Origin of the sequence: Porphyromonas catoniae ATCC 51270 (assembly GCF_000565015.1) — a bacterium.
Classification (GTDB): Bacteria; Bacteroidota; Bacteroidia; order Bacteroidales; family Porphyromonadaceae; genus Porphyromonas; species Porphyromonas catoniae.
In genome coordinates this window covers 115344-277699 of the sequence record NZ_JDFF01000024.1, presented here as the reverse complement: position 1 = coordinate 277699, position 162356 = coordinate 115344, and the positions used below count along the sequence as shown (strand labels likewise).

132 protein-coding genes, 3 tRNA genes, 1 other RNA gene and 1 pseudogene (1 of these 137 only partly in view) are annotated in these 162356 nt (G+C 49.4%); 82 read left to right on the top strand and 55 right to left on the bottom strand.

All coding sequences use genetic code 11. From position 1 onward, the window contains the following. Nucleotides 1–413 precede the first annotated feature (413 nt). Entirely contained in the window at nt 414–1811 is a 1398-nt protein-coding gene (asnS, locus tag HMPREF0636_RS07495) for an asparagine--tRNA ligase (protein WP_044169523.1), read from the bottom strand. 28 nt (nt 1812–1839) lie between these two features. Beyond that, the gene (locus tag HMPREF0636_RS08370; RefSeq protein WP_081748431.1) at nt 1840–3054 is read right to left on the bottom strand and encodes a pseudouridine synthase; all 1215 of its coding nucleotides are present in this window, start codon (nt 3052–3054) and stop codon (nt 1840–1842) included. A 584-nt stretch (nt 3055–3638) separates the two neighbouring features. On the opposite strand from HMPREF0636_RS08370, the gene rpsF reads away from it, so the two are divergent. From rpsF to recO, 20 genes and pseudogenes are all read left to right on the top strand, one after another. After that, nucleotides 3639–3968: a 30S ribosomal protein S6 gene (gene rpsF / locus HMPREF0636_RS07485; protein WP_005468538.1), complete on the top strand. Its 330-nt coding sequence runs from the start codon at nt 3639–3641 to the stop codon at nt 3966–3968. Nucleotides 3969–3991: 23 nt separating this feature from the next. Continuing rightward, nucleotides 3992–4261, top strand: a complete 270-nt coding sequence (rpsR, locus tag HMPREF0636_RS07480) for a 30S ribosomal protein S18 (RefSeq protein ID WP_005468539.1) — start codon at nt 3992–3994, stop codon at nt 4259–4261. Between the two features lie 57 nt (nt 4262–4318). Beyond that, on the top strand, nt 4319–4846 hold the full coding sequence (rplI, locus tag HMPREF0636_RS07475) for a 50S ribosomal protein L9 (protein WP_044169520.1): 528 nt from the start codon (nt 4319–4321) through the stop codon (nt 4844–4846). 128 nt (nt 4847–4974) lie between these two features. Then, the gene (gene argS, locus HMPREF0636_RS07470; RefSeq protein ID WP_044169518.1) at nt 4975–6771 is read left to right on the top strand and encodes an arginine--tRNA ligase; all 1797 of its coding nucleotides are present in this window, start codon (nt 4975–4977) and stop codon (nt 6769–6771) included. 215 nt (nt 6772–6986) lie between these two features. Beyond that, complete coding sequence (gene carA, locus HMPREF0636_RS07465; RefSeq protein WP_044169516.1) at nt 6987–8060, top strand: glutamine-hydrolyzing carbamoyl-phosphate synthase small subunit; 1074 nt, start codon at nt 6987–6989, stop codon at nt 8058–8060. Between the two features lie 22 nt (nt 8061–8082). Next, nucleotides 8083–11322 carry a carbamoyl-phosphate synthase (glutamine-hydrolyzing) large subunit gene (gene carB / locus HMPREF0636_RS07460; RefSeq protein WP_044169514.1) on the top strand — a complete coding sequence of 1080 codons (3240 nt, stop codon included), beginning with the start codon at nt 8083–8085 and terminating at the stop codon, nt 11320–11322. Between the two features lie 363 nt (nt 11323–11685). Continuing rightward, on the top strand, nt 11686–12648 hold the full coding sequence (locus HMPREF0636_RS07455; protein ID WP_044169512.1) for an NAD(P)-dependent oxidoreductase: 963 nt from the start codon (nt 11686–11688) through the stop codon (nt 12646–12648). A gap of 12 nt (nt 12649–12660) precedes the next feature. Beyond that, nucleotides 12661–14540, top strand: a pseudogene (locus HMPREF0636_RS07450) (GH32 C-terminal domain-containing protein). Between the two features lie 616 nt (nt 14541–15156). Beyond that, on the top strand, nt 15157–15486 hold the full coding sequence (locus HMPREF0636_RS07445; RefSeq protein WP_044169511.1) for a hypothetical protein: 330 nt from the start codon (nt 15157–15159) through the stop codon (nt 15484–15486). 10 nt (nt 15487–15496) lie between these two features. Next, nucleotides 15497–16243 (top strand): tRNA (guanosine(46)-N7)-methyltransferase TrmB, encoded by a 747-nt coding sequence (trmB, locus tag HMPREF0636_RS07440; RefSeq protein WP_044169509.1) that lies wholly within the window; start codon nt 15497–15499, stop codon nt 16241–16243. An 8-nt stretch (nt 16244–16251) separates the two neighbouring features. Beyond that, nucleotides 16252–17358, top strand: coding sequence for an Mrp/NBP35 family ATP-binding protein (locus HMPREF0636_RS07435; RefSeq protein ID WP_044169572.1), 1107 nt, complete (start codon nt 16252–16254; stop codon nt 17356–17358). Nucleotides 17359–17367: 9 nt separating this feature from the next. After that, nucleotides 17368–17735, top strand: an RNA gene (rnpB, locus tag HMPREF0636_RS08300) — RNase P RNA component class A. A gap of 65 nt (nt 17736–17800) precedes the next feature. Next, on the top strand, nt 17801–19159 hold the full coding sequence (locus HMPREF0636_RS07430) for a YihY/virulence factor BrkB family protein (protein WP_044169507.1): 1359 nt from the start codon (nt 17801–17803) through the stop codon (nt 19157–19159). A gap of 21 nt (nt 19160–19180) precedes the next feature. Then, nucleotides 19181–19531 (top strand): CidA/LrgA family protein, encoded by a 351-nt coding sequence (locus HMPREF0636_RS07425; RefSeq protein ID WP_044169506.1) that lies wholly within the window; start codon nt 19181–19183, stop codon nt 19529–19531. Between the two features lies 1 nt (nt 19532). Next, nucleotides 19533–20228, top strand: a complete 696-nt coding sequence (locus tag HMPREF0636_RS07420; protein WP_044169505.1) for an LrgB family protein — start codon at nt 19533–19535, stop codon at nt 20226–20228. A gap of 111 nt (nt 20229–20339) precedes the next feature. Next, nucleotides 20340–20603, top strand: a complete 264-nt coding sequence (locus tag HMPREF0636_RS07415; RefSeq protein WP_044169503.1) for a SemiSWEET family transporter — start codon at nt 20340–20342, stop codon at nt 20601–20603. A gap of 100 nt (nt 20604–20703) precedes the next feature. Then, nucleotides 20704–21846 carry a glycosyltransferase family 4 protein gene (locus HMPREF0636_RS07410; RefSeq protein WP_044169501.1) on the top strand — a complete coding sequence of 381 codons (1143 nt, stop codon included), beginning with the start codon at nt 20704–20706 and terminating at the stop codon, nt 21844–21846. A 3-nt stretch (nt 21847–21849) separates the two neighbouring features. Further along, nucleotides 21850–22617: a 16S rRNA (cytidine(1402)-2'-O)-methyltransferase gene (gene rsmI, locus HMPREF0636_RS07405; RefSeq protein WP_005468558.1), complete on the top strand. Its 768-nt coding sequence runs from the start codon at nt 21850–21852 to the stop codon at nt 22615–22617. 11 nt (nt 22618–22628) lie between these two features. Then, nucleotides 22629–23483, top strand: a complete 855-nt coding sequence (locus tag HMPREF0636_RS07400) for a Cbp1 family collagen-binding glycoprotein adhesin (protein ID WP_052309383.1) — start codon at nt 22629–22631, stop codon at nt 23481–23483. Between the two features lie 94 nt (nt 23484–23577). Further along, nucleotides 23578–24342, top strand: coding sequence for a DNA repair protein RecO (recO, locus tag HMPREF0636_RS07395; protein WP_248616899.1), 765 nt, complete (start codon nt 23578–23580; stop codon nt 24340–24342). Between the two features lie 249 nt (nt 24343–24591). On the opposite strand, the gene HMPREF0636_RS07390 is transcribed toward recO, so the two are convergent. Continuing rightward, nucleotides 24592–25311, bottom strand: coding sequence for a ComF family protein (locus HMPREF0636_RS07390; RefSeq protein WP_044169499.1), 720 nt, complete (start codon nt 25309–25311; stop codon nt 24592–24594). A gap of 141 nt (nt 25312–25452) precedes the next feature. Between HMPREF0636_RS07390 and HMPREF0636_RS07385 the strand changes: the two genes are divergently transcribed. Both HMPREF0636_RS07385 and HMPREF0636_RS07380 read left to right on the top strand, forming a co-directional pair. Beyond that, nucleotides 25453–27729: a GH92 family glycosyl hydrolase gene (locus tag HMPREF0636_RS07385; protein ID WP_044169498.1), complete on the top strand. Its 2277-nt coding sequence runs from the start codon at nt 25453–25455 to the stop codon at nt 27727–27729. A 199-nt stretch (nt 27730–27928) separates the two neighbouring features. After that, nucleotides 27929–28240 carry an HU family DNA-binding protein gene (locus HMPREF0636_RS07380; protein ID WP_005468566.1) on the top strand — a complete coding sequence of 104 codons (312 nt, stop codon included), beginning with the start codon at nt 27929–27931 and terminating at the stop codon, nt 28238–28240. A 471-nt stretch (nt 28241–28711) separates the two neighbouring features. Here HMPREF0636_RS07380 and HMPREF0636_RS07375 read toward each other — a convergent pair whose 3' ends face one another. The 9 genes from HMPREF0636_RS07375 to topA form a co-directional block, all read right to left on the bottom strand. Beyond that, nucleotides 28712–29923: a C1 family peptidase gene (locus HMPREF0636_RS07375; RefSeq protein WP_005468568.1), complete on the bottom strand. Its 1212-nt coding sequence runs from the start codon at nt 29921–29923 to the stop codon at nt 28712–28714. 378 nt (nt 29924–30301) lie between these two features. Further along, a complete protein-coding gene (locus tag HMPREF0636_RS07370; protein ID WP_081748430.1) occupies nt 30302–31753 on the bottom strand; it encodes a TrkH family potassium uptake protein in 1452 nt (483 codons plus the stop codon). Between the two features lie 21 nt (nt 31754–31774). After that, nucleotides 31775–33127: a Trk system potassium transporter TrkA gene (trkA, locus tag HMPREF0636_RS07365; protein WP_044169496.1), complete on the bottom strand. Its 1353-nt coding sequence runs from the start codon at nt 33125–33127 to the stop codon at nt 31775–31777. 3 nt (nt 33128–33130) lie between these two features. Continuing rightward, nucleotides 33131–35077 carry a 1-deoxy-D-xylulose-5-phosphate synthase gene (gene dxs, locus HMPREF0636_RS07360; protein ID WP_081748429.1) on the bottom strand — a complete coding sequence of 649 codons (1947 nt, stop codon included), beginning with the start codon at nt 35075–35077 and terminating at the stop codon, nt 33131–33133. Between the two features lie 12 nt (nt 35078–35089). Further along, complete coding sequence (gene hisS / locus HMPREF0636_RS07355) at nt 35090–36451, bottom strand: histidine--tRNA ligase (protein ID WP_044169494.1); 1362 nt, start codon at nt 36449–36451, stop codon at nt 35090–35092. Nucleotides 36452–36488: 37 nt separating this feature from the next. Continuing rightward, complete coding sequence (locus HMPREF0636_RS07350; protein WP_044169492.1) at nt 36489–36983, bottom strand: dihydrofolate reductase; 495 nt, start codon at nt 36981–36983, stop codon at nt 36489–36491. Between the two features lie 27 nt (nt 36984–37010). Next, on the bottom strand, nt 37011–37805 hold the full coding sequence (locus HMPREF0636_RS07345; RefSeq protein WP_044169491.1) for a thymidylate synthase: 795 nt from the start codon (nt 37803–37805) through the stop codon (nt 37011–37013). A 619-nt stretch (nt 37806–38424) separates the two neighbouring features. After that, nucleotides 38425–39186, bottom strand: coding sequence for a tRNA pseudouridine(38-40) synthase TruA (gene truA, locus HMPREF0636_RS07340; protein WP_044169490.1), 762 nt, complete (start codon nt 39184–39186; stop codon nt 38425–38427). Between the two features lie 99 nt (nt 39187–39285). Beyond that, on the bottom strand, nt 39286–41640 hold the full coding sequence (topA, locus tag HMPREF0636_RS07335; protein ID WP_044169489.1) for a type I DNA topoisomerase: 2355 nt from the start codon (nt 41638–41640) through the stop codon (nt 39286–39288). A gap of 572 nt (nt 41641–42212) precedes the next feature. Here topA and HMPREF0636_RS07330 point away from each other — a divergent pair. Both HMPREF0636_RS07330 and fabG read left to right on the top strand, forming a co-directional pair. After that, entirely contained in the window at nt 42213–42818 is a 606-nt protein-coding gene (locus HMPREF0636_RS07330) for a TetR/AcrR family transcriptional regulator (protein ID WP_044169487.1), read from the top strand. Between the two features lie 31 nt (nt 42819–42849). Next, nucleotides 42850–43596 carry a 3-oxoacyl-[acyl-carrier-protein] reductase gene (fabG, locus tag HMPREF0636_RS07325; RefSeq protein ID WP_044169486.1) on the top strand — a complete coding sequence of 249 codons (747 nt, stop codon included), beginning with the start codon at nt 42850–42852 and terminating at the stop codon, nt 43594–43596. A gap of 220 nt (nt 43597–43816) precedes the next feature. Here fabG and lpdA (HMPREF0636_RS07320) read toward each other — a convergent pair whose 3' ends face one another. The 7 genes from lpdA (HMPREF0636_RS07320) to HMPREF0636_RS07285 form a co-directional block, all read right to left on the bottom strand. Next, nucleotides 43817–45163: a dihydrolipoyl dehydrogenase gene (gene lpdA, locus HMPREF0636_RS07320; RefSeq protein ID WP_044169485.1), complete on the bottom strand. Its 1347-nt coding sequence runs from the start codon at nt 45161–45163 to the stop codon at nt 43817–43819. Nucleotides 45164–45199: 36 nt separating this feature from the next. Continuing rightward, nucleotides 45200–46867: a formate--tetrahydrofolate ligase gene (locus tag HMPREF0636_RS07315; RefSeq protein WP_044169484.1), complete on the bottom strand. Its 1668-nt coding sequence runs from the start codon at nt 46865–46867 to the stop codon at nt 45200–45202. A 902-nt stretch (nt 46868–47769) separates the two neighbouring features. Then, nucleotides 47770–49473, bottom strand: coding sequence for a DUF438 domain-containing protein (locus tag HMPREF0636_RS07305; protein WP_044169480.1), 1704 nt, complete (start codon nt 49471–49473; stop codon nt 47770–47772). A 14-nt stretch (nt 49474–49487) separates the two neighbouring features. Continuing rightward, nucleotides 49488–49775: a cupin domain-containing protein gene (locus tag HMPREF0636_RS07300; protein ID WP_005468593.1), complete on the bottom strand. Its 288-nt coding sequence runs from the start codon at nt 49773–49775 to the stop codon at nt 49488–49490. Between the two features lie 158 nt (nt 49776–49933). Next, nucleotides 49934–51241, bottom strand: a complete 1308-nt coding sequence (locus HMPREF0636_RS07295; protein WP_044169477.1) for a glycoside hydrolase family 57 protein — start codon at nt 51239–51241, stop codon at nt 49934–49936. A gap of 29 nt (nt 51242–51270) precedes the next feature. Further along, a complete protein-coding gene (locus HMPREF0636_RS07290; protein WP_044169475.1) occupies nt 51271–52530 on the bottom strand; it encodes a glycosyltransferase family 4 protein in 1260 nt (419 codons plus the stop codon). Then, nucleotides 52527–54500, bottom strand: coding sequence for an amylo-alpha-1,6-glucosidase (locus tag HMPREF0636_RS07285; RefSeq protein WP_044169473.1), 1974 nt, complete (start codon nt 54498–54500; stop codon nt 52527–52529). The genes HMPREF0636_RS07290 and HMPREF0636_RS07285 overlap by 4 nt, the downstream gene beginning before the upstream one ends. Before the next feature lie 680 nt (nt 54501–55180). Between HMPREF0636_RS07285 and HMPREF0636_RS07280 the strand changes: the two genes are divergently transcribed. Genes HMPREF0636_RS07280 through HMPREF0636_RS08295 form a run of 4 tightly spaced genes read left to right on the top strand, consistent with a single transcriptional unit; the run spans nt 55181 to nt 59797 of the window. Further along, nucleotides 55181–56485: a porin gene (locus HMPREF0636_RS07280; protein WP_044169471.1), complete on the top strand. Its 1305-nt coding sequence runs from the start codon at nt 55181–55183 to the stop codon at nt 56483–56485. Nucleotides 56486–56506: 21 nt separating this feature from the next. Then, nucleotides 56507–57733: a hypothetical protein gene (locus HMPREF0636_RS07275; RefSeq protein WP_044169470.1), complete on the top strand. Its 1227-nt coding sequence runs from the start codon at nt 56507–56509 to the stop codon at nt 57731–57733. Between the two features lie 11 nt (nt 57734–57744). Then, nucleotides 57745–59058, top strand: a complete 1314-nt coding sequence (locus HMPREF0636_RS07270; protein WP_044169468.1) for a hemolysin family protein — start codon at nt 57745–57747, stop codon at nt 59056–59058. Then, nucleotides 59042–59797: a 4'-phosphopantetheinyl transferase family protein gene (locus tag HMPREF0636_RS08295; RefSeq protein WP_052328790.1), complete on the top strand. Its 756-nt coding sequence runs from the start codon at nt 59042–59044 to the stop codon at nt 59795–59797. Before HMPREF0636_RS07270 ends, HMPREF0636_RS08295 begins: the two co-directional genes overlap by 17 nt. A gap of 456 nt (nt 59798–60253) precedes the next feature. Here the strand turns inward: HMPREF0636_RS08295 and rsgA are convergent, their stop codons facing one another. The 6 genes from rsgA to HMPREF0636_RS07235 all read right to left on the bottom strand — a co-directional run bounded on the left by rsgA (nt 60254) and on the right by HMPREF0636_RS07235 (nt 67834). Next, nucleotides 60254–61204, bottom strand: coding sequence for a ribosome small subunit-dependent GTPase A (gene rsgA, locus HMPREF0636_RS07260; protein WP_044169467.1), 951 nt, complete (start codon nt 61202–61204; stop codon nt 60254–60256). A 50-nt stretch (nt 61205–61254) separates the two neighbouring features. Next, nucleotides 61255–61818, bottom strand: coding sequence for a ribosome recycling factor (frr, locus tag HMPREF0636_RS07255; protein WP_044169465.1), 564 nt, complete (start codon nt 61816–61818; stop codon nt 61255–61257). A gap of 51 nt (nt 61819–61869) precedes the next feature. Then, nucleotides 61870–62580, bottom strand: coding sequence for a UMP kinase (pyrH, locus tag HMPREF0636_RS07250; protein WP_044169464.1), 711 nt, complete (start codon nt 62578–62580; stop codon nt 61870–61872). Nucleotides 62581–63127: 547 nt separating this feature from the next. Further along, entirely contained in the window at nt 63128–64093 is a 966-nt protein-coding gene (locus HMPREF0636_RS07245) for a hypothetical protein (protein WP_155807307.1), read from the bottom strand. Nucleotides 64094–64393: 300 nt separating this feature from the next. Next, the gene (locus tag HMPREF0636_RS07240) at nt 64394–66613 is read right to left on the bottom strand and encodes a glycoside hydrolase family 84 protein (RefSeq protein ID WP_052328789.1); all 2220 of its coding nucleotides are present in this window, start codon (nt 66611–66613) and stop codon (nt 64394–64396) included. A gap of 33 nt (nt 66614–66646) precedes the next feature. Further along, nucleotides 66647–67834, bottom strand: coding sequence for an AAA family ATPase (locus HMPREF0636_RS07235; protein ID WP_044169460.1), 1188 nt, complete (start codon nt 67832–67834; stop codon nt 66647–66649). A gap of 960 nt (nt 67835–68794) precedes the next feature. On the opposite strand from HMPREF0636_RS07235, the gene hemG reads away from it, so the two are divergent. The 5 genes from hemG to HMPREF0636_RS07210 all read left to right on the top strand — a co-directional run bounded on the left by hemG (nt 68795) and on the right by HMPREF0636_RS07210 (nt 74380). Beyond that, nucleotides 68795–70156, top strand: coding sequence for a protoporphyrinogen oxidase (gene hemG, locus HMPREF0636_RS07230; protein WP_044169458.1), 1362 nt, complete (start codon nt 68795–68797; stop codon nt 70154–70156). 4 nt (nt 70157–70160) lie between these two features. Next, entirely contained in the window at nt 70161–71108 is a 948-nt protein-coding gene (locus HMPREF0636_RS07225) for a cation diffusion facilitator family transporter (protein ID WP_044169457.1), read from the top strand. Between the two features lie 60 nt (nt 71109–71168). Then, nucleotides 71169–71555 (top strand): dihydroneopterin aldolase, encoded by a 387-nt coding sequence (gene folB / locus HMPREF0636_RS07220; protein WP_081748427.1) that lies wholly within the window; start codon nt 71169–71171, stop codon nt 71553–71555. Nucleotides 71556–71648: 93 nt separating this feature from the next. Further along, nucleotides 71649–72728, top strand: a complete 1080-nt coding sequence (locus tag HMPREF0636_RS07215; RefSeq protein WP_044169454.1) for an acyltransferase family protein — start codon at nt 71649–71651, stop codon at nt 72726–72728. Between the two features lie 533 nt (nt 72729–73261). Further along, nucleotides 73262–74380, top strand: a complete 1119-nt coding sequence (locus tag HMPREF0636_RS07210) for a glycosyltransferase family 4 protein (RefSeq protein WP_044169452.1) — start codon at nt 73262–73264, stop codon at nt 74378–74380. Nucleotides 74381–74443: 63 nt separating this feature from the next. Here the strand turns inward: HMPREF0636_RS07210 and HMPREF0636_RS07205 are convergent, their stop codons facing one another. From HMPREF0636_RS07205 to HMPREF0636_RS07155, 11 genes are all read right to left on the bottom strand, one after another. Continuing rightward, nucleotides 74444–74950, bottom strand: coding sequence for a ClbS/DfsB family four-helix bundle protein (locus HMPREF0636_RS07205; RefSeq protein WP_044169450.1), 507 nt, complete (start codon nt 74948–74950; stop codon nt 74444–74446). Nucleotides 74951–75007: 57 nt separating this feature from the next. Continuing rightward, nucleotides 75008–75247, bottom strand: a complete 240-nt coding sequence (locus HMPREF0636_RS07200; RefSeq protein WP_248616898.1) for a YciI family protein — start codon at nt 75245–75247, stop codon at nt 75008–75010. A gap of 61 nt (nt 75248–75308) precedes the next feature. Beyond that, nucleotides 75309–76226 (bottom strand): dihydroorotate dehydrogenase, encoded by a 918-nt coding sequence (locus HMPREF0636_RS07195; protein WP_044169449.1) that lies wholly within the window; start codon nt 76224–76226, stop codon nt 75309–75311. Between the two features lie 9 nt (nt 76227–76235). Continuing rightward, nucleotides 76236–77012 carry a dihydroorotate dehydrogenase electron transfer subunit gene (locus tag HMPREF0636_RS07190; RefSeq protein WP_044169448.1) on the bottom strand — a complete coding sequence of 259 codons (777 nt, stop codon included), beginning with the start codon at nt 77010–77012 and terminating at the stop codon, nt 76236–76238. Between the two features lie 92 nt (nt 77013–77104). Then, nucleotides 77105–77551 carry a helix-turn-helix domain-containing protein gene (locus HMPREF0636_RS07185; protein WP_044169446.1) on the bottom strand — a complete coding sequence of 149 codons (447 nt, stop codon included), beginning with the start codon at nt 77549–77551 and terminating at the stop codon, nt 77105–77107. Between the two features lie 985 nt (nt 77552–78536). After that, nucleotides 78537–78610, bottom strand: a tRNA-Ile gene (locus HMPREF0636_RS07180). A 91-nt stretch (nt 78611–78701) separates the two neighbouring features. Further along, nucleotides 78702–79601, bottom strand: coding sequence for a Ppx/GppA phosphatase family protein (locus HMPREF0636_RS07175; protein ID WP_044169445.1), 900 nt, complete (start codon nt 79599–79601; stop codon nt 78702–78704). Beyond that, nucleotides 79598–81682, bottom strand: a complete 2085-nt coding sequence (locus HMPREF0636_RS07170; RefSeq protein WP_044169444.1) for an RNA degradosome polyphosphate kinase — start codon at nt 81680–81682, stop codon at nt 79598–79600. Before HMPREF0636_RS07170 ends, HMPREF0636_RS07175 begins: the two co-directional genes overlap by 4 nt. Before the next feature lie 14 nt (nt 81683–81696). Then, nucleotides 81697–82167, bottom strand: coding sequence for a cytidine deaminase (gene cdd / locus HMPREF0636_RS07165; RefSeq protein ID WP_044169443.1), 471 nt, complete (start codon nt 82165–82167; stop codon nt 81697–81699). 158 nt (nt 82168–82325) lie between these two features. Then, nucleotides 82326–82398, bottom strand: a tRNA-Pro gene (locus tag HMPREF0636_RS07160). Between the two features lie 151 nt (nt 82399–82549). After that, nucleotides 82550–83179 (bottom strand): DUF417 family protein, encoded by a 630-nt coding sequence (locus HMPREF0636_RS07155; RefSeq protein ID WP_044169442.1) that lies wholly within the window; start codon nt 83177–83179, stop codon nt 82550–82552. Between the two features lie 408 nt (nt 83180–83587). Here HMPREF0636_RS07155 and gyrB point away from each other — a divergent pair, with 408 nt between their 5' ends. The 40 genes from gyrB to HMPREF0636_RS06960 all read left to right on the top strand — a co-directional run bounded on the left by gyrB (nt 83588) and on the right by HMPREF0636_RS06960 (nt 132621). Next, nucleotides 83588–85549, top strand: a complete 1962-nt coding sequence (gyrB, locus tag HMPREF0636_RS07150) for a DNA topoisomerase (ATP-hydrolyzing) subunit B (protein WP_005468708.1) — start codon at nt 83588–83590, stop codon at nt 85547–85549. Nucleotides 85550–85681: 132 nt separating this feature from the next. Continuing rightward, nucleotides 85682–86440 (top strand): lipoate--protein ligase family protein, encoded by a 759-nt coding sequence (locus HMPREF0636_RS07145; protein ID WP_044169441.1) that lies wholly within the window; start codon nt 85682–85684, stop codon nt 86438–86440. After that, complete coding sequence (locus HMPREF0636_RS07140; RefSeq protein ID WP_044169440.1) at nt 86441–87358, top strand: tRNA modification radical SAM protein MnmL/YtqA; 918 nt, start codon at nt 86441–86443, stop codon at nt 87356–87358. Nucleotides 87359–87387: 29 nt separating this feature from the next. Beyond that, nucleotides 87388–88296: a DUF3078 domain-containing protein gene (locus HMPREF0636_RS07135; protein ID WP_005468711.1), complete on the top strand. Its 909-nt coding sequence runs from the start codon at nt 87388–87390 to the stop codon at nt 88294–88296. 251 nt (nt 88297–88547) lie between these two features. Next, nucleotides 88548–89075, top strand: coding sequence for a gamma carbonic anhydrase family protein (locus HMPREF0636_RS07130; RefSeq protein WP_005468712.1), 528 nt, complete (start codon nt 88548–88550; stop codon nt 89073–89075). A gap of 71 nt (nt 89076–89146) precedes the next feature. Beyond that, nucleotides 89147–90541 (top strand): C1 family peptidase, encoded by a 1395-nt coding sequence (locus HMPREF0636_RS07125; RefSeq protein ID WP_155807311.1) that lies wholly within the window; start codon nt 89147–89149, stop codon nt 90539–90541. Between the two features lie 261 nt (nt 90542–90802). Next, nucleotides 90803–91405: a DUF5063 domain-containing protein gene (locus tag HMPREF0636_RS07120; RefSeq protein ID WP_044169438.1), complete on the top strand. Its 603-nt coding sequence runs from the start codon at nt 90803–90805 to the stop codon at nt 91403–91405. Beyond that, the gene (locus HMPREF0636_RS07115) at nt 91341–92105 is read left to right on the top strand and encodes a 3'-5' exonuclease (RefSeq protein ID WP_081748426.1); all 765 of its coding nucleotides are present in this window, start codon (nt 91341–91343) and stop codon (nt 92103–92105) included. The genes HMPREF0636_RS07120 and HMPREF0636_RS07115 overlap by 65 nt, the downstream gene beginning before the upstream one ends. Before the next feature lie 5 nt (nt 92106–92110). Further along, nucleotides 92111–93343 carry a class I SAM-dependent rRNA methyltransferase gene (locus HMPREF0636_RS07110; RefSeq protein WP_044169436.1) on the top strand — a complete coding sequence of 411 codons (1233 nt, stop codon included), beginning with the start codon at nt 92111–92113 and terminating at the stop codon, nt 93341–93343. A 33-nt stretch (nt 93344–93376) separates the two neighbouring features. Continuing rightward, complete coding sequence (gene upp / locus HMPREF0636_RS07105; protein ID WP_044169435.1) at nt 93377–94030, top strand: uracil phosphoribosyltransferase; 654 nt, start codon at nt 93377–93379, stop codon at nt 94028–94030. A gap of 245 nt (nt 94031–94275) precedes the next feature. Next, on the top strand, nt 94276–95700 hold the full coding sequence (locus HMPREF0636_RS07100) for an SGNH/GDSL hydrolase family protein (protein WP_044169434.1): 1425 nt from the start codon (nt 94276–94278) through the stop codon (nt 95698–95700). Further along, entirely contained in the window at nt 95684–96898 is a 1215-nt protein-coding gene (locus tag HMPREF0636_RS07095) for a GDSL-type esterase/lipase family protein (protein WP_044169432.1), read from the top strand. The genes HMPREF0636_RS07100 and HMPREF0636_RS07095 overlap by 17 nt, the downstream gene beginning before the upstream one ends. 20 nt (nt 96899–96918) lie before the next feature. Next, nucleotides 96919–98442, top strand: a complete 1524-nt coding sequence (locus HMPREF0636_RS07090; protein ID WP_044169431.1) for an MBOAT family O-acyltransferase — start codon at nt 96919–96921, stop codon at nt 98440–98442. Between the two features lie 9 nt (nt 98443–98451). After that, nucleotides 98452–99876: a tRNA uridine-5-carboxymethylaminomethyl(34) synthesis GTPase MnmE gene (mnmE, locus tag HMPREF0636_RS07085; protein ID WP_044169430.1), complete on the top strand. Its 1425-nt coding sequence runs from the start codon at nt 98452–98454 to the stop codon at nt 99874–99876. 88 nt (nt 99877–99964) lie between these two features. Next, on the top strand, nt 99965–100807 hold the full coding sequence (locus HMPREF0636_RS07080; protein ID WP_052328788.1) for a TIR domain-containing protein: 843 nt from the start codon (nt 99965–99967) through the stop codon (nt 100805–100807). Nucleotides 100808–101114: 307 nt separating this feature from the next. Then, nucleotides 101115–101600, top strand: coding sequence for an HU family DNA-binding protein (locus tag HMPREF0636_RS07075; protein WP_044169428.1), 486 nt, complete (start codon nt 101115–101117; stop codon nt 101598–101600). A gap of 10 nt (nt 101601–101610) precedes the next feature. After that, complete coding sequence (locus HMPREF0636_RS08465) at nt 101611–101817, top strand: hypothetical protein (protein WP_155807306.1); 207 nt, start codon at nt 101611–101613, stop codon at nt 101815–101817. 12 nt (nt 101818–101829) lie between these two features. Continuing rightward, nucleotides 101830–102972, top strand: a complete 1143-nt coding sequence (locus tag HMPREF0636_RS07070) for a phospholipase D family protein (RefSeq protein ID WP_044169427.1) — start codon at nt 101830–101832, stop codon at nt 102970–102972. Between the two features lie 118 nt (nt 102973–103090). Then, nucleotides 103091–104431 carry a dGTP triphosphohydrolase gene (dgt, locus tag HMPREF0636_RS07065; RefSeq protein WP_044169426.1) on the top strand — a complete coding sequence of 447 codons (1341 nt, stop codon included), beginning with the start codon at nt 103091–103093 and terminating at the stop codon, nt 104429–104431. Between the two features lie 122 nt (nt 104432–104553). Then, nucleotides 104554–106611, top strand: coding sequence for a molecular chaperone HtpG (gene htpG, locus HMPREF0636_RS07060; RefSeq protein ID WP_044169425.1), 2058 nt, complete (start codon nt 104554–104556; stop codon nt 106609–106611). A gap of 369 nt (nt 106612–106980) precedes the next feature. Further along, nucleotides 106981–109290: a glycyl radical enzyme family protein gene (locus tag HMPREF0636_RS07055; RefSeq protein WP_044169555.1), complete on the top strand. Its 2310-nt coding sequence runs from the start codon at nt 106981–106983 to the stop codon at nt 109288–109290. 814 nt (nt 109291–110104) lie between these two features. Next, nucleotides 110105–110178: transfer RNA gene (locus HMPREF0636_RS07050), tRNA-Arg, on the top strand. Nucleotides 110179–110200: 22 nt separating this feature from the next. Further along, nucleotides 110201–110779 (top strand): FKBP-type peptidyl-prolyl cis-trans isomerase, encoded by a 579-nt coding sequence (locus tag HMPREF0636_RS07045; protein ID WP_044169553.1) that lies wholly within the window; start codon nt 110201–110203, stop codon nt 110777–110779. Between the two features lie 73 nt (nt 110780–110852). Then, nucleotides 110853–111974 carry a chorismate synthase gene (aroC, locus tag HMPREF0636_RS07040; RefSeq protein ID WP_044169424.1) on the top strand — a complete coding sequence of 374 codons (1122 nt, stop codon included), beginning with the start codon at nt 110853–110855 and terminating at the stop codon, nt 111972–111974. A gap of 3 nt (nt 111975–111977) precedes the next feature. Next, the gene (locus HMPREF0636_RS07035; RefSeq protein ID WP_044169422.1) at nt 111978–113498 is read left to right on the top strand and encodes a lipopolysaccharide biosynthesis protein; all 1521 of its coding nucleotides are present in this window, start codon (nt 111978–111980) and stop codon (nt 113496–113498) included. A 188-nt stretch (nt 113499–113686) separates the two neighbouring features. After that, nucleotides 113687–114868 carry a glycosyltransferase gene (locus tag HMPREF0636_RS07030; protein ID WP_248616897.1) on the top strand — a complete coding sequence of 394 codons (1182 nt, stop codon included), beginning with the start codon at nt 113687–113689 and terminating at the stop codon, nt 114866–114868. Continuing rightward, nucleotides 114865–115602, top strand: a complete 738-nt coding sequence (locus tag HMPREF0636_RS07025) for a glycosyltransferase family 2 protein (RefSeq protein ID WP_044169420.1) — start codon at nt 114865–114867, stop codon at nt 115600–115602. The genes HMPREF0636_RS07030 and HMPREF0636_RS07025 overlap by 4 nt, the downstream gene beginning before the upstream one ends. Before the next feature lie 351 nt (nt 115603–115953). Continuing rightward, nucleotides 115954–117984, top strand: a complete 2031-nt coding sequence (locus tag HMPREF0636_RS07020) for an LptF/LptG family permease (protein WP_044169418.1) — start codon at nt 115954–115956, stop codon at nt 117982–117984. Nucleotides 117985–118023: 39 nt separating this feature from the next. Beyond that, nucleotides 118024–119244 (top strand): bifunctional 3,4-dihydroxy-2-butanone-4-phosphate synthase/GTP cyclohydrolase II, encoded by a 1221-nt coding sequence (locus tag HMPREF0636_RS07015; RefSeq protein WP_005468741.1) that lies wholly within the window; start codon nt 118024–118026, stop codon nt 119242–119244. 28 nt (nt 119245–119272) lie between these two features. Beyond that, nucleotides 119273–120769 (top strand): IMP dehydrogenase, encoded by a 1497-nt coding sequence (locus HMPREF0636_RS07010; RefSeq protein ID WP_044169414.1) that lies wholly within the window; start codon nt 119273–119275, stop codon nt 120767–120769. Next, on the top strand, nt 120766–121701 hold the full coding sequence (gene miaA, locus HMPREF0636_RS07005; protein ID WP_044169413.1) for a tRNA (adenosine(37)-N6)-dimethylallyltransferase MiaA: 936 nt from the start codon (nt 120766–120768) through the stop codon (nt 121699–121701). The genes HMPREF0636_RS07010 and miaA overlap by 4 nt, the downstream gene beginning before the upstream one ends. A 13-nt stretch (nt 121702–121714) precedes the next feature. Then, a complete protein-coding gene (gene kdsA, locus HMPREF0636_RS07000; RefSeq protein ID WP_044169411.1) occupies nt 121715–122515 on the top strand; it encodes a 3-deoxy-8-phosphooctulonate synthase in 801 nt (266 codons plus the stop codon). A gap of 15 nt (nt 122516–122530) precedes the next feature. After that, nucleotides 122531–123196 carry a DUF3256 family protein gene (locus HMPREF0636_RS06995; RefSeq protein WP_044169410.1) on the top strand — a complete coding sequence of 222 codons (666 nt, stop codon included), beginning with the start codon at nt 122531–122533 and terminating at the stop codon, nt 123194–123196. A 6-nt stretch (nt 123197–123202) separates the two neighbouring features. Next, nucleotides 123203–124108 carry a DUF8429 coiled-coil domain-containing protein gene (locus HMPREF0636_RS06990; RefSeq protein WP_044169408.1) on the top strand — a complete coding sequence of 302 codons (906 nt, stop codon included), beginning with the start codon at nt 123203–123205 and terminating at the stop codon, nt 124106–124108. Nucleotides 124109–124523: 415 nt separating this feature from the next. After that, on the top strand, nt 124524–125609 hold the full coding sequence (locus HMPREF0636_RS06985) for a mannose-1-phosphate guanylyltransferase (RefSeq protein ID WP_044169406.1): 1086 nt from the start codon (nt 124524–124526) through the stop codon (nt 125607–125609). Nucleotides 125610–125879: 270 nt separating this feature from the next. Next, nucleotides 125880–127238, top strand: a complete 1359-nt coding sequence (gene lpdA, locus HMPREF0636_RS06980; protein WP_044169404.1) for a dihydrolipoyl dehydrogenase — start codon at nt 125880–125882, stop codon at nt 127236–127238. 43 nt (nt 127239–127281) lie between these two features. Further along, nucleotides 127282–128592: a dihydrolipoamide acetyltransferase family protein gene (locus tag HMPREF0636_RS06975; protein ID WP_044169403.1), complete on the top strand. Its 1311-nt coding sequence runs from the start codon at nt 127282–127284 to the stop codon at nt 128590–128592. Then, nucleotides 128589–130646 carry an alpha-ketoacid dehydrogenase subunit alpha/beta gene (locus tag HMPREF0636_RS06970; RefSeq protein WP_044169401.1) on the top strand — a complete coding sequence of 686 codons (2058 nt, stop codon included), beginning with the start codon at nt 128589–128591 and terminating at the stop codon, nt 130644–130646. The genes HMPREF0636_RS06975 and HMPREF0636_RS06970 overlap by 4 nt, the downstream gene beginning before the upstream one ends. Nucleotides 130647–130666: 20 nt before the next feature. Then, nucleotides 130667–131176, top strand: coding sequence for a flavodoxin (locus HMPREF0636_RS06965; protein ID WP_044169399.1), 510 nt, complete (start codon nt 130667–130669; stop codon nt 131174–131176). A gap of 806 nt (nt 131177–131982) precedes the next feature. Beyond that, entirely contained in the window at nt 131983–132621 is a 639-nt protein-coding gene (locus HMPREF0636_RS06960; protein WP_005468759.1) for a DUF1266 domain-containing protein, read from the top strand. 223 nt (nt 132622–132844) lie between these two features. Here the strand turns inward: HMPREF0636_RS06960 and HMPREF0636_RS06955 are convergent, their stop codons facing one another. Next, nucleotides 132845–133234, bottom strand: a complete 390-nt coding sequence (locus HMPREF0636_RS06955; protein ID WP_052328787.1) for a hypothetical protein — start codon at nt 133232–133234, stop codon at nt 132845–132847. A 165-nt stretch (nt 133235–133399) separates the two neighbouring features. On the opposite strand from HMPREF0636_RS06955, the gene HMPREF0636_RS06950 reads away from it, so the two are divergent. Both HMPREF0636_RS06950 and HMPREF0636_RS06945 read left to right on the top strand, forming a co-directional pair. Next, on the top strand, nt 133400–134089 hold the full coding sequence (locus HMPREF0636_RS06950; RefSeq protein ID WP_044169397.1) for a hypothetical protein: 690 nt from the start codon (nt 133400–133402) through the stop codon (nt 134087–134089). Next, nucleotides 134073–134759 (top strand): hypothetical protein, encoded by a 687-nt coding sequence (locus tag HMPREF0636_RS06945; RefSeq protein ID WP_155807305.1) that lies wholly within the window; start codon nt 134073–134075, stop codon nt 134757–134759. The genes HMPREF0636_RS06950 and HMPREF0636_RS06945 overlap by 17 nt, the downstream gene beginning before the upstream one ends. Before the next feature lie 102 nt (nt 134760–134861). On the opposite strand, the gene HMPREF0636_RS06940 is transcribed toward HMPREF0636_RS06945, so the two are convergent. From HMPREF0636_RS06940 to ruvX, 4 genes are all read right to left on the bottom strand, one after another. Then, a complete protein-coding gene (locus HMPREF0636_RS06940) occupies nt 134862–135065 on the bottom strand; it encodes a winged helix-turn-helix domain-containing protein (RefSeq protein WP_044169392.1) in 204 nt (67 codons plus the stop codon). 120 nt (nt 135066–135185) lie between these two features. Further along, entirely contained in the window at nt 135186–137246 is a 2061-nt protein-coding gene (locus tag HMPREF0636_RS06935) for a tetratricopeptide repeat protein (RefSeq protein ID WP_248616896.1), read from the bottom strand. A 103-nt stretch (nt 137247–137349) separates the two neighbouring features. Continuing rightward, entirely contained in the window at nt 137350–137916 is a 567-nt protein-coding gene (gene def / locus HMPREF0636_RS06930) for a peptide deformylase (protein ID WP_044169389.1), read from the bottom strand. 10 nt (nt 137917–137926) lie between these two features. After that, the gene (ruvX, locus tag HMPREF0636_RS06925; protein WP_005468766.1) at nt 137927–138379 is read right to left on the bottom strand and encodes a Holliday junction resolvase RuvX; all 453 of its coding nucleotides are present in this window, start codon (nt 138377–138379) and stop codon (nt 137927–137929) included. Between the two features lie 473 nt (nt 138380–138852). Here ruvX and HMPREF0636_RS06920 point away from each other — a divergent pair, with 473 nt between their 5' ends. Further along, nucleotides 138853–139329, top strand: a complete 477-nt coding sequence (locus tag HMPREF0636_RS06920; RefSeq protein ID WP_005468768.1) for an HU family DNA-binding protein — start codon at nt 138853–138855, stop codon at nt 139327–139329. A 111-nt stretch (nt 139330–139440) separates the two neighbouring features. Here HMPREF0636_RS06920 and HMPREF0636_RS06915 read toward each other — a convergent pair whose 3' ends face one another. From HMPREF0636_RS06915 to HMPREF0636_RS06885, 7 genes are all read right to left on the bottom strand, one after another. After that, nucleotides 139441–140634: a transporter gene (locus tag HMPREF0636_RS06915; RefSeq protein ID WP_044169387.1), complete on the bottom strand. Its 1194-nt coding sequence runs from the start codon at nt 140632–140634 to the stop codon at nt 139441–139443. Nucleotides 140635–140646: 12 nt separating this feature from the next. After that, the gene (locus HMPREF0636_RS06910; RefSeq protein WP_044169386.1) at nt 140647–141291 is read right to left on the bottom strand and encodes an ATP-binding cassette domain-containing protein; all 645 of its coding nucleotides are present in this window, start codon (nt 141289–141291) and stop codon (nt 140647–140649) included. A gap of 9 nt (nt 141292–141300) precedes the next feature. Then, nucleotides 141301–142500, bottom strand: a complete 1200-nt coding sequence (locus tag HMPREF0636_RS06905; protein WP_044169384.1) for an ABC transporter permease — start codon at nt 142498–142500, stop codon at nt 141301–141303. A 7-nt stretch (nt 142501–142507) separates the two neighbouring features. Beyond that, nucleotides 142508–143668 (bottom strand): ABC transporter permease, encoded by a 1161-nt coding sequence (locus HMPREF0636_RS06900; protein ID WP_044169382.1) that lies wholly within the window; start codon nt 143666–143668, stop codon nt 142508–142510. A 15-nt stretch (nt 143669–143683) separates the two neighbouring features. After that, complete coding sequence (locus HMPREF0636_RS06895; protein ID WP_044169376.1) at nt 143684–144706, bottom strand: HlyD family secretion protein; 1023 nt, start codon at nt 144704–144706, stop codon at nt 143684–143686. A 14-nt stretch (nt 144707–144720) separates the two neighbouring features. Further along, a complete protein-coding gene (locus tag HMPREF0636_RS06890) occupies nt 144721–146097 on the bottom strand; it encodes a TolC family protein (RefSeq protein ID WP_248616895.1) in 1377 nt (458 codons plus the stop codon). An 89-nt stretch (nt 146098–146186) separates the two neighbouring features. After that, nucleotides 146187–146570 (bottom strand): HU family DNA-binding protein, encoded by a 384-nt coding sequence (locus HMPREF0636_RS06885; RefSeq protein ID WP_005468775.1) that lies wholly within the window; start codon nt 146568–146570, stop codon nt 146187–146189. 295 nt (nt 146571–146865) lie between these two features. Between HMPREF0636_RS06885 and HMPREF0636_RS06880 the strand changes: the two genes are divergently transcribed. Next, nucleotides 146866–147330 (top strand): hypothetical protein, encoded by a 465-nt coding sequence (locus tag HMPREF0636_RS06880; protein WP_044169370.1) that lies wholly within the window; start codon nt 146866–146868, stop codon nt 147328–147330. A 234-nt stretch (nt 147331–147564) separates the two neighbouring features. On the opposite strand, the gene mutL is transcribed toward HMPREF0636_RS06880, so the two are convergent. From mutL to clpP, 7 genes are all read right to left on the bottom strand, one after another. Beyond that, the gene (gene mutL / locus HMPREF0636_RS06875) at nt 147565–149484 is read right to left on the bottom strand and encodes a DNA mismatch repair endonuclease MutL (protein ID WP_044169369.1); all 1920 of its coding nucleotides are present in this window, start codon (nt 149482–149484) and stop codon (nt 147565–147567) included. After that, nucleotides 149481–149735: a hypothetical protein gene (locus tag HMPREF0636_RS06870; RefSeq protein ID WP_005468780.1), complete on the bottom strand. Its 255-nt coding sequence runs from the start codon at nt 149733–149735 to the stop codon at nt 149481–149483. Before HMPREF0636_RS06870 ends, mutL begins: the two co-directional genes overlap by 4 nt. 29 nt (nt 149736–149764) lie before the next feature. After that, a complete protein-coding gene (locus tag HMPREF0636_RS06865; RefSeq protein ID WP_248616894.1) occupies nt 149765–151810 on the bottom strand; it encodes an OstA-like protein in 2046 nt (681 codons plus the stop codon). A 411-nt stretch (nt 151811–152221) separates the two neighbouring features. Further along, nucleotides 152222–153619, bottom strand: coding sequence for a peptidylprolyl isomerase (locus tag HMPREF0636_RS06860; protein WP_044169367.1), 1398 nt, complete (start codon nt 153617–153619; stop codon nt 152222–152224). Nucleotides 153620–153652: 33 nt separating this feature from the next. Next, nucleotides 153653–155827 (bottom strand): DNA helicase RecQ, encoded by a 2175-nt coding sequence (recQ, locus tag HMPREF0636_RS06855; protein ID WP_407636356.1) that lies wholly within the window; start codon nt 155825–155827, stop codon nt 153653–153655. 105 nt (nt 155828–155932) lie between these two features. After that, a complete protein-coding gene (clpX, locus tag HMPREF0636_RS06850) occupies nt 155933–157168 on the bottom strand; it encodes an ATP-dependent Clp protease ATP-binding subunit ClpX (RefSeq protein ID WP_044169366.1) in 1236 nt (411 codons plus the stop codon). Beyond that, nucleotides 157161–157841, bottom strand: coding sequence for an ATP-dependent Clp endopeptidase proteolytic subunit ClpP (clpP, locus tag HMPREF0636_RS06845; RefSeq protein WP_044169543.1), 681 nt, complete (start codon nt 157839–157841; stop codon nt 157161–157163). The genes clpX and clpP overlap by 8 nt, the downstream gene beginning before the upstream one ends. Nucleotides 157842–158455: 614 nt before the next feature. Between clpP and HMPREF0636_RS06840 the strand changes: the two genes are divergently transcribed. From HMPREF0636_RS06840 to ligA, 5 genes are all read left to right on the top strand, one after another. Further along, nucleotides 158456–158728: an HU family DNA-binding protein gene (locus tag HMPREF0636_RS06840; RefSeq protein ID WP_005468793.1), complete on the top strand. Its 273-nt coding sequence runs from the start codon at nt 158456–158458 to the stop codon at nt 158726–158728. Between the two features lie 249 nt (nt 158729–158977). After that, nucleotides 158978–160540 carry an Rne/Rng family ribonuclease gene (locus tag HMPREF0636_RS06835; protein WP_044169364.1) on the top strand — a complete coding sequence of 521 codons (1563 nt, stop codon included), beginning with the start codon at nt 158978–158980 and terminating at the stop codon, nt 160538–160540. A 122-nt stretch (nt 160541–160662) separates the two neighbouring features. Beyond that, nucleotides 160663–161283 (top strand): recombination mediator RecR, encoded by a 621-nt coding sequence (gene recR, locus HMPREF0636_RS06830; protein WP_044169361.1) that lies wholly within the window; start codon nt 160663–160665, stop codon nt 161281–161283. Between the two features lie 3 nt (nt 161284–161286). Next, complete coding sequence (locus HMPREF0636_RS06825) at nt 161287–161817, top strand: GNAT family N-acetyltransferase (protein WP_044169360.1); 531 nt, start codon at nt 161287–161289, stop codon at nt 161815–161817. After that, a protein-coding gene (gene ligA, locus HMPREF0636_RS06820) for an NAD-dependent DNA ligase LigA (protein WP_044169358.1) crosses the window boundary here: on the top strand, nt 161805–162356 show its 5' end (the start). 1539 nt of this gene lie beyond the right edge of the window; the window shows 552 of its 2091 coding nt (coding positions 1–552); it begins with the start codon at nt 161805–161807; the stop codon falls past the right edge of the window. The genes HMPREF0636_RS06825 and ligA overlap by 13 nt, the downstream gene beginning before the upstream one ends.

The window sequence follows — 162356 nt, the reverse complement described above, 5'->3', positions numbered from 1 at the left end:
ATCTTACTTTCTCTTCAGTCAAGCCCCAAGTAGTCAAGTGACTACTTGGGGCTTGACCTTTCCCTCCTAGACATACTCGGTCTCTTAGAGTCACCCAAGGGGTCTAGCTCAAGGTCTAGTCAGAGCTATAAGGAGAGCTAGATTAGTTCGGTTCACTAGGCTCTAGGGTATTCACCCATGAGGGGGAAAATCACCACCTAGTAGGTAAGTGCTATACCCACCTCGGTGGTAAAAAAATCACCACCTCGGTAGTAAATTATTTACCACCGAGGTGCTAAGAAAATTACCACCGAGGTGGTAATTATTTTACCTCCTCGGTGGTATCTAACGTTATATCTTGATAGGGTAGGGATAGCAGTATATTTGGCTTACCGAGGAGTCTCTTAAGGAGAGGTTTGAGCCGCCCTTGCTCACTAAAACTCTGCGTTGCGAGGGGTACGTGGGAAGGGGATCACATCACGAATATTGGTCATACCCGTGACAAAGAGCAAGAGACGCTCAAAGCCCAGTCCGAAGCCCGAGTGTGGTGCTGTACCGTAGCGACGTGAGTCGAGGTACCACCAGATGTCCTTCTCGGGTACCCCCATCTCACTAGCACGTTTCATGAGCTTCTCTAAGTCTGCTTCACGCTCTGACCCACCGATGATCTCCCCAATCTTTGGGAAGAGGACATCCATGCCTCGTACGGTCTTGCCATCGTCGTTGAGCTTCATGTAGAAGCTCTTGATTTCCTTAGGGTAGTCGGTAACGATGACTGGACGCTGGAAGTGCTCCTCTACGAGGTAACGCTCGTGCTCGCTTGCTAGGTCTGCCCCCCAGTATATGGGGAACTCAAACTTTCGTCCACCCTTGATAGCTGCCTCGAGGATCTCTATACCCTCGGTGTAGGTCATGCGCTTGAAGGGCTTCTCTAGTACAAAGCGTAGGCGACTGATGAGCTCACTGTCGAAATGCTCAGCCAGGAAGGTTAGGTCATCCATACAGTGGTCGAGTGCCCACTGGACGCAGTACTTGATGAAGTCCTCTGCTAGGTCCATGTTCTCATCGATCTCTAGGAAGGCTACCTCAGGCTCTATCATCCAGAACTCTGCTAGGTGACGAGGGGTATTTGAGTTCTCAGCACGGAAGGTCGGCCCGAAGGTATATATCCCTCCTAGGGCTAGAGCTGCCATCTCTCCCTCGAGCTGACCCGAGACGGTCAGTGAGGTATGCCTAGCGAAGAAGTCTTCCCGATAGTCTACAGCCCCATCCTCGGTACGTGGTAGATTATCGAGGTCGAGGGTAGTTACTTGGAACATCTGCCCTGCACCCTCGGCATCGCTAGCTGTGATTAATGGGGTGTGGACGTAGAAGTACCCACGCTCATGGAAGAACGTATGGATGGCCATGGCCATATGGTGACGCATCCTATAGATCGCACCGAAGGTATTTGTCCGAGGGCGAAGGTGGGCAATCTCCCGAAGGAACTCTAGGGAGTGTCCCTTCTTCTGTAGTGGATAGGTAGCAGGATCAGCTGTACCAAGCACTTCGATCTCGTGGGCTTGTAGCTCTACGCTTTGTCCCTGCCCTTGGGACGCAACGAGCATCCCTGTCACACTCAGGCTAGCACCTGTTGTGACCTTGGCGAGAAGCTCACTATCGAACTTCTCCAAATCAACTACGATCTGTAGGTTGTGAATGATCGAGCCGTCATTTAGGGCAATGAAGCTAACGGCTTTGTTTCCACGTTTGGTGCGTACCCAGCCCTTGACAAGCACAGTCTGCCCGACTAGCTCACCACGGAGGAGCTCGATGATTCTTGTTCGTTTCATAATATAATGTATGGTGTGTATGGGTGGGTTATTCAAATGCGCCCATGCGGAGGTTGTTCACCTCCTGCTCGGTGAGGTAACGCCAGCGTCCACGCCCGAGGTTCTTCTTCGTTAAGCCAGCGAAGTATACACGGTCGAGTTTATGCACACGATAGCCTAGATGCTCAAAGATACGGCGGACGATACGGTTACGCCCAGAGTGGATTTCGATACCAACCTGACTTAGGTCCTCTTCATTTACGTAGCTGATAGCATCGGCATGTATCTCTCCATCCTCGAGCTCGATCCCCTCAGCGATGCGCTGCATGTCCTCTATGGCTACAGGTTTATCGAGCCATACATGATAGATTTTCTTCTTCATGTAGGAGGGGTGAGTGAGCTTGCTAGAGAGGTCTCCATCGTTGGTGATGAGGATGACCCCTGTGGTATTACGGTCCAGTCGCCCCACGGGATAGATGCGTTCGTCACAAGCCCCCTTGACAAGGTCCATGACCGTCTTACGGCACTCTGGGTCGTCGGAGGTAGTGACGCAGTTCTTCGGCTTGTTGAGCAGGATGTATATCTTGCTTTGGGTTGATACACGTTGCCCCTTGTAGACCACTTCGTCGAGGCGAGTGACCCGAGAGCCCAGCTCTGTGACGACCTGACCATTGACTGTGACTTCTCCTGCGGCGATGAGCTGATCAGCCTCTCTTCGGGAGCAAACCCCAGCGTTGGCCAGGAACTTATTAAGACGAAGGTCTTGTGATGGATCTACCACTTCCTCGTACTTCACAGGAGGGGGTGGGGTGAATGCATGTTGCTTTTTGCCCTTAGCCTTCTTTATGCCCTTGCCAGCCTTCTTGGCCTTCTTTGCTCCAGGCTGAGCATAGCCTTGCCCAGGCTGTGTGCGCTCGGTTCGGTTGTACTGATAGCTATAGTTCCCACTTGATCGCTCTGCTTGATAGCGTTCATCGTAGAGAGAGCGTTCGCTGGAGGGATTGTGTCCTCGGTAATTAGACGTGTGGCTGTCGTAGGTTTGATCAGGTCGTAGTCCACGTGAAGAGCCGTAGTTGGGTGCGGGTGCATCTTCGTCAGAGACGATGTACACACGCTTACGTCGAGAGTGGGGAGCTACGCTATGCGAAGTAGCTTGCACCCCATCGGTAGAAGCGGTAGGGATGCGACGTGTGCGTACGCGACGAACGGCTCCGTCCTCTGACGTTTGCTCTTGCTGGGGAAGAAACTCTTTGTCTTCTGCCATGTTCTGGGTCTGTATTAAATACGTACTAAAGATTGAGTGTTGAGGACAACCTCACGGTTCCCCTCTGGCCTATGGCGTCAGCCTGCAGTGGCACTCTTGGCTTACCCTCTGGGATTTCACATCTAGGAGTGTCATGGCGTGTACAGACATACCGCTTTTTAGCTTAGGCAAAGATATGAATAATCTTTATATCGTTTATATAGAGGGAAATCCAAAGGGTGAAGTATAGGGGAGCTTTGCAGGTGAAAGGGGGTGTTTGAGGGGAGGCGTTATCCTCGCTCCTAGATGGGCATGGTGGGTCTGCTCAGAACCCCATGCATGGGTTCGCCTTGGAATGCATGCATGGGTTTCCAAGCAGACCCATGCATGGGTTTGGAGCAAAACCCACGGGTGGGTTTCTCTGCTTGGTCTTTATCCGTTGAAATAGAGTTGCTTTGTCCTCTAGATAAGAAGGGTCAGGTAGAAGTTCGGTAGAGAGCGAGTAGAGGGTGAGGTAAGGTGCATAGGAATAGGCGTTTGGAGGGTGAAGGATATTTGCGTACCTTTGCACCCGATATTTTTAACTCTCACAAATAGAAAGAGAAATGAATAACTACGAAACCGTTTTCATTCTTACTCCCGATTTATCTGAAGCTCAGGTAAAGGAAGCGGTCGCAAAGTTCGTTGATGTACTCCAGAGCGAAGGCGCTGAGATCGTGAACGAAGAGAACTGGGGGCTCAAGAAGCTCGCCTATTCGATAGCTAAGAAGTCGACAGGCTACTATCAGTTCCTCGAGTTCAAGGCACAGCCCGAGACAATCGCTACGCTGGAAACACAGTTCCGTCGTGACGAGTCTGTGCTGCGCTTCTTGACGTTCCGTCAGGACAAGTTCGCACACGCTTACGCAGAGAAGAGAAGAAGCCGCAAGGCGTAACCCACAAAAGACTAGCACAAACAATGGCTGCATCAACAGAAGTACGCTACCTCACACCGCTGACGGTAGATAGTAAAAAGAAGAAGTACTGCCGCTTCAAGAAGACTGGCATCAAGTATATCGACTACAAGGATCCTGAGTTCCTCAAGCGTTTCCTCAACGAGCAGGGTAAGATCCTTCCACGTCGCATCACGGGTACAAGCCTAAAGTTTCAGCGTCGTGTGGCACAGGCTGTAAAGCGTGCTCGCCACCTAGCTCTGCTACCCTACGTGACCGACAACATGGCTAAGTAGTTCGTAAGACTACCTTAGACAATAGTTAAAGAATAAACCCAGAGGAGACAGAATACAATGGAAGTTATTTTGAAAGAAGACGTAGTCGGACTCGGCTACAAGGACGATATCGTCACAGTAAAGAACGGCTACGGTCGCAACTTTCTAATCCCCACAGGTAAGGCTATCATCGCTACAGAAGCTGCGAAGAAGATCCTTGCCGAGAACCTCCGTCAGCGCGCTCATAAGATCGCTGCTATTAAGAAGGAAGCAGAGGAACGCTCGAAGAAGTACGAGGGTGTCCGCCTCTCCATCACAGCCCATACCAACGTGGCTACAGGCAGTCTCTATGGATCCGTTACAGGAGCTGAGATCGCTGCTGAGCTAGCTAAGCTAGGGCTAGAGACCGAGCGTAAGCACATCTTCATCAAGACGATCAAGGAGGTAGGTAACTATATCGCTACGATTCGTCTGCACAAGGAGGTGGCTATCGAGATCCCCGTAGAGGTGCTCTCCGATGCTCCTAAGGCTGATAAGAAGGCTGAAGAACCTAAGGTTGCAGAAGAACCAAAGGCAGAAGAAGCTACCGAAGCAGAAGCAAACTAAGACGAGCATTTGCTCGTGCAATTTAGGTGAATAGTGCGGGGACACTGGAGGCCATGTTACCTCACAGTGTCCCCGCTTCACTATATCTCCCTTACGAGGACGACCTATTTAAATAGATACAGACTAAAATGTCGATCATATCATCCCTACAGCAGTCGCTGAGCACAGCCGTAGAGACGCTCTACGGACAACATGTAGAGCTTAGCAAGCTACAGCTACAGAAGACCCGAGCAGAGTTTGAGGGGCAATGGACGCTCGTTACCTTTCCTTTGCTCAAGATCTCACGTAAGAGTCCCGAGGCTACTGCTGAGGAGCTAGGGGCATACCTCTTGGAGCACTCCCCTTTGGTCACAGGGATACAAGTTGTCAAGGGTTTTCTTAACCTTACGATTGCTCCCTCAGCATGGCTTGAGGAGTTCAATAGCATTCGATTAGACGAAGACTTTGGTCATCAGCGAGCAAAGGATGATGCACCCTTCGTTATGGTTGAGTATTCCTCTCCCAACACCAACAAGCCACTACACCTAGGGCATGTGCGTAACAATCTGCTGGGATATAGTATCTCGAAGATCCTTGAGGCAACAGGTAACAAGGTCTTCAAGACCAACATAGTTAACGACCGAGGTATTCATATCTGCAAGTCAATGCTTGCTTGGATGCGTTGGGGGAATGGTGCTACGCCCGAGAGCACGGGTAAGAAGGGTGACCACCTGATTGGAGACTTTTACGTCCTCTTCGATAAGCATTATAAGGCAGAGGTCGCAGCCCTGATGTCTCAAGAGGGTAAGACGAAGGAGGAAGCTGAAGCAGCCTCGCCTCTCATGGCAGAGGCTCGTGCATTATTACGCCGATGGGAAGAGGGGGATGCAGAGGTTGTGGCTCTATGGCGTATGATGAACTCTTGGGTCTACGCTGGCTTCGATGAGACCTACAAGCGTATGGGGGTAAGCTTTGATGAGATTTACTATGAGTCTGAGACCTATTTGCTGGGTAAGCAAGAGGTACTTCGCGGACTGAAAGAAGGAAAGTTTGTCCAAGATCCAGATGGCTCTGTGTGGGCAGACTTTACAGCAGAAGGACTAGACCGTAAGATACTCCTTCGCTCAGATGGTACTTCTGTCTATATCACGCAGGATATTGGTACAGCAAAGATGCGCTTTGACAAGTATCCTATTGATAAGATGGTCTACGTCGTCGGTAATGAGCAGGAGTATCACTTCAAGGTGCTCTCACTTCTGCTCGATCGTCTAGGCTATGCCTTCGGTAAGGGGCTTGTCCACTTTAGCTATGGGATGGTAGAGCTACCCAATGGGAAGATGAAGAGCCGTGAGGGTACAGTAGTAGATGCTGATGACCTGATGGATGAGATGACTGAGACCGCTTTACAGATTGCCCATGAGCAAGGTAAGGCTAAAGATATGTCACCCGAGGAGGCACATGAGGTTGCACGCCGTGTTGGGCTTGGATCTCTGAAGTACTTCATCCTGAAGGTAGACCCCAAGAAGAATATGATCTTCAATCCAGAGGAAAGTATTGACTTTAATGGGAACACTGGCTCCTTCATCCAGTACACCTATGCTCGTATCCGTAGTGTGCTACGTAGGGCAGAGGAGCAAGGTCTTGTGATCCCTGATCATCTCCCCTCCAATCTAAAGATCTCAGAGAAGGAGGTGTCGCTCATTGCCCTCATTGCTGAGTATGCAGAGGTGGTACAAGAGGCAGCTCGTAGCTTTAGCCCTGCTGTTATTGCAAGCTATGTATATGACTTGGTGAAGGAGTATAACCAGTTCTATCATGACTTCTCCATCCTACGTGAGGAGGATGGTAGAGTGCAGTCCTTCCGTCTTGCTTTATCCTCCGTGGTAGCACGTACCATTGCCTCAGGTTTTACTCTGTTAGGTATCGAGATGCCTGAGCGTATGTAGGGTATATACAGAGTTTTTGTTACCTTTGTGCGCAGGTGCGGAGTATAGTAGCTCCGCCACTCATGCATAAACGTTTCAATGACACTGAGGTTACCGCTCTTTGAGAGCGTCCAGAGATATAGAAAGCCGTATGTCAAGCTCTGCTTGGTAGACGGCTTTTCTCTTTATAAGACCTTGGCTATAAAAGTCCTTCATTATTTCTAAATACAAGCCCAATGCTAGACTACAAGAGTGCAACACTGATCCTCGATGATGGTAGCCGTTTCGAGGGGTATGCCTTTGGCTATGATGCCCCAGTAGCAGGAGAGGTGGTCTTCAATACAGCCATGACAGGCTATACGGAGAGCTTCACTGATCCGAGCTATAGAGGACAGATACTGGTGATGACCTATCCCTTGGTTGGGAACTATGGTGTCCCTTCCCCCAAGCATGATGTAAACGGCATTGCTTACTTCCGAGAGAGTGATGAGATACATCCCTTGGGTATTGTTGTCTCGGACTACTCAGAGGAGCATAGCCACTGGAATGCAGAGTGCTCTCTCGGCGAATGGCTACGTAGAGAGAAAGTCTTTGGGCTGACAGGGATTGATACTCGAGAGCTAGCAAAGACTCTTCGTGAAAAGGGCTCGATGAAGGGGAAGATTATACTAAACGATGGAGAGGATATCCCCTTCGACGACCCGAATGCTCGTAATCTCGTAGCAGAGGCTTCACCTAAGGAGATTACTATCTATGGGAATGGTCCAAAGAAGGTCGTACTCGTGGACTGTGGAGCTAAGAATAATATCGTTCGTAACCTGATTCGTCCTGATGTGACGCTCTATCGTGTACCTTGGGACTATGACTTTAACCAAATAGATTTCGATGGCCTGTTCCTGTCCAATGGGCCAGGTGATCCCAATATGTGTCAGGTTACAGTGGAGCACATTCGTAAGGCGTTCGAGCGTAAGAAGCCTATCTGTGGTATATGCATGGGGAATCAGCTCCTCGCTGCTGCTGCTGGGGCAAAGGTTACGAAGATGAAGTATGGACATAGAAGCCATAACCAACCTGTACGGGAGGTGGGTACCAACAGATGCTATATCACGAGTCAGAACCATGGGTATGCCGTAGATACCTCTACTCTAGGTGAGGGCTGGAGAGAGAAGTATGTTAACCTCAATGATGGCACGAATGAAGGTATCTGCCATGAAAGTCTGCCTTTCTTCTCTGCTCAGTTTCACCCAGAAGCATGTAGTGGACCTACCGATACGGTGTTTATCTTCGAGGAGTTTTTAAGTCTCATCTAATCCCCCTTAAATACGACAGATAATGATTGATAAGAATAAGCTACAGAAGGTACTACTCTTAGGCTCAGGAGCGCTAAAGATAGGTGAGGCTGGGGAGTTTGACTACTCTGGCTCTCAGGCTCTGAAAGCGATGCGAGAGGAGGGGATACGCACGGTGCTTGTAAACCCCAATATTGCTACGGTACAGACTTCAGAGGGGATAGCCGATGAGATCTACTTTCTCCCTGTTACACCTTTCTTTATTGAGAAGGTAATAGAGAAGGAGCGACCTCAGGGTATCCTCCTTGCCTTCGGAGGGCAGACTGCGCTAAATTGTGGTGTTGCACTTCATCAGAGTGGTGTGTTAGCTCGGTTTGGTGTAGAGGTACTAGGTACACCAGTGGAGGCAATCATGAACACAGAGGATCGAGACCTCTTCGCTCGTAAGCTTGATGAGATAGAGGTCAAGACGATCAAGAGCCATGCCGTAGAGTGTGTAGAGGATGCACGCAGGGCTGCAGCTGAGCTAGGCTACCCCGTGATTATCCGTGCAGCCTACGCTCTGGGGGGACTAGGTAGTGGTTTTTGTGACAATGAGCAAGAGTTAGATGAACTCTGCAGTAAAGCCTTCTCGTTTTCTCCCCAAGTACTGGTAGAGAAGAGCCTCAAGGGATGGAAGGAAGTGGAGTATGAAGTTGTACGAGACTGCTATGATAATTGTATCACAGTCTGTAACATGGAGAACTTCGATCCCCTTGGTATCCATACGGGGGAGAGTATCGTCATCGCTCCTTCACAGACACTCACTAACAATGAATATCATAAGCTAAGAGAAATAGCTATCCGTATCGTACGCCATATAGGGATTGTAGGGGAGTGCAATGTGCAGTATGCCCTAGACCCTGATAGCGAGGACTACCGAGTTATCGAGGTGAATGCTCGCCTGTCTCGCTCTTCCGCCCTTGCCTCCAAGGCAACGGGCTACCCCTTAGCTTTTGTTGCGGCAAAGCTAGGGCTTGGTTATGGTCTCTTTGAACTGAAGAATTCTGTTACCCGCACTACCCCTGCTTTCTTTGAGCCTGCCCTAGACTATGTGGTGTGTAAGATACCTCGCTGGGACTTGGGAAAATTCCATGGTGTATCTCGTGAGCTTGGTAGTAGTATGAAATCCGTAGGGGAGGTCATGGCCATTGGGCGTACCTTTGAGGAAGCCATACAGAAGGGGCTACGCATGATTGGGCAGGGGATGCATGGCTTCGTAGGTAATGGAAGTAAAGAAATCCCCGTAAGTGAGCTAGAGGGTGCGCTTCGTGCCCCTACTGATACCCGTATCTTCGCTATTAGCCAAGCCCTACGAGCAGGCTATACCATAGATCAGATACACGAGCTGACGAAGATTGACCGCTGGTTCCTCGATAAGCTGCAGAGCATCGTGCATACTTCCCACTTACTCTCTCGTGCTAACCAGGTGACAGAGCTGACGAAGGAGACACTTCTTCGTGCCAAGCGTCAAGGCTTCTCAGACTTTCAGATTGCACGCTTTGTCCTTGGCAAGGAGGGGGTAAAGGTGCAGGACAGGGACTTGCTAGCAGTACGTAGCTATCGTAAGAGCCTTGGTGTCACCCCCGTCGTTAAGCAGATTGACACCCTTGCAGCAGAGTATCCAGCTGAGACCAACTACCTCTATCTGACCTATAGTGGTACAGTGAGCGACATCACCTACGAAGCAGATGGACGCTCTGTCGTTGTCCTTGGCTCAGGTGCCTATCGAATAGGAAGCTCTGTTGAGTTTGACTGGTGTGGGGTGAATGCCTTACAGACTATCCGGAAGCAAGGTCTACACTCAGTGATGATTAACTATAACCCAGAGACTGTTAGTACCGACTATGACATCACCGACCGCCTCTATTTCGATGAGCTGACCTTTGAGCGGGTGTTGGATATCCTTGAGCTAGAGACTCCACGAGGTGTTATCCTTTCCACGGGCGGTCAGATACCGAATAACCTTGCTCTAAAGCTCCATGCGCAGAATATCCCCATTCTTGGTACTCAGGCTGAGGACATAGACCATGCCGAGGATAGGCATAAGTTCTCTGCTATGCTAGATAGTCTGGGCATTGATCAGCCTCGTTGGCAGGAACTCACCTCTCTGTCTGATATTGATAGTTTCATCGAGGAGGTCGGATTCCCTGTGCTGGTGCGTCCTAGCTATGTCCTTTCGGGGGCAGCAATGAATGTTTGCTCCAACCAAGAGGAGCTCTATCGCTTCCTCGAGCTAGCTGCCGATGTGTCAAAGGAGCATCCTGTTGTGGTGAGTCAGTTCATAGAGCATGCTAAGGAGGTAGAGATTGATGCCGTGGCACAGCGTGGAGAGATTATTGCTTATGCTATTAGCGAGCATATTGAGTTCGCCGGTGTGCATTCAGGGGATGCGACGATTCAGTTCCCCGGGCAGAAGCTTTATGTGGAGACGGTACGCAGGATTAAGCGTATTAGTCGTCGGATAGCAGAGGCTCTACACATCTCGGGGCCGTTTAATATCCAGTTCCTTGCCAAGGGCAACGAAATTAAGGTCATTGAGTGTAACCTACGTGCCTCGCGTAGCTTCCCCTTCGTGAGCAAGGTACTGAAGATAAACTTCATTGAGCTAGCTACACGCATCATGCTGGGTGAAGAAGTAGAGAAGCCGAGCAAAAGTGCCTTTGATCTCGATTACGTAGGTATCAAGGCCTCTCAGTTCTCCTTTGCACGCCTTCAGAAGGCTGACCCTGTACTGGGTGTGGATATGATGAGTACTGGAGAAGTTGGATGCCTTGGAGATGATACTAATGAGGCTGTTCTCAAGTCTATGCTCTCTGTGGGCTATCGGATTCCAGAGCGTTCCGTCCTACTCTCCACTGGGGGATATAAGCAGAAGGTAGATATGCTCGATGCCGCTCTGCTGCTTCACCAGAAGGGCTATACCCTCTATGCTACACAGGGGACACACGATATGCTCGCAGAGAATAGTATCCCCTCCACTTTGGTCTTTTGGCCGACAGACGAAGGGAAGCACCCTCAGGCTCTAGAACTCCTTCACGAAAGGAAAATTGATATGGTGGTGAACATCAATAAAAATCTTACAGCCGGCGAACTGACCAACGGCTACCGTCTGCGTCGTGCAGCTATTGACCTGAATATCCCCCTGCTGACGAATGCTCGCCTAGCCTCAGCTTTCATTACAGCCTTCTGTACACTCCCCCTCGAAGCTCTTCAAATCAAGAGCTGGGCAGAGTACCACTAAGCCTCTCTTATTCCCCTTTGCTCTGGGGGAAGGTTAGTCCTTTTTTATCCCCATATCCCCGAGTACTTAATGGAAGTCTCTCAAGCATGGGTGAAAAGTTACCTATGTGTAAGCAGGGAGACTACTACCCTATAATTGGCGAGTTTACCGATGAGATGGGAGCCTAGGGGTGTATCAGAGGGGATGAGTTGAGATTTGCCTGCGTGATTGAGGCTCTAGGGCCGTATCTCTAGGTTATGTAGGAGAGAGGGCTGATTACGGTATATAGGGAATCGAGTAAGCATTGAGGGTAGGACATTTGAACCGTTATTAAGAGTGTGATTATAATGTCTTGGACATGCAATATACATCATAATAATTCCCATGGCTACGATATTGGTTGCCTTCGATACCTTAGATGAAGGCTTTGAACGAATCCCTAGTGACCATACTTTGATTCGCCCACCACATGGGCGGGATTTTACTCAAGAGGAGCTAGCAGCGCTCTTGCCTGAGGCTGATGTCCTTTGTTCGGTCTTTGATATCCCCGTTCGAGCAGACCTCATTGCTCGTGGAGGGAAGCTCCGCCTCATAGCAAACTATGCAGTAGGGTACAACAATATTGATATAGACTATGCACGTAGCCGGGGTATCACGGTGACCAATACCCCACATTCGGTTATTGCACCCACAGCAGAGCTAGCTATGGCTCTACTGCTCAGCTGCTCTAGGCGGATTGTGGAGCTGGATACGATGATACGTCGCTCTCCAGGGGTGAAGGTTGCCATGGGTAGAACAGATCGTATGGGACTACCTCTCGCTGAGAAGACCCTTGGGATTGTAGGCTATGGCAATATAGGTGAAGCGGTGGCTATGCGCTGTCGAGCCTTCGGGATGAAGGTTATCTATTACAAACGTCATCGTCTTTCGCCACAGGAAGAAGAGGCGAAAGGTATCACTTATGCCTCCTTGGATGAACTCTTACGCGCCTCTGATGTCGTCTCCCTACATACGCCTTACAGTCCCGAGACGCACCACCTCATTGGGGAGCGTGAGCTTGCCCTCATGCCTGCACATGCCATCCTCATCAACACGGCACGTGGTGCCGTGGTGGATGAGGAGGCTCTTCTTCGGGCCTTACAGCAAGGCTCTATTACTGCTGCGGGGCTTGATGTGTTTGAGCATAATGACTGCCCTCTGGCAGAGCTCTCTTCCCTTCCCAATGTTGTGATGACTCCCCATGTAGGGACACAGACCGAGGATGCACGCCTAAAGATGAACCATGAGATGCTGGAGAATGTCGCCCGCTTCCTAGCGGGGAGGACGGACATTAGCCGTGTCGTATAGGTAATAGATGCTATGCGTTACTTATTCCACCTTGTCCTAGGGACTCTTGGCCTGCTTGCTTTACTCTTCTCTAGTTGTAACCGTTCCTCTCGGCCTATGGAATTCTTGCATCCCAACGATAGTACGACCCTTGTCCACATATACAAGGCACAGCGGTACCTGCTTCTGCCTATCCAAGAGGAGCAACCCGAGGTCTTGGTACGCCTCGTTGGAGATCGTGCCGAAGATACCTTCCTAGATATACGTTTGGCGGTAGATAGTATTGACTACTACGTACCCTTCCTCTTACCGGAAGGGGAGGAATGTAAGATTGAGATCGTTGGGTTAGGCAAAGAGGCAATCACTTGGCAATCCCTACAGCTCTCTGACAGCTTCGATACCAGCAAGAAGGACTACTATCACCCGAGCTACCACCATACGCCTCCCTACGGATGGATGAATGATCCCAATGGGATGTTTTACAAGGATGGTACGTATCACCTCTACTATCAGTACAATCCCTTTGGATCTAAGTGGGGAATATGTATTGGGGGCATGCGACGAGTCGTGACCTCATTCACTGGCAGACGCATGAGCCAGCCCTTGCTCGAGATACACTAGGACATATCTTCTCTGGTAGTGCAGTGATTGACCGAATGGGGACAGCTGGCTTCGGGAAAGATGCCATCTTGGCATACTATACCGCTCATCGAAGCCTTGGAGGAAAGCAATGGCAAGCACAATGCCTTGCCTACAGCACAGATAATGGTATGACTTATACGAAGTACCAAGGGAATCCCATCCTCACACCCTTTGATGGCGTTTCGGACTTTCGGGATCCCAAGGTCTTTTGGTATGCTCCGAGGGAGGCTTGGTATATGATTGTATCTGCTGATAAGGAGATGCGCTTCTATCGATCTGAGGATCTGAAGAAGTGGGACTACGTCAGTGCCTTCGGTGAAGGCTATGGTGCAAGGCCTAATCAGTTTGAATGTCCCGATTTCTTCGAGCTACCTATGCCCGAGACGGGGGAGTGCAAATGGGTGATGCTGGTGAATATCAACCCCGGTTGTCCTTTCGGAGGTAGTGCTACAGAGTACTTTATTGGGACGTTTGATGGCGAGACTTTCACACCCGACACCAAGCCTGAGGTCGCCCGCTGGCTAGACTTCGGGAAAGACCACTATGCTTTTGTAACCTTCCATGGAGTCAAGGAGAGAATATTGGGGATGCCATGGACGAGTAACTGGCAGTATGCTAATGTTACGCCCTTCAAGCAGAGCCGAGGGATGAATGGTCTACCTCGGGAGCTCTTCCTCTTCTCCTCTGCTGGACGTAGTTACGTGGGTAGCCGACCAGCAAGAGAAGTGACGACTCTACGTAGAGAGCAGATCCTCCAGCCTGACCTTATGCTACGAGATAGTGTCCTTTTCTCTAATCTTATGAAAGACTATGCTGGGGACTTTGAGCTAGAGCTTGAGTTTACGCCTGATCCTGCTGTGGAGCGTGTGGGCTTTACGCTCCTCAATGAAGAGGGTGACAGCCTCCCTGTGTACCTTGACATGAAGCAAGGGCGTGTCGTCATGGATCGTACCCGCAGTGGCATCACAGACTTTGGGGAGAAAGCTACTCCGCATGAGCGGGAGAGTGGAGACTGGCGGCAGAGAGAAGGGCTGAACTATCATAATGACTTCGCCCTCTCGACTTGGGCACCTCTTGAGCTCTGTGTGCGTAGAAGCTATCGCCTACGTCTCTTCATTGACCGAAGTCTGGCTGAGTTATTCGTTGAGGATGGCCACATTGCCATGACCAACCTGATCTTCCCACACAGTCCCTACACATCACTACGCCTCTTCAGCGAAGGGGGCAAGACGAAGGTGACACACTTTCGCCTCTATCACCTTTCCTTGTAACTTAGGTACCTGCTGAATCATACCTGTTACTCCCTCAGACCCATTAGTCCAGCTACTCACGAAGGGATAAGTATAGCCCTCTGGTGACCTTGCTCGGCTAATGGGTTTGCGCTTTCTCAGTGACCAACCCTTACTCCCCTCTAGACTCAGCATAGAGTTTCCCTCGTAACCTACTTAATCACCTATAATAGGTGACGGTGTTCACCTATGATAGGTGGCACTCATCGCCTATGATAGGTGATTTGATGGGTTTAAGGGATGACTGCATGAGGATGCAGGGTAGAAGGGCATAAGATTGTCAGGGAAGAGGGGTGGTAGCTAGTAGTGTGAAGGGTGAGTCATTTTCAAGGCTGAGGGTATTCAGTTGCCCAAGGTTACTGGGGTAGAGTGCTTTGTGTATCATTCTGCTCTTTCCCCAGAAGTCCCTAGAGAGTTCGTGCTTTTGGTCGCTCTAGTTCTTGCCTGCCCTCTGTCTTCGCTCAATTATACTGCCGAGGCGGAGGACGAAGGAGCAAGGGCTTTTTATTAACTTTGTACCTAGGATGGAGGTTTGTCCCCTTGGGGGTGAGCATTTGTCCTGTATAAGGAAAAAGTAGAACACCCATACAAGATCTATATGGCAGAGGAAGATTTGATTGGATATGATGACGCTGCCTCTGTGGCGTTTATCCGTAACTATATCCCCCAGGAGCTCAAGGAGCTACTGAGTGATGATGATATCGTCTACTTTGTGGACCTGATCTACGACTACTATGAGAGCCGTGGATATATGGACGAGGATGACCAAGATAGTGAAGAGGCGATTGAGGTAGACGAGGATGAACTCGTCGAGTATGTCGTCAAGAACGCAAAGAAGGATGGTGTCGGGAAGTTTGAGCCTGACCAAATCCGATTCATCGTGCAGGGTGAACTAGAGTACTGCGATAGCATCAACCTCTTTGACTAGCTGATCTCGAGTGGGAAAGAACAAGCTGGCCAAGTTCGCCGAGATGGAGACCTTCCCCCAGGTCTTCCAGTATCCGTTTGCTCGGCTACAGGTGGAGGCGTTCCCCTTAAAAGGGAGATGGCGAGAGGCGTTTTTCGGGAATGATCATCCCATTGTCCTAGAGCTGGGCTGCGGGAAAGGTGAGTACACCGTGGGGCTGGGAGAGCTATATCCTGAGAAGAACTTCATCGGTATCGACGTCAAGGGGGCACGCATCTGGACGGGAGCGAAAGCCTCACATGAGGCAGGGATGAAGAATGTCGCCTTCCTAAGGGGAGAGATAGAGGCTCTAACGAGTTTCTTTGCAGAGGGTGAGATCGATGAAATATGGATTACCTTCCCAGATCCACAGATGAAGAAGGTGACGAAGCGTCTGACCTCCTCTCGCTTTATTCAGCGTTACCTCGGGGTGCTTCGTGAGGGTGGGCGTATCCACCTCAAGACAGATAGCCCGTTCCTCTACACCTATACCCGAGCGTTTGTTACACTAAATCATCAGACGGTGATTACCGATACGGCCAATCTATATGATGGGGCATTCGAGGACAAGATACTTGGCATACGTACCTACTACGAACGCCAGTGGCTTAGCCGAGGCCTCACAATCAAGTATCTTGCCTTCGTCCCTCATCTGCCTGAGGGGGGATTTGTAGAGCCTGATATAGAGATTGAGCCCGATAGCTACCGTAGCTTCAGTAGATCCCGCAGAGTACAATAGTTATGTCCATCACACTATATCCTAAGCTCATCCTAGAGGCTTTGGCGAAGGTTCGCTACCCGGGGACGGGACAGAACCTCGTAGAGGCCGGTATGGTAGAGGATGATATACGTATCGAGGGGATGAAGGTCAGCTTCTCCCTAATCTTTGATAAGCCGAACTCCCCCTTCATTAAGTCTGTTGTACGTGCTGCCGAGACAGCCATACAGACATATATATCGAAGGAGGTAGACATCGTAGGTAATATCCGTGTCAAGGTGCCAGAGGTTGTGCCTACTGAGGATCTCCCACTACTACCTAAGGTAAAGAATACCCTGGCAATCTTCTCTGGAAAGGGTGGGGTAGGCAAGAGTACGGTCTCTGCTAACCTCGCGGTAGCTCTAGCAAAGGAGGGATATAAGGTCGGGCTACTTGATGCGGATATTTTTGGTCCGTCACAGCCGAAGATGTTTGGCTGTGAGGACGCTCGCCCCGTCCTAGAGGAAGTAGAGGGGAGAGAACTCATTGCCCCAGTAGAGAAGTATGGTATCCGCTTGCTCTCCATTGGGTTCTTTGTCAATAAGGAAAGTCCCGTACTATGGCGAGGGAGTATGGCCTCCAACGCGCTTAAGCAACTCCTTACTGAGACCAACTGGGGGGAGCTGGACTTCCTGCTTATTGACCTACCTCCTGGTACAAGTGATATCCACCTCACCCTGGTACAGACGCTTGGCCTCACGGGCTCCATCATTGTGACTACCCCGCAACAAGTAGCCCTTGCAGACGCTATCAAGGGTGTAGGTATGTTCTTAGACGAACATGTACAAGTGCCTATCCTTGGTCTGGTAGAGAATATGGCCTGGTTCACACCTGCCGAGCTACCCCAAAACAAGTACTATATCTTCGGTCGTGATGGAGGAAAGGCTCTGGCTGAGGAGTTAGATATTCCCCTTCTGGGACAGATACCGCTCATTCAGAGTATATGTACCTCTGGTGACGAGGGCTGTCCAATAGCGACGGAGCAGGATAGCCTGATGGGTATCTACTTTCGTACGCTTGCTCGGAACGTCGCCGAGCAAGTAGAGCGACGTAACGCAGAGCTCGCCCCAACAACGAAGGTTGAGCTACAGAAATAAGCAAGCAGAGCAGTGGGGCGATCTGTCGCGCCCTCTCTCCTAGAGGGTGAGGAACGTCCGGGCAACAAAGAGCACCATACTTCCTAACGGGAAGTCATCCGTGAGGGTGAAGTAGCGTAACAGAGAATGACCGCCCTACGTCGTGTGGGGTAAGGGTGAAAAGGTGGGGTAAGAGCCCACCGAGCCTGCAGTGATGTAGACTGCCGTACGCCTTATGGGTTGCAAGATCATGTAAACCGACGCTATGAGGGTTGCTCGCCCCAGTCGGAGGGTAGATCGCACCGAGGTAGGTGGTGACACCTATCCCAGATAAATGACAGATACTCCACGAGGTCTCTCGAGGAGGACAGAACCCGGCTTATAGCCTCACTGCCCTTGCTTGCTCTTTCCTTTTGAATACAAGAACCTCTTCGTTTTTGATATAAGAACCCGCTTGCAGATTATGGCTTCGCTTCTGAGAAAAGCCGAGACGCTCTACCTGCGTCTCTACCGCTTCATCACGCTCGATATGTGGTTACTGAGCCGAGATCGGCTGAGCCTACCTCTACGCTTCCTAGTAGCCACGCTACGTGTGCTCTACATGACGGTGTCGGCATATCTGAAGGAGGGGATCGGGATGCTAGCCAGTTCGCTCTCCTATAGCACAGTGCTCTCAATCGTCCCAATGCTAGCAGTCATCGTAGGCATAGCGAAGGGATTCGGTCTGCAGAATGATGTACGGATAGCACTCAATAATGCCTTGCCTGGGCATCAAGTAGAGTTGGATAAGACCTTTGCCTACGTTGAGAACTATCTACAGCAGGTACAGGGAGGGCTCTTCATCGGTGTCGGTTTAGCCTTGCTCTTCTATACAGTGCTGATGCTGATTTCTACAATTGAGGATGCCTTTAACCGCCTATGGCAAGCTCCTCATGCTCGCCCTTGGACAAGGCGAATCATCAACTATCTAGGGGCATTTGTCCTCTTCCCCCTCCTGCTCACTATCTCAAGTGGTACGACCCTCTTCCTCTCAACGCTGAACCATACCTACCTCAGTGAGCTAAAGATCATCTCTACTCTCACGAGTGAGATCCTAGGGCTCCTGCCCTATGTACTTATTATCTTCACCTTCACGGTGATCTACCTCTTGATCCCTAATGTGCGTGTGCGCTTCGTCCCAGCCCTTATTGCAGGTATTGTAGCAGGGCTCTCCTTCCAGGCCTTCCAAGCCCTCTATATCAACGGTGTGCTATGGATCTCGAGGTATAATGCCATTTATGGTAGCTTCGCTGCTGTACCCTTAGCCTTACTCTGGATACAGCTCTCATGGATCATTGTCCTACTTGGTGCCCAGATTTCCTATGCCATACAGCATGTGTGGCATCTGAACTCTCCCCCGACGTCTGTGCGACTCTCCCGTAGATACATGGATGTCATCCTTGTGGTGGTTACAGCTAGGATTGTCCAGCAGTTTGTTTCTGATAGTGGGGTCCCCTATCGTGCAGAGACCTTGGCCAAGGACTGTGACCTCCCTCTGAGACAGACTCAGGAGGCCCTTGCTCAGTTACTCGCAATGGGTATTATAGTAGAGGTCAGCTATGGAAGGGAAGAGGTCGAGGGTGGATACTATCATCCTAATGTTGCTCCCGAGAAACTCACCCTATCTTACCTACTGAATGCTATTGATCGCCTAGGGAGCGAGGCGATCCCATTGCACCTAGAGGGTGTACATCAACAGGCTTGGGTCGTCCGATCACATGCCTATGAGACGCTCTTTCACTCTGCACAAGATACTCTGCTACGTGACCTAAAGCAAGGTTAGGTAGTAGAGCTAAGATTGCTTATGAAGATTCTAATCAAGATATTCTTTATCTTCTTTTTCTACTCGCTAGGAGAATGTATTGCCCACCTCACGGGAGACTACGTGCCAGGCAGTGTCATTGGTATGGTGCTTCTTTTCGTAGCACTACAGACCAAGCTGATTAAAGAAGAGCAGGTAGACGCTCCAGCGAAAGCCTTGACTGATAATATGGGGCTTTTCTTCATCCCAGCTGGGGTTGGACTCATGGCTCAGATGGATGTGGTGCTGGCCAACTGGTGGGTGATCCTCGTCGCAGTCGCCGTAAGCTCTGTGCTAGTCATAGCCTCGGTGGCCTATATACAAGATCAAATGGAAAGGAGGAGAAGTAAGTAAGATGGTACAGCAACTATTCCAGAGTGAAGTCTTCACAATCATGTTCGTCATCGGGCTGTACCTAGCGTGTATCAAGCTCTATCGTACGGTACGCTTTGCTCTCTTTCATCCAGTACTCTTGACGATTATCATCCTTATTGTCCTCTTGATGAGCTTCGGGGTTCCGTATCAGACTTTTCGAGAAGGGAGTCGCATGATTCACTTCATGCTAGGCCCATCAGTCGTAGCCCTAGGCTATATCCTCTATCAGCAGGTTGGACATCTGAAAGGGAATGTTATCTCCATTATGGTCGCCATCACAGTAGGAGCTATGGTGGGGATTGCCTCCATTGTGGGCATCGGTCACTTGTTGGGGGTAAAGCAAACACTGATTGCCTCACTCGCCCCGAAGTCTGTGACGACACCTATAGCCATGGAGCTGGCGGGAAATAATGGTGGTGTCCCAGGCCTTACGGCTGTGATTGTGGTCTGCGCTGGGATACTTGGTAGTATCATTGGCCCCCCGATTATGAAGCTCATGGGTATCAAGAGCCCAGTAGCCAAGGGACTCGCTATGGGAGCTTCCTCCCATGGGATTGGTACGGCAGCTGCTATTCAGATGGGGGCGATTGAGGGCGCTCTTAGTGGCCTTGCTATTGGGATTATGGGACTAATCACGTCCCTTCTCCTTCCCCTCTTTGCTCGTTGGTTTGGCTAAAAGAGGTTGAGTGAGTCAGGCTTACTCCTCATCCCACAGAGCCCTATGGTCTCCTCTAGAGCTACACACTCTCTCGCACGAAAGATATAACTCCTAATAGTCTGTAAGTATATGGATCGATCAAAGTTTCTTACCCTCTTGGGTACAGTTGCCTCCATTACCGCAATTCTCATGTATGTCTCTTACATCAGTACAATACAGAACAATCTATCTGGATCTAAAGGAGACCCTATCCAGCCCCTTGTTGCTGCTATCAACTGCACCCTTTGGGTCTTGTATGCACTTCTAAGGAAGCCTAAGAAGGATTGGCCGGTTGCTATAGCGAATGCTCCAGGTATTCTCTTTGGCCTCATTACCTTCTTTACCGCACTCTAGTCGGAAGCAGGACCTTGGGGTACTGAGGTACATTCTTGGGAGGATGCTCTCTAGACAAAGTAGTATTTTTGCCCCCGTTACGAAATAATAATATCAAGACATGAAGATCATCTACTGCATCTCTGGGATGTACAAGTCTGGTGGGATAGAGCGTGTATTGGCGGGTAAGGCAAACTACCTCGTTAGCCATGGCTGTGAGGTGGCTATCGTTACGACTGACCAAGCTGGTCGCAAGGACTTCTTCCCTATAGATGAGCGAGTAAAGCGTATTGACCTAGGCCTAAACTACGATGAGCTAGATAGCCTTCCCACGTGGAAGCGCTATTGGCGGACCCTTCAAATGAAGAAGACCCATAGGGCTCTTCTCATAGAGGTGCTTCAGAGAGAGCGAGCAGACATTGTTGTCTCTGTCCTTCGCCAAGAGTTCAGCTTCCTCCCAACAATCAAAGATGGGAGCAAGAAGATATTTGAGTCCCATACCTCCTATTATACGAAGGTGCTTATGTACCCTAAGGAGGCAAAGCTCAAGCGGTTCCTTGGGCTAGCACGGATTGCCTATGATAAGACGATAGCACAGGAATATGACCAAGTTGTTATCCTCACACATGAAGAAGTAGCTCATTGGCAACCAATACCACAAGTCAGTGTGATCCCTAACTCTCTCCCCTTTCATCCCTCGGAGCATGCGCCTCTGGAGAATAAGGATATCATAGCCGTGGGGCGTATGGAGTACCAGAAGAACTTCCCCGAGCTATTATCCATCTGGGCCTCTGTTGCTCCTGGCTATCCAGAGTGGAGATTACATATCTGGGGAGAGGGGTACCTCCTTGATAGCCTCAAGGCGCAGGCAGAGAAGCTAGGTATTGCCAATCAAACAATCTTTGAGGGGGTCACCTCGGACATGCATAAGGCCTATGCAGATTCCTCTATATATGTGATGACCTCTCACTTTGAAGGGTTGCCGATGGTCCTGCTCGAAGCTCAGGCCACAGGACTTCCTATCGTCTCCTATGCTTGCCCTAGTGGGCCTCGGGATATAGTGACTGATGGGAAAGATGGGTACCTCATTACTCCCTATGATCAAGATGCCTTCAAGGAACGTCTCACTCAGCTTATGGAGAGTGCTTCTCTGAGGCAAGCTATGGGGCAGGAGGCCGTCCAAAGTGCAGAGCGATTTACCACCGAGGCTGTGATGCGTCAGTGGGAGACGTTATTCCAATCTCTAGTGAACGGGAAGCATTAACCGATGCCACGACTTATACTTGTCCCTACACCCATTGGTAATCTGGAGGATATTACTCTGAGGGCTCTCAACGTCCTTCGGAGGGTGTCTCTGATACTTGCAGAGGATACCCGTACGTCAGGTCTATTACTGCAGCACTACGAGATTAAGTGCCCCATGCAGAGCTATCATAAGTTCAATGAACATACAGCCCTAGAGCGTCTCTGTGAGCGGATTATGGTAGAGGGAGAGGTCGCTCTCATTACAGATGCAGGGACACCTGCTATATCGGATCCGGGCTATTTGCTTGTGAGGGCTTGCCTCGACCGAGGTATAGAGGTAGAGTGCTTACCTGGAGCGACAGCCTTTGTACCAGCTTTAGTCATTTCAGGGCTTCCCTCGGATAAGTTTTCTTTTGAGGGCTTCTTACCGGTGAAGAAAGGACGACAGACAAAGATGCAGGAGATCGCCAGAGCCGATCGAACGACGGTCTTGTATGAATCTCCCCATCGTCTACTGAAGACTCTGCAGCAGCTGTCGGAGTATCTTTCTCTAGAGACCCCCGTTGTTGCTGTGAGAGAGCTGACTAAGCTCTATGAAGAGGCGATTCGTGGGTCGCTTCGAGAGGTCATACAGCACTTCATCGAGCATGAGCCAAGAGGGGAGTTTGTGCTTGTTATTGGAAGAAATAGTACATTTGACACATCGTTAGATGACAAAGCTCCCTCATCTGCGCCTCTTACCCAAGAGGAGAAGAAGAGGATGAAGCGGTCAAAGAAATGGAACAATTAATAGAGAGTATTATGACAAAGAGACTTATCCTAGGCGGAGCGTTGCTCCTAGCCCTTGCCTCCTGTGGCAAGAACTCTAGCGACTATAAGGAGCTAAAGGCTCAGTATGACTCCCTAGCGGTCGTTAATCAGAATTATGAAGCTGAGCTTCACGAGACGGACTCCCTAGTGGCTAGCGTCCTGACCAACTTCCAAGAGATCACCTCTGTAGAGGGGATGATCAACGTCAACCCTATGAATGGTGACATCAAGCGCACCGAGCAGGAGCGTATCAAGGATAACATGCTCCTGATCAACGACAAGCTACGCGCAAGTAGCGAAGCCATTGATCAGCTCACTAAGAAGCTTGAGGCTGGTGGTAAGGAGAACAAACGTCTTGGTCACACCATCGCTATACTACGTAAGGAGCTGGAGGCTCAGAAGGAACGTGTACTAGCCCTCACCGAGGAGCTGGAGCGTAAGAATATCGCCATCGGAGCCCTCGACTCTATGCTGAACCAGCGCAATAGCGATGTGGATCGTCTGGCAGGTGCTACTGCCCAGCAGGCTCAAGCCCTTGCAGCGCAAGACAAGGAACTCAATACCGTCCGCTACTGCATCGGTACTTCCTCTGACCTGAAGGAGATGAACCTCATCAAGGGGGGACGTGTGGTGACTGAGAACGCAAACCTCAGCTACTTCACCAAGATCGACCTTCGTGATCTATCTCAGCTACCCTTGCTCAGTCGTAAGGCTAAGCTCCTCACGGTACACCCAGCTAGCTCCTATGAGCTCGTACCTGGTGCCGATAAGCAGCTTGTCCTCTATATCAAGAATGCTCAGGCCTTCTGGAGTAATTCCAAGATCCTGATCGTCGAAGTAGACTAACATCTTTTGACCTAACATAAGCTGGATGCCCATACCCTATCCCCTAGCTTCTAGGGGTGGGTATGGGCATCTCTTTTTCCCTTTTTGCTCTCTTGTGCGTACCTTCATAACGCCTGCAATCGTCCTGCATCGTACTCGATACAGTGACCGCTACTCGATCTACCACCTCTATACTCTGGGGCGTGGTCGGGTAGGTGTACTGGTACCAGAGAGGACAAATAAGCGCAATCCGCTAAGAGAGTTATTTCGTCCCCTCTCGGAGCTGGAGGTGACACTGGAGGATAATCCTAAAAAAGAGCTCCTAAGAGTACAAGAAGCTCGAATCATTGATCCCCACCATGCAGTCTATCTCGATGCAGTGAAGGCTGCCCAGGCGATGTTTCTTAGCGAATTTCTCTATCGTGTATGTCTCTCTCCTGAGGTTGATAGTGACTTGTATCGGTTCCTTAGCTATGCCCTAACGCTCTGGGATCAGTCACAGCGGAGTGTTGCAAACTTCCACCTCTGCTTTCTCTTACGCCTCTTAGACGTACTTGGTATCGCACCTTATCTTCCCCCGCCTCCTCTCGAGCCTCTCCATTTCTGCCTCTTGGATCATGTCTACACGGAGGCACCACGAGGTGTATCCCTTACTGCAGAACAGGCACAGCACCTATCCCTCTTTTCGCGCATGACGTTTGCGAACATGCATTGCTTCCGCTACCATCGTGGGCAGCGTCAGCTCATCTTGGATCGTTTGCTCGATTACTATCGTTTGCATCTGCATGATTTCCCTCCACTCAAATGCCTCCCTATCCTAAGGCAACTCGGAGAGGAGGAGCTTAGGGGGCAAATCCTTGTTCCGGACGGAATGGAGTAAGAGTGGCAAGTACCTTCAGCCCCTATACCATTAAGGTGTATTTATCCCCGATATAAGAGCTTCGCAAGGACTCTTATGTAGGGGATTTGTGTTACCCCATTGTGGGTATTGACCGAAACCCATGCATGGGTCTCTCTGGAACCCTAGCATGGGCTTTGAGGGAGACCCATGCATGGGTTTCTTTTGTGCGGCTTGTAGGGCTTTTCTAGAAGGAAATGATGGTTACCTCGCTAAGGTGTGTTACCATCTCTAATATCGTCTCAGCGTGACAGCAGCGACGAAGACATGGATATCCTTCACACCACAGCTCTCTAGGAGGTCACAGAGCGTGAGTAGGGTAGAGCCCGAGGTGAGTATATCATCTACGAGGAGGATACGCTTGCCAGCGAGAGCTGAGGCTTGCTTGGGGTCGGAGCTAAGGGCGAAGGCTCTTTGGGCATTCTGCATACGCTCCTGACGCCCATAGGCGGTTTGGGAATGGCTCCCTTTCCTTCGTATGAGGTGCTTGTCACTCCATGGGAGGTTTAGCTGCTTAGCTAAGGCTCGTGCCAGGAGCGCTGCTTGGTTGTATCCTCGCTTTTGTAACCTCCCATCCTCAATGGGGACGGGTAAGATGAGGTCTATATCCTTAGGGTGGAAACGGAGAGCCTGCTTGCTCATAGCTATCCGCACGATGTAATCGGCTACGCTACGATAGCCTTGATACTTCAATGCAACGATCATCTGATGTGTATCGTTGTGGTGTGCATAGGTAAATGGAGCAGAGAGGCTACGGAAGAGGGGAGAGGCGAGTAATCGTTCGCTGGCGACAAAAGCTGTCTCTCGGTAGTAGGTAAGCCGTAGACTACACTCCAGACAAACGGTGTCTTCATGCCTGCCAAGCCTAAGCCCACAGACGGCGCATAGACGAGGGTAGACCAGCTCCCCTAGTTGCTTGATTAGATTGATTAGCTGTTGCTTGACCTTCATCCCTTCTTTAGATTTATCTCTAGGCTACCCTTAGAGTCCTTGTGGTGTGCTTGATGATGAACAAATATAAGGATAAGCAGAGATACCCGTGGAGTGGCATATTTTCCTTATGTTTGTGATATACCTATGTTACGTAACAGTATGTACAAAACGAATAAGATTATCTTTTCACTATCCCTTGTGCTTGCTACAGCAACTACAGGGATAGCCCAACAACCTAAACGACTGATTGATGAGGTTAATCCCTTCATTGGGACGAGTAACTTCGGGACAACCAATCCTGGGGCAATCGTGCCGAATGGTCTGATGAGTATCACACCATTCAACGTAATGGGATCGGCCGAACTGAATAAATACGATAAGGATGCACGCTGGTGGAGTACGCCATACAGCGCAGATAATAAGTTCTTCACGGGCTTTAGTCATGTTAATCTGAGTGGTGTAGGCTGTCCAGAGCTGGGGAGTATTCTCCTCTCGGCCTCGACAGGAAAACTCGATGTAGACTATACCCACTATGGTACGACTCTGAGCCAAGAGAAGGCTCACCCTGGATACTATACAGCTGTACTGGATAAGTACAATGTACAGGCAGAGGTCAGTGCTACTACTCGTACATCCATCACGGCCTTTACCTTCCGCGAAGGGGGAATGAGTAATATTCTTGTGAATCTAGGGCAGGGGCTGACGAATGAGAGTGGTGCAACCGTACGCTTCCTCAACGACTCAACGCTCGTAGGGAGTAAGCTCATGGGGACGTTCTGCTACAATCCTCAGGCTGTCTTCAACCAGTACTTCGCTATCCGAATTAGCCGACGTGCTCCTCAGAGTGGCTACTGGAAGAAGCAACCACCGATGCAGGGCGTAGAGGCTGAGTGGGATCATGACCATGGACGCTACAAGCTCTATCCAACCTACCGAAAGGAGATGAGTGGGAATGACATCGGTGTATGGTTCACCTTCGAGACAAAGCCTAATGAAGTAATCTACGTACAAACAGGGGTCTCCTTCGTGAGTGCAGAGAATGCATTGCTCAATCTTGATACGGAGCAGAGGGGCTTTGACTTCCATAAGGTAAAGTCCGAGGCAGAGACGGCTTGGGAGCAAGCCCTTCGTACGGTAGAGGTCGAGGGTGGCACAGCAGAGCAGCGTACGGTCTTCTATACGGCTCTCTACCACCTCTTGATTCATCCGAATATCCTACAAGATGTCAATGGCGAATACCCCATGATGGGGAGCCTCCGTACAGGTAAGACCCGTCATGACCGCTACACGGTCTATTCTCTCTGGGATACATACCGCAATGTGCATCCTCTGCTGTCTCTGCTTTACCCCAAGAAGCAACTAGCGATGGTGGAGACCATGCTAGATATGTACCGAGAGAGTGGGTGGCTACCTAAGTGGGAGCTATATGGGCAAGAGACGCTGACGATGGAGGGAGATCCGTCACTGATTGTGTTGAATGACACTTGGCACCGTGGTATCCGAGGCTTTGATACCCAGCTCGCCTATGAAGCCATGGTTAAGGGGGCTACGACACGAGGGAAAGATAACCTCATGCGCCCCGATAACGATGACTACCTCAGTCGTGGCTACGTACCACTGAGAGAGAAGTTTGATAACTCTGTGTCGCATGCCTTGGAGTACTATATCGCAGACTGGAACCTGAGTCAGTTTGCTCGTAGTCTAGGTAAGAAGAAAGAGGCAGATCTCTTCTATCGACGTTCCCTTGGCTACAAGCACTACTTTGATAAGGAGACAGGCTTGCTTCGCCCTATTCTACCCAATGGGAAGTTCCTGACACCCTTCAACCCTACGCTAGGGAGGGACTTTGAGCCTAACCCTGGCTTCCATGAGGGGAACTCCTGGAACTACAGCTTCTTCGTTCCCCATGACATCAAGGGGCTAAGCAAGCTCATGGGAGGGGAGCAAGCGTTTGTGCGTAAGCTACAGAGTGTCTTTGACGAAGGGAACTATGATCCAGCTAATGAGCCAGACATTGCTTATCCCTATCTCTTTACCTACTACCCCAAGGAGGCTTGGCGTACACAGCAGCTCACAAAGAAGCTCCTTAGTGAGCACTTCCATAACAGCCCCTCCGGTATCCCCGGTAATGATGACACAGGTACGATGAGTGCGTGGGCAATCTATACCATGATGGGCTTCTATCCAGATTGTCCGGGTAGCACCACGTATGCTCTCACAACCCCAACATTTGAGCGTATTACGATCCATCTTGATCCAGATTATTATACACAGAAGAAACTTATCGTAGAGAAGCGTGCAGCCTCAGGTGATGGAGGTGATTACTTCCATACCCTAGAGGTAGGTAACAAGCTCTATAAGAGCACGTATAGGCTGGATCATAACTCACTTGTGAATGCAGGGAAGATCGCATTCCTGACCCAAGGAAAGCCCTGATGGGAAGCCATATTGAGGCTCCTCGAATCGTAAAATTGCACAAGGGAATTGTCTATAATAGTTGTATAATCAAAAAAAGCTGTACATTTGAAGCAGAATCAAGGTGCTCTAAGCCTTCCATCCCTGTTATCCACGGGGCTAAAAGGTCGTTCACCGAAGATACTATACAGCTCATTGTCCAACTCTAATAATAATCGTTATGAACAAGACAGATTTTATCGCACGTGTAGCCGAAAAGGCAGGACTAACGAAGGTAGACGCTCGCAAGGCTGTTGAAACTTTCGCTGAAGTAGTAGCAGAACAGCTCAAGAAGGGTGAAAAGGTCGCTCTGCTTGGCTTCGGTACATTCTCTGTAGCTGCTAAGCCAGCTCGTGAAGGTATCAACCCTGCAACAAAGCAGAAGATTCACATCCCTGCACGTAAGGCTGTTAAGTTTAAGGCTGGTTCATCCCTAGACCTAAACGCACCTCGTGCTAAGAAGGCTGCTCCTGCTAAGAAGGGTAAGAAGTAAACCTTTTCTGTAAGGCAACGAGATAAAGAGGCTGCTCCCCCTTTAACGAGGGTGGGTAGCCTCTCTTATTTATTCACCTTTGGACATCCCAGCCTACCTTTTAGTACGATAGGCTGGGATGTCTAATAAAAGACTAGGGGTACCTCTTCATGAGCCACCCCTATAAACCAAGAATTGGTTGTCTCCCGACAACCAATCCTTTTCGTTAACCTTAAATCTAATACCATGAAAAACACACTACAAATATACGGCAAAGTTTGAATATAATCCAAATGTTTGTGTAAATATTTATACTTTCTGTTAGATCTATATTGGTAATAAGGTAGTTATACATGTGATTTTCTAGTCGTCAAATTACAAAGATTACCAAAGATTAACCCCCAGTGTCGCACAGATACCTGTGTCGACACTGGGGGTTAATCTTTGGTAATCTTACTTCTATTCTCTTACGTGATAGAATAGATGATGGGATTACTTGTTGCTGATGCCGAGCTTCTTTGCTACATCATCGGGGAGAGCCTTGCGGTTGATAATGATGTTCATTGTCTTACCCTTGACGAAGTTGTAGGATGCATACCAGTGTCCTTTGTACTTCCCTGCTTCACCCCAAGAGTTCTTTACCATGAAGAACTTTCGCCCGATTTGGTTCTTTGCGATACCATAGATCACCATACCGTGGTCATCGGTGAGCTCATAGTTATCGTAGCCCTTCTGTCGATACTCTTGTGTCGGCTCTACTTCGGGGACGTCTGCACGGTGCACCATTTGGTTGATGTAGTTTTGTCTCTCTGTGTAGCTAAGACCAATCCAACGTGCTTGGTCGGATCCCTTGGTTTCAATCTCTTCGATATCAGGGAGGACAGCAATACCATCTCGTGTGAAGCCTTTTTCGCTGACATCTGACCCCCAAGCAATGGTATAGCCCTTATCGATAGCCGTCTCCATCACACGCATAAACTCATCGATGGGGATGTTGTAAGACTCTGCCCAACGCCAGTTATCTTCAATCTCAAGAGCAAACTTTGAGTAGAAAGGATGGTGTGTGAAGGAGGTAAGCGAAATGTAGTCATCGGGATTCAACCCGAGAGCATTGGCGTAGCTCTTAGGAGTATACTTCTTGCCGTTGAAGGTGAACTCCTCTGGGAGCTTACCTAGGTAGGTGTCGATGATGGAGGTGAAGGCTGGATACCAAGCTGTAGAGAGCTTCCCATTAGGGTTCTTGATTACAGCATCAAGGAAGGCCTTTAGACCTGTCTCCATCTCGCTATGCTGGTTCTTTGTCGTACCATAGTTTAGCCCCATCATGACAGAGCGAGGTACAGCACCATAGGTCTTGAGTACATAGAGGACATCGTAGAATGATCCTCCTTGGGCGAAGTTCAGCTTGCCATGTAGACGAACGTACTTGCGACCCTTATCACGGTAGGAGTGGCTAACAACGAACATCTCCGAGAGGTCGAAGTTGCCTTTACCAATGCGAAGGAGTTCGCCTTCTAGGAAGCTCTGCCCAGAGTATGCCCAGCACGTACCTGAGTTAGCTTGGTTTTGGATGCCTGTGATGCGAGCATCCTTGACAGTAGTGAATACGTTTGCTTCACCAGTGTCCTTGGGCTTGTCTGGAGTCTGAGCGGACAGAGCAGAAGCCATACCCATGACTGCCATGATCGAGATGAGTTTCTTCATTTCGTGATGTGTTGTACTTAATGTTTGATAAAGTCCAATGCTATGCCTGCCCTAGGGAGGCGAAGGCGTAGCGATTCAAAGATAGTGAAATTGCCCCATTTTTCCCTTATTCTTTCTCTCTTTAGCCTTTGCTCAGCTCATTGACTTAGGTTTTATATCAACTGAGCTGTCTAGTATCTTATTCATGGAGAAGTGGAAAATATAGGTGTAGGGCAGAAATCTGTGGGTTTGTAATCGATGGGGAAAGGTAAGATGTAGAATCATTCTTCTCTCGAAAGCTCTAGAGTTTTTCTCCAAGAACTCTAGATATATTGAATAAAATCTCTAGAGTTTTCTATGATATATGGATGAGAAAGGGAGTCCCTCTCTATACCAAGCCTAGCGAGACCAGAAGTAGGGTGTGAGGATACCAATCACAGTGAATACCTCAAGACGCCCTGCAAGCATTAGGAAACAGAGTATTGTTTTGGAGAATATACCTGCACTAGCCATGGATGTCGCATATTCTCCAATAGCGGGCCCTGAGTTGCTAACTGCCGAGCAGGCAATGCTAATGCTGGAAATAAAACCATTGTTATCAAGCATGAGCAGTGTTGCACCAACGAAAATGAGCATGACATACATCATGCAGAAGGCAAGAACCTGATGTACGGCACTGACACTTAGCTGTCGGTTATTGATCAGAACAGGGGTGAGCAGATGTGGGTGAATCTGTTTCTTGAACTCGTTATAGAGATTCTTTAGTAGGACAAGGAAGCGAGAGCATTTGAGACCGCCACACGTAGAGCCTGCACATCCGTTGACGAACATCAGGAGTAACCCGATCATCCAAATAAATGGCCCGAGCTGCGTGAGGTCGGGAGAGAGGTACCCCGTACTAGATCCAAGCGAAATAGTCTGGAAGAGTCCTCGGCGTAAGTTCTCTTCTAAAGTTGGGTATTCTCCATGGAGCACCATCCATAATATCGTAATGAAGGCCAGACTAGAGATGAAGAAGGTGAAGAAGCGGAATTCCTCATCTCGAAGGAGGCGTCCTGGCTTGCCTGTAATCGCAAAGAATACAAGGGTAAGGTTCAGGCTCCCAATGAACATGAAGAAGGATAGCACATACTCGATGTACGGCGAGTTGAAAGCCTCTACACTTTCGTTCTTTGTCGAATATCCACCTGTGGAGATACAAGTGAAGGCATGGCAAATGGCATCAAAGAGATTCATTGGCCCTACCCATAGTAGAGCAACGAGTAGCACCGTCTCTGCTAGGTATACGAGCCAGAGTGTCTTGGCAACATCTGATATGCGAGGGAAGAAACGATCGTGGGTGATACCTGTTGTCTCGGCATTATATAGCTGGGTAGCACCGCCACCAAAGATGGGCATCAGTGCTACGGTGAAGACAACGATCCCGACACCACCCTGCCACTGGGTGAGGCTTCGCCAGAAGAGTAGTGACTTAGGGAAGGACTCAACGTCAGAGAAGACGCTTGCCCCTGTTGTTGTGAAGCCGGAGATAGTCTCAAAGAAGGCATCTAGGACATTCGATGTCATACCCGATAAGAGGAAGGGGAGCATCCCTACTAGAGAGAGAAGTAGCCAGACGAATGTGACAGTAAGCATCCCTTCCCTCCGAGTAGCCTGCTTTTTCTTCAGTTCTTTACCCAAAAAGGCTAGAGGAAGGCCCAAACCAAGGAAGGCAAGTATGGTTACAATCCAAGGTAGAAGGCTTTCGTGGAAAGCAAAGGCAAGAAGCAGCACTACGACCATAATTCCTGCCTCTAAGAGACACATCATGCCTAGGATACGGCTAATAAAACGGAAGTTGATAGAGTGCATGATCCTGCTTTTCTACTAAGGTTAGAAGAGCTTCTTCAGTTCGTTGATTGATATATCGTGGTAGAAGATTACCACGTGGTCATAGGGCTCAAGGATGGTGTCCCCATCAATCATGGATGGAGAGCCATTGCGTATCATGCCTCCGAAAGTGATACCCTTGGGGAGATCAAGCTCACTAATCTTCTTCCCGATGATTTTGGAATCACGGCGAGCTACGAGCTCAACCACCTCTGCGTTGCTTACCAATGAGAGGCAGGTTACTTGCCCTGTCTGCTGTCCGAGTAGGATACGGTAGATATAGCCTGCGGCGAGGAGCTTCTTATTAATAAGGGTCCCGATGTCGAGGCGGTAGGCCAGAGGGATGTAGTCGATATTCTCCTCCTTAGCTATTGTCTTGTAGACATTGTATCGCTTCGCAGCCAGACATGCTAGGACGTTGGTCTCAGAGTTCTCTGTAAGGGCAACGAAGACCTGTGCATCCTCTAGTCCTACTTCGCTTGTTATCTCGGGGTCACGTCCATCTCCGTGGTAGATCTCCACGTTGGTAGGTACGTGTTCGGATAGACGTAGACACTTATCCTTGTTGCTCTCTATGATGGCGATTTGGATGTCTGAGGGTATCTTAGTGATAGCTCTGAGGGCGACGGGGCTAGCTCCCATGATGACAATGCGACGTATCTTAGGCGCCTCCTTGCCTGCAAGCTGTCGGATGGTGTCGGTGTGATCTACGCTGCAGGTGAAAAAGACAAGGTCATTATGCTCAATCCGCGTGTTCCCACTGGGAATAATAGTGTCGAAGTCTCGCTTGATGGCGACGATGTGGTAGGACTTTGACTCTTCCTCCGGGAGCATTCCTTTTAGTTCATAGAGGTGCTTACCTACAATTGGAGCTCCTGTACGTACTTTCACCCCAATGAGTGCAAGAGCTCCATTGAAGAGCATGATGTATTGGCGAGCCCAAGGGTATCGTGTAATAGCCGCAATCTCATTTGCTGCTAGCTCCTCAGGATAGATCATCCAGTCTACACCCAGCTCTTCGAGGAGTGTGCCGTACTCTGACTCAAGGTATTCGGCATTGTTGATACGGGCGATGGTATGTTTGGCTCCTACCCGTTTGGCTAGGATACAAGACATGATATTCGTAGACTCGTCTGGGGTAACACCAACAAAGAGGTCGGCACCCTCGACATTGGCATTCTCTAGGTCTGAGAGTAGTGTGGGGCTACCCTCTATGGGGAGTACCTCTAGGTGATGGCTAGCACGCTCGAGTTTCTTGGCGTCAGGATCCATTAGGACGATGTTTTGATCCTCGTTGGAGAGCATCTTTGCTAGATGTGTCCCCACTTCACCTGCTCCTGCGATAATTATTCTCATAGACTAGTTGTGATGAGCTAAGAGTTGCTTTGCCTCTTGATACATGGACTCTTCGTCTAGGCCACAATACTGTCTTTGCTGCTGAGGTGTGCCATGAGCAATAAACTCATCTGGTAGCCCTAAGCACTTGATACGTGGGGAGAGTCCATGCTCCATAGCAAGCTGTAAGATGCCCGAGCCAACACCTCCATTGAGACACCCCTCCTCTATGGTAATTACGTTTTGTGCCTCACGAAGTACATGTGTGATACACGCTTCGTCTAGAGGCTTGGCAAAGACCAAATCTATGTGCCCCACGGAGTAGCCTTCTCCTTGTAATCTGTCTACAACCTTTGTTACTGAGTGACCAATAGGTCCAAAGGAGAGGAATGTGAGGTCTTGTCCTTCCTTCAGTACACGAGCCTTGCCATGGGGATGGGTGTGCATGGGTTGTTGCCAGTCGATGGTGGAGCCCTCTCCTCTCGGATAACGAATGGCTACAGGGCCTTGCCAATCGAAGCAGGCTGAGCGAAGGAGATGCCTGAGTTGCACCTCATCATACGGGGAGCAGATTGTCATGCCTGGTATTGTACGTAGGTAGGCAATGTCGAATGCCCCCTGGTGTGTTGCCCCATCCTCCCCGACAAGCCCTGCTCGGTCAAGGCAAAAGACCACATGGCTATTCGTCAGAGCAACGTCATGGATGAGCTGGTCATAGGCACGCTGCATGAAGGTCGAGTATATGTTGCACACAGGGATAAAGCCTTCTGTTGCCATCCCCGAGGAGAAGGTCACAGCATGTTCTTCTGCTATGCCCACATCAAAGGAGCGATTGGGGTAGGCCTCCATCATGTAGTTCATGGAGCAACCTGTTGGCATCGCCGGCGTAACGGCTACGATACGCTCATCTTCACCAGCTAGTTCGACCAAGGTATGTCCAAAGACATCCTGGTACTTTGGTGGCTTGGGTGCGGCACTTTTAGCTATTACACGCTTGCCTGTTAGGGGGTCAAACTTCCCTGGGGCATGCCATACCGTTGGGTCTTGCTCTGCTGGTTGGTAGCCTTTGCCTTTCGTTGTGCTGATATGCAGGAGCCGTGGCCCCTTCATGTCCCTTATATCCTGTAGGATTTGCACTAAGTGAACGACATCATGACCATCCGTAGGGCCCAGATAGCGAATGCTGAAACTGTCGAAGAAGTTGCTTTGCCCTGAGAGGAGTGCTTTTACTCGATTGTTGAACCGTTGAAGGTCTTTTCTTTGCCCCTCTTTTACGATATGCAGTTTACGAAGCATGCGATACATGTCGTAGCGCATACTATTGTAGGTGGGGTTGGTCAATAGATTGACCATGTGTTTATTTAGCCCACCGACGTTGTGGTCGATGGACATATTATTATCGTTGAGGATAACCAATAGGTTATTGGGGAATGACGAGGCGTTATTTAATCCTTCGAATGCCATACCTCCAGACATGGCTCCATCGCCAATGAAGGCGACTACACGTCGATCCTCATGCTTGAGTGCCGTGGCAACAGCCATCCCGAGTGCTGCTGAAATTGAGTTAGAGGCATGCCCAGCGGAGAATGTGTCGTACTCACTCTCTGTGGGTGTAGGGAAGCCAGCAAGTCCACCCCACTTACGCAGGGTATGGAACGCATGCTTACGCCCTGTGAGTATCTTGTGGACATAGGCCTGGTGTCCCACGTCCCATACAATGCGATCCTGTGGAGTATCAAAGACATAGTGCATCGCTACCGTGATCTCTACGGCTCCAAGGTTTGCCCCAAGGTGACCCGGATTTACCGAAAGAGCCTCCAGCATGAAACTTCGTATCTCAGCACATAGTTGTGGTAGCTCTTCGGGTGAGAGTTGGCGAAGATCCTGAGGATACTCAATGCGGTCGAGTAGGGGGTACTTTGCCTCAGCCTCAGATGAGATGGTAATCGGTAATACTTCTTGCTGTAGCACGTTTCCTTATCCTTAGTAGCCGAACCTCTCTAGTAGCTCTTTCTCACTAAGCTGTACCTGCTCTCCCCGCTGCATATCCTTGAGGGTGAAGCGTCCTGCTAGTCGTTCTTCCTCACCGACGAGGAGTACGTATGGGATCTTTAGGCTATCAGCATAGCCCATTTGCTTCTTAATCTTAGTGGCTTCAGGGTAAAGCTCGCAACGGATGCCCCTAGCCCTAAGTTTCGCAAGAAGGGGTAGGAGGTAAAGCGCATCTTCCTTGCTAAAGTTAGCCAAGAGAATCTGTGTACCCACCTCTGACTCCTCAGGGAATAATCCAAGCTCAAGTAGGACATCGTAGATACGGTCAGCCCCGAAAGAAATCCCTACGCCACTAAGTCCATCTAGTCCAAATATCCCGGTGAGGTTATCGTAACGTCCCCCTCCCGAGATACTGCCCATGGGGGTGTCAAGTGCCTTGACCTCTAGGATCGCTCCTGTGTAGTAAGATAGCCCACGAGCGAGGCTTAGGTCAATCATCAGTTCGGCAGAGAAGTCCAGCGTCTCTATATGGTCAAGGATGAAGCGAAGCTCCTCAATCCCTGCTAGCCCTTCCTCTGATGCAGCAAGTAGGGTGGCGAGCTTATCTAGTTTCTCCCTGTTGGAGCCAGAGAGCATGAGGAGAGGTTGAAGACGTAGAAGGGTTTCTTCCTTAAAGCCCTTGCCACGTAGCTCATCAAATACTTTCTCCTGGCCCATCTTATCCAGCTTATCGATTGCCGTAGTGATGTCGATGAGCCGCTCTTCTTCTCCTAGGACACTTGCTATACCACCTAGGATCTTGCGGTTGTTTAGGTGAATGCGCACCCTTAGGCCAAAGCGACGAAAGACTTCGTTGATGATCTGGAGGAGCTCTACCTCATTAAGGAGAGAAGTTGAGCCAATCACATCGGCATCACATTGGTAGAACTCTCGGTAGCGTCCCTTCTGTGGTCGGTCTGCACGCCACACGGGTTGTATCTGGTAGCGACGGAAGGGGAGGGTGAGCTCTGCACGGTGCATCACCACATAGCGAGCAAAGGGTACCGTGAGGTCATAGCGTAGCCCCTTTTCACATGCCTTATTTGCAAAGCGTCCGGCGTTACGCTCTAGAAGTTCCTCATCGCTTAGTTCTTTCAGTGCATCCCCAGAATTGAGGACCTTGAAGAGTAATCGATCTCCCTCTTCTCCATACTTCCCCATGAGCGTTGTCAACTGCTCCATGGTAGGGGTTTCGATTTGACGAAAGCCATAGAGAGCGTATACCTCACGGATGGTATCGAAGATGTAGTTGCGTCGAGCCATCTCTACTGGCCCGAAGTCTCGCATACCTTTAGGGATCGTTGGTTTCTGCATTATATTATTGTCTGTATCTCTATCTGTGTTGTGTCCCTTATTTCTTCCGAGAGAGGATGACAAGGGCTGATGGATATTCGTTCCTCTCATCTTGAGGAAATTCCTCTCGTGAGAGCTCTACCCACTCTGTCTGATTTATCTGGGGAAAGAATGTGTCTGCATCGGGGAAACGTGCCTCCACCTGCGTTAGGTAGATGCGATCAGCTCGATCAAGGATGGAAGAGTAGATCTTCCCGCCCCCGATGACAAAGACCTCTTCCTCTTGCTCACAGAGAGCCTTGATTGCCTCGTCCATGGAGGGGAATACCTCTGCGTCAGGTAGGCTCGTGAGGGTGCGGCTGATGACGATGTTACGTCTATTGGGGAGTGCGCCATTGGGCAGGGACTCATAGGTGCGTCGTCCCATGAGGATTGCATGTCCTGTCGTCAGCTCCTTGAAGCGTTTCAGGTCATCGGAGAGCCTCCAGAGGAGTTTGTTGTCCTTCCCGATTGCTCGGTCAAGAGCCATAGCTACAACGATAGAGAGTGTCATATAGAGCTTGGATGAATACTTAGCTAGCTATACCGATACGACGGCTGCTATGTGTGGATGGGGATCGTAGCTACGTAGCTCGAAGTCCTCGTAGGTGAAATCCTCCAATCGCTTTACTTCTGGGTTGATCCACATCGTAGGGAGTGCTCGAGGTGAACGGCTGAGCTGTAGCTCTACCTGCTCTAGGTGGTTGTGGTAGATATGCACGTCGCCAAAGGTATGGACGAACTCTCCGACCTCTAACCCTACCACTTGCGCTACCATCATCAGAAGGAGTGCGTAGGATGCAATGTTGAATGGTACCCCGAGGAAGACATCTGCACTACGCTGGTAGAGCTGTAGGCTGAGCTTCCCATCTGCTACATAGAACTGCATGAAGCAGTGGCACGGGGCAAGCGCCATCTCATCGAGCTGTGCTACGTTCCAAGCTGAGACGATGATCCTACGGCTCGTTGGGTCGTGCTTGAGCTGTTCGATGACTTGCTGTATTTGATCGATGTGTCCCCCCTTGTAGTCTGGCCAAGACCTCCATTGGTAGCCATAAATCGGCCCGAGATCTCCGTCTTCGTTTGCCCACTCGTTCCAGATACGTACCCCGTGCTCCTGCAGGTAGTGCACGTTGGTATCGCCCTGGAGGAACCACAGAAGTTCGTAGATGATGCTTTTGAGGTGGAGCTTCTTCGTTGTAAGCAGGGGGAAGCCTTTATTGAGGTCAAAGCGCATCTGATAGCCGAAGGTACTGACTGTACCTGTCCCTGTGCGGTCATCTTTCGTGTTACCAACCTCTAGGATGTGGCGAAGTAGGTCAAGATATTGCTTCATTATATAATCCCTGCTTGATATATCATTTGCTCCTTGGAGATTTGAGCAGTACAAAGGTACATAAATTAGCCCCCTCAGCCTAACACCTCCTTTCTCTCTGCCTCTTTCATCTTTTCCAAGTAGATCTTCTTCCTCTGATGTTATGAAGTCCTGCTATGCTGTATCGCAGGATGTGGATAGATGAAACTGTGAGGCTAAGTCTATTAGGGGAGCCTGTCTCTCTAAGGTATCTGAGGGGTAGCCAATATGATGAGCGGGAAACCACTATTTATCCTCATCCGCTACTATCGTGTACTTCTGCCTGTAACCTGCTCAATCACCTATGATAGGTGACAACGTTCATCTATCATAGGTGTAGAGCGTCACCTATCATAGGTGATTTGCCAGGTGTCAAGGATAACTAAATAGCCCCATTGAGTAGAGGCTATCGGCACAGCTAGGAGGACATATAGATAGCTGACTGTAGGTAGATTGTGCAGGTTGTGGGGGGAAGGGAGGCTGGTTTAGCTAAGCAGGGAGGTTTGCGTGCTTTGGGGATAGCCCTTTCCTTGCCCTAGATACATCTAGGAGAGCTAGTAACCTAAATTCCCTGGGCTGTACAGGTCTGAGTGAGGACAGGCTACCCTAGATAGAGGTCGGATGGATAGGTGACAGCCTCTAGATAGAGGGCATGGGCAGGTGCCGAGGCTGCTGCCTTTGATCGATCTTGGGCAGCAATGATAGCAGCGAAGTCATCCACTGTGAGCCTTCCCTTACCTACCTGAAGTAGGGTGCCGACGATCGCCCGTACCATGTTGCGTAGGAAGCGGTCTGCGGTAATGGTGAAGGCCCAAGTTCCCTCCTCTATCCCTCTCTGCCAATAGGCCTCGGTGATACGGCAATCGTTCGTCTTAACATCAGTGTGTAGTTTGCTAAAGCTCGTGAAGTCCGTATAGTCAAGTAGCCTCTTTGCAGCTTCGTTCATAGCCTCGAAATCTAAAGGGAAATGTAGGCGTAGCATCAGATCCTCTACGAAGGGATTTTTCCTAAGCGTTAGATAGTACCTGTAGGTACGTGCTGTGGCACTGAAGCGTGCATGTGCCTCTTCCCTGACAGGACGAATACAGTGCAGGGCAATATCCTTGGGTAGAAAACGGTCTGCACGGAAGACTAAGTCCTTTGCCTCCTCTAGCTCTAAAGGTAAATCAACATGTGCTACCATAGCTCGAGCATGCACCCCAGCATCAGTTCGCCCAGCTCCTACAATAGGTATGGGAGTAGGGGAGCGGAGGATTACCCCTAAGGCACGCTCAATAGTCTCTTGTACTGTGACGGCGGAGGGCTGTGTCTGCCAACCGCTATAGTTCGTACCGTTGTAGCTGAGGGTAATGAAGTAGCGCATAGGGTGCCAGTGTAAGAGGCAAAGAGGGAATAGAGGAAGGAGCTAAGGGAAACTTAGCCCCATCCCGAGAGTGGTATCGGTGAGGATAAAGCCGAGGGGTTACTTGGTCTTAGCTTTGCGAGTTGAGGTGGTGCGTCCCTTGCGCCCTCCCTTACGTGCTGACTTCGTTGGTGTCTCGGCGATGAGCTTGAGGCAGTCATCGTAGGAGAGACTCTCGGGGACAGTTCCCTTGGGGAGCTTGTAGTTCTCTCCTTTGTATTTGAGGTAAGGGCCAAAGCGTCCATCACGTATCTGGAGCTCGGTATCCTCAGAGAAGGTTTTTAGTAGGCTCTTCTCTTCGTTTGCCTGCTTATCTTTAATGAGCTGGATTGCTTCCTCCTCGGTGTATGCTAGGGGATCAGCCTCCTTGGGTAGGCTATAGTATTTGCCTGCATGCCGTACATAGGGACCAAAGCGCCCACTTGCAACGGTGAGGGGTTCCCCTTCATACATTCCTATGGTTTTGGGGAGATCAAAGAGTGAGAGAGCTTCGTCTAGTGTGATGGTCTCTAGGGACTGCCCAGACTGAAGAGACGCAAATCGAGGCTCCTCTTTGTCCTCGGAGGTGCCCAGCTGTGCCATTGGGCCATAGCGACCGATGCTGACAGAGACTTGTAGACCTGTACCGGGCTGGGTACCTAGGATTCGTTGGCCTACCCGTTGCTCACTGCGCTCAGTAGTGACACGCTCTACCACGGGATGAAAGTCCCCATAGAATGAGCCAATCGTGCCTGTCCAAGCGTTATTCCCCTCTGCTATTTCATCAAATTCTGATTCGACACTTGCCGTAAAGTTGTAGTCCACGATGCTGGGGAACTGTGCGACGAGGAAGTCGTTCACTACAATCCCGACATCGGTGGGAAGGAGCTTGCCTTTGTCAGCTCCGTAGATTTCAGTCCGCACCTCACGCTTGATGGCGCTCCCCTCGCTAGTGAGGACAATGTAGTTGCGCTCCTGCCCCTCACGATCGCCTCGCTCTACGTAGCCTCTATTCTGTATTGTCTGGATGGTTGGTGCATAGGTAGAGGGGCGGCCTATGCCTAGCTCCTCCATCTTGCTGACCATGGAGGCCTCAGTATAGCGTGCAGGGCGCTGGGTGAAGCGTTCTTCGGCAAGTAGTCCCTTCAGGGTGAGGATATCTCCCTCCTGCATGGGGGGGAGCAGTTTGGTCGCTTCGGGTGTACCCTCCTCGTTGTTGCCTTCCATATATACATCTAGGAAGCCTCGGAAGGTGATGACCTCTCCCTGAGCAACGAAGGCGTACTCTGTACCCCTGACTGGTAGAGAGATCGTGGTGCGTTCCAGCTCTGCATCCTTCATCTGCGAGGCTAGGGTACGCTTACGGATTAGATCGTAGAGACGCTGCTCCTGCGCCGTGCCTGCGACTTGCTCTCTATCGATGTAGGTGGGGCGAATAGCCTCGTGTGCCTCCTGTGCACCTTTACTCTTTGTTTGGAAACGTCGAGCCTGATGGTACTCCTTCCCTGGGTGAAGTGCTATCTGATGTGCAATGGAGGCTAAGGCTTGGTTAGAGAGATTTACCGAGTCTGTTCGCATGTAGGTGATGTGTCCAGATTCGTAGAGGGACTGGGCAAGGCGCATTGTCAGTGATACGGGGTAGCCCAGCTTATGTGCAGCCTCCTGCTGGAGGGTGGAGGTGGTGAAGGGTGCTGCGGGTGAGCGACGTGCTGCTCGGCGGGTAATCGTCTCTACCGAGAAAGATTCTCTGAGGCAACGCTCCATCAGCTCCTGTGCCTCCTGCTCCTGAGTGAAGCGGTGATTGAGCTCTGTGCGTAGGGTGTCCCCCGAGGCAAGTGTGAAGTCGGCTTGTAGGCGGAAAGCACTTTGAGGTACAAAGGCGTTAATCTCTCGCTCCCGATCAACCACAAGGCGTACCGCCACGGACTGTACTCGCCCAGCTGAGAGAGAGGGACGGATACGCTTCCAGAGGACGGGCGAGAGCTCGAAGCCCACGATACGGTCCAGCACGCGGCGAGCCTGCTGGGCATCCACTAGGTTCATATCAATGTCTCTGGGGTGCTCAAGCGCCTGAAGAAATGCCTCGGCTGTAATCTCATGGAAGACGATACGTCTGATCTTAGCAGGGTCAAGTCCTAGAGCCTCCTTCAGATGCCAAGCAATAGCCTCTCCCTCGCGGTCTTCATCGGAGGCAAGGTAGACGAGATCGGCTTTCTTGGCTTGGGCTTTTAGTTCTTTGACTAGTGCCTTCTTGTCGTCGGTGATGACGTACTCAGGGCGGAAGTTATCCTGTATATCAACGCTGAAAGAGTGCTGCTTGAGATCGCGCACGTGTCCAGCACTAGCCATCACCTTATAGTCGGTGAGCTTATGTTTCTTCAGGAAGCCTTGAATGAGTTCCGCCTTCTTGGGAGACTCTACTATTACTAAGTTCATCTAATGATTCGCCTACTTGTCGTCTGTGGGGAGATGAGGAGATAATGCCTTGTTATTTTGCTTGCAAAGGTAGCAAAAAGCGTATATCCCTAGCGAAAGAGATTTTTCGCGGGGCACCAACCTTCTTTTGATCACTTTCTCTCTGTCTCAGAGGAAACTTTCTAGGTTTGCCTTCCTTATCTTTTCCTCTTAGAGTGGGTTTCATCTCTGCTTTTCTGCTTCCGGTGGCTTGCCTTATACCCCGTTGTCGTCTGCTTAGGTTCCTAAATAGAGGTTGTGGAGGAATGTGTAAAATCACCTATGATAGGTGATCGCTGCCACTTATCATAGGTGGATGTTGTCACCTATCATAGGTGATTTGTGAGGTTACGAGGGAAACTAAACGAGGGTAAAGAGGAACGAGATAGAGGGGCTTCGGGAGAAAGAGAAGGGTAGGGAAAGAAGAACGTATTGCACGCTTTGGGTGATTGTGAGCAGAATTTTGTAGTTTTGCACAAGGTGGGTACGACTCATACCCCTTGGTACAACCACATCACATAGATTATCCGTCTAGGGAAGTTAAGTACAGAGACATGGCAACCATTGTCAAAACAAAGGATCTGATGATCGAGGTAGCACGACAGCTCTTCGCTCGTTTTGGGTTTACCAATACGACGATGAACGATATTGCTGATGCCTCAAAGAGGGGGCGCCGTACACTCTACACTTACTTTAGGAACAAGGATGAGATCTATCATGCCGTCATCGAGCGAGAGCTGGAGCGTCTATGGCATGAGCTGGAGCTGGTGGGACGTCTCTCGGTTAGCCCCGAAGAGAAAATCATGACAATGATGCTCACGCATCTGGACAAGATCAAAGACCTCGTACTACGTAATGGGTCACTCCGTGCGGAGTTCTTCAAGGATATTTGGCTGGTAGAGCAGGCTAGAGTTACCTTCGATCGCAGGGAAATCCATCAGATTGAGGCTGTGCTTCAAGAGGGACGGCAGGCAGGTCTCTTTTTCGTTGAGGATGTGCGTCTCACCGCCTACCTATTGCAGAACATCGTAAAAGGTATGGAGGTACCTTTCATCAGTGGTGCCTACCGCTCCGAGGGAACAGTGGATGAGATACGACGCTGCGTCCGTCACTTCCTCCTCAATGGACTGATGCACCCCAACCGTGGGGAGCATATATAAGTAATGTAAACCCTTTAACAAGAGAATAGATATGAACTTACTATCTGGCAAGGTAGCCGTTATCACGGGCTCAGGTCGTGGAATCGGCCGTGCGATTGCACTAAAGTATGCACAGGAAGGTGCAGATGTGGTCATCACTGACCTCAAGATCGATGAGAGCGTAGAGTCCTTCGTGAAAGAACTACAGGCTCTAGGCGTTCGAGCTAAGGCCTATTCCTCTAATGCTGCGGACTTCGAGGCTGCACATCAGCTCGTAGATCAGGTAGTCTCCGACTTTGGTCGCATCGACGTATTGGTTAATAATGCAGGGATCACCAGAGATGGACTGATGATGCGTATGACCGAAGATCAGTGGGATCTCGTAATCAATGTGAACCTGAAGTCTGCCTTCAACCTCATCCATGCTGTGACGCCCGTTATGCTCAAGCAACGCAGTGGAAGCATCATCAACATGGCCTCTGTCGTTGGGGTATCTGGCAACGCTGGTCAGACAAACTATTCGGCATCAAAGGCAGGGATGATAGGGCTAGCCAAGAGCATAGCCAAGGAGCTTGGCTCACGTGGTGTACGAGCAAATGCTATCGCACCAGGCTTCATCATCACTGACATGACACATGCTCTGAGTGAGGAGGTGCGCAAGCAGTGGGAGGCTCAGATTCCCCTGCGTCGTGGTGGCACGCCAGAGGATGTAGCTAATGTGGCTACCTTCCTTGCCAGCGACCTATCTTCCTACGTTACGGGACAGACGATCCACGTCTGCGGAGGTATGAACATGTAGGGATCCTCTCCCTCAGGTTATTTCTCTTCCTCAACCCCTCCTTTGAGCCACCCTTATATGAGTCTCATGTAGCTTTCCCCAAAAGGCTTAGGGATTTGCTCGGAGTTTATCTCAAAGGAAAGATAGGAAGAGGAGGATCTCTCCGTCCTAGGACAAGTAAAAGTAAAGGCGACACACCTCACTAAGGTGTGTCGCCTTTAGCATTGGGAGTAAGTGTCCCCTAGTGCAAGGCTGCTAGGCGAAGGACTTCACAGACTGTCGGGTGTGGGAAGACGACCTTAGCTAGGTCGGAGAGCTTCAGCGCACATTGCACTGCCATCACTGCAGGTACGAGGATCTCAGAGGAGCCATTGCCGAGGAGGTGTACTCCGAGGATGACGCCTGACTCGTCGGTAAGGATCTTGCAGATACCGTTTGCTTGTTCATTCTCAATAACGAACCGCCCCGAGAGGGTCATCGGCACACGGTGGACTTGGTAGGTAGCTCCTCCTTGCTGGAGCTCCTGCTCCGTGCGCCCTACAGAAGCTATCTCAGGGTTGGAGTAGACGATCCCAGGGATGGCATGATAGCTCATCTCTTCCTTGCCTCCGAGGATATGATCCACCGCTACCACCCCTTCGTGGGCAGCTGTATGGGCGAGCATAGAGACACCATTGACATCTCCTATGGCATAGATACCTGGGACTGATGTCTGCATATAGCGATCAACAGTAATAGCACCTCGCTCGAGCTTCACCCCAAGGGTCTCCAGACCTAGCCCATCTGTCACAGCCCTACGACCCACACTGACAAGGAGTTTCTCATAGGGTATCTCCAGCACAGCTCCATTGTACTCTGCCACGATCACATCTGGGCGTACAGCAGTGACTTTTGTCTCAAGATGAAACTTTACTCCCTTCTTCTCAAATGCTCGTTGTAGCTCTGTTGATACCTCCTCGTCCATAGGACCAAGTATCTTGGGGAGCATCTCAATAACAGTTACCTCGACACCCAGAGAAGAGAAGAATGAGACAAACTCCATCCCGATGACGCCTCCCCCAAGGACGACAAGAGACTTGGGTAGCTCATCTATCTCTAGAGCCTCCTTTGCCGTCCAGTAGGCAGTCTCATTTAGACCAGGGATAGGTGGTATAAAAGCCTTAGATCCTGTTGCTAGGATAACGTTCTTAGCTTCGTAGGTGGTTTCGCCTGCTTGGATGAGGAAGTTTTCCCCCGCCTTCCCAGAGAGCTTAGCCTCCTCTGTGACGATGTCTACACCACTATTCTGTAGACTCATGCGGATACCTGCTGAGAGCTTCTTGAGTATTTTGTTCTTACGAGCCATCACCTTCGATAGCTCCAGCTCCGCCTCAGGGATTGAGAGACCATACTTGCGTCCCTCTTGGGCTTCGCTCAGCAAGTGTACCGAGTGAAGGAGTGTCTTTGTGGGGATACAGCCTTCGTTAAGGCATACGCCACCGAGCTTATTCTTTTCGAAGATAACGACCTTGAGGCCGTGAGTGGCAGCATGCTCCGCTGCATCCGTACCACCAGGGCCAGCCCCGATGATAGCTAGGTCATAGTTCATTGTAGTATGTACTTAGGTATGTAGTGACGAAAGGACTTAGCTTAGCCCTTCGATAAAGCCGTTGATGAAGTCGATGCGCTGTGCCTGCGGACTCTTAGGTAGTCCAGGCATACGCATCAGGGTGCCGAGGACAAGAACAATCACCTCTGCCCCAGTATTGATTACCACGTCTCGTACCTCTAGGTCGAAATCCCGCACACTTCCATAGGCAGTAGGGTCTTCGCTGAACGAGTATTGGGTCTTGGCCACACAGATAGGGAAGCGGTCCCAGCCATGGGTGCTGATACGTGCCAGCTGCTTCTTTGCCTTAGCTGAGAAGGTGATGCTCCGTGCTCCGTAGATCTTCCGGGCTAGTAGCTGAGCCTTCTCTTCAATCGAAGCTTCGAGAGGATATGTGAAGGTCAGAGGTTTAGAGGGCTCCCTACCGATTGTATCCACCACAAGCTGGGCAAGCTCGAGAGCGCCAGCTCCACCCTCGGAAAAAGCAGTGTTGACAGCAAAGCCTATGCCTAGTGATGCACAATGTGCTCGTACAACTTCGATTTCTTCGTCCGAGTCAGTTGCGAAACGATTGAAGGCTACGATAACAGTTTGACCGAAGCTACCTAGATTCTCGATGTGTCGATCTAGATTGGCGAGCCCCTTGCGTACACCCTCCACATTTGGAGCTTTGAGCTCTTTCTCATCTACACCACCATGCATCTTTAGTCCTCCTAGTGTCGCTACTAGAATGGTTAGGGCTGGTGATAAGCCTGCTGTGCGACACTTGATGTTGTAGAACTTCTCAGCTCCAAGGTCAGCTCCAAAGCCTGCCTCTGTGATGGTGTACTCGGAGTGCGCTAGAGCCATGCGTGTAGCAAGGATCGAGTTACAGCCATGAGCAATGTTAGCAAACGGCCCGCCATGTATGAAGGCGGGTGTATGCTCCGTTGTCTGGGCAAGGTTGGGCTTTAGGGCATCAAGTAGCAGTACTGTGATAGCTCCAGCTACACCGAGATCCTTCACGGTGAAGGGGGTGCCACTCTTAGTGTAGCCTAGTAGGATGTTTTCTATCCTTCGTCTTAAATCCTCAAGTGAGGTGGCAAGGCAAAGAATAGCCATGATCTCCGAGGCTGGGGTGATGTCGAAGCCTGATTCAGCAGGGATACCATTGACGGAACCACCAAGTCCAGTGACTACCTCCCTGAGGGCACGATCGTTGATATCTAAGACACGTCTCCAGAGTACCTCACTGAGACCATCAATGGGGTTGTTTCGGTTCTGATAAATGTAGTTGTCTAGGAGTGCTGTGATCATGTTATGAGCGGAGGTGATGGCATGAAAATCTCCTGTGAAATGGAGGTTGATCTTCTCCATCGGGAGTACCTGTGCATAGCCTCCTCCTGCAGCTCCTCCCTTTTGTCCGAAGCAAGGCCCCAGAGAGGGCTCACGAAGGGCAACAACAGCACGCTTACCCAAGCGCGCCATGCCTAGGGCAAGACCTATGGAGACTGTTGTCTTGCCGATGCCTGCTTTTGTTGGGGTGATTGCTGTGACGAGGATAAGTTTTCCAGAGGGTGGTGTGCTGGGTATCTCAGATAGGTCTACTTTGGCAATATGCTTGCCATGATGCTCAAGGCTCCCCACGGGGATGCCTGCCTGATTGGCAATCTCATCGATAGGTTTGAGGGCGATTGAGCGAGCGATTTCGATGTCCGTCTTCATTGCCGTAATTGATTAGAGTTGAGTGAATCCTGCATCAAATATACAAATAAAGCTGCTCTGTAGTCTCAGCTCCTGAGATGGGAGAGTAACAAGCCAAAGAGGGTCTTACCGCAACGGTCTCTGATTTCCCGAAAACTCTCTGCTTGAGGCTATGGAAAGAGGTGCTTAGGCTATCGTTGGTAGACTCTAACTCTTCCAAGAAAGGAGTTGAAACACTCAATGAATTACTAAAGACTATTAAAAGAGAAATAAATATGCCTAAATCTGTCTGCTACAAGGGTGGTTTAGGAGGTATATATAGTTTGCTAAGATTAAAATAGATTAAAGTTTTAGGGATGTGTTGATATTGCTTGCATATAAGGATATTTCTCTGCACCTTTGTAGTACCAATTCGAAGCAATCTTTTTCGTAACCGAGAATTGTGTTTGGTTGCAGAGCCAAGATACCGTAATACACACACCTGTCTGCATAGCCCCGGTACTCTGGATGAGTGCTGGGGCTAGCTTTTCTTCATGCCTCCCTGACATAGTTCTTCCCTTTTGTACCCCACAGTGGGTATTAGTTATACCCTACAGTGGGTATTGATTGTACCCCACGGTGGGTATTAATCGGACCCTACGGTGGGTATCGATTGAACCCTATACTTGTTGAGAATGCNTAGTTATACCCTACAGTGGGTATTGATTGTACCCCACGGTGGGTATTAATCGGACCCTACGGTGGGTATCGATTGAACCCTATACTTGTTGAGAATGCCCGTGTAAAACGAGATCAATTGGGGTGATGAGAGCTATGATAATTATCTATTGATGGTGATGGTATATAATGGACAGGGACACCACATGGATTGTACCTCCACGTGGTGTCCCTGTTATTATCTCCTCCTTGTGGGGAAGGATAGCTTACTCCTTGTGGGCTGCGATGCGAGCCTGGATAGCTGCGATTAGCTCTGAGATAGGCATCCCGCTGCGCTCACTCATCATTGAGATTGTGGCACGGGGAATCATGATCCGAGCTAGTGGGCTGGAGAGCATCTTGAATGCTGGGTTAATCTGTGGTAACTCAGCCTTGAGCCAAGGATAGACGTCTAGTAGGTGCTTGAGACGTGTATCGCCGTTGTACTCAGAGATCTCTGTGACTGGTTCTTCCTCTGGCTCCTCTGTTGGAGCGTTAGCAGGTTTCTTCATGCAGGAGCAGGATACATAGTTATCATCGTCATCCTCTTCTTCTGCATGGTGATGATGTGACTCCTGAGGGTGGGGTGCTTCTTGATGAGGAGCACTATGCGAAGGGGATGCATAGGCACTTCCCTCTTGATCTGCACGATTGTGCTTGTCTGCAGCCTTGTTACTCTTATCCCAAGAGAGCAGGGTACGTGAGCCTTCGAGGCTACGGATACGAGTACAATCTTGCATCATCTCCAATACACCACGGAAGCGTCCCTGTTCATCACGGACTGCCACGTATGTAATATAGATAAAGAGGCCAGGCTTATTGATCCAGAAATCGACTTCGTCTTCCTCTCCGTTGCGGAACTTCTCGATAATCTCCTCTACGAGGTGGACACTGGTACGAGGGTGGCAGTTCTTCACATCACGCCCGATTACGTTCTTGCTTCGTGGGAAGACCCGGTGGTCGGTGTCCGAGTAGAAACGAACAATCTCACTCTCGTCCACATAAGAGAGGTCTACGGGGAGGTGTTTATAGACGAGGTTGATTTGCTCGAGGGTCATCTGCCCCTGAGCAACGTCCAGTAGTCCATTGGGGTCTGTACCACCTGCACTGAAGTACTTACCGAGGAGTGCTGCTAGTTCACCAGCGAAGCCTGCTGTCATAGCTGTACCAGATGCAGGGGTAGGCTCTTCTTGCTCCTTCTTAGCCTTGCCCACACGTATCCAGGCATAGCCAATCTCACGGTCTCCAGCCTTCATCTCCTCAAACTCGTTGGGACGTATCATAGCCAGCGATGTGGGGTAGAGAACAGTTTCTTCCTTCTGCATCAAGTCGAGGACATCCTCAACGATCATCTTCTGCATCTTGATGAACTCCTCATCCTTATCCTGCTCTATGAGACGGCGTGCATCGCTTATCTCGTCACGGATGAAGTCATCGAGGAGCCACATCGTCGTTGTTGGGCGGTCGAAACCTTTCTTCTCTAGTATGGAGTAGAGCTGGTTCTGCTTGCGCGAGAGGTGAAGGCGATACTTGTGAAGCTCATCGTAGAGTGCGAGCCATTGGTTTTTGATTACAGGGTACTGAGCTAACTCCTCTACTTGCTTGAGGAGTTCACGCATGGCATCATTCTCACGAATATAGCACATGATTGGATGGTCGGGGGGAAGGTCAGGACGGCTAGTATCCATCACGTCCTGGAAGAGTTGCATCATCTGCTGAATATCTTCCTTGCGACACTCGTCCTCCTCGAAGGTCTTGAGCTCTTGCTCTGCTAGAGCAATCTCATAGGGGCGAAGTGTCTTTACCTTCTCTCTGAGGATGGCACGAGCATCATCGAGGGAGAGATCTCCACTCATGTAGCGTTCTTTTGTATCGAGGACGATACGTAGCTTATCCATGTTTACCTCTGGGAGGTGCTTCTGCATTTCCATATGGGAATCTTCTGTTAGTTCCTACGATTTATTAAGTAGACATAGAATTCACTGTCTACTAAGGCTTCGATACCAATCATCGCCTCACCTGGGAATCGTAGCAGGGTACCGGGGGTGAGCTTGTGGGTTTCGTTACTGTCGAGGGTCGTTATCACCTCACCCTTCACTACGGAGAAGAATACATCTTGCCCGACATGGTCGTGAGGACGTACCTTTTTCCCTTGGGGCAGGTCTACGTGTACGACCATGAGTTCCTCTTGCTCTGCGACGAGACCAAATTCATTAATCTCTGTTCCTATCATTGTTTGTGTCTGCTTGATGTTTGTTTGTTGAGCAATTCTATCTCTATGGAGGCAGTGCCAGATGAGAAGCCGACCACGTGCCTCGGTACACCCTCTTGCTCGTAAGGATACACAGCGATAGAACAATGCTTCTGGATCAATCGTTCACGTGGAAGTCGTTATTGCTTGATCTCAGAGAGGCTAGAGAGTTGCTTACGTAGCTGATGTACCTCATTCTCAAGATGAGTAATCTGCTCATCTTGGGCTCGGATGGTCTGCTGGTAGGAGTTCAGCTCCTCAGTCTCAATGCTACTAGGTGCTTGCTCTTCCACTCGAAGGAGAAGGTCACTGAGGACGTTCATGTAGTTATTGAACGCATCATAAGGTGAGCTGTAGGGGCTAAATGGATGTCCTCCCCAATTGACCGTATTCATATAATAGAAGTGATCTGCACTTTGCAGGTATAGCCAATCCTGTAGGAGGCGTCGATCCTCGAGGGCATGCACGCGCTCCCCCCAGGCACGTAGCTTTTCGATTGCACCCTGCTGTAGGATGTTTCCGTTCCATTCGTTTGTGCTCTTCTCCTCTCCAGCCCAGCTGATAGGGTAGGCCACAGAGAGCGCACCAACGCTCTTCTCTTCATCTAGAAGTCTAGATGGAGTAGTAAAACTCACCTCATAGTTGGCTGCTAGAGCAGGTAAAGCACGGAAGAACTCAAATATTCCTGTCTCTGGGCGGTTCATCACACCTAGGACTTCGTAGTTCATATAGAGACAAACGAAGTCTTCCCCTTCGGGTAACCATTTTACTCGTCCAAGGAGCTTATCAGCTGTGACTGGGTACTCTGCTGAGGCATAGTTGGAGAAGTGTGAGGTGATCAACTCTGTGAGATTTGCGTTGTGCAGTAGGAGGGTGGTTTTAGGGCTAACCGCAGAGGTGTAGAGGTAATTGGGGCTCTTCCATCCCAACACATGCTTAGCTCCCTCGGTGATGATGCCTTCGTAGCCGAGGGCGGAGAGCTCCAGAGCAATATCATCCGAATAGATGAGCTCGGTATTGCAAAAGACGCGAGAGGGACTAACCCCAAATAGCTCTCGGAGCTTAGTCTGCTGCATCCGTACCTGATTGCGAAACTCTACGCTATCGTAGAGCGAGGAGATGGAGTGGGCATAGCTCTCGGCAAGTAGCTCCACTCGTCCCGTAGCTACCAGCTCCTTGAAGCTATCGATTAGCTCGGGCTTATAGTACTCCATCTGCTCAATTGCTAAGCCAGAGAGTGAGAAGCTTACTGAGAAATCAGGGTAGGCCTTGAGTAACTCTAGGAGCATACGATTAGCCGGAAGGTAGCAGGTATCGGCAATGCGCTCGAAGACCTCTTCATTCAGGTAATCATCTGAATAATAATGGGAATTCCCTATGTCGAAGAAGCGGTAACGCCTCAGACGATAGGGCTGATGTATCTGGAAGCAAAGACAAATCTTTTTCATGAGGGGAATGAGTATAGTGGAGTTGTGACTTAGCGTGTATATCGTTCGTAGATGGCACGTACCTTACGTCCAGCTGCCTCCCAAGTAATGCTATTGACTTCCTTTAGGCCTTCTTCCTTCAGGAAGGTATGCATCTCGGGGTATGTAATTAAAGCATAGATGGCATCGGCCATAGCATCGATGTCCCAGTAGTCTACCTTCACAGCATAGCTTAGTATCTCTGCACAACCAGACTGATAAGAGATGATTGAGGGAACACCGCACTGCATCGCCTCCAGAGGAGATATGCCGAAGGGTTCCGAGACGGAGGGCATAACGTAGACATCGCTTGACTTAAACACTTCATAGACTTGCTGACCCTTCATAAAGCCTGTGAAGTGGAAGCGATCGGAGATATTCCTTTCGGCTGCCAGACGAATCATGGCATCCATCATATCGCCGCTACCTGCCATGATGAAGCGCACATCCTTCGTTCGCTCTAGTACTTTAGCAGCAGCTTCAACGAAGTATTCACACCCCTTTTGCATCGTGATGCGTCCGAGGAAGGTCACGACCTTGTCCTTGACTCCTCGCCGATCGGGTAGGGCGAGTATGGATGGAGCAAGCGGAGTAACTGCATTATGTATAGTGGTGACTTTAGCAGGGTCTTGGTGGTACTTGTCGATTACTGTTCGGCGGGTAAGGTCGCTCACGGTAATGATGTGATCAGCCTGATTCATCCCGTCCATCTCGATACCAAAGACCGTTGGGTTTACATTACCCCTACTACGGTCGAAGTCGGTGGCGTGTACATGTACGATGAGAGGCTTCCCCGTCACTTGCTTGGCGTGGATACCCGCAGGATAGGTCAGCCAGTCGTGGGAGTGGATGATATCTACTTGTTCGGCACGTGCAATTACACCTGCTACGATGGAGTAATTGTTGATCTCCTCCAGAAGGTTATCGGGATACTTGCCCGAGAACTCAAAGCAGCCAAGGTCATTCGTCCCACGGTAGGAGAAGTCAGCATAGATATGATCCCTCAGATGGTAGTACATCTCTGGGCTCATTTTGCCAGAGAGACGCTCTCGTACGTACTCATAGGGTACATCTCGATAGACTATGGGGGTATCACCTGCACCAATGATACGCAGGAAGCTCGTGTCCTCATCACCTGATGGGCGAGGTATGACAAAGGTAATGTCCATATCCCCTTGAGCTGCCATGCCCTGTGTCAGACCGTAGCTGGCAGTACCTAGACCACCTAGTATGTGGGGAGGGAACTCCCATCCAAACATTAACGCTTTCATTCGTACCTGATAATCGGCAGTGTCTGTGTATCGTATTCTCTCTTGGCTTCCTCGAGGAGCTTGAGCGAACGTAGTATCTCTCCTACGCTCATGGCGAAGGAGATAGCTCCGCGCCCCTTGAAGGGTGGGTTCCCATCAAATAGCTCACTGATTGTCCCCACGCCATGCTCCTGTAGCTCCTCCTCCATCCCGATGAGTGTCCTCTCAACGAAGGAGATAGCCCCTTGCCCGTAGAGCTTGAGGTAGGCCTCGAAGTATGAGCCCAGGAGCCATGGCCATACAGAGCCATTGTAGTAGGCTTGCTCTCTTTGTAGCTGGGTGCCATGGCACTGTGGCTGGTAGCCATCACTCTTGGGGCTTAGGGAGCGAAGACCCTTAGGCGTACGTAGCTCTCGTGTGATAATCTCCACCACAGAGCGACGTAGCGGCTTGGAGAGGGGCGAGTAGGGGAGTGAAGCGGCAAAGATCATATTGGGTCGTACGCTCCAGTCCTGCCGTGTATGAGGGGAAATGTAGTCAAAAAGATAGCCATGCTCATTGACGAAGACTTGGTTAAAGCTCTCCCTGACTTGCTCTAAGAGTGTCTCTAGCTGCTCATCCCACCTAGAGGGTATCACTTCTTTGTAGAAGCAGAGAGCATTGTACCAGAGGGCATTCACCTCCACGAGATAACCCTCTCGGCGAACGACTGCCCGCCCACCTATCTTGGCATCCATCCAGGAGAGGGGCTTCCCATCTCCTATGATGAGGCAGAGACCCGTCTCATCGATACGAAGATTGGGGTGTACGTTGCGCAGGTAGTAATGGATTAGTTCATCTAGGAATGAGCCGTAGCGGCTGACCATGTCTTCGTTACCCGCGTAGTGGGCATACTGCTGTAGTGTCCAGATGGCCCAGAGGCCGACGTCAGGTTCGTTGATGCCTTGTATCTCCTTTGACACTCCTACTTGGTTCATGAAGGCTCGGGTATCGGGGATGACGGTATCCATGATGCGGTAGAACCGCTCAGGGGCATCGGCGTAGATAGTACAGCCTGGCAGAGCGATGAAGAGGTCCCTTGCCCTCACTCCGAACCAAGGGTAACCAGCGAGGAGGTAACCACGGGTTGCATCGGGACGGTAATAGAATTGTAAGGCTGAGTTTAAGAGGCAACTACGGAAGTCCTCCCTCGGGGTACGCATGGCGAGCTCCTCCTCGAAGAGAGGGGCAAGGCTCTCTGGTGCTACTTCATCTAGCCCTGCGGAGAAGTACACGGTCTCTCCAACGGCTATATCTACGTCGAAGTAGCCAGGCACGTAGAGATCCTCAGTGTACTCGTAGCCCCGCTCCCGCTCCTTGGTGTACTCTATCCGTTCGTTCCAGGTAGGGGCGCTGACGTATTGATGCTCCTTCGAGAGCTGAAGGTGTAGGGTAGGGTAGCCCTCGTAGAGACAGAAGCTCACCCCTGACTTGACCTCCTGATAGGCTTCATTGATCGAGGTATTCTGATGAGTGAGTATCTTGACGTCTCGGAAGGCTAAGAAGGGGGAGAGTCGTAGGGTCGTCTGGCTATGTGCCTCCAGGAGGGTATAGCGAAGTAGCGCACGATTGACGTAGTGGCAGAAGATAAACTCCTTCCGCAAGACTACGCCCCCCACACGGTAGGTCGTCGAGGAGGCTACGTCTACATTATACTCACGGATATACTTATGCCCCTTAGGTGAAAAGATGTCTCCTTCGTACTCATGTATCCCTACATTGAAGGGCACTCCATGCTGTATGATCGTTAGGTCTAGGCTGGAGAGCAGGACATGGTTATTGGGGCTCAGAGAGGGGATTGGTATGACAAGCACACCATGGTATTTGCGTGTGTTACAGCCGACGATGCTGGAGCAGCAGTAAGCTCCTTTACGGTTCGTGCGGATGTACTCACGCTGGGTAGACTCATCGAGGTTCGCCATGAGTCGGCGGTCGAACTTGAGGTAACTCATGCTTTGTCTATGTAGTGTACCTACACTGCCTCTTCTGGGAGAGAGGTCAGATGGGTAGAGTTTGAGCTGCTTATTGTCTACATATCTCAGGCTATTGGTTTCCCTGGGGGGAGAGACCTAGGCCTAATTACCCTGCTAAGTTAGAAATTAAACCGAGGAATATCAAGATTTTCGTCTATTTCCTATAAGAGACTTCATCTAGCCCCTGTGTGGAGCGGGTTTGGGAGTCGCCCTAGGGGTTCCCCCGTAACCTCTAGGGAGGTACTGAGGATACCTACCTAGAGGTTCCCTCGGTACCTCCTACTAGGTTCCCTCAGTACCTATTTGGGGAATGATGGGTAGGCAGAAGGGAGAAGAAAAGCAATCTAGGGCAAGGGGAGTGGATATTAGGTAAAACGGATGAAGTGGAATCGGTTAGGGTAGAGCCAGAAGTCCTCCACCAAGGCCCCTTGGGGATGCCAAACTTATTACCCCTCTCGTCTGGCTGAGGCTACCATAGGGTGAGCCAGAGGTGCCTCTAGAAGTATGGGATAGCTTTACCCAATCATGCCATGACCTCATTCTAGGTAGAGCTACCATGGTATAGTAGGGGATAGCTCCAGCGGGGAACTGGCGTAGAAAAGGCTATCTTTGTAGGATAAATAGCTTCGTCACTACAGCGAATAACGGTAGTGCTTATTATGGTAAAACGTCTACGCCTCACCAGCATTGTGGCTCTCACGAGCCTCACTCTCCTGAGCATAGCCTCTCCTCTAAGGGCTCAGACACGGCTAGGGTTGCATCTAGGGCAATCCGAAGAGCTGTCTCTAGCCCTTGATGGGCGATTGACTTTTGAGTCTGCCCTTTTCCTACCCGAGAATAAGTCCAACTACCTCTGGGGGAAGAATGTGGCAGATGCTGAGCCCTTTCGTATGTCTCCAGGAGTGACAATCTCGCAGGCTCGTCTAGCACTTGTCACCAAATACCAGTCATGGACGGGGAGGATAGATGTGAACTTCGCTGGGCAGAAGGTACGCCTCAGTGACACCTATATCCGCTATGCCTATTCGGAGCGGGGGGATATCACGCTTGGGCATCTCTACGACCCGATTAGCATCGGACTGAATACCTCATCTCGCCATGTGTCGCTTATTATGCCTATGGTGGTTACCTTCCTTACACCCGTGGTACGTCACATTGGGATTACCTTGACTCAGTGGGGGGGAAGGTACTGGTTCTCGGGAGGACTGTATGCAGGGGGTATTGTCGGGACTACATCGGGGGCAAACCGCTACTGTGAGGGCTATGGTGTGGCTGCTCGTGCTGCATGGCTCCCCATTTGCTCTGAGGGAGATGTCTTGCACCTAGGAGTGTCAGCCAGCACACGTACACCAGAGCGTAGGCTTGACCCTACGGGAGGAATGCTCCTAGCTGCGCATGGTAGCTCTGTAGTAGATGAGAGGAGCTTTGTCCAAACGAAACTGCCAAACGTGCAGCGGTATGAGATCTTTGGAGCAGAGGCGGCTTACCGCAATACCAAGTTCTATGCTCAGGGGGAATTTCTCCTGACCAACATTGGATATACCCCCGAGTCGCATGCTCGACGTCCAGAGGATATTGAGCGAGGGCTCTTTGTCTCACCAGAGGAGTATGAGAGCTTCTTTGGGGGCTACCTTACTGCCAGCTATATGCTCCGTGGGGAGCAACGTGCCTATAATCGTAGATCGGCTACCTTTCGCAACACCGCCGATGAGCTCCTCCCAGGGGGGAACCTCGAGCTGATAGCACGTCTAGGCTATCTAGATGCAGACCAAGGGGGGAGACTAGCAGAGGGTATAGCTGGGATTAATTGGTACCCCAACCTATATGTAGTGCTGGGTGCAAGCTACACCTACGGCAATATGGATGCACGTGCCAATGCTGGTGGCTACCTGCATAGCAAGGCCCTTGGCGAGGAAGGGCTACGCCTACATACCCTGCGATTGCGCGCTCAGTTTGTCTTTTAATACACTAGTGATTTCCCTACGATGTACTTGAAGTCGTCCATTCTCCTTTCTCTTAGCCTCTTCTTCCTTTCCTCCTTATCCCTAGGGGCGAAGGAGGTAAAGCCTAAGACTCCTGTAGCCTCAGAGACCCTGCTCAGGGATGCCCGAGAGGCTTATCTAGCCTACCGGTTCTCCGATGCACACACGCTCCTCGAGAAGTACGTCACTGCTCTCGGGCGACGTAAGCAGGCTATCCCTGACTCTGTGCGCCTATTACAGGCAAGAGTGCAGCGCGCTGAGCGTATGTATCAACGTGCCGAAGACCTAACCTTCGAGTCTCGGTATATGGTAGCCAAGAAGGAGTGGCTTCAGAAGATCAATGAGCTAAGGAATCGTTTAATTCCCGAGGAGGGGGTGCTCAAGTGCGATAGCCTTATGGGGCAAACCTCCTACCGAGACAAGCTGGGTCGTAATTGGATCCGCCCCTCTTCCTCGAGCCTAGAGTGGCTCTCTATGGTGGGCAAGAACTGGGAGGTACAGCCTATCGAAATGAAGGCACTTAATAGTGGGGCTGAGCTTATATACCCTTACCTGCTAGAGGATGGGACGACTCTGCTCTTTGGGCGTATGTCGGATGATGGACTTGGGGGATACGACCTCTATATGTCTCGCCTCACAGGGCAGGGGGATAGCTTCTACGAGCCAACCCTTCTGGGGATGCCCTACAACTCTCCCTACAATGACTACCTCCTGACTTATGACGAAGAGAAGGACGCTGGTTGGTTGGTGACAGATCGTTTCTGCCCCTCAGACTCGCTCTTCGTATACTACGCTAAGGGGAGACCTCCTTTCCTATCAGGTAAGAGCCGTGACGAGGTAGACTCGCTGAGTGCAGAGCAGGCTTTCCTGCGTGCAAGCCTCCGTGACCTACCCTCAAGAGATACGGATGTTGCTGTTGCCACACCCGAGGATGAAAAGTCTGGTGACTTCTACTTCCTGCTCCAAGGAAATCGTGTTTATCGCTACTGGTCAGACTTTTCTTCTAAAGAAGCTGTAGAGGCCTTCCGTAAGGCAGAGGAGCAGAGGCTCGCACTAGAGAAGAAGCAAGAGTCTCTTGCGCATCTACGCCTCCAATGGCAGCAATCGACCGAGGAGAGACGGAAAGATCTACGCGAAACGATCCTCATGACTGAGACCCAGCTCGCATCAGAAGCTGAGAAGCTGAAAGCCCTATACGATGCCGTGCGTAAGCTCGAAGGTGTACACTAATAAGATCCCTCTTGGAAACATTTAACCATATCATCAACCCCGATATTGCCCTCTCGGCGTGGATAGCACTGGCTGTCAGTGGCTTGCTCCTCATTCTCTCGGGCTTTATGTCCTCATCCGAGGTCGCATTCTTTTCGCTTTCTCCCTCGGATATCGATGCGATTAAGGAGGAGGAAGACCCCGCAGACCCAGCCCTCCTTGACCTGTTAAAGGATACGGAGAGGCTCCTAGCAACCATCCTCATTGGCAATAATCTCGTCAATGTGGCAATCGTCATCCTCACGGGCTATGCCTTCAGCTTGATCTTCGACTTTTCCTCGGCTCCTGCTCTGGGCTTCATCGTGCAGACCGTCATCTTGACACTCCTGCTCTTGCTCTTCGGCGAAATCATCCCCAAGGTTTATGCTCAGGCGAGACCTCTTGCCTTTAGTCGCTTTTCCTCGGGGAAGATGCGCATTGTCTCTCGTCTCCTGTATCCCTTCTCGAGCTTCCTCATGCGCTCCACAAGCCTTGTGACACGTCGCATGCAACCTCGGAAGTACGATCTCTCGGTAGATGAACTCTCGCAGGCTGTAGACCTACTGGAGGGACACGAGCCCGAGGAGAAGGAACTCTTCGAGGAAATCATCAACTTCCATCATAAGACAGCCTCTGAGATTATGGTGCCTCGTGTCGATATGACCGACATAGATATATCGTGGGATTTCCACCGTATGCTCTCTTTCGCTGTCGAGTGTGGCTACTCGCGCATCCCCGTTTATGAGGGCTCTGAGGACAACATCAAGGGTATCCTCTATCTGAAGGACCTCATTCCGCACAAGAGCAAGGACGCAGATTTTGATTGGCGAGGCTTGATCCGAGAGGCATACTTCATCCCTGAGAATAAGCCCCTCGATGACCTCTTGGAGGAATTCCGTAGCACGAAGAAGCACATCGCCGTGGTCGTGGACGAATATGGTGGTACAAGTGGCATCGTAACAATGGAAGATCTGCTGGAGGAGATTGTCGGTGAGATCACGGACGAATATGATGAGGACGAACTGCCCTACAAACGTTTGCCTGACGGGAGCTATCTCTTCGAGGGAGGTACGCCTCTGACCGATGTCCTGCGCGCCCTCGACCTAGAGCCTGGTACGTTTGGCAAGAGCGAAGACCAAGTAGATACTCTCGGTGGCCTTGTGCTGGAGCTGAAGCAAGACCTCCCACGTAAGGGTGATGTCGTTAGGACGGAGGGTTGGCAGTTTCGTGTCACTTCGCTGGAGAAGTTTCGTATCACCGAAGTGCAAATCATTCCTCCACCAGCATCTGATGTTGCCTCAAGCTAGCAGTGTACAGATAGAGCAAGTAGAAGGGCTACCCGATGGGATAGCCCTTTATCTCTGTCGCTTCGTCTCCGAGGGAGGGGAAGAACGGCTAAGCAAGGGAAGGAGGGAACAGCTGGATAGAGAAAGGCAACTTATCCTTCACCTCATCCAAGAGGCTCTGTCCCTGCCTTCCCCGCCCGAACTGGCTCATCATCCTTCGGGGGCTCCTTTCCTTCCACAGCACCCAGAGAAGAGTATCAGCATCAGCCATGCAGCGGGCGTGGTGGCAGTCCTCCTTGCCCCAAGCACATATCGTCTTGGTGTTGATGTTGAGCGAAGGCGTCCCCAGCTCCTCCGAGTGCAGACAAAGTACCTCCATGATGACGAGCTTCCCATGCTCCTCCCCTGTATTTCCGACGAACTGACGGCTTTGACGCTCCTTTGGTCTGCTAAGGAAGCCCTTTTCAAGCTCCTCCAGCCCCCCTCACAGTCGCTTCTTGACTTCCGCCTGAGGGATTTTTCTCTTCTTCCCTCTGCGTCAAGACGTATTGGCCTGTTTCCCTCTGCTCCCCATCCTGCTCTTCGCGGTAGCTACTGTCCCTCTCTTGCTACGCCTGCTCAGTCTTCTCCCTCGGACTTTCGCCCCATCTCTTCGGGCTTACTTACTTTTGAAGCCTCTTCCTCCTCTTCTCGCCTCGTTCCCCTTTCCTTCAACCTCTACGATGATTTTCTCCTCACCTATTGCTGGACGCGAGAGTAGGGGATAGGTGTGTGAAACACATAGTATTGTCATGAGCTGGTAGCCGAGAGGTAGGTTATGCTTGGGTTGCTTTCAGTTGCTCTTTCGTATCTCTCTTACCTCTTTCTTGTTTTACCTCTTCATGTAGGCTCATAAACGACGCCCCCAACCTGCGACAGCAGGTTGGGGGCGTCGTTTATGGCAAGAGGGGATTAGATCCCTATGCCGCCATCTGAAGGCGGAAACTTTAGTGTTGCCATCGTACTATTACAGAGCAAAAAATTTAGGTATATACTAAAATTTCTATATACCTAAATTTATTTATGTATATACATAAAATATATTTTGGGTAAGTTCTACTTTATGCTGTAACTATGCCTAAGGCCACATGTTGGGATGCCAGAGGAATGGTCACTCCTAGAGACCAAGGCTTTGCCTACGATGCACAGGGAGGTAGGCCCGAAGGGTAAAGTGTGATTATTTGTATTCAGGGCGGTACTTGTTCCCCTCTTCATCCTCGAGGATACCGAGGTAGCTGGTATATCGTGAGGGAGCAATAGAGCCTTGCTCTAGGGCTTCACGTACGGCACAGCCAGGCTCATGCGTATGTGTACAGTTGTTGAAGCGACAGCCTTCACTGAAGCGGAAGATCTCAGGGAAATAATGAGATACCTCTTGTCCCCTCATCTCAAGCGTACCGAAGCCTTTGATCCCTGGGGTGTCAATAAGGTAACCATTAGAGTGGGGGAGAGGAAGCATCTGAGAGAAGGTTGTGGTGTGCATCCCCTTGAAGTGAGCTAACGAGATATTTCCTGTCTTAAGCTCTGCTCTTGGTATGAGACGATTGATCAAGGTGCTTTTCCCTACGCCCGAGTGCCCACTGAAGAGAGTTATCTGCCCTGATAGACGCTGTGTTAGCTCTGAGATTCCTTCACCTGTGGTAGCTGATACCTTATGACAGGGATAGCCTATCTGCGTATAGAGCTCAATCAGCTCATGCATATAGGCTGTGTCCTCAGGAGTATAAAGGTCTATCTTGTTAAATACAAGTTCTGTCGGGACACGATAGGCCTCGGCAGTAGCAAGGAAGCGGTCAATAAACGTCGTGCTGGTCTCGGGAGCTACTACTGTACAGACGAGGAAGGAGGCATCAAGGTTAGCAGCTAAGATGTGTGACTCCTTGGAGAGGTTTGCCGCACGGCGAATGATGTAGTTCCGACGGGGGAGAATATCGCAGATGTAGTGGGCCTCCTCGTCTGCTTGCCCTTTGCTCTGCTCAATGATGACGTGGTCGCCTACAACGATTGGATTTGTAGAGCGAATGCCACGTAGGCGTAGATTACCCTTGGCAAGGCACGGACGCTCTACACCATCCTCTGTGAGGACGATGTAGTGGCTCCCTGTGTTCTTGATAACTAGCCCTGTCACTAGAGGGTACTCGGAGAGTCTGTGCTATAGCTAAAGGAAATCATCAGACCCTAGACGGTCATGATTTCCTTCTCCTTAGCTGCGAAGAGTTCGTCTACTCTCTTAATGTAGCGGTCGTGTAGCTTCTGTACATCAGCCTCGGCATCCTTAGCTACATCCTCAGGGGTATTATCAGCCTTGATACTCTTCTTAATAAGCTCATTGGTGTCACGGCGGGCGTTGCGGATACTTACCTTAGCCGTCTCTGTGTCAGCCTTTACCTGTTTAACGAGTTCTCTGCGGCGATCCTCTGTGAGAGGAGGAATACCTAGGCGGACAACTTCACCATTATTCTCAGGGGTGATGCCAAGAGGAGAGTTGATGATGGCACGCTCTATATCTCGGATAATCCCCTTCTCCCAAGGTGTGATGACAATACTCTTAGCATCGGGGACAGTGACTGTACCTACCTGAGTGAGAGGAACGAGGCTACCGTAGTACTCGACCATAATCCCATCGAGGATCTTGATATTTGCCTTCCCTGCTCGTACACGGGCAAGGGCTTCTTCTAAATGCTCAACGGTCTTCTCCATCTGTGCGCCTGCTTGCGCAATAAGGTCTTTTAGTTCGCTCATATCGTTTAGTTGTTTTGTTATTGCATATACTTCTTGGTTCAGCACCTTTGGTTAGAAACCTACATAGGTACCGATAGACTCCCCGCGAAGTACCCTCAATAGATTACCTGGGGTATCCATATCGAAGACAATGATCGGGAGGTTATTCTCTCGGCACATCGTCGTAGCAGTCAGATCCATTACCTTCAGCCCTCTGTTGTAGATCTCATCATAGGTGATGCGGTCAAACTTAGTTGCGGTTGGATCCTTCTCTGGGTCTGCTGTGTAGATGCCATCCACACGCGTCCCTTTAAGCATCACATCTGCCTCCAGCTCAATGCCACGTAGGGACGAGCCTGTATCCGTAGTGAAGAAGGGATTGCCTGTCCCCCCAGAGAGGATAACGACCTCGCCAGCCTCTAGGGCATCGATGGCACGACGCTTGGCATAGAATTCTCCAATGGGCTCCATCCGTATGGCCGTCAAAACTCTATTCTTCACCCCACGAGCGGAGAGGGCAGAGCTAAGTGCTAGGCTATTGATTACGGTAGCAAGCATCCCCATCTGGTCGCCTTGCACCCGGTCAAAGCCCTGAGCTGCACCACTCAGACCGCGGAAGATATTGCCTCCACCGATGACAATCGCTACTTGGATCCCCATCTCTACGGCGGATTGTATATCCTGCGCATAGTCTCTGAGGCGGTCGGTATCTATACCATACTGCTTGGTACCCATTAGGGATTCGCCACTGAGCTTGAGTAGCACACGTCTGAAGCTATTCATTTCTTTTATACTTGTAGATTGTAGTGCAAAGAAACGATTTTTAGCCCAAATCTCTATGGAATTAGCTCTTCTCAAACCATCTTCTTGCCCCTTGTATATTGTACATGAAGTCATATTTGAGGAAGGCTATATGATAAAGAGTGGAGAGCAATGGGGTGAGGGGGAAGCTAGGGTTTCTATATCTATTTGATGTGTGTGGCTACTTTACAATATGTATTCCCGCATGTCAAGCACTAGTTTTAGAGGTGTTTGTAATGGAGGGTAACGAGTTGATATAATGGTTATACCTTCTTTTTTTGAAGTATCTATCCTACTTCTTTCCTAATTTGTTTCTAGAGCTACAGGGTGGTGTTCTATGTAAAAACCACGGCCTAATCTCGGTCGCTAGGGAAGAGGGAAGGAAAAAGCTCTAGAGTCTCCTCGAGGAGACTCTAGAGCTTTTAGATGAATTCACTAGAGCTTTTACACTATTACTCTAGAGGTTTTGAAAGAGAACTATAGATTATCCGTATAGGTAATGTTACAGTGCTCTCCTTTGGCATGAATGCTAGCGTCTAGCGTAAGTATTCTCAAACTTAGATTGACTTACAGTCTTAGCTGCATTATCGCCTTCCTTGAGCTTGACCTCTAGCTTTGTTGGGTAGCCATGATTATCGTGGCCAGAGTAGATGTAGGTTGTCTCCTGCTTGGTGACAGACTCAACCTGTCCACTGACATTGTACTGGGTCTCTATGCTCTTCTCAAATGTGACAAGTCCCAGGCTGTTATATTCCTTATTTGCTACGTAGTTCTTTACCTCTCTTAGGCCTGTACGCTGATTATTCCCGTCAAGGATAGGACTAAAGTTCTTGGTACGCTCCTCGACCACTCTACCATTGGCATCATAGCGATACGCATGAGAGAAGGAGGGGTAGTCTTCACGTCCGTTATGATGGTCTTGGATCTCAAATCCATTCTCGTAGCGATAGATCACGTTTGCATACTCCCTACGTCGCCCGTTCTCATAGACATACTCAACGGACTTTTTCTTTTTTCCATTCTCCCACGTATAGATTTTCTCACTTTGCAGGACAAGCTGGTTTGTTTGGATGTCGAAGTTATATCTCTCTTCCTTTGTGAGCTGCTCCCCAGTGTATGTATACTTGAACTTGCGATCAATCCTATATACGGGAGGTATTGGACTGCCCCCAGAGGCGTTGACATAGGATAGTGTCTCCGTAACTAGACCAGATCCATTGTAACTATGGGTCAGGTAGCTACTATGCTCGAACCGCTGGAAGCCTGTATTGTAGGTTAGGAACTGCTCCTTTACGGTCTTTCCTGATGCATCATAGGTGTAAATGGCCTGCTTCTCGGGTATAGTACCCGTTTCATCGAAGTTGGTTTCCTGCTTGACCTGAAGGTATTCTGATGTAGGTGGTGTGGGAGCTTCATTCGATTTCGAGCGACAGCTTGAGAGCATCCCGAGGGATAGAACAGATAGGCCAAGGACTAAGGCGTTTGTTTTCTTCATTATACGTTCGTTGTTGGAGGATGAATAATAGCCCTTCCTTATCACTAGAAGAGTGACCAGTCTAGAGCTTATCTATCAAATTTACACCCGAAAGATACAAATATTTGTAATATAACAAGAGTTTATTGTAAAATAACTCCTCCCCCATACGCAAGCAGAACAATGTCCATTTGCGTGTGGAGGAGGGCTGGCTATGGTTTATAGATAATTGTTTCCCTCTCTAGGGGGGATGACCCTGCTTATGTCCTACCGAAAAGGTAAATGAAGTAGAGGCACAAGCAAAGGAGACAAGGTGTAGAATTACTCCGTAGGAAGCAACTCGAAGAGGTAATCCTCGGGCTGGGGTGTCTTGCGGTAGTTGATGTGCAACTTACCATCTTTGAGTCCCCAGATGTAGGCAAGAGCTTCCTCTGCATTTTGTAGGGCAAAGAATCCTGACTCATTGCGATGCAGCGTAAAGCTATCCCGAGATTTATCTACAGACTTGGTGAGCTTGAGGGATGAGGTCAAGACTTGCTGGTCCTGAGCGTTCGTTAGGACGTAGCGCCCCGTCTCTTGATCGAAATCTATGAGCCAAACTTGACGCTGAGGATTGATGGTATCGGCCTTAGTAATCAGCTGGACTCCTGCTGAGCTATTCGTGAGGTAAGTACCCTTGACCTTAACGTAATACTTGCCGCTTTCAACTAGTGGAGCAGGGAGCTTATCTACTTGGTACGTGTATGCCTTACGATAGCGTGCATAGAGCTGTCGCTTGAGCCAAGAGAGGAAGGGAGCGACTACTTGGCTTGCAGGCTTGGGGTAAGGGGCATTCAGTGAACCCTTGAAGTCTCGTGAGCGAATAGCAGATTGCTCTACTTCTACCTCGTGAAGGGCATCATATAGCTTCATGAAGGAGGAATAGTTCCCTTGCTCTAGTTCTTCTTGCATCTTCAGGAGGGCTTGTCCCTGCATGGACATAAAGTAGTAGACCTGTAGCCAAGGAAGTAATTCCTCGGTGAGAGCAGGACTATCGTGATAACTAGCCATAACCACTAGAGCATCGTTTCCCATGAGGGCGAAGCGGTTACTTAGCTTCAGTCGCAGAGTACTTGGGACAGATCCTGTTTTCAGATAGGCTTCTTTGAACTGGCTAATGTAGGGAACGAAATCTCGAGACTCTCCAGGGAGGCGAAAGCGATGACCATTGGCTCCTGGATCAATATTATCCTGAGCAAAGCGACGAAATTCTTCTACGGCTTGCGGATAAAGCTCCTTGGTTACACCTTCCCAGGCACGATCAGCATCATAGGCTTTCATATTCCAAAGGTAGTCTGCTACGCTAAAGATGGCGATTTTGGACGCCTCTGCATACTCCATTGGGTTGGCTACAAAGCCACCGAGTAGAGGTGTAAGATCCGTGGCGTTACCCTTCATTGGCCCTAGAAGTAAATGATCTACAGCAAAGTCTGTCACGGGATAGTTGAGCCAGACATAACCTTTACGACGGATACGCCCGTTTACGTACTCCATCGTCTCTCGGTCAATCATCGTGACGACTGTTTTGCCGGTCCACATGATCTCAATCTTGGGGTGCATCTTTGTGCCGAGGATGTCTAGGTAGTTACCCTTTGCCCAAGCTTGGTTGTATTGCGTGGGACAGAGGATAAGAGAGCTGACCTGCATACCTGTCTTTTGGAAGTGTTCGTAGAGGTAGTTCATGAGGTCTGCTTGATGCCCAGCAGACTCGTCATCAGCACTAATATCATCGAAGAAGACAGCGAAGGAGCGTACACCTAGGTGGTACATATCTTCGCACTTTCGTACGACAGCATCACGATCAGCTTGCGTCCATTTGATGTCTAGACCAGGGTGAATAGCCCAGACGAAGAGTACACCGCGACTATGTGCCTCTGAAACAAGCTGACCGATGCGTTGACGCTCTTCGCTGGGGTAGAGCTCACGCCACCTCTCTCTATGATAGGGGTCATCCTTAGGACCATATATATAGGTATTGAGCTTCGTGCGTCCATAGAACTTGAACTGCTCAATACGATCACGATGGCTGTACGGGTTACCATAGAAGCCTTCGACTACACCGCGCAGAGCTACATCAGGGCTGTCGGTGATGGTGCAGCTTGGGAGGATGCGCTCTTCGGAGAGCAGCTGTCGGAGCGTTTGGAGTCCGTAGTACAAGCCGATGGAGTCTGCCCCTACGAGGATGGTCTTCTTGCTATCAAATTGAAGGTAGTAGCTCTCCTCTTGGTTGGGGACCTTTGACGAATAGGCTCGAAGGGAGGCTTCTCCACGTAGTCCTAGCTGTACACGTGCCTTCGTGAATAATTCTCGCTGGGCGTGTATCTGGGGTAGGGTGAGGGTATCAAGTACCTTGCCTAAATGAAGCTGTGAGGGACTAAGGGCTTGGATCTTCTTACCAAGCTCTACCTTGTGTGGCTGTGGATAGAGCTCAGGCAGTCTCTGTGCTGATAGGGTAAGGGTCCCAAGGGTAAATAGGGTAGAGAATGTTAGGGTGCGTGTCATCAATAGGAGAATGTATGCAGAGAAAATAGATGATTAGTAGAGGAAGCCGAAGAGCCATATCGGAATGGTCTTGTCACGGCTTAGGTCACCATACTCCAGCACGTAGTATCGGTCACTTCGATAGCGACCACTCAGCTCAGCTTCGATCTGGAGAGGGTACTTCCCATCTATCTCGAAGAGGGCTAATGAGGAGCGAGATGCGATTCGGAACTCATGTCCCTTGCTGAGCTGGTTAAAGACAAACGTCCGTAGGAGTTCAGAGCGATCTAGTGTCCCCTCTGCTAGCACGTTGTGTAGGTTGGGGTTGCCTAAATAGATCATGGCGGGCTTCTTTGAGTCGGTATCATCCACCTTGAAGACGGGGCGTAGTACCCGTGCGTCTGATAGGTAGCGGATGTAGTTCATGACCGTTGTACGAGAGGTCTCTATCTCGCCAGCTAGCTGAGAGACATTGAGCATCGAGAGGGGGGGCTGCTGGGCTATTAGGTAGATGAGCTTACGGAGTTTATGAAGTAGACGTTGCTCAAGTTGCTTGATGAAGAGTAGGTCAACCTCGAGTGTCATGTTTAGCGTCTTGAGAAGATTCTCTGAGTACAGTCGTGGCTCTAGATGAAAGGGATAATAGCCGTACTCAAGGTACCGATCCATCCAGAGAGCAGGGTTGACAGAGCGGGTAATCTCTGTGACAACCTCTGATGTGCGAGTCATGATATCGTCAAGTGTCAGTGTAGGCAAGACAATCCCATTATCAAGGTGAATGAATTCCCTCAGCGAAAAGCCTGCGAGGTGATACACCGAAGCAATGGCTGCCAGCTCAGGATCCTCCTCATTGAGGTTCATTACCGCTGATGCCGTGAAGACAATTTGTAGTGTAGGGTAGAGGTGATAGCACTGCTTGAACTCTTCGTTCCAGTTCGGATACTTAAAGACTTGATCCAAGAGCAGTGTTCGCCCTCCACTACGCACAAACTCTCCAGCAAAGTCTACAAGCGAATGGACGGTAAAGCTAAACTGGTTAAGGTTAATGTATAGGCACTCGGGAGAGGTGGGTGCAAAGTGCCTGCGAGCATAGTCTAGCAAGAACGTCGTCTTCCCTACACCACGTGAGCCCTTAATACCGATGATCCGCTCTTCCCAATTAATCTCATCCATCAGCCTGCGCTGAAGTCCTGTACGACCATGCCGAAGCAGGTATGTATGTGTGCGGTGTAGGTAGTCCACTTACTTGTCCTATACTAATCTATGTTATATCCCTTGGTAGAGCCTCTGCCACTTACAGCAGGATGGCTTCATCCCGAATAGGACAAAGGTAAGCCTTTCTCTATTAATTCTTAACTATGACTTTATAGATAAGGTAGGGGGATGCCTAATGATTTTTAGGGATAGGATTAAGAGACTGACTATCAGTGATGGATGCTCTTCATTGCTGTATCTCCCATGCGTTATCCTCCAAATACTAAGGCTGACTATCCGTAGTTGTATTTATCGTATGTCACCCTCAAAGACAAGATCTAAACCATGATGCATTGTAATATGCTCTTTCTGTGTTGTTTGCAGTGGGGGATGACGAGTTACCATAAGTCGTCTCAGAGACTTACCATAACTCTCTCCAACGACTTACCATAACTCATTTGAGCGACTTACCATAAGTCATTTTAGTGAGTTACCATAACTCGTAGTAGGCTTTTTTGTTACACATGTCAAGTGCTTGTTCGTGAACGTATTATATTGGAGTTGATAGATAGGGGAAGGGAGGTAACTCAACAATAGGTCGTATGACAAGGATAAGGCACATATGAGACAAACAACAGGCAGATAATCAAACTTAATATTTGGAGGATAACGCATAGCAGAAGCAACAATGCAAGAATAGCTCATTCTCCAGCGTCCTTATATTGCCTCCAATAGTTATTAGAGAGTAGACCAAGCAGAGAGCCATAGAGAGAATGGACAAATACATTCCCTCTAACACTAGATTTATCAGAAAGTTAGGATGAACAAATAGTAATGGGGGAATATGCGATAGCCTTCATTCTAATAATAATGTCACTCTTTCCCGTAATGAATTAAACATAACGCTTCTAACTTATTAAGTGGTTGCTCGTGAAGGTTTTATCGGATGGTTTATCGTGCAGAGGGCTATAGCTAGGGGCTTGGTGAAAAAGCCGTACTTTTGCCCTCATGACAGATGTAGTAATCATTGGTGCTGGGCTGACAGGGTTGTCTACAGCGTATCAACTGGTACAGAGTGGCCAGACTCGGGTACATATTCTCGAGCGACAGCCTCGCATCGGTGGTGTTATTCATAGCCATTGTGAGGATGGGTTTATCTATGAGAGCGGCCCGACAACAGGAGTAATTGGGAGTATCGAGTTGGCTGAGCTACTTGGGGCGTTCCCTGATATCGTACAGATGGCCGAGCCCTCTGCAAAGAGACGACTAATACTGAAGGATGGATGTTTCTACCCGCTCCCTTCGGGGGGGAAGTCTGGTATGAAGACTCCACTCATCACTTGGTGGGATAAGTTTCGCTTGCTTGGAGAGCCCTTCCGAAAGAGAGGTATAAACCCTGATGAGACCATTGCTGAGCTTGTTGTACGACGCCTAGGGAGGAGCTACCTGGACTATGCGGTAGATCCCTTCATTGGTGGTATATATGCAGGTGATCCCAAGAAGTTAGTTACTCGCTATGCCATCCCTAAACTATATGCCTTAGAGCAAAACTATGGCAGTTTCATACGAGGCGCTATGGCCAAGCGAAAAGAGCCAAAGCAACCTAAGGCAGAGCTTATCACTCGTGAGGTCTTCTCTACAAGAGGTGGGCTAAGTGAGCTTATCAGTCATTTAGCAACAGCTATCGGCCACGAACGTATTCATCTCTCTGCCTCAGACTGTACTCTAAAACCACGACCAGGTGGAGGATGGCAGGTTTATTATCATCAGGGAGAAGAGTTGCATGAGCTTGTAGCAAATCACGTCATCACCACTTGTCCTGCCCAGGAACTCACACAGCTCCTCCCCTTCCTCTCGGTGCAGGATCTAGCCCCTATTGCCGCCCTACGATATGCTCCTGTAGTGCAGATTGCTTGGGGAATGAAACATGTTACACTCCCCCACTTCTATGCCTTTGGTGGGTTAGTACCTTCGCGAGAGGATAAGGAGCTTCTGGGGATTCTCAATCCTGGAGCTTGCTTCCCTGATCGTGCACCTCTCGAGGGATCGCTTCTATCGATATTCCTCGGGGGGATGCGTGCCCCGCAGCTGATTGATGCATCAGACGAAGAGCTTATAGAGCTGGCTACAGATCGTGTTCACTCTTATTTGGGTATCACGCAACGTCCAGATCTATTACGGCTCTTCCGTCATCGCTACGCCATCCCTCAGTATGAGGCTTCATCAGAAGCAAGGCTAGAGCGAATAGGTCATCTGGAAGCGAACTACCCTGGGCTACATCTAGCTGGTGCAGTGCGTGATGGTATAGGTATATCAGATCGTGTAAGGCAAGCAAAGATCCTCGCTGACGAACTCTCTACGGACCTCTAGCACTATGTCTCATCCCCACTACTCCCAGCGCACAGCAAAGATCCTTCAGATTACCTTGCTGGGAAGTGTTTCTAATGCTCTTCTGGTTGGGTTAAAGCTCTTCATTGGAGTTTTCGGGCACAGTAGTGCGATGATTGCTGAGGCTATTAATTCTCTCTCGGACTTCGTTGCTGACCTCATTGCCCTTATCTTCATTCGTATCTCAGGTAAACCTCAGGATAAGGATCACCATTATGGACATGGTAAGTATGAGACGCTCGCCTCTGTCGTGATGGCTGTGGTGATGATGGGGGTGGGAGGACTACTATTCTATCACAGCATAGATAAGGTTTATGCTATCGTTGTAAGGGGAAGTCACCTTCCCTCGCCTAGCTATCTAGCATTGGTAATAGCTGTAATCTCCCTCATTACGAAGGGGCTACTCTACCGATATACATCCCGTTGGGCTACGATACTCAAAAGTTCAGCATTAAGAGCGAAAGCGATGGATCATCGAGGGGATATGCTCACACTAGTAGCCGTACTCTTAGGTATTGCTGGGGCAATCTTCTTGGGGGACGGTTGGCTTTTCTTAGAGCCACTGGCCGCAGCCATCGTAAGCCTCTTCATACTGCATATGGGATGGGGTATCCTGCGCCCAGCCTTTAACGAGTTAACAGAAGAATCCCTCCCTCCTGAAGTGGAGCAAGAGATACGCCAGATCGTCTGTACTACAGCTCGTGTCGAGGGGATTGGTAAGCTCCACACCCGAAGTATAGGTGAACGCTATGCTATTGAGTTGGATATCCTTGTAGACGGACAAATCACCGTGACAGAGGCGCATGATGTGACACATATTATCGAGATTACACTACGAGAGCGGTTCGGAGCTACGACTCATATTGCCATACATGTAGAGCCCGTTGATTACTCGCACCACCAATGTGTCAGGGAGTGTGATAATAAAGAATAGAGAGTACCCCCTTCGCAACAAAGGATGGCGTTTTAGATACAAAAGCAGACACCTATTAATATGGATGGAAAGATGATTATCGAGGAAATGAAGATCGAGCTTAGCGATATGCACTTCTATGCCTATCATGGTGTGCTGGATCAGGAGCGTAAGGTTGGGAATCACTTTACTTTGCAGCTCACTGCTTGGACACAAGTAGAGAAAAGTTTAGAGACAGATCTACTTGAGGACACGATTAGCTACGCAGATATTTATGAGACCATAGCAGAGGAGATGGCACATCCATCCCAGCTACTAGAGCATGTGGTTGGGAAGATTAGTAGGCGTCTCTACGCAGAGTACCCCCGCCTCTTGCGCCTCTCTCTAACCCTCACCAAAGACAATCCTCCCTTCCCAGGTGATGTAAGTTCAGCATCCTTCACCCTCTGCTCTCGTCGGGATGGCTAAGTAATCCTATTCACCCTGAATAATGAGATATTTGACTAATCTCACCGAAACGTTTCGTATTAATTGCTTTTAATCTCAACTGATATATCTAGTATGATTTCATCTTTACAAGCATTACGCTTCATTTTTGCTCTCTTCATATTCTTTCAACACTTCCCTATACGAAATGAGGAACCAAGAGCTTTACTAGATGGAGCTGGCTATATGGGTGTTTCGTTTTTTCTTGTCCTAAGTGGCTTCGTAATGAGTCTTGGATATGCAGAGAAAGTTAAAGGTCCCGATTTTAAATGGGGAACCTTTATGAAGAAACGCCTCGTTCGCCTTTGGCCACTACACCTCCTATGCCTAGCCATTTGGATGATATTTGCTTACGGACAATGGGGAAAAGAAGCTCTTCAGCCTCTCCCTTTGGTTGGGAATGCGCTCCTTTTACAAGCTTGGTTCCCAATCAAAGAAATGGAGGGTAATGGTGTCGCTTGGTGTCTCTCTGATTTAATTCTATTCTATGGGCTATTCCCATTCTTAATGAGAATGAAGCCAAAGAACCTCGGAGTAACTTTATTGTCTCTTATTGTGATGTGCTGGGGACTTTACTACGCCTTGCCTATTTCCGATGACTTACTATTTTGGTACTGGTATAAACTCCCAATAAGTAGGCTTTGCGACTTCATATTGGGTATCCTATCCTACCATATTTACCAATATGTATCACAAGAATATTTTCATCGCATATGGGGCGGAGTTTCTCCAGTCAAAAGGAGATTAATGGAGCTTGCTCCCCTACTCTTGTATGCCCTTGCTTTTGCTTATATAGATAGTGGTAGAGGTGGTATTCACCCCTCGGTATACTACTATCTTCCAAGTTGTTTAGTGATATTTATCTTTGCTCTTGTAGACAAGAGCAAAGATAAAGCAGGGGTCCCTGCTTTGATTTCTCAGCGGTGGCTCATATATCTTGGAGAGGTTAGCTTTAGCTTCTACATGATACATAACTTAGTGATACTTTTCTGTAAGAAGGTTTTCGATATAGCGTCCCTTAGTACCCCATGGCAGATAAGATTTGCTGTTACACTACCTGTCGCTATTGCTATAAGCATCCTCGTCAACAAATATTATGAAGAGCCTATTACAGCATGGCTCTCTAAGAGGCTTTTTCGTAAGGACGCTAAATGAGAAGGGTATTTCTCTTACCCTTAGTTCTGGGAAGACGCATAAATAAATTTAGGCGTACGATTGAAGGATTGACTATGTAATAGTGGATATCTATTTATATGTTGTATCTCCTATATTTTACCCTTCAAGCACAGAGCTTGACTATTAGCAAGTTAAATTTATCATATATCATCCCCTGAACTCCTTCCGAGGGTGGTTGTCGAAGCAGCATCCCTAACCTCCTTACTAATACGAATATAATACACCTACAATCAGAATGTTACATCCTTTACTAAATGTGCCTATTACGAGTTATGGTAACTCATCGGGACGACTCATGGCAACTCGTCATCAATCCTCATAAATACCCTAAACAGAAGCTGTTACAACAGGACTCAATCTCTCTTATATCTTTGTTCTGTAGGAGTAGTATCTGATAAACCCAACTTACTAATAACCAATTGTTTAAAACTGTAATGCGTCATCCCTTAGCTTTTGGTTGCTCCTTATGGGGGAAACCATTACCTTTGTGACGGACTAATTAGCGTACAGAGATGAGAATAGCTTACGTAATCAACAATACTTGGTTTCCTGGAGGCCAGACACGAGTACTTGCAAATAAGGTAAACTATTGGCTTAGGAATGGGCATGAGGTTTACATACTGACCTCTGATCAAATAGGGAAAGAGTCATACTACGCAATGGACAGTCGGGTAAAAATCATAGACTATGCCATTGGTTATATGGGTGCAGACCAATTATCCAAACTGGAGAAGGCAAAGCGTCTCTCTCGCTTCCTTATTCGCCATAAGCGATTACTTAAAAAGTCTCTGTTAGAGCTCCGCCCGGATGTTTGTATCTCCATGTTTGGTAAGGAAATTTATTTTCTTCCATTTCTAAAGGACGGGAGCGTTAAGGTACTTGAAGCTCATGGGGCAAGATACACTTGGTTGTTCTCTCGCAAAGGAATATTAGGTAAAGTGCATAACTGGATAGACTTATTTTTTATCAGGAAGTTTGACCAGTTTGTTGTCCTAACTAACGAAGACCTACCTACTTGGGGTGTAAATAATACCGTTTGCATACCAAACGCAAATACGTTCATGCCACAGACTACATCCTCTTTGGATGTCCCCAAAGTTATAGCTTCAGGGAGATATGGAGAACAGAAGAATTTTGAGAGCCTTGTGGAAGCATGGAATATTGTCCACAAGAGCTATCCGGGATGGAGTCTGAAGATTTGTGGTCAAGGTCTTAGCTTGCTAGACCCACTTATCCAATCGCTAAACTTGAGCGATAGTATAGACTGCCACGAGTCAAATAATATGGAGGCCGAATATATGGACTCATCAATATCCGTGGTGAGCTCTAGGCATGAAGGATTCTCTATGGCTCTTCTGGAGGCTCAATCCTGTGGTGTCCCCAATGTTTCTTATGCCTGCCAGTGTGGACCTCGAGATATTATTGTTAATGGTGAAACAGGTTTTCTGATAGAAGAGGTGGGTAATCATGAAAAGCTCGCCGAGGCGATAATGCACCTGATAGAAGATGAGCAACTGCGTAAACAGATGGGACGAAGCTCAAGGGAACGTTCTAAGCTATTCTCAGAGGATGTCGTTATGAAACGCTGGTATGATCTCTTTGCCGAATTAGTAAAAAGGAAGAAGGGCTAGGAAGCATTCCTTAATAAAAGGAATAAGCCTAGGGTAGAAAGGGGGAAAAACCTTAAAAACTTTCTATCTTAGGCTTCTCTTATGTCGTTTTACTTTCTTTTGTGCCCAGTCATAGTGGCTGGAAAGGGAAGAGATAAAGTAACTGGCAAGTGTTGCTGTCCTATTCCAAGGGAAATACCCCTTGACGAAGAGTTCGTCCTCGTTAAAGTGTTTCGCTAGCTCAAGGGTTTGCTGATGACTTGTCCTAAGTAATGTCTTTGACTGCTTTAGAGGAATAGATTGAGCTGCTTCCTGAATACGTAGGTTCATCTCTGGATATGTACGCCAATTGTAAGGCTCAGGAAGAAAACTCGCAGGCTCTCCCTGTAGGTTCTTTTGAACCCACTCTAATAGAAGGTTGTGCCAAGCATGCAGGTGGATCAGCACATCACGGATGGTGCGATCTCGATCCTCGAACGTAAAAGTCCGCTCTTGCTCCTCTTCGCTCATTGAGTCAATCAGGGTAAAGAGGGTGTTTAGGCGAACTTCTGCAAGGGTGAGTAGCTCATCTTTGCTCGTAGGGCGCGCCATAATCGTATTTACTCAATCAGTGGTGCAAAGGCTTCGCAGTGCTTCGTTGGGATAAACTCAATGATTTGCATAGCTGGCAATCCCATGCTGAAAGAATGGATCTCGCTGAACAACTTCTTCCACCTCTTCTTTGCGTGAAGCACGAGCAAGAATTACCACACCGATTCGTGGTTCTTGTCTCCCAGAGGCAATAAAACATCCAGAGGCATAATGCTCATCCAGATATGCTCTGTGCTGGGCTAAATGCGCCTCCACTACTGTGAGATCTTTCTGGTAAGCCAATATGATGATAAACATAGGTTACTTATTGTCCTGTTTCTTCCTATTCACAAGAAATACTATGACCATTTCACCTTGATCACTTAGTGTTAAGTGTGCCAATCAGTTCAGTTATATTGGAAAAACCATGGCGAAGCATGTAGTTCTCTATGCCCTCAACAATCTGAATGGTGGCAGTAGGGTCTACAAAATTATAAGTGCCAACCTCGATGGCCGTCGCTCCTGCTAGTAAGAACTCGATAGCATCCGTTGCTGTAGCGATACCACCCATCCCAATAATGGGTACGTTCACCACTCGTGCTGTTTGCCAAACCATACGTAGAGCAACGGGCTTTACTGCAGGGCCAGAGAGCCCTCCCGTGATTGTTGAAAGAACGGGACGACGCTTCTCCGCATCAATTGCCATGCCCAGTAGAGTATTAATCATAGAGATGGCGTCAGCTCCCTCAGCCTCTACTGCACGAGCAATCTCGGTGATGTCGGTGACATTAGGAGAGAGCTTCACAATCAGGGTCTTGTCATATACGGCTCGCACTGCTCGCACAACCGAGGAGGCTCCAGCACAAGTAACCCCAAAGGCCATCCCTCCTTCCTTGACATTTGGACAGGAGATATTTAGCTCAATAGCGGGAATATGGGGTAGTGCATTTAGTAGCTCAGCTGTCGTGATGTAGTCCTCAATCTGAGATCCACTGACATTGACTATGACAGCTGTATCATAGTTGGATATGGTTGGGTAAATATGTTCGATGAAGTAGTCTACTCCCTTATTCTGAAGTCCCACAGCATTGAGCATACCCGAGGGGGTTTCGGCCATCCTAGGGTAGGGATTCCCTTCACGGTGATGTAGGGTCGTTCCTTTAACGACGATGCCTCCGAGGCGATCAAGGTCTATGAAATCTGTGTACTCTGTCCCGTAGCCGAATGTACCCGATGCTGTCATTACGGGGTTCTTGATCGTGAGGCCTCGGCCGATGTTTACTTGTGTCTGTAGCATGGCGTTTTATTAGTTCTTCTTAATGAGCCTTGAGTCAAAGACAGGCCCTTCGGTACAAACGCATGTGTTCCCCTTGCCCTCGAGGTCCTCCACACAACACAAGCAAGCCCCTATACCGCAAGCCATCGTATTCTCTAGCGACACCTCGCACGAGATCCCCCGCGCCTCAGCCATCTTCGCTACAGCGAGCATCATCACTTTGGGCCCACACGTATATATCTGATCGAAGGTGCCTTCGTGTAGGATTGGATGATCTGTTACTCGACCATGTACGCCTAGCTCACCACTATCTGTCGTGTAATGTGTATTACCCAGTGTCTCAAAATAATCACGAAGCACGACATGCTCCTTTGTGCGTCCACCAAGGAGGATTGTTGGGCGTATCCCTCGCTCTGCAAAGCTCCGAGCAAGAAATAGCATGGGAGCTATCCCCACACCACCTCCGATAAGAAGAGGGTTTTTAATACCCTCTGTTGAGAAGGTATTCCCCAGAGGTAGAAGAAGGCTAAGCTCGCTGCCATCCCTTAGGTTTGTTAGTACTGACGTCCCTTGTCCTACACGCCCCACTAATAGCCATAGCTCACGCTGCTCAGCGAAGACACTACATATAGATATGGGACGACGGAGGAGGACATAGCCACCAGGTACCGCGACTTGAACAAACTGCCCTGGTGCCATCTCTGGGAAGATGCCCTCATGTAAAGGGAGGGTCAAGCGTAATAGATAGTTCCCTGCTCCTAGGTCTAGTGTGGAGAGGAGTGTAAAGCGAAGAGAGTACTTTTTCATCAATTCGGGGTATGAAAACTCAGGTGCAAAGATACTCAGATTATCACTTAGCCTCTTGACCTATTTTCTCCTGACTTCATACCCAGTCACAGCTAGTCCTCGCAGTGGAATGTCATAAAGCTATTGTCCGTGAAGAAGACCGTAATATGGTCTATTGTCTTAGCTTGTCTCTGCGCTAGCTCTGACTTGAGTCGGGTAATCTCTTCGCTCTGCGCTAGAAGGGTTGCTTGTAAAGCGTCTACGGTTTTGTCACTTGTCTCAGCTAGACCTATTGATGGAAAGAGACCACTCTCTGCAGACTCTTGATGTGCGGAGCCCTCACCGAAGAGCAGCTCATGTGGATTAACGAGGTCTGGGTAATGCTCGATTACCTTATTAATTGTGGAGACATTGATCTGCTGTTTCTCATTGAGTATTTGTGAAAGAGTTGCCTGGGGGATGCCCGCACCAAGGGCGAAGTCCTTTGCGCTTAATCCGCTTTGCTCTACAATCCTCTTGAGCCGCTTCGTAATCTCGTCCAAATTGAGAAATTCTGCCATAGTGTCATTGATTATCTGTATTCAAAATTACGAATTTAAAATCACATATCCGTATTGACGTTTTGAATTCCGAGTATTTGGTTTCCGTATTCTGAATAATGAAATAGGTGACCTGATCCCTGTCTTGCCTCCCATACGACTCCTTTTGCATATGTAGTATTACTTGATATTTCATGGTGTAATAAATTGATACATATTAAGATATATGCTATTGCTTATAGGGGCTGTGACGATATGGGTACTCTCCTACCCCTCTGTTTTGTAGCGTTGGTTTAATGTTGGCTATATAAGTATAAGATTTTCATCTATATATTTGATTTTGTGTGTTGAATAATCCTTACAGATATTAGCATTACAAATGGTTTGGATGTATGTAAGTATATTCTACCATCTAGCTATTCTAAAATTAAGATTTAGAATGTTTGCTCCCTGGGTATTTAGTATTTCGATATAATACCTATGTGGATAAATTATTTTCTTGAATGGGTGACAATGTGTCACGGAATTAGATTGTTGGATTTTGTATCACTACTATGCGTTCCAAGTCTATCATATTCTACTTCACCGAGTAGTTTCCTTAGAGCTATATGGTTTAGGTTTGGGGGTGCTAAATTATACTTTGGACATTTGAATGTAGGACAACTAGCCTCCTGGTGCAGATAGAGAGTGTCTCCATAAGTGCCCCTATATAAAGGGATTTGGAATACAGATTAGGGACTTACCATAACTCACCTCAACGACTTACTATAAGTCTCTGAGATGAGTTACCATAACTCTTTTTAGCGAGTTACCATAAGTCGTTGAGGTGAGTTATGGTAACTCGTTATTCCCTCTTCTTATAGGCTGTTTATCAGTGATTTATAGAGAGAAAGAGCATTGTCCTGTAGCTACATATTTGTTAGGTGGTGCATCAGATGATAAGGTTAGAAAAGAAGAAATCGCCTCAAGGTAATGCTACCTTGAGGCGATTTATCTAGAAAGGTTGTGGTCCCACTTGGGCTTGAACCAAGGACTCCCTGATTATGAGTCAGGTGCTCTAACCAACTGAGCTATAGGACCTAAAATAAGGAAATTGCAAGTGCATATCTCCTCTTTTCGTGTGCAAAGATAGCTATAAAGCCCTTATACACCAAATGGTTTCCCTCGCAAACTACACTATTATGGGGCAGATAGAATCTACAATACCATCGGCTAGCCCTTTTGTCGGAACTATGATTTCTGTTCCGCCGGTTATCTCTGCCACTTTTAGGAAGATGTCAGCAGCTGGTACAATTACCTCTGCCCGGTCAGGCTTTAGGCGGAAGAGTTGCATTCGCTGATCAGGGGTGTAGCGACGTAGCTCATCCGCCACAGAGCGAAGACTAGAGACGGGAAGAAGGTTTACGTTGGCTCGCTCTGAAGGGGCCCCCAGACGTAGGAGCTTATTTATGTTACCTCCTGTTCCAACGAGACGGATATGCCCCGAGTAGTCAGCTGCTAGTTGGGTAAGGAATGAGCAAAAGGATTGACGCTCCTCCTCTCGTACCTTACCACTGAGCTGGCGAATAGTCCCGATATCGAAGGAATGAGAATCAATCAGCTCATGTCCACGCACTACGTTTAGCTCTGTACTCCCACCTCCTACGTCTACATAGAGGAAGGTATCCTCGGATTTCCCTTCGAGTGAGCGCATGAGGTCAGCGGAGATGAGTCGGGCCTCTTCTCTACCATTGATGATCTCTATGTGTATTCCTGTTTTCTCTTTAATTTTTTCAACGAGTTCAGGCCCATTCTTGGCGTCTCTCATGGCAGATGTAGCACATGCACGGAAGGAAGTCACTTCATAGATCTCCATGAGTTCCCGATAGGCTTTCATCAGACTGATGAGCTGCTTACTCTTCTTCTTTGAGATGGAGCCATCAGTGAATGAGTCTTCTCCTAGGCGAAGGGGAACACGGACTAGCTGAACTTTTGATAGAGGCTCGGTGCTTCCTGGTTCATTAAGACACTTAATGAGTAGACGTACAGCATTTGAGCCAATGTCTATACCAGCGTAATGAGACTTACTCATCTCTTATTCTTTTGATTCAGGTAATATTGATAGATAGCGTCCTGGGAATTGAAAAGCTCTGTCCCTGGAGGGAAGTCACCCCGTCGCGCGTAGACCTCACCATCAAGAGTATAATAGCCTTGCTCTGTATCGGATAGCCCAGCGCTAACGATGAAATCCAGCTCTCGCTGAATATCTTCATCATACACGGGGGTCATTACCTCGATACGCTTATCGAGGTTCCTTGCCATCCAGTCTGTAGAGCCAATGAAGTAGCGAGGCTTACCATCATTCCCGAATATATAGATGCGAGAGTGCTCTAGATAGCGAGAGATGATTGAGTTAATGTACATCCCTTCGCTAAAGCCTGTTGCCTGAGGGATAAGGGAACAGTTGCCTCGGAGGCATAGCTCAACATGTACACCAGCATTGCAGGCCTCGTAGAGCTTCTGTACCATCTTTTCATCGACGATATGATTAAGCTTTAGTCGGATGAATGCCTCTTTCCCAGAGCGCGCTAGCCGTATTTCACGGTTAATCATATTGTAGAGAGGCTGGCGCATGTCATTTGGGGCAACGAGGAGCTCTTTGAAATGAATGTTGAGGAATGGACGCTCAATGAAATCAAATACTTTAAGGACATCACTCGTGATCCCCTTATGTGCCGTCATGAGCATCAGGTCTGTGTAGACCTTTGCTGTCCCTTCGTGGAGGTTGCCTGAGCCAATGCAAGCGATGTTTCCTTGGGTTGTAGCTATATAGACGAGCTTGGAGTGGATCTTTAGTTTCTCATGTCCAAAGACCACATTGATACCAGAGTCTTGCATCTTCTTGCTCCAACTGATATTGGATTGCTCATCGAAGCGTGCCAATAGCTCAATCACAGCTGTTACACGCTTGCCGTTCTGAGCCGCAGCCATCAGAGCCTTGATTACCTTAGAGCTTTGCGCCACTCGATACAGGGAGATACGTATCTCTGTTACGGCAGGGCTTATCGCTGCCTCCTGCAGAAGGCGCAAGAAATGATCAAAGCTCTGGTAAGGGAAGTGTACACAGCGGTCTCGCTCTAGGATCTCAGCAATCACACTCTCAGTGTAGCGAAGCTCATCCATACGAAGAGGTTCACGAGGGAGGAAACGTAAGCCTTTGCGTCCGCAGTCTGGTAGGGTCATCAGATCACGCATGTTGTGGTAGCGTCCGCCTCCCACACGTGTGTCTCTGTAGTTCAGCTCAGCCATATCGCTCAGCTTCTTGAGCACCATGGGGGGGATTGCTTCATCGTAGACTACACGGACAGTTTCCCCTCGCTTACGTCGCTTCACGCCACGAGAGACCTTCTCGATGACACTCGTACGAAGGTCTTGATCGATCTCAAACTCTGCGTCCTTTGTAAACTTGAAGGTGTAAGCTTCGTAGCGTGCATACTTCTTCCCGATGAAGAAATAAGGCAAGCATGAGCGTAGGACATCATCGAGGAACATTAAGTAGCTCTCCCCTGCCTTGTCCTTGAGGCGAAAGAAACGGCCAAGATCTTTTGTGGGGACTTCTATTAAAGCTATGTCATGGTTCTCTTCTCCCTCTGATATGTTGTGCCATAGGACAATGGCTAGGTAAAGGGATTCCTTGAGGTGATGCTCCGCACTGAAGGTTGGGCTATTGATGAAGATAGGGTTGGTAGTCCCATTAATCTTCTCCATGAAAAAGCTACGCACCTCCTTCTCCTGCTCTCTGCTTAGCTCCCGCTCGTTGACAATATGGATGTGTGCCTCAGAGAGAGAATGCAGGAGCTCCTCAAATGTCTCCTCAAAAAGCTGCGAATACTCTTGGTTTAGGCGTAGGATTTTGCGTAAGACCTCACGTGCCTTCTTACGTTCATCCTCTGTTGCCTCGAGCGAGGTATCTACCATGCGACGAAGAGATGCAACACGTACACGGAAGAACTCATCCAGATTATTTGAGTAGATACCTAAGTAGTTAAACCGCTCTAAGATGGGCAAATCCTCACGGCGAGCCTCTAGGAGGATGCGCTTATTGAAGTACATCCAGCTTTCATCTCGCTCTATATAGGGGAAGTGCCTTCGTGTCACTGTACTGGATGCCATAGGCTGAGTAAGGGCTAAAGAAGAGCTTTACTGTCAAAGCCAAATGGGAGAAGCATGCGGCAATCCTCGAGGACTACAATCTCCTCTTCACCGCATAGTAGTATGGGGAAGGGATGGAAACGTGTAGCAGTCTCCATGATTACTTGCCTACAGCTACCACAAGGAGAAATAAAAGGCACACGCCCTGCATCGTTGATAGCTACAACAACGAGTTTCTCCACAGCAACTTCTGGCCACTGGGCAGACGCCCAAAAGAGAGCAGTACGCTCAGCACATGTCCCTGATGGATAAGCTGCGTTTTCCTGATTTGATCCAGTCACAATCTCTCCATTAGCCAGGAGTACAGCAGCCCCTACCAAAAAGTGACTATAGGGGGCATAGGCTCTCTTGGCTGCAGCTACAGCTCTCTGCTCTAGCTCTTGTTCAATGTCAGAGAGCTCGCTTCGTACAAGAGTCTTATAGGGAATTTGAAAGGTCTTCTCCATTACTTATTGCTGTATTTACCGTTTGTTTCTTCTTTCTACCACTGCCCATAGGGGGATTTCTATGAGGCTAATGTACGAATTTCCTTACTTATAGCGCTGTAACCTAAAAGTCCGAGGTACTCTGGAGTGTACCTCGGACTTTCGTTTTTGTTGTTATGTCGGGATGAGAAGACTCGAACTTCCGACCTCCACGTCCCGAACGTGGCGCGCTACCAACTGTGCTACATCCCGATCCTTTATGTTCTCTAGCGAGAAGTAGTGTACCATATCTCTCAGAGGAACGGCACAAAGATAGCTAAAATACCTACATGCCTATTTCCCTTGTGGTGGTACTTATGGGAGGGATATTAGCCCTTTGCGGGGATAGTGTTGGTGGCTTAGTTTATTTCCTCAGGCGAGTAAGGATTTTTGATGCCGAATCAGATAGGAGGACGACGGCTCCCGCTAGAATAGCAGTGTCCTTTATGACCAAACGACCTGCACCTGTGAGGAAGGGGAAGCCATTAGCCCATTCGCCTGCAGCGAGAGCCTCGGGTGACGCATGTACCCATACCTCGGGTGTGGTAACGAGGAAGCTCAGTGTCCCAATTGTCATAATGATACAGAGTACCTCTCCAACGAGTCCAAGGTAGGGAGAGAATAAACCGAGAAATACCAGAATACCAATCGTCATGATGAGAATGCCGAGACCATGCGAGAAGAGATAGGTACGATTCTCTACATGCCAGGTGTGCTTGGCATCATTATATTGCCCCTCTGGTACTTTATTCAGGGTGTATTCTTTCACCACCTTACCTTCGTCCGTAGTTACCTTATTGTTGGCATCCTTGAGGAAGAAACTCATTAGTGGGCTATTAGCTACGAAGGGAACGATTCCATTGGCTTCATAGTTGGCGAATTTAAGTCCACCAATCCACACGAAGATGATTAGGATAGCTATACGAATGAGCTTGTAACCAAGGCTCTTTAGGTTACTTGCACACTCGAGGAACTTCATGAATACTGCTTGCATTGCTGAGTTGTTATTGTTAATTACTAAAACTTCTATACTAATAGATAACCGAAAGCCTAGATCTTGGTTCAGTATCTCTAGTAGCCACCTCATAAAGTAGTCTCTGTGGTCTCTCGATATTGAGTGTGAAATCAAGGATACACTATGCTATTCCTCTTTGGAAACTCTAGAGTTTCTGCTGCGTATCTTTAGAGTTTGAACTCCAAATCTCTAGAGTTTTTTGATGAATATTGTAGTGTGTTGATTAGATAAGTCCATGTGCACCCTACTAAGTCGAAGTGAAATGGAGCTATTGCTCTAGATTGGCGATATGCATTAATACCAGAGCAACGTACTTGTCACAAAGGCGGATGAACCTTTTTTAGTATCTTTGTGCCTATACATTATAATAGTATTCAACGAATATCAATGAGCGAAGAGCTGTTTGACCAAGCAAGTGAAAAGGAATACTCCGCGAGTAGCATCCAAGTCCTCGAAGGACTAGAAGCTGTACGCAAGCGCCCTGCCATGTACATCGGCGATATTGGCGAAAAGGGACTCCATCACTTGGTGTATGAGGTAGTAGATAACTCCATCGACGAAGCCTTGGCTGGCTATTGTAACGACATCAAGGTAATCATACACGAAGATAATTCGATCGAAGTACAAGATAATGGCCGTGGTATCCCTGTCGATATTCATGAGAAGGAAGGGAAGAGTGCTCTAGAGGTTGTGCTTACTGTCCTGCATGCAGGGGGGAAGTTCGATAAGGGCTCTTACAAGGTCTCTGGTGGTCTGCATGGCGTAGGGGTATCCTGCGTAAATGCTCTCTCTACCTACCTCAAGGCTATTGTCCATCGAGATGGCAAGATCTATACCGAAGAGTTTAGCCAGGGTGTCCCTACGACAGACCTACAGACTATTGGTACGACAGATCGTACGGGGACAACAATCATCTTCAAGCCAGATGATACGATCTTCTCTGTTACTGAGTATCAGTTTAAGATCCTTTCAAACCGCCTTCGTGAGTTGGCTTTCCTCAATGCAGGTATCACACTGACGCTTGTTGATGAACGAGTGGTAGATGAGGAAGGCAAGCCCCTAACAGAGGTTTATTACTCGCAGGATGGACTCAAGGAGTTTGCCAAGTACATTGACCGCTCCAAGGAGCATCTTGTGGATGATGTGATTCACATTGTCACAGAGAAGCAAGGCATCCCTGTAGAGGTAGCGATGACTTACAATACCTCCTACAACGAGAATATCTATAGCTACGTCAATAATATCAACACCATCGAGGGGGGAACGCATCTAGCTGGCTTCCGTCGTGGGCTGACACGTACGCTGAAGAAATATGCTACCGACTCAAAGCTCCTAGATAAGGTCAAGGTAGAGATCACGGGGGATGACTTCCGTGAAGGGCTTACTGCTGTAATCAGCATCAAGGTGGCTGAGCCTCAGTTCGAGGGTCAGACGAAGACCAAGCTGGGAAACAACGAGGTCATGGGAGCCGTAGATATCGCAGTAAGCGAAGCTCTGGAGACCTATCTAGAGGAGCATCCTAAGGAGGCTAAGGTCATCGTCGATAAAGTTATCCTCGCTGCTACTGCACGTCAAGCGGCACGTAAAGCACGTGAGATGGTACAGCGTAAGTCTCCTCTCTCTGGTGGAGGCTTGCCAGGTAAGCTAGCTGACTGCTCCTCTAAGGATCCTGTCCTCTCGGAGCTCTTCCTCGTGGAGGGTGACTCTGCAGGTGGTACAGCAAAGCAGGGGCGTGACCGAGAGTTCCAAGCTATCCTTCCCCTGCGTGGTAAGATCCTCAACGTAGAGAAGGCCATGCAACACAAGGTACTCGAGAGCGAAGAGATACGTAATATCTATACCGCATTGGGTGTAACGATTGGTACAGAGGAGGATGCTAAGGAACTAAACCTAGCCAAACTCCGTTACCACAAGGTCATCATCATGACTGATGCTGACGTCGATGGCAGTCACATCGCCACACTTATCCTTACGTTCTTCTTCCGCAACATGCGCTCCCTCATTGAGAACGGCTACGTATATATAGCTACTCCCCCACTCTATCTTTGCACGAGAGGGAAGGAGAAGGAGTACTGTTGGACGGAACAACAGCGTCAAGCATTCATTGACCGTGTAGGCGGTGGTGATGAGAAGCGTGTGCATGTACAGCGCTATAAGGGTCTCGGAGAAATGAATGATGAGCAACTCTGGGAAACAACGATGAACCCAGAGAACCGTACACTACGTAAGATTACAATCGAGAATGCTGCCGAGGCCGATGCTATATTCTCCATGCTCATGGGAGACGAAGTTGCACCACGCCGCGAGTTCATCGAGGCCAATGCGACTTATGCTCGCATTGATGCTTAGTCAATCCTATTAGCAAAGAGGCTCACCCTCCCTAGGTCTGTGGAGGATGAGCCTCTTTAGTTTACGTCTTTTGTAGGGTTTGCCCTTTAGAAGTATTGTAACCATTTCCTTCTATCCCTAGTTAGGTAATAGATGACGAAAGCTTACTATTACATCAGCACATCCCAAGATCCTTATTATAATATAGCCCTAGAGGACTATCTCTACAGGCAATTGCGCTCACTGGAGACAATCTATTTCCTCTGGATCAATAGACCCTCAGTCTTCATGGGGCGCTACCAGCATGCAGAGGCAGAGCTAGACGTAGAATATCTCCAAAAACGAGGGATAGCACTCCTGCGCCGCACCTCTGGTGGAGGCACAGTGTATCATGATGAGGGAAATCTGAACTTCTCCGTGATCAAAAATGGAGAGGAGTCTAAGGGGTTTGACCTCGCTGCTTGCCCTCAGCCCGTTCAATCTGCCCTAGCAAAGAAGGGGGTAGAGGTTGTACGTTCACCACGCGGAGATCTTCGGTTAGACGGACTCAAAGTTGGAGGTTCAGCTGAAGCGATGACTCGAGGACGACTACTATATCACATCTGTCTGCTCTTTGACACAGACCTTGAGGAGCTGGATCGCATACTCACCGTAGCACCTGGTACGAAGGTTCGTTCAAGAGTAGCCTCAGTTCGCTCTAAGGTCACGAATCTGCGCCCTACTCTTCCCCTAGGATATACCATTACCGATTTTCAGACACTTATCCTCGATGAACTGAGAGGTATGGAGGAGGAGCTCGTGCCATTGGTATTAGATGATGAGGCGGAAGAGTACATACAGCGTAAACGTGCAGAGCAGTTTGAGCATCCTGATTGGATTCATTCCTTAATCGGAAAGGCAAAAGAGAGCTAGATGACCAATCAATCGGCTGCTCCCTATGTAGACTTTGCTACCTTCCTCAGCCGTTTCTTCCCTGGGCAGAAGGTGCAGAAGATTACTATTACTGCAGGATTCACGTGTCCTACACGGGATGGCTCAATGGGTAAAGGTGGATGCACCTACTGCAATAATAAAAGCTTTAGTCCCAATTATGCTGCGAAGCTCAGGCCCATCACAGAGCAGATAGACAAGGGTATATCCTTCTTCAGGAAAAAATATCCTGAGATGAAGTACCTAGCCTACTTCCAGTCGTACACGAATACCTATGGAGAGGTCGCCGACTGTATAGCCAAGTACGAGGAAGCACTTGCTCATCCTGATGTCGTAGGGCTGATTATTGGTACACGACCAGATTGTATGCCCGAGCCATTACTAGAGTACCTCTCTGAATTGGCTAAGCGTACCTTCCTCTTAATCGAATATGGGGTGGAGAGTACCTGGGATAAGACGCTAGAGCGTATCCAGCGTGGACATACTTGGCAGGAGAGTGTCGATACAATACAGCGTACCCATGAGGCAGGTATCCTTGTGGGAGCGCACATTATACTTGGTCTACCAGGTGAGAGTAGAGAGGAGATGATAGCTCATGCAGAGCGTCTCTCTAGGCTACCTATCACTACGCTGAAGATACATCAGCTACAGATCATCCGAGGTACGATTATGGCGGGTGAATACTTACGTTCTCCGTCTGACTTTCACCTCTTCACTGAGGAGGAATACATCGAGCTATGTGTGGACTTTGTACATCATCTGCGTTCGGGCATCGTCCTAGAGCGTTTTGTTTCACAGTCTCCACAGGAGCTTCTCCTTGCCCCGCGCTGGGGGTGGAAGAATTATGAATTCACGGCTAAGATTCGTAGGGCACTTATGCCTTCACCTAACGAACGATAATTTATTAACTCTGAATAAAGAATGTAAGTATGAAGAAAACTCTTTTCTCTCTAGCACTCGTAGCTTCTATGGCTACGTCTGCTTTCGCACAAGAAGCTGATTCAGTAGCTGCACCACAGAGCAACTGGAAGGTGAGTGGTATCACAGGAGCAAACACAGCACAGACGGCTTTGGTCAATTGGTCTGCTGGGGGTGAGAACTCCGTTGCTTGGAATGTCTACCTCAATGCTACTGCTAACTACAAGAAGGATAAATGGTCATGGGATAATGCCCTAGTCACGGACTTCGGTATGACCTATACCACAAGCAATGAATGGCTCAAGAATGTAGATAAGCTCAACCTAAGCTCGAAGGTCGGTCACCTCATCAGCCGTCACTGGAGTATCTCTGCTCTTGGAGACCTGCTCACACAATTCTCCCGTGGCTATGATGCTTCTACTAATCCAAATGTCTCAGGCAACCGAGATAAGTATATCTCCAATCTCTTTGCTCCTGGTTATCTAACCGCTGCACTTGGTGCGGACTATAAGCCAAATGATAACCTCTCTCTACTACTCTCTCCTGTCACGGGGAAGATGACTTTCGTCCTCGACAAGAAGCTCTCTGATGCCGGAGCCTTTGGTGTGAAGCCCGGTAAGAAACTCCTTGCAGAGCTTGGTGCCTCAGTTGTAGCAAACTACAAGCAGAAGCTCGCCTCTAACATCGACTTCTCTACGAAGCTAACGCTCTTCACTGCCTATAACTCTGATTTCGGCAATATCGACGTGAACTGGGATATGATGATTGCCTTTAAGATTAACAAATTCCTCACTACGACACTGACGACAAACCTCATCTATGATGACAATGTGAAGAGTGTGGATAAGGCTGGGAACCCACGAGGTCCAAAGGTGCAGTTCCGTGAAGTACTTGGTCTAGGTCTAGCCTACAGCTTCTAGCCTTACACGAGCGTGAGTTCTTAGGTCGCTACATAGTGTGGGTTTGACACTCACTATGTAACGCCAAGATTACAGCCTCTGTACCCATCCGTGGTGCAGAGGCTTTCTTTTGTCTCAGAGTGCATGGATGTGACACAGAGTCTTGGATATCTAGCTTTCACTATGATGTCTCTTGACTCTCTACTTCTCCCTATCTAGAAGGTATAGGCACAAATGCCTTACCTTTGTGTCAGACAAACTAATATAAATCTATGGCTTTCATACAAACAGTCCGAGGCTATACACCTCAAATCGGGGAAGGTTGCTTCCTCGCTGTCAATGCCACAGTCGTGGGGGATGTAGTCCTCGGCGATGGATGCAGTGTTTGGTTTAACGCTGTACTGCGTGGTGACGTAAACTCAGTCCGTATCGGTAGTAACGTTAATATTCAAGATGGGTCTGTACTACACACCCTGTATCAGAAGTCGACTATTGAGATTGGTGACAATGTCTCTATTGGGCATAATGTGACCCTACACGGCTGTCACGTACACTCCTATGCTCTCATCGGCATGGGCTCCATAGTGATGGATGATGCAATCGTTGGTGAGGGTGCTATCGTGGCAGCAGGGTCAGTAGTACTAGCGAAGACTATCATCGAGCCGTATAGCCTCTATGCGGGTGTCCCAGCGAAGTTTATAAAGAAGGTATCTCCAGAGCAAAGCAAAGAGCTGAACGAACGCATCGCCAATAACTATCAAATGTATGCTTCGTGGTTCGATAAAGAGCAAAATCCTTAGCGATGGCCACTTACCATAGTATTCGATAACCATTCAATACACATTCCTCTATGAGACCTATACGACTATCTATGCTTGCCCTCGGCCTCTCGCTGTGGGCGACCAACGTACTCGTTGCTCAAAGCCCAGATGGGGCTATTTCGCCACGCCTCCTTCAGGAGCTTCGTAAGGCAGAGCCTAGCTCTGCTACAGAGCAAGCTCTACGTAATGCGATTGCCCTCCAAGGGATGAAGGACTTCTTTGTTAATCCTCAGCGTCCACGCACTATTGAGGATCGCTTTTCCATCGAAGTAAAGAGCTCCGGTATCACCAACCAAGAGCAAAGCGGACGCTGTTGGCTCTTCACGGGGCTCAACGTCCTAAGAGCTCAGCTTATGAGCCGAGAGCAGTCGGGGACATTCTTTTTCTCTCAGAACTACTCATTCTTTTGGGATCAGCTCGAGAAGGCTAATCTCTTCCTTGAGGGAATCATTGATACACGCCAAGCGGAGATTACAGACAAGAAGGTCGAATGGCTATTTAAGAATCCCATCAGTGATGGTGGGCAGTTCACAGGTATCTCTGATAATCTCATCAAGTACGGTGTCGTGCCAGCCGATGTGATGCCCGAGACGGCTTCTAGCAACGACACTCGGCTTATGGGCAAGATGATCGCCCGCACACTCCGTCAGGCAGGTATGCAGATCCGCAAAGCCTCTGCTTCGGGGGAAAGTCTTGCACAGCTCCGTGCACGTAAGGAGGTTTGTCTCAAGCAGATTTACCGTATCCTCAGTCTGAACCTAGGTGTCCCTCCAACAAGCTTTATCTACACACTACGCGATGCAAAGGGCAAGGTCATCTCTACAGACACCTATACGCCACAGTCATTCTATAAGCGGTTTGTCGGTGTAGATATGCGAGACCAATTCGTCATGCTTATGAACGATCCTTCACGTCCCTATCACAAGGTTTATGAAATAGACTTCGACCGCCACGCTTACGATGGGAAGAACTGGACCTATGTAAACCTCCCGATGGATGAGATTAAGCAGATGGCCATCGCTTCACTAAAGGATAATACGATGATGTATTATTCCTGTGATGTGGGACGTGAGCTCGATCGGACAAAAGGCATAGCAGCACTGGACAACTATGACTATGCTTCGCTCCTAGGCTATCCTTTTGACATGACTAAGGCTGAGCGTATTCAGACTTTTGATAGTGGCTCTACACACGCTATGACGCTCAAGGCTGTAGACATTGACCCAAAGACCCAAAAGCCAACCAAGTGGAAAGTAGAGAATAGCTGGGGTGAGACGACCGGGGTGAAGGGACACATCATCATGACCGATGCTTGGTTTGATGCCTATACCTTCCGTCTGGTAGTGAATAAGAAATACGCTACGGACAAGGTCCTTGAGCTACTGAAGGCGAAGCCTATACAGCTCCCTGCCTGGGACCCTATGTTCACGCCTGATGCCCCTTAGGCATATCACTGTTGCTATCCGAGGGTAGCGATACCACGCCTTAGAGGCCGTAGCTCTCTACTCTAAAGAGCAATGCGATGTGACCCATGCTAGGTCTTCCCTTCAGACCCTAGCATGGGTCACTTGTTTAACCCTTGCAAGGATCTCACGATCGTCCTTGCAAGGGTTTCCTTTTCCTTCCTTGCTAGGGAAACATGTTCGATGCTCTAAGGCTCCCCTACCCTAGCCTATTACGAGAATAAACGGTACCTTTGTACCCGTATGGAATCGAAGGAACAACCGATCAAGAGCTTGTATACCCAGGAGGTACTAGAGTTCGCTGCTGTGGGTGTAAAGTTCGCAGGTCTTATGGAGCAGGCCTCAGCCTTTGAGAAACGTCAGTTCGTCCATGAGACTGTCTTGATTCTTCCTCAGCTTTATCTCTCCACCCTACGTCTGCCAGACTATCTCTACAGTCCAGAGCAGGATTATATTGAGGAGTTTGTGACCGAGGAGACGTACGAGACCGTGCGTCTGCGTCTGGCAGGGCTACTCGGCGAGGAGGATAGTTTCCTCTCCTGTCAGGCAGAGGATATGCAGTATAGTGATACCCCTCTAGCATCATTTGTCTCCGAGTGTATGGCAGATGTCTATCAGCAGACAGTAAACCTGCTCGGGATACTGCGTGATGAGAACGAAGAGGCACTCCCGGCTGCTATCGGTCGGTGCCTATTCTACTTTCGTACCTATACGGGAGCACGCCTGCTGGAGGCACTCACGGCACTTCATCGAGTACATACACAATTGCTCAGCTTAACGGATGACGAAGAAGACTACATCGACACAGAGGAAGGTAGCGAAAAGCTCTACGAAGACCTCTTCTAATAGAGCAAAAGCACGCTCCCCTCAAGTCCAAGAAGAGACCCCCCTACGCCCCGAAAGACGGCGTAAGGCTACACAACCATTCACCCTCACGCAGCTCTACCCTGCTACCATCAGCGATGACGAACTAAGTCATCTCCCCATAGCTAAATGCCCTGTTCCGCTTCACGTCATCGATACGAAGCTCGATGCACGTAAGGCTGTGGCCAAGATACGTAGAGCCTCTTGTGTCGGAATAGATACCGAGACCCGCCCGAGCTTCAAGGCAGGTGTGCGCTATGATGTATCTCTACTACAGATTGCAACGGATGAGGAGTGTTTCCTCTTTCGTCTTAATACGATTGGGCTCACCAAGTCATTGATTGGCCTACTTGAGGATCCATCCATCCTGAAAGTAGGGCTAAGTCTAAAGGATGACCTATCTGCCCTCAATCGTCGAGAGACCTTCACTCCAGCTTCCTTCGTAGAGCTCCAGAGACTCTGTGGTGGATATGGTATACGTGAGCTGAGTCTACTGAAGATATATGCCATCATATTTGCCGAGAGGATGAGCAAGGCACAGCGTATGAGCAACTGGGAGGACAAGGTACTTAGTCCTGCTCAGATTCATTATGCAGCACTTGATGCATGGGCTTCTTTGCGTATCTACCAGACCCTACTTGCGTCACCTACCCCTTCCCCTACAAACTTTGCTCTACTCTAAAGACAATGTCCTACCCCAAGCTACATCTGCTCCCTCGTAAAGAGGAGTCTCTCCTGCGCTTTCATCCCTGGGTCTTCTCTGGAGCGATTGCTTCTATCGATGGTTCGCCACGGGATGGTGATCTGGTGGAGGTACTTGACTCTCGAGGAAGAGCTCTCGGTACAGGACACTATGCCTTAGGAAGCATAGCGGTACGCATGCTGAGCTTTGATCCGCAGGAGACCATTGACCAAGCATTCTACCAAGGGCGACTACGTGCAGCTCTGAAGCTACGAGCCTCAATGGGGCTTATTCGTCCCGAAGAGGAAGGAAACACCTCCCCCAATACTACCTACCGCCTCGTGCATGGAGAGGGTGATGGGCTACCTGGTCTCATTATCGACATATATGCTAGTACGGCAGTCGTGCAGGCACATAGTATGGGTATGCACGAGGCTCGTCAGATAATCGCTGAGGCTCTGATGACAGTCTACGGCACAGAGGATAAACTCACTCCGCCACTAGAGGCTGTGTACTATAAGTCAGAGACGACCCTTCCCACTCGTGATATGCGACAGATGGCGGAGGATGGGTTTCTCATTGGGCATACAGAGGCAAGCTATGTATGGGAGAATGGACTCAAGTTCATACCTGACTGGGTAAAGGGACAGAAGACAGGTTTCTTTATTGACCAGAGAGACAACCGCTCTCTTCTCAGAGCATACGCTCCCAATCGTCGGGTACTTAATGCCTTTTGCTATACAGGGGGCTTCTCGGTCTATGCACTAGCCTCTGGAGCTGAGCGCGTGGATTCGTTGGATAGCTCTGGTAAGGCCATGTACCTCACAGAGCAACATGTGGCACTGAACTTTGGCAAAGATTGCTCTCGCCATCGTTCAATTACACAAGATGCCTTCGACTACCTAGAGCAAATGCCAGAGCATGAGTATGACCTCATCATACTTGACCCACCTGCGTTTGCCAAGCATCGTAAGGTCTTGCGCAACGCTCTCATAGGCTATCGCAAGATCAATAGCTTAGCCTTCCGCAAGATTGCTCCAGGGGGTATCGTGTTCACCTTCAGTTGCTCGCAGGCAGTATCGAAGGAGGAGTTTCGCCTAGCTGTATTTACAGCGGCTGCTAGCTCCAACAGGCGTGTGCGTATCCTCCATCAACTCACTCAGCCTGTAGACCACCCTATCAACATCTATCATCCCGAGGGTGAGTACCTCAAGGGACTTGTACTCTATGTAGAGTAATCCATCATGTCACCCTATATATCATAGTCTAAGATGCAAGTAAAACATCTCATCGAGGAGAACTCTCTTCTCTGTCACTTTGTCTCTGAGATGCGTGACATAAATATCCAGAGGGATGCTATGCGTTTCCGTCGCAATGTAGAGCGGGCCGGTGAGATCATGGCCTACGAGGTCAGTAAGAAGCTCCACTATGACTTCCATGACGTACAGACACCTCTGGGTATCGCTTCGTGTGCAGAGGTCTCTGATCAGGTTGTCATTGCTACCATCCTTCGGGCTGGGCTAACGTTGCACCAAGGTTTCCTCAACTATTTCGACCGTGCAGAGAATGCGTTTGTCTCTGCCTATCGCAAGTATAAAGACCGACTGAACTTCGATATTTTCATTGAGTACATAGCTTCTCCATCCCTACAAGGCAAGACGCTCCTGCTCGTAGATCCAATGCTCGCCACGGGTAGCTCTATGGAGCTAGCTTATCGAGCACTCCTAACCAAAGGAACGCCACAGGCTGTACATCTTGTCTCTATTATCTCCAGCCAGCAGGCCGTGGATACTCTGTGCAAAGCTTTCCCAGAGGATAATGTTACTCTTTGGGTAGCCGCGATTGACCCAGAGCTGAATGATCATGCCTACATTGTCCCTGGGCTAGGGGATGCTGGGGACTTAGCCTATGGGGAGAAGCTCTAATCTCCTATTTGTCAAGGTGTGACCATCTGAGAGCTCTAGAGATGCCGCTCCATACCTCTTTGAGTTGTATGGTGGGAGCTCTAGAGTTTCATTCGATAGAGTACCTAAGTATCGAAGAGGCATTTTCCCCTTCTCATAGATGTCTTTAGGTCTTCGCCGAATATCCTTCGTCACATTGGCATCACCACTCCCCTCTCCCGTCGACCTCAATAATGAAGGGTACGAAATGAACGTTTATTCACTGCATGGATAAGAAAAATAAAGATTATCTCCTCCGCTTCTGGCTACTACTCATCCTCGTAGTACTTGGTCTCGTGGTCCTATACTTCCTTCCTCCACAAATAGGGTCATGGGAGATGAATAAAGTAGATCTACTCTCCGATCTCCGCTACGAAGAGCCTGATACGATCGGTGCTGATGCTACTGAAGCCGTGAGGCTCAGTGAAGGAGCTCGAAAGGACAATGCCAAGGTACGTCGCCGTGAGGCCATCTATGAGCGTCTGAAGAACGAGGCAGAAGGAGGGACATCAGGTGCTTCATCTGTAGACTCAGCTACCATAGAGTCTAATACCATCATTGATATGACCGCGGAGCACGATGGCCTTCGGGGCTTTTTTGCTCAGCTACGTAGACGTGGGTCGCTGGGTAGACCTGTACGCATAGCGATACTTGGAGACTCTTTCATTGAGGGGGATATATTCAGTGGTAGCCTACGTGCCAAGCTCCAGGCTCGCTATGGAGGCTCTGGCGTAGGGTGGATGCCTTTAACCTCGGAGACTGCAGGATTTCGTCGTACGATAAAGCATGAGTTTAAGGGCTGGAAGGAGTACAAGCAACTTCGTACCAAGGGAAGCTATCCATTAACGGGGCATTACTACACTGGGCAAGTCGGTGACTGGGTACGCTATACTGTACCTAAAGGAGATAAGCCCTTTGAGCTAGCAACTCTATACTATAAGGCTAGCCAGCCCATCACACTCTCCGTACGGATAAATGGAGGAGACCCCACAAACCTAGAGCTACCAGCCACGGACGGCTCCGCACTCTCTGCCTACCGAATTGCAGAGGGGCAGCTCACTTCACTTCAGTTCTCTCTCATCTCAGGGGCCTCTGGCTTTGTGTGCTATGGCGTTTCACTAGATGGCTCATCAGGCATTGCGGTAGATAACTTCTCGACGCGTGGGAACTCTGGTTTACCACTTGGCTCTGTAAATACCGAGCTTAACCAGGCCTTTACCTCTGTACACCCCTACGACCTCATCATCCTACAATATGGTCTGAACGTCATTTCTCCTAAGCAAATGGACTACTCAGGCTATACGAAGCAGATGGGGAAGGCAATTAGTCACCTAAGGTCCTCTATGGGACGAGCAGAGTTCCTCATCCTAGGTGTATCAGATCGAGGCAAGAAGTCTGGAGGGGAGGTCGTGACAATGCCTGCAGCTAAGAGCCTAGAGCAGGCACAGATTCGTCTAGCAGCAGAGCAAGGAGTCACCTTCTGGAGTACACGAGCTGCTGTAGGTCGACTCGGAGGGATTGGTAAGCTCGCCGAGCGAGGATGGGCTGCTAAGGACTATACACACCTCTCCCACCGTGGAGGAGATGAACTAGCAGGGCAATTCCTCGATGCCTTCTTACTCGAAGAGAAGTACTATGATGCGATTAAGTAAGCTAAGTCTCTGGGGTTTGCTACTCCTCTCTTCTGTGGGAGGCTATGCATCTGTCCCTCGTACCCAGCCCAATTGGTATGCACCTAAAGGCTACTTCACAAGCCTAGCTGCCAAGCTCTCTGCTAGCAAGCGTTCAGGGCGTGCAGTATCGATCGTTCAGATTGGAGATAGCCACATCCAAGCAGGGCATACAACTGCCCCTCTAAGGCAAAAGCTACAGAGTACTTATGGCAATGCAGGGCGTGGCTGGGTTGGTTGGTATCGACTCCTTGGGTCGAATGCCCCAGATAATTATAAGGTAACAAGCGCAGGACTTTTATGGCAGAGACAAACTCTGCTCAAGGATGAAGGATCTCTGCCTATGGGAGTTGGTGGCTATGTGGTAGGCTCCAGCAAGGTGGGAGCTTTCTCTATATCGGTATCTTCAGCTCTTAGCCCTTTCAACAAGATGCACGTCTTACGTACAGCATCATCCTACCCATTGACGAGTTTCCCCGTAAGTCAGTTGCATAAGGGGAAGTTCTCCGTAGGTGCTTATGTCGTAGACACCCTTTCTTGGTCATCTTCGCATACAGAAGTTTCACTTAGACCAGACCGTAGAGATGGGGACGAAGCAGTCTATGCAGGCTGTGTACTCTTCTCTGGACAGGGAGGAGCCCTCGTACATGATATTGGGATCAATGGCACAGCATATAAACACTATGCTCGTGAGGACTATATTGAGCAGCTGGCGTTACTCGAGCCTGAGCTCCTCATCATATCCCTTGGAACAAACGATTCCTACAGCCATGCTTTCTCTATGAGTGAGTTTCAGCAGAATCTGAATCAAATGATAGAGTATGTCCAAGCTGCACTCCCTAGGACAAAGATTTTACTTACTACTCCCCCACCCAGTTATTTTCGCCGTGCTGTCGTGAGCTATACCCGTAAGGGGAAAAAGAAACGGAGTCACCGCTCTGTGAAGATGAGCTATAGCTTTAACGATAATGCTCGACGCCTCTCTGCCGAGATTATGCGCTATGCTGAAGCTCATGCCATAGCTGCCTTTGATCTCTTCAGTGCTATGGGTGGAGAATCAGGGATGAGCAGATGGATCAGTGAGGGGCTGATTGCCTCCGATCGTGTACACTACAGCGTGTCAGGCTACGAACGTCAGGGGAGGCTACTGGCCGATGCCCTTCTTATGGCTCTGAAGTAGCCAAACGACTATAGATATAAATGAACTACCTAGATACAATAGACTGGGGAAGACTTCCCGACGTACTGACCTTCAGCCGAGAGAGCCCGATGATCTTCTCCTCGGGGCTATTTCTTTTCTGCGCACTCTTCTTCCTTCCAATGTACATGATACTGAGGCGGACGACAACGTTGCGCATTATCTTCGTTGCTCTATTCTCCCTCTTCTTTTATTATGAGAGCAGTGGTGAGTACGTCCTGATCTTGCTATTCTCTGCAACGATGGACTACCTGATTGGTCGAGCTATGGAAGCAACTGATGATCCATCAAGAAGGAAGTACTTAGTTTGCACAAGTATATTGGTTAATCTTAGCCTACTATCCTACTTCAAGTATTTCTATTTCCTCTTAGATCTTCTACAGATGGCCCTTGCTTCACTGGGGCTATCCTCCCCTCTCGATGTACCACTAGAGGCACGTGACTATTTCATCCCGGCAGGGATTTCCTTCTATACGTTCCAGACACTGAGCTATACAGTGGATATTTATAGAGGAGAGATACGTCCCTTACGTCGTTGGATTGACTATCTCTTCTACCTGTCCTTTTTCCCTCAGCTCGTAGCTGGCCCTATTGTGCGAGCCAAAGACTTCATACCTCAGATACATCGTCGTCCACAGCTGTTAAAAGCTGAGTATGGAGAAGCTCTTGCTCTGATTATCAGCGGGCTTATTAAAAAGGCAATCATCGGAGACTTCATTGGTGCAAACCTTGTGGATCAGGTCTTTGCGGAGCCATCACGCTTTACTGGACTAGAGAACCTCTTTGCCGTGTATGGCTATGCCATGCAGATCTACTGTGACTTCTCTGGGTACTCGGATATGGCTATTGGGATAGCACTACTGTTAGGTTTCCGCTTCAATATTAACTTTGATTCCCCCTATCAGTCTGGTAACATCACGGAGTTTTGGCGTCGCTGGCATATCTCCCTCTCCACATGGCTACGAGATTATCTCTACATCCCTCTCGGAGGAAATAGAAAGGGTAAGGTACGTACCTACGTCAACCTCATCATTACCATGCTGCTAGGCGGACTATGGCATGGTGCTGCATTACGTTTTGTACTCTGGGGAGCTATACATGGTGTGGCTCTTGCTCTGCACAAGCTTTACTTATCTATTTTTGATCACTTCGGATGGAGAAGAAAGAATCCATTGAGAATACAGCGGTTCATTGGGCAAGTCATTACCTTCCACCTCGTCTGCTTCGCATGGATCTTCTTCCGTGCAGACACGATGGATACGGCCACAATGGTTATCACTCAGATCACAGATCACTTCACCCCTGAGGTTTTCCTTCAGTTTATAGACGGCTATCGTAATGTGCTTATTCTGCTTGTGATTGGGTATCTCCTCCATTTCACATCTCATCGTCAGGAGCAGCGATTCCGCTCTTGGATTACTGAGCGTAGTTTCCTCGTTCAGGCCGGTATATTCCTCGTGGTAATCTTCGCTCTCCTACAGATAAGGAGTGCGGATGCTCAGCCCTTTATCTACTTCAATTTCTAGCCTCACCCCATGCATCATATTCCTCTTGGCAGTGATACCATATGTGCGATAGCTACGGCACCAGGATCTGCAGGTATTGCTCTTATCCGCATCTCTGGTTCTGAGGCTATTGGCATTGTGGATCAAATCTTCTCGTCATCCGAACTTCGGACATTAGAGCGAGCAAAGGATCGCGTGGCTTATTTTGGGAAGGTCATACACGAGGGTAAGATGCTGGACGAAGTACTCGTTACCTGCTTCCGTGCTCCACACTCCTACACGGGCGAGGATGTAGTGGAAATCTCTTGCCATGGCTCAGTGTATATCCAGCAAGCCCTACTAGAAGCCCTCACTGATAATGGTTGCCGTATGGCAGCTCCAGGGGAGTATACGCAGCGGGCTTACCTTAATGGGAAGATGGACCTCAGCCGAGCCGAGGCTGTAGCCGACTTGATCTCATCAGAGAGTGTAGCTCAGCACCGCATGGCACTCACGCAGATGAAGGGGGGGTATAGTGCTGAATTCCGTTCGCTTCGGGAGCGCCTCATTCACCTCTCCTCGCTCATGGAGCTAGAGCTAGACTTCAGTGAAGAAGATGTGAACTTCGCTGACCGCACACAGCTACTCAGCTTACTTGACGAACTGACCAGCAAGATCGGACGACTCACCGACAGCTTCCGTCTCGGTAATGCGATTAAGAAGGGCATACCTGTAGCGATCGCAGGAGCGACCAACGTCGGTAAGAGCACTCTCCTTAACGCCCTGCTTGGTGAAGAGCGCGCGATCGTAAGTGACATCCATGGGACGACCCGTGATACGATCGAAGATGTCCTTAATATCGAGGGAATACTCTTCCGCTTCATCGACACCGCTGGACTGCGTACAACTTCGGATACCATCGAAGCGCTGGGCATCGAACGAAGCTACAGCAAGATCGCTTCTGCCCACATCGTACTCCTGGTGGTCGATGTGACTCGTCTCACAGAAGAGACTTACCTCGCTTCTCTCAGTGAAGTACTCCCTCACCTTGCAGAGAAGCCCCTGCTCGTTCTACTGAATAAGACCGACCTTCTCGGAGAAGAAGCGCTTGACACACTCGTCACGAGCTCACCATTCTTCAAGTCGCTACCTCCCGACACACCGCTCCTTCCCATCTCAGCACGGGCACAAACAGGACTCGAAGGCTTGCGTAAGGCGCTGATTGATTCGCTTGCGCTTCCTCACCTGGCTCCCTCTGACCTCGTCGTCAGCAATGCTCGTCACCACGCTCTCTTGAAGGAAGCGCTCACGGGGCTACGACTGGTTCGCCAGGGTCTAATGGACGGTCTCTCCACGGATCTCTTGACGCCCGATCTTCGTCGAGCGATCACGTCGATCGGCGAAGTCACCGGCAGCGAGATCACCAGTGACTCCATCCTCCACAACATCTTCGCCCACTTCTGCATCGGCAAGTAAGTAGTCCCTTCGAGTACTTCACTTCGTTATCTCCTTACTTCTGTTTCTTATCTTTGTCCGACAATACACTCAAATAACACAAGTGCTTATGCCATACTACCACGTACTTATTGAGTCCTATGAATCCAGCGAACCATATTATGAACTGGACAAGACGGATCTGTCAGAAATTAAAGATGAGTTCATTATTCCCTATTTAAAAGGGGAGCAATTCGTATTTAGTGGATATTTCCTTGATGAAGCGAAGGTGAAACGTATTGTAATTGGAGAATCAGCTTACACATCAAAAGAATATGTTATCGAAGTGAAAAGACGGCGGGGGCCTAATGTTTTTTTACCTATTCCACGAGAAGGTATCATTAAACGTAGTGACTACACCAAGGATATTACAAGGAATATCCTCAAGGAGTGCAGAAGTCTTCTTCAGGAAGCTACGCCCCAACCTGAAGCACCAACAGTGACCAAACCCAAAGCTCCTATGGACAAATCCAAAGTCTTCATCGTGCATGGGCATGACGAAGCTGCACGGCTAGCGGTTGCTGGGTTCATAGAGAAATTGGATCTTGAGGCTATTATCCTGGATGAACAAGCGAGTTCAGGGAGGACGATCATCGAAAAGATCGAAGCGAATACTAATGTTGGGTTTGGCATCGTGCTGTATACCCCTTGTGACTTGGGCACATCCCAAAAGAAGGGAGAGCAACTGAAACCTCGGGCAAGACAGAATGTAGTCTTTGAACACGGCTACCTCATCGGGAAAATTGGACGAAAGAATGTCTGTGCCCTTGTCAAAGGAGATATCGAGAAGCCTACTGATATATCTGGTGTCGTCTACATCCCAATGGATGAAGGGGGAGGTTGGAAGTTAGCCGTAGGCAAGGAACTGCAGGCCTGTGGCTATGAGTTTGACCCAAACAAATTACTGAAGTAACTCCCTGGTCTACTCAGATAACGAGGAGCCTTGAGCAAAGGATCCCAGCGAAAGCTATATAGCTTTGGGCTGATTCCTATATAGGATTCGCCCGATTGCTATATAGCTTTCTTTGTGTTCCTATATAGCTTTCGGGAGATTACTATATAGGATCGCCCCGATTACTACATAGTAATCATCGCATTCCTATATAGCTTTTGGGGTGAAGCTATATAGGAATATTCATAGAGGAATTATTAACTTTGTAGAGTCCTACCAAGTAGGATGCATAACTGCATTATTAACAGCTTAATACTATTTGAACCCCATGGGAAAGAATAAGCCTTTAGCCTACGTGCTACGCGAAAGAAAAATGAGCATTGGCAAGCTCAAAGGGAAGATTGTACAAGTAGCTTCGCCCACAGACCGACGTAGCGTCTCCTTCGACCACTTCTGCGAAATGGTCGCCGACCAAACTACTTTCAACTACATGGAGGTTGCCTCCGTGCTCAATCTAGCCGCCGATATGGCGAGAAAACTCGTCGCTAACGGCGATATGGTCGAGTTCGGACGCCTCGGTAAACTGAAGCCTAGCTTCAAGAGCAAGGTCGTACCCAAGGGAGAGGAATTCAATGCCAACATCCACATCACCGAAGCTCGCGTGACGCTACGCCCCAATGCCGAGTACTTCCGCTTGGATGATGTCAGCTTCGAGCGGGTCGCTCCCCGCACGAAGAAGGCTAAGAAAGCGAAACCTAACGCTGGAGGTGGCTCTTCGAATGACACCCCTGGAGGCGGGTATGTAGGAATATAATTCTTAGAAAGTGAAGCGATTCTTCCTAACCCTTTTCTCTCTATCCTACTTCATAGTCATTTATCTAGTGAATGAGACTATGAGTTCTCCTTCACTAGATATTTCTTGGCAACCGTTCGTAGGAGTCTTCCTCTTGATGGGAACAGCTCTTCTGCTGGGATATGTAGGGCATGACCCAGACCTAGAGAATGAAGCCACCCGATGTGATCATAACTAAACTTAAAGAGAAATGAATACTATACTGTCAGGTCAAAACCTCGTCAATGCTCTGAGAGAGCATTGTGACCAAGCGAAAAAACGTATCTGGATAGCCTCTCCCTATATTGGGAATTTCAAAGATGTGCAGAAGATCATTGGTGGGAACTGGATGCGTAGCCACATAGATTTTCGAGTACTAACTGATGTCGAGTCAGGCTTTATTCGTCGTGACACTTATGCCCAATTTAAGGAAAGCCCCAACACCGAAATTCGTAGTCTGTTAAGTTTGCACGCAAAAATCTACCTCATAGATGATTGGTGTCTCTTGACCTCTGCGAATCTTACAGGAATGGCGTTCAGTGCTAGGCACGAAGTCGGACAGGTGGTGTCTGGGATAGAGCAGGTGGTCACGCTATTTGACCAGTGGTGGAAGAAGGCTCAGGCAGTCTCATCTCTGCCCCCATCTCCTTCCAAAACTATTACAAATAAAGAGGACTCGACTAAATATAAGGTACTCTATAAGCTACCTAAGTACACTTCTGGGGCAAGTGACCAGTTTCTTAAAAAATGCGATCAGTTCAAAGAATTGGCCTCTCTATACGAGTCCGTCACAGGACGTAATCAGCAGATGGTCCGAGAGGGGTTCTCTCTGTATGAAGAACTAGACTACTTCTTTAACTTCCTCTACCATGATCATCCGGACAAGCCCTCTAAGGGGTGTAATAAGAATCGATCATTAACTTCAAGGGAGGTGAAGCAAGAGATACTCCGCTACTTTGAGTTAATGTCCATGTCCTATGCTCCTGGAAGTGGACTGTGGCGCTTAGATCGTAGGAATCGCATCCGTGAACTCCTCCCTTTTAAAGCTGGTGACTCTCCTCGAAAGGAGAAGATAGAGGAAGTTTTGGAGTGTCTACACTGCCTACACAGCCGGCCATTGAATAAGACCAAAATACTTTCTGAGAATGATCCACGAAGCATCGCCAGGGCATGGAATCGACTTATACAGGCCCCCTCTATCAATTCCCAACTTATTGAAGAGGTTATTGGGGAGATCAAGTACTTTGGGATATCCTCTGCTAGCGAACTCATTGCTTGGTATTACCCTGAGAAGTATCCTATGATCAATCTCAACTCTGAGAGTGGCATGAGATTCTTCGGATTTAATATCTAACCGATTACATATCCTTCTCACATTACGCTGTGACCGTTCTTGCTGCAATTCTATCTTCTCTTTGTGGAGGTTGTTTTTCTGTACCTTTGCGATGTCACTGGATATTTATTAAAACATTATGCATTGGGAACAATTGCTCTCCGACCGACGTCTCGGCGCTGAACCCTCCGAGAGGAAACAAACATCTCACCTCGCCCGTAGCGACTTTGAGCGTGATTATGATCGCTTAATCTTCTCCCCACCCTTCCGGCGTATGCAGAATAAGACGCAAGTCTTCCCTCTCCCTGGGAATATATTCGTCCACAATCGTCTGACGCATAGCCTTGAGGTTAGTTGTCTTGGGCGTTCACTTGGAAATATGGTGGGAGATTGCCTAGAGGGTCGCCACTCTAAGTTCAGAGAGGTACCTTTCCGCTCTGGACTTAGTGCTATTGTCAGTGCAGCTTGTCTAGCACACGATATGGGTAACCCACCCTTCGGTCACAGTGGTGAGCGTGCTATCAGTGCCTACTTCAAGGAGGGCAATGGGGTGCGTTGGAGAGCTGAGGTTGAGGATGAAGGAGGGCGCTGGGAGGACTTCCTCTTTTTTGAAGGAAATGCAAATGCCTTTCGATTGCTTACGCATCAATTTGAGGGTAGAAGGGCTGGAGGCTTTGCTCTCACTTATAGCACTGTAGCTAGTATTGTGAAGTATCCATACAGCAGTCTCTTAGCAGGGAAAAAGAATAAATTTGGGTTCTTTGCCACGGAAGAGGATACGATGCGAGAAGTGGGTGATGAGCTGGGGCTAATTCGATTAAGTGATGCACCTCTGAGCTATGTACGTCACCCTTTGGTATACCTTGTGGAGGCTGCTGATGACATCTGTTACCAAATTATGGACATAGAGGATGCGTGCAAGCTACACATCCTGAGCTTTGATGAGGCAGAGACGCATCTGATGGCCTTCTTTAGTGACGCAGATAAAGCTGAGATACAACAAGTCTCTCGAACGATAGGTGATGCTAACGAACGGCTTGGCTATCTACGTGCCAAGGTAATTAACCTACTCGTAGAAGAGGTAGCTTCGATCTTCTTAGATGAGGAAAATGCTATTCTTGAAGGGCATTTCCATGGTACCCTCATTCAGCACCTCTCCCCACGCAGTCGTTCAGCCTACGAAGCATGTAGTCACACGGCCTATACTCGTATCTACTCAGCACATGATGTGGTGGACGTGGAGCTAGCTGGACACCGTATTTTCTCGTCTCTACTAGACCACCTTATTGAGGCACAAGTGCATCCTGAGCATTCATATAGTCGTACCCTACTTAGTCGTGTGAGTAGCCAATATGATACTAGTCGCCCAACACTCTACGGTAAAATACAGTGCGCCCTCGATTATATCTCAGGTATGACGGATATTTACGCTCTGAACTTTTATCGTACTATCACGGGGATGAATTTACCCGCTGTCTAGGTTCTCCTAGAGTAGGGCAATCAGGTGACATAATGACAGCACCGAGGGCAATGGCATTACCTTTGCGCTCGGTGCTGTACTTTTCATGTATACATCAATTATAGACAAGATAAGACTAACGTATGAGCAAGCAAGGTAAGATCGGGGTAACGAGTGAGAATATCTTCCCCGTCATCAAGAAGTTCCTGTACAGTGAGCACGATATATTCCTGCGCGAACTCGTCTCCAACGCAGTCGATGCCTCGCAGAAGCTGCGCACACTAGCCTCGGCAGGCGAATACAAGGGGGAGCTCGGGGAACTAGATGTACGCATCAGCTTCGACCCCGAGGCCAAGACCATCACTGTCAGTGACCGTGGTATCGGGATGACAGCTGAGGAGGTAGAGAAGTACATCAATCAGATTGCCTTCTCGGGAGCAGAGGAGTTCCTCGACAAGTACAAGGATGACAAGGTCGCCATCATAGGTCACTTCGGGCTGGGCTTCTATTCTTCCTTCATGGTCTCCAGCCGTGTGGAGATCCAGACCAAGTCCTACAAGGAGGGCGCAGAGGCAGTCCACTGGAGCTGTGAGGGTAGCCCCGAGTATGTCCTTGAGGCAGGTAGTCGCACCGAGCGTGGTACAGACATCATCCTACACATAGACAGCGAGAGCGAGGAATTTCTCTCCCGTGACCGCCTCTCTGCGCTGCTGAACAAGTACTGCAAGTTCCTCCCCATCCCCATCATCTTCGGCAAGAAACAAGAGTGGAAGGACGGTGCCTACGTAGATACCGAGGAGGATAACCAGATCAACGATACTCACCCTGCCTGGACGAAGAAGCCTAGCGAACTCAAGGATGAGGACTACATACAGTTCTACCATCAGCTCTATCCTCAGACCTTCGAAGAGCCACTCTTCTGGATCCACCTCAACGTAGACTACCCCTTCAACCTCACCGGGATCCTCTACTTCCCCAAGGTGAAGAACCAGATGGAGCTACAGCGCAACAAGATCCAGCTCTATGCCAACCAAGTCTTCGTCACCGAAGAGGTAGAGGGTATCGTCCCCGAGTACCTCACCCTACTACATGGGGTACTTGACTCACCAGACATTCCTCTGAACGTATCTCGCTCCTACCTACAGAGCGATGCACAGGTAAAGAAAATCTCGAATCATATCGCTAAGAAGGTAGCTGATCGCCTAGATGAACTCTTCCGCAACGAGCGTCCTCTCTTCGAGGAGAAGTGGGAGAGCCTCAAGGTCTTCGTCCAGTATGGGATGCTATCTGATGAGAAGTTCTATGAGCGTGCTGTGAAGTTTGACCTGCTCACCGACCTCGATGGTAAGTACTTCACCCTTGAGGAGTACCGCACCCTCACCGAGAGCGAACAGACAGACAAGGATGGACAGCTCGTATGGCTCTACACCAACGACAAGGAGGGGCAGTACAGCGCCATCGAGCGTGCCAAGGAGAAGGGCTATTCAGTCCTTGTCCTCGATGGACCACTTGACGTCCACGCTATCTCTCAGCTGGAGCAGAAGCTAGAGAAGACCCGCTTCGTACGTGTAGACTCAGACTCCATCGCTAAGCTCATCGTCAAGGATGAAGCTAAGGAAAGCCACCTGTCGGCAGAGGAGCAGAAGACGCTCTCCGAGATCTTCAAGGCCCGCCTGCCCAAGGACGAGAAGCGTAACTATAGTGTAGTCTTCGAGGCACTAGGAGCAGAGGCGGATGCCGTACTGATCACTCAGGGCGAGTTCATGCGCCGTATGCAGGAGATGGCACGTCTACAGCCAGGCATGAACTTCTATGGCGACCTCCCCGAGGGCTACAACGTCGTACTCAATACCGACCATGCCCTCCTCTCACGCCTCCTCTCCTCGGAGAAGAGTGAGATTGAGCCTAAGCTCCAAAGCCTACGTACGGAGCTTGCCGAGCAGACAAAGCTCGTAGAGGATGCACGCTCTGCACAGTCTGCCAAGAAGCCCGAGGAGGTCACTGCCACTGAGCGCGAAGAGCTCTCCGCACTAGCTGCCAAGCAGGCTGAGATAGAGGGTAAGATCAATGCTGAGCTCCGAGCCTTCGGAGACCGAGAGCCCCTTGTTGGTCAGCTGGTAGACCTTGCACTCCTAGGTAGTGGACTACTGACGGGTGAGGCACTAGCCGCCTTCATTCGCCGTAGTCAGCAGCTCCTGTAGGATTTCCTCTTTTGGTCGAGATATAACTCACTTTATAAGCCCAGTAAACCTGATGGTTTACTGGGCTTATTCTTTTGCGTTATTTGTACTATGTATGGTATTTGTGCTCCCTGTTAAAGAGTAAGTCTTGTGCACTCTGTCAAGATAATCTCTCGGAGAGGGTATACAGACTCTCTTTATGCGTTTTATGGTCTATGTATCCAAGCAGTAGCATAGGTTTGTGCTAACAGGGAAGGTATGTTGTTATGATACCATTTTTTAGCCTCAAAACAATCTCTATCAACAATGGGTTTCCATTGTAGTTCCTATGGAGAAAAAGGTTAGACTACCTCTATGGGATGGCAATTAGAAATATCAAGCTACAGTACAATGACAGAAAGCAAACTCGCTCTATCCGAGTACGTTTATCAGAGTAAGTATTCCCTATATCGGGAGGATTTAGGACGCAAAGAGACGTGGGAAGAAAGCATCGATCGCATTAAGGATATGCACCTTAAGCACCTTGCCTCTTTTGCGCCACAAGCTCTGCAGGATGAATGGTTCATGACTCAATTCGATGAGGCCATTGATTACTACAAGAAGAAGAAATTTGTCGGCTCGCAGCGCAACCTTCAGTTTGGTGGTGAACCCGTACTGAAGTCCTCTGCAAAATCATATAACTGTAGCTACTCACACTGTGACCGTTTAGAAGTATTCCGTGAGACGGAGTGGCTGCTCCTCAGTGGCTGTGGCTGTGGACTGTCGGTGGAGCAGGAGCATGTTGATAAGCTCCCTGCCCTCCTCAGCCAAGATGAACTCAGCCAGGAGAGTGAAGCCTATATAATTGGGGATAGTATTGAGGGGTGGGCAGATGCCATCCATCGCCTACTTGAATACTTCTTTGTCTCGGGTAGCAAGAAGCCTGTCTTTGATTATTCGGAAATCCGACCTAAGGGAGCTAAAATCGCAGGGCGTTTCATTGCCCCTGGTCCTGATGGCCTTCGTCTTTCTTTAGATAAAATTCGTGGACTGCTTAAGGAGGCAGTCACAGCTGGTCAGAGAAGGCTCTCCGCCCTACAATGTACAGATATCATAGCTTACCTAGCAGACTCTGTGCTCTCGGGTGGTGTACGACGATCCGCTTTGATGATTCTTTTCTCCCCTGAAGACAAGGAGATGGTGAATTGTAAGCATGGTGACTGGTTCTCCACCAATCCACAGCGTGCACGCTTCAACATGTCTGCCGCCCTCAACCGTGGGCAAGTAGAGCGTACTGTGTACGAATATCTCTTCGAGGCGATGCGCACGAGCGGAGACCCAGGGCTCTACTGGCGTGATAAATTCGGTGTAGGTTGTAATCCCTGCTGTGAAATAGGCTTCTTCCCAACTGATAAAGATGGCGCTACGGGCTGGCAGGTATGTAATTTAGCATCCATCAATGGACTCGCATGCACAAGCGAGGAAGAGTTCTACAAGATTTGTCGCTGTGCCTCTACTCTAGCTACGGTACAAGCGACTTACATGGATTTCCCCTATCTAAGTCCTGCTACGAAGAACATCATCGAGGCCGATCCACTCATCGGTGTATCCATTGGGGGAATCATGAATAATCCCCAGATTCTGACAAATGGAGATATCCTTGCGGTCGGTGCTATGCAAGTACGCCAGCAGAATGCTCAGTGTGCTCGTATCCTAGGCATTAACCCAGCGAGTCGTACAACATGTGTGAAGCCTGATGGTACAGTAAGCCTCCTACTTGGGATGACATCTGGTATTCATGGTGCCTATGCCAAGCGTTACCTACGTAGTGTGGAGGCAAATGTTGAAGAACCCAACCTCAAGGCTTATGAGGAAGTAAACCCCAAGGCCGTACAACCTAATATCTTCAAGCCCAATACCGATAAGAAGATCTTCTTCCCTATAGAAGAGTCAGAGGATACACTCCTTCGTAGTGAGCTGAGCGGAGTGAAATTACTTGAGTATGTCAAGCTCGTACAGCAGAGTTGGGTAGTTCCTGGCATGAGTGATATGGAATCGCCTGTGAAGAACAACGTATCCAATACCGTAGATGTCCCCAGTGACCAGTGGGATGCTGTACGAGACTGGGTCTGGGAGAACCAGAACTATATTGCAGGTGTGACCTTCCTCTCTACTTATGGTGACATGGATCTTCCCCAAGCTCCCATGTGTAAGGTCTTATCTCCAGAAGAGATTCTTCGGGAGTATGGTGTAGGTAGCATGTTTGCCTCTGGTCTGGTTGTCGATACGATTGAGGTCTTCGGTGATCTGTGGAAAGCCTGTGAGGCAGCCCAAGGGCGTGGAGAACAGCTCTTCGTCTCGGAGCAAGCCATCGATGATTATATCCGTAAGAATAGTGTCGAAGGTGAGGTCTCCATTACTGATAGAGAACATGTACGTTCCATCCTATCGAGCAAGCTTCAGGACAAGGTGGACAATCTAGCTGCTAAGCGAGACATCGTACGTCGCATAGAGAAGTTCGCCCATAACTACTATCGTGGGGACCTCTACAAGGCTGTAAACCTACTGAAGAGTGTAAATAACCTGCATCTCTTTGAGCTCCTAAAGAAGACCTATAAGCCTGTAGATTGGAAGTCTGTAGACTTTACTGGAAATAAGTACACGAACGCAGATGAGCTAGGTGCTCAATCATGTGCTGGTGGTGCATGTGAGATTAAGTAACTTAGTGCAAGAAGAGGATTAGAGAGCTCGAGTACTAGAGTCATATTCACTATGATACACCACCTCTATTAGTCCTCCGACAACTAAGGGCTATAAAACTACTATATGCGAACAGGGTATGTTCGCATACCCTACAAACGATGCATGCCCACTAGAGCCCTCAATATATTGGGGGCTCTAGTGGGCATGCATCGTTTTGATTCCAGGTCATGTATTGCTATAAATAGGAATACCCTATCGGAGACCTGTCGCTTTTTATTCCCAAACTTTTCTATCCCCTACTGCCCATTTCGAAAGCATCCTAATATCCCGCACAATAACGTGAGTTTCGCATGAGCTTTACAGTCGATCCAGAGGGGACCTGTATTTATCTTATATTGAATGAGATATGAAGAATGGAGGTGTCAGGTGTAACGAGTTACCATAAGTCGTCACAAAGAGTTATAGTAAATCGCTTAAACAAGTTATGGTAAGTCATCGAAGAGAGTTATGGTAACTCGTTACGGTGACTTATGGTAAGTCGTTGTCTCCCCTCTACAAGCCTTGTATCTAGGAGATTTGCTACGGGTGATAATCTTATTTGAATAAGGGGGACAAATCGAAAAGAAACAAGCAAAGAAGTAGAGGGAAGCATCCCGACCTAGAGGCTGCAAAGGAGAGTTTAACCTGATAGCTGTTTCTTCGTTCTATAGAGCGACACTTCCTACCGCCAAACTCACGTTAGTAATAGTGATTATACACCCTTCTCTTGGGGCTTTACATATAACGTTGTATCTTTGCACACGTAAATAATCGCCCTGAGAGGGGCATTCACGGCTCAGTAGCTTAGTTGAATAGAGCGTCAGATTCCGGTTCTGAAGGTCGAGGGTTTGAGTCCCTCCTGGGTCACATCATCAATAAAGAAACGATTATGACTATTTCACCTAATAAGTTCGTAGCATGTGGCTATGAGCTCTACGTCGGGAGTGGGGATGAGCGCATCCTCATGGAAGCTACGACCCCAGAGCAACCACTAGAGTATATACAGGGTATGGGGATGATGCTTCCTGAGTTTGAGAAGCACCTCTTGGGTCTAAAGGCTGGAGATAAGTTCGACTTCACACTATCAGTAGACGAAGCCTATGGCCCACGTGTTGACGAGGCTGTTCAAGAGCTTCCCCGTGAAATCTTCCTTGACCAAAATGGAGATCTAGACGCAATGGTACAAGAGGGGGCTACCCTACCGCTCTATACACCCGATGGGCAGACTGTGAGAGGGAGCGTCCTTGAGATTAAGGATAGCGTAGTCGTAATGGACTTTAATCATCCACTCGCAGGTGAGGAGCTCCACTTCGTAGGAGAGGTCCTAGACGTGCATGAGGCAACACCCGAGGAAGTAGAGAAATTCTTTGGCGGTCATGAAGGTTGTGGTTGTGGTTGCGGTCATGACCACGAGCATGAGCATAACCACGAAGATGAGGGCTGTGGCGGTTGCTGTGGCTGCCACTAATTAAGATGACTCACAAAGCACGGATACCAAGTGGCATCAATCCACGGGTGTCCGTGCTTTTATTTATCACCAGATGAATACATTTGGGCGCACGCTACGGCTCACTACCTTTGGTGAGTCTCATGGGGAAGCAATCGGGGGGGTACTTGATGGCTTCCCCTCGGGCTTTGCTATTGATCCTAGTGTGATTGAGGATGCCCTAGAGCGTCGTCGCCCAGGTAAATCGAGGCTCACATCTATTCGAGAGGAGATGGATTATGTACACATCCTCTCGGGTATACATGAAGGCGTAACTCTAGGTACTCCAATCACCTTCCTTATCAAGAATGAAGGGTTCCGTAGCCAAGATTATGATGCCCTGAGGAACGTCTATCGCCCAGGACATGCTGACTATACATACGCCATGAAGTATGGCGTACGTGATGTGAGGGGAGGGGGCAGAGCTTCTGCTCGAGAGACTGCAGTGCGCGTGGCTGCAGGTGCGCTCGCCTATGAGTGGCTGAAAACAATGGGGGTAGAGATCTTCACCTATATCTCATCGATTGGCCATCTCGAGCTAGAGGATACCCTCTGGAATCAACCCTCAACACCAGAGTATTTAGATTATTTACGCTCGAGTAGAAATCACATTCCCTCATGCCCAGATCAAGCTCTAAGTGAGCAGATGGCAGAGATTATCGAGCAGATGAGAGAGGAGGGGGACAGTGTAGGGGGCGTTATTAGCTGTCGTGTCGTGGGGCTACCCGTTGGGCTTGGTGAGCCACTGTATGACAAATGTTCTGCTCGGTTGGCTTCGGCTATGATGAGCATCAATGCTGTGAAGGGGTTTGAGATTGGAGATGGCTTTCGTATGTCAAAGTGTAGGGGCTCAGAGGTCTCAGATGAGTTCTATCTTAGGGACAATAACATTCGCACAAAGACAAATCATTCAGGAGGGATTCTCGGAGGAATTACCTCTGGTGAAGATCTCACTTTCAGAGTAGCATTCAAACCTACCTCGTCGATACACAAGGCACAACAGACCGTTACAACACAGGCTACACCTATTCAGCTCGAAATACAAGGGCGACATGACCCTTGTATCGCTCTACGTGCTGTTCCTGTAGTAGAGGCTATGACGGCGCTCACCCTCGCGGACTTCTATCTTTCTCTTCTGGGGAGTAAAGCAAGTGCTTCTCAGTGTAACTCAATCTAATTCATGCCAAGCCCTGCAGCGAAAGAGAGTATCCTAGGGACGGTTGTCACCTATATAGGCGTTGGGATAGGCTTCTTAACGACCTTCTTTATTTTAGCTAAGTTCCTTACCCCAGAGGAGATTGGTCTCACTCGACTACTACCTGAGTTGGCTACCCAGCTCTCTGGGCTTGGGATGCTAGGTATGACCTATTCCCTTAGTCGCTACTTCCCGTTCTTTAAGGATAGTCCTTCTAACCCCTATAAGAAAGAGGATGGGCCTAACCACGGCTTTCTTTTCTATGTCCTCTCGGTAGGAGGTATTGGGGCTCTTAGCATGATTGCTCTCTACGTCCTTGCTCATGATCCTCTCATTGCTCTTTACAGCAAGAATAGCCCGCTCCTCTCTGACTTTTACTATGCGATTATACCGCTGACTCTCTTCACTATGGGGTGGACGATCTTCGAGCTCTATACGTACCAGCTGATGAAGGTCGCAGTACCGAAGGGAATCAAAGAGGTGCTACTCCGTGTGTTGCAACTAGCGGTATATCTGCTTTATGCCTTTGGATATATTGACTTCACAACGATGGTCTGGGGGTTCATTGGTAGCTTTGGGATTTGTATGCTCACCAGTGGCGTATATCTAGGCAGGATTACACCTCTTAGCCTCAGGCATAATCCCAGCTATGTCTCTCCAGAGCTAAGGCGAGGTTTTTATCGCTATACAGCCCTCTATACTCTTACCTCGGTAGGGATCACACTCGCTGGGCGTATGGACCTCTTCATGGTTGCCTTTATTGACCAAGGGGGGCTAACCTCTGCGGGTGTCTATACAATGGCCTTCTATATGGTGTCAATCATAGAAATACCGATGCGTGCCATCCTAAGTATCGCAGCTCCGAAGATAGCAGATGCAGCGAAAGAGGGAGATACAGAGCGAGTGGAAGATATCTACAAGCTCGTTGCCTTCTATCAGCTACTTGCTGGACTACTCATCTTCATCATGATCTGGGTAAACATCGATAATATCTTCGGTATTATGCCCAATGGGGAGCAGTTTGAGGGAGGGAAGTGGATCTTCTTCTTCTTGGGTTTAGCAAAGCTTGTAGAACTGACATTAACCTGCAGCCATACCGTAGTAAGCACCTCCAAGTATTACCACTGGAACGTCTACTATACCTGCTGTGTGCTCCTTATGTCGTTCCTCTCTACGCTCTTCCTCATCCCATGGCTTGGGACAATGGGAGCTGCGCTAGCAATGCTCCTAACCAATATCATAAGCTACGGTTTACAGCAACTCCTATTGAGTGTGAAGATGCATATACATCCCTTCTCTCGGCGCATGCTTCTACTCCTGCCGCTCGCACTTCTTGCCTGGGGAGCAAATACCATCTTACCTACCTTCTCCTCCGTATGGATTGATCTCTTCATCCGCTCGGTACTCATTGGTTTGGTACTGGTGGCTCTTCTGCTTCTGATGCGCATTACACCAGAACTCATGGGCATGCTTGAAGGCAAGCTCCCTGCTCGATTTAGGAAGTAACCCCTACTCTCTGCTCTCTCATGCCTCATACACATGATCGACCCTTGCGCATCCTCATGCTCTCCACCTCTGACACCGGAGGGGGGGCAGCCGAAGCATGCCGCAGGTTGCTTGAGGTCTTTGAGCAAATACCACAAGTAGAGGTACGAATGTTAGTTCTAAACCAACGGACAGACTCCTCGTCGGTTATGTCTGTTGCTCGACCTCCACTCCTCAAGGTATTAGGGAGAGCGTTTTTCCTAGCTGAGCGAGCCGAGATTTACCTAAAGAACGGGCGGTCACGATGCAATCTATTCCGTGTATCGACAGCACGCTTTGGCTTCGATGTCTGTCATCATCCTTGGGTTAAATGGGCGGATATATTGCACCTGCATTGGATTAATCAGGGCTTTCTCTCCCTACCATCGCTCCATCGCCTCGCTAGACTTGGTAAGCCAATCTTCTCGACCCTACATGACCTCTGGGTTGCTACAGGTATCTGTCACCTCCCCCTTGAATTCGGTACCATGGGCAGGAAGCTATGCTCTCGCTATGAGCTAGGCTGTGGTCGTTGCCCCCTCCTCATGAGTGAGGATGAGCAAGACCTATCTCACCAAACACTTCAAAAGAAGCGCTTCCTCGCTCAGCTACCCTTCCGTTACATCGCGGTGAGCCAAGCTGAGGCAAGACTCTTCGAGGAAAGCTACTTGATGAAGGGACGCATGAAACCCTTCGTCTTGCCTAATCCTATTGACTTGAGCCTCTTCTCCCCTTGGGTGACAACGAGAAATGAATACCCACAGTGGTACTCTCCTAAGGTCAAACATTATCTCGTGTTTGTTGCTGCTCGGTTGGATGATGAGGTGAAGGGGGCGCATCTGCTGAGACAGGTCTGCGAAGAGATTAAAACCCAGTCACCTGAGCGAGCAGAAGAACTTTGTCTGCTACTCGTAGGGAATATCAAGAACAAGGAGACCTTTGCTGATTTCCCCATTCAGACTCTTCCCCTTGGTGCTATCCAAGACCGTCATCAACTCATCACGCTCTATAATCTATCCTCTGTCGTCCTCTCTACGAGCATCTACGAGACACAAGGGCAGACACTGGTCGAGGGGCTTGCCTCTGGTGCGGCTGCGATGGCATTCGCTTGTGGTGGACCAGAGGACATCGTGGTCGATGGCGTCAATGGCTACCTGATCCCTGCCTTTGACGCTGAGCTCTATGCCCAGAGGCTACTTCTGCTCCTCAGTCAGAGAGAAGCTGGTGCTTTCACCAAAGAGACCTGCCAAGCTAGTGTTCAGTCTTTTGGAGCTAAGACCATCGCATTACAGCTCTTGTCGCTCTACGAGTATGCACTCACCCACCCTACCCAGCCTGAAGCAAAACAATGAATACCCACCTTCCCCGTATCTCTATCATTACCATCTGTTACAACGCTAGCCACACCATCTCTCGCACTCTACGGAGCATCCAGGCGCAGACCTACGATGATTTGGAGTATTTGGTCATAGATGGAGCCTCTAGAGACAATACGCTTGATTTAGTACGCACACTTGCTCCTCGAGCTCTCGTCCATAGTGAGCGAGACCAAGGAATCTATGATGCCATGAATAAAGGGTTAAGCCATGCTACGGGGGATTACATCTGGTTCATAAATGCTGGCGATGCATTACCCTCCCCCACAACAGTTGAAGAGATCGTAGGGGAGGCGTGCCTCAATGGAGCTCGCCCTGATATAATCTATGGCGATACACGACTCATTGATAGTGAGGGTAGAGATTTGGGGTTACGTCGTTTACGCCCTCCTCATAGCCTCACTTGGGAGAGCTTTCGGGATGGAATGCTTGTCTGCCACCAAGCCTTCATCGTACGCCGAGCCATAGCCCCGAAGTATAACCTCCGTTACCGTTTCTCGTCAGATGTTGATTGGTGTATCCGCTGTCTGAAAGTCGCCAAAGAATGTACCTTCATACCTCGTCCTATTGCACTCTACCTGAACGAAGGGGCGACGACAGCCAACCATCGAGCCTCACTCATCGAGCGTTTTGAGGTGATGTCGGAGCATTATGGTCTCTTCGCCACCCTTTGGCGTCATCTTCGCTTCCTTTTTGTCCGTCACCGCTAATAAGAAGGTGTAAGGAAGATTGGGGAGTAAAGGACAAGGAGGAAGCAACCTTTTCTATTTCTTCAGACCTCACTTCTTGCCTCCTTTTAGTACCCACTCGTGGGGTTCTTTTGATACCCACTCGTGCATCTTCTTTAATACCCACGAGTGGGTTGCACTTGGTACCCACGAGTGGGTATTAAAGAAGGCCGACGGGTGGGGTCTTTTTTTCGATGACTGTGGGCTGGAGGGGGTGGGTATAGTTGGGGGACACTGAGGGGTGTGCGTGGCTAAACACCTTAGCGCTTCATCACCACATTTAGTAAGCCCTAAAAAGCGTATATTTGTCACAGTAAAACGGAGACAGAAGACGTGTTCAAGATCGTAGATAGATTTGTATTAAAGACCTTCTTACCGCTCTTTGCGATGAGCTTCTCGGTATGCTGGTTCATCGTGGTCATGCAGTTCCTCTGGCGCTATGTGGATGAGTTGGTGGGGAAGGGTCTCGGTGTCTTCGTCCTGTGCAAGATCATCTTCTATGCTGCGATGTCATTCATACCGATGTCTCTACCGCTGGGTATCCTTCTGGCATCGTTGATGACCTTTGGTAACCTTGGGGAGCGACTGGAGCTCCTTGCCTTGAAAGCCTCAGGTTTTCCACTCTATCGCATTATGCGCCCCCTTTTTCTCTTGATTGGGGTGATGTCGATCTTGCTCTTCCAGTTCCAAAATGATTGGATGATCCAAGCTCAGGTACGCATGTGGACGCTTGTGCTTTCTGCTAAGTATGCAGCACCAGAGATGGAGATTACAGAGGGTGTCTTCTACACGGGTATCCCAGGCTATAGCCTCTATGCCCAGCACCGTGATCCCTCGGGTCGTATGGAGCAGCTGATGGTCTACGATATGAGTCGTGGTTACTTAAACCCACGTATCATCCGAGCAGACTCCGGGCGTCTAGTCATGGACAAAAGCAAGACCTTCCTCGTGCTAAAGCTCTATAACGGTCAGAGCTACGAGAATCTCCGTGCACAGTCCTACAATACCTCCGAAGAGCCCATCCCCTACATGCTCCCCCGCTTCACCTATAGTGAGACCTTCATTGCGCATAACACGAATATCAACTACCAAGACGAGAAACAGCTCGGAGGGTTATATATCTCAAAAAACCTGAGCCAACTGAATTACTCGATCGACTCCACAGCACGACTCCTCGATAGTGCACGTGCAGTCATCACAGACGGCATAGACCGAGACCTGCTCTCGACACACTACCAGTCGTTCGCCTACGGCATAACAGACACTGCCACCTTCATCAAGCAACGTGAGGAGCTGACCGCACTCTCACTACGCATACAGGAGGCTAAGCCTCATGAGAAAGCTAACGGGGATAGTCTACTGATCCTATCCTCTGCTACGGATAGCCTTCGTGTTATACAGGCTGCGGTATCTACCCTCGAGCGCACGAAGAATCAAGCCTCCTTCGCAAAGGACGAGGATGATAATTCCTTCTACTACTTCCGCACCTATAGCCAAGAGTGGCATCGTAAGTTCACGGCATCAGTGGCCTGTCTCATCTTCTTCCTTATCGGAGCTCCACTAGGAGCGATTGTGCGCCGTGGGGGAATTGGGATGCCTGTCATTGTCTCCATCTTCTTCTTTGTCGTGTACTATACGATCGAATCCTTTGGAGACAATATGCTACGCAGCGAAACAATCCCTGTTTGGCTAGGTATGTGGCTGAGTAACCTAGTCCTTCTCCCTGTTGGGCTCTTCTTGACCTACAAGTCCAACCAAGATTCGTCTTCACTTAATGCTGAGGCGTACGTAATGTTCTTCCGCAAACTCTTCGGTTATCGAGGCGTACGTAATGTGGAATATCAAGAGGTGTCAATCGAAGAGGTAGACTACAAACAGGCCACTCTAGATCTCGGTACTCTACTAGAGCAAACAGAGACGCTACGTACCTCTCCCCTCTTCCAGAGTCCTATCATACGTGTTTGGAGTAACGCGAGTGACCAAGCGAAGCTCAGAGATCTATCCACAGCTCTAGATGACCTCGTTGAGAGCCTACGCCACTCTACTAGTCGCCTCTTGGTATCTAAGCTAAAGGACTTACCGCTACTACCCAAGCACTTCTCACCGCTACTCCCAGAGCAGAGTAAGTATGGATGGATCATGTCCTTCATCCTACCCTATTCCATCCCGATGACCCTCTACTTTAGTCGTTTGAGGAAGCATTTGCTCGGCGATCTAGAGACAACAAAGAGGACTCTCCTTGCACTCCAAGAGGAAGTTATGTCAATCCAAAAAGGGACACGAGAACAAGAGAATGAACAAGAGAATCAAACAGACGAAACAAACCCTATATATGCTAATCAACTACAGCCTAACCTCAGCTAATGAGTACCGAGGTGGTAGGCTGTAATTAAGAATACGAGTATGAGCGAAATCAAGCTGAATACGATCGAGGAAGCTCTCGAGGACTTTCGTAATGGAGAGTTTGTCATTGTCGTCGATGATGAAGACCGTGAGAATGAAGGGGACTTCATCATCGCTGCCGAGAAGGTCACCCCAGAGAAGATTAACTTCATGATGCGATACGGGCGTGGTGTACTCTGTGCCCCTATCACCGAGGAGCGAGCACGGGAGCTCGAGCTCGAGATGCAAGTACCAAACAATACTTCTGTGCATGAGACTCCCTTCACCGTGACCGTAGATAGGTTAGGCAATGGGTGTACGACAGGTGTCTCGATGTACGACCGATGCCAGACTATTCTGGCGCTGGCAGACCCTAGCACGAAACCAAGTGACCTCGGACGCCCAGGGCATATCTGTCCTCTCAGAGCAAGGAGCAAGGGTGTCCTCCGACGTGCAGGTCATACAGAGGCTGCGGTAGACTTGGCGCGCCTCTCAGGGCTACAGCCAGCAGCAGCTCTTATTGAAATCATTAATGAGGATGGTACAATGGCGCGCCTCCCTCAGCTCTGGGAGGTAGCTCAGCGATTCTCCCTTAAGATTATCACAATCAAGGATCTCATTGCCTATCGCCTGCGCACGGAGAGCATCGTAGAGCGAGGTGAAGAGGTGATGATGCCTACTCAGTGGGGGCAATTCCGCCTCATCCCCTTTAGACAAAAGAGCAATGGTCTAGAGCATATCGTACTCTTCAAAGGAGATATATCCAACGGAGCCCCTGTACTCGTGCGTGTTCATTCAAGCTGTGCTACGGGAGATATCTTCGGCTCTATGCGTTGCGAGTGTGGAGAACAGCTCCATAAGGCTATGCAACTCATCGAGGAAGAGGGGCGTGGTGTCATCGTCTACCTGAATCAAGAAGGTCGTGGGATTGGACTCATGGACAAAATCCGAGCTTATAAGCTACAGGAAGAAGGGCTTGACACTGTAGATGCGAACTTGCACCTCGGGCATAAGGCTGACGAAAGAGACTACGGGGTGGGTGCTCAGATACTCCAGCAGCTCGGTGTCCAGCAAATGAAGCTGATGTCCAATAACCCTATTAAGCGTGTTGGACTCGAGGGCTATGGTCTAGAGGTGGTAGAGACGATACCATTGGAGATTCAGCCCAATGAGTACAATGCCTTCTACATGCAAACGAAGAAGGAACGGATGGGACACATCCTACACCACGTTAAGAAATAATCATTCACCTACCAATCTATAATACGTCATGGCTATCTTCGTAAATGAAGTATCACGTACCTTCGGAGAGTATCTACTGATCCCTGGGCTCACTACTCGTGCATGCACTCCACAGAATGTCTCCCTAGTAACTCCTCTTGCGCGCTTTGCTCGAGGGGAGAAGGCACGCATTCAGCTCAATATACCCTTTGTGTCGGCTATCATGCAGTCTGTTTCTAATGACACACTTGCTATAGAGCTTGCTCGCAATGGTGGGCTATCTTTCATCTTTGGCTCTCAGCCCATCGCTGAACAGGCAGAGATGGTACGCCGAGTCAAGAAGTTCAAGGCTGGGTTCGTATCCAGTGACTCAAATATCCGTCCCGATGCCACATTGAGAGATGTGCTTCTCTTACGTCAGCGTACGGGTCATTCTACAATTGGAGTAACAGGGGATGGCTCGCCCAATGGTCGCCTACTAGGTATCGTCACGAGTCGAGATTATAGGCTAGGTACAACTCCCGATGATGCCTTAGTCAAGGACTTCATGACTCCATTTGAAAAGCTCAAAGTTGGACGTCTGGGTATTACACTGAAGGAGGCCAATAATATTATATGGGAGCATAAGCTCAATACCCTCCCAATCATTGACGAGAATGATTGTTTAGTCTACCTCGTTTTCCGAAAGGACTACGATGCACACAAGGACAATCCTGTGGAGTTGTCAAATAAGGCAACGAAGGAGCTACTCGTAGGAGCAGGAATCAATACTCGTGACTTCAAAGAGCGTGTGCCTGCCCTTATCGAAGCAGGTGCTGATGTGCTATGTATAGACTCTTCGGATGGCTATTCCGAATGGCAGTATGATACCTTGCGATGGATCAAAGAGAACTATGGTGATCAAGTCCTTGTAGGGGCAGGGAACGTTGTGGATGAAGAGGGGTTCCGCTACCTAGCTGATGCGGGAGCAGACTTCATAAAGGTAGGTATCGGCGGAGGATCAATATGTATCACCCGAGAGCAGAAGGGTATTGGTCGTGGGCAGGCTACGGCTATTATTGATGTGGCTCAGGCACGTGACCGTTACTTCCAGCAGCATGGTATCTACATTCCTATCTGTAGCGATGGGGGGCTAGTTCACGACTACCACATGACACTTGCCCTAGCTATGGGGGCAGATTTCCTTATGATGGGGAGGTACTTTGCTCGCTTTGATGAGTCCCCTACACGTAAGCTCAAGATAGGGAACAATATCGTCAAGGAGTATTGGGGTGAAGGCTCTAATCGTGCGCAGAACTGGCAGCGATATGATAGTGGTGGTAGTGATGGGTTGAAGTTTGAGGAAGGTGTGGATAGCTATGTACCTTATGCCGGTAAACTCAAGGATAATCTAGCTATCACCCTAGGAAAGATGAAAGCTACGATGTGTAGCTGTGGGGCTATCACTATCGAGGAGCTCCAGCGCACAGCAAAGATTACTCTAGTCTCAAGTACCTCCATTGTTGAGGGTGGAGCACATGATGTGATCCTGAAGGATAGAGGATGATTACTGTCCTCGGCCCCACAGCCTCAGGGAAGACTTCTCTTGCCGTCTGTCTGGCTCATCGCCTAGGTGGAGAGATCCTAAGTGCTGACTCTCGTCAGGTCTATCAAGGAATGGACATAGGCACAGGGAAGGATCTCGGGGAGTACACAGTCGAGGGTAATAGCATACCCTTTCACCTCATTGACCTTGTCCCAGCTGGGGAGCGTTATAGCCTTTTTGCTTGGCAACGCGCCTTCCATGAGGCCTATGGAGCAATTAAGAGTAGAGGGGTACGTTACCCAATCCTATGTGGGGGGACGGGGCTATACGCAGAGGCTGTACTTCGAGGCTACAATCTGCCCGATGTACCACCAAACGAGGCCCTGAGGCAGAGGTTGCAGGGTAAGGGCATTGACGAACTACAGCAGCTCCTTACTAGTTACGGTCCGTTGCATAATAAGACAGACCTGGACTCCCCACAGCGTGCAATCCGTGCGATTGAGATAGCGGACTACATTCAAGCACAGCGAGCCTCAGGCATTGACTATACAGAGTATCCCCCAATTGATAGTGTCATCTTATGCTTGGATCTACCTCGAGAGGCACGGCGTAGCCGTATTACAGCTCGTCTCAAGGAGCGGTTAGAGAAGGAAGATATGATCGGTGAGATAGAGGGATTGCTTGCCTCTGGAGTTACCCCCGAGGCTCTTATCTACTATGGATTGGAGTATAAGTTTATCACACGCTATGTCCTAGGAGAACTCAACTATGAGGAGATGTTCACATTACTTGAGATTGCTATCCATCAGTTTGCTAAGCGTCAGATGACCTGGTTTCGAGGTATGGAGCGTAGGGGATTTACTCTGCATTATATAGATGCCCTGCTCCCAATGGAGGAGAAAGTGGCAGTCTCCCTAGACTACTTCAAAGAGTGGGAGCAAAGTAGACACTAGAAACATAAGGAGTATGATTACATACAAAGACCTAACGAAAGGGCCGAACTTTTTCCTAATGGCTGGTCCCTGTGCAATAGAAGACGAGGATACCCCTCTCTTCATCGCGGAGCGTGTTGTAGAGATTACGTCTCGCCTCGGTATACCCTATATCTTCAAAGGGTCATACCGCAAGGCTAACCGCTCTCGGGTGGACAGCTTCACAGGTATCGGTGACGAGAAGGCGCTACGTATCCTACGCCGTGTACGAGAGGCGTTTGATGTACCAGTGGTGACGGATATTCATGAGACAAGGGAAGCAGAGATGGCTGCCGAGTACGTTGATATCCTTCAGATACCAGCCTTCCTTTGTCGTCAGACAGACCTGATTGCTGCTGCAGCGAGGACGGGTAAGATTGTAAACATCAAGAAGGGGCAATTCCTATCTGCCTCGGGTATGGAGCATGCAGCGCATAAGGTTACTGAATGCGGTAACGAGCAAGTCATCCTCACAGAGCGAGGCAATAGCTTTGGCTACTCTGACCTTATAGTGGACTTCACCAATATACCAGCGATGCGTAGCACGGGGTTCCCGGTCGTCATGGACGTCACTCATTCTCTCCAGCGTCCGAACCAAGCTAGTGGAGTGACGGGGGGGAAGCCTGCCCTCATTGAGACGATAGCTAAGGCTGCAGTGGCAGTAGGTGCTGATGGTCTCTTTTTCGAGACGCATCCTAATCCATCCGTTGCGAAGAGTGATGGGGCAAATATGCTCCCGCTAGATCTCTTTGAAGGACTTCTTGAGCGGCTCACTCGCCTAAGGATGGCACTCTAGAGAGCATATATAGATATGAGAAGCTACCTAAAGGGTATTCTGACCCTCATCCTCCTTGGGACTCCCCTACTCTCCCTACATGCACAGCTTGTCTCGGAGCACCTTATTAAGGCGTTCCTCAGGATGGATATACTGACTGAGCAATCTCAATTGGTCATAGCCTCTTCGTTGCGTGATAGCACGCTACTACTTCCTTTAGATCTGGGAGAGGGAATACGTCTTACTCGAGCTAATGAGACCTGCCTAACGATTGAGACAAGTGAGGTCGGGAGGAGTGATCTGCAACTCTTACAGCGTAAGGATGGATCATACATAGTGGGGCTCATTGAGATAATCAGAGGAGAGGGGCTAACTACGGACTCTCGTCTTAGCTTCTACAGTACAGATGGTGAGAAGCTTTCTTACCCATCCATCTCGACTCCGAGTAGAGCTGAATTTCTCTCGGGGCTTGACATCCCGAAGACTTCAGCAGGCTACCGGTTCTTGGAGCTCCTCACGCCGCTCCCCCTTGCTCTTTCATGGCACAATGAAGGTACGAACCTCTATGCGGAACTTCTTCCCCCACTGAGGGATGAAGATGAGACGGATAAGGCATTGGAAAGTCTCCTTCAAAGGCTTCCTCGCTTCGTGTCGCACTGGAATGGCTCAACCTTCACACCCTTTACCCTCACCAAAGAATAATTATAGATGAAAACCAAGCATGTACTCATCGCTGCCCTAGCGGTCATCGTAGCCCTCGTTATCGGGTTCATCTTCATCCTCCGCTCTCAGCGTACAGAGCTCGAGGAGGAGAAGGCAGTGCTGGTCAATCAACAGCGTGATATCATGGAGGAGGAGCTCACCAAGCTCGCTGCCGAATACGATATACAGTACAAGAAGCTCTCAGCTGGTCAAGGTGAACAGAAGTTCTCCTTAGCGACCGACTCTCTCATCAGTCAGATCCTCGCTGAGCGTGCTAAGGTAGAGCAGCTACAGAAGGAGCTGAAGGCGAGCAAAGCAACCAGCGCAAAGCGCATCGATCAGCTCAGTCGTGAGGTCACCACCCTACGTAACGTACTACGTACCTACGTCGTACAGATTGACTCGCTACAGGCCACTAATGAGCGACTAAGAGCTGAGAACACCGAAGTCAAAGAGAATTATAATCGTGTAACTAGCCAAGCGCAACAGCTCTCTAACGAAAAGGCACATCTCTCTGATCGTGTAAAGCTCGCTGCCAAGCTCGATGCTACAGCGATAAGTGTCACCCCAATTGACAAACGAGGTAAGCACACCAAGAGCCTTTCTAAGGTCGTAAACCTACAGATACGCTTCACCATCTCAAAGAACGTAACAGCTGAGGTTGGAGAGAAGACCTTCTACTGTCGCATTACCCAGCCCAACGATGAGCTGCTGGTGAAGGCTGGTGCAGGGACATTCGCCTTTGAGGGGAAGCAGATCCCCTACTCGATTCGTCGAGAGATAGAGTATAACGGAGAGGAGACTCCTCTCGTTATGTATTGGCCTGTCGAAGAAAGCCTACAGAGTGGGACGTACCAGCTACGTATCTTTGCTGATGGCAACTTGATTGGCTCGGCCTCTTTCTCTCTATAGCTATTCTCTCAATACATAATATCCCCTCCCTCCCCATAGACAGTGTGGAGAGAGGGGTATTTTACTGACCTAGATAGCTGGTCAATTCTCTCCCACAAGCATCCCTTCATGCCTTCTTTTTGGTACCCACTCGTGGGTATCCGAGGGAATGCACGAGTACATAACTAAGGGAACCCACGGGTGGGTGTCGAGGGTAACCCACTCGTGGGTGTCAAAAGGAAGCCATGAGTAGAAACTAAGTCACCTTCGGGGTAATAAGAGGTTGATCAACAAGATGGGTATTGGTATGATTTGCTCGTGGCAACTCTTCTGGCGGTATAATTTTGCTTCAAAGAGGGAAACCCTAGGGGATGTCAGTTATATTACCTACTTTTGCTACACAAGTCCTGTTCACGGATAGTTAAATGATATAACTATGCATATAGACAACTATTGCGTCATCATGGGTGGAGGTGTCGGTAGTCGCTTCTGGCCCTATAGTAGGGAGAGCAAACCCAAACAATTCCTAGATATCTTCGGTACGGGACGCTCTCTGCTTCAAATGACCTTCGATCGCTTCTCGAAGGTAATACCTAAGGAAAACTTTGTCATCGTAACCAACGCTACCTACAGAGACCTTGTATTAGAGCAGCTCCCTGAGCTACAGCCTAGTCAGCTACTCCTCGAGCCCATGCGCCGAAACACAGCACCCTGCATCGGCTGGGCCACCTACCACATCCAGGCGAAGAACCCCAAGGCAAACATCATCGTAACCCCTGCGGATCATCTCATCCTGCAGGAAGATGTATTCGAGGAGGCTATCAAGCAAGCACTCGCCTTCGTGGCACAGCATCCTCAGCTCGTGACCCTCGGTGTGCGCCCCTCTCGCCCAGAAACGGGCTATGGATACATTCAAATAACGGGTGAGACAGAGGGTGGCTTTGTCCAGGTCAAGACCTTCACGGAGAAGCCCAATCTAGAGATGGCAAAGGTCTTCCTCGAGAGTGGCGAATTTCTCTGGAATAGTGGCATGTTTGCGTGGAATGTGCAGACGATACTTGATGCCTTCCATCGCTACCTTCCCTCTCTGACGTCAATCCTCGATGAGGTAAATGGACACTACGCTCAGAGCGAAGAGCAGCAACATGTAGGGGCAATCTTCTCTCAGTGCCCTAACATTTCCATCGACTATGCTGTGCTAGAGAAGGCTGACAATGTGATGGTCCTACCCGTAGATTTCGGTTGGGCAGACCTCGGTACATGGGGATCACTCTATGACCTGAAGAAGGCAGAGGACAAGGCTAACGTAGCATTACACACCGAGGCGCTCTTCTATGAGGCTGAGGGGAACATCATCTCCATGGATGGCGAGGGCGACCAGCTGGTCGTTGTACAAGGTATCAATGACTGCATCATCTCCCAGAGCAATGGTGTACTACTGATCTGTAAGCGAGGAGAGGAGCAACGCATTAAGGAGTTCATGGCTGAGGCTTCACTCCGCTTTGACAAACGTTACGACTAACTTCCCCCTCTTCTCTCACTACGACGGTTGTCCGACTCTTCGTACTTCCGGCTTAGAGGGTAGAGCAAGTGTGTATACTCACTCACCCTCTGTACTAATGCGCTCGCACTATTAATCAGTCGGCTCATCCTAGGTGATGAGTCGACTGATTGTGTGTCGGGTTGGCTATACGTATATACTATATATTTCACAAGTTAATAGTTGCTCTTTGAGGAAAATACTATACCTTTGGTGAATGTTTGTATATAGACAGACCAAGGGATTTTTAATATGAGCAACTACGATATAGCAATCATCGGTGGCGGGCCAGCTGGATATAATGCAGCAGCAAATGCCACTGCTAATGGCCTGAAGGTCGTACTCTTCGAGCACAATACCCTCGGTGGTGTGTGCCTCAACGAAGGGTGTATTCCCACAAAGACACTCCTACACTCAGCGAACCTCCTCGACGAAATACGAGAAAGCAAAGCCTTCGGTATTCACATTGAGGGAGCAGTCTCCGCGAGCTATGCCGAGATAGCCTCCCGTAAGGATAAAGTTGTCAAGACCCTAACCTCGGGTGTAGCCTATAAGCTCAAGAGCGCAGGCGTGACTGTTGTCAATGAGACAGCACTCCTCGATGGTGAGGAGGGAGAGGTAATCCGTATTCGGGCAGGGAAGGAAACGTACCTTGTGAGCTTTGTCCTTCTTGCCACAGGGAGCTCAACCGTTATTCCCCCCATCCCTAGGCTTAGTGAAGTAGCCTACTGGACGAGCCGAGAGGCTCTTGCAGCTAAGACACTTCCTCAGGATATCACGATTATAGGTGGTGGTGTCATCGGTATGGAGTTCGCAGGTATCTACTCATCACTGGGGGTTCCCGTGCAAGTAGTAGAGATGGCACCTGAAATCCTAGGAGCAATGGACAAGGAGACCTCTGCAATGCTCCGCAAAGAATACGCAAGCCGTGGGGTAAAGTTCCATCTAGGAGCAAAGGTGGTCAGCGTCTCTAAGGAAGGGGTAACCATAGAGGCAAAGAACGGGAAGACCGAGCTATTGCCTGCGTCACAAGTCCTACTTAGTGTTGGGCGTAAGCCTGAGACCGATGGACTCGGACTAGAGACACTCGGTATCGAGATGAACCGCTCTGCAGTTGTCGTAAACCGCTACATGCAGACCTCTCATCCTAGAGTGTATGCAGCGGGGGACATTACGGGCTTCTCCCTCCTTGCTCACACCGCTATCCGTGAGGGTGAGGTAGCAATTAATCACATAGTAGGTACGGAGGACGACCCCATGCGCTATGATGCCATCCCAGGTGTGGTCTATACCCATCCCGAGATAGCTGGTGTAGGGGCTACAGAAGAGCAGCTAAAAGCAGAGGGACGCTATTATCGCGTGCTAAAGCTCCCGATGGCCTATGCCGGTCGCTATGTCGTGGAGCATGAGAAGGCTGGAGGATTGTGCAAGATACTCGTAGATGAGAATGAGACCATCCTTGGTTGTCATATCCTAGGTAACCCAGCCTCCGAACTGATCCTTTTGGCAGGTATTGCCATAGCAGATGGTACGAGCGTAGAAGAGTTTCGTCGCCATGTCTTCCCTCACCCAACTGTTGGGGAGATCATACATGAGGTGCTCTTCTCCTAGACTAGATCGAGGAACAAACTAGACAGATTATATAATAGAGATAATGGCAACATTCGATATTAAGATGCCGAAGATGGGTGAGAGCGTGACCGAGTGTACGATCACGGTACTCAACGTCAAGGTAGGAGACTTCATCGAGGAAGATACCGAACTCTTTGAGATTACGTCCGCAAAGACTGCGGCAACAATACCCTCACCCGTAGCAGGTAAGATTGTCAAGATTAACTATGCAGAGGGCGATACTGTCCCCGTAGGTCTTCCGGTCGTTGTCGTCGATACAGATGTAGATGCCACAGTAGCACCATCTGCAACAAAGGAACCAAAGGAAGAGACTCCTCAGGCTCGTATCGAAACAAAGGACACTCCTACACCTGCTGTCACTGAGGTACACCGAGGTTCAGTAGAGCGATGGTATTCCCCTGTGGTAATAGAGCGAGCTAAGGCTGCAAAGGTCTCTCAGGAGGAGCTAGATAGCATACAAGGTACAGGCTTTGGGGGACGTGTAAGCAAGGCTGATATTGTTCGCTATATTGAACAGAAGAAGGGAGCACCAGCACCTACGCCACGTGTAGAGCGATCCGCGAGCGTGGTAGCACCACAATCTTCCCGTCCTCAGGTCACAGCTCCTACCATATCTATTGGGGCAGATGATAAGGTTATCCCAATGGATCCAATCCGTCGCATCATTGCTGACCGCATGGTACAATCCGTACAGGTTGCACCGCATGTGACGAGCTTCATGAAGATTGACATTACAGATCTTGTAGCATGGCGTGAGGCTGAGAAGGATGCCTTCAAAAAGAAGGAAGGCTTCGCTCTTACTTATATGACCCCAGTTATCGAAGCCGTAGCTCATGCACTAAAGCAATACCCTCGTATCAATGCATCTGTGGATGGCTACAACATCATTGAGCGTAAGCATATCAACGTAGGGATGGCTGTCGCCCTCCCCGATGGCAACCTAGTCGTCCCTGTGATACATGATGCTGACAAGCTCAGCCGTACGGGCGTTGCAGAGCAAGTATCTCAACTAGCAGAGAAGAGCCGATCTGGTAAGCTCTCCCCAGACGAGATGTCAGGAGGGACGTTCACCATCTCAAACTATGGATCGTCAGGTACGCTCTTTGGCACACCGATTATCAACCAGCCCGAGGCGGCCATTCTTGGCATTGGTGCTATAGAGAAGGAGCTAGCTATCCTAGAGACAGTATCAGGTGATGTGGTTGCTACACGTCATAAAATGTACCTCTCTTTCTCCTATGACCACCGCATCATCGACGGCATGCTTGGTGGAGCATTCCTACAAGCGGTAGCACATTATCTAGAGGATTGGAAGACAAACAAAGGACTATGAGCATTCAGAAGAACTATATAAAGAAGCGCTACGGGATTAAAATCACCGACAAGGATACCCTACGTCGCTGGTATCATCTACTCTATCTCGGACGTCTCTTGGATGAGAAGGCACCAAGCTATCTACTCCAATCAATTGGCTGGCAGTTTCATGCCTCCAATGCTGGGCATGATGGTATACAGTTAGCTATCGGACAAGTCTTCCAGAGGGGAAAGGACCATCTATTTCTTTATTATCGTGACCTCCTAGCTGCGCTCTCAGCAGGGATGACGGTGGAGGAGATGATCCTCAATGGTATATCGAAAGCAACAGACCCAACAAGTGGTGGGCGACACATGTCGGATCACTATGCCAAGATTGAATGGGGCATTCATAATATCTCCTCGTGTGTTGCGGCGCACGACTCCCAGGCTGTAGGATTAGCACGTGCACTAGATTACTACGGTGTAGATGGTGTAGCAATTGCCTCACATGGGGAGTCCTCTGCCTCCGAAGGCTATGTCTTCGAGGCGATCAATGGTGCAGCTCGTGAGCGTCTCCCTGTAATCTTCGTCCTACAGAGTAATGGCTATGGTATTTCTGTTCCTACACACGAGCAGACAGCTAACCCTCGTGTAGGAGAGAACTATGCTGGTATACGCCATCTGAAGACTCTCTTCTGTAACGGGAAGGACATCTTTGACTCAATGAACACCATGGCAGCCGCTCGTGAGTATGCCGTGGAGCATCGTACCCCCGTGGTCGTCACTGCCGAGTGTGTCCGTATCGGGGCGCACTCTAACTCAGACAAGCATACCCTCTATCGCTCTGACGAAGAGATCGAGCGGGCAAAGGCAGCTGACCCACTACCCAAGTTCCGCCGTATGCTGCTTCGCTACAACCGTTTCACGGAAGAGGAGCTACAACAAATAGAGCATGAAGCGCAAGAGGAGCTGAAGATAGCGAACCGCAATGCCATGAAGGCTCCAGAGCCCTCTGCCGATACCGTCCTCGACTATGTCATTGGAGAGGCTTATCCAGGTGATAAGTACGGCTTAGGGATACCTGATGGCACGGGCGAGGAGCTTACCCTAGTGCAAGCTCTAAACAAGACGCTCAAGCAAGAGTTTCGTCATAATCCTGACACCTTCCTCTGGGGGCAAGATGTCGCCAACAAGGATAAGGGAGGCGTCTTCAATGTCACGAAGGGGATGCTCCAGGAGTTTGGTCATAAGCGTGTTTTCAATGCGCCTATTGCTGAGGACTACATCGTTGGGACAGCCAATGGGATGAGCCGGTTCAGTGATAAAATTCGTATTGTAATTGAGGGAGCTGAGTTTGCTGACTACTTCTGGCCTGCCATGGAGCAGTTTGTGAACTCTACACATGACTTCTGGCGCAGTAATGGACAATTCTCTCCCAATATCACCATCCGCCTTTCCTCTGGTGGGTATATACAAGGAGGTCTTTACCATTCGCAGAATATCGAAGCCGTACTGACCACCTTCCCTGGTGCCCGTGTCGTATATCCGTGCTTCGCTGATGATGCTGCAGGCTTGCTGCGTACAGCGATGCGTTCACGTGGCGTTACTGTCTTCATGGAGCCTAAGGCGCAGTACAACAGTGCAGAGTCCACAGCCATCATCCCCGAGGACTTTGAAGTGCCATTTGGCAAGGCACGTATTCGTCGTGAGGGGACAGATGTGACCCTGATCACCTACGGTAATACTCTTCATCTCTCATTAAACGTGGCAGAGCGCATCCAGAAGGAACTTGGCAAGAGTATTGAGGTCATTGACCTGCGCTCTCTTGCTCCTTGGGATGAGGAAACGGTCTATGCTTCCATACGGAAAACCTCCAAGGCGCTTATCGTCCACGAAGATCGGGTCTTCGGAGGTTTTGGTGCAGAGCTAGCAGCATCGATTGCCAAGAAGGCTTTCCGAGATCTTGACGCACCGATTTATCGTGTTGGATCACTCTCTACGCCTGTCGGTTTCCACAAGTGCTTTGAGCTAGCCACACTACCTAGTGAAGAGAAGATCTACACTACCGCAAAGGAACTAATCGAATACTAACCTCCAAACGTGACGACGATATGAAGAAAATCGGAATACTCTACAGTAAGAGTACAGCCTATACCGCAGAGCTAGGCCTGCACATCGCACAGCTATGGGGGGAAGGAATTGAATATGTAGACATTGATACAGCACGCCTGGAGGATGTCCTTCACTATGATGGGCTGATCCTAGGAACGCCTACCTACTTCAATGGAGAGCTGCCCTCGGCTTGGGATGAATTCCTCCCCGAGCTAGAGGGGGAAGACCTATCAGGCAAGAAGGTCGCAATCTATGGTACAGGAGATGAGGTTGCCTCCCCTGTGAGCTTCGCTGATGGTGTGGGCTTACTAGCAGAGTACTTCACGGAGCTAGGTGCTACGATTATAGGGCGCACCTCCACAGCTGGCTACACCTATGAGCAGTCTATCGCAGAGAGCGAAGGCTCTTTCCTCGGGCTCATCATTGATTGGGTCAATCACCCCGATCTTACGGACAAACGTCTCAAGGATTGGGTAAAGCAGGTTAAGAAGGAGTTTGCTGCGAAATAGGCACCCCCTATTTCATCGCCCTAGAGGGAAGCTCTCCTTCCCTCAGTTGTGTACCCTTGGGTATATACGAACCAAGAATTAATAGCATTAAGTCCCTACACCGAGAGGCGCATCCATTTATTGCGCGCTCGTCTGGCTGTAGGGACTTATTGTATGCTATCGTAGCCTCATTTTCCATACATAAATGGACAATTAAAAGTTGCATATAAAATACACAAAGACCTCCTGCATCAAGAGTCTATTCCCTCTCTCTAAAATTCCTGTATATAAGGCGTTTTAGAGGAGGGTGTCATGAGTTACTATAACTCGTTGTAAAGAGTTATGGTAAGTCTTTACAACGAGTTATGGTAAGTCTTTACAACGAGTTATGGTAAGTCTTTACAACGAGTTATGGTAACTCATTTCATCGACTTACCATAACTCACGGAGCCCTCCCCTCACAAGGGGTCTAGTCTCCGTGTGATACAACAACTTATAGAGATAGATAAAATGGATAGCCTCCTCTACTCATTCGTATAAAATTTACATTTCAGAGGAGCTATCGCTATCTGATGTGAGACTTGGTGGAGCAAGACCTGTACGTGACTTCTCCCTTAGTACAGTGACGGCCAATAAGATCAGGGATAGACGAGGGGCAATAGCTCTCAGTCAAGCTCATGACGGAGTAGCTAGTTGATTCGTCTATTTCTCACTAAATAAAGCTGATCTGTTTTTGTATTTGTACATATTTTCATACCTTTGAAAGGTCTTCTAGGGCTTTGGTTAGTTCAGGGAGATTAACAAGCTTTCATTAATAGTTCAACAACATGAGAAAGAACGTACTTAAGGTAGCGCTCCTCGCACTGTTCGCAGTCGTAGGACTAGCCTCCTGTGGTGGCTCTTCATCGAGCTCCAACGCAAGCGAAAACGCTGACTTCGAAGCACTCCGCCCCACCATGCTCGCTGGGGTCTATTACTACCGTGGTTACGGTGGTGTGGATGCTGTGGAGAACCACATCAAGAGTGGTGGCGTAGACCGCATCGAAGGGTACAAGCAACTCTTCACAAATCCTTATGAAGAAGAATCCATCGCCAACGCTACGAATATGCTCAAGAACGACTGGGATGTCTCTAACAGCCAAGAGCTAAAGACTTTGCTAGAGAAGCTCAAGAGCCAAGAGGGCGAACATAAGGCTTGGGACTGGGGACGTGCTGTAAATATTGCTTGGGCAGGTGTTCGCACAGGTTACCTCACACAGGCAGAAGCAGAAGCCTACCAAAAGGAACTCCTTCCTCTTGCTCAGGCTAAGTATGCAGATTGGACTGCTTACTTCAATGATTTCCTCGCTGGACGTAACGCTTGGGATCCCAACGATGAGTATGGAGGTAAGGCTGAGCTAGAGGGCGTTGTTAAGGACATCAACGAATCTGCTAACTCTATCTACAAGACCATCCCACTCAAGTAAACACTTGAGAGGCTAAGGCCTAATATAAGCAAGGGCAAGTAGAGTGTCACTCTACTTGCCCTTGTTGCATTATCGCCTACGCTACTCCGTGCCAATATGTTCTTCTGTTTCCCAGATTAGCACACACTTTACCTTTGTCACAACCTAGGGAAGAAAATAGAAGCTACGCCCAGTGTAGTACTAGACGTAGCTTCTTTAGGGTGTTCAGATGACCATAGAGGGATTACTTCTTAGAGCATTCGCTCTTTGCGTCTTTCTTACAGCATTCCTTCTTGGCACCATCCTTCTTATCGCACTTAGCTGCTTCCTTGGCCTGTGCCTCTTTCTTACAACATTGCTTCTTGTCGCCGTCCTCCTTATCACACTTAGTGGCAGGCTGAGCGTTCTTACAAGTTTTCTTACCATCCTTTTCACAGGCAGCACCAGCCTTACAGTCACAGCTCTTAGCTCCTGCACTACAGCAGGTTTTCTTCCCAGCCTTATCCGTAGACTTTGTTGCGCCTGACTTTGCAGAGGTTTCCTTCTTAACTGAATCCCTCTTCTCTGGATTCTGTGCTGAGAGGCTCGTGCCCAAGGCGAAGACACAGGCAATAGCTAAAATGAACTTCTTCATTGTGTTCTTTAATTCTTATTTAGTGAGACAAATCTGTATGAATGGGAACCATTGTTCCGCCCGTAAAGGTAGCAAAACAAGGGAAAACATTCACACTCGCTTTTATAATACGTATATTTGTCGTCATAAAGTATACACCTCACTCTAAAGATACGTGCTACAACAATGATCCAGCACCCACTCCCCCCCTTCTCGCACAGCTCTGCACTGAAGAAGGCCCTACGTCTGCTACAAGCAAATAAGAGACTCTATATACCTACTTGCCTCATCCTGCTTACCCAGCTTATCTTGGTTGGAGGAACAAGGCTCTACCCGCACCTCAATCCTAGTGGGATGAGTGCGGAGAGTTTGTCTATGCTGGTTGCTTGTGCTGGCCTTGTAGCAAGCCTTATCTCGAATTATTTCTCTTTAGTCCTAATCCTCCAAGTCCTACGGCTGACGGAGAGAGCACAAGAGGAGGGTCATGAACAGGCTAATCCATATAAGGTGGCGTTGCGTAAATTCATCCCACTGTTACTCCTCTCCCTTATGCTCCTATTAGGGATAGGGATGGGGATTGTACTCTTTATCATACCGGGGATTTACCTCCTACTGCGGCTCATGTTTGCACAATATACCTTCTTGGAGCAAGGGGGAATAGTACGCTCGTTTAAGGAGTCTTGGCGTCTAACAGAGGGGCATTTCTACACACAGGTGGTCGTACTTCTCGTAGCCTTTGGATTGATCCTACTCGGGGCGATTACTTTTGGGCTAGGGCTGATCTTCATTCAGCCCCTCGTCACTCTTTACCTAGTAACCTATTACCGCTATTTACAAGGCACAGCAATAGAGCAGATTGATGAACCGATTGCGTAAAGTCAAAAGGCTAGTTACGCTCAGGGGCCTTACCCAGCGACTGAAGCGGTCCAAACGCCTCATCATCAATCGCCGTGGTGATGGTGTGCATTCACCCTACGCCTACCATTTCATCACGAGGGTGGTACGTAATGCGCGCCCTTATTATTGCTTCACAGAGCTTCGAGAGGCACTACGTCAGGCCAGAGAGCTATCAGAGGAGAAACCGCCAAGACCTATTCGGAAAGCTCGTACCCTAGAGCTGATCTTCCGTATAGCACATGAGCTACAGGCTAGACATGTCTTACTCCTCACAGGTGAAACCTCCTTCGTCCCTCGTTATTTAATGGCTACGGGATCTGTGGAGCAAGTAATCGAGAGACAGCATATCCCTGCCCTCAGTGAAGTCTTAACGGCTTCGTTAGTTGTCGTCGAGCGCATACCATTAGAGGACAGAGAACGCTCTCAGCTCAGCTCATTACTGAAGGATCTGGCAAAAAGAAAAGAAGCCTCAGTGGTCGGTACGGAGCGCATGACAGCACTCATTAGTACACGCTCCCACACAGCCAAACGTCTTGCTCGCCTACTGCGAGGCGAAGCAAAGCCACAGCTCGTCATTGACCTTATTGATATCGAGGTTTGGTTCTTTGATACACGGCTCACCCCATCGATATATAAGTCCGTCTATTAGAGCTAAACAAACGGAGCCTCAGTCCTACGATTAAGGAGATAAAGCAACAAGCCACAGCACGCAATGATACGTGCTGTGGCTTGTTGCCTTAGATATACCGAATTAGTAGATTAGATCTAGGTAGAGCTCTCCATCTCGCTCTTCAAAATGAAGCTTACCCTCCTTAGCTAACCAACCGATAGCTGCATAGAGCTCCTTATCGGTACGTAGTTTTGTTGCTTTCTTTAGTGCTTTTGGGTCCATCTTCCCTAGCTTATCTAGAGCGTTCCAAACGAGACCTGCATTTGTTCCTATCGTCTTAACCATAGCAGTCTTTGAATTAATTAGTGTTGGATGTATCGTCTTTTGACTTCGGGGCGCATCCCTGATGTCACTGCTAAGTTACACAAATTAAGCTTATAACTGTTCGTGGTTAAACTCAAAACCCTACTTATTCATTCGCTTAATCAGGCTATAGGCTTCATATAGCCCCAGCTCGCCAGCCTTACTCAGGTCTCGTGTCCCTTCGTTCACTTTACCGAGAGCAAAGAATAATAGACCTCTATTATAGTAAGCTTCGGCAAAGGATGGGCTTAACTCGATAGCTTTTGTGTAGTCAAGTAGCGCCTTATCCTCCTCTCCCGAGCGCACATACAGATTTGCACGGTTGTAGTAAGCGTAGGCAAACTGCGGGTCAAGGGCAATAGCTTGGTTTAGGTCAATCAGTGGTGGTTGTTCCGATAGACGTGTTGGGCGTACCAGTGGTGCAGTAGATGGTTGCGTTGTGACAGCCTTCCCTCCCGTTGCAGCAGAGCGAATAATCATCGTCTCTTGAGCTGAATGCTCCTCGGGTAGCCTTCCTTGCTCCGCTTCACTGCGACGCATAGTGGCCGAGGCACGGGCAAAGTATGCCAAAGGATGCTGTGGGGCTAGCTTGATTGCTCGGGTGAAGTCGAGGATTGCTTGATCAAGATCCTGCAGGAGTGCATAGTTAATCCCTCGGCGTAAATACAGAGTAGCGGTCTCTTGATCAGTCTTCGACAGATGCACGATGTCCTGTTCCAGAGCTTTTATTTGTTCGTGAGAGAGCGCAATAGTTCGCTCTTGCAGGAGAATACGAGGAGCTCGCTTATCGGACTGCCTCTGGAGGGCATTGTAACGATCTAGCAGGGGTGAGAAAAATACCCGACTTTGGTTACCATTCTTATCTACCTCGGTGAAATAAGTTAGTGATAAGTCTGCCTTAGGTACAGCCTGTGTGTCACGATCCTGCACTCGCCCTCGCACTTGACTAGTGTATTTGGGCTTCTCGGCATCAGCCTTTGGTGCCGTCTCGACAAGCATGTTGTATTTCTCTATTGCTTCATCCTCCTTGCTTCGGGTAGCTTTACTCTTTGCCTTCTCCTTAGAAGCCTTCGCCGCTGCAGAGCGGTATTGCTTGTTATTCTGTAAGTCGAAGACATGGATTTGGTCACGCCCAGCACCTTTTATATCTCCAATCATGCGACGAGCTTCGGCACGGGCAAGGAAGCCTTCACTGAAAATCGGATACTGATCAAGTACCAGATTGAGGTCTTGTAAAGCTGCACGAGGATTACCTAGGCGTATATGGAGCAGGGCACGATTATATCGAGCGATGTAATTTTTAGGCTCACGGGAAATGACTTCATCCCAGTCCTTGACCGCTCTGCTGTATTCTCCGACTTGCGAACGAAGTAGTGCACGGTTATTGCGTGCTGGGATGTTCGTTGGCTCTAAGGTAATGGCCTCCGTATAATCCTCCATTGCACCTTGGAAGTCATTCTGGTGATAGCGCAGGATAGCTCTATTGACGAAGAGACTTGCGTTACCACCCTCGAGCTGGATTACTTTGTCGATGGCCTTTGTAGCTGTAGGATAATCCTTCCTGTCAGCTGCTATCTGTGCTTGTAGCAGGTAGGCAGGGGAATATGTACTGTCTCGTCGAAGAAGCTCTGCAATCTGTTGCTGTGCTTGTATGGTATCCTTCCGCTCCAACGCAGCTTGCGCAATGAGACGATAAGCATCTTTATTGCGGGGAGAAAAACGAAGTAGCGTCCTAGCTGTACTATCTGCCTCCTCGTACCGCTTAGCTTCAAGAAAGGCGATGGCAAGGTTATAACGCAACCCCACATCTGATGGAGCCAAGCTAAGTCCATGCTGGAAGTCGCTGATCGACGGCTCATAGGCCTTCTGACTGAAGCGTGCTATTCCTCGCACTAGGTAAGCTCTGCTAAGGAAGGGGTTGCGCTCCAGAGCCAATGTAGCATCTTCTTCGGCTCCTCGGTAATCATCAAGGTTGATCTTCGCCACAGAGCGATAGAAGTATGGCTCTGCCATCCATGGACGTAGACCAATGACTTGGTTGAAATACCCCATTGAGACTATGTAGTCATTGAAGTAAATCGCGTTACGACCAATAGATAAAACCTGCTGTACATCTATCTGGGCGGAGGCTACCGAAGAGCCAAGTAAGAGGGATAAAATCAAAAATTTCAGCTTCCTCATGGTCTATTCTTCCTAGCGTATGGATGAGTAGTTCGTTACCACATAGGCAAAACGATCCGTGGCGGTAAGCTAGTGTATGTGGACGTTACTTTTTCTTCTGTGGGGCAGTCACTGTACGGTAATGCGCTGATACTTTACCTTTAAGCATGTTCGAGAGCTTTCCCTTGATGAGTTGTTTCCGAATAGCGGCGATTTGGTCAATGAAAAGGATTCCCTCTATGTGGTCGTACTCGTGCTGAATAACTCGTGCAGCGAAGCCCGAATAAGTCTCACGATGAGGCTGGAAGTTGGCGTCCACGTACTCGATGGTAATAGTTGTGGGTCGCGTAACCCGCTCATTGATACCAGGGATACTGAGACAACCCTCATTCTCAGAGCATGTCTCCTCGCTACGCTCAACGATCCGAGCGTTGATGAAGGTCTGCTTGAGGCCTGCACACTCTGGGAAGCTCTCCTTCATTGGGTCTGCATCGATGACGAAGAGGCGAATGGCACGTCCTATTTGAGGTGCAGCCAGCCCAATGCCATCAGAGAAATACATTGTCTCCCACATGTTCTCGATGAGCTCGGATAAGCCTTCGTACTCGGGAGTAATATCCACTCCCACTTCACGCAGGACGGGATGACCATAGATATAAATTGGTAGTTTCATACACTTGTGCTTAGGGTCTCTGGTGAGGTAGGTTTATTTCGCCCAAACCCTCACGTGAGGCCAGGTAACTCTGTAAGATAATTACGGCACTGACTTCGTCCACAAGTCCCTTATCTGTCTCGCGGCGTCTCTTGCCAATACCTGCTTCACGAATTGCTCGTTGAGCCAGTGTGGAGGTAAACCGCTCGTCCTGATAGTCGATGGGAAGGCTAGGTAGTGCCTGATGTAGCTTTTGCACGAATGGACGGATTAACTTCATCGAGGCGGACTCTTGGTTATTCATCTGCCTCGGATAGCCTACGATGATACGCTCTACCTCTTCCCTTTTCACGTAGTCCAGCACAAAGCTGAGGAGCTGATGTGTGGGGATGGTACCCAAACCTCCAGGTACAATCTGAAGAGGGTCAGTGACGGCTAGACCGCACCGCTTCTGTCCGTAATCTATTGCTAATAATCTGCCCATAAGACAAGGGCAAAGATACGGAAATTGCCCTACCCGACTCTAGAAACACTTTGCCTCAGCCCTCTATCCTCAATGTCAAGTCACTCCAAATTAACTACTCCATCTCCACCCTTATACTCCATGCCTAATCAAAGGTATCTGACGAGTTCAGAAAAAGTACCTAATCAATCCAGAAAAAGTACCTAATAATTTTTTAAATTTACCTAATAATTTTCCCGATTGATTAGGTACTTTTTCTGGATTGATTAGGTACTTTCATTTGGTCGGTAAGTTTCTTCTCACACGACAGCCATTTACCATCTATGAAACAGCTAGTTACGCAGACCAAATTGCTCTGTGTATTTTGGGAAATTTGTTCGTCCTTTTCAGGGAAAGTTTTGTAACTTTGCCTCTGAACCTAATACACACCTCACCGCCTGCCCACCCTCCGACTCCGATGAGGTCAGTTTATGGAGGGTTAAACTTTAAGTATTATGGCCAATAAGCCTCTACAGTTTGTAATCGTTAAACGCAAACTAAACGTAGGAAAACATGCAGGGAAGACCGTGCAGATTGCTAGACCCACGGGCCGGCATCGGGTTGATTTCCGCAACTTCTGCGACAGAGTCGCCAAGTCCACCACCTTCAACCGTCAGGAAGTAGAAGCAGTCCTGAACTACGCTACAGAAATCGCCAAGGACATCGTATCCAACGGCGACATCGTAGAGTTTGGTGATCTCGGCACACTAATGCCTTCTTTCAAGAGCAAAGCAGTGGAGGAAGGGACGAAATTCAATGCAAATATCCACATCGAGAAACCTGTTGTGCTTCTGGCTCCATCGAAGAAGTACTTCACACTAACTGATGTGAGCTACGAGCAGACAGTCAGCAAGCAGAAGAAAGACGGGAAGAAGCCCGACAAACCTAAGGAAAAAAACGAGTCCCCTGGAGGTGGCGGCGTCGGGATCTAGCTTAACTTCCCCCGGCTCGTCCCTTTATCCCACGGCATGAGCCAAGCATAACGAAGCCCCGAGTACAACTGCATGTACTCGGGGCTTCAGTTCCTGTAAGAAGGAAGAACCTTATGAGAAGGTACGAAGAGAATAAATCTTGCGCCTGATGGCAAGGCCATTCAACAGCGTAGTGACGCAAAGAAGTGCTGCCGCTGCAAGGTATGTGTAGCGCATCGTACCCCCGATCTCATCGGAGAGTAACCGTTCGGCTAGACGAAGATAATAGCCCCGCACCTCAATGACAGCCACAAGCGACACGATGATAACAAGGGCGTTGAGCAAAAACGTCAATGCGAGGTAGGGACGTACAAGTTCCTGCCGTGTGTAGCCAAGTAAGAGGAGGCTCTCCAGTTGCTTAGTATTCTTCTGAAGAAGCAGGTAAATCGAAAGCATCAGAAGATAAACAGAGAGGACAGAGATCAGCAGTCCAACAGAGAGAACAATACCAGCAACGAGCCGTAGCAGGTACATCGATTCGCCAGAAGCCAAACGTTCGCCTTCACTTTCATAGCCATTTGCTTTCAGGTAGACGGGGATTTCAGCATCAGAGACTGAGGTAACCTCCATAATAAGCCGTGTAGGACGCACCATTTCATTAGGTGCAAGGCGGGCATTCATTGACGAGAGGAACGAATGAGGGACAAGTAGCGTATTCAGCCTATTGGAGAAACCAACTATTCGTCCCCTTAGCTGGAGCGTCTCATGCTGACCAATCGCCTCAATAGTAAGAGGGATCTTGCTCATAGTAGCCTCGGAGAGCAGCGGTAAACCTTGACTTTGGGCAAAAGCAGAGTTATAGAGCCCGAGATAGTTGCGTGGGATAATGATGGGCACAGAGGTATCTCCGTTGCGATATTGCCATTCATCACTCGACACATCAATGAAATCATCTGGCACGGACTCGAAGAACATATAGGTGTACACGCCACTCCCTACCCCAAGACCAGCCGAAACCTGAAACTTCGACGGCGTAAACCGACCCACTTTTTTGACAAAGCTCTGCTCCTCTAGTTCCTTGATCTCTTGGTCAGAGAAGGTATTGTCCCCCGAACCAAAGAGAGCTAGCCCACCAACTCGCTTAGAGAGGATGATATAGTCTCCCTTCATGAACTTGTCTTTAGCCTCTAGCGATGAACGAGCATCCTGATAAAACTGTATCCCGAGCAGGATAATTGCCACGCCCACGAAGTTTGCCAGCGAGAAACCAAGTAGTTGAAGCGGACTGATATGCCTGCGTAGCAGGCGAAGTAAAAGCCTATTCATGGTACGTTGTGGCTAAAGGTGAAGGACATTCGCATAGCTAAGCAGGAGATGCTTACCTACTGAGGTCGTGATGATACCAGCACCTTGCTGCTCAGCCTCCGCCTTATAGAGCGAGGCAAGTAAGGATGCATTCTCCTCATCAAGATGACTGATGGGCTCGTCCAGAAGCAAGAAATCAAAGGGCTGACAGAGCGAGCGGATGGCTGCTACACGTTGCTGCTGGCCGAGGGAGAGGATACGAGCTGGGGTGTTTTGTCTATCCTCGATACCAAGTAACTCGAAGTAGTGGCGAAGTTCCTTCTCTTCCTTATACTTCGTCAGGTCATTCTTTAGCTTTACATTTTCCCAAGCTGTCAGTTCGTCGAAGAGGCGCATCTCCTGGAAGAGGAAGCTCAGGGATGATTTACGTATCGTACTCCACGCCCCAGCACTTAGTTTACGGATGTCCTGCCCATCGAAGCATATGTTCCCCAGATAGTCTCCACGCCATCCGTAGAGGAAACTGCAGAGAGATGACTTACCAGCACCCGACGTTGCTTCAATGAGGTAATAGTTTCCTCGGCAAAACGTCACTTCCGTACGCCATACTTCCGAAGGTTGAATAGGCTCATCACGGAAGACGAGGGGTAGGGTCTGATGCAATGTGATTTCTTGCATAGTCGATATTTAGGCGACCTTCATGCTGCGTCTAACGAGACGGGCATAGGTGAAAGAAGTAATAAGGAAGTACCCCAGAGCCTGTGCCCACAGCATGAGGTATTGAGGGAGGACATCTCTGAGGCTCGCCCCCATACTGCTTATGGAGACGAAGGCTTGTACCCCAGGAGTAGAGGGGACGAGTAAGCCCAGCGCCCTTAGCGGTGCAGGGATAGCAGAGAGAGGCCAAGATAAGCCCGTGAGGAAGAGGAAGGGTATGGAGGTAAAGACCCAGATGATCATCGCCTTCTCTCGGTGCTTCACTATAAGACTCCAGAAGAAGGAGAAGAAGACACAAGCCAAGAGGAGTGGCAATAGAAGTAGGGCAAATGTCCCTGCGTCCGTGAGCTGGGGCAAACCAAAGATCCTCGGTGCGATGACCAGCGTGAAGAGCGAACTCACCGCATAGATCAGTAGATAGCACAGAGCACGCCCTACCAGTAGGCGCATCGTACTCGTATAGTGTCCACCCCTACCGATACGTAGCCCACGGCTGAGACCTCCCCGCTCACGCTCCGTCCCCATCACCATAGAGATCCCGATAAGGAGTGTCTGTTGGATGATCAGTATGAGTACGCCAGGTAGGAGGAAGCCTTGGAAGCCACCCTGAGGATTGAAGGGGGTAATCCATTCGCTCTCAATGGGTCGTACCTGTATGCGGGTAGCTTCGTGAGAGGCTCCATGGCTACGACTAGCCTCTAGCTCACGTCCCATCGTCAGTGCCACCTCGGTAGCGGTAAGAGCGAAGGCCTTGTAGTAGAGAGCCGAGGCAAAGGTTGTGTGGAGATTGACCTCGGCCTGTCGCCCTAAATGAGCCTTTTGGCTAAAGTCCTCGGGGAAGATAAGTATCCCGTAGGCCTTCTCCTCGTTTATGAGTTGGTAAGCCTCGGCTTCGCTTGCCACCTGCGCTATGACTGCTACATCAGGCGACGCATCGACCCTACGGACAAACTCCCTGCTTAGAGCCGAATGGCTGTAGTCTAGTACCACGAGAGGAGCTTCGCGGGCTACCTCGTTGCCATACAGGGCTGCATAGAGGAAGGGATAGATGAAGGGTACAACAAAGAAGAAGAGGATCGAGGCACTATCGGCAAAGACCCTACGTAGCTCCCTCCCACATATCGCCACTATATCCTGTAGATGCCCCTTGATAAATCCAATGATACTCATATCCCGATTAAGCGATGTAGTCTATGCTGGTGAGGTAACGCTTCAGTCGGGGAAGCGTCACAAGCGGAAGCAGGGGGAAGGCCAGTAGGCCTATATAATAGGGTACGCTCTCCGCTAGTGGAGCCCCGATAAGGGCTTGGTTGATCCCGATCTGATAGTAGTAGCGTAGGGGGAAGATAAATGCTAGGGCTTGTACAGGGGCGATCATAGAGGAGACGGGTACGCTCATCCCCGAGATCGAGAAGGAGAGCATCCCAAGGAGACTCCCTAGGCTTAGCCCCATCCTAAGGATAGGTATCAGGGCAATGAAGAAGATCCCTAAAGCCTGAGAGGCCAGCACAAGCAGGAGCATCGCCAGTGCCATCGCACCCCAACCTGACTGTAGGGGGAAGCCCATCCAGCCATACAGAATGCCTTGTATCCCCAGCCCGACAGCGAGGAACATCAGGGTGTGGACACAGAGCTTCCCGAGTAGAGCGAGCGTTATAGAGCCCTCGGAGAGACGAAGCCACTCCTTAGCCGTTTTACGCTTGATCTCTACCCCGATGGCATAGGACGTCATGAGGAAGATCATGAGCTGGAGCACGCCTGGTAGTATCGTGGTCGTCAGATAGGCTGCGTAGTTCAGCTGGGGATTACTCATCACCTCTGACCGTACGACAATGGGCTGAATGCTCCCCATGATCTCCTCCTGGGTCTTGCCACGTGCCTGTCCTGTCAGCAGACCAACCTTAGCAGAAGCTAGCTCGGAGAGCATCTTCATATCTCGGAAGACAAAGCTCCCTGCCATCAGATAGCTACTATTGGTATAGTAGTGGAGCTTGGGTTGGCGAGCTGATCCAGCTTCTGCTTGTAGCCCTCGGGGGATGTGGTAGATCCCGTAGACCTTTCCTTGGCGCATCGCTCTGAGGGCTTCGTTCATGCTGGAGCACTTCAGTACTACCTCTGAGGACTGGAAGATGTCGAGATTTCGTACGAGGGCACGAGAGGGAGCCGACTGATCTTCATCCACTACGGCTACGGGCATATTGGTAGGCAGTCCGCTGCCCATCAGGTACAGCAGGAGCAGCGTCACCAGCAGGGGAGCCCCGATGATGCCGAAGAGATAGATCGGGCGGGTGAGGAGGTAGTCCAGTTCCCTCCGTGCTACACGTAGGATTGCGTACATGGGCAAAGTGATCTACTAGAGCTGCCCCTTGTCTAGGACAATTGTCATGCCTGCTAGGAGTCCCTCTACGGGGCTGGTGGGGCGGGTTGTGACCTCAAAGGTACGAAGATCATGCTCTCCACGTGGCTTCGTGGCTTTCCAGGTGGCATAGCTCCCCATATCCTTCATCTTCGTGACCACCACTTCTATGGCCTTACCTCCGAGAGCGGGGATCGTGCCACGCAGCTTGCTCCCCTTCTTGATCGAGGCTAGCTTGTCTTCTCTTACGGAGAAGAGCACGCGCACTACCGAGGTGTCCGAGATCGTCATGATCGGGGCTCCCGTACCGACGAGCTCCCCTCTGTGGGGATAGATTTCCGAGACCTCCCCATCGATGGGGGAGAGGAGGGCTCCCTCCTTGAGGTAAGCATCTACCTCAGAGACGGCTCCAGAGGCACGGGCGACGAGGGCAGCTGCGGCTAGCTTGTCCTCTCGCTGTGCACCGTTCACCGCTAGGTCATATTGGCTACGAGCGGCACGCTCTGTAGCCTGCATAGCCCGTAGCTGCGCTGAGGCTTCGTCGTACTTCTGTGCGGGGAGGACGCCCTCCTTGTGTAGGCGTTCCACTCGGGCGAAACTCTTCTCGGCTACCTCAAGGCCAGCCTTGGCCTTCTGCCAAAGCTCATAGGCTCCCTCCTTCTGCTCCTTTCTAGCTCCCACGATGGCCTTTTGGTTCTGAGCCATAGCAGCTGCCTTCGCAGCCTCTGCCTGCTCTAGCTTGGCGAGTACCTCAGGGGAATATATGCGCACGAGGGTATCTCCACGGCGTACTCTCTGTCCCTCTTCGACGAGAAACTCTGATATGCGTCCCGGTACCTTGCCCGAAATCCGTACTTCGTCCACCTCGGCCTGACCTGTGATGATGTCTTCACCCTTACCGAAGAAGATGAAGCCCGATGCCGCTAATAGTACCATAGCTAGGACGACTAGTCCTACGCCGAGGATAATGCTCTTCTTAGCTCCTGTTTCCTTCGTCTCTTTGTTCTGCTTGTTGTCCATTCTTACCTACTGGTTTATAGTGCAAGTATCTTCTTGAGCTTACTCTCGGTGAGTAGCACCCGTATCTGTGCGTCGATGAGGCTGTCCTGTGCACTCATCCAGGCTGTCTGAGCCATCGTATAGTTGAGTAGCGGTATCACACCTTCGTCATAGCCAGCCTTGGCGTAGCGCATGTTCTCCTCTGCCATCTTGACGGCACTTAGGGCTGTGGTGTAGGCTCTACGGGCATCGTCTGCTGTGCGTAGTGCCTGCTTGATCTGGAGGTTGATCTTGCTACGAGCCTCGGCGAGCTCTAGCTGCTTGACTCGGTGCTCTGCCTTAGCCTGTCGGCGCTTGAAGGTACCAGAGAACAGGTCTGAGATGGGTACCTCCAGCATGAGGCCGAGGTAATACTGCCCCCCGAACTCCTTCTTTTGTCCTTGGAAGCTATTGGGGTTCGTCGTCGAATAGCTCGCCACTCCGTAGAGCTTGGGGAAGAGGGAGGCTGACTCCATGTTTACCCGCTTGCTGTAGATACTATCTACTAGGCGAAGGCTACGGATTTCGGAGCGGCGCTCGATAGCGGCCTCGGTATCTTCGTCTCGGGCAATAGGCGCAGTCTGTGTGGAGAGGAGAAGCTCCTGCAGGTGCCCCTCCTCCGCCAGAGTGAAGGGCTCATCTTCGCTAAGGCCACAGAGGTCAGCTAGGAGCATGCGGGAGAGCTCTAGGCCATTGACCACTTGGCTACGCTTGACTTCGGCTTCGCTGAGCTTAGTGCGTACCGAGAGGCCATCGGCTTTAGTCGCTACGCCTGCATCGATGGAGGCATCCACGTCCTTGACGGTCTGCTCTAGTAGGCGTACCAATTGATCCAGTAGTCGCTCTTTACTGCGAAGGGAGATGACTTGCCAATAGGTCTCATCGAGCTTGGTCTCGACCTCTGTCTCGGCCGTCTGACGTAGCTCTCCCTGGAGTCGCTCTGCTAAGCTCGCCATCTTGTACCCGGAGATGATCTTTCCCCCGAGGAAGAGAGGCTGGATAGCTGTTACGTTCCCCACCCACAGGTTGCGCAGGTCTACTGTGCCGAGGTGGCGTAGTCGCTCGGGGATAAGGAAATTCAGATGTCCAAGGGGCTTGTCCCAGTCGATGAGGTGTAGCTCCTTCTGCATGTGCAGGTATACCCCTCGGGCAGCTACCTGAGGGAAGAAGTTGGTCATTACCTGCTGTTTCTTAGCATGAGCGGCCTTGATCTCCTCGTCTTTCTGCTGGAGGGTACGGCTGTGCTCCTTGGCGAGGCTTCGGCAGGAGTCTAGGGTCAAGATCCTCTGTGCCCTGGCTTGCCCAGCGAAGGAAAGGGTAACCACGATACCCAGCATAGCCCATCTCGAGGGAGAGGCTAATCGAATCTGCATACTATGTCTTACGTTTCTTTGTCTAAAGTGATGGTGCTCCGATCTATCAGAGCAAAAGTATATCGGGGAGTGAGGACAGTGCTATTCAGTTATCGCTTGATGCGGTAGCGGATCTTCCCCAGTGCCGTCTGGATATTCTTCTTAGGGTGTACCATTACTTTTGCAGGCTGGAGGGTCTCCACCGTCACCTCCTCTGGGGTATCCATGAGCCGTCCTTGGGTGAAGGGCATAAGGGTACCCATCTCCCCAAGATCTACGCCTATCCCCTCCTGGAAGCAGTCGCAAACAATCTCTCCGAAGGCAACCAAAGCCGCCCGAACATCTGCAGCAGAGAGTGAACAGCTCTCGCTAATGCGTTGCTCCACGTCCTTTATGCTCAGCTTCTGTCGCTTCATCGGATAGGCATAGTAGAGGGTCTTGCCTGCTCGACGGCCTTGCTTGGTTACCTTGCTCTTAATTTCAAATGTCATCATAGGGCTATTGCTTTCTTGATAAGGGACACACCACCAGCGGAGCCTTTACCTGCTCCGCTAGTGAAGTATCGTTTAGTTTCTACCGTAAACTCCACAATCACCTATGATAGGCGATGAATGCCACCTATGATAGGTGAAGGTCATCACCTATCATAGGTGATTTCAATTGCAAAAGTAGAAAATATACACAAGAAGAGGAAACAAGCCCCCCAAATAAGTGGGGATACTTAAAATATATGATTGAAAAAAACTACCTTTGGGAGCATATAAATCATTCATCTAATCATATAAAGCAATGCGACATTACTATCGACTATCTCCTCTTGTTTGGGTCTCCACAGGCATCGCCTATGTGACCCTAGTAGGGATATTGATTTACTTCATCTACGAAGGTCTGGGTATCGAAATGTATCTCTTCATACTCGCAATCATTCTCCTGACCAGCATCACCGTCCTTTGGAAGCCTGTCTACTACGAATGGCGTCCGGATGGACTATGCCTTCGTCTGCTAGCTTTCGAGAAATTCTACTCTTACGAAGACTACGAAATCGAGGAAGACGGTACGATGAAAGGGCGTATCACCCTACGCCTCTTTGGCTCAGGTGGCTTCTTTGGTTACCTTGGGTACTTCTGGGTAAGAAAGCGTGGGGTTAGCCTATGTTATCTTGCGCACGAATCCAAGCCTATTCTTCGCATCCACAAAAAGGGAAGGAAGCGTAGCATCTTCATCAACGGGGAGTTTGAGACAGGACTAAACTAACACCCCTTAAAGAGGCTACTACTATTGGCTAAATAGTGCTGAGGTCCCGAGTCTCACTGGACGATTAAAGACAGTCAGAGGGCAAAACCAGCAGAGCTAGCATAAGAAAAAGCGACGAGCAACTGGGATTACCTAGCTGCTCGTCGCCGTATTTTGTCCGTAGACCCATCAGGGGCTCTATACCCTAGATGCCGTAAGAAGCCTGTCCCTAGTTATCTAATACACCTAAGCCCTCTAGCTAAAGAAACTCCCAATCATTGATTCTGGAAGTAGAGCAATGATGCTCTTGCCCGAGGGAGTAAAGTAGGCGTCCGAACTAGAGGTTAGCTCAGAGAGGAGATCAGACACCTCTTCGCTTGTCCTTGGTAGAGGCATCTGCAATACCTCTGCTTCAGCTGCGGCTTCAGCTAAGAAGCTACGCACATACTCTTCCCCCGAACGATGTGTGTCTAAGCTATCGGCGACAATGAGCCGAACAAAGTTAATCGCCTCTCGTGCAAGGAGTGAGGGTGCCTCGGCAACTGAGAAATGACCATCCCCAAGATCTCCAAAATCGAAGCCGAGCTTAGAGAGCTCTGCCATCACCTCAATGGCCGTGGGGAGCTCGGAGGGGGTAAACTCCAGTACCTCGGGGAAGAGGGGTTGCTCTGAGCTATATGCATGTGAAGTAATGCCCGTTAGATATCCATCATAGATAATACGTAGCTGTGCCCGACGTATATCCACTAGGGCAAGCGATTCACCGAGGGTAGTCACCACATATCTCCCCTGAAACAGGAGAGAGCTTGCAGTGAAGAGCGGGGGCGACTGCAGAGGCTTCCCCGTAGAGAGACGTACCCCTTGCAAAGCCTTCTCCTCAGGGGCAGGTAAATCAAAGAGTTGCTCTTCCTCCCTTGGGCTAAAGCTCATCGTGTCGAAATGCTCCCCGAGGTCGTCCCAATTAGGCTGTGGCTCTTTGGGGCGGAAACTACGCCCCGAGAGTGTACGCCGAATACCCGATACACCAGAGGGTGAGAGCGAAGGTACCCCTTGCGCAAGATTAGCCTCTCCACCCTCTAGGCGGTACTGCTCATCTAGGTCTAGTACCACGTCCCTTCGACCTTGGTAAGCTGGGATCTCTATACTGGCTTCCTGGTCGAAATCAATCGTAGGGGCAAGGGCATGAGAGCTGAATGCCTCCCGAAGAAGGCTGACAATAACCTGAAATATCGTCTCTCCATCTAGGAAGCGTACGTCCGTCTTCTGTGGGTGGATATTAACGTCAATATTCTCCGCAGGTATCGTGAAGTATAAGAAGTAATGTGGTTGGGTGCCGACGGGGATAAACTTCTCATAGGCTAGCATCACCGCCTTATGGAAATAGGGGTGACGTATGAAGCGGTTATTAACGAAAAAGTACTGCTGTGCACCGCTCTTCAATGCAGTCGTAGGCGTGCCAATGAAGCCTCGGATAGAGCAGAAGCTACTCTCATAGTTTACAGGAATCAGAGCCTTGGAGAGCTTGCTTCCTCCGATACCGATAATTCGCTCCTTGAGCGAACTAGCAGGAAGAGACTTGTCATACTTCCCCGTACCACGTAGAGCAAAGCTCACCTCTGGGTTAGCCAGAGCTACCTTAGCAAACTCCTTCCAAATATCCCCAAGCTCTGTGGACTCCTTACGGGCCTCGATATGCTTACGCCTACCAGGTGTGTTATAGAAGATATTCATTGCACGCAGGGTCGTACCTACGGGGCAGGCAACAGGGACGCTTGACTTTACCCTCGCCCCCTCTATCCTCAGCTCTGTGCCCACCTCTAGCTCTGCGATGCGGGTACGGAGCTCTACTTGACACACCGAAGCAATCGCGGCAAGTGCTTCACCACGAAACCCCATAGTGGAGAGGCGGTCTAAGTCCTCTATCTCCCGAAGCTTCGAGGTAGCATGTCGCTCAAATGCCATACGAGCATCAGTGGGGGACATCCCCTTCCCATTGTCCGTTACCTGCACAGCCTCCCTACCAGCACCGAGGATCTCGACCTGTACCTCTGAGGCTCCTGCATCGATGGAATTCTCTAAAAGCTCCTTGACAATGTAGGCTGGTGCGGGGACAACTTCTCCTGCAGCTATCTGGTTGGCAATGGACTCAGGTAGAAGGCGAATGACGTCACTCATCGGATAAAGAAGTACCAGAAAGCAAAGCCAAGAGCCAAGAGAGCCAGCATCAAGCGTACACTCTTACGGTCACGATCTTGGGCTGTAATCCCTCGGCGACGCTGTCTCTGTAAATGCTCGGTGGAGTGAATGAAGGTTCCACGCAGGCTTGAGGTCGGGTTGTACCCTACGTCTTGAGGCATCTCCTCCCGACGCATCGCTTCTGCTGCCTCATCAGCTTCCTCAGGAGATAGCTCCCCCGAGGCAATCATCTCCTCTCGAACGCGTGCTATACGCTTCTCTAGTTCTTCCTTTCTAGGATCCCAATAGATGAGCTTGTGCTCGAACTGTCTTGGTCTTCTTTGTTTGAAAAAGCTTTGTATACCCATGACGTATTGATAAGCGGTGGTGGTGAAGTGGGGCCCTCCTCCTTCTTTGGTTGGAGGACATATTGATAGCGCGCTCGGTATTCCGTTTCTGTTAGAGGTTTACGAGCCTTTTGAATAGAGTCTGCACGAAGTGAATCCTGCTCAGCAGCACGATCAAAAGGTGCATAGGCTGTAAGGGCAGCCTGTGCACCACTAAACTTGCGCAGGTCTGATAGAGGTGGCGGTAGAGTCTTTGCCTGGCTTAGGGAGTCCATGCCATAAATCACCGCCTCTTTATTCATAGGGCGTCGGTCGGAAGCCCACACAAATTCCTTGAGACGATTGAGTTCAGCAGACGAGGCCATGCTTAGGGGATAGAGCTTACCTGAGACAGGGCCTTTCCAGCTACTCTTCTTCACGATACCTGAGTCCAGCGTGACGTACATTGTGGAACTGGTCATGCGGTTCATCCCCGTGTAGTCGTTGGATTTCTCCTCCTTCATGTAGAGAATGGTCTCGACATTGCCATCGACATTGATTTGACGTAGTGTGCTATCTGCGACATAGGCACGTAGCTTATCACCTCGCATTTGATTGTAGTAGTCTACGCTATCAATATGCTCCACAGCTAGCGTGTTTCCCAGCACATCGACATAGTCGAGCTTTCCATAGCGGAAGTAGAAGAATGTAGTATCACCCGACAGTTGTCGTGCCTCACTCCACATATAGGGATGTCCGTAGAGGGAGAGGGTGGAGTCGGAGGAAATATAGCTCATAGAGTCTGCTATGGCTTGGGCATCTCGTCGGAAAATCCTGACGTGATGGTAACCACGGAGATAACGCTGGAGTGTATCGGGTTTCTTCCCCGAGGTGGTATCAGAGAGCAGGCTGTCCAGCTTAATTCGATCCCGTATAGGCACACTGATGAGCTCTAGCGTATCAGCCGAGACATAAAGGGTATCCTTCTGTGAATAATCCTCAGCATATGCCCGAGATGTAGCGAATGCGTAGTTCCTCTTATCATCGAAAAATCCATAGTCGCCAAAGAGGATTGCCCCCTGAGCTGTATCCTCAAGCTCCATGCGACCAAAGGCTTCCCCAAACTTTGCCCCTCCGTCATAGTAGATGGAGTCACCCGTAAGAGTCTTGCTCCCAGAGAAGACAGAAGACCGATCAAGTAGGATGCCTATGTCTTTACCCACATCGTAAACTCCTCGTTGGGAGATGATCTGCCCCGAGTCTGATTCAATAAGGGTCTCTCCCTCGTAGCTACCGATCTGGGTATGTGTGTTGTAGAAGAGGTGCTCGGTAGTAAGGGTCGTTTTCTCCCCGACGAGCTTTACATTGTAGCGAAACTCAGCATCATTGGTGGCAGGGAGGAACTGTCCATAGTCTGAGGTCAGCGTATTCTTGGCGTCAGATACGGAGCCTCCCTCGAAGTAATAGGCTATGTCTGCTATGCGATCGTAGTCAAGGCTATCAGTATAGAGGTCTGTCGTCTTATTCGCTAAGTGGACGTTATGCCTGAGGCGCGCCAGCTTCGTGACACCATCGTAAAACAGGTAGCGAGAATACATATTCACCGTATCAGCCTGTACCATATGCACCTCACCGAAGGCCTCAAAGGTCTGAGCCTCTTCATTCAGATAAGCACTGTCACAAGTCATCGTAGCATTGCCATGCTTCAGAATGATATTTCCCTTTAGCTTCTGCACTCCTGGCATGAGGGAAGCATCATAACTAAGTAGATCGGCATGCTCGATATAAATCTTGGCTGGAGCCTTCCCCTGAACTCGGCTTGTGCCACTGCGTTGAGGGAGGCTATCCTGGGAGATGCCTCTCATTAACGATGGAGATGATGGCCGGAAAGAAGCACTAGAGGTCAGATAGCTAATGCCAATGACGACAATAGCTAAAAATGCTATAATCAGCTGCAGTGAGCGTGTAGGCTCGGTATGATGCTCTGTGATTTGACCCATCAAGTTTCTATTCTTCCAAAATGAGGCTCCCGCCTACTCTATTCTAAGGGCTATTTCTCTACCCTGTGGGAGGTACCCTCGTCACCTCGTGAGGGTTTCCCTCGCAACCTCATCAGAGGTATCCCCATAACCTCAGAAGGGTTTTCCTCATAACCTATTTAGGCTACTCCTTATAATCCACAAAGAAGTATTCTGACAAGTAATGGTTAAACACCCATTTCGCTAGCCGAAACCATCTTTGAGAAGAAATTTGACCTCTTACCTGCTACTAATCTGAAGCCTCTTTCATCGCCTATACCTCGGCTTCTAGGAAAAGGGAAAAAGCATGTCCCGAGAACCTATCTAGAGAAAAGCAGCAAGGAACAGGAGTTGGAAAGGGGAAAATAAGGGAGAAGAGTAAGGGTCTATCCCCTACTCTTCTTCGTGTACCCAGCCTGGATACTGAAAGGCACAATTGCGATAGCTATCGTTTATGTGGATATGGGTTTCCTTTTGCTTCTTGCGTATCCACTCATCAATGATCTTACTCCGCTTCTTCGATAGAGCCAGCTCCTTAATCGTACGGAAGTCAGTATTCATGTTCGCCATGTGTTCGTTATGCACATCCTTCAGACGAATAATGGCAACTTGCTCAAGACCCTTCGCTGTACGCATTGTGAAAGGCTTAGAGACTTCCCCCACCTTCAGCTCATAGGCAACCTTCGCCACATCCTGAGGAAGGTCTTCGTAGCGGAAGTTTGATGAACCAGAGAAATCACTCTCGTTAGAGGTGTTGATCATCAGCCCTCCATTGTTGAAGGTATCCTTATCCTCTGAGTAGAGCTCTGCAGCCTGCTCGAAAGTAAGTCGATCCTCACTAATCAGCTTAGCTATGGAGTCGATACGATGAGTCGCTGACGCTATCGCTGCCTCATCCACGACAGGACGAACAAGGATATGGCGGAAGTTGACTAAGTCACCCCGCTTCTCAATGAGCTGAGCAATGTGGTAGCCCTCATCAGTTTTGATAATGGGAGAGACTCGTGCCTTATCCGAGAGATTAAACACCGCTGCGGCAAAGGTCGGGTCAAGCGATACCTTCCCCACGAACCCGTATTCCCCGCCCTGAAGAGCCGTACGCTTGTCCTCAGAGTAAAGGCGAGCAATAGTGGAGAATTCGCGCTTCCCCTCATTGATGTCATCAGCGTAACCTCGGAGGATCCCCTTGACGCGGTCTATCTCGGTCAGAGGTATCTGAGGCTGAAGGGCAATGATTTGGACCTCGATGGTTTTGGGAATGAAGGGAAGACTATCCTGTGGTATTCCCTTGTAAAAGGAACTAATCTCAGAGGGAGAGACTTGTACCCCTTGGGCTATCTTTTGCTGCATGGCACGTACAATCTCCTCATTACGCATCTGTGCAGCCTGCTCCTCCCGTATCTGAGATAGCTTTTTATTGAAGTATTCCTCAAGCTTTTCCTTGGAGCCAAGCTGAGAGATGGCATTCTGAATCCACATCTCCACCATGCGATTGACTTGGGTCTCATTGGCTTCAACGCTATCAATCTTAGCTTGGTTCAAGAAAAGCTTCTGTATGGCTATCCTCTCTGGGATGACGCAGTCTAAGTCCCCCTCGATATTATGCCCTTCGCTACGTAGAACTAGCTTCTGGTACTCTATATCCGAAAGGAGTATAGGTTCGTCACCTACCATCCAAACCACCTCGTCGGCTACATTTTTCTTCTGTGGCTCATCCTTCTTAGGCTGAGTGGCGAGTACACTACCTGCGGAGAATAGGCTAAGTAGGATCAGGGCTGTCTTATATCTCATCTCTTGTATTGTCTTGTTGGGTCAAAGAGTAGGTTAGTTAGCTAGCTCAGAGAGGAACTTAATACGCACAAGTCGAACTTCCTCCTCAGAGAAATCACTGCCTAGGTTAGAGAGTGCCTCATTGATGTCGTCCGTCGTAGATGTCTTGAAATATTCGTAGATTTCCTCTATGCGGTCTTCGTCGACGATTTCCATAATGAAGTAGTCGATGTTGATGCGTGTACCAGAATAGACAATCGCCTCAACCTCACCGATGAGTACATCGAAGTCTAGGCCCAAAGCAATAGCTATATCATCTAGTGCTACCTTACGGTCTATCTGCTGAATGATACTAACCTTTAGCTTGGACTTATTAGGTAGTGTGCGCACTCGCATGTCAGCAGGACGCTCAATATCGTTCTCCTTGACATGGCGACGAATAACTTCAAGGAACTTCTGTCCGTAGCGGGCAGCTTTACCTGCACCTACACCTGGGATATTCTGGAGCTCCTCCATAGTGACAGGGTAGAAGGTCGCCATAGCCTCCAGAGATGTATCCTGGAAGATGACGTAAGGGGGGACACCATTCTGCTGTCCCATCTTCTTACGCAAGTCCTTCATAATAGCATACAGTGTAGGGTCGGTCGACTCTCCACTTCCACTACCCTGCCCTGCCGATGACACCTCATCAGGATCATCCTCACTCTCGGTAATCTTGAAGCTGACTGGCTTTTTCATATACTTCTTCCCCGCAGAGGTGATTTTTAGAAGACCATAGTTCTCCACATCCTTCTCTAAATAGCCAGCGATAAGGGCTTGCCGAATAATCGTCGTCCAAGTCGTCTCATCGATATCTTGGCCCACCCCAAAGCAATCCAATTCCTCGTGATGAAAAGACATCACATCAGAATTCGTCTCTCCCTTGAGGATGGTAATGATATAGTCAGCGTTAAATTTCTCCTTGAGTGTGCTGACAACCTCAAGTAAGTTTACAAGCAATTCTTTAGCTTCCACTTTATTCTTAGGTACTAAACAATTATCGCAACTCCCACAATTCTCTTTCTCGTAGTGCTCACCGAAGTAATTCAAAAGGAATGACCTTCGGCACAGAGTAGTCTCGGCATAATCAGCAGTCTCACGTAGCAGTACACGTGCTATCTCCTGATCTGCCACAGAGCGTCCTTTGGTAAAACGCTCTAGCTTCTCCAGTTCATTTGGGTCGTAGTAGGCAATACACACGCCCTCACCTCCGTCTCTACCTGCACGCCCTGTCTCCTGATAATATCCCTCAAGGCTCTTGGGCATATCGTAGTGAATGACATAGCGCACATCAGGCTTGTCTATGCCCATCCCGAAGGCGATGGTAGCAACAATGACATCAACACGCTCTTCAATGAACGCGTCTTGATTCTCCATACGCTCCTTAGCCTCCAACCCTGCGTGATAGGGCAACGCCTTAATACCATTAGCTTGCAGTACTTGGGCTAGAGTCTCTACCCTTGTACGACGCATGCAGTAGACGATACCGCTCTTCTTAGGGTTAGCAAGGATATAACGCACTATATCCCTATCTACGTCTGCCGTCTTGGGACGTATCTGATAAAGAAGGTTGGGACGGTTGAACGAACTCTGGAATACAACAGCATCCTCGATACCTAGGTTCTTCATGATGTCATGTTGCACCTTAGGTGTAGCGGTAGCTGTGAGAGCCATGATTGGACGGGGAGCAATCTCTGACACAAGACTGCGAATCTTGCGGTACTCTGGGCGAAAGTCATGTCCCCACTCCGAGATGCAGTGTGCCTCATCTACGGCGTAGAAAGAAATCGGCACCTCCCGCAGGAGGTCAATGTTCTCCTGCTTGTGTAGTGACTCTGGGGCTACATAGAGTAGCTTCGTTCTACCCGAGCGTACATCCTGCTTGACCTCTTCGAGTTTAGCTCGCGAGAGTGATGAGTTCAGGAAGTGCGCCACCGTATCTTCTTCACAGAAGCCACGTACAGCATCGACCTGGTTCTTCATCAAAGCAATCAGAGGTGAGATGATCACAGCCGTCCCGTCCATCAGTAGTGCGGGGAGCTGATAGCATAGGCTCTTGCCTCCACCTGTAGGCATAAGGACAAAGGTATCCCGACCCTGGAGCGTCTGCTCTATGATCTCACGCTGGTTGCCCTTAAATTGGTCAAAACCAAAGTATTCCTTCAGTGCCTGAGGTAGGTCTATTCCCATCATGCTATCCGTACCACGATTATAAGAACTCCAAGGGAGCAATTATCGGTAAGTTATGCGAATTAGGTTTATGAGTAATACAATATTATATGAACACATCCGCCATCACGAGGCACGGGCGGTGAGTTGGTTCTCTACGTAGGGGCGATCGATGGTGAATGTCTTGACCTTCTGGGAGGGAAGGGTGTACATCGCCTCCATCATCACCTGTTCCATAATGGAGCGCAGTCCACGAGCCCCAAGCTTCTGCTCCATGGTTTTGTCCACGATTGCATCTAGGGCATCATCGGTGTACTTCAGTTGGATGCCATCCATCTCAAACATCTTCGTGTACTGGCGTACCAGGGCATTCTTTGGCTCGGTGAGGATCATCCTCAACGTATCACGTTGTAGAGGGTTGAGATGGGTAATAATGGGCAGACGTCCTATAATCTCTGGGATAAGCCCAAAGCTTTTAAGGTCACGAGCATCAACGTACTTCATCAGTTCTTCCTCCATTAGGTGAGCATGCTTGGCTCCTGGGCTATTGTAGCCCACCACTCGGGTGTTCAGTCGGTGAGCAATCTTACGCTCTATACCATCGAAGGCACCGGCACAAATGAAGAGTATCTGCTGGGTATTGACCTGAATCATCTTTTGGTCAGGATGCTTGCGCCCACCCTGAGGGGGTACATTCACTACCGACCCTTCCAGGAGCTTAAGCAGCCCCTGCTGTACTCCCTCTCCGCTGACATCTCTTGTGATGGAGGGGTTGTCCCCCTTACGAGCAATCTTATCGATCTCATCAATGAAAACAATCCCCCGCTCAGCAGCAGCTACATCGTAGTCTGCGACCTGAAGCAGTCGGGTAAGTAGGCTCTCAATATCCTCCCCAACATAGCCTGCCTGAGTCAGGACTGTAGCATCCACGATAGTGAATGGCACCTTCAGCAGGCGAGCTATGGTCTTTGCAAGAAGGGTCTTACCCGTACCTGTGGGGCCAAGCAGGAGGATATTGCTCTTCTCGATCTCCACATCATCACTAGCGTCTTGCTTCTGCTGAAGACGTTTGTAGTGATTGTAAACCGCTACCGAAAGGTAACGCTTAGCCTCTTCCTGTCCTACGACGTAACCATCAAGGTATTCCTTTATCTCTTGAGGCTTGGGGAGGTCTTTCAGTTCCTCTTGAGGGGTGCGAGATTCGAGTGAAGACGCACTGCCTCCAGTGATCTCCTCCAACAGGTGATACCCTCTGTAGAGACACTCCGTGCAAATCTGGGCATCTAGCCCCTGTAGGAGGCCACCGACCTGACTCTCGGGTTGCCCACAGAAGGCACAGTGTGATTCGTGCTTCTTAGCCATTCTTCTTTGCCTCGTCACGTACTAGTACACGGTCTACCATCCCATAGGCTTCCGCCTCAGAGGCAGTCATCCAGTAGTCTCGGTCACTATCTCGCTCGATGGTCTCGAAGCTCTGTCCAGAGTGGTTGGAGAGGATGGTATAGAGCTCCTTCTTCACCTTAATAATTTCTCGTGCAGCAATCTCCATATCACTAGCCTGACCTTGCATACCACCCAAGGGCTGATGAATCATGACACGCGAATGTGGAAGGGCATAGCGTTTGCCTTTTGTCCCTGCTACAAGTAGAATTGAGGCCATAGAAGCTGCCACGCCGGTACAGATAGTAGAGATGTCGCAACTGATGTACTGCATGGTGTCATAGATGCCATAGCCAGCATAGACAGAGCCCCCAGGGGAGTTGATGTAGATAGATATATCCTTGCCTGGCTCACTGCTATCAAGGAAGAGTAGCTGAGCCTGTATTACATTGGCCGTGTAGTCGTTGATTTGTGTCCCAAGGAAGATGATGCGATCCATCATCAGACGAGAAAACACATCCATCTGAGCCACGTTCATAGGACGCTCCTCGATGATTGTAGGTGAGATATAGCTACTCTGCACCTGCATGTAGTCATCAAGGGCAAGGGAATTCATTCCAAGGTGCCCTATGGCAAACTTCTTAAATTCGTTCATTCTATTTTGGGGTAGTACAAAGAGCCTATTCATATATCAGCTCTATAAAACAAAGGTAGAAATAATTCTGAATAATAGGGCTTACGCACAGTAGAGGTGAAATACACCCTTACCTTAGCCCTAGGAGTCGAAGAAATATTCCTTCGCCAGCACATGCTCATATTATCTAGGTCTATACCATCATAACAGACTAATAATGAACAACTCACACACTCCATTGGCACCTCACCCCCTTAGCGAAAAAAGAACCTACTCGTAGGTCTTCCTTGACACCCACCCATGGGTTATCTCTGGTACCCACTCGTGGGTTACATTTCATACCTACCCGTGGGTATCAAAGGCAACCCACGAGTGGGTACTTTTTTGTGTTCATATAGGTTGGTTCACAGGGGGCGTCTACAGTTTCATGCTATTAGACATTGCAAAAAGGGAAAGAAACCAACCTGCCAAGCTCCCCCAGGTGAAGGTCTGTTAACTCGATAGATGTACCACGCGCGAGGAGGGAAGAGAAAGTAGGTAAGCAATTAGTAATCAGCATGTGCAGATTGAAAGATTTATACTATATTTGCACAGCAAAAAAATGATATTCATCTAATTATAATATTTCATCAACTATGACGAAAGCAGAAGTGGTGAGCGACATCGCCAAGAGCACGGGGGTAGACAAAGAGACTACCTTAGCTGTGGTAGAAGCATTCATGGAGTCCGTCCGTGAGTCGCTAGTTCGTGGTGAAAATGTCTACCTACGTGGCTTCGGTAGCTTCATCATCAAGGAGCGAGCAGAGAAGACTGCCCGTAATATCTCTAAGAAGACTACTATCATCATCCCCAAGCGTCGTATCCCTGCCTTCAAGCCCTCTAAGCTCTTCGCTTCAAGAGTAAAGTAGAACAAGGAATATCCTAACAATAACATATTAACGAATCAAGAAGCTATGCCAAGCGGAAAGAAAAGAAAGCGCCATAAGATGGCTACGCACAAGCGTAAGAAGAGACTCAAGAAGAATCGACATAAGAAGAAGAAATAGAGCCTAACATGAGGGGTCGGGGGTGAGCGATGAGCTAACTCTTACCCCTTGTGTGCTTTATAGGCACTGCGTCTTTATTCCACCTATTCATCCATACATCAGATACGCTAAGTGACCAGTGAACTAATCGTCGATGTCTCCCCTCGGGAGATATCCATGGCTCTACTCGAGGACCAACGTCTCGTAGAGCTACAGAGAGAGCGCAGGGACTTAGCCTTTGCCGTCGGAGATATCTACCTCGGACGAGTGAAGAAGGTCATGCCTGGGCTCAATGCAGCGTTCGTGGATGTAGGCTACAAAAAAGATGCTTTTCTTCACTACCTTGATCTAGGGATGATCTATCAGGCTCAGCAACGCTTCCTCGAACTAATCGAGAAGACCAAAGCAGTGCCAGCCCTACATAAAATCCCTAACTTCCCTGACCTCCCCAAGGACGGAAAGATAGCCGACTACATTAAGGCTGGGCAAAACGTCTTAGTACAAGTCGTCAAAGAGCCCATTTCTACCAAAGGACCTCGACTATCAGCCGAAATATCCATTGCAGGACGTAACCTCGTGCTCGTCCCATTCTCGGATAAGGTCTCCGTCAGCACAAAGATCGAATCACACGAAGAGCGTACTAGACTGAAGCAACTCGTGCTCAGTATGAAGCCGAAGAACTTCAGTGTCATCATCCGAACCTCCGCTGAGGGAAAGCGGGCGTCGGAGCTTGACCAAGAGCTAAGCCGACTCATTCGCCGCTGGGAAGAGAGTGTACAGAAACTCCCTAAGATCACCAAGACTCCTAAGATCGTCTATGAAGAGTCTAGCCGAGCCCTAGGTGTGCTCCGCGATACCTTCAACCCTTCCTTCCAGAGCATACACGTCAGTGACAAAGCCTATTATGAGGAAATACGAGAGTATGTAGCTCAAATAGCTCCTGGCAGGGAAGACATCGTACACCTCTACACAGGTAACCTACCCATCTTCGATGAGAAGGGTGTTACCAAGCAAATCAAGTCTGCCTTTGGGCGCACCGTCACCTGTAAGAGTGGTGCTTACCTAATCATAGAGCAGACCGAGGCCATGTATGTGGTAGATGTCAACAGTGGGAATAGGTCACGCAAGAGCAACGAGCAGGAAGGGACGGCTATCGACGTCAATCTCATCGCAGCCGAAGAGCTAGCTCGACAGCTACGCCTTCGAGATATGGGCGGCATCATCGCTGTGGACTTCATCGATATGCACGACCCAAAGAACCGGCAGCTCCTCTACGAGCATATGGTTAAGCTGATGGAGAGTGACAGAACGAGGCACAATATATTACCGCTTAGCAAGTTCGGCGTCATGCAGATTACTCGCCAGCGGATACGTCCTGCCACGCAAATCAATACAGAGGAGACCTGCCCAACCTGTCTAGGCACAGGGAAGATGAAGTCCTCTGTCCTCTTCACCGATCAACTGGAAGAAAAGCTAAAAGACCTAGTCCAGCGACTAGATCTCTCCTACATAAATGTACATGTACATCCTTATGTAGCAGCCTACCTCACCAAAGGATTCCTCATCTCCATCGCTCGCCGTTGGAAGCTGCAGATTGCTCGAGGTATCCGTATCACTCCGAATCAAAGCCTCGGCTTCCTCGAATATAAGTTCCTCGATAAAGAGGGCAACGAGATCGAGTCTTTGGACGAATAAATGAAGAGAAGCTCCCATAGAGTACCCTTATCAGATAGCCCCCAAAAGTATATCTGGGTGCAATCCTCTGGTCGCTCTATGGGCGCTTCTCTTAGTAAACGGGCAAGTTAACAAGCGTATAGATGAACGCTTACCCCTCCAAGCTCGTCGAGCGTGCCGTAGAGCAGCTCTCCACGCTACCTGGTATCGGGAGGAAGACTGCGCTACGCTTGGCTCTCCATCTGCTCTCTCGCCCCAAACTAGACACCCATACCTTTGCCCATGCTCTCACCGAGATGAGAGATGGGATTATCTACTGCCGTCAGTGCCACAATATCAGTGACACGGAGCTATGCAGCATCTGCGCTAGTCCTAGCCGAGACACCTCTACCATCTGTGTCGTACAGCATGTAGGAGATGTGCTGGCCATCGAGAATACAGGGCAGTATCGTGGAGTCTATCATGTCCTCGGGGGAGTCATCTCTCCTATTGATGGTATAGGACCAGAGGAGCTACTTATTGACGAACTCATTGAACGAGTTCGCTCGGGGACAGTGAAGGAGGTTATCCTTGCTCTTGGTACCACCATGGAGGGGGATACGACAAACTTCTTCCTCTATCGTAGACTACAAGACTTCAGCATCAAGGTCTCTGTCATTGCTCGGGGGATAGCTATCGGTGATGAGATAGAATACACTGATGAAGTAACCCTCGGCAGATCGATACTCACTCGCACTGACTTCGACCAATCTATCCGATTTTAGCCCGTGGCACACAGCATCGAAAGCCCTCGCATCCGTCTGAGAGCATTATCTCACGATGACCTACCCATCCTTGAAACTTGGGAGAATGATCCCGAGGGCTGGCTATCGAGCAATATCCTTAATCCCCTCTCCAAGGATTTCATCCGTCAATACATCTCCTCATCCACCCAACACATACTAGAGACGGGAACGATGAGTCTCATTATTGAGTTGAAGGATAGCCCTCCAACGCCCCTTGGGCATCTAGTCATATACGACTATAATCCTCTGCACTGCCGAGCAGGGCTGGGTGTCTACATTGCTCCAGAGCACCGACGTAATGGCTATGCGTCAGAAGGCATACTCCTGGCTACTGACTATGCCTTCGATCTACTACGCTGTCATCAGGTATATGCTGAGGTGTTAGCCCACAATACTGCATCGCAGACGATGCTCCTAGCCCTTGGCTTCCACCATACAGCTACCCTTGCTCGCTGGCAATGGGTACAAGGTGACTATCAAGATCTCTACTACTATCAGAAATGGAACGAATAGACGAGCAAATCAGGGCCCTTCGGGAAGAGATTAATCGGCACAATTACGCCTATTACGTTCTATCCTCCCCTACCATCTCGGACTATGACTTCGATCATCTGCTCAAGGAGCTAGAGGCACTCGAGGCACAGCACCCTGAGCTCATCACTCCCGACTCCCCGACCCAGCGTGTTGGAGCAGACCGCACAGAGGGATTTGCTCAGGTAGCACACCGCTACCCCATGCTCTCCCTAGGCAATACCTACAGCTATGAAGAGGTCGACAGCTTCTACGAGCGAGTGAAGAAGGACCTGGGAGGGAAGCCCTTCGCCATAGCAGCCGAACTGAAGTATGATGGTCTATCCATATCACTCATCTATGAGGATGGCATCCTCGTACGTGCTGTCACCCGAGGTGATGGTCAGGTAGGGGATGACGTGACGGCTAATGTCCGCACCATTCGCTCCATACCTCTACGCCTACAGGGCGAGGGTTATCCTCGTGAACTGGAGGTACGAGGTGAGATACTCCTTCCCTTCTCCGAGTTTGATCGGATCAAT

Coding starts and splice junctions, on each gene's coding strand:
- HMPREF0636_RS07210 (WP_044169452.1), top strand. CDS start 73,262: ATGAGAATAGCTTACGTAATCAACAATACTTGGTTTCCTGGAGGCCAG.
- HMPREF0636_RS06870 (WP_005468780.1), bottom strand. CDS start 149,735: ATGATTGCCTCGGGGGAGCTATCTCCTGAGGAAGCTGATGAGGCAGCA.
- HMPREF0636_RS07025 (WP_044169420.1), top strand. CDS start 114,865: ATGAATACCCACCTTCCCCGTATCTCTATCATTACCATCTGTTACAAC.
- HMPREF0636_RS07100 (WP_044169434.1), top strand. CDS start 94,276: ATGGATAAGAAAAATAAAGATTATCTCCTCCGCTTCTGGCTACTACTC.
- HMPREF0636_RS07315 (WP_044169484.1), bottom strand. CDS start 46,867: ATGAAGACGGACATCGAAATCGCTCGCTCAATCGCCCTCAAACCTATC.
- dgt (WP_044169426.1), top strand. CDS start 103,091: ATGCATTGGGAACAATTGCTCTCCGACCGACGTCTCGGCGCTGAACCC.
- HMPREF0636_RS07245 (WP_155807307.1), bottom strand. CDS start 64,093: ATGAAGAAAACAAACGCCTTAGTCCTTGGCCTATCTGTTCTATCCCTC.
- argS (WP_044169518.1), top strand. CDS start 4,975: ATGTCGATCATATCATCCCTACAGCAGTCGCTGAGCACAGCCGTAGAG.
- HMPREF0636_RS06970 (WP_044169401.1), top strand. CDS start 128,589: ATGAGCATTCAGAAGAACTATATAAAGAAGCGCTACGGGATTAAAATC.
- HMPREF0636_RS06945 (WP_155807305.1), top strand. CDS start 134,073: ATGAACCGATTGCGTAAAGTCAAAAGGCTAGTTACGCTCAGGGGCCTT.
- carB (WP_044169514.1), top strand. CDS start 8,083: ATGATTGATAAGAATAAGCTACAGAAGGTACTACTCTTAGGCTCAGGA.
- recQ (WP_407636356.1), bottom strand. CDS start 155,827: ATGGGAATAGACCTACCTCAGGCACTGAAGGAATACTTTGGTTTTGAC.
- kdsA (WP_044169411.1), top strand. CDS start 121,715: ATGATTACATACAAAGACCTAACGAAAGGGCCGAACTTTTTCCTAATG.
- mnmE (WP_044169430.1), top strand. CDS start 98,452: ATGCATCATATTCCTCTTGGCAGTGATACCATATGTGCGATAGCTACG.
- HMPREF0636_RS07415 (WP_044169503.1), top strand. CDS start 20,340: ATGGATCGATCAAAGTTTCTTACCCTCTTGGGTACAGTTGCCTCCATT.
- HMPREF0636_RS07225 (WP_044169457.1), top strand. CDS start 70,161: ATGTCTCATCCCCACTACTCCCAGCGCACAGCAAAGATCCTTCAGATT.
- HMPREF0636_RS07420 (WP_044169505.1), top strand. CDS start 19,533: ATGGTACAGCAACTATTCCAGAGTGAAGTCTTCACAATCATGTTCGTC.
- HMPREF0636_RS07215 (WP_044169454.1), top strand. CDS start 71,649: ATGATTTCATCTTTACAAGCATTACGCTTCATTTTTGCTCTCTTCATA.
- HMPREF0636_RS06960 (WP_005468759.1), top strand. CDS start 131,983: ATGAGAAAGAACGTACTTAAGGTAGCGCTCCTCGCACTGTTCGCAGTC.
- def (WP_044169389.1), bottom strand. CDS start 137,916: ATGAAACTACCAATTTATATCTATGGTCATCCCGTCCTGCGTGAAGTG.
- trkA (WP_044169496.1), bottom strand. CDS start 33,127: ATGAGAATAATTATCGCAGGAGCAGGTGAAGTGGGGACACATCTAGCA.
- HMPREF0636_RS07385 (WP_044169498.1), top strand. CDS start 25,453: ATGTACAAAACGAATAAGATTATCTTTTCACTATCCCTTGTGCTTGCT.
- HMPREF0636_RS06965 (WP_044169399.1), top strand. CDS start 130,667: ATGAAGAAAATCGGAATACTCTACAGTAAGAGTACAGCCTATACCGCA.
- HMPREF0636_RS07110 (WP_044169436.1), top strand. CDS start 92,111: ATGTCCTACCCCAAGCTACATCTGCTCCCTCGTAAAGAGGAGTCTCTC.
- mutL (WP_044169369.1), bottom strand. CDS start 149,484: ATGAGTGACGTCATTCGCCTTCTACCTGAGTCCATTGCCAACCAGATA.
- HMPREF0636_RS06860 (WP_044169367.1), bottom strand. CDS start 153,619: ATGAGATATAAGACAGCCCTGATCCTACTTAGCCTATTCTCCGCAGGT.
- HMPREF0636_RS07195 (WP_044169449.1), bottom strand. CDS start 76,226: ATGCTACAGACACAAGTAAACATCGGCCGAGGCCTCACGATCAAGAAC.
- HMPREF0636_RS06880 (WP_044169370.1), top strand. CDS start 146,866: ATGCGACATTACTATCGACTATCTCCTCTTGTTTGGGTCTCCACAGGC.
- HMPREF0636_RS07455 (WP_044169512.1), top strand. CDS start 11,686: ATGGCTACGATATTGGTTGCCTTCGATACCTTAGATGAAGGCTTTGAA.
- HMPREF0636_RS06905 (WP_044169384.1), bottom strand. CDS start 142,500: ATGAGTATCATTGGATTTATCAAGGGGCATCTACAGGATATAGTGGCG.
- HMPREF0636_RS06920 (WP_005468768.1), top strand. CDS start 138,853: ATGGCCAATAAGCCTCTACAGTTTGTAATCGTTAAACGCAAACTAAAC.
- HMPREF0636_RS07380 (WP_005468566.1), top strand. CDS start 27,929: ATGAACAAGACAGATTTTATCGCACGTGTAGCCGAAAAGGCAGGACTA.
- HMPREF0636_RS06840 (WP_005468793.1), top strand. CDS start 158,456: ATGACGAAAGCAGAAGTGGTGAGCGACATCGCCAAGAGCACGGGGGTA.
- htpG (WP_044169425.1), top strand. CDS start 104,554: ATGAGCAAGCAAGGTAAGATCGGGGTAACGAGTGAGAATATCTTCCCC.
- gyrB (WP_005468708.1), top strand. CDS start 83,588: ATGAGCGAAGAGCTGTTTGACCAAGCAAGTGAAAAGGAATACTCCGCG.
- aroC (WP_044169424.1), top strand. CDS start 110,853: ATGAATACATTTGGGCGCACGCTACGGCTCACTACCTTTGGTGAGTCT.
- HMPREF0636_RS07030 (WP_248616897.1), top strand. CDS start 113,687: ATGTCTGTTGCTCGACCTCCACTCCTCAAGGTATTAGGGAGAGCGTTT.
- HMPREF0636_RS06995 (WP_044169410.1), top strand. CDS start 122,531: ATGAGAAGCTACCTAAAGGGTATTCTGACCCTCATCCTCCTTGGGACT.
- HMPREF0636_RS06910 (WP_044169386.1), bottom strand. CDS start 141,291: ATGCAAGAAATCACATTGCATCAGACCCTACCCCTCGTCTTCCGTGAT.
- HMPREF0636_RS06900 (WP_044169382.1), bottom strand. CDS start 143,668: ATGTACGCAATCCTACGTGTAGCACGGAGGGAACTGGACTACCTCCTC.
- HMPREF0636_RS06885 (WP_005468775.1), bottom strand. CDS start 146,570: ATGATGACATTTGAAATTAAGAGCAAGGTAACCAAGCAAGGCCGTCGA.
- lpdA (WP_044169485.1), bottom strand. CDS start 45,163: ATGAACTATGACCTAGCTATCATCGGGGCTGGCCCTGGTGGTACGGAT.
- pyrH (WP_044169464.1), bottom strand. CDS start 62,580: ATGAATAGCTTCAGACGTGTGCTACTCAAGCTCAGTGGCGAATCCCTA.
- HMPREF0636_RS06940 (WP_044169392.1), bottom strand. CDS start 135,065: ATGGTTAAGACGATAGGAACAAATGCAGGTCTCGTTTGGAACGCTCTA.
- HMPREF0636_RS07410 (WP_044169501.1), top strand. CDS start 20,704: ATGAAGATCATCTACTGCATCTCTGGGATGTACAAGTCTGGTGGGATA.
- truA (WP_044169490.1), bottom strand. CDS start 39,186: ATGCGCTACTTCATTACCCTCAGCTACAACGGTACGAACTATAGCGGT.
- HMPREF0636_RS06865 (WP_248616894.1), bottom strand. CDS start 151,810: ATGGGTCAAATCACAGAGCATCATACCGAGCCTACACGCTCACTGCAG.
- HMPREF0636_RS07425 (WP_044169506.1), top strand. CDS start 19,181: ATGAAGATTCTAATCAAGATATTCTTTATCTTCTTTTTCTACTCGCTA.
- rplI (WP_044169520.1), top strand. CDS start 4,319: ATGGAAGTTATTTTGAAAGAAGACGTAGTCGGACTCGGCTACAAGGAC.
- HMPREF0636_RS07130 (WP_005468712.1), top strand. CDS start 88,548: ATGGCTTTCATACAAACAGTCCGAGGCTATACACCTCAAATCGGGGAA.
- rpsF (WP_005468538.1), top strand. CDS start 3,639: ATGAATAACTACGAAACCGTTTTCATTCTTACTCCCGATTTATCTGAA.
- fabG (WP_044169486.1), top strand. CDS start 42,850: ATGAACTTACTATCTGGCAAGGTAGCCGTTATCACGGGCTCAGGTCGT.
- HMPREF0636_RS07175 (WP_044169445.1), bottom strand. CDS start 79,601: ATGAGTAAGTCTCATTACGCTGGTATAGACATTGGCTCAAATGCTGTA.
- HMPREF0636_RS08370 (WP_081748431.1), bottom strand. CDS start 3,054: ATGGCAGAAGACAAAGAGTTTCTTCCCCAGCAAGAGCAAACGTCAGAG.
- HMPREF0636_RS07400 (WP_052309383.1), top strand. CDS start 22,629: ATGACAAAGAGACTTATCCTAGGCGGAGCGTTGCTCCTAGCCCTTGCC.
- HMPREF0636_RS06990 (WP_044169408.1), top strand. CDS start 123,203: ATGAAAACCAAGCATGTACTCATCGCTGCCCTAGCGGTCATCGTAGCC.
- HMPREF0636_RS07080 (WP_052328788.1), top strand. CDS start 99,965: ATGCCATACTACCACGTACTTATTGAGTCCTATGAATCCAGCGAACCA.
- HMPREF0636_RS07055 (WP_044169555.1), top strand. CDS start 106,981: ATGACAGAAAGCAAACTCGCTCTATCCGAGTACGTTTATCAGAGTAAG.
- HMPREF0636_RS07290 (WP_044169475.1), bottom strand. CDS start 52,530: ATGAAAGCGTTAATGTTTGGATGGGAGTTCCCTCCCCACATACTAGGT.
- HMPREF0636_RS07115 (WP_081748426.1), top strand. CDS start 91,341: ATGACGAAGAAGACTACATCGACACAGAGGAAGGTAGCGAAAAGCTCT.
- HMPREF0636_RS07185 (WP_044169446.1), bottom strand. CDS start 77,551: ATGGCAGAATTTCTCAATTTGGACGAGATTACGAAGCGGCTCAAGAGG.
- folB (WP_081748427.1), top strand. CDS start 71,169: ATGGATGGAAAGATGATTATCGAGGAAATGAAGATCGAGCTTAGCGAT.
- HMPREF0636_RS07200 (WP_248616898.1), bottom strand. CDS start 75,247: ATGTTTATCATCATATTGGCTTACCAGAAAGATCTCACAGTAGTGGAG.
- HMPREF0636_RS07345 (WP_044169491.1), bottom strand. CDS start 37,805: ATGAAGCAATATCTTGACCTACTTCGCCACATCCTAGAGGTTGGTAAC.
- HMPREF0636_RS07295 (WP_044169477.1), bottom strand. CDS start 51,241: ATGAAAAAGATTTGTCTTTGCTTCCAGATACATCAGCCCTATCGTCTG.
- HMPREF0636_RS06975 (WP_044169403.1), top strand. CDS start 127,282: ATGGCAACATTCGATATTAAGATGCCGAAGATGGGTGAGAGCGTGACC.
- HMPREF0636_RS07280 (WP_044169471.1), top strand. CDS start 55,181: ATGGTAAAACGTCTACGCCTCACCAGCATTGTGGCTCTCACGAGCCTC.
- HMPREF0636_RS06985 (WP_044169406.1), top strand. CDS start 124,524: ATGCATATAGACAACTATTGCGTCATCATGGGTGGAGGTGTCGGTAGT.
- HMPREF0636_RS07205 (WP_044169450.1), bottom strand. CDS start 74,950: ATGGCGCGCCCTACGAGCAAAGATGAGCTACTCACCCTTGCAGAAGTT.
- HMPREF0636_RS07330 (WP_044169487.1), top strand. CDS start 42,213: ATGGCAACCATTGTCAAAACAAAGGATCTGATGATCGAGGTAGCACGA.
- HMPREF0636_RS08295 (WP_052328790.1), top strand. CDS start 59,042: ATGTTGCCTCAAGCTAGCAGTGTACAGATAGAGCAAGTAGAAGGGCTA.
- HMPREF0636_RS07155 (WP_044169442.1), bottom strand. CDS start 83,179: ATGCAAGCAGTATTCATGAAGTTCCTCGAGTGTGCAAGTAACCTAAAG.
- HMPREF0636_RS07090 (WP_044169431.1), top strand. CDS start 96,919: ATGAACTACCTAGATACAATAGACTGGGGAAGACTTCCCGACGTACTG.
- HMPREF0636_RS07350 (WP_044169492.1), bottom strand. CDS start 36,983: ATGACACTCTCTATCGTTGTAGCTATGGCTCTTGACCGAGCAATCGGG.
- hisS (WP_044169494.1), bottom strand. CDS start 36,451: ATGCAGAAACCAACGATCCCTAAAGGTATGCGAGACTTCGGGCCAGTA.
- HMPREF0636_RS07375 (WP_005468568.1), bottom strand. CDS start 29,923: ATGAAGAAACTCATCTCGATCATGGCAGTCATGGGTATGGCTTCTGCT.
- carA (WP_044169516.1), top strand. CDS start 6,987: ATGCTAGACTACAAGAGTGCAACACTGATCCTCGATGATGGTAGCCGT.
- HMPREF0636_RS06915 (WP_044169387.1), bottom strand. CDS start 140,634: ATGAATAGGCTTTTACTTCGCCTGCTACGCAGGCATATCAGTCCGCTT.
- HMPREF0636_RS07170 (WP_044169444.1), bottom strand. CDS start 81,682: ATGGCATCCAGTACAGTGACACGAAGGCACTTCCCCTATATAGAGCGA.
- HMPREF0636_RS07445 (WP_044169511.1), top strand. CDS start 15,157: ATGGCAGAGGAAGATTTGATTGGATATGATGACGCTGCCTCTGTGGCG.
- HMPREF0636_RS07140 (WP_044169440.1), top strand. CDS start 86,441: ATGACCAATCAATCGGCTGCTCCCTATGTAGACTTTGCTACCTTCCTC.
- HMPREF0636_RS06955 (WP_052328787.1), bottom strand. CDS start 133,234: ATGAAGAAGTTCATTTTAGCTATTGCCTGTGTCTTCGCCTTGGGCACG.
- HMPREF0636_RS06950 (WP_044169397.1), top strand. CDS start 133,400: ATGATCCAGCACCCACTCCCCCCCTTCTCGCACAGCTCTGCACTGAAG.
- rsmI (WP_005468558.1), top strand. CDS start 21,850: ATGCCACGACTTATACTTGTCCCTACACCCATTGGTAATCTGGAGGAT.
- HMPREF0636_RS07190 (WP_044169448.1), bottom strand. CDS start 77,012: ATGAAAAAGTACTCTCTTCGCTTTACACTCCTCTCCACACTAGACCTA.
- HMPREF0636_RS07120 (WP_044169438.1), top strand. CDS start 90,803: ATGGAATCGAAGGAACAACCGATCAAGAGCTTGTATACCCAGGAGGTA.
- frr (WP_044169465.1), bottom strand. CDS start 61,818: ATGAGCGAACTAAAAGACCTTATTGCGCAAGCAGGCGCACAGATGGAG.
- clpP (WP_044169543.1), bottom strand. CDS start 157,841: ATGAACGAATTTAAGAAGTTTGCCATAGGGCACCTTGGAATGAATTCC.
- HMPREF0636_RS07095 (WP_044169432.1), top strand. CDS start 95,684: ATGATGCGATTAAGTAAGCTAAGTCTCTGGGGTTTGCTACTCCTCTCT.
- asnS (WP_044169523.1), bottom strand. CDS start 1,811: ATGAAACGAACAAGAATCATCGAGCTCCTCCGTGGTGAGCTAGTCGGG.
- lpdA (WP_044169404.1), top strand. CDS start 125,880: ATGAGCAACTACGATATAGCAATCATCGGTGGCGGGCCAGCTGGATAT.
- topA (WP_044169489.1), bottom strand. CDS start 41,640: ATGAACTTAGTAATAGTAGAGTCTCCCAAGAAGGCGGAACTCATTCAA.
- recR (WP_044169361.1), top strand. CDS start 160,663: ATGAACGCTTACCCCTCCAAGCTCGTCGAGCGTGCCGTAGAGCAGCTC.
- HMPREF0636_RS07275 (WP_044169470.1), top strand. CDS start 56,507: ATGTACTTGAAGTCGTCCATTCTCCTTTCTCTTAGCCTCTTCTTCCTT.
- HMPREF0636_RS07370 (WP_081748430.1), bottom strand. CDS start 31,753: ATGCACTCTATCAACTTCCGTTTTATTAGCCGTATCCTAGGCATGATG.
- HMPREF0636_RS07015 (WP_005468741.1), top strand. CDS start 118,024: ATGAGCGAAATCAAGCTGAATACGATCGAGGAAGCTCTCGAGGACTTT.
- rpsR (WP_005468539.1), top strand. CDS start 3,992: ATGGCTGCATCAACAGAAGTACGCTACCTCACACCGCTGACGGTAGAT.
- HMPREF0636_RS07045 (WP_044169553.1), top strand. CDS start 110,201: ATGACTATTTCACCTAATAAGTTCGTAGCATGTGGCTATGAGCTCTAC.
- HMPREF0636_RS07430 (WP_044169507.1), top strand. CDS start 17,801: ATGGCTTCGCTTCTGAGAAAAGCCGAGACGCTCTACCTGCGTCTCTAC.
- miaA (WP_044169413.1), top strand. CDS start 120,766: ATGATTACTGTCCTCGGCCCCACAGCCTCAGGGAAGACTTCTCTTGCC.
- HMPREF0636_RS06890 (WP_248616895.1), bottom strand. CDS start 146,097: ATGCAGATTCGATTAGCCTCTCCCTCGAGATGGGCTATGCTGGGTATC.
- HMPREF0636_RS07125 (WP_155807311.1), top strand. CDS start 89,147: ATGCTTGCCCTCGGCCTCTCGCTGTGGGCGACCAACGTACTCGTTGCT.
- HMPREF0636_RS07135 (WP_005468711.1), top strand. CDS start 87,388: ATGAAGAAAACTCTTTTCTCTCTAGCACTCGTAGCTTCTATGGCTACG.
- HMPREF0636_RS07285 (WP_044169473.1), bottom strand. CDS start 54,500: ATGAGTTACCTCAAGTTCGACCGCCGACTCATGGCGAACCTCGATGAG.
- upp (WP_044169435.1), top strand. CDS start 93,377: ATGCAAGTAAAACATCTCATCGAGGAGAACTCTCTTCTCTGTCACTTT.
- HMPREF0636_RS07010 (WP_044169414.1), top strand. CDS start 119,273: ATGGCTATCTTCGTAAATGAAGTATCACGTACCTTCGGAGAGTATCTA.
- ruvX (WP_005468766.1), bottom strand. CDS start 138,379: ATGGGCAGATTATTAGCAATAGATTACGGACAGAAGCGGTGCGGTCTA.
- cdd (WP_044169443.1), bottom strand. CDS start 82,167: ATGGAGAAGACCTTTCAAATTCCCTATAAGACTCTTGTACGAAGCGAG.
- HMPREF0636_RS07070 (WP_044169427.1), top strand. CDS start 101,830: ATGAATACTATACTGTCAGGTCAAAACCTCGTCAATGCTCTGAGAGAG.
- HMPREF0636_RS07075 (WP_044169428.1), top strand. CDS start 101,115: ATGGGAAAGAATAAGCCTTTAGCCTACGTGCTACGCGAAAGAAAAATG.
- clpX (WP_044169366.1), bottom strand. CDS start 157,168: ATGGCTAAGAAGCACGAATCACACTGTGCCTTCTGTGGGCAACCCGAG.
- HMPREF0636_RS07145 (WP_044169441.1), top strand. CDS start 85,682: ATGACGAAAGCTTACTATTACATCAGCACATCCCAAGATCCTTATTAT.
- HMPREF0636_RS07300 (WP_005468593.1), bottom strand. CDS start 49,775: ATGATAGGAACAGAGATTAATGAATTTGGTCTCGTCGCAGAGCAAGAG.
- HMPREF0636_RS07240 (WP_052328789.1), bottom strand. CDS start 66,613: ATGACACGCACCCTAACATTCTCTACCCTATTTACCCTTGGGACCCTT.
- HMPREF0636_RS07305 (WP_044169480.1), bottom strand. CDS start 49,473: ATGGAAATGCAGAAGCACCTCCCAGAGGTAAACATGGATAAGCTACGT.
- HMPREF0636_RS07035 (WP_044169422.1), top strand. CDS start 111,978: ATGCCAAGCCCTGCAGCGAAAGAGAGTATCCTAGGGACGGTTGTCACC.
- HMPREF0636_RS07390 (WP_044169499.1), bottom strand. CDS start 25,311: ATGAAGGTCAAGCAACAGCTAATCAATCTAATCAAGCAACTAGGGGAG.
- HMPREF0636_RS06895 (WP_044169376.1), bottom strand. CDS start 144,706: ATGGACAACAAGCAGAACAAAGAGACGAAGGAAACAGGAGCTAAGAAG.
- hemG (WP_044169458.1), top strand. CDS start 68,795: ATGACAGATGTAGTAATCATTGGTGCTGGGCTGACAGGGTTGTCTACA.